The organism is Streptococcus sp. CP1998, from assembly GCF_041026655.1.
Lineage (GTDB): Bacteria > Bacillota > Bacilli > Lactobacillales > Streptococcaceae > Streptococcus > Streptococcus dentalis.
Map to the genome: position 1 here is coordinate 1,614,209 of NZ_CP163380.1, position 230,686 is coordinate 1,844,894.

Annotated in this window: 192 protein-coding genes, 2 tRNA genes, 8 pseudogenes and 1 riboswitch (2 of these 203 cut by a window edge); of the genes and pseudogenes, 57 read left to right on the top strand and 145 right to left on the bottom strand. The window is 43.2% G+C overall.

What is annotated here, in order from left to right:
- Positions 1-390, bottom strand: partial view of a GTP-sensing pleiotropic transcriptional regulator CodY gene (gene codY, locus AB4X21_RS08225; RefSeq protein WP_320911216.1) — the 5' portion only. The gene continues 399 nt to the left of window position 1, outside the view; 390 of the gene's 789 nt are visible here — the first part of the coding sequence; the start codon lies at positions 388-390; the stop codon falls past the left edge of the window.
- A gap of 187 nt (positions 391-577) precedes the next feature.
- Complete coding sequence (locus AB4X21_RS08230; protein ID WP_369087791.1) at positions 578-1,792, bottom strand: pyridoxal phosphate-dependent aminotransferase; 1,215 nt, start codon at positions 1,790-1,792, stop codon at positions 578-580.
- A 208-nt stretch (positions 1,793-2,000) separates the two neighbouring features.
- Here AB4X21_RS08230 and AB4X21_RS08235 point away from each other — a divergent pair, with 208 nt between their 5' ends.
- On the top strand, positions 2,001-2,453 hold the full coding sequence (locus AB4X21_RS08235) for a universal stress protein (RefSeq protein WP_003013310.1): 453 nt from the start codon (positions 2,001-2,003) through the stop codon (positions 2,451-2,453).
- A gap of 36 nt (positions 2,454-2,489) precedes the next feature.
- Here the strand turns inward: AB4X21_RS08235 and AB4X21_RS08240 are convergent, their stop codons facing one another.
- On the bottom strand, positions 2,490-3,890 hold the full coding sequence (locus tag AB4X21_RS08240; protein WP_320911215.1) for a Cof-type HAD-IIB family hydrolase: 1,401 nt from the start codon (positions 3,888-3,890) through the stop codon (positions 2,490-2,492).
- Between the two features lie 62 nt (positions 3,891-3,952).
- Between AB4X21_RS08240 and AB4X21_RS08245 the strand changes: the two genes are divergently transcribed.
- A complete protein-coding gene (locus AB4X21_RS08245) occupies positions 3,953-4,915 on the top strand; it encodes an asparaginase (protein ID WP_320911214.1) in 963 nt (320 codons plus the stop codon).
- Between the two features lie 85 nt (positions 4,916-5,000).
- Here AB4X21_RS08245 and recG read toward each other — a convergent pair whose 3' ends face one another.
- The 8 genes from recG to manA form a co-directional block, all read right to left on the bottom strand.
- A complete protein-coding gene (gene recG / locus AB4X21_RS08250) occupies positions 5,001-7,016 on the bottom strand; it encodes an ATP-dependent DNA helicase RecG (RefSeq protein ID WP_369087792.1) in 2,016 nt (671 codons plus the stop codon).
- Between the two features lie 60 nt (positions 7,017-7,076).
- A complete protein-coding gene (gene alr, locus AB4X21_RS08255; RefSeq protein ID WP_320911212.1) occupies positions 7,077-8,189 on the bottom strand; it encodes an alanine racemase in 1,113 nt (370 codons plus the stop codon).
- Positions 8,176-8,541 carry a holo-ACP synthase gene (acpS, locus tag AB4X21_RS08260; RefSeq protein WP_270299163.1) on the bottom strand — a complete coding sequence of 122 codons (366 nt, stop codon included), beginning with the start codon at positions 8,539-8,541 and terminating at the stop codon, positions 8,176-8,178. The genes alr and acpS overlap by 14 nt, the downstream gene beginning before the upstream one ends.
- Before the next feature lie 86 nt (positions 8,542-8,627).
- Positions 8,628-9,656: a 3-deoxy-7-phosphoheptulonate synthase gene (locus tag AB4X21_RS08265; RefSeq protein ID WP_270299161.1), complete on the bottom strand. Its 1,029-nt coding sequence runs from the start codon at positions 9,654-9,656 to the stop codon at positions 8,628-8,630.
- A gap of 52 nt (positions 9,657-9,708) precedes the next feature.
- Complete coding sequence (secA, locus tag AB4X21_RS08270) at positions 9,709-12,228, bottom strand: preprotein translocase subunit SecA (RefSeq protein ID WP_003013159.1); 2,520 nt, start codon at positions 12,226-12,228, stop codon at positions 9,709-9,711.
- Between the two features lie 174 nt (positions 12,229-12,402).
- On the bottom strand, positions 12,403-14,247 hold the full coding sequence (locus AB4X21_RS08275) for an APC family permease (protein WP_155126493.1): 1,845 nt from the start codon (positions 14,245-14,247) through the stop codon (positions 12,403-12,405).
- 374 nt (positions 14,248-14,621) lie between these two features.
- Positions 14,622-15,362 (bottom strand): MerR family transcriptional regulator, encoded by a 741-nt coding sequence (locus AB4X21_RS08280; RefSeq protein ID WP_320911210.1) that lies wholly within the window; start codon positions 15,360-15,362, stop codon positions 14,622-14,624.
- Between the two features lie 126 nt (positions 15,363-15,488).
- On the bottom strand, positions 15,489-16,433 hold the full coding sequence (gene manA / locus AB4X21_RS08285; RefSeq protein WP_155126490.1) for a mannose-6-phosphate isomerase, class I: 945 nt from the start codon (positions 16,431-16,433) through the stop codon (positions 15,489-15,491).
- Positions 16,434-16,548: 115 nt separating this feature from the next.
- Between manA and queG the strand changes: the two genes are divergently transcribed.
- Positions 16,549-17,688 carry a tRNA epoxyqueuosine(34) reductase QueG gene (queG, locus tag AB4X21_RS08290; protein ID WP_320911209.1) on the top strand — a complete coding sequence of 380 codons (1,140 nt, stop codon included), beginning with the start codon at positions 16,549-16,551 and terminating at the stop codon, positions 17,686-17,688.
- Between the two features lie 348 nt (positions 17,689-18,036).
- Here queG and AB4X21_RS08295 read toward each other — a convergent pair whose 3' ends face one another.
- The 8 genes from AB4X21_RS08295 to AB4X21_RS08330 all read right to left on the bottom strand — a co-directional run bounded on the left by AB4X21_RS08295 (position 18,037) and on the right by AB4X21_RS08330 (position 27,438).
- The gene (locus AB4X21_RS08295; RefSeq protein WP_155172473.1) at positions 18,037-18,663 is read right to left on the bottom strand and encodes a GNAT family N-acetyltransferase; all 627 of its coding nucleotides are present in this window, start codon (positions 18,661-18,663) and stop codon (positions 18,037-18,039) included.
- A gap of 83 nt (positions 18,664-18,746) precedes the next feature.
- Positions 18,747-19,262 carry a phosphatase PAP2 family protein gene (locus AB4X21_RS08300; RefSeq protein WP_369087793.1) on the bottom strand — a complete coding sequence of 172 codons (516 nt, stop codon included), beginning with the start codon at positions 19,260-19,262 and terminating at the stop codon, positions 18,747-18,749.
- Between the two features lie 405 nt (positions 19,263-19,667).
- Positions 19,668-21,428, bottom strand: a complete 1,761-nt coding sequence (locus tag AB4X21_RS08305; protein WP_369087794.1) for an ABC transporter ATP-binding protein — start codon at positions 21,426-21,428, stop codon at positions 19,668-19,670.
- The gene (locus tag AB4X21_RS08310) at positions 21,421-23,223 is read right to left on the bottom strand and encodes an ABC transporter ATP-binding protein (RefSeq protein WP_369087795.1); all 1,803 of its coding nucleotides are present in this window, start codon (positions 23,221-23,223) and stop codon (positions 21,421-21,423) included. The genes AB4X21_RS08305 and AB4X21_RS08310 overlap by 8 nt, the downstream gene beginning before the upstream one ends.
- A complete protein-coding gene (locus AB4X21_RS08315; RefSeq protein WP_037606939.1) occupies positions 23,220-23,666 on the bottom strand; it encodes a MarR family winged helix-turn-helix transcriptional regulator in 447 nt (148 codons plus the stop codon). The genes AB4X21_RS08310 and AB4X21_RS08315 overlap by 4 nt, the downstream gene beginning before the upstream one ends.
- A 135-nt stretch (positions 23,667-23,801) precedes the next feature.
- Entirely contained in the window at positions 23,802-24,212 is a 411-nt protein-coding gene (locus tag AB4X21_RS08320) for a peptide deformylase (RefSeq protein ID WP_003013493.1), read from the bottom strand.
- A gap of 247 nt (positions 24,213-24,459) precedes the next feature.
- On the bottom strand, positions 24,460-25,359 hold the full coding sequence (gene scrK / locus AB4X21_RS08325) for a fructokinase ScrK (RefSeq protein ID WP_003016958.1): 900 nt from the start codon (positions 25,357-25,359) through the stop codon (positions 24,460-24,462).
- 159 nt (positions 25,360-25,518) lie between these two features.
- Positions 25,519-27,438 (bottom strand): sucrose-specific PTS transporter subunit IIBC, encoded by a 1,920-nt coding sequence (locus AB4X21_RS08330; RefSeq protein WP_003008594.1) that lies wholly within the window; start codon positions 27,436-27,438, stop codon positions 25,519-25,521.
- Positions 27,439-27,815: 377 nt separating this feature from the next.
- Between AB4X21_RS08330 and AB4X21_RS08335 the strand changes: the two genes are divergently transcribed.
- Both AB4X21_RS08335 and AB4X21_RS08340 read left to right on the top strand, forming a co-directional pair.
- Positions 27,816-29,270, top strand: coding sequence for a sucrose-6-phosphate hydrolase (locus AB4X21_RS08335; RefSeq protein WP_369087796.1), 1,455 nt, complete (start codon positions 27,816-27,818; stop codon positions 29,268-29,270).
- Entirely contained in the window at positions 29,251-30,216 is a 966-nt protein-coding gene (locus AB4X21_RS08340) for a LacI family DNA-binding transcriptional regulator (protein ID WP_369087797.1), read from the top strand. Before AB4X21_RS08335 ends, AB4X21_RS08340 begins: the two co-directional genes overlap by 20 nt.
- A 71-nt stretch (positions 30,217-30,287) precedes the next feature.
- On the opposite strand, the gene nusB is transcribed toward AB4X21_RS08340, so the two are convergent.
- From nusB to uvrA, 5 genes are all read right to left on the bottom strand, one after another.
- Positions 30,288-30,719: a transcription antitermination factor NusB gene (gene nusB, locus AB4X21_RS08345; RefSeq protein ID WP_003013313.1), complete on the bottom strand. Its 432-nt coding sequence runs from the start codon at positions 30,717-30,719 to the stop codon at positions 30,288-30,290.
- Positions 30,712-31,101 (bottom strand): Asp23/Gls24 family envelope stress response protein, encoded by a 390-nt coding sequence (locus tag AB4X21_RS08350; RefSeq protein WP_003005404.1) that lies wholly within the window; start codon positions 31,099-31,101, stop codon positions 30,712-30,714. Before AB4X21_RS08350 ends, nusB begins: the two co-directional genes overlap by 8 nt.
- A 36-nt stretch (positions 31,102-31,137) precedes the next feature.
- Positions 31,138-31,698, bottom strand: coding sequence for an elongation factor P (efp, locus tag AB4X21_RS08355; protein WP_003005479.1), 561 nt, complete (start codon positions 31,696-31,698; stop codon positions 31,138-31,140).
- A gap of 290 nt (positions 31,699-31,988) precedes the next feature.
- Complete coding sequence (locus tag AB4X21_RS08360; RefSeq protein ID WP_369087798.1) at positions 31,989-33,056, bottom strand: M24 family metallopeptidase; 1,068 nt, start codon at positions 33,054-33,056, stop codon at positions 31,989-31,991.
- Positions 33,053-35,878, bottom strand: a complete 2,826-nt coding sequence (uvrA, locus tag AB4X21_RS08365) for an excinuclease ABC subunit UvrA (protein WP_369087799.1) — start codon at positions 35,876-35,878, stop codon at positions 33,053-33,055. The genes AB4X21_RS08360 and uvrA overlap by 4 nt, the downstream gene beginning before the upstream one ends.
- A gap of 121 nt (positions 35,879-35,999) precedes the next feature.
- Between uvrA and AB4X21_RS08370 the strand changes: the two genes are divergently transcribed.
- Positions 36,000-36,944 carry a magnesium transporter CorA family protein gene (locus AB4X21_RS08370; protein ID WP_003005422.1) on the top strand — a complete coding sequence of 315 codons (945 nt, stop codon included), beginning with the start codon at positions 36,000-36,002 and terminating at the stop codon, positions 36,942-36,944.
- Between the two features lie 28 nt (positions 36,945-36,972).
- Entirely contained in the window at positions 36,973-37,650 is a 678-nt protein-coding gene (locus AB4X21_RS08375) for a DUF1129 domain-containing protein (protein WP_369087800.1), read from the top strand.
- A gap of 34 nt (positions 37,651-37,684) precedes the next feature.
- Here AB4X21_RS08375 and AB4X21_RS08380 read toward each other — a convergent pair whose 3' ends face one another.
- The 4 genes from AB4X21_RS08380 to rpsF form a co-directional block, all read right to left on the bottom strand.
- Positions 37,685-38,206, bottom strand: coding sequence for a GNAT family N-acetyltransferase (locus AB4X21_RS08380; RefSeq protein WP_023919016.1), 522 nt, complete (start codon positions 38,204-38,206; stop codon positions 37,685-37,687).
- A gap of 257 nt (positions 38,207-38,463) precedes the next feature.
- Positions 38,464-38,703 carry a 30S ribosomal protein S18 gene (gene rpsR, locus AB4X21_RS08385; RefSeq protein ID WP_000068664.1) on the bottom strand — a complete coding sequence of 80 codons (240 nt, stop codon included), beginning with the start codon at positions 38,701-38,703 and terminating at the stop codon, positions 38,464-38,466.
- Between the two features lie 41 nt (positions 38,704-38,744).
- Positions 38,745-39,242 (bottom strand): single-stranded DNA-binding protein, encoded by a 498-nt coding sequence (locus AB4X21_RS08390; RefSeq protein WP_049486245.1) that lies wholly within the window; start codon positions 39,240-39,242, stop codon positions 38,745-38,747.
- Positions 39,243-39,262: 20 nt separating this feature from the next.
- Positions 39,263-39,553: a 30S ribosomal protein S6 gene (gene rpsF / locus AB4X21_RS08395; protein WP_003005040.1), complete on the bottom strand. Its 291-nt coding sequence runs from the start codon at positions 39,551-39,553 to the stop codon at positions 39,263-39,265.
- A gap of 299 nt (positions 39,554-39,852) precedes the next feature.
- On the opposite strand from rpsF, the gene AB4X21_RS08400 reads away from it, so the two are divergent.
- The 3 genes and pseudogenes from AB4X21_RS08400 to AB4X21_RS08410 all read left to right on the top strand — a co-directional run bounded on the left by AB4X21_RS08400 (position 39,853) and on the right by AB4X21_RS08410 (position 42,178).
- A complete protein-coding gene (locus tag AB4X21_RS08400; RefSeq protein ID WP_155172488.1) occupies positions 39,853-40,905 on the top strand; it encodes a bifunctional glycosyltransferase family 2/GtrA family protein in 1,053 nt (350 codons plus the stop codon).
- Positions 40,892-41,790: pseudogene (locus tag AB4X21_RS08405) on the top strand (phosphodiester glycosidase family protein). The gene AB4X21_RS08400 and the pseudogene AB4X21_RS08405 overlap by 14 nt, the downstream one beginning before the upstream one ends.
- Positions 41,771-42,178: a hypothetical protein gene (locus tag AB4X21_RS08410; protein WP_369088375.1), complete on the top strand. Its 408-nt coding sequence runs from the start codon at positions 41,771-41,773 to the stop codon at positions 42,176-42,178. The pseudogene AB4X21_RS08405 and the gene AB4X21_RS08410 overlap by 20 nt, the downstream one beginning before the upstream one ends.
- A 110-nt stretch (positions 42,179-42,288) precedes the next feature.
- Here the strand turns inward: AB4X21_RS08410 and AB4X21_RS08415 are convergent, their stop codons facing one another.
- The gene (locus AB4X21_RS08415; RefSeq protein ID WP_369087801.1) at positions 42,289-44,673 is read right to left on the bottom strand and encodes a phosphoketolase; all 2,385 of its coding nucleotides are present in this window, start codon (positions 44,671-44,673) and stop codon (positions 42,289-42,291) included.
- A gap of 294 nt (positions 44,674-44,967) precedes the next feature.
- A complete protein-coding gene (hutI, locus tag AB4X21_RS08420) occupies positions 44,968-46,215 on the bottom strand; it encodes an imidazolonepropionase (protein ID WP_003005019.1) in 1,248 nt (415 codons plus the stop codon).
- A gap of 199 nt (positions 46,216-46,414) precedes the next feature.
- On the opposite strand from hutI, the gene AB4X21_RS08425 reads away from it, so the two are divergent.
- The 8 genes and pseudogenes from AB4X21_RS08425 to hutG all read left to right on the top strand — a co-directional run bounded on the left by AB4X21_RS08425 (position 46,415) and on the right by hutG (position 56,582).
- Positions 46,415-48,445 (top strand): urocanate hydratase, encoded by a 2,031-nt coding sequence (locus AB4X21_RS08425; protein WP_369087802.1) that lies wholly within the window; start codon positions 46,415-46,417, stop codon positions 48,443-48,445.
- An 83-nt stretch (positions 48,446-48,528) separates the two neighbouring features.
- Positions 48,529-49,428, top strand: a complete 900-nt coding sequence (gene ftcD / locus AB4X21_RS08430) for a glutamate formimidoyltransferase (protein ID WP_003008641.1) — start codon at positions 48,529-48,531, stop codon at positions 49,426-49,428.
- Between the two features lie 12 nt (positions 49,429-49,440).
- Positions 49,441-50,065: pseudogene (locus tag AB4X21_RS08435) on the top strand (cyclodeaminase/cyclohydrolase family protein).
- 52 nt (positions 50,066-50,117) lie between these two features.
- On the top strand, positions 50,118-51,791 hold the full coding sequence (locus tag AB4X21_RS08440; protein WP_369087803.1) for a formate--tetrahydrofolate ligase: 1,674 nt from the start codon (positions 50,118-50,120) through the stop codon (positions 51,789-51,791).
- Between the two features lie 15 nt (positions 51,792-51,806).
- The gene (locus AB4X21_RS08445; protein WP_320911202.1) at positions 51,807-52,385 is read left to right on the top strand and encodes a HutD family protein; all 579 of its coding nucleotides are present in this window, start codon (positions 51,807-51,809) and stop codon (positions 52,383-52,385) included.
- A gap of 21 nt (positions 52,386-52,406) precedes the next feature.
- Entirely contained in the window at positions 52,407-53,735 is a 1,329-nt protein-coding gene (locus AB4X21_RS08450) for an APC family permease (RefSeq protein ID WP_369087804.1), read from the top strand.
- A gap of 229 nt (positions 53,736-53,964) precedes the next feature.
- Entirely contained in the window at positions 53,965-55,506 is a 1,542-nt protein-coding gene (gene hutH / locus AB4X21_RS08455; protein ID WP_369087805.1) for a histidine ammonia-lyase, read from the top strand.
- Between the two features lie 83 nt (positions 55,507-55,589).
- Complete coding sequence (gene hutG / locus AB4X21_RS08460; protein WP_369087806.1) at positions 55,590-56,582, top strand: formimidoylglutamase; 993 nt, start codon at positions 55,590-55,592, stop codon at positions 56,580-56,582.
- Between the two features lie 140 nt (positions 56,583-56,722).
- Here hutG and AB4X21_RS08465 read toward each other — a convergent pair whose 3' ends face one another.
- The 9 genes from AB4X21_RS08465 to AB4X21_RS08505 form a co-directional block, all read right to left on the bottom strand.
- The gene (locus tag AB4X21_RS08465) at positions 56,723-59,659 is read right to left on the bottom strand and encodes an AAA family ATPase (protein WP_369087807.1); all 2,937 of its coding nucleotides are present in this window, start codon (positions 59,657-59,659) and stop codon (positions 56,723-56,725) included.
- A gap of 129 nt (positions 59,660-59,788) precedes the next feature.
- A complete protein-coding gene (gene metF, locus AB4X21_RS08470; protein WP_369087808.1) occupies positions 59,789-60,664 on the bottom strand; it encodes a methylenetetrahydrofolate reductase [NAD(P)H] in 876 nt (291 codons plus the stop codon).
- Positions 60,665-60,745: 81 nt separating this feature from the next.
- On the bottom strand, positions 60,746-62,980 hold the full coding sequence (gene metE, locus AB4X21_RS08475; RefSeq protein ID WP_369087809.1) for a 5-methyltetrahydropteroyltriglutamate--homocysteine S-methyltransferase: 2,235 nt from the start codon (positions 62,978-62,980) through the stop codon (positions 60,746-60,748).
- Between the two features lie 470 nt (positions 62,981-63,450).
- Positions 63,451-65,058, bottom strand: coding sequence for an alpha-glucosidase (locus AB4X21_RS08480; RefSeq protein ID WP_369087810.1), 1,608 nt, complete (start codon positions 65,056-65,058; stop codon positions 63,451-63,453).
- A 68-nt stretch (positions 65,059-65,126) separates the two neighbouring features.
- Positions 65,127-67,358: a TIM-barrel domain-containing protein gene (locus AB4X21_RS08485; protein ID WP_369087811.1), complete on the bottom strand. Its 2,232-nt coding sequence runs from the start codon at positions 67,356-67,358 to the stop codon at positions 65,127-65,129.
- An 835-nt stretch (positions 67,359-68,193) separates the two neighbouring features.
- Positions 68,194-68,859, bottom strand: a complete 666-nt coding sequence (locus AB4X21_RS08490; RefSeq protein WP_369087812.1) for a TrkA family potassium uptake protein — start codon at positions 68,857-68,859, stop codon at positions 68,194-68,196.
- 9 nt (positions 68,860-68,868) lie between these two features.
- Positions 68,869-70,251: a TrkH family potassium uptake protein gene (locus AB4X21_RS08495; protein ID WP_369087813.1), complete on the bottom strand. Its 1,383-nt coding sequence runs from the start codon at positions 70,249-70,251 to the stop codon at positions 68,869-68,871.
- Between the two features lie 31 nt (positions 70,252-70,282).
- Entirely contained in the window at positions 70,283-71,047 is a 765-nt protein-coding gene (locus AB4X21_RS08500; protein WP_369087814.1) for a nucleoside phosphorylase, read from the bottom strand.
- Positions 71,044-71,613 carry a sugar O-acetyltransferase gene (locus tag AB4X21_RS08505; protein ID WP_369087815.1) on the bottom strand — a complete coding sequence of 190 codons (570 nt, stop codon included), beginning with the start codon at positions 71,611-71,613 and terminating at the stop codon, positions 71,044-71,046. Before AB4X21_RS08505 ends, AB4X21_RS08500 begins: the two co-directional genes overlap by 4 nt.
- Before the next feature lie 176 nt (positions 71,614-71,789).
- On the opposite strand from AB4X21_RS08505, the gene AB4X21_RS08510 reads away from it, so the two are divergent.
- From AB4X21_RS08510 to AB4X21_RS08525, 4 genes are all read left to right on the top strand, one after another.
- Positions 71,790-72,533 (top strand): DeoR/GlpR family DNA-binding transcription regulator, encoded by a 744-nt coding sequence (locus tag AB4X21_RS08510; RefSeq protein ID WP_369087816.1) that lies wholly within the window; start codon positions 71,790-71,792, stop codon positions 72,531-72,533.
- 12 nt (positions 72,534-72,545) lie between these two features.
- Positions 72,546-73,355: a Cof-type HAD-IIB family hydrolase gene (locus tag AB4X21_RS08515; RefSeq protein ID WP_369087817.1), complete on the top strand. Its 810-nt coding sequence runs from the start codon at positions 72,546-72,548 to the stop codon at positions 73,353-73,355.
- Between the two features lie 270 nt (positions 73,356-73,625).
- The gene (locus AB4X21_RS08520) at positions 73,626-75,044 is read left to right on the top strand and encodes a vWA domain-containing protein (protein WP_369087818.1); all 1,419 of its coding nucleotides are present in this window, start codon (positions 73,626-73,628) and stop codon (positions 75,042-75,044) included.
- 154 nt (positions 75,045-75,198) lie between these two features.
- The gene (locus AB4X21_RS08525; RefSeq protein ID WP_369087819.1) at positions 75,199-77,913 is read left to right on the top strand and encodes a DEAD/DEAH box helicase family protein; all 2,715 of its coding nucleotides are present in this window, start codon (positions 75,199-75,201) and stop codon (positions 77,911-77,913) included.
- Positions 77,914-77,966: 53 nt separating this feature from the next.
- On the opposite strand, the gene AB4X21_RS08530 is transcribed toward AB4X21_RS08525, so the two are convergent.
- Together AB4X21_RS08530 and AB4X21_RS08535 are read right to left on the bottom strand one after the other, a co-directional pair.
- Positions 77,967-79,004 carry an alcohol dehydrogenase catalytic domain-containing protein gene (locus tag AB4X21_RS08530; protein WP_369087820.1) on the bottom strand — a complete coding sequence of 346 codons (1,038 nt, stop codon included), beginning with the start codon at positions 79,002-79,004 and terminating at the stop codon, positions 77,967-77,969.
- A 78-nt stretch (positions 79,005-79,082) separates the two neighbouring features.
- Entirely contained in the window at positions 79,083-79,985 is a 903-nt protein-coding gene (locus AB4X21_RS08535) for a cation diffusion facilitator family transporter (RefSeq protein WP_369087821.1), read from the bottom strand.
- Between the two features lie 138 nt (positions 79,986-80,123).
- Here AB4X21_RS08535 and AB4X21_RS08540 point away from each other — a divergent pair, with 138 nt between their 5' ends.
- The 3 genes from AB4X21_RS08540 to AB4X21_RS08550 are packed head-to-tail and all read left to right on the top strand — an operon-like array spanning position 80,124 to position 81,542.
- Positions 80,124-80,663, top strand: coding sequence for a TetR/AcrR family transcriptional regulator (locus AB4X21_RS08540; RefSeq protein ID WP_369088376.1), 540 nt, complete (start codon positions 80,124-80,126; stop codon positions 80,661-80,663).
- A gap of 31 nt (positions 80,664-80,694) precedes the next feature.
- On the top strand, positions 80,695-81,165 hold the full coding sequence (locus tag AB4X21_RS08545; protein ID WP_369087822.1) for an HXXEE domain-containing protein: 471 nt from the start codon (positions 80,695-80,697) through the stop codon (positions 81,163-81,165).
- 44 nt (positions 81,166-81,209) lie between these two features.
- Positions 81,210-81,542, top strand: coding sequence for a glucuronide permease (locus tag AB4X21_RS08550; protein WP_369087823.1), 333 nt, complete (start codon positions 81,210-81,212; stop codon positions 81,540-81,542).
- 179 nt (positions 81,543-81,721) lie between these two features.
- On the opposite strand, the gene AB4X21_RS08555 is transcribed toward AB4X21_RS08550, so the two are convergent.
- From AB4X21_RS08555 to AB4X21_RS08600, 10 genes and pseudogenes are all read right to left on the bottom strand, one after another.
- Positions 81,722-82,345, bottom strand: coding sequence for a TetR/AcrR family transcriptional regulator (locus tag AB4X21_RS08555; RefSeq protein ID WP_369087824.1), 624 nt, complete (start codon positions 82,343-82,345; stop codon positions 81,722-81,724).
- A 39-nt stretch (positions 82,346-82,384) separates the two neighbouring features.
- The gene (locus AB4X21_RS08560) at positions 82,385-83,467 is read right to left on the bottom strand and encodes an ABC transporter permease (RefSeq protein WP_369087825.1); all 1,083 of its coding nucleotides are present in this window, start codon (positions 83,465-83,467) and stop codon (positions 82,385-82,387) included.
- 1 nt (position 83,468) lies between these two features.
- The gene (locus tag AB4X21_RS08565; RefSeq protein WP_369087826.1) at positions 83,469-84,185 is read right to left on the bottom strand and encodes an ABC transporter ATP-binding protein; all 717 of its coding nucleotides are present in this window, start codon (positions 84,183-84,185) and stop codon (positions 83,469-83,471) included.
- A 154-nt stretch (positions 84,186-84,339) separates the two neighbouring features.
- A pseudogene (locus tag AB4X21_RS08570) lies at positions 84,340-84,570 on the bottom strand (glycine betaine ABC transporter substrate-binding protein); the annotation flags it as partial.
- Positions 84,561-85,499, bottom strand: a complete 939-nt coding sequence (locus AB4X21_RS08575; protein ID WP_369087827.1) for an AEC family transporter — start codon at positions 85,497-85,499, stop codon at positions 84,561-84,563. The gene AB4X21_RS08575 and the pseudogene AB4X21_RS08570, both read right to left, overlap by 10 nt.
- 235 nt (positions 85,500-85,734) lie before the next feature.
- Positions 85,735-86,535, bottom strand: coding sequence for an energy-coupling factor ABC transporter ATP-binding protein (locus AB4X21_RS08580; RefSeq protein WP_021153830.1), 801 nt, complete (start codon positions 86,533-86,535; stop codon positions 85,735-85,737).
- Positions 86,522-87,358: an ABC transporter ATP-binding protein gene (locus AB4X21_RS08585; protein ID WP_271631022.1), complete on the bottom strand. Its 837-nt coding sequence runs from the start codon at positions 87,356-87,358 to the stop codon at positions 86,522-86,524. The genes AB4X21_RS08580 and AB4X21_RS08585 overlap by 14 nt, the downstream gene beginning before the upstream one ends.
- A complete protein-coding gene (locus AB4X21_RS08590) occupies positions 87,334-88,125 on the bottom strand; it encodes an energy-coupling factor transporter transmembrane component T (RefSeq protein ID WP_369087828.1) in 792 nt (263 codons plus the stop codon). The genes AB4X21_RS08585 and AB4X21_RS08590 overlap by 25 nt, the downstream gene beginning before the upstream one ends.
- On the bottom strand, positions 88,125-88,727 hold the full coding sequence (locus AB4X21_RS08595) for a hypothetical protein (RefSeq protein WP_021153833.1): 603 nt from the start codon (positions 88,725-88,727) through the stop codon (positions 88,125-88,127). Before AB4X21_RS08595 ends, AB4X21_RS08590 begins: the two co-directional genes overlap by 1 nt.
- Positions 88,728-89,199: 472 nt before the next feature.
- Complete coding sequence (locus AB4X21_RS08600; RefSeq protein WP_369087829.1) at positions 89,200-90,219, bottom strand: acyltransferase family protein; 1,020 nt, start codon at positions 90,217-90,219, stop codon at positions 89,200-89,202.
- 118 nt (positions 90,220-90,337) lie between these two features.
- Between AB4X21_RS08600 and pabB the strand changes: the two genes are divergently transcribed.
- The 4 genes from pabB (at position 90,338) to AB4X21_RS08620 (ending at position 94,571) form a co-directional block, all read left to right on the top strand.
- Entirely contained in the window at positions 90,338-92,065 is a 1,728-nt protein-coding gene (pabB, locus tag AB4X21_RS08605; protein ID WP_369087830.1) for an aminodeoxychorismate synthase component I, read from the top strand.
- Positions 92,065-92,679: an alpha/beta fold hydrolase gene (locus AB4X21_RS08610; protein WP_369087831.1), complete on the top strand. Its 615-nt coding sequence runs from the start codon at positions 92,065-92,067 to the stop codon at positions 92,677-92,679. Before pabB ends, AB4X21_RS08610 begins: the two co-directional genes overlap by 1 nt.
- A gap of 174 nt (positions 92,680-92,853) precedes the next feature.
- Positions 92,854-93,762 (top strand): ABC transporter ATP-binding protein, encoded by a 909-nt coding sequence (locus AB4X21_RS08615; protein WP_369087832.1) that lies wholly within the window; start codon positions 92,854-92,856, stop codon positions 93,760-93,762.
- A 56-nt stretch (positions 93,763-93,818) separates the two neighbouring features.
- A complete protein-coding gene (locus tag AB4X21_RS08620; protein WP_369087833.1) occupies positions 93,819-94,571 on the top strand; it encodes an ABC transporter permease in 753 nt (250 codons plus the stop codon).
- A 29-nt stretch (positions 94,572-94,600) separates the two neighbouring features.
- On the opposite strand, the gene AB4X21_RS08625 is transcribed toward AB4X21_RS08620, so the two are convergent.
- Positions 94,601-95,482: a sensor histidine kinase gene (locus AB4X21_RS08625; protein ID WP_369087834.1), complete on the bottom strand. Its 882-nt coding sequence runs from the start codon at positions 95,480-95,482 to the stop codon at positions 94,601-94,603.
- The gene (locus tag AB4X21_RS08630; RefSeq protein WP_369087835.1) at positions 95,482-96,171 is read right to left on the bottom strand and encodes a response regulator transcription factor; all 690 of its coding nucleotides are present in this window, start codon (positions 96,169-96,171) and stop codon (positions 95,482-95,484) included. The genes AB4X21_RS08625 and AB4X21_RS08630 overlap by 1 nt, the downstream gene beginning before the upstream one ends.
- Before the next feature lie 203 nt (positions 96,172-96,374).
- Between AB4X21_RS08630 and AB4X21_RS08635 the strand changes: the two genes are divergently transcribed.
- Entirely contained in the window at positions 96,375-96,908 is a 534-nt protein-coding gene (locus AB4X21_RS08635; protein WP_369087836.1) for a hypothetical protein, read from the top strand.
- 125 nt (positions 96,909-97,033) lie between these two features.
- Here AB4X21_RS08635 and AB4X21_RS08640 read toward each other — a convergent pair whose 3' ends face one another.
- The 7 genes from AB4X21_RS08640 to AB4X21_RS08670 all read right to left on the bottom strand — a co-directional run bounded on the left by AB4X21_RS08640 (position 97,034) and on the right by AB4X21_RS08670 (position 106,386).
- On the bottom strand, positions 97,034-98,473 hold the full coding sequence (locus tag AB4X21_RS08640; protein ID WP_369087837.1) for a 6-phospho-beta-glucosidase: 1,440 nt from the start codon (positions 98,471-98,473) through the stop codon (positions 97,034-97,036).
- A 153-nt stretch (positions 98,474-98,626) separates the two neighbouring features.
- A complete protein-coding gene (locus tag AB4X21_RS08645; RefSeq protein ID WP_369087838.1) occupies positions 98,627-99,634 on the bottom strand; it encodes an alpha/beta hydrolase in 1,008 nt (335 codons plus the stop codon).
- A 24-nt stretch (positions 99,635-99,658) separates the two neighbouring features.
- A complete protein-coding gene (locus AB4X21_RS08650; RefSeq protein ID WP_369087839.1) occupies positions 99,659-100,039 on the bottom strand; it encodes a hypothetical protein in 381 nt (126 codons plus the stop codon).
- Between the two features lie 35 nt (positions 100,040-100,074).
- Entirely contained in the window at positions 100,075-101,028 is a 954-nt protein-coding gene (locus AB4X21_RS08655) for a DUF1593 domain-containing protein (protein ID WP_369087840.1), read from the bottom strand.
- Between the two features lie 98 nt (positions 101,029-101,126).
- Complete coding sequence (locus AB4X21_RS08660; RefSeq protein ID WP_369087841.1) at positions 101,127-103,541, bottom strand: glycoside hydrolase family 2 TIM barrel-domain containing protein; 2,415 nt, start codon at positions 103,539-103,541, stop codon at positions 101,127-101,129.
- 139 nt (positions 103,542-103,680) lie between these two features.
- Complete coding sequence (locus tag AB4X21_RS08665) at positions 103,681-105,063, bottom strand: MFS transporter (protein WP_369087842.1); 1,383 nt, start codon at positions 105,061-105,063, stop codon at positions 103,681-103,683.
- Positions 105,064-105,381: 318 nt separating this feature from the next.
- Positions 105,382-106,386, bottom strand: a complete 1,005-nt coding sequence (locus AB4X21_RS08670; RefSeq protein ID WP_369087843.1) for a helix-turn-helix domain-containing protein — start codon at positions 106,384-106,386, stop codon at positions 105,382-105,384.
- A gap of 139 nt (positions 106,387-106,525) precedes the next feature.
- Here AB4X21_RS08670 and AB4X21_RS08675 point away from each other — a divergent pair, with 139 nt between their 5' ends.
- The 4 genes from AB4X21_RS08675 to AB4X21_RS08690 are packed head-to-tail and all read left to right on the top strand — an operon-like array spanning position 106,526 to position 113,318.
- The gene (locus AB4X21_RS08675) at positions 106,526-108,220 is read left to right on the top strand and encodes a glycoside hydrolase family 3 protein (RefSeq protein ID WP_369087844.1); all 1,695 of its coding nucleotides are present in this window, start codon (positions 106,526-106,528) and stop codon (positions 108,218-108,220) included.
- A 30-nt stretch (positions 108,221-108,250) separates the two neighbouring features.
- Positions 108,251-111,052 (top strand): family 78 glycoside hydrolase catalytic domain, encoded by a 2,802-nt coding sequence (locus AB4X21_RS08680; protein WP_369087845.1) that lies wholly within the window; start codon positions 108,251-108,253, stop codon positions 111,050-111,052.
- A 51-nt stretch (positions 111,053-111,103) separates the two neighbouring features.
- The gene (gene pgmB / locus AB4X21_RS08685; protein ID WP_369087846.1) at positions 111,104-111,769 is read left to right on the top strand and encodes a beta-phosphoglucomutase; all 666 of its coding nucleotides are present in this window, start codon (positions 111,104-111,106) and stop codon (positions 111,767-111,769) included.
- A 16-nt stretch (positions 111,770-111,785) separates the two neighbouring features.
- A complete protein-coding gene (locus AB4X21_RS08690; protein ID WP_369087847.1) occupies positions 111,786-113,318 on the top strand; it encodes a family 43 glycosylhydrolase in 1,533 nt (510 codons plus the stop codon).
- Between the two features lie 178 nt (positions 113,319-113,496).
- On the opposite strand, the gene AB4X21_RS08695 is transcribed toward AB4X21_RS08690, so the two are convergent.
- The 4 genes from AB4X21_RS08695 to rhaB form a co-directional block, all read right to left on the bottom strand.
- Positions 113,497-114,648 (bottom strand): iron-containing alcohol dehydrogenase, encoded by a 1,152-nt coding sequence (locus AB4X21_RS08695; RefSeq protein ID WP_369087848.1) that lies wholly within the window; start codon positions 114,646-114,648, stop codon positions 113,497-113,499.
- Between the two features lie 150 nt (positions 114,649-114,798).
- The gene (rhaD, locus tag AB4X21_RS08700) at positions 114,799-115,623 is read right to left on the bottom strand and encodes a rhamnulose-1-phosphate aldolase (protein WP_369087849.1); all 825 of its coding nucleotides are present in this window, start codon (positions 115,621-115,623) and stop codon (positions 114,799-114,801) included.
- A gap of 41 nt (positions 115,624-115,664) precedes the next feature.
- Positions 115,665-116,930, bottom strand: a complete 1,266-nt coding sequence (gene rhaA / locus AB4X21_RS08705) for an L-rhamnose isomerase (protein WP_118396487.1) — start codon at positions 116,928-116,930, stop codon at positions 115,665-115,667.
- Between the two features lie 12 nt (positions 116,931-116,942).
- On the bottom strand, positions 116,943-118,388 hold the full coding sequence (gene rhaB / locus AB4X21_RS08710; protein ID WP_369087850.1) for a rhamnulokinase: 1,446 nt from the start codon (positions 118,386-118,388) through the stop codon (positions 116,943-116,945).
- Positions 118,389-118,495: 107 nt separating this feature from the next.
- Here rhaB and AB4X21_RS08715 point away from each other — a divergent pair, with 107 nt between their 5' ends.
- Positions 118,496-119,452 carry a helix-turn-helix domain-containing protein gene (locus tag AB4X21_RS08715; protein ID WP_369087851.1) on the top strand — a complete coding sequence of 319 codons (957 nt, stop codon included), beginning with the start codon at positions 118,496-118,498 and terminating at the stop codon, positions 119,450-119,452.
- Between the two features lie 192 nt (positions 119,453-119,644).
- Here the strand turns inward: AB4X21_RS08715 and AB4X21_RS08720 are convergent, their stop codons facing one another.
- The 15 genes and pseudogenes from AB4X21_RS08720 to AB4X21_RS08790 form a co-directional block, all read right to left on the bottom strand.
- Entirely contained in the window at positions 119,645-119,992 is a 348-nt protein-coding gene (locus tag AB4X21_RS08720) for a VOC family protein (protein ID WP_369087852.1), read from the bottom strand.
- Positions 119,993-120,101: 109 nt separating this feature from the next.
- A pseudogene (spxB, locus tag AB4X21_RS08725) lies at positions 120,102-121,876 on the bottom strand (pyruvate oxidase).
- A gap of 503 nt (positions 121,877-122,379) precedes the next feature.
- Positions 122,380-124,602 carry a heavy metal translocating P-type ATPase gene (locus AB4X21_RS08730; RefSeq protein ID WP_369087853.1) on the bottom strand — a complete coding sequence of 741 codons (2,223 nt, stop codon included), beginning with the start codon at positions 124,600-124,602 and terminating at the stop codon, positions 122,380-122,382.
- A 10-nt stretch (positions 124,603-124,612) separates the two neighbouring features.
- Complete coding sequence (locus AB4X21_RS08735) at positions 124,613-124,984, bottom strand: cupredoxin domain-containing protein (RefSeq protein ID WP_014713882.1); 372 nt, start codon at positions 124,982-124,984, stop codon at positions 124,613-124,615.
- A gap of 18 nt (positions 124,985-125,002) precedes the next feature.
- Positions 125,003-125,398, bottom strand: a complete 396-nt coding sequence (locus AB4X21_RS08740) for a CopY/TcrY family copper transport repressor (RefSeq protein WP_369087854.1) — start codon at positions 125,396-125,398, stop codon at positions 125,003-125,005.
- A 416-nt stretch (positions 125,399-125,814) separates the two neighbouring features.
- Positions 125,815-126,447, bottom strand: a complete 633-nt coding sequence (locus AB4X21_RS08745; RefSeq protein WP_369087855.1) for an SGNH/GDSL hydrolase family protein — start codon at positions 126,445-126,447, stop codon at positions 125,815-125,817.
- A gap of 14 nt (positions 126,448-126,461) precedes the next feature.
- Positions 126,462-127,295: an HAD family hydrolase gene (locus tag AB4X21_RS08750; protein ID WP_369087856.1), complete on the bottom strand. Its 834-nt coding sequence runs from the start codon at positions 127,293-127,295 to the stop codon at positions 126,462-126,464.
- Positions 127,296-127,431: 136 nt separating this feature from the next.
- Positions 127,432-128,010, bottom strand: a complete 579-nt coding sequence (locus AB4X21_RS08755; protein ID WP_369088377.1) for an HD family hydrolase — start codon at positions 128,008-128,010, stop codon at positions 127,432-127,434.
- Positions 128,011-128,633: 623 nt separating this feature from the next.
- A complete protein-coding gene (locus tag AB4X21_RS08760) occupies positions 128,634-129,350 on the bottom strand; it encodes a DUF554 domain-containing protein (protein WP_320911165.1) in 717 nt (238 codons plus the stop codon).
- 23 nt (positions 129,351-129,373) lie between these two features.
- Positions 129,374-131,038, bottom strand: coding sequence for a hypothetical protein (locus AB4X21_RS08765; protein WP_320911164.1), 1,665 nt, complete (start codon positions 131,036-131,038; stop codon positions 129,374-129,376).
- A gap of 3 nt (positions 131,039-131,041) precedes the next feature.
- Entirely contained in the window at positions 131,042-132,343 is a 1,302-nt protein-coding gene (locus tag AB4X21_RS08770) for a CapA family protein (protein ID WP_320911312.1), read from the bottom strand.
- A gap of 235 nt (positions 132,344-132,578) precedes the next feature.
- Positions 132,579-132,779, bottom strand: a complete 201-nt coding sequence (locus AB4X21_RS08775; protein WP_320911163.1) for a hypothetical protein — start codon at positions 132,777-132,779, stop codon at positions 132,579-132,581.
- A gap of 37 nt (positions 132,780-132,816) precedes the next feature.
- On the bottom strand, positions 132,817-133,752 hold the full coding sequence (gene msrB / locus AB4X21_RS08780; protein WP_320911162.1) for a peptide-methionine (R)-S-oxide reductase MsrB: 936 nt from the start codon (positions 133,750-133,752) through the stop codon (positions 132,817-132,819).
- Positions 133,753-134,027: 275 nt separating this feature from the next.
- Complete coding sequence (locus AB4X21_RS08785; RefSeq protein WP_155126320.1) at positions 134,028-134,384, bottom strand: helicase BlpT; 357 nt, start codon at positions 134,382-134,384, stop codon at positions 134,028-134,030.
- Positions 134,385-134,662: 278 nt separating this feature from the next.
- Positions 134,663-135,598, bottom strand: coding sequence for a dihydroorotate oxidase (locus AB4X21_RS08790; RefSeq protein WP_155128253.1), 936 nt, complete (start codon positions 135,596-135,598; stop codon positions 134,663-134,665).
- A gap of 299 nt (positions 135,599-135,897) precedes the next feature.
- On the opposite strand from AB4X21_RS08790, the gene gdhA reads away from it, so the two are divergent.
- Together gdhA and AB4X21_RS08800 are read left to right on the top strand one after the other, a co-directional pair.
- On the top strand, positions 135,898-137,244 hold the full coding sequence (gdhA, locus tag AB4X21_RS08795) for an NADP-specific glutamate dehydrogenase (RefSeq protein ID WP_070449366.1): 1,347 nt from the start codon (positions 135,898-135,900) through the stop codon (positions 137,242-137,244).
- Between the two features lie 278 nt (positions 137,245-137,522).
- Complete coding sequence (locus tag AB4X21_RS08800; RefSeq protein ID WP_369087857.1) at positions 137,523-137,840, top strand: hypothetical protein; 318 nt, start codon at positions 137,523-137,525, stop codon at positions 137,838-137,840.
- 193 nt (positions 137,841-138,033) lie between these two features.
- Here AB4X21_RS08800 and AB4X21_RS08805 read toward each other — a convergent pair whose 3' ends face one another.
- On the bottom strand, positions 138,034-138,882 hold the full coding sequence (locus AB4X21_RS08805) for a mechanosensitive ion channel family protein (RefSeq protein ID WP_155128142.1): 849 nt from the start codon (positions 138,880-138,882) through the stop codon (positions 138,034-138,036).
- Between the two features lie 137 nt (positions 138,883-139,019).
- On the opposite strand from AB4X21_RS08805, the pseudogene sstT reads away from it, so the two are divergent.
- A pseudogene (gene sstT, locus AB4X21_RS08810) lies at positions 139,020-140,231 on the top strand (serine/threonine transporter SstT).
- A gap of 53 nt (positions 140,232-140,284) precedes the next feature.
- Here sstT and AB4X21_RS08815 read toward each other — a convergent pair.
- The 5 genes from AB4X21_RS08815 to AB4X21_RS08835 form a co-directional block, all read right to left on the bottom strand.
- Entirely contained in the window at positions 140,285-141,607 is a 1,323-nt protein-coding gene (locus AB4X21_RS08815; RefSeq protein ID WP_369087858.1) for an alanine/glycine:cation symporter family protein, read from the bottom strand.
- A gap of 102 nt (positions 141,608-141,709) precedes the next feature.
- A riboswitch (glycine riboswitch) is annotated at positions 141,710-141,804 on the bottom strand.
- Positions 141,805-141,933: 129 nt separating this feature from the next.
- Positions 141,934-143,352, bottom strand: a complete 1,419-nt coding sequence (locus tag AB4X21_RS08820; RefSeq protein ID WP_320911159.1) for a C69 family dipeptidase — start codon at positions 143,350-143,352, stop codon at positions 141,934-141,936.
- Between the two features lie 380 nt (positions 143,353-143,732).
- The gene (locus AB4X21_RS08825) at positions 143,733-146,072 is read right to left on the bottom strand and encodes an endonuclease MutS2 (protein ID WP_369087859.1); all 2,340 of its coding nucleotides are present in this window, start codon (positions 146,070-146,072) and stop codon (positions 143,733-143,735) included.
- A 73-nt stretch (positions 146,073-146,145) separates the two neighbouring features.
- Positions 146,146-146,700, bottom strand: a complete 555-nt coding sequence (locus AB4X21_RS08830) for a CvpA family protein (protein WP_155128151.1) — start codon at positions 146,698-146,700, stop codon at positions 146,146-146,148.
- Positions 146,701-146,710: 10 nt separating this feature from the next.
- Positions 146,711-147,001, bottom strand: coding sequence for a hypothetical protein (locus AB4X21_RS08835; RefSeq protein ID WP_003005477.1), 291 nt, complete (start codon positions 146,999-147,001; stop codon positions 146,711-146,713).
- A gap of 136 nt (positions 147,002-147,137) precedes the next feature.
- Here AB4X21_RS08835 and rnhC point away from each other — a divergent pair, with 136 nt between their 5' ends.
- From rnhC to AB4X21_RS08850, 3 genes are all read left to right on the top strand, one after another.
- Complete coding sequence (rnhC, locus tag AB4X21_RS08840) at positions 147,138-148,037, top strand: ribonuclease HIII (RefSeq protein ID WP_369087860.1); 900 nt, start codon at positions 147,138-147,140, stop codon at positions 148,035-148,037.
- Positions 148,038-148,040: 3 nt separating this feature from the next.
- Positions 148,041-148,691: a signal peptidase I gene (gene lepB / locus AB4X21_RS08845; RefSeq protein ID WP_369087861.1), complete on the top strand. Its 651-nt coding sequence runs from the start codon at positions 148,041-148,043 to the stop codon at positions 148,689-148,691.
- Between the two features lie 67 nt (positions 148,692-148,758).
- A complete protein-coding gene (locus tag AB4X21_RS08850) occupies positions 148,759-151,191 on the top strand; it encodes an ATP-dependent RecD-like DNA helicase (protein ID WP_369088378.1) in 2,433 nt (810 codons plus the stop codon).
- Positions 151,192-151,199: 8 nt separating this feature from the next.
- Here the strand turns inward: AB4X21_RS08850 and dinB are convergent, their stop codons facing one another.
- Positions 151,200-152,306 (bottom strand): DNA polymerase IV, encoded by a 1,107-nt coding sequence (dinB, locus tag AB4X21_RS08855; RefSeq protein WP_369087862.1) that lies wholly within the window; start codon positions 152,304-152,306, stop codon positions 151,200-151,202.
- Positions 152,307-152,566: 260 nt separating this feature from the next.
- Here dinB and pflB point away from each other — a divergent pair, with 260 nt between their 5' ends.
- From pflB to AB4X21_RS08885, 6 genes are all read left to right on the top strand, one after another.
- Positions 152,567-154,882, top strand: coding sequence for a formate C-acetyltransferase (gene pflB, locus AB4X21_RS08860; RefSeq protein ID WP_155128162.1), 2,316 nt, complete (start codon positions 152,567-152,569; stop codon positions 154,880-154,882).
- A 418-nt stretch (positions 154,883-155,300) separates the two neighbouring features.
- Positions 155,301-156,059, top strand: a complete 759-nt coding sequence (locus tag AB4X21_RS08865; protein WP_155128164.1) for a threonine/serine exporter family protein — start codon at positions 155,301-155,303, stop codon at positions 156,057-156,059.
- Between the two features lie 4 nt (positions 156,060-156,063).
- Positions 156,064-156,531: a threonine/serine exporter family protein gene (locus AB4X21_RS08870; protein WP_003005049.1), complete on the top strand. Its 468-nt coding sequence runs from the start codon at positions 156,064-156,066 to the stop codon at positions 156,529-156,531.
- 106 nt (positions 156,532-156,637) lie between these two features.
- Complete coding sequence (locus AB4X21_RS08875) at positions 156,638-156,868, top strand: hypothetical protein (RefSeq protein ID WP_118227821.1); 231 nt, start codon at positions 156,638-156,640, stop codon at positions 156,866-156,868.
- Positions 156,869-157,054: 186 nt separating this feature from the next.
- On the top strand, positions 157,055-158,227 hold the full coding sequence (locus AB4X21_RS08880; protein WP_320911154.1) for a hydroxymethylglutaryl-CoA synthase: 1,173 nt from the start codon (positions 157,055-157,057) through the stop codon (positions 158,225-158,227).
- Entirely contained in the window at positions 158,227-159,489 is a 1,263-nt protein-coding gene (locus AB4X21_RS08885) for a hydroxymethylglutaryl-CoA reductase, degradative (protein ID WP_049471908.1), read from the top strand. The genes AB4X21_RS08880 and AB4X21_RS08885 overlap by 1 nt, the downstream gene beginning before the upstream one ends.
- A 484-nt stretch (positions 159,490-159,973) precedes the next feature.
- Here AB4X21_RS08885 and AB4X21_RS08890 read toward each other — a convergent pair whose 3' ends face one another.
- From AB4X21_RS08890 to AB4X21_RS08930, 9 genes are all read right to left on the bottom strand, one after another.
- Positions 159,974-160,801, bottom strand: a complete 828-nt coding sequence (locus AB4X21_RS08890) for a PrsW family glutamic-type intramembrane protease (RefSeq protein WP_227038635.1) — start codon at positions 160,799-160,801, stop codon at positions 159,974-159,976.
- Positions 160,794-162,455, bottom strand: coding sequence for a C69 family dipeptidase (locus AB4X21_RS08895; protein WP_369087863.1), 1,662 nt, complete (start codon positions 162,453-162,455; stop codon positions 160,794-160,796). Before AB4X21_RS08895 ends, AB4X21_RS08890 begins: the two co-directional genes overlap by 8 nt.
- A 412-nt stretch (positions 162,456-162,867) precedes the next feature.
- Positions 162,868-163,872 carry a type 2 isopentenyl-diphosphate Delta-isomerase gene (gene fni, locus AB4X21_RS08900; protein ID WP_369087864.1) on the bottom strand — a complete coding sequence of 335 codons (1,005 nt, stop codon included), beginning with the start codon at positions 163,870-163,872 and terminating at the stop codon, positions 162,868-162,870.
- Positions 163,869-164,876 carry a phosphomevalonate kinase gene (locus tag AB4X21_RS08905; RefSeq protein WP_369087865.1) on the bottom strand — a complete coding sequence of 336 codons (1,008 nt, stop codon included), beginning with the start codon at positions 164,874-164,876 and terminating at the stop codon, positions 163,869-163,871. Before AB4X21_RS08905 ends, fni begins: the two co-directional genes overlap by 4 nt.
- Entirely contained in the window at positions 164,866-165,816 is a 951-nt protein-coding gene (gene mvaD, locus AB4X21_RS08910; RefSeq protein WP_369087866.1) for a diphosphomevalonate decarboxylase, read from the bottom strand. The genes AB4X21_RS08905 and mvaD overlap by 11 nt, the downstream gene beginning before the upstream one ends.
- Complete coding sequence (gene mvk / locus AB4X21_RS08915) at positions 165,798-166,676, bottom strand: mevalonate kinase (protein WP_173018945.1); 879 nt, start codon at positions 166,674-166,676, stop codon at positions 165,798-165,800. The genes mvaD and mvk overlap by 19 nt, the downstream gene beginning before the upstream one ends.
- A 148-nt stretch (positions 166,677-166,824) precedes the next feature.
- Complete coding sequence (locus AB4X21_RS08920) at positions 166,825-167,766, bottom strand: serine hydrolase domain-containing protein (RefSeq protein ID WP_369088379.1); 942 nt, start codon at positions 167,764-167,766, stop codon at positions 166,825-166,827.
- Between the two features lie 10 nt (positions 167,767-167,776).
- Positions 167,777-168,544 (bottom strand): CppA N-terminal domain-containing protein, encoded by a 768-nt coding sequence (locus tag AB4X21_RS08925; RefSeq protein WP_301362625.1) that lies wholly within the window; start codon positions 168,542-168,544, stop codon positions 167,777-167,779.
- Positions 168,545-168,650: 106 nt separating this feature from the next.
- Positions 168,651-169,931: a DUF308 domain-containing protein gene (locus AB4X21_RS08930; RefSeq protein WP_369087867.1), complete on the bottom strand. Its 1,281-nt coding sequence runs from the start codon at positions 169,929-169,931 to the stop codon at positions 168,651-168,653.
- Positions 169,932-170,032: 101 nt separating this feature from the next.
- On the opposite strand from AB4X21_RS08930, the gene AB4X21_RS08935 reads away from it, so the two are divergent.
- The 4 genes from AB4X21_RS08935 (at position 170,033) to AB4X21_RS08950 (ending at position 175,465) form a co-directional block, all read left to right on the top strand.
- On the top strand, positions 170,033-172,321 hold the full coding sequence (locus tag AB4X21_RS08935; RefSeq protein WP_369087868.1) for a Xaa-Pro dipeptidyl-peptidase: 2,289 nt from the start codon (positions 170,033-170,035) through the stop codon (positions 172,319-172,321).
- 89 nt (positions 172,322-172,410) lie between these two features.
- A complete protein-coding gene (locus tag AB4X21_RS08940; RefSeq protein WP_255309074.1) occupies positions 172,411-172,920 on the top strand; it encodes a DUF536 domain-containing protein in 510 nt (169 codons plus the stop codon).
- Positions 172,921-172,973: 53 nt separating this feature from the next.
- Positions 172,974-173,567, top strand: a complete 594-nt coding sequence (locus AB4X21_RS08945; RefSeq protein ID WP_013904187.1) for a 3'-5' exonuclease — start codon at positions 172,974-172,976, stop codon at positions 173,565-173,567.
- 323 nt (positions 173,568-173,890) lie between these two features.
- On the top strand, positions 173,891-175,465 hold the full coding sequence (locus tag AB4X21_RS08950; RefSeq protein ID WP_369087869.1) for an ATP-binding cassette domain-containing protein: 1,575 nt from the start codon (positions 173,891-173,893) through the stop codon (positions 175,463-175,465).
- A gap of 292 nt (positions 175,466-175,757) precedes the next feature.
- On the opposite strand, the gene AB4X21_RS08955 is transcribed toward AB4X21_RS08950, so the two are convergent.
- The 3 genes from AB4X21_RS08955 to AB4X21_RS08965 all read right to left on the bottom strand — a co-directional run bounded on the left by AB4X21_RS08955 (position 175,758) and on the right by AB4X21_RS08965 (position 177,307).
- Entirely contained in the window at positions 175,758-176,057 is a 300-nt protein-coding gene (locus AB4X21_RS08955; protein WP_003005613.1) for a YbaB/EbfC family nucleoid-associated protein, read from the bottom strand.
- Between the two features lie 181 nt (positions 176,058-176,238).
- On the bottom strand, positions 176,239-176,934 hold the full coding sequence (locus AB4X21_RS08960; RefSeq protein ID WP_003008843.1) for an LrgB family protein: 696 nt from the start codon (positions 176,932-176,934) through the stop codon (positions 176,239-176,241).
- Entirely contained in the window at positions 176,927-177,307 is a 381-nt protein-coding gene (locus AB4X21_RS08965) for a CidA/LrgA family protein (RefSeq protein WP_041818372.1), read from the bottom strand. Before AB4X21_RS08965 ends, AB4X21_RS08960 begins: the two co-directional genes overlap by 8 nt.
- Before the next feature lie 236 nt (positions 177,308-177,543).
- Between AB4X21_RS08965 and AB4X21_RS08970 the strand changes: the two genes are divergently transcribed.
- A complete protein-coding gene (locus AB4X21_RS08970; RefSeq protein ID WP_369087870.1) occupies positions 177,544-178,716 on the top strand; it encodes an NAD(P)/FAD-dependent oxidoreductase in 1,173 nt (390 codons plus the stop codon).
- A gap of 121 nt (positions 178,717-178,837) precedes the next feature.
- Entirely contained in the window at positions 178,838-179,710 is an 873-nt protein-coding gene (gene gla, locus AB4X21_RS08975; protein ID WP_369087871.1) for an aquaglyceroporin Gla, read from the top strand.
- Between the two features lie 46 nt (positions 179,711-179,756).
- Here the strand turns inward: gla and AB4X21_RS08980 are convergent, their stop codons facing one another.
- The 10 genes and pseudogenes from AB4X21_RS08980 to AB4X21_RS09025 all read right to left on the bottom strand — a co-directional run bounded on the left by AB4X21_RS08980 (position 179,757) and on the right by AB4X21_RS09025 (position 188,001).
- Complete coding sequence (locus AB4X21_RS08980) at positions 179,757-180,419, bottom strand: hypothetical protein (RefSeq protein ID WP_369087872.1); 663 nt, start codon at positions 180,417-180,419, stop codon at positions 179,757-179,759.
- A gap of 102 nt (positions 180,420-180,521) precedes the next feature.
- On the bottom strand, positions 180,522-180,848 hold the full coding sequence (locus AB4X21_RS08985; protein WP_182448465.1) for an AzlD domain-containing protein: 327 nt from the start codon (positions 180,846-180,848) through the stop codon (positions 180,522-180,524).
- Positions 180,835-181,530 carry an AzlC family ABC transporter permease gene (locus AB4X21_RS08990; RefSeq protein WP_369087873.1) on the bottom strand — a complete coding sequence of 232 codons (696 nt, stop codon included), beginning with the start codon at positions 181,528-181,530 and terminating at the stop codon, positions 180,835-180,837. The genes AB4X21_RS08985 and AB4X21_RS08990 overlap by 14 nt, the downstream gene beginning before the upstream one ends.
- A 216-nt stretch (positions 181,531-181,746) precedes the next feature.
- Positions 181,747-182,757: a tRNA (adenosine(37)-N6)-threonylcarbamoyltransferase complex transferase subunit TsaD gene (gene tsaD, locus AB4X21_RS08995; RefSeq protein ID WP_369087874.1), complete on the bottom strand. Its 1,011-nt coding sequence runs from the start codon at positions 182,755-182,757 to the stop codon at positions 181,747-181,749.
- On the bottom strand, positions 182,747-183,184 hold the full coding sequence (gene rimI / locus AB4X21_RS09000; RefSeq protein ID WP_369087875.1) for a ribosomal protein S18-alanine N-acetyltransferase: 438 nt from the start codon (positions 183,182-183,184) through the stop codon (positions 182,747-182,749). The genes tsaD and rimI overlap by 11 nt, the downstream gene beginning before the upstream one ends.
- Positions 183,181-183,864, bottom strand: coding sequence for a tRNA (adenosine(37)-N6)-threonylcarbamoyltransferase complex dimerization subunit type 1 TsaB (gene tsaB / locus AB4X21_RS09005; RefSeq protein WP_369087876.1), 684 nt, complete (start codon positions 183,862-183,864; stop codon positions 183,181-183,183). Before tsaB ends, rimI begins: the two co-directional genes overlap by 4 nt.
- Before the next feature lie 312 nt (positions 183,865-184,176).
- Entirely contained in the window at positions 184,177-185,184 is a 1,008-nt protein-coding gene (locus AB4X21_RS09010) for a hypothetical protein (protein WP_369087877.1), read from the bottom strand.
- Positions 185,185-185,331: 147 nt separating this feature from the next.
- Positions 185,332-186,320: pseudogene (locus AB4X21_RS09015) on the bottom strand (hypothetical protein).
- A 152-nt stretch (positions 186,321-186,472) separates the two neighbouring features.
- Complete coding sequence (locus AB4X21_RS09020; protein ID WP_369087878.1) at positions 186,473-187,507, bottom strand: hypothetical protein; 1,035 nt, start codon at positions 187,505-187,507, stop codon at positions 186,473-186,475.
- A 155-nt stretch (positions 187,508-187,662) separates the two neighbouring features.
- Positions 187,663-188,001, bottom strand: a complete 339-nt coding sequence (locus tag AB4X21_RS09025) for a phosphoglucomutase (RefSeq protein WP_369087879.1) — start codon at positions 187,999-188,001, stop codon at positions 187,663-187,665.
- Between the two features lie 154 nt (positions 188,002-188,155).
- Between AB4X21_RS09025 and AB4X21_RS09030 the strand changes: the two genes are divergently transcribed.
- Together AB4X21_RS09030 and AB4X21_RS09035 are read left to right on the top strand one after the other, a co-directional pair.
- Positions 188,156-188,386, top strand: a complete 231-nt coding sequence (locus tag AB4X21_RS09030) for a DNA-directed RNA polymerase subunit epsilon (protein WP_003008866.1) — start codon at positions 188,156-188,158, stop codon at positions 188,384-188,386.
- Positions 188,387-188,389: 3 nt separating this feature from the next.
- Complete coding sequence (locus AB4X21_RS09035) at positions 188,390-190,072, top strand: ribonuclease J1 (RefSeq protein WP_151378929.1); 1,683 nt, start codon at positions 188,390-188,392, stop codon at positions 190,070-190,072.
- A gap of 251 nt (positions 190,073-190,323) precedes the next feature.
- On the opposite strand, the gene glnA is transcribed toward AB4X21_RS09035, so the two are convergent.
- The 16 genes and pseudogenes from glnA to rsgA form a co-directional block, all read right to left on the bottom strand.
- Positions 190,324-191,670, bottom strand: coding sequence for a type I glutamate--ammonia ligase (gene glnA / locus AB4X21_RS09040; RefSeq protein ID WP_003012492.1), 1,347 nt, complete (start codon positions 191,668-191,670; stop codon positions 190,324-190,326).
- Between the two features lie 39 nt (positions 191,671-191,709).
- Positions 191,710-192,069 (bottom strand): MerR family transcriptional regulator, encoded by a 360-nt coding sequence (locus AB4X21_RS09045; RefSeq protein ID WP_369087880.1) that lies wholly within the window; start codon positions 192,067-192,069, stop codon positions 191,710-191,712.
- A 67-nt stretch (positions 192,070-192,136) separates the two neighbouring features.
- Complete coding sequence (locus tag AB4X21_RS09050) at positions 192,137-192,670, bottom strand: aromatic acid exporter family protein (RefSeq protein WP_003012394.1); 534 nt, start codon at positions 192,668-192,670, stop codon at positions 192,137-192,139.
- Between the two features lie 268 nt (positions 192,671-192,938).
- Positions 192,939-194,138 (bottom strand): phosphoglycerate kinase, encoded by a 1,200-nt coding sequence (pgk, locus tag AB4X21_RS09055; protein WP_369087881.1) that lies wholly within the window; start codon positions 194,136-194,138, stop codon positions 192,939-192,941.
- Positions 194,139-194,340: 202 nt separating this feature from the next.
- Positions 194,341-199,111, bottom strand: a pseudogene (locus tag AB4X21_RS09060) (bacterial Ig-like domain-containing protein).
- A 234-nt stretch (positions 199,112-199,345) separates the two neighbouring features.
- Positions 199,346-200,356 carry a type I glyceraldehyde-3-phosphate dehydrogenase gene (gene gap / locus AB4X21_RS09065; RefSeq protein ID WP_369087882.1) on the bottom strand — a complete coding sequence of 337 codons (1,011 nt, stop codon included), beginning with the start codon at positions 200,354-200,356 and terminating at the stop codon, positions 199,346-199,348.
- Between the two features lie 279 nt (positions 200,357-200,635).
- Positions 200,636-202,717: an elongation factor G gene (gene fusA, locus AB4X21_RS09070; RefSeq protein WP_369087883.1), complete on the bottom strand. Its 2,082-nt coding sequence runs from the start codon at positions 202,715-202,717 to the stop codon at positions 200,636-200,638.
- Between the two features lie 271 nt (positions 202,718-202,988).
- Positions 202,989-203,459 carry a 30S ribosomal protein S7 gene (rpsG, locus tag AB4X21_RS09075; RefSeq protein ID WP_003003105.1) on the bottom strand — a complete coding sequence of 157 codons (471 nt, stop codon included), beginning with the start codon at positions 203,457-203,459 and terminating at the stop codon, positions 202,989-202,991.
- Positions 203,460-203,478: 19 nt separating this feature from the next.
- Positions 203,479-203,892, bottom strand: a complete 414-nt coding sequence (gene rpsL / locus AB4X21_RS09080) for a 30S ribosomal protein S12 (protein WP_003003125.1) — start codon at positions 203,890-203,892, stop codon at positions 203,479-203,481.
- 205 nt (positions 203,893-204,097) lie between these two features.
- On the bottom strand, positions 204,098-204,682 hold the full coding sequence (locus AB4X21_RS09085; RefSeq protein WP_003012477.1) for a hypothetical protein: 585 nt from the start codon (positions 204,680-204,682) through the stop codon (positions 204,098-204,100).
- Positions 204,683-204,705: 23 nt separating this feature from the next.
- Positions 204,706-205,521 carry a pur operon repressor gene (gene purR / locus AB4X21_RS09090; protein WP_003012466.1) on the bottom strand — a complete coding sequence of 272 codons (816 nt, stop codon included), beginning with the start codon at positions 205,519-205,521 and terminating at the stop codon, positions 204,706-204,708.
- 132 nt (positions 205,522-205,653) lie between these two features.
- A complete protein-coding gene (locus tag AB4X21_RS09095) occupies positions 205,654-206,601 on the bottom strand; it encodes a 3'-5' exoribonuclease YhaM family protein (RefSeq protein ID WP_155127982.1) in 948 nt (315 codons plus the stop codon).
- The gene (locus tag AB4X21_RS09100; RefSeq protein WP_369087884.1) at positions 206,588-207,838 is read right to left on the bottom strand and encodes a DNA recombination protein RmuC; all 1,251 of its coding nucleotides are present in this window, start codon (positions 207,836-207,838) and stop codon (positions 206,588-206,590) included. Before AB4X21_RS09100 ends, AB4X21_RS09095 begins: the two co-directional genes overlap by 14 nt.
- A gap of 1 nt (position 207,839) precedes the next feature.
- A complete protein-coding gene (locus tag AB4X21_RS09105) occupies positions 207,840-208,472 on the bottom strand; it encodes a thiamine diphosphokinase (RefSeq protein ID WP_155127976.1) in 633 nt (210 codons plus the stop codon).
- Positions 208,465-209,124, bottom strand: coding sequence for a ribulose-phosphate 3-epimerase (gene rpe / locus AB4X21_RS09110; protein WP_320911135.1), 660 nt, complete (start codon positions 209,122-209,124; stop codon positions 208,465-208,467). Before rpe ends, AB4X21_RS09105 begins: the two co-directional genes overlap by 8 nt.
- 14 nt (positions 209,125-209,138) lie before the next feature.
- Complete coding sequence (gene rsgA / locus AB4X21_RS09115) at positions 209,139-210,017, bottom strand: ribosome small subunit-dependent GTPase A (protein ID WP_031573894.1); 879 nt, start codon at positions 210,015-210,017, stop codon at positions 209,139-209,141.
- 248 nt (positions 210,018-210,265) lie between these two features.
- Here rsgA and AB4X21_RS09120 point away from each other — a divergent pair.
- Positions 210,266-210,348, top strand: a tRNA-Leu gene (locus AB4X21_RS09120).
- 4 nt (positions 210,349-210,352) lie between these two features.
- Positions 210,353-210,442 (top strand) — tRNA-Ser (locus AB4X21_RS09125).
- Between the two features lie 45 nt (positions 210,443-210,487).
- Here the strand turns inward: AB4X21_RS09125 and rsmA are convergent.
- The 21 genes and pseudogenes from rsmA to secY2 all read right to left on the bottom strand — a co-directional run.
- Entirely contained in the window at positions 210,488-211,363 is an 876-nt protein-coding gene (gene rsmA, locus AB4X21_RS09130) for a 16S rRNA (adenine(1518)-N(6)/adenine(1519)-N(6))-dimethyltransferase RsmA (RefSeq protein ID WP_320911134.1), read from the bottom strand.
- Positions 211,364-211,382: 19 nt separating this feature from the next.
- A pseudogene (locus tag AB4X21_RS09135) lies at positions 211,383-212,097 on the bottom strand (dimethyladenosine transferase).
- Positions 212,098-212,185: 88 nt separating this feature from the next.
- The gene (locus AB4X21_RS09140) at positions 212,186-213,595 is read right to left on the bottom strand and encodes an SseB family protein (RefSeq protein ID WP_320911133.1); all 1,410 of its coding nucleotides are present in this window, start codon (positions 213,593-213,595) and stop codon (positions 212,186-212,188) included.
- A gap of 132 nt (positions 213,596-213,727) precedes the next feature.
- Positions 213,728-214,318 carry a ribonuclease M5 gene (gene rnmV, locus AB4X21_RS09145; protein WP_173018869.1) on the bottom strand — a complete coding sequence of 197 codons (591 nt, stop codon included), beginning with the start codon at positions 214,316-214,318 and terminating at the stop codon, positions 213,728-213,730.
- The gene (locus tag AB4X21_RS09150) at positions 214,290-215,060 is read right to left on the bottom strand and encodes a TatD family hydrolase (RefSeq protein WP_155127965.1); all 771 of its coding nucleotides are present in this window, start codon (positions 215,058-215,060) and stop codon (positions 214,290-214,292) included. The genes rnmV and AB4X21_RS09150 overlap by 29 nt, the downstream gene beginning before the upstream one ends.
- Before the next feature lie 125 nt (positions 215,061-215,185).
- Positions 215,186-215,320 (bottom strand): 50S ribosomal protein L34, encoded by a 135-nt coding sequence (gene rpmH, locus AB4X21_RS09155; protein WP_003003086.1) that lies wholly within the window; start codon positions 215,318-215,320, stop codon positions 215,186-215,188.
- A 147-nt stretch (positions 215,321-215,467) separates the two neighbouring features.
- A complete protein-coding gene (locus tag AB4X21_RS09160; protein ID WP_003012463.1) occupies positions 215,468-216,097 on the bottom strand; it encodes a hypothetical protein in 630 nt (209 codons plus the stop codon).
- Between the two features lie 78 nt (positions 216,098-216,175).
- The gene (jag, locus tag AB4X21_RS09165; RefSeq protein WP_151378923.1) at positions 216,176-217,123 is read right to left on the bottom strand and encodes an RNA-binding cell elongation regulator Jag/EloR; all 948 of its coding nucleotides are present in this window, start codon (positions 217,121-217,123) and stop codon (positions 216,176-216,178) included.
- Positions 217,124-217,138: 15 nt separating this feature from the next.
- Positions 217,139-217,954: a YidC/Oxa1 family membrane protein insertase gene (locus AB4X21_RS09170; RefSeq protein ID WP_003015944.1), complete on the bottom strand. Its 816-nt coding sequence runs from the start codon at positions 217,952-217,954 to the stop codon at positions 217,139-217,141.
- Position 217,955: 1 nt separating this feature from the next.
- Positions 217,956-218,297 carry a ribonuclease P protein component gene (gene rnpA, locus AB4X21_RS09175; protein WP_003002960.1) on the bottom strand — a complete coding sequence of 114 codons (342 nt, stop codon included), beginning with the start codon at positions 218,295-218,297 and terminating at the stop codon, positions 217,956-217,958.
- 78 nt (positions 218,298-218,375) lie between these two features.
- On the bottom strand, positions 218,376-219,053 hold the full coding sequence (locus AB4X21_RS09180; RefSeq protein ID WP_155172659.1) for a CPBP family intramembrane glutamic endopeptidase: 678 nt from the start codon (positions 219,051-219,053) through the stop codon (positions 218,376-218,378).
- Positions 219,054-219,138: 85 nt separating this feature from the next.
- Positions 219,139-220,032 (bottom strand): TDT family transporter, encoded by an 894-nt coding sequence (locus AB4X21_RS09185; protein WP_155127959.1) that lies wholly within the window; start codon positions 220,030-220,032, stop codon positions 219,139-219,141.
- A 270-nt stretch (positions 220,033-220,302) separates the two neighbouring features.
- On the bottom strand, positions 220,303-220,527 hold the full coding sequence (locus tag AB4X21_RS09190; RefSeq protein ID WP_003012425.1) for a hypothetical protein: 225 nt from the start codon (positions 220,525-220,527) through the stop codon (positions 220,303-220,305).
- A gap of 1 nt (position 220,528) precedes the next feature.
- Positions 220,529-220,720 (bottom strand): accessory secretory system protein Asp4, encoded by a 192-nt coding sequence (gene asp4 / locus AB4X21_RS09195; RefSeq protein WP_003003066.1) that lies wholly within the window; start codon positions 220,718-220,720, stop codon positions 220,529-220,531.
- Positions 220,713-222,068 carry an accessory Sec system glycosylation chaperone GtfB gene (gtfB, locus tag AB4X21_RS09200; protein WP_369087885.1) on the bottom strand — a complete coding sequence of 452 codons (1,356 nt, stop codon included), beginning with the start codon at positions 222,066-222,068 and terminating at the stop codon, positions 220,713-220,715. Before gtfB ends, asp4 begins: the two co-directional genes overlap by 8 nt.
- A complete protein-coding gene (gene gtfA / locus AB4X21_RS09205) occupies positions 222,052-223,566 on the bottom strand; it encodes an accessory Sec system glycosyltransferase GtfA (protein ID WP_369087886.1) in 1,515 nt (504 codons plus the stop codon). Before gtfA ends, gtfB begins: the two co-directional genes overlap by 17 nt.
- 11 nt (positions 223,567-223,577) lie before the next feature.
- Positions 223,578-225,962 carry an accessory Sec system translocase SecA2 gene (secA2, locus tag AB4X21_RS09210; protein WP_369088380.1) on the bottom strand — a complete coding sequence of 795 codons (2,385 nt, stop codon included), beginning with the start codon at positions 225,960-225,962 and terminating at the stop codon, positions 223,578-223,580.
- Positions 225,963-225,988: 26 nt separating this feature from the next.
- A complete protein-coding gene (gene asp3, locus AB4X21_RS09215) occupies positions 225,989-226,459 on the bottom strand; it encodes an accessory Sec system protein Asp3 (RefSeq protein WP_003012414.1) in 471 nt (156 codons plus the stop codon).
- The gene (gene asp2 / locus AB4X21_RS09220) at positions 226,456-228,000 is read right to left on the bottom strand and encodes an accessory Sec system protein Asp2 (protein ID WP_320911130.1); all 1,545 of its coding nucleotides are present in this window, start codon (positions 227,998-228,000) and stop codon (positions 226,456-226,458) included. Before asp2 ends, asp3 begins: the two co-directional genes overlap by 4 nt.
- Before the next feature lies 1 nt (position 228,001).
- Positions 228,002-229,579: an accessory Sec system protein Asp1 gene (gene asp1, locus AB4X21_RS09225; RefSeq protein WP_369087887.1), complete on the bottom strand. Its 1,578-nt coding sequence runs from the start codon at positions 229,577-229,579 to the stop codon at positions 228,002-228,004.
- An 8-nt stretch (positions 229,580-229,587) separates the two neighbouring features.
- Positions 229,588-230,686, bottom strand: partial view of an accessory Sec system protein translocase subunit SecY2 gene (gene secY2 / locus AB4X21_RS09230; protein WP_003012481.1) — the 3' portion only. Its footprint extends 116 nt past the window's final position; 1,099 of the gene's 1,215 nt are visible here — the last part of the coding sequence; its start codon lies beyond the right edge, outside the window — the gene reads right to left on this strand; it ends in the stop codon at positions 229,588-229,590.

Below are 230,686 nucleotides of genomic sequence, written 5' to 3' on the forward strand. Positions count from 1 at the left end.
CAAAGACCCCAAACGAATCCCAGAAACATGAATGGGCGCAATGGTCGTCAATCCATCAGGAAATACAGACTTGGTCTCAATTGGAAAGACCGTCAAATCATGCTCGATGGGAAGGTTTGCTTCCGTATCATAAACTAAGCTTGCTGCTTTAGCATAATCTTCTGGTAATTTTTTATTTTGAAAGAAAGCTTCTACCCGGTCATTGTTGGTCTTGTAACGCATGAAATAACCAAGGAGGGTTCCTTTGCTATTAATGATACAGGCATTACAGTGAATAATATCCGCCAATTGCTGAGCAATATCATTGTAAGGCATCTCAGCCTGCAACTGTTCATCTGTCCGTTTCAAGATAGATGTAATTTTTCGTGTCTTTTCTAATAAATTTGCCATAATAAACCTCGCATATAGTCAGCTCAAGTATATCATATAAGTGTGGGAATTTCAATCGAATTATCTGAAAATTATTTATTTTTTCTACAATTATGCGCAATTCAGAAAAATATCGATTCGATGACATGGATTTTATAGAATGAATCAAAAAAAGATTGAAGACTTTTCTCTTCAATCCTTTATCTAATTAGCGTTTGTATTGTTTCAAGAAACGAGTCATTTTTTCTTGAATTTGAGCCAACTCATCGACACGTGGAAGGTAAACGATCCGGAAGTGATCTGGATCTTTCCAGTTAAAGCCATGACCATGAACCAAGAGAATTTTTTCTTGCTTCAAGAACTCTAAAACAAATTGTTCATCATCATCCACGCGGTACATGTCCCGATCAATCTTAGGGAAGATATAGAGACCAGCCTTTGGCTTAACAGCTGAGAGGCCTGGAATATCATTGATGGCTTTGTAGATAAAATTGCGTTGTTCGTAGATTCGACCACCTGGAAGCAAGAGTTCATCCACTGATTGGTAGCCTCCAAGAGAGGTTTGCACAACATGTTGAGACAAAACATTTGAACAAAGACGCATATTGGACAACATGTTCAAGCCTTCAATATAGCCCTTCACATGATGCTTCGGACCAGACAGAACCATCCAACCAACACGGAAACCGGCAATCCGGTGAGATTTTGACAAGCCATTCATACTTACACAGAAGAGATCAGGTGCTAAGCTTGCAATAGCCGTGTGTTTTTCACCATCCATGACCAAGCGATCGTAAATTTCATCTGCGAAGATAATCAAGTTATTTTGGCGAGCGATCTCCACAATCTCAAGCAGGATCTCATCTGGATAGAGGGCACCTGTTGGGTTATTCGGGTTGATAACAACGATAGCTTTAGTGTTTGAGGTGATTTTCGACTTGATATCCTCGATATCTGGGTACCAGTTTGCTTCTTCATCACAAAGATAGTGAACCGCATTCCCACCAGCTAGGCTGACAGCTGCTGTCCAAAGAGGATAGTCCGGCATGGGAACTAAGACCTCATCCCCATTGTCGAGCAGTCCTTGCATCGACATGACGATCAGCTCACTTACTCCATTCCCAAGATAAATATCATCAATATCCACATTTGGAATTCTTTTCAACTGGCAATACTGCATAATGGCCTTGCGGGCTGAAAAGATTCCTTTTGAATCCGAATAGCCTTCACTATCACGCGCATTCATGATCAAATCATGGATGACTTCATCTGGAGCTGTAAAGCCAAATTCAGCAGGGTTCCCTGTATTCAAACGAAGAATTTTTTCTCCATTTGCTCGCATGCGCATGGCTTCTTCCAAGACTGGACCACGAATATCGTAAGCGACATGTTCGAGTTTGCTTGATTTATTATATTCCTTCATATTCTGCCTCGATTCACGAAATTATCTCTATTATACCACTAGTTCAAATAGAGTACAAACCGAGGACTTTAAAAATTCAGCAAAAATATAGCAGAAAAACGAGACTTTACCTTTACATTCTGCCCTAAAAGGGATAAAATATAAGTGTATAAGGAATAGGATTCCTTTCTATTCTATCCATGTTTTCAAGCTATAAGGAGGTAGGATTATGTCTCAAAAATACGAAAACATTATGGTCGCTGTCGACGGTTCCCATGAAGCAGAATTAGCCTTTGAAAAAGGGGTTAATGTTTCTCTTCGCAACGGCTCTAAATTGACCATTGTCCACGTCATCGATACCCGTGCCCTTCAAAGCGTCTCAACTTTTGATGCTGAGGTCTACGAAGAATTGCAAGAAGAAGCCAATGAATTGCTCAAAGGCTACCAGGAACGTGCTGAAAAAGTCGGCGTTCAAAATGTTGCGACTGTTGTAGAAATGGGAAATCCAAAGGTCCTCTTGGCTAATGATATCCCAAGTAAAGAAGGGGTTGACCTTATTATGGTCGGAGCTACCGGACTCAATGCCTTCGAACGGTTAATGGTCGGATCCTCCTCAGAATATATCCTTCGCCACGCTAAAGTAGACTTACTAGTGGTACGTGATAAGGATAAAACCATGTAAGAAAGAAAAAGTTTGGAACAAAAGTTCCAAACTTTTTTAGTTGTCTTTTTTTGCTTCTTTTTGTTTTGCATGTTTTTCGTAGGCCTTGAGCTGGCGATCGAGTTCTTTTTTGATGGCTGGTTCCGGGGCGTATTTTTCTTCCCAATCATCTGGCTTCAGAATTTTGTGGCTTACTGGATCAAAGTGCGCCTTTCCATCTGGGAAAATCTTGCCCATATTGGCCCGATGAACAATCTCAAAGACCTCTTCAGGATCAACTCCCATTAGAACAAAGCTACCATAAGTCAGATATAAGGTATCGATTAAGGCATCAACCTGCCCCACCATGGAAATTTCAGCTGGATGCTTGCTACGAACCTTATCTGCAGCCTTATCCAAAGCTTCGTGAAGGGCTGCTACCGAGCGATCGAATTCTTCCTCACTTGAGCTAGCTGCTCGGACAAATTCCACTAATTCCTCTTGCTTGAACATGGTCCGATAGAGGGCATCTTGGGGTTGCCAGACAACTGGTTTCTCCTGGGTTTTCCCATCCATCACTCCATGGAAGGTTTTGACCTTATTGAAGTGATCATCCTTAGAAAGAAAGAGTTCTTTCTCTGAGAGAATACCAAAGTGCTGTAGGGCCTTTTGAATGCCATCCTTGTCATTGCTGGTCGTGGTATGCTTGGCAATCGCCTTAACACTTGTCGTCCCATTTCCCATCGCAATAGACAAGCCAACACCTGAAAGCATCTCTAAGTCATTATCAGAATCTCCAAAAGCCATCACTTCATCGATGTCAAAGCCAAATCCCTGACCAACGATGCGGATCCCTTCTAACTTGGAAATCCCTGGGTTGAGGACATCTGCTGCAAATGGGCTAGACCGCGTGAATTTCAGATGTGGAAACTCTTTTTCAATTTTTGCAGTCTCTTCTGGACTCGATAAGATCAACACTTGGTAGATTGGTTCTTGCGCTAGTGCATAGAGGGTATCCTGATCTTGTGGGATGACCTTGCTAACCACTTTGTTAAATCCTCGACTGACTGTACGGGCCATTTTGCGGGGCACAAAACGACTAGACCAGGTTGAAATAGGACTCATCCCAAAACTCATGATCCGAGAACCAAATACCCCATCCTTGGTACCGAGAGCAATTTCCTTACGGTGTTCTCGAGCATAGTCAATTAGTTGGTGCAGACTCTTTTTATCGATTGGGCTAGTATACAGCACGCGGTCCTTGGTCAAAATATACTGACCATTATAGGTCACTGCAAAATCAAAACCATAGCGTTCCATAAACGGTTTGACAAAGGCCGGTCCCCGCCCTGTCGCAAGGCCTACATAGATCCCTTCTTCCTTTAAAGACTGAATGGCTTTTTCTGTTGATTTTAGGACCGCTCGACTATCATTAACCAAGGTTCCATCGATATCAAAAAAGACTGCTTTTATTTCCATGTCTACTGTTTCTTTCTTTTTATGATAAAATAAATTATATCACATATTCCAAGGAGCTTCACATGTTTAAGAAAATTTTAGCACTACATACCGGAGGGACCATTTCGATGGCAGCAGATGACTCTGGGGCAGTGATTACCAATGAAGTCAATCCCATGACCCAAGTTACTTCACCAATTGAAGGAATTGCAGTCACCTCGGAGGACTTCTTCAACCTTCCCAGCCCTCAAATGACCCCCCGTCACATGTTAGCCCTATATCAAAAAATCAAAGAGGAAGCTCACAACTATGATGGCATCGTTATTACCCACGGGACAGATACGCTGGAAGAAACGGCTTATTTCTTGGATACCATGAAGTTACTCGAGATCGCTGTGGTCATTACAGGAGCTATGCGAAGCTCCAACGAGCTCGGAAGCGATGGTGTCTACAATTTTCTGACAGCCCTTCGAGTAGCTGCCGATCCGAAAGCACGCGATAAAGGTGTCTTAGTCGTCATGAACGATGAAATTCATGCGGCTAAGTACGTCACCAAAACCCATACCACAAATGTCAGCACCTTTCAGACACCAACCCACGGCCCACTGGGGTTGGTCATGAAAAAGGAAATCCTCTTCTTTAAAACAGCCGAGCCAAGGGTGCGCTTTGATCTCGAAACCATCGATGGTTTCGTTCCGATCATTGCTACCTACGCAGGGATGAAAACCGATCTGCTAGACATGCTGGATCTTTCAAAGCTCGATGGCCTCATTATCGAAGCCTTTGGAGCAGGAAACATCCCTAAAGAAACGGCACATAAACTCCAAGAATTCATGGATGCAGGCCTTCCAATCGCTTTAGTATCCCGTTGCTTCAATGGAATCGCTGAACCCGTCTACGCATATGAAGGAGGAGGCGTCCAACTCCATCAAGCAGGTGTCTTTTTCATCAAAGAATTAAATGCCCCCAAAGCACGCATCAAACTCCTCATCGCCCTCAATGCCGGCCTAAAAGGACAAGAACTCAAAGACTATATCGAAGGGTAAAGTAAGATACAAAGCCCGTAAAATGCAATCTTAAAGGGAGTAGAGTGGAATCCAAAGAATTTCCACTCTACTCCCTTTTTATATGTTAGTCTAAATGTTCTTTCTTTTCTAAGTAAAGCGAGAGCAAATGCCAATCGGGGTGTTCGCGCCAATCTGGCGTGGCTACAATCTTGCTGGCGACTTTCCGCGCTTCTTCCAGAATGGGATAATCTTCTACCAAATCCGCCACTTGAAATTCTGGAATCCCAGATTGACGGGTTCCAAAGATTTCACCTGAACCTCGCATTTTCAAATCTTCTTCCGCCAGCACAAACCCATTGGTTGTCTCTGTCATGATTTTCATGCGCTGCTTGCCACTATCTGTCTTAGGATTGGCTACTAGAATAGCATAGGATTGCTTGTTTCCCCGACCAACCCGACCTCGAAGCTGGTGAAGCTGGCTAAGACCAAACCGATCTGCATCCATAATGACCATAACGGTTGCATTGGGTACGTTGACTCCTACTTCAATAACGGTCGTAGACACCAAAACATCAATGTGGTGCTCTTTAAAGGACTGCATGATAGCATCTTTTTCTTCACTTTTCATCTTCCCGTGAAGAAGAGAAACGCGTGCTCGCTGACCAAAGAAGGCCTCTAGCTCTTCTTGGAGGGCAAGGGCGTTTTTCAAATCTAGCGCCTCTGACTCTTCAATCAATGGAGAAATAAAATAAGCTTGAGAACCTTTGCCAAGTTCTTTGACTAACCAGTCGAGGACCACTTCTAACTGCTCATGCTTGACCCAACGTGTGATGATTTCCTTTCGTCCAGCAGGCATCTGGTCAATGATGGACACATCCATATCTCCAAAGGCTGTAATAGCCAAGGTCCGGGGAATAGGGGTAGCCGTCATCATCAGGACGTCTGGATTTTGTCCTTTTTCTCGAAGGATACGGCGCTGGGAAACCCCAAAACGGTGCTGTTCATCAATAATGACCAAGCCTAGATCTTGGTAGTGAACTCCCTCTTGAATCAAGGCATGTGTCCCCACAATCAGTTGAGCTGTTCCTGAGGCGATCTCTTCTATGACTTCTCGTTTCTCAGCCGCCTTTAATCCTCCTGTTAAAAGGGCAATTGGCAAGTCAGGAAAAAGATTTTGCAAGCTTTCCTTGTGTTGCTCTGCCAAAATCTCCGTTGGAACCATCAAGGTCGCTTGCTTCCCAGCGCTTAAGGCCGCATACATGGCAAGACCGGCCACGACTGTCTTCCCGCTTCCCACATCCCCTTGCAAGAGGCGGTTCATATGATAAGAAGAAGCCATATCTGTCAAGATTTCATTCAAGCTGTTTTCTTGAGCTTGCGTTAGCTCAAAGGGAAGCTGTTTTTTTCGTTCTGCTAATTTTTCTGGATTCCAGGCCAAGGAAATCCCTTGGCTGGCATCGTGATTTTCTTCTTTTAGCACTTGGAGTTGCAGCTGGAAAAAGAGGAGCTCTTCAAATTTTACCCGGCGAAGAGCTTGCTTGTACTCTGCCAGATCCTTAGGAAAATGCATAGCTTGTACTGCTTGGGAACGAGACATGAGTTGATAACGCTCTCGTAAGATTTGGGGTACATTCTCTTCTAAAAGCTGCTCCAAACCCTGGTCGAATGCTATTTTGATCAATTTCACCAGGCTGTTTTGGCTGACTCCTTGCGTCACTCGATAGACTGGCTGCAAATCATCTTCCACTTGAGCCAGGAGCTTCATTCCTGTCAAACTCCCCTTGGCCTTGTCCCATTTCCCAAAAATCGCCACTGTCTGCTGGACCTCGATTTTATCTGCTAGATAGGGTTGGTTAAAAAAATTAACCGCAATCACTTGGTCTCCCTGTTTGATCGAAAAACGCAAGCGGTTTCGTTTGTAGCCATAATATTGAACATTGGCTGGTGTTGCTACCACCCCAGAGATGACGGCTTTTTCCCCATCTTCTAACTCTAAAACATTGCGCGTTTTGAAGTCTTCATAACGAAAGGGGAAATACAAGAGCAGATCTTCTAAGGTTTCAATTCCTAACTTTTTAAATTTTTCCGCCGATTTTGGACCGACTCCAGGCAGTACGGATAAGGGTTGGTGTAGATTCATTTCTCCTCCTTTCTTTTATAAAAAAGCAGGTCCATCCGGGAAAATCCCACCTGCTTCTTCTTATTCTTCACCTGTATAGTCACGAGGAATTCGATCACTCAAAAGACAGACCACTTCATAATTAATGCTACCACGGTAATCCGCAACCTCTGTTGCCGTGATTTCTTTCTCGTCCTCTCGTCCAATCAGGGTAACCTTGGTCCCCAGAGGCAATTCTTCGGTAAGGCGAACCGTTACCTGGTCCATCGAAACGCGACCAACAATGGGACAATAATCCCCCTTAATCAGCACATGGAAATTTTGCATCTCTCGGATCCAGCCATCCGCATAGCCAATAGGAATCGTCCCAATCCATTGGGGTTCTTCCGTCGTATAGGTTGCGCCATAGCCAATATCTTGACCAGCTTCTAACTGTTTCACATGAACTAACTCACTCACCAAACTCAAGGCTGGCTTGATTTCATAAGGCAAGGCTAGCACAGAACCACTGGGATTCAAGCCATACATGACATCTCCCAAGCGAACAGCCGTGAAAATCGTATCCGCATGCCACAAAGAGGTGGCAGAATTACTCGCATGGACAATGAGAGGAAGGGTTTCAAGAGCAGCCAATACTTCTTTGAAAAATTGGTATTGCGCTTGGAATTTTCGATCATCTGCTTCATCTGCTGTCGCAAAATGAGTAAAGATTCCTTCAATTTCAGCTCCAGCTGCCAAGAGGAGGCGTTCAGCCTCTTTGATCTCTTCGATCCTTCGGAATCCTATCCGCCCCATTCCTGAATCCACCTTGATATGGACCTTCAATCCTGAAAGATCAGCTTCTTCTCCAAGCAATTGATCCAACCAAGCAAGACTAGCCACCGTTAAGCGGATATCATGCTTTTTAGCTAGATTCACTGTTTCACTTGGCACAACTCCCAAAATTAAAATAGGGTGTTGCAAGCCTTCTTCACGGATTTCTATGGCTTCATCCATATTGGAAACACAAAAACCATCTACCTGAGGTGCCAATTTTTTGGTCACCGCAACGACCCCATGACCATAGGCGTTGGCCTTGACGACTGCATATTTCAAAGCTTTGGTCGGAATATGCTCACTGACTTGTTGCACATTAAAGGCAATGGCATCCAAATCGACTTTTGCAACAGTTGGTCTATGTTTACTTGCTTTCATTTTCTTCCTCCAAAATGACACTGGTCGACACTAGGTCTCCCTTGTGACTGATCGAAACCCATACCTTCCCAGAAAAAGGAGACTTGGAAAAATAGGGAGCTCCGTGGGCATCATTTAAAATTTCTAACTCTTGAAAACCAACTGGTCCAATCCCTGTTCCCATTGCCTTTGAAAAGGCTTCTTTGACGGACCATCGGCCCGTTAAATATTCCATTTTCCGTTTTCCAGACAATTCCTCAAAGCGCTCTCGCTCAGCCTCAGTTAATACTTTTTCAGCGAATCGAGTATTCTTCTGATAGGCTTTTTCAATCGCAGCGATCGATTCGATATCGATGCCATGTCCTTTGATCATCTTGTTTTATCCTTATTTATCGTTTCAGTATCGTTTGACTGACAAAAGAGAAGGGGCTAAAGAATCACTCCTTCCGCCCCTGCCTTTTACTTATTCATCGTTGCAATTTCTTTGACCAAGGCCTGTGTTTTTTCCCAACCCAGGCAAGGGTCTGTGATGGATTGACCATAAACCACTGGTTCATTTTGACGGCCATCTTCTAGATAGGATTCAATCATGAAACCACGAACTAAAGTTGCCAAATCCTTGTTCCAAGCACGGTTCATCATGGTTTCTCTCACGATGCGTACTTGCTCTTCGAATTGTTTGCCAGAGTTGTCATGGTTGGTATCCACCAGGATGAAGGGATGTTGCAAGCCCATTTCGCTATAGCGTTTTGCTGCCGCTAGCAAATCTTCATAATGGTAGTTTGGAACATTCTTACCACGTGCATCCAAGCCCCCACGAAGGATCGCATGGGCTAAAGGATTTCCTGATGTTTCCACTGCTTGGGCATTGAACAAAAAGTTTTGGGGATGTTGGGCAGCATAAATCGCATTGAACATGACAGAAAGATTTCCAGAGGTTGGATTCTTCATGCCTGTCGGAGCAGAGATCCCACTAGATACAAAGCGATGCTCCTGGTCTTCAACCGAACGCGCTCCAATGGCATGATAAGAAATCAAATCCTCAACATACAGAAGACTTGCTGGATAAAGCAACTCATCCGCAGTTGTCAAACCAGTTTCTGTAATCACACGGTAGTGGAGATGTCGGACCGCTTTCAAACCATCCACAAAGCTTGGTGCTGCATGTGTATCTGGTTGGTGCATCAAGCCTTTATAGCCATCCCCATTGGTCCGAGGCTTAGCCGTATAGACCCGCATCACAATGAAAATCTGATCTTTGACTTGCTCTTGCATGTCTGCCAAACGACGGGCATACTCCATCACAGCTTCTTCATTATCAGAAGAGCAAGGACCGATCACAAGAAGGATCCGTTGGTCTTCTCCTTTGATAATCGCTTCCAACTCACGATCACGCGCTTCTTTGCGCTCCAAGGCTGGACCTTCCAAGCGGTAAAGCGAAGTGATCTCTTGCTCATCAATCTTATTGCTCTTCGTAATGAATACCATACGGCCTCCTTATGCTAGCTAGACCCATCCTCTCTCTATTTCAGAGGAACTCTTAAAATTTACGTCCGTGACAGTTTTTAAATTTCTTGCCTGAACCACAAGGGCACAAATCGTTGCGTTTCACTTGTGACAAGTCAATATCTGCTGGAATATCTTGTTGTTGCGCTGCAATGTTGCGAGTCGCAGTTGTTGAAATACTGTGTTCCGTACGTGGACGTTCTTGTTCGTGAATTTGGGCTTTCATCATGAGACGAGTCACATCAAATTCAATCGATCCGATCATATCGTTAAACATACGGAAACTTTCTGATTGGTATTCTACCACTGGGTTATTTTGCGCATATCCACGAAGTCCAACCGCATTTCGCAATTGATCCAGAGCATCGATATGGTCCGTCCACTTGCTGTCCACCACACGAAGGATCAAGACTTTTTGGAATTCTTGCACAGACTCTTCGTCACGCAATTTCGCTACTTGGCTGGCATAGATTTCTTCTGCACGTGCATACAAGTAATCAATAACTTCCTTGTCAGATTTTCCTTCAATATCGCTTTCAGAAATCGTATCTTCCGGAACCAAATTGTATTTGGCAAAGTTCAAAATCGCTTCGATACGTTCTTCCTTGCTTGAGTGGCTGGCTCCTTCAACAATCCGTTTGATGGTCCGTTTGATCATGGCCTTGATTTCAGGCGCCAAGTCACGGTTAGCTGTGATGACATCATAGCGTTCAGCGTAGATAATTTCCCGTTGTTCCCGCATCACGTCATCGTATTGAAGGACTTGTTTACGAGTATCGTAGTTGTTTCCTTCAACCCGTTTTTGTGCACCCTCTACCTGACGGGTGAACATGTTTGAACGGATGACCGATTCTTCTTCACTCAACTTGAAGCGATCAAGCACTGCTTTGATCCGTTCAGAACCGAAACGGCGCATCAATTCATCTTCAAGAGACAAGTAGAATTGAGATTCACCTGGATCCCCTTGACGTCCTGAACGTCCACGAAGCTGGTTATCGATCCGACGGCTTTCGTGACGTTCTGTCCCGATGACACACAGTCCACCGAGTTCGCGGACACCTTCACCAAGTTTGATATCCGTACCACGTCCGGCCATGTTGGTCGCAATGGTAACAGCGCCACGTTGACCAGCGTTCATGATAATTTGCGCTTCTTTGTAGTGGTTTTTCGCATTCAAAACTTCGTGAGGAACACCTGCTTGAACCAACAATTGAGAAAGGTAATCACTGGTTTCAACGGCAACAGTACCCACGAGGACTGGTTGACCTTTTTCATGACGAGACTTCACATCTTCCACAACAGCCTTGAATTTTGATTTCAAGCTTGGGTAGAGAAGGTCTGGATGATCAATACGGGCAATCGGACGGTTGGTTGGAATTGGAATCACGCGAATGTTATAAATTTCACGGAATTCTTCTTCTTCGGTTTTCCCTGTCCCTGTCATCCCTGACAACTTCTTGTACATACGGAAGAGGTTTTGGTAAGTAATCGATGCAGATGTTTTAGTTTCTTCTTGAACTGGAACACCTTCTTTGGCTTCGATCGCTTGGTGAAGACCATCAGAATAACGACGTCCTTCCATGGTCCGTCCAGTAAATTGGTCGACGATCAAGATTTCTTGATCTTCGCTAACCACATAGTCGATATCCAAAATCATGATGTAGTTTGCACGAAGGGCATTGTCGATAAAGTGAGTCAAAGCTACGTTTTCAATATCGTACAAGTTTTCAAGATTAAAGTAGCTTTCTGCCTTGTCAATACCAGAATCAGACAAACCAATGGTTTTAGAGGGAACATCGATAATGTAATCATCCTCTGTCAAGGTTTTCACATAAGCATCAGCCATGTGATAGAGCTGACTCGTATCAGAAGCTGTCTGACCAGAAACGATCAATGGAGTACGCGCTTCGTCAATCAAGATTGAGTCTACCTCATCGACCAAGGCGTAGTTCAATGGACGTTGAACCATGTTTTCTGCACGCACAACCATGTTGTCACGCAAATAGTCAAATCCGATCTCTGAGTTGGTTGAGTAAGTGATATCACAGAGGTAAGCTTCTTTTTTCTCAGCTGGAGATTTCGCTGCAAGGTTGATCCCTACTGAAAGGCCAAGCCATGAGTAAAGTTCTCCCATCTCTGTTGCATCCCGCTCTGTCAAGTATTCATTGACGGTAACAACGTGCACGCCTTTACCAGACAATGCATTCAAGTATACAGGCATGGTAGCTGTCAGGGTTTTTCCTTCCCCTGTACGCATCTCTGGAACGTCACCATGGTGAAGAACGATCCCCCCCATAACCTGTACCTTGTATGGGAACAAACCAAGTACCCGTTTCGCCCCTTCACGGACAACCGCAAAAGCCTCATACAAGAGATCATCCAAAGACTCACCGTCTTGGTAGCGTTGTTTAAACTCAACTGTTTTAGCTTTTAATTCGTCATCTGACAAAGCTGCCATTTGGTTTTCATAAGAAAATACCTTATCAGCCATTTTTTCCAGGCGTTTGATTTCGCCTCGATCATTTTCAATAATTGTTTTTAATAAATTTGCCATTTTTTTCCTTACTTTGAATCTTTTAAAATTTAAAACGTTCTTTTTATTCTAGCATTTTTTTAATATTTTTTCAAGATCAATGCTGTATCTTACAGGACATTTTAATAATTTTTTTCGTGTTGAAGGATTCAAAAAAATGCCTGCTAAAGCAGACATCTTTTCTTTGTTCGATGTTTATTCAGACAAATGGTAAGAATAGCTTGCTACAACCACTTCTTCATGCCAACGAAGAGCGTACTTCAATTTCAAACTCATCTGGTTGTGGAGAACATTTTGCCAATGTTTTTTAGGGATGAATTGAGGAACTAAGACTGTAACGGTATTCCCCTTTTTCTTAGCTTCCTCAGCTACTTTCGCAACAAATTCAACCGTTGGCTGGATAATATCCCGGTAACTCGTCATGACATTTTCAAAGCGAATATGAGGGAAATAATGCTTAAATTCTTCTGCTACCTCAGCATCTTTGGCCTTGGTTTCTTCCGTTGAGACGTGCATGGCTACAACATCGTTTCCTAGGCTGTTTGCATAACTCATAGCTCCCACACTTACCTGAGTGACATTCCCAACAAGGACAATCACGGTATTGCCCGCATAACTTGTCTTTTCGATCTGACCTCCCAAGCGCAATTGGGCCGCAACTTTATCATAGTGATTACGGATGCTCAAGAACATCCAAAGCAAGAGACCAATGATAGGGAAGAAGGGCCAGATCTCACGCAAACGGAATAATAAGAGGATCAAGACAATCCCATAACAGATGGCTGCCCCCAGGATATTGGCAAGCGAATACTTAAGAAATCCTTTTTGATATTGGCGTTTCCAGTGGATCACCATCCCTGTTTGAGAAAGTGCAAAAGGAATGAAGACCCCAATGGTATAAAGCGGAATCAAGCTTTCTGTTTGTCCATCAAAAATCAAGAGCAAGACGATCGCACCAATCGCCAAGGTCAAAATCCCATTAGAATAGCCCAGACGATCCCCTTTTTCCATATACATGTGGGGCATGTATTTATTTTTAGCCATGTTAAAGGCCAACATTGGAAAGGCGGAGAAGCCAGTATTAGCCGCAACTGCCAAGATCAAGGCTGTTGATAATTGGAAGACATAAAAGAAGGCTTGTCCGACTGGGGAATTCCCTAAGATAGCTTGGGCCATTTGGGCTAGAGTCGTTACCCCTTTTGTCGGAACGACACCCACCCAGTAATTGAGGAAGGTAATCCCTGCAAACATGATCCCCAAAATCAAAGCCATAATGGTCAAGGTAGAGGCTGCATTCTTTGCTTTTGGTTTCTTAAAGAAAGGAACCGAATTGGAGATGGCTTCAACCCCTGTTAGTGAAGCCGATCCACTCGTAAAGGCCCGCAACAAGAGAATGACACTAACCCCTGAAATAGTTTGACCCACATGAGCAGTTGCGTTATAGGCTAAGTGACCCGTCAAGATTTGGATCACACCATAGCCGATCAAGGCAATAGTACTGACAATGAAAAGGTAAACCGGAATCATCAATGATGTGGCCGATTCGCGCAGTCCCCGAAGGTTCATCAACATCAAGATCAAGACCAACAAAATGGAAATGTGAAGATTATAAGGATGAAGAGATGGAATCGCTGACGTAATGGCATCTGCACCGGAAGACACAGATACTGCTACTGTCAGCATGTAGTCAACCAAGAGACTACCACCAGCGATCAAACCCGCTTTCGGAGACAAGTTCTCCGTAGTTACCATATAGGCTCCTCCCCCTTGGGGGTAGGCATGAATGACCTGGCGATAAGAAATCGTTAAACTGGCTAGGAGAACCAGGACCACAATCCCAATTGGAATAGACCACCAAATGGCTCCCGCTGAAACGGTCATCAAGACCAGGATAACTTGCTCTGGACCGTAGGCGATAGAAGAAAGCGCGTCACTAGAGAGCATAGCCAAGGCCTGCATTTTCCCTAGCAATCCGCCTTCACCTTCTGCACCAGATTTCAACGGACGGCCAATAAACCATTTTTTCAATGTTGAAAACATAAAAAACTCCTTGAAAAAAGTTCATGAGGCCGGGAATTCCCTGCCTCTTTTCATAAAACAGGGGTTATTCTACTCCTTTTTTTCAAGACTGTCAACTGAAATTGTGAAATATTCATAAAGTTTTCATTGTGTTCATTTATCCAACCTCTCTTAGATCGGTCCGCTTCTTTTCAAATTAATTCAAGCAAAAAACGAGGCTGGGACAAAAATCCTAGCCTCTCAATTATTTTTGGATTGTCGAGCAAGACGCAGTGGTTGAGTGGGCTCTACTACGCTGTTTTCATCAGCTTTTACAGCCCTACTCAACTGTGCGGAGGTGGGACGACGAAATCGAATTCTAACGAATTACCGATTTCTGTCCCACTCTCACTTTTTTATTTTGCTTGATTTTCGACATAAAAGGAAATGACATCCGAAGTGTACTGGGCTGTGCCAGCTCCAAACTTGTCGATGTTTTCCTTGAATTCTGGATTATAGACATAGCCTTTGCCGATATGGCCAAAAACCTCTATAGAGCATTCAAATCCATACGTTCGAATCGCATCTAAAAGTTTGGCGGCTTGATCTTGGTTTTCCGATGCTGTTACTGGCAAACCAGCCTGGAGGTTTTTCGCCAAGACTTGGAAAACTTGATTAAAGGCTCCTGTCGCCTCCTCTTCTCGACCTTTTTGACGTTCAAGCGCTTGATCCATGACTTCTTGACCGTACTTCTCTACCGCCTCTTGCTGGTATTTTTGAGTATCTTGGTAGCTAAATCCAGTAAATTTTTCCTCAATAGTCATTTTTCTTTCTCCTTTTTGTTCTTGAATAGTTTTTTGCAAGGTAGAAATCAAGGTATCCAGACGCTGTCTTTCTTGAGTCAAATAGTCCAACTGTTTGGTCAAATGGGGCAATAAGTTAGATTTTTCTTCGGCCAAGAGTTCTGCTATTTGATCTAAGGAAAATCCTAGATACTTGTAGTAGAGAATCACCTGTAATCGTTCTAAATCTTCTTGACTGTATGTCCGATAACCATTTTCAGATTTCACAGGGACGAGAAGTCCTATCTTGTCATAGTAGTGCAAGGTCTTGACAGAGACACCCGACAGCTCTGCAGCTTCTTTGATATGGTACATGATTTCCTCCTTACAAGGATAGTATAATCCCTCCCCTTAGGTCAGAGTCAAGACTTAACATAATAATTGTTTTCAGATAAAAAAGGCTTGAGTTGTTTCACAACTTTTAACTCAAACCCTTTCTTTTTATGGATGACTCACGATCAATTCTAAACCTTGCCCTCCCAAAGTCCAAGATTCAACATCGCTCGGTAGGATAAAGTGGCTTCCTTTTTGAATAGGATAATCCTTTCCATCTACCGTCAATTTCCCTTCTCCGGCTATGACGCTCAATAAGCTGTAATCAGCAGTCTTTTCAAAATCAGCTTTTCCAGTCAGTTCCCACTTATAAACAGTGAAGAAATCACTGGCAACCAAGGTGGTCATTCGAAGGTCATCGATGACAACTGTATCTGGATGGCTATTGGCAGGCTCACCGATGTTTAACACATCAATCGATTTTTCCAAGTGAAGTTCCCGCAAGTTTCCTTGAGCATCCTTGCGGTCAAAATCATAAACCCGGTAGGTGGTATCACTCGACTGTTGGGTTTCAAGAATCAAAATTCCAGAACCAATGGCGTGCATGGTCCCACTTGGCACATAGAAGAAATCTCCAGCCTTGACAGGAACCTTTGTTAACAAGGCATCCCAGTTTTTATCTTCGATTTGCTGGCGGAGTTCTTCTTTTGACTTGGCATTGTGTCCATAGATAATCTCAGATCCTTCATCAGCCGCAATCACATACCAACACTCAGTTTTTCCAAGTTCTCCTTCATGTTCCATTGCATAGGTATCATCTGGGTGCACCTGTACACTGAGCCAATCGTTGGCATCCAAAATCTTTGTTAATAAAGGAAAGACAGGCTCTTTACGATTCCCGAATAATTCCCGATGCTCTTGATAGAGCTGGTCCAATCCCATTCCTTCGTATGGACCATTGGCTACTTTAGAAACTCCATGTGGATGGGCTGAAATCGCCCAAAATTCACCGACATGGTCGCTCGGAATTTCGTAACCAAATTCTTCTTTCAGACGAGTTCCTCCCCAAATTTTTTCCTGCATGACTGAATGTAAAAATAATGGTTGTCCCATAATATCCTCCTCGCATTTCATGTTTCTATTATACAAAAAAAAGAAAGTTTTTGAAAGCCCTTTCTATTATTTTCCTCTCTCGCCAGAAACTTTATTTTTGTGTATAATGAAGGGGATGACACTAAAAGAAAACATTATCCAACTGGCGCATTCTATTGGGATTTCAAAAATTGGATTTACAACTGCTGATGACTTCGCTTATTTGGAAAAATCGCTCCGCTTGGCCGTTGAGGAAGGACGGAATTCTGGATTCGAGCATAAGAATATTGAAGAGCGCATCCAACCCAAATTAAGTCTCTCCTCCGCAAAGACCATCATCTCAATCGCTGTCGCCTACCCCCACAAACTCAAGCAACAACCTCAAAAAACTGCCTATAAAAGAGGAAAATTCACACCCAACAGCTGGGGATTAGACTACCATTATGTCCTTCAAGACAAGCTCAACCGCTTAGCTGCTGGGATTGAAGAAATGACGCAGGATTTTGAATACAAGGGCATGGTCGATACTGGAGCACTGGTTGATACGGCTGTCGCCCGACGAGCTGGGATTGGCTTCATCGGAAAAAATGGTTTGGTCATTTCAAAAGAATTCGGTTCTTACATGTTTCTGGGTGAATTGATTACCAACCTCGAAATCGAACCAGATCAGCCTGTCGACTATGGTTGTGGAGACTGTCGGCGTTGTTTAGATGCTTGCCCAACCTCCTGTTTAATCGGGGATGGCTCTATGAATGCCAAACGCTGTTTGTCCTTCCAAACCCAAGACAAGGGCATGATGGACCTAGAATTTCGTAAGAAAATTAAAACGGTCATCTATGGATGTGATATTTGTCAGATTAGTTGCCCTTATAACAAAGGGTTAGATAATCCCTTGGCAACAGAAATCGATCCTGATCTAGCTCATCCAGAGTTGATTCCCTTTATAGAACTATCCAACGGACAATTTAAAGAAAAATTCGGGAACGTTGCTGGAAGTTGGCGAGGCAAGAATATCCTCCAGCGCAATGCCATCATTGCATTAGCCAATGCCAATGACCGCTCGGCCATCCCTAAGCTCCTGAACATCATCGAAACTTCACAAAATCAGATCCATATTGCAACAGCTATCTGGTCTTTAGGGCAACTGCTTCGTGAAGTCACGCCGGACCTTGTTGAGCTCTTACGGAATATCAAACATCCGACGGACGCTATCATAGAAGAACGAACTGCTTTCTTTGAAAAATTCGGTGTTCGAGCTGATCCAGAACTACAATGAAAAAACACTAAGGTTGTAACCTTAGTGTGAGGGCGTATACAAATTGCTATTTTATACAAATCTATTAACTTCTGTAAAAATAAAAAAAATTATTCGTTAGAATTATTCAATCATCAACTGAAACTTTCCGACGTGAGAAAAGCTCTTGAAACTATTCAGTTTCAAGAGCTCGGGAGTTTTGAGAGTAAAACAGTTCGGGGAACTGTTTTAGCCAGAGTCCAAAAATTGAAAAGCGAAGGGGCTCAAAACTAAGTCATGGAACTTCTTCGAAGTTCGCTGTCGTCCGTACTCACCTAAGGAAAGTTTCTAAAATGACTTTGTCATCAAGCTGACACTAAGGTTGTATCCTTAGTGTTTTTTTAGTTCCTTCAAGAAATACCAACTACCCATCTCTACTTGATTAAAGCTAATCTCACTTGAATAGACTTCCTTGTAACCATTTTTCGTGTAAAAATAGACATTTCCTTTGGTATTGGTATAAAAGGCTAGTTTTTTTCCTTGGATCTCTTCCAAGAAAGGCTCAATTCCTTCTGTCATAAAGCGACTGCCATAGCCCTGCCGTTGGTGTTTAGGGGCGACTGCGAGAAGCATCAAATACCAATCAAAATCTACATTTTGCTCCAATTCCTTATCCGTGTCCTCCATAAATTTCAAATAGGACAAGATATTCTTCAAGGAGATAAACTTGAGCAACCCGATTCCTCCATTCAAAAGATAGAGCCGAAAAGGAATCGGTCCCTTTTGCAACAAGGCAACTGCATAAATTTCAGTATTTTTTTCTGCTACAAGGCAAATATGGTGCTTAAAAAAAATCCTTACTAAGATGCGCATCATTTTTTCAACAAAAACAGGGTATTGTTTCAGATCCCGAACCAAATCCTTGATAACTTTTAAAAATAGATAGTCCTCAAAGGCTGTACTGGCTACTCGAACCACCTGATCCAGATCTGCTTTTTCTGCTTTTCTGTACTTCATCTTCTCTCCTCATTCAAGTCCTCCTTCCAGTATACACTATCACTCGCTCTTGAACAAAGGTCAATTTTCAGAAATTTGTTCATTTAAAGTAGCAAAAAGAGTTCGCCCCAGATGAGTCCTAATACCCACGCGGCGAAGACATCCTTAGGATAATGAACCCCTCCGAGAATTCGGACAAAAGCTAACAGAAGGGATAGGAGCATCGAGCACATTCCTAACAGAAGCGACAACTGACAGACACACATGGAGATAATAGTCGCCGAAAAAACATGTCGGCTGGGAAAGGAATGTCCGGATGAATTTTTTTCTAATAACGGTTGAATTTCCCATTTCTCATAAGGTCTCGGAACATTAACCCAATGGCGAAAGATGCTTAACAAGACAAAGCCAGAAGCAGGAATCCAGATAAAAGGCCAGATTCCTCCAATCGAAGTTTTCTTTAAAAACAGCCAACAAAAGACTAAACTGTAGATGACTGGCATGGCGAGCGTCAAGATTCGATTCATCCTTTGAAGGGCCTGCACACGATTTGGTTTTCTCGTAAAAGGCAAGATTAGCCAACGATAAAATTTCGGATAATCTTGAAGATTGGGCATCATGTTGGCCCTCCTGTCTTTCATCTTATTTTATACTACTAGTATACGCGATCCTAAGAAAGCCTGTCAAGCCAGGCTTCTGTTTTATCCTTTCTTTCTTATTTTTCACATTATTCAGCTTCAAAATCTGATGATTTATCATTTTTCTGTCTCCAAGAAACGTCTTTTCCATTACTATTATCGATAAAAAAATGAGGCTGGGACAAAAGTCCTAGCCTCTTAATTGTTTTTGGATTGTCGAGCAAGACGCAGTGGTTGAGTGGTCTCTACTACGCTGATTTCATCAGCTTTTACAGCCCTACTCAACTGTGCGGAGGTGGGACGACGAAATCGAATTCTAACGAATTACCGATTTCTGTCCCACTCTCATTTTTTCACTTTGTATGTTACGCCCTTTGTATCTTATTTTTACGCTACTTCTTCTGTGAATTGGCTATTATAGAGATCAGCATAGAAGCCATTTTGGCTCATGAGTTCTTGGTGGTTGCCTTGCTCGATAATATTTCCATCTTTCATCACGAGAATCAGATCCGCATTACGGATAGTGGACAAGCGATGGGCAATGACAAAGGAAGTTCGGCCTTCCATGAGTTTGTCCATGGCTTTTTGAATCAGCTCTTCTGTACGGGTATCGACAGATGAGGTTGCTTCATCCAAGATGAGGAGCGGGGCGTCCTTCAAGAGGGCACGCGCAATGGTCAAGAGTTGCTTTTGACCAACAGACAAGGTCACTGAATCATCTAGCACGGTATCATAGCCATTCGGCAAGGTCCGGATAAAGTGATGGACCCCAACCGCTCGAGTTGCTGCTTCGACCGCTTCATCCGAAATATCGGTTTGATTGAAGACCAGGTTTTCCCGGATAGTCCCTTCAAAGAGCCAGGTATCTTGTAAGACCATCGAAAAGGCATCATGAACTTCTTCACGGCTCATGGCCTTAGTATCCACACCATCGATGGAAATTTTACCAGCTTGAATGTCGTAAAAACGCATCAAGAGATTGACCATGGTGGTCTTACCAGCACCTGTCGGACCAACAATAGCCACCTTCTGTCCAGGCTTCGCTTCAGCTGTAAAGTCATGGATAATAGTCTTGTCTGGTGAATAGCCAAAACGAACATGCTCAAATTTGACATGACCTTTTGGTGTTTCCAATTGACGAGTTTTTTGGAATTCGTCTTCCATTTCTTCTTCATCCAAGAAATCAAAGACACGCCCCATAGCAGCACTGGCTGATTGCAATTGGGTAATTCCTTGGGCCATTTGACCAATTGGTTGGGTAAAGATGCGGACATAGGTCATAAAGGCCACAATAGTCCCGATGGTAATATCCCCATTAATGGTGAGGACAGCCCCAACGATACAGACCATGACATAGCCGAAATTCCCTACAAACTGCATCAAGGGCATCATGATCCCAGAGAAGAATTGGGATTTCCACATGCTATGGTACAAATCTTGGTTGATGGTATCAAAATGATCTTTGGCCTGATGACGGCCATTATAGGAAATGACAACATTGTGGCTACTATAGATTTCTTCAACATAGCCTGAAACTTTAGCAAGATTATCTTGCTGCTGTTTAAACAAAGGCTGACTCTTGACCATAATAATGCTAGAAAGAGCAAAGCCTGCAAAGACGGAAAGGATAGCGGTCAAAGCTAAGTGCCAGTCCGTCTTAAACATCATAAAGATGGAGCCAATCAATAAGACAATAGAGGAGACCATTTGAACCAAACTTTGGTTAAAGGATTGAGTCATCAAATCCACGTCATTGGTCACACGAGACAAGGTATCTCCTTGTTCATGGCTATCAAAATATTGGAGAGGTACACGATTGATCTTTTCAGCGATGGCATTGCGCAAGCGTTCTGCGAAGCGCTGAATCATCGTTGAGATAATGAAACTACTGCTGTAGGACACCAGTGCTCCAACTCCATAAAGGATGGCTAAGGTCAGGGCAATCGAAGTGATCTTGTCAATATCAATGGCTCCTCCCATCCCTTTTGTGATGGTATCCGTGATTTCTTTTAACTTATCCGGTCCAATAACCGTGATAATACTCGATACGATCGAAAAGAGGATAGCAACTAGGAAAAATAGGTGGAAGCCCTTCAAATAGGGAGAAAGTTGTCTCCAAAGGGACGAATCTTGTTTTGTTTTATGCATGTTCCAACTCCTCCTTAGACAATTGTGAATAGGCAATTTCTTGATAGACTTCATTAGTCGCAAGCAATTCCTTGTGGGTACCTTGACCGACGACCTTCCCTTGATCCAAGACCAAAATCAAATCTGCATCCATAATGGTCGAAATCCGTTGGGCAACGATCAATTTGGTCGTATCTGCCAACTCTTCTTTTAGGGCTTGTCGCAAGATACGATCCGTTTTGTAATCCAGGGCTGAGAAGGAATCATCAAAGATGAGGATCTCGGGCTTGCGTGCAAGGGCACGCGCAATGGCCAAGCGTTGACGTTGACCGCCAGAGAAGTTGCTTCCTCCTTGCGCTACTTCTGTATCCAAGCCTTTTTCTTTTGCGGCCACAAACTCTTTAGCTTGGGCCAATTCAAGAGCTTTCCAGATGGCTTCATCCTCTAATTTTCCTTGACTACTTTCTCCAAATTCCATATTGGAGCGAATCGTGCCACTAAAGAGCACTGCTTTTTGTGGAATGTAGCCGACTTTATTGTTCAATTCTTGGTGGCTATAGTCCTTGACATTGACCCCATCCACTAAGATCTTTCCTTCTGTCGCATCGTAAAAACGTGAGATTAAATTGACCAAAGTGGATTTCCCAGAACCAGTTGATCCAATGAAAGCAACGGTTTGTCCTTTCTGAGCTGAGAAGGTCACGTGTTCAATCACCGCACGAGAAGTCCTTCCATATCGGAAGGAAACATCTTGAAATTCTACACTTCCTTTTTCTCCAGACTCAGTCTTGGACTCAGATGGAAAATCAACAGACGGCTCTAGAGCCAAGACCTGATTAATCCGTTTCGCGGATACTAGTGCACGAGGAAGAATAATCAAGATGGCTACCATCATCATAAAGCCAATGACAACCTGCATGGCGTAAGAGGAGAAGGTGATCATATCGGAGAAGACCTTGGTCCGATCCGCTAAGGCAGGACTGGTGAAGATCTTTGTGGGATCTTTTGGCATGGCGATATCATTGATCAAGTGCGCCCCAATCCAGTAGATAGCAAGGGTCAACCCACTTGATACCACTGTCATAACCGGGTTCATCAAAGACATCAACCGATAAACAAAGAGATTTAGACGGGTTAAGCCCTTGTTTTCAGCCTGGAATTTCTCATTTTGATAAGCTTCAGCATTGTAGGCACGAACGACCCGCACCCCAGTCAAACTCTCCCGTGTCGTCGCATTCAAGGCATCGGTCAAACCTTGAACCTTTTGCTGACGTGGAAAGGCAATAAGAACCAGAATAGAAAGAAGAATCAAGACCATCAAGACTGCAATCCCAACAGACGTTGTCCAGGCACTGCTCTTCCCCCAAATCTTGGTTAAGGCCCAAATCGCCATAATGGGACCACGCGTCACAACTTGCATCCCCATGACAATCATGATTTGCAATTGAGTCAAATCGTTGGTCGTCCGGGTCAAGAGAGAGGGAACGGAGAATTTCTTGATCTCGGCATCAGAGTAATCCATCACTTGATGGAAAATATCTCCTCGAAGTCGCGTCGTAAAGCTGGCAGCGACTCTTGAAGCCAAAAAGCCCACAAAAACTGCCATCAAAAAGCTTCCAAAAGAGAAGAGCAACATCTTGCTTCCCGGATCCATGATATCAGAAACCTTAGTCCCATCCTTAGCTAAGAGGGTCGTGATATCGGATAAGTATTCAGGAGTCTTTAAATCCATCCAAACAGCCAGACAGATAAAGACCGTACTAAGGGCAATCATGCCCCATTCTTTGGCGGTTAACCGCCGAAATATATTGATCATTCCTCGCTCCTTTTTTTCATATTCTCATAAAATTGATGCATGACCTTGAAAAAGATGGCCAATTCTTCTTCTGATACACCAGCCATCATCTTCTGGTCCACTTCCTCAAAGAATTGTTTCATGTCATTCAACTTGTTTTTCACACTGTCTGTTAGGTAGATATACTTGGCCCGTTTATCGGTCGGACTAGGCTCTAAATAAATAAAGCCATTTTTCTCCATCCGCTTGATCAGGTTACTCGTCACTGATTTTGCGATATGAAGTTCCTGCTCAACATCCCGAATCAAGGTCACTTTTCCCTCCTTTTCACGATGAGATAAGAAGCTCAATACCTGACCTTGTGGTCCTGCGCTAAATTCAAGCCCCTGCTTCTTGGCCTCTCTTTCTACCATGAGGTGAATGAGATGGCCGATCTTTTTAAATTCTAGTAAAGGTTTGTCCATCATTTCCTCCAAATAGTTCTCTTAAGAACTTTAAAGTTACTATGAGAACTATTTTAACACAAAAAAGATCCCTGTCAAGAAAAAGTTTCCATAAGAACTAAAAAAATGGAGCCGAATCGACTCCATCCTTCATCTTTAGATAATAATGCCTTCTAGATGATCCATTTCATGCTGACAGATCTGGGCCGGGAAGCCTGACAAATGAATTGTTTTTGCTTTCCAATTCACATCTCGATAGGCCACTGAAATCTCCTCATAACGAGTGGTCGGCCGACACCCCATCAAGGACAAGCATCCTTCCTCTGTTTGGTAAGGCTTTTTCTTTTCAAGGAGAACCGGATTAAACAGGACCAGATTTTCACTTCCCATTCGAATGATAATCGCCCGTTTTTTCACCCCGATCATATTAGCCGCTAAACCGACACACTCAAGGAGATGAGCATTTAAGGTGTCCTGCAAATCCAAAGCCAAGGTGCGATCCTCAGGTGTCGCTTCTTCTGACTTTTGACCCAAGAATAAGACATCTTTTACAATATTCTTTTTCATTCCTTCCTCACTTCTTGATAGATAGACGAAAGAAGAGGGTGGGACAGAAATCGGTAATTCGTTAGAATTCGATTTCGTCGTCCCACCTCCGCACAGTTGAGTAGGGCTGTAAAAGCTGATGAAATTAGCGTAGTAGAGCCCACTCAACCACTGCGTCTTGCTCGACAATCCAAAAATAATTGAGAGGCTAGGACTTTTGTCCCAGCCTCCTCGCTCTTGTTTCTAACCTCTAAGAGACAATTGCTGCTTATTTTTTAAGCTTTTCGCTCACTTCTTTTGCAAGGACAAAGTTCCCCAAGGTCGCTGAACCATTGCCGGCAACTGCAGGTGTCACAATATAATCTCTCACATCAGGTACAGGGAGGTAACCGTTCAAGAGGGCAGTAAATTTCGTGCGAACACGATCTAACATATGTTGTTGAGCCATGACTCCTCCTCCAAAGACAATGACGTCTGGGCGGAAGGTAACTGTCGCATTCACTGCTGCTTGTGCGATGTAGTAGGCTTGAATATCCCATACATTGCTGTTGAGTTCAATGTTTTCCCCACGAATACCCGTACGAGCTTCGAGACTAGGACCAGCCGCAAAACCTTCCAAACAGCCATTGTGGAAAGGACAAACACCCTTGAATTCTTTTTCCACATCCATTGGGTGTTGGGCCACATAGTAGTGTCCCATTTCTGGGTGCCCAGCTCCCCCGATAAACTCACCACGTTGGATGACACCAGCTCCGATTCCTGTTCCGATTGTATAGTAAACCAAGTTTTCGATATGACCACCCGCATTGTTGCGTGCGACCACTTCTCCATAGGCAGAACTATTCACATCTGTTGTGAAATAGATAGGTACATTCAAGGCACGACGGAAGGCCCCAACGATATCTACATTGGCCCAATTTGGTTTTGGAGTCGTTGTGATGAAACCATAAGTGTTTGAATTTGGATCGATATCAATTGGTCCAAATGAACCAATCGCAAGCCCAACTAGATCCTCAAATTTTGAGAAAAATTCAATACACTTATCAATCGTCTCAATTGGCTTGGTTGTTGGAAATTGTACTTTTTCCACAACATTATAGTTTTCATCACCAACCGCACAAACAAATTTTGTACCGCCAGCTTCCAAACTTCCATATAATTTTGTCATGTTGGCTCCTTTTTTATTATGAAAAATATCCTGTATTTATTATAGCATATTTTGTAGTCAATCTTTTTCTCTTCTCTAAAGAAAAAACACACTTTTTTTGAGAAATAAAATTCAAGGACTGGAGATGATAGACCAGTCCTTGAAAACTTATTGTTTCGATTAAGCTTTGACTTCGATGATCGCATCACCCTTCGCAACAGATCCAGTTGCAACAGGTGTGACAGAAGCATAGTCAGCTGTGTTAGTGACGATCACCATAGTTGTGTCTTCCAGACCAGCTGCGGCAATTTTCGCTGCATCAAATGTACCAAGGACATCACCAGCTTTCACTTTATCACCTTGAGCTACTTTTTGATCAAATCCTTCACCGTTCATTGATACGGTATCAATCCCAACGTGGATCAAGATTTCAGCACCATTAGCGGTCTTCAAACCGTAAGCGTGACCAGTTGCAAAAGCAATGGTTACTTCAGCATCAGCTGGTGCATAGACAACGCCTTCAGTTGGTTTGATGGCAATTCCTTGTCCCATCGCTCCACTTGAGAAGACAGGATCATTCACATCAGACAAAGCAACAGCTTGACCAACGATCGGAGAGATAATGGTTTCGTCTTGAAGAGATGCTGGAAGAGCTCCAGTTGTTTCTTCTTCAATAATAGCTTCTGCTTCTTTGTCCTCTGCAGGAACTGATGAAGCTTCATCTTCATAACCAAACATATAAGTCAAACCGAAACTTAGGGCAGTTGTAAATACAACCATAAATACATATTTCAATAATTGACCGTTTAGATAGAGAAGCGTTCCTGGAATAATTGTAATACCAAATCCTGTACCAGCAAGATTTAACATAGATGCAATCCAACCACCTACTGCACCTGCTCCCAAAGCAATAACGAATGGTTTCACATAACGCAAGTTTACACCAAAGATTGCAGGCTCAGTAATACCTAACAAGGCAGAGATAGTTGCAGGAAATGCTAGAGCTTTCACTTTTTGAGATTTAGATTTCACTGCCACTGCTAAAGTAGCTCCAGCTTGTGCAGTCATAGCCGCTGTAATAATTGCATTAAATGGATCTTTTTTATCTGCAGTAATTAATTGTGATTCAAGAAGATTAAAGATATGATGGACGCCGGTAACGACAATCAACTGATGAACGCCACCAATAAGAAGACCTGCAAGACCAAATGGTAAATTCAAAATAAACTTAGTTACATTTAGTACATATTCTTCGATACTGTGGAAGAATGGACCAATAATAAACAAAGCGAGGAATGACATGATTGTCAATGTGAATAATGGAACCAATAACAAATCTAAGACATCTGGAATTTTCTTATGGAGCCACTTTTCAAGTTTCGCACCAATTAGACCAACGAAGAAAGCGGGAAGAACTGAGTTCTGGAATCCAACCACATGATGGAAGATACCAAAGTATGTTGCTGCTTTAGAAGGATCTTCCGCTACAACCCACGCATTTGGAAGTGTCGGACTAACCATCATCAAACCAATTACAATCCCAAGAACAGGATTTCCTCCGAATACTCGGAATGCAGACCATGAAATCAAGGCTGGGAAGAAGGCAAACGCGGTATCAGTTAAAATTGTTGAATAGGTATAAAAATCAGTAGATTTAAATGCATCTGCTGTTGTGCCAAACAAAGCCAAAACCTGGTCTTGAGCAATGGCACCACGAATCCCCATAAACAATCCAGTCGCAACAATTGCTGGTAGAATTGGAACAAAAACGTCTCCAAAGGTACGGATCGCGCGTTGGAACCAGTTTCCTTGTTTAGCGGCTTCTGCTTTCATTTCATCTTTTGATGATGTTGGTAAGCCAAGAGCTACTACTTCATCATAGATCTTGTTTACAGTACCAGTACCAAAGATGATTTGGTATTGACCTGAGTTAAAGAAAGCACCTTGTACTTTTTCAATGTTCTCAACAACATCTTTGTTGATTTTTGATTCATCTTTTACCATCACGCGAAGACGAGTCGCACAGTGAGCAACACTGCTAACGTTCTCAACCCCACCGATTGCATCGATGACCTGCTTTGCAATTTCTGTATTTGACATTTTGCAAAAATCTCCTTATTTTTTGTAATGTAAACGGTTAAATCGTTTCTACGTTTTTAATTGTACCACGTATTGAAAATATGTCAAGCGTTTTGCAGGATTTTTTTGAAACTTTTTTGGACTTTTTGACACCTTTTGACAGTATGAAACTATTTTCATTTTAAAACAGGCCTGTACTACGCTTTTTAGCACTTTAAATCAGACTTTTATTTTCATTTTCTTTCATATTTTCATAAATTTTCAACTTCTCCTCTTTTCTTCAGGCTGCAAAATAGCTGTCAATCGTTTGACATTTTTTGCCATTTTTTTCATTTATCGCTTGCATTTTTAATAGGAAATCGGTACTATGGAAGTAAGAAAAAATTCGGAGGAATAAAATGGAATGGACAACTGAACGTCGTTACAGACGTTACGAAGACTGGACAAAAGAGGAAAAGCAAGCCATCCAAGATCATATGGCCAAATCTCCTTGGCATACACACTATCATGTTGAGCCAAAAGCTGGTCTCTTAAATGATCCTAACGGTTTTTCCTACTTTGATGGAAAATGGATCTTGTTTTACCAAAATTTCCCATTTGGTGCAGCCCATGGGTTAAAATCATGGGTACAAACAGAAAGTGAAGACTTGGTTCATTTCAAAGAAACTGGTGTAACGCTTCTTCCAGACACAGATCTGGATAGCCATGGAGCTTATTCCGGATCAGCCATGCAGTTTGGTGACAAACTATTCTTATTCTACACCGGAAATGTTCGTGATGCAGAATGGGTTCGTCATCCTTACCAAGTCGGTGCTTTGATGGATAAAGACGGCAAGATTGAAAAAATTGACAAAATCTTGATTGATCAACCGGCTGACTCTACGGATCACTTTCGTGATCCACAGATTTTTAATTTCAAAGGTCAATTCTATGCTATCGTTGGTGGTCAAGACCTTGAGAAGAAAGGATTCATCCGTCTCTATAAGGCTGTAGATAACGACTATTCCAACTGGGTTGCAGTCGGTGACTTGGATTTTGCAAACGATCGGACAGCTTATATGATGGAATGTCCCAACCTAGTCTTTGTAGGAGACCAACCCGTTCTCCTCTACTGCCCTCAAGGCTTAGATAAATCCGTTCTCGATTATGACAATATCTATCCAAATATGTACAAGATCGGGGCAAGCTTTGACCCAGAAAAGGCCAAAATGATTGATGTATCTGAATTGCATAATCTTGACTATGGTTTTGAAGCATATGCCACTCAAGGATTTAATGCACCCGATGGACGTGCCTATGCTGTTAGCTGGCTAGGTCTTCCAGACGTTTCTTATCCAACGGATTCCTATGACTACCAAGGTGCTCTCTCACTGGTCAAAGAATTAACCATCAAAGATGGCAAGCTCTACCAATACCCAGTTGAAGCGATCAAGGACTTGCGCGCTAAGAGTGAAGAATTTGCCAACAAGGCTCAAAGCAAGAACTGCTATGAATTGGAATTGCAGTTTGAAAAAGATAGCCAGAACGAAATCGTCCTCTTTGCCGATGCAGAAGGGAAGGGCTTAGCTCTCACATTTGATCTGGCTAAGGGATTGGTCACAGTGGATCGTAGCCAGGCTGGTGAGCAATATGCCCAAGAATTCGGTACGAGCCGTAGCTGCCCAATCGCTAACCAAGCCACAACCGCTAATATTTTCATTGACAATTCGATATTTGAAATCTTTATCAATAAAGGAGAAAAAGTATTTTCTGGTCGGGTCTACCCACATGCGGATCAAAATGGAATCTTGATCAAGTCTGGAACCCCTACTGGAACTTACTACGAACTTGATTATGGTCGCAAAGCTAACTGATGTCGCCAAACTCGCCGGTGTCAGCCCTACTACTGTCTCACGGGTTATCAATAAAAAAGGATACCTGTCTGAAAAAACGATCCAAAAAGTCCAAGAAGCCATGCGAGAATTGGGCTATAAACCTAACAATGTTGCTCGTAGCCTCCAAGGAAAATCAGCCAAGTTAGTTGGCTTGATTTTTCCCAACATCAGCAATGTTTTCTATGCTGAATTAATCGACAAACTAGAGCACCAACTCTTTAAACACGGCTATAAAACCATCATCTGCAATAGTGAACACGACTCTGAAAAAGAGCGCGAATATATTGAGATGTTGGAGGCCAACCAGGTAGATGGCATCATTTCAGGAAGTCATAATTTGGGCATTGAAGATTACAACCGGGTAACTGCTCCTATCATTGCTTTTGACCGCAACCTCTCCCCAGAAATTCCGGTTGTCTCCTCAGACAACTACGCTGGCGGGGTGCTTGCAGCAGAAACTTTAGCAAAAACTGGAGCCCGAAATATTATCATGATCACAGGTAATGACAACTCCAACTCCCCAACAGGCTTGCGTCATGCGGGATTTGCATCGGTTCTACCTGAGTCCATGATCATTAATGTTTCCAGTGATTTCTCCCCTATTCGCAAAGAAATGGAAATCAAACAGATTTTAATCCACCACAAACCAGATGCCATTTTTGCCTCCGATGATTTGACGGCGATCTTGATCATGAAAGTCGCTAGAGAATTAGATATTCAGATTCCTCAGGATTTGAAAGTGATTGGTTATGATGGAACCCAGTTCATCGAAACCTATACACCTGAACTGACAACCATCCAACAACCCCTCGAAGACATTGCTATCCTCATGGTGGATCTTTTACTCCAAAAGATCGAAGGAAAAAAAGTAGCGACTACCGGTTATTTCTTGCCCGTTAGTCTCCACTCTGGAAAAAGTGTCTAAAAGCAATATCCCCTCAGTAGAAACCGTGGGGATATTTTTTACCAAAAAAAGAGCCTGTAGGCTCTTTTTACTTATTCTTCTGTCACAAATTGACTGAGGACACCGTTGACAAATCGTGAAGAGGTTTCATCCGAAAAGGCCTTGGCCAATTCCACCGCTTCATTGACTGCGACGATCTGTGGTGTATCAAACTCTGTTATTTCATAAATTCCCAGACGAAGGATGTTTTTCTCTACCAAGGTCAAGCGCTCAACAGTCCAGCCGGTTTTCAAATGTTGACCGATTTGTTGGTCCAGTTGATCTTTGGATTGGTAGACGCCCGTCACGAGATTCATGAGAAAGGCAGGAAGATCGACTTCTTTGTCTTCTGCTAGGTCCTTATCATGTAGATAAGCAAAGCGACAAGCTTCAACAATGTCTCCATCGTATTCCAAGGCCATCAAGGCTTGGAAGGCGCGCTCGCGCAAATCTCGACGTGATTCTAATAAAATTTCATCAGTCATTGAGGAAGTCCTCATTAAACAAATCTTTCAAGTCTGGTTTTGGAGATTTTTCCGTTGCGATCCCAACAACGTGAATGTTGACAGCATCCAAGGTTACATCTGCCATATCATAAACTGCTGACTTGACCGCTTTTTGAATGGCTACAGCGACAGATGGTACAGCCACTCCATATTCTAAATAGAGATAGATGTCTACTGAAACTTGACCATCTTCTTCCGTATGAAGGTAGACGCCACGTCCAAGCGAACGTTTGGATAAGCTATCTGAAACACTCTTGTTTTCAAGCGAATAGACACCCTCTACTTTTGCTGTCGCAATCGCAATAATTTTTTCTAATACACGTGGTGCAATAACGATGTCACCAAATTGTTCAGTTGCCATAGAAGTTCCTTTCTATTTGACACCCTGAGATGTCTCTTATGCACGAGAAACGTAAGTTCCTTCAGTAGTGTTAATGACCAATTTTTGTCCAGCTTCGATGAAGTCAGGAACGTTTACGACCAAACCAGTTTCCATTGTAGCAGGTTTACCAGAACCAGTCACTGTAGCACCTTTGATAGATGGTTGAGTTTCTGCAACAGTCAATTCAACAGTTGTAGGAACTGTTACACCGATGACTTCGCTTCCGTAGAATTGAATTTTTACTTCTGAGTTTTCAAGGATGTAAAGCAATTCCTGTTCTACATTCACAACTGGAATTTCATATTGGTCATATGTTTCAGTGTTCATGAAGTAGGCTGTATCATCCATTTTGTACAAGTATTGAGCTGGAACAGTTTCGATAATCGCTTGTTCAAATTTTTCTTCTGGACGGTAGCTTGTATCAAATGTTGAACCAGTACGGACATCACGCAATTTCATACGCATGATAGTGTTTCCTTTACCTGGTTTGTGGTGGCTAGCTTCCAAAACGCGGATCAATTTTCCATCAGCTGTTTCAAAAGTCATACCAGCTTTCAATTTACTTGCTTCGATCATGTTTTATTACCTCTTTTTTAAAAATAGATTACTCTTTATTGTAACACACTATTTGATTTTTCTCAAACAGCAATTACCTCTTTTGGAGAAGAAAGGATTGCTATGGATCGCCCTTGATCCATCCACATCCAAATTACCCCTTGCTTCTTTCGTGTTTTGTTCTGTTAGTTCCTATACCAAAATGGATAGGGCTCCAAATAAGATGTCTGGGAGAAGAATTCCTCTACAATTCATTTCATAGTCTTCTCTTCACATCTCTGTTTAAACAGAAGTTAAGAGAAACGTATATTTTATAGGACAATCAATTCTTTAGGAGCAAGGGTCAAGACTTCACAGCCTATTTCTGTGATCAAGAGGTCATCTTCGATCCGCACACCAGAGAGACCTTCGATATAAATACCTGGCTCATCTGTTAAGACCATCCCTGCTTGAATCGCTTCTTTAGACGTTTGGCTGAAGTATGGTTCTTCGTGGATATCTAGCCCAATCCCATGACCGATTCCATGAGTAAAGTATTGACCATAGCCGGCTGCCACGATCACATCACGTGGGATTTTATCAAAATCACGGAAGCCAAGTCCATCTTTAGCAGCATCAATCAAGACTTGATTGGCTTTCAAAACGGTTTCGTAAATTTCTCTTTCCTTGTCGCTGACATGTCCTGCATAGATAGTCCGTGTCATATCGCTGACATAGTGGTTATACAAGCAACCAAAATCAAGGGTCAAAGCATCTCCTGCTGAAATCACCCGATCACTTGGAGTCGCGTGAGGCATGGCAGAGCGTTCACCAGCTGCCGAGATAATATCAAAAGATACACCAGAAGCTCCCAACTCCCGCATTCTAAAATCGAGGAAAGTCGCTGCTTCCAACTCTGTCGTTTTCCCTACCTTGATATAATCCAAAATATCACGGAAGGCTTGGTCAGAGATGCTACAAGCTTTTTTAATGGCCGCAATCTCTGTTTCATCCTTAATCAAGCGCAATTCCATGACAAAATTCGCTAGGGATTGAAGGCTAATCCCACTGAAAACAGAAGCCATACGGGCATGGTAGGCTACCGTCACTTCGTCCTCAAAACCAAGTTCTTTGATGCCAAGGTCCTTAACGATCTCTGCAGCTGCAGTCAACTCATCGCGGGTCTCCACAATCTCTACAAAGGGGAAACAAGTCGCATGGGCATGGATGGTGTAGCGCGAATCTGTAAAGAGTACCACGCGTTCTTCTGTCACCAAAGCGGTCCCGTTTGAACCCCAGAAATTGGTCAAATAATAAACATTTTTCAAATTGTTAATCAATACCGCTTTGAGGTTTTGGGCTTTCATTTTGTTTCTTAAGTTGCTGATCCGTTGATTCATTGTAATTTTCCTTTCAAATATTGTCCTGTGTAGCTAGCAGGATTTGCTGCTACTTCTTCTGGTGTTCCGGTCGCAATAATGGTTCCACCACCGACACCACCTTCTGGTCCTAAATCGATGATATGGTCTGCTGTCTTAATGACATCCAAATTGTGCTCAATCACAAGGACCGTATTGCCATCATCCACAAACCGCTCTAAGACTTTGATCAAGCGAGAAATGTCTTCGGTATGGAGTCCGGTCGTTGGTTCATCCAAGATATAGAAGGATTTTCCTGTAGAGCGCTTGTGCAATTCAGAAGCCAACTTCATCCGTTGCGCCTCCCCACCTGAAAGAGTAGTCGCTGGTTGGCCTAGTGTTACATAGCCCAAGCCCACATCTTGGATGGTCTTGAGTTTGCGTTCAATTTTTGGAATGTGCTTGAAGAATTCAACTGCCTTGTTGACCGTCATATCCAGCACTTCTGCAATATTTTTTTCCTTGTAGTGGACTTCGAGGGTCTCACTATTGTAACGACGTCCATGGCAGACCTCACAAGGAACGAAGACATCTGGCAAGAAGTGCATTTCAATCTTGATGATCCCATCTCCTGAGCAGGCTTCACAACGCCCGCCCTTGACATTGAAACTAAAGCGGCCTTTTTTATAGCCCCGAATTTTGGCTTCATTGGTCTGAGCAAAGAGATCGCGAATGTCATCGAAGACGCCTGTATAGGTCGCTGGATTAGAACGAGGAGTCCGACCAATCGGGCTTTGATCAATGTCGATCAAGCGATCGATATGCTCAATCCCCTGAATCGTCTTGTATTTCCCTGGTTTTTCCGAATTGCGGTTGAGCTTTTGAGCGATGGCTTTTTTCAAGATGCCATTGATCAAGGTTGATTTTCCAGAACCGGAAACTCCAGTGACTGCGATAAATTTGCCCAGAGGAAAGCGCGCTGTGATGTCTTGTAAGTTATTCTCACTGGCTCCTGTTATTTCAATATAGCGACCATTCCCCGAACGGCGCGCTGTCGGAACCGGAATCTTGCGCTTGCCGGACAAATACTGGCCAGTGATGGATTTGCTGTTGCGAGCCACCTGCTTTGGAGTTCCTGCTGCAACGATCTCTCCACCAAAGACACCGGCACCTGGGCCGACGTCGATCAGGTAGTCTGCCTCTCTCATGGTATCTTCATCATGTTCGACGACGATCAAGGTGTTGCCTAAATCGCGCATCTTCTTGAGACTGGCAATCAGGCGGTCATTGTCCCTTTGATGGAGGCCGATAGACGGCTCATCCAAGATGTAAAGGACACCAGAGAGGTTGGAACCGATCTGGGTTGCCAGGCGAATGCGCTGGCTTTCTCCACCTGATAAGGTCCCAGCCGATCGTGACAGGGTCAAGTAATTGAGCCCCACATTGTTTAAGAAGGTCAAGCGATCCTTAATCTCTTTTAGGATCGGTCTTGCAATCGTGGCTTCATTGTCCGTTAAGACCAGCTGGTCCAAGGCTTTTAAGTGGTCCGCAATCGATAAATCCGACACTTCCCCGATATGCATCCCCTTCTCCCCACCAACACGAACAGAAAGAGCCTGGTCATTGAGGCGGTAGCCATGGCAGGTCGCACAGGTCAATTCGTTCATATAAGAACGCATTTGGTTGCGGGTAAAATCGCTATTGGTCTCACGGAAACGACGGTGAATGTTATTTACGACCCCTTCAAAAGGAATCTCGATATCCCGAACCCCGCCAAACTCATTTTCATAGTGGAAGTGGAATTCCTTCCCGTTTGAACCATAGAGGACCAAGTCCTTTTCTTCTTGAGAAAGATCGGAAAAAGGTCGGTCCATATCAACGCCAAAATGGATCATGGCCTGCTCCAACATCTGTGGATAGTAGTTGGAAGAGATCGGATTCCAAGGAGCAAGTGCTCCTTCGCGAAGGGTTAAGCGATCATCTGGCACCACCAAATCCAAGTCCACCTCTAGCTTAATGCCCAGCCCATCACAGTCTGGACAAGATCCAAAAGGCGCATTGAAAGAAAAGAGGCGGGGTTCTAACTCAGGAACGGTAAAGCCACAGACTGGACAAGCATAATGCTCAGAAAAGAGCAATTCCTTGCCATCCATGGTATCAATCACCACATAACCATCCGCAATCCGAAGAGCTGCTTCAATCGAATCAAAGAGCCGCGAGCGGATGCCCTCTTTGATCACGATTCGGTCCACCACCACTTCAATCGTGTGCTGCTTGCTTTTAGACAGTTCTGGAACCTCTGTCACATCATAGATCTCACCATCGACCCGCACCCGGACATAGCCGTCTTTTTGGACTTTTTCAATGATATTCTTGTGCTGGCCTTTTTTCTTGCGAATAATAGGAGCTAGAATTTGCAGGCGTTGGCGCTCTGGTAATTCCAAGACTTGATCGACAATTTGCTCAACCGAAGAAGCTGTAATCGCTCCATGCCCATTGATACAATAAGGCATCCCTACACGCGCATAGAGCAAGCGCAGGTAGTCATTGATCTCTGTTGCCGTCCCCACTGTAGAACGGGGGTTTTTACTGGTCGTTTTTTGGTCGATGGAAATAGCTGGACTCAAGCCGTCAATGGAGTCCACATCTGGTTTTTCCATATTTCCCAAGAACTGCCGGGCATAGGCCGATAAGCTCTCCACGTAGCGGCGCTGGCCTTCTGCATAGAGAGTATCAAAGGCCAGACTGGACTTTCCAGAACCAGACAAACCCGTCACCACGACCAATTTGTCCCGTGGAATTTCCACGTCTATATTTTTTAAATTATGGGCGCGTGCCCCATGAATGACAATTTTATCTTGCATGTTCTTACTCTAATCACCTTTTTGTTAACCTCCATTATAACAAATTTTTTAGTATTCTTTTATCCAAAACCGTCCTTTTTCTGATATAATGTTAAGGTGTAAAAAAACAAGGGGAGGCACCATGAAACAGGTCTTTTTATCGACAACGACTGAATTTAAGGAAATAGAGACGCTGGAACCCGGTAGCTGGATCAACCTTGTTAACCCTTCTCAAAGTGAATCGATGGAAATCGCCTCTGCTTTTAATATCGATATTGCAGACTTGCGAGCCCCTCTCGATGCGGAAGAAATGTCCCGTATGACCATCGAAGATGAGTATACCTTGATTATCGTCGACGTTCCCATCAAGGAAGAGCGGAACAATCAGACCTACTACGTGACCATTCCGCTAGGGATTATCCTGACAGAAGAGGCTATTATCACGACTTGCTTGGAGAAATTGCCGCTTCTAGATATCTTTATCAACCGACGCTTGCGCAATTTCTATACCTTTATGCGGTCACGCTTTATCTTTCAGATCCTCTATCGCAACGCTGAACTCTACTTGTCAGCGCTTCGTACCTTGGATCGCAAAAGCGAGCAGATTGAAAGCCAATTGCACAAATCAACGCGTAATGAAGAGCTGATTGAGTTGATGGAGTTGGAAAAAACCATCGTCTACTTTAAGGCCTCTCTGAAAACCAATGAGCGCGTGATCAAGAAATTGACCAGTGCCACCAGTAACATCAAGAAATACCTAGAAGACGAGGATCTGTTGGAAGATACCTTGATCGAAACCCAGCAGGCCATCGAGATGGCAGATATTTATGGAAATATCCTGCACTCCATGACCGATACCTTCGCATCGATCATCTCCAACAACCAGAACAACATCATGAAGACCCTGGCCCTCGTCACCATTGTCATGTCCATTCCGACCATGATCTTTTCGGCCTACGGGATGAACTTCAAGGACAATGAGCTTCCGCTCAATGGCGAACCCCATGCCTTCTGGCTGATTATTTTCATCGCCTTTGCCCTGACCGGGTCTCTCGTCGTCTACCTCATCCATAAAAAATGGTTCTAACACCTACTAATAACACTAAGGAGTATTTATGTCTCAATTTGATTTGAATCAACTAAGCAAGAAAAATCAAGAATTCGTTCGCATCGCCAAACACCAATTGCTTGAAAACGGGAAATCAGAGGAAGAAGCAGAAAGCCTCATCCAAGAAATTCTTCCAGCTATCCATGAAAACCAAGGAAAAGGAATTCCGGCACGGACCCTTTTTGGAGCTCCAACTGTATGGGCGAATTCTTTCAGCGAGAAAGAACGCTATGAAAAAGAGCATCCGAAATTAAACGATGCTCCCTCTCTCATGATTTTGGATTCCTTCCTCTTTATCTTTGGTGTTTTTGCTGCGATTAGCGCCTTTATGAACTTGGTCGCACCGCGTCGTACTGGCTATGGGTTGATCACCTTGATTCTTGGAAGTTTGACAGGGGCCCTGCTCTTGTATCTCATGTACTACTTCTTCTATCAGTATATGGATGGCACCAAAGATCGCAGCGAGCGTCCCTCTCTTTGGAAATCCATGCCGATTCTTGTTGGAGTCATGTTCCTTTGGGTCATTGTCTTGTCCTTTACTTCCCTACTCCCACAGGTTCTCAACCCAACTATTCCAGATGTCCTTGCCATCGTTTTAGGAGCTTTAGCACTTGTCCTTCGCTTCTACCTCAAGAAACGCTTTAATATTAAAAGTTCGAGCACAGCACCCGCAACTCGTCGCTAAAAAGAAACGGATGAAGTTTTCATCCGTTTTTGTTTTACTGTATTTCCCTGTTCAATCTTTTTGAAAAATAGAGGACTAAGTCATCATTGTTTTCACAAGAACTGTAAGGGGCTAAGGGGTGATCACTAAACCAAACCCCAGATCCATCTGGGATATAGCCCCGTTTGACATACAGTCTTTGAGCTGGGCCATAACCCGAGTGTAAACCAACCCCTAAAGTAACAATCTCTGATAGTAGCCGGACTCTTTTTTCTGCCTCCTCTAAGAGTTGATTCCCAATCCCTCGATTTCTAAATGGTTCAAAAACATTAAAATCAGATAGTTCAGGATAGACTCCCACGAAAGGGCCGTGCTTGGCAGCAGGCAATATAGTGATATAGCCTGCCACAAATCCATCCGACTCAGCTACTAATACGTCCCTCTCTCTATTCTCCTGCTCTTGAAAATAGCTAGTCAAGATATCCTCTCTACCTGGCCACCCTTGGTGGATAAAGGCTTGAGAGATGTGCTCAATATCTGCCTTTATCATCCTCCTGATGATTACACCTTCCTTCATGTTGCGCTCCTTGATACCTTTCTCCCCATCATTATAGCATAATTAGAGCTTGGGAAAGGTCAAAGAGCTTCACACGGACCTAACTCACTATCATATTTCTATGCTCGCAAAAAAGATCCAAAAGGGTCTGAAAAAGAGGTCCACTGGACCTCAACTCGCTCTTACATTTCTAGGCTCGTGAAAAAAGATCCGTTAGGGTCTTAATTCGCTCTCTTGTCTTCAAGCTCATGAAAAAAAGACCCTAACGGGTCTTTTTTTTAATCTTCGTTTACGAAAGGCATCAAAGCCATTACGCGAGCGCGTTTGATAGCTGTTGTTACTTTACGTTGGTTCTTCGCTGAAGTTCCAGTTACACGACGAGGAAGGATTTTCCCACGTTCTGAAACGAAACGGCTAAGAAGCTCAGTATCTTTGTAATCGACATATTCGATTTTGTTTGCTGCGATGTAATCAACTTTTTTACGGCGTTTGAATCCGCCACGACGTTGTTGAGCCATGTTTAATTCTCCTTTATAGTTTTAATTCGTTAAACCCATTCTTAGAATGGAAGATCGTCGTCTGAGATATCCATTGGATTAGCTCCAAATGGATTTTCTTCACGACCAAAGTTTGGCGCTACATTGCTTGGTTCAGATCCACCAAAGCTTGGGGTTGCATTTCCAGCAAAACCACCATTACCTGATGAATAACCACCACCTGCATGCCCTTCGCGTGCTGCACGGCTTTCCAATAGTTGGAAGCTGTCTGCTACGACTTCAGTGACATAAACACGTTGACCTTGCTGGTTTTCGTAATTACGTGTTTGAATGCGACCGGTAATCCCAATCAAAGCACCTTTCTTAGCCCAGTTGGCTAAGTTTTCTGCTTGCTGACGCCAGATCACACAGTTGATGAAATCGGCTTCGCGCTCTCCATTTTGACTCTTGAAGTTGCGGTTGACAGCTAGGCTGAAAGTAGCAACTGCTTGATTGCTTGGAGTGTAGCGAAGTTCAGCATCACGGGTCATACGACCGACAAGTACAACATTGTTAATCATAAGTCACCTCTGATGATTTCTTACGCGTCAACTTTTACGATCATGTGACGAAGAATGTCTCCGTTGATTTTTGAAAGACGGTCGAACTCGTTAAGAGCTACAGCGTCGTTCGCTTCAACGTTTACGATGTGGTAAAGTCCTTCACGGAAATCTTGGATTTCGTATGCAAGACGACGTTTTTCCCAATCTTTTGATTCAACAACAGTTGCACCGTTGTCAGTCAAGATAGAATCGAAACGTGCTACCAAAGCGTTTTTAGCTTCTTCTTCAATGTTTGGACGAATAATATAAAGAATTTCGTATTTAGCCATTGATAATGTTCCTCCTTTTGGACTAATGACCCCCTGTCTTTGCAAGGGGTAAGTGAGGTTTACTCACAAGAAACTATTATACCAGACTTTTCGAACAAAGGCAAGAATTATCTTTAGGATTTAAAAAATGATTCTGGACGTTCGCTTCTAAAGGAAAGAAATGCCCTAAAAAGTGACATTTTATAGTAGAAACTATTCCCACTCTTCCTCGCCTTTCCTTAAAGAAAACTGATATCAGTTAGCTTTAAGCTTAAGTCTTTATACTAGCTACAACAAATCTCAAGAAACGAGGAACGATTATGAATTATCTTATCATCCCCGCCTATCAACCGGATCTGAATCTTGTCAAACTAGTTCGCTTGGTCCACGCTAAAAGCGATCTCCACATCATCGTGGTCGACGATGGGAGTGATGCTGACAAGAAAATGATCTTTGACAAATTAGAAGGTCTTGCGACAGTTCTAACTCATGAGCACAACCAAGGAAAAGGGCAAGCTCTCAAGACTGCTTATGCCTACATCCTAGAAAGAGGCACCTATGGAAGCATTGTTACAGCTGATGCAGACGGTCAGCACAAAATTTGGGATATTTTCAGGGTTGTTAACCAATCTCAAGAGCATCCTGGAACACTTATTCTAGGAGCACGCGCCTTCTCTGGAAAAGTTCCTTTGCGTTCTGCTTTCGGGAATAAATTGACCCGCTTCTTGTTCAAGCAACAAACAGGGGTGGCGGTCAGCGATACCCAAACAGGCTTACGGGCTTTCACTACGAATCTCTTGCCTTTCATGCTTGAGGTTGACGGACAGCGTTATGAATATGAAATGAATGTTCTCCTTGCAGCAAGCAAGTCCTTCCCCATCGTGGAAGTTCCCATCGAGACGGTCTACATCAATGACAACGAAGGCTCCCACTTCCGACCTATCCGAGATGGCCTCATGATCTACAAGGACATGTTCAAGTTTGCCCTCTCCTCTCTGAGTAGTTTTATCGTTGACTATCTGGTCTACGCCTTCTTCCTTTTCGTGATGATGGCCGTGCCCATTAGTCTACGTATTCTCCTAGCCAATGGGATCGCTCGTGTGACGAGTTCCATCTTTAACTACTCAACCAATAAGCACTTGGTCTTTAAGAATAAAGACAGTGTCGCTAAAACTGGAAGTGGCTACTTTGGTCTAGCTCTTGGCCTCTTTATTCTCGATACGCTCTTGATTCGACTCTTCTATACTGCTTTCGGGCTCAATCTCCTGATCAGTAAGATTGTCGTTGGCTTCCTCCTCTTTCTGGTCTCATGGGTGATCCAGAAAAAAGTGATCTTCAAAGAAAGGACTGCTCCCCACCATGAAATTCTTTAAAAAATCCTACACTTATGCTGCCTGCTTTGGCCTTCTTTTGACCAGCAGTTTTAGCTACTCGATGCTCAAGACCTTTGTCTTATCCGATGCCATCCAAACCGTAAAAGCTACGACTACGGACACCAAGGCAGCCAAAAAGCACCATCGGCTACAACGACGGATACTAGCTATTCAGATGACAATATCCAGGTGAGCCTAACAGAAAAAACGATTGAAAATACCCAGGTTTACATTGCAGATATCACAGTCAGCTCATCTGACTACCTCAAAACAGCCTTTGCACAAAACACTTACGGAACCAACGTGACTGCTAAGACCTCTGTCACGGCTGCCAACAACAGTGCCATTCTAGCAGTGAATGGTGACTATTACGGAGCTAACAGTACAGGATACGTCATCCGAAATGGAGTGGTCTACCGCGATACCGTTCGGGAAGATTCAAGCAATGGTGATCTGGCCATTTACAAGGATGGATCCTTCAAAATCATCTATGAAGATGAGATCTCTGCGGATCAATTGGTCAAAGACGGGGTCGTCAATCTCCTCGCTTTTGGTCCTTCCTTAGTTGAAAATGGAGAAATTACTGTCGATACCAACTCAGAGGTCGGGCAATCTATGGCATCAAATCCACGGACAGCTATTGGGATCATCGATGAAAACCACTACATTATCGTCGTGTCAGATGGACGGACTTCAGAAAGTGAAGGCCTGTCTCTCTACCAATTAGCAGAAGTGATGAAGTCTTATGGCGTTAAAACAGCCTACAACCTGGACGGGGGTGGATCTTCTACCCTTTACTTCAATGGCCAAGTTATTAATAAACCAACAACAAATGGTACTATTTCAGAAAGGGCGGTGAGTGACATTGTCTACATCGGTTACTAATCCTATTAAACAACGGTTGAAAAAAACGATTCTCTGGTATACTCTGATTTCAGCTTTCTTCTTTGTCGGAAGTCGCATCTACGAACACTTTAGTTTTGGCGAAACCTCTGCCTTCATGCACTACCTATTCTTGATTCCTTTGATCGGTGGCGCCCTACTAGTGCTTCTACAGTTGATAGTGAAAGGCTTCTCTCGCCTGAGTCTCAATCTTTGGAATTCAGGAGTGGCTACGCTCACAGCTGGGGCCCTCTACCGAGGGATTGTCAACCTCTCTGGTCGATCTACTACAATGGATCAACCCTATTATTACCTTGGAGTTGCCTTTCTAGCACTAGCTCTGATCAGCCTCTTCTTTGTCCGCAGTGTCTGGGTGGAGAAAACAGCCTAAGATCAAAAACGTCCGTTTCTATAAAGAAACCGACGTTTTAGTTTGAAGTCAAAGTTTTTAATATGACTTAGTCTTAAATCTGAAAAGCCGGATTGCTCCGGCTCTTTTTCTTATTTATTTACATTTTCCCATTTCCAGTTTTGAACTTCTGGAATATCGTCTCCGTTTTCACGGATGTAGTCATGGTGGAAGGCGATTGTTTCATCCATCTTCGCCGCAAATGCGCTTGTCGCTTCTCCAAGAGTCGCATTAGTCGCATCTTGTGCCAAGTGGAAGCGATCCAACTCAGACATCACACGCATATCAAATGGTGTGGTGATATCCCCGTTTTCACGGTAACCATGCACGCGCAAGTTATGGTTGTGACGGTTGAAGAAGATATCACGGATCATGCCTTCGTAACCATGGAAGGCAAAGATGACTGGTTTATCAGTTGTGAAGACTTTGTCAAATTCTTCATCTGAAAGTCCACGCTCATCAACGGATGGGTGACGCAATTTAAGGATATCTACCACATTGACAAAGCGGATCTTCAATTCTGGGAAGGCTTTATGCAAGATTGTGATGGTCGCAAGAGCTTCTAAGTTTGGCTCTGTACCTGTACCTGCAATGACAAGATCTGGCTCTTCATCTGCTGAAACAGTTGATGCCCAATCGATCACCTTGTATCCTTCACGAACCAATTCTTCTGCTTCATCAGCTGAGTAGAATTGAGGACGTGGGTGTTTTGAAGAAACGATCAAGTTGATCATATCTTCTGCCTTGAAGGCTTCATCCATCACTGCAAGCAAGCTATTGGTATCTGCTGGCAAGTACTCACGGATATATTCAGGAGTTTTCTCAGCCAAGTGAGTCAAGATACCCGGATCTTGGTGAGTGTAACCATTGTGGTCTTGTTGGAAGACAGTTGAAGTTGCAATCAAGTTCAAGGCTGGGTAGTTTTTACGCCATGTTGTATGGGTCTTAGACTTACGCAACCATTTGAAGTGTTGAGTGATCATAGAATCCACAACACGAAGGAAGGATTCGTAAGAAGCGAAGAATCCATGACGACCTGTCAAAACATATCCTTCAAGCATTCCTTCTGCTTGGTGCTCTGACAATTGAGAGTCAATGACACGACCAGCAGGGCTCAAGGCTTCATCGTAGTCTGGTTTCATACGTCCTAACCATTGACGGTTTGTACGAGTGAAAACTTCTTGAAGACGGTTTGATTTGGTTTCGTCTGGACCAAAGATACGGAAGTTATCTGGGTTCGCATCTACCAAGTCTGCCGCATACTTACCAAATTCGATCATGTCTTGAGCCATGATTTCACCTGGTGTGTTGAATTGAAGGGCATGTTTCTTCCAATCAGCTGTGTTCATTGGTTTGATCACATCAGCATTTGTGATTGGGTTCATCGCCATGCGACGGTCACCTTTTGGTGCAATTTCAGCAATTTCAGGAACTAGTTTACCAGTTTCGTCGAACAATTCAGCTGGACGGTAAGATTCCAACCATGAAAGAAGGGCATCGACATGCTCCATGTGGTGAGCATCTACTGGGATTGGAACTTGGTGCGCACGGAATCCACCCTCGATTGGTGTTCCTTCCCATGCTTTTGGACCAGTCCAACCTTTAGGGATACGAGCAATCAAGACAGGGTATACTGGTTGAGTTGCTTCTTCAGCAGAACCTTTACGAGCTTCTGCTTGGACTTTCTTGATTTCTTCAATTGCTTCGTCCAATTTTTCAGCGAATAAAGCGTGGGCAGCTTCGTGGTCTTCTGAAATTGCAGTGACATTCGCAAAGATTGGTTTCCAACCAAGACCTTCAAAGAAGAGGGCCAATTCTTCGTCTGTTTTGCGTTCGAAGATCGTTGGGTTGTGGATCTTCCCACCATTGAGGTAGAAGATTGGAAGGATAGCCCCATCGTTGACTGGGTTCAAGAAAGTATTTGACAACCAACCAGCCATCAATGGACCTGTTTCTCCTTCACCGTCACCGATAACTGTGGCAGCAATCACATCTGGATTATCCAATACAGCACCTGCAGCGTGAGAAAGGGCATAACCAAGTTCTCCACCTTCGTGGATAGATCCTGGTGTTTCAGGCGCAGCGTGAGAAGCGATTCCTCCTGGGAATGAGAAGATCTTACACAAGTGTTTGAAGCCTTCTTCATTTTGTGGGATGTTTGGATTTAATTCAGTATAAGAACCATCTAAGTATGAGTTCGATACCATTACTTGCCCACCGTGACCTGGTCCTTCAATGTAGAACATATCCAAGTCGTATTTGTTGATGGCACGGTTCAAGTGAGCATAGATAAAGTTTTGCCCTGGTACAGTTCCCCAGTGTCCGATTGGGTGAGCTTTCAAGTCATTTTCAACGACTTCGCGCTTCAACAATGGGTTATCTTTCAAGTACATTTGAGCAACTGAAATGTAGTTGGTCGCACGCCACCAAGCGTCTACTTTATCCAAGTAAGCTTTGCTGTTATAATCGACAGTCATCTTGTCTCCTCACAATTTCTAGACAGGTCTGTTGAACAACCTGTTCGTTTGATGAATAATTTAAACAATCTGTTTTCCAGTCAAACAGATGATATTGAAGAAAATATTCAATATTACTTCTATTCTATCAAGAATTTCCCTTTTTGTACATTAGAAAGTAAGAAAAATATTCTTTGAACGTCAAATTTTAATTTTCTACTAAAGTGGTCCTATTCCCTACAGGGATAGGTTTTTAAAAAAAAAGACTTTGCTGATTTTTGCAAACGAGCAAAGTCCCAAATGAAATGGAGTCGGTTAAATGACTTTTTGACCTTTCTTGTAGACATCTGTCACGAGATTTGTCGCAAAGAAATAGAAGAGATAATCTAGATTTGGTGCATCAAAGATGGTAATGTCAGCCTGTTTGCCAACATCGAAAGAGCCAATTGTTTTAGCACGATCAACTGAGTAGGCCGCATTGATGGTCACCGCATTGAGAATTTCTACTGGAGTTAGGCGCATCATGAAGCAACCCAGATGCATGGCAAACTGGAGATTGGCTGTCGGACAAGACCCTGGATTGCTGTCCGTTGTTAGGGTGATGGCCATGCCAGCATCCAACATCTTACGAGCCGGTGCATAGGTATCTTCCATGAGGCTGAAGGTTGTAGCTGGCAATAGATTTCCAATCACTTTTGCTGCAGCTAATTTTTGAATGCCTTCATCCGTAATCACCATCAAATGTTCTGCACTAGTTGATTCCAATTCAGCCGCCACGTCAACACCACCAATGGATTCGATTTCATCGGCATGAATCCGCAGTTTGAAACCCATCTCCTTAGCTTTAGAAAGAAGATAGCGGGATTCATCTGCTGTAAAGACACCTTTTTCACAGAAAATATCACAGAACTCAGCTAGCTTTTCTTCTTTCACTTTGGGAAGCATTTGCTCCACAATGAGATCTAAATATTCTTGGGAACGGCCCTTGTACTCTGTTGGGATCGCATGGGCTGCCATAAAGGTTGATACCAGATCAATTTCATGGTCACGGTCCAAGGCAGCTACTACATCCAACTGTCGTTTTTCCGTTTCCCAATCCAAACCATAGCCACTCTTGGCTTCAACTGTTGTCACCCCATGACGCAACATGTAATCCAACAGTCGTTTGGACTTGTCATAGAGAGTGTCAAAAGAAGCTTCCCGTGTTGCCCGAACCGTGCTCAGAATTCCACCGCCTTGAGCGAGGATATCTAAGTAAGAAACACCTGCTAATTTTTTAGCAAATTCATGTTCCCGACTGCCTCCATAGACTAAGTGGGTATGGCAATCAATCAGGCCAGGAGTCGCAACTTTTCCTTCACAGGATTTCACTTCCGTATGGTCATCAATCAGTTCAGGGGCTGGTTGACCTGTCCCAACTGCAAGAATCTTTCCATCTTTAATGGCGATATAAGCATCTGAAAGAATTTTTGCTTCTGCCATCTCTTTTCCATAGAGAGGATGGCCTAGATCATTCGGACAAAACAATTGGTTAAAGTGGGTTAATAGGATATCAGCAGACATATGAAACATTCCTTTCTATTTCCATTGTTATTCATTTTACAATTCTACAGGAAAAGCGTCAAAAAAAAGTCAAAAAGTTTTTCCCTCATTTTTTTTTGCTTTATTAAAAATTATATTTTTTTTTGACTCTTTATTGACGTTTCTTCGATACAATAAAGAAAATATAAATTCACAGTCCAACTATAAGGAGGGTTCTGCTATGTCATTTATAGACGAGAAAGAAATTGCAGCTGCTATGTCTGTCAAACTTGACTTTGATGTCCTACCTGAAAAGGCGACTTTTCAAGAAGGCATCCGTCGTGCACCTGATAGAGGCTTCCGCTTAACGCAAGCTCAGACTGAAATTGCCCTTAAAAATGCTTTGCGTTACATTCCTAAAAAATTCCACCAAGAGTTGATCCCAGAATTTCTGGAAGAACTAAAAACGCGCGGTCGGATCTATGGCTATCGCTTCCGTCCAAAAGATCGGATCTACGGAAAACCAATTGATGAGTACAAAGGAAAATGCACAGCTGCTAAGGCTATGCAGGTCATGATCGACAACAACTTGAGCTTTGAAATTGCTCTTTATCCATATGAATTGGTCACTTACGGAGAAACAGGTTCTGTCTGTGCTAACTGGATGCAATACAACTTGATCAAGAAATACTTGGAAGTCATGACAGAAGACCAAACCTTGGTCGTTGAATCGGGTCACCCTCTGGGTCTCTTCAAATCGAAACCAGAAGCTCCTCGTGTCGTCATTACTAACGGTCTCTTGATCGGTGAGTATGACAACATGCGCGACTGGGAAATTGCTGAAGAAATGGGAGTGACCAACTACGGTCAAATGACAGCTGGTGGCTGGATGTACATCGGTCCACAAGGGATCGTTCACGGTACCTTCAACACCCTTCTCAATGCCGGTCGTCTCAAACTCGGTGTGCCAGATGACGGCGACTTGACCGGTAAACTCTTCATTTCATCTGGTCTCGGTGGGATGAGCGGAGCTCAAGGGAAAGCAGCTGAAATAGCAAAAGCGGTGGCCATCGTTGCAGAAGTGGACTGCTCTCGGATCGAAACTCGTCACTCTCAAGGCTGGATTAGCCAAGTGACAGATAGTGCCGAAGAAGCTGTGAAATTGGCTCAAGCAGCACTGGAAGCTGGTGAATCAACTTCGATTGCCTACCATGGTAATATCGTAGACTTGCTCGAATATGTCAACGAACACCAAGTTCATGTTCACCTCTTGTCTGACCAAACCTCTTGCCACAACGTCTATGATGGTGGCTATTGCCCAGTTGGGATTAGCTTTGAAGAACGGACACGTTTGTTGGCAGAAGACAAAGAAACCTTCCATCGCTTGGTCGATGAAACCTTGGCGCGTCACTTCGCAGTGATCAAAGCCTTGACGGCTAAAGGTACCTACTTCTTCGACTACGGTAATGCCTTCATGAAATCTGTTTACGACTCAGGCATCAAGGAAATTTCTAAGAATGGCTTGGATGACAAAGACGGCTTCATTTGGCCATCTTATGTAGAAGATATCATGGGACCTATGCTCTTTGACTATGGATACGGTCCATTCCGTTGGGTCTGCCTCAGCGGTAAACATGAAGACTTGATTGCAACCGACCATGCAGCCATGGAAGCGATCGATCCAACTCGTCGCTACCAAGACCGCGACAACTACAACTGGATTCGCGATGCGGAAAAGAACCAACTGGTGGTTGGTACACAAGCTCGTATTCTCTATCAAGATTGCATGGGCCGTGTCAACATTGCTTTGAAATTCAATGAACTCATTCGCCAAGGTAAGATCGGACCGGTCATGATCGGACGTGACCACCACGACGTATCTGGTACAGATGCTCCATTCCGTGAAACCTCCAATATCAAGGATGGTTCGAACGTCACTTGCGATATGGCGGTTCAATGTTACGCTGGTAACGCTGCTCGCGGTATGAGTCTCGTTGCTCTCCACAACGGTGGTGGTACTGGTATCGGTAAAGCTATCAACGGTGGATTTGGGCTCGTCTTAGATGGTAGCCACCGGATCGATGAAATCATCAAGTCTGCCATTGCCTGGGACACTATGGGTGGGGTTGCTCGTCGGAATTGGGCACGGAATAACCATGCCATTGAAACAGCGATCGAGTACAACCGTCTCCATGCAGGAACAGACCATATCACCATTCCGTATCTGGCAGATGAAGATTTGGTCAAAGAAGCCGTTCAAAAATTGTTTTAACATCAAAAAATAAAAACTGAGAAAGGGGAGGAAAATGCAAAGACTCCTCCTCCCCAACTTCTCCTATAAAAAGAGGTAATCATATGGCAAAAATTGTTGAGTGTATTCCAAACTTCTCTGAAGGACGCAATCAGGCTGTGATCGACGGATTAGCAGCTACAGCAAAAAGTATTCCAGGTGTCACTTTACTAGACTACTCGTCTGATGCCAGCCACAACCGTAGCGTCTTTACACTCGTTGGGGATGAAGAAAGCATTCAAGAAGTGGCTTTCCAATTGGTGAAATACGCTTCTGAAAACATTGATATGACCAAGCACGAAGGCGAACACCCTCGTATGGGGGCAACAGACGTTTGTCCATTTGTTCCGGTTAAAGATATCACTACAGCTGAATGCGTTGAGATTGCTAATAAAGTGGCCGAACGCATCAATCGTGAATTAGGTATTCCAATCTTCCTTTATGAAGATGCTGCAACTCGCCCAGAACGGAAGAACTTGGCGAAAGTGCGTAAAGGACAATTTGAAGGAATGCCAGAAAAATTGTTGGAAGAAGACTGGAAGCCAGACTACGGTGAACGCAAGATTCACCCAACTGCGGGGGTTACAGCTGTCGGTGTCCGTATGCCACTCGTTGCTTTCAATATCAACCTTGACACAGACGACCTAGAGATTGCCAATAAAATTTCTAAAATCATTCGCGGATCAAGCGGTGGATACAAATACTGTAAAGCGATCGGTGTCATGCTAGAAGATCGCAACATCGCTCAAGTCTCCATCAACATGGTCAACTTGGAACAATTCCCATTGTATCGTGTCGTGGAAACCGTTCGTTTCGAAGCGCAACGCTATGGGGTTCGCATCATCGGAACAGAACTCATTGGACTGGCTCCTGCTAAGGCTTTGATCGACTCTGCTGAATACTACTTACAATTAGAAGACTTTGACTACAGCAAACAAGTCTTGGAAAATCACTTGTTGGGTTAGAAAGGGAGTTCTATGAAACTAGTTGACTTAAGTATTACGGAGTTTGCCAAGGTCCTTGGTTCGGATGCTCCAGCTCCAGGTGGTGGTTCTGTCGCCCTATCCGCGCGAATGGGATTTCCTTACAAAAATGGTCTGTGAACTGACCATTGGAAAGAAAAAATACGCTGAATTTGAAGACCACATCAAAGCAGTTCATGAAAAAAGCGCTCAACTCCAAGACCAATTACTAGAAGCCATCGACAAAGATACAGAAGCCTTCAACGTCGTATCAGCTGTCTTTGATCTTCCAAAAGAAACGGAAGAAGAGAAAGCTGCTCGTCGTGAAGCCATGCAAAAAGCTTTGAAACATGCGACAATATCTCCTTTCTCTATGATGGAGCTCATCGTTGAAGCTCTTGAAACCACCAAAGAAGCTGTTGGCAAGTCCAACACCAATGCGGCTAGTGACTTAGGGGTAGCTGCTCTGAATCTTAAAGCTGGCCTTCAAGGGGCTTGGCTCAATGTCCTGATCAACATTTCAGGAATCAAGGACCAAGACTTCGTCCAAGAATACCATAGCAAGGGACTCGAACTCCTCCAAACAGGCTCTGACCTTGCAGATAACATTTACCAAACTATTTTAGAAAGCCTATCATAAGCCTATCAATCAACTTTATAACTTCAATACTTACAAAGAAAGAAGGGATTCTATGGTTTTATCGGATATTGAAATTGCCAATTCTGTCCAAATGAAGCCCATCACGGAAATCGCTGCTGAACTTGGATTGACTGAAGACGACATTTCGCTCTACGGAAAATACAAGGCAAAAATCGATAGCAACCAACTGGAACAACTCAAGGATAAGGAAGATGGAAAGCTGATCCTCGTGACAGCCATCTCACCAACACCTGCTGGAGAAGGAAAGACTACCACCTCTGTTGGACTAGTGGATGCCCTCTCAGCTATTGGTGAGAAAGCGGTCATTGCCCTCCGCGAACCTTCACTTGGCCCTGTCTTTGGGATCAAGGGTGGAGCTGCCGGTGGTGGGTACGCCCAAGTGGTTCCAATGGAAGATATCAACCTTCACTTTACCGGAGACTTCCATGCCATTGGGATTGCCAACAACCTCCTTGCTGCCTTGATTGACAACCACATCCATCATGGCAATGAGTTGGGCATCGATTCTCGTCGCATCACTTGGAAACGGGTGGTCGACATGAACGACCGTCAGCTCCGTCATATTGTCGATGGCCTTCAAGGAAAAACAAACGGGGTTCCTCGTGAAGATGGCTTTGACATCACCGTGGCTTCTGAAATCATGGCCATTCTCTGTCTCTCAGAAAATATCCTTGACCTCAAAGAACGCCTTAATCGCATCATTATCGGGTACAACTACCAAGGACAACCGGTCACAGCCAAAGACCTCAAGGCTGGAGGTGCCATGGCAGCTGTCCTCAAAGATGCCATCCATCCAAACTTGGTACAAACCTTGGAGCATACTCCTGCCATCATCCACGGCGGACCATTTGCCAATATCGCCCACGGCTGTAACAGTGTGCTGGCTACTAAACTAGCCCTCAAATATGCAGACTATGTCGTGACAGAAGCTGGTTTTGGAGCAGACCTCGGTGCTGAAAAATTCATCGATATTAAGTGCCGCATGGCCGGGCTCAAACCTGCTGCCGTTGTCCTCGTCGCAACCATCCGTGCTCTCAAGATGCATGGTGGAGTTGCCAAAGCAGACTTGGCTACTGAAAATGTCCAAGCCGTTATCGATGGACTACCAAACCTAGACAAACACTTGGCCAACATCCAAGAAGTCTATGGTCTACCAGTGGTCGTTGCCATTAACAAATTCCCACTGGATACAGAAGCAGAGCTAGAAGCTGTCTATGAATCTTGTAAGAAACGCCATGTAGATGTGGTCATTTCAGATGTCTGGGCAAAAGGTGGAGCTGGTGGTCGTGACTTGGCTGAAAAAGTCATTCAACTGGCTCAAGAAGAAAACCACTTCTCTTATGTCTATGACGAAGAAGACAGCATTGAAACAAAATTGACCAAGATCGTCACAAAAGTCTATGGTGGTAAAGGCATCAGCTTAACACCAGCAGCCAAACGCGAACTCAAAGAATTAGAAGCTCTTGGCTTCTTGAACTACCCAATCTGTATGGCCAAAACCCAATATTCCTTCTCAGACGATGCGAAGAAAATGGGAGCACCAAAAGATTTCACAGTTAAAATCAGTAACCTTAAGGTGGCTGCCGGAGCTGGCTTCATCGTAGCTCTCACTGGTACCATTATGACCATGCCTGGCCTACCTAAAGTTCCTGCCAGTGAAAAGATTGATATCGATGCCCACGGCAATATCACTGGTCTCTTTTAAGAAAGAAGGCGTCCTATGGTGACTCTCCTTCATCTTACCCCCGCAGATTATCAAATTTCTACCTGGTCCGGTGGCCAAACCACCCAACTCTTTCTCTCCCCAGAGGGAGGAAGCTATCCAGATCGGACCTTTGACTTCCGCCTCTCTACTGCAACGGTAGAGGTTGAAAAAAGTAACTTTACCGATCTCACGGGCTACCACCGAATCTTGATGCCCTTGAATGCCTCCATTAGGCTCACCCATCACCATAAAGAAGTGGTTTTGAACCCCTTTCAAAGCTACTTCTTTGATGGGGGAGATCCTGTATCTAGCCAAGGGACTTGTCAAGACTTTAATTTGATTTACAACCCTTCTTATCAGGGGCATATGAGTGCTATATCCCCAAAAGAGAGTGTCAAAAGTCAGAGTCGCTATCAATTGATCTACGCTCTCTGTCCACTAACACTCGAATGGGGAAACAATCATTCTCAGACTCTCCAAACTCACGAGCTCCTGGTGATCGAACAAGCATCTCCTCTTCAAGAGATGACAATCACGTTTTTACCCCATCAGTCTGGGGAGCAACCGATTGCTATCTGGACTGGACTACAATAATGTTCACAAAGGAGAAACATTATGAACGGAGCACATAAACAGTCGATTGAGGAACAAGAAAAAGCGAAATTCAGCTTTAGCGGTGCCACTCTATACGGTATCAATGCCGTGATTGGGTCTGGTATCTTCCTCTTGCCCAAAAAGATATATTCTGGCCTAGGACCAGCTTCCCTGGCCGTCATGTTTGGAGTAGCTATTCTTGTCATGCTACTATCAGCCTGTCTGGCTGAAACGGCTGGCTACTTTGATAAAAACGGTGGAGCCATGCAATACTCAAAAGCAGCTTTCGGAGACTTTGTCGGCTTTAACGTCGGGATCCTCGGATGGGCCGTTACCGTTATCGCTTGGGCTGCTATGCTAGCTGGTTTTGCTAAGATCTTCATCATTACCTTCCCAGCATTCGAAGGCTACAACCTACAGATTAGTATCGTTATGTTGGTTCTCTTGAGTCTTATGAACATCGCCGGTCTGAAAACATCGAAAATGTTCACACTGACAGCTACTGTTGCAAAATTAATCCCAATTGTCCTCTTCTCACTCTTCGCCATCTTCTTTATTCCTGGTGGAGTAAGCAAGGGCAACTTCACACCTTTCCTTCAATTGGAAAGTGGATCAAATCTCTTTAGTGCTATTTCTAGTACCGCTGTTTACATCTTCTATGGATTTATCGGATTCGAAACCATGTCCATCGTTGCAGGGGAAATGCGTAACCCTGAAAAGAACGTTCCTCGTGCTATCTTGGGATCCATCAGTATCGTCTCAGTTCTCTACATGTTGATCATCGCTGGAACAATCGCTATGCTTGGTGGAGGCATTATGGGAACCGAGGCACCAGTACAAGACGCATTTGTTAAAATGATTGGCCCTATCGGTGCCCCTCTTGTCTCCTATGGTGCTCTCATTTCAATCGCCGGTCTCAACATCGGTGAATCCATTATGGTTCCTCGTTTCGGTGCTGCCCTAGCAGACGAAAAACTCTTGCCAGAAGGGCTTGGAAAAACAAACTCTAAGAATGCTCCTGTCATTGCCATTATCATTTCCGGTTTCTTTGCATTCTTACTCTTGTTATCTGGATCTTTCGAATCCTTAGCAACTTTCAGTGTTGTTTTCCGTTTCTTCCAATATATTCCGACTGCTTTGGCAGCGCTCAAACTCAGAAAAATGTACCCAGAGAAAAAGGTTACCTTCCGAGTGCCATTCGGTCCAGTTATCCCAATTTTGGCTGTTGTCATCAGTATCTTGATGATTGCAGGGGATAATCTAATGAACTTTGTATGGGGAGCTATCGGTCTAGTAATCGCTAGTGGACTTTACTTTGTTTTCCACGGTGACAAACTAGCTAAAAAATAAAACAGTCCTCACCAATTCTATTTACACATTAGATGGGAACTTAGGCAGGAGCAAAGCATTCCTTTGCTCCCTAGCCCATCTAAGAAGCCACGAATATCAAACCTGAGCTCTTTTCTCTAAGACTTCTTTCAATCCTTCTAAGAATCATAGACAATGGGCTCACGTTTGGTATTCAAACCGAAGTAAACAAATCTACTTCTACAGAACAATTCATAATCGGAGGTTTTATATGACTCAATTGATTCATTTAGATGGTAACAGCTTAACACTGGAAGAGGTCATCGCCGTCGCTCGGCACGGTGCCCAATGTGAGTTAGACGAAGCAGCCAAAGAAGCTGTTATCGCATCTCGTAAAATTGTTGATGATATCGTCCGTGAAAAACGTGTTGTCTATGGTGTGACCACTGGATTTGGCTCTCTCTGTAATGTCAGCATTTCTCCAGAAGATACTGTCCAACTGCAAGAAAACTTGATTCGTACCCACGCATCTGGTTTTGGTGATCCACTTCCAGAAGATGCCGTTCGTGCTATCATGCTCATCCGGATCAACTCGCTCTTAAAAGGCTATTCTGGCATTCGTCTGTCAACTGTTGAAAAACTATTAGAATTGCTTAACAAAGGAGTGACTCCTTATATTCCAGAAAAAGGATCACTCGGAGCTTCCGGAGACCTTGCCCCACTTTCTCATATGGTGCTCCCAATGTTGGGACTTGGACACGCCTACTACAAAGGTCAACTCTTGAGCGGTCAAGAAGCTCTCGACCAAGCTGGTATTGAAAAGATCCAATTGGCTGCCAAAGAAGGGCTTGCTTTGATCAATGGTACGACTGTCCTAACCGGTATCGGCGCTCTTGCGACTTATGATGGTATCCAATTGCTCAAACTGTCTGACATTGCCGGTGCTCTTTCAATGGAAGTCCACAATGGTATTACCAGCCCATTTGAAGAAGACCTTCATACTATCCGTCCTCAAAGTGGACAATTGGCAACCGCTCGTAATATCCGTAACCTCCTTGAAGGAAGCAAAAACACAACTGTTGCGACCCAACAACGGGTACAAGATCCTTATACACTCCGTTGTATTCCTCAAATCCATGGAGCCAGCAAAGACTCTATTGCTTATGTAAAAACAAAAGTTGAAATCGAAATCAACTCTGTGACAGATAACCCAATCATCACCAAGGAAGGACACGTCATTTCAGGAGGTAACTTCCACGGTGAACCAATGGCACAACCATTTGACTTCTTGGGTATTGCCCTTTCTGAGATCGGAAACGTATCTGAACGTCGGGTGGAACGCTTGGTCAACAGCCAGCTTAGTAAATTGCCATCCTTCTTGGTCAAACACCCTGGCCTCAACTCAGGCTTCATGATTACGCAGTATGCTTGTGCTTCTCTTGCATCTGAAAACAAAATCTTGTCTCACCCAGCCAGCGTTGACTCTATCCCATCTTGTGAAAACCAAGAAGACTTCGTCAGCATGGGAACTACTGCAGCTCGTAAAGCGGCTGAGATTCTTAAAAACTCACGTCGCATCGTTGCTACTGAAATCATGGCAGCTTGCCAAGCCTTGGATCTCAAGCCAGAAAATCATGAACTTGGTAAAGGTACAAAACCAGCTTATGAGCTGATTCGTCAAAAACTGAACTTCATTGAATTTGATAAAGATATCGAAATCTTTGAAGAACTCAATAAAGCATCTGCTGTTGTCGAAAGTGAAGAATTCTTAGCAACCATCGAAAAAGCAGTTGACTTAAGGATTCAATACTGATACAGTAAGGATAAAGCAAAAACAGAGGCTGGCGATCTTCTCAGCCTCTGCCTGCTTTCAGAAAAATAAGGGAGGCGACAAGCTTGCTCACAAACTACTATCCAATGACCTACAGCTACTACCAAGGTAGCATCGAGGACAATCCCTACACGGCCAAATGGGGAATGGTCACCAAATTTTTAGACCTAAACGACGAGACCCTCACTCCATTTGAGGGGATTACCTTTGGGATCATCGGCTTTAAGAGCGACAAAGGAGTCTATATCAACAATGGGCGTGTAGGAGCGGTCGAGGGTCCTACAGCCATCCGTTCTCAAATCGCTAAACTTCCATGGCACTGGGGAACCAATGTGACAGTGTATGATGTGGGAAATATTGACGGGCCTAACCATTCACTAGAAGAACTCCAAGAAAGTCTCTCACAAGCGATCCAGCGCATGTACCAATTAGGGATCCAACCCATTGTCCTAGGAGGCGGTCACGGAACTGCTTACGGCCACTATCTAGGGATTCAATCCAGTTTAGAAAAAGATGAACAACTGGCTGTGATCAATCTGGATGCCCACTTTGATTTGCGACCTTACGACCAAACCGGTCCCAATTCTGGAACAGGTTTTCGTCAAATGGCTGATCATGCGAAAGAAAAAGGTCAGGACTTCCCTTACCTCATCCTGGGGATCCAAGAGCACAATAATAACCTCTTCCTCTTTAATTACGTTGCTAAAACACCAAGTATTGATTTCTTAACCGGGCAAGACCTCTTCCAGATGAGCCACCAAGCCATTCTGGATCGAATCGATCAATTTTTAGAAAATCAAACCGCGATCTATCTGTCTATTGATATGGATTGCTTTGCGGTCGGCTCTGCTCCTGGTGTTAGCGCCATCCAATCACTTGGTGTCGATCCTAAACTAGCCCTCCTGCTTCTCCAACACATTGCTGCTAGTGGCAAACTAGTCGGATTTGATGTCGTGGAAGTTTCTCCTCCTCATGACATTGACAATCATACTTCAAATCTTGCTGCGACCTTTATCTTTTACTTGACCCAAATATTGGCGCAACAAAAACTGAACTAAGAAGATTTCTACACACGTAAAAAGCATAGAAACACTCATTGCTTGGGTATTTCTATGCTTTTTTCATTTTCAGCACAATGATCTTTGCCTGAAAGGAGGCATGGCCTCTTATCCTTCACTTATGATTTAGATAAGAGACACTACAGGTCTTTTAATTTCTTAAGAAACTGACGATCTCTGTAAGGATTCAAGTGTTGTTCTGCCACCTTCTTGTAGTAATTCTTATCTTCTTTCAAGAAGGTGCTCAGGGCAGGAGCTAGCTCTTCTCCCTTCTCCTTTTGATTAGATAAGAAAGCCAATAGATAATGAACCATCCCCTTATCCCGCGAATTGGCAGATGGATTCATCGTCCTTTCTTTTCGAGCCAGATAATCCGCAACCTTCTCCTGATCCCCTTGCTGACAAGCAATCAAAGATTGGTAAAATTCGAGCAATTCTTCCTTCCAAGGGAAACGAACACTGGACAAAATCTTCTGAGCTCTGTCAAAACAGAGGCGAGCTTGAATCAAATCTCCCTTCCAATAATAGGCGATCCCAAGATCAATATCAAAGACGACGCGGACGGAATCAACAGCTTGATCTCCCACCAAACGCAGAACCTCTTCTAAGTGGGTGACCGCTACTTGGAAATGCCCTCTCACTTGCTCGATTTCAGCGAGGTAGACCAAAGAAGCTGCAATTTGAATGGCATACTTGGCCTGCATGCTATTGGTCAAACTAAAGCAATCAATAGAGCGATACAGATGCCGGGTTGCCTGCTCCTCATCCCCAACCATCAGGTGATACAAGCCCTTCAAACGCAACTGGATCGCGATGACCTCATGATTATTAGCTTGGATGGCATCTTCTAAAGCTAAATCTGTATAATAGGCCATCTCAGAGATATTTTCCGTTTGAATGCAATAATAAATGATTTGCCGATAACCCTCTAAGAGGAAGTCGGATTGCTTGAGTTCCCGCGCATAGGAGATGACTTTTTGGATATCATGAATCCCCTTTTGATACTCCCCACTTCGAATAAAATAGCGACCTTCTAGGTACAAGTAACGCAGTTGTAAATGCTTGTATTCTCTATCTCTTTGGTGCCTTGAAAAGAGGTTATCTAATTCTTGGCGAATGCGGGATAGCTCTCCAAAAATGTCCAAATGGCTATTTGTACCATCTGATAGGAACCCCTCATCTACCTTGGAATAAATCGGAAACAGCTCATGCTCCAGCTGAAGGATTTCTTCTAAATAGGTCAACTCAAAAGATATGGAACGCAAAAGATTTTGGGATTGTTTGTATTGGTAGGCAATTTCCTTATAAAGAAGAAGGTCCGTCGAATCTTCTAAAGTTTCTTCCAATTTTTGCGCAATTTGTTGGTGGAAGAGCCGCCGTCTAGCTGGCGAAAGAAGATGGTAAAAGTACATGGCTACCAATTGCTTGCAGAATTGAACCATGAGAGCCTCTCCTTCTTCTACGATTGAGACGATCGCTCTTTCAGATAAAGGCTCGATTAATTCTGTCAAAACAGGAAGCTCTGTAGCCGTCAATTCTGCTAAGATAGACAGAGAAATTGGCTTATGAAAACAAGATAGGTAGTGTAGAAGAGCCTCTTCCTCACTGCTCATATCCCCAAGCTCCTGAGAAAGATAGGCTTGAATGATATCAGGCAAGGGTTCTAAATTTTCATTTTCTTTCCACTCTTCGATATAGCTGGACAGGAAGAACGGACTGCCTTCACTCCATTCGACCATCTGCTCCATCACGGCCGGCTCTATTGCTCCCAGTTCCCCTTTCAAGAGAGCACGACTTTCACTTGGTTCAAAATTGGTCAACTCTAGTTGAGATAAGCGTTTCTCTACCTTCAAGCCCCCCAAGAAGTTGTCGAAGAAATCTGGTAGGGGCTCTTCCGCTGTAAAAATTAGTTGCCATCTCTCCTGATTTCTTCGCTCTTCTAGTTGTTTCACTTTTTCTAGAGATACTGCATCGATCCACTGAGCATTTTCAAGAAGGATCAGAAGCGGTTTTTCTTTGCTAAGGCCTTGAAGCTGATTCCATACAGATGTGAGATCATCTCTCTCTTCTACAAGAGAAATCTCCATTTCTCCTTCCAGTGTCTCTAGAGCTTGTCTGAGATCATTCCAGGTGCTTCCTTCGTAGCTTTGACTAGTAGCTTTTCCTTCAACCTTGATAAAGTTAAAACTGCGATTGGACATCAAGACTAACTGACGCAATAGACGTTTTTTGCCTGTTCCAGATTGCCCCATCACAAGGAAGGGACCCACAGCCTTCCCTGTCTCTATCAATGAGAGGTATTCTTCTAGTTGGGACAGTTCTTGCTTGCGACCAAAGAAGGGAAGTTCTCGTACATTCACCCGATTGCTTTTTTTATGAGTATGTTTGGCTTCCAAAACAGAATGGTAGAGCTCTTCTATCGCTCGACTAGGGCGAACACTGAGCTCACGATCCAATAAATCGACCAACTTGTAATAGGTCTCAAAAAATTTTCCTAGCTGATGGTGAATCCTATAATACTCCATCAAGAGCTGATAGTTTTTCTCTTCAAATTCATCCAGCTCTACTAAATGGTGAAGTAAAGACTCTATACCAGGATCCCCAAAACCTTCTTGGTCAATCTTCTGATAACAGCCTTCGATATAGAGTTGCTTATAAGTGCTCTTTTTTCGAGTAGCCCATTGATCAAAATCTTCATCATCCTTAATATAGAAGCCTTCTAGAAACTCTCCCTGGTAAAGTTCTAAATTTCCTATTGGATCCCTTTCAAAAAGCTGAACATCCAAAGAAAGCCTCAAATCAGGATTCAGAGCCAAACTGCTCCTCGTCGGAGAGACGATCACATCTCCTTCAAAGATTTTATTGGCTTGATAAACGGTATTCCGTAAATTTTTCCGAGCTACTTGGTTTTCTTTATCTCCCCAAAGAATACCGGCTATTTCATCACGATTGACCTCACCCATTACAGCCAAGTAATAGAATAAAGCCTCCATCTTCGAGAAGGAAAAACGAATATCTTTCTGATTAAATACAACCTTAGGGGGTCCAAATAACTTCAAGGTGAGTTCTCTCTTCATTGCAAGCGCCTCCAAAATCTTCATATTAATACTATAAAAAAAGTTGTCTTTTAGCAAGCGATTGGCCCAAGAAAAAAGAGACTGAGAAGCATTTTTCTCAATCTCTACAATTCCTACTAAAAGTGTTGATTAAATCACTTCAAAATACGATTGATGATTAAACAAGGCCTTTGTGGCATGATGGACATGGTAAGCCACATCTTCATTGTTCATGGTATAAAGATGGACACCTGCCACATCTTGAGTAACCAAATCAACGATTTGATCGACTGCGTAAGCCAAACCGGCTGCTCGAAGGGATTCCGGATCATGCTCATACTTATCAAGGATGGCTTTAAACTTCCGTGGGATATGGACATTTTCACAAGTCTTCAACAAGCGAAGAGCCTGGTTTCTGTTAAGAATCGGCATCACCCCTGCATGAATGGGAACATCAATTCCCGCTAAGATACACTTATCTTGAAAATCGTAGAAACGCTCATTGTCAAAGAAAAGCTGAGTAACGAGGCTCGAACATCCAGCATCCACTTTCTTTTTCAGATTTTGAATATCTGAAATTTGATTTGGAGAATCTGGGTGCCCTTCTGGGTAACAAGCACCGATTACATCAAAATGAGGAGCTTCCTTTTTAATAAATTCAATCAAATCCGTTGCATAATGAAAGTCTTTCAGAGGTTCCACACCTGGAATAATATCTCCACGAAGGGCCAAGATCCGATGAACCCCTACTTGATCTAACTCATGGAGGGTATCTGCCACCTTTTCCTTAGTTAGATAGATGGCAGGCAAGTGGGCAATGGTCGGAATAGACAATTCATTCTGAATATGATCGGCTAAGGCAACCGTCGTCTCTTTGATATTGTATTTGTTATTGCTAGCGGTCACACTGATAAAGTGAGGGGCTAACTCCTGCATGTTTTCCAAGGCACGTAAGAGCTTGGCATTGCCTACTTCAGGATTTGGAGGAAAAACCTCAAAGGAGAGCGACGGTGTTTGCTTAGTCATCAAATGTATTCCTTTCTTGATTGAGCAATTCTTTCTTTGCTATCGAGCAAGCTTAGGACTTTCTACTTGTCTTATAGCGCTTTACGAGCAGCTTTTTTCTACAAGACGGATCAAGCTTTCTCTCGTTTCTTTGATACCACGTGTTTTTAAACCACAGTCAGGGTTAATCCATACTTTCTTGCTTGGTACTTTCGCAAGGATGGCTTCGATGGTGTGGTCGATTTCGCCTTCGTTAGGCACACGAGGTGAGTGGATATCGTAAACCCCAGGTCCAACTTCTGTTTGGAAGTTTTGAGCTTTCAGTTCATCCAAGATTTCAAGATTTGAACGGCTAGCCTCAAATGAGATCACGTCCGCATCCATGTTATCGATTGCTGGGATGATATCTGTAAATTCTGAGTAACACATGTGAGTGTGGATTTGTGTGTCTGGTGCCACTGTTGAGTGTACCAAACGGAAGGCTGGAATAGCCCAGTCAAGGTAGTCTTCGTACCAGTCGCTGCGACGGAGTGGCAATTTTTCACGAAGAGCGACCTCGTCGATTTGGATAATCTTCACGCCTGCAACTTCAAGGTCAAGAACTTCATCCTTGATGGCAAGAGCGATTTGAAGAGTCGAATCCTTGATAGAGATGTCTTCACGCGGGAATGACCAGTTGAGGATGGTAACAGGTCCAGTCAACATCCCTTTAACAGGTTTGTTGGTGCGGCTTTGAGCATAGCTAGACCATTTTACAGTAATTGGGTTGAGACGAGTGACATCACCCCAGATGATTGGTGGTTTCACCCCACGCATCCCGTATGATTGTACCCAACCGTTCTTAGAGAAGAGGTAACCGGACAAGTTTTGACCGAAGTACTCCACCATGTCGTTCCGTTCAAATTCACCGTGTACAAGCACGTCAAATCCAACTTCTTCTTGCCATTTGATCCATTCATCGATCGTTTCAGCAAGGAATGCATCGTATTCTTCTTGTGACAATTCACCCTTTCGGAAGGCCAAACGTTTGGCACGAACTTCCTTGGTTTGAGGGAAGGAACCGATGGTTGTTGTTGGAAGAGCTGGAAGTTTGAAGGCTTCTTCTTGGATGGCTTCACGTTCTGCAAAGGCTGGCAAACGAGTGTAATCTGCATCTGTCAATCCAGCGATACGCGCACGGAGTTCAGCATTTGCTCCGACACGTTCTGTCGCAAAGAGTTCTTTGTTAGCTGCAAGAGCTTCTTCACCTTGACCGTTGCGGATAGCATCCAAGTCTCGGAGTTCTTCCAATTTTTCAACTGCAAAGGCAAAGTGGTTCAAGATAGCTGGCTCAAAGTCTTCGTTAGCAGTTGTAAATGGCACATGAAGCAGTGAGCAAGAAGTTGTCAAGACGATGTTTTCAGCTGGAACTTGTTTCAAAATTTCCAAGCTTGCTTCGTAGTTGTTACGCCAGATGTTCTTACCATTAACAATCCCTGCATAAAGAGTCTTATCAGCTGGGAAGCCACCTTTAACGAGTTCAAGAGTTTTCTTACCTTCAACGAAGTCAAGACCGATTGCATCTACTGGCAATTTCACAAGGTCAGCGTAGATGTCACGCACATCACCAAAGTAAGTTTGGATCAAGACTTCAAGACCTTTTTTGTCAGCCAAGAGTTTGTTGTAGAGGTTCAAGAAGAGGGCTTTTCCTTCAGCTGTCAAGTCTTTGACAAGAGCTGCTTCATCCAGTTGGATACGAGTCGCACCAAGCTCTGCCAATTTAGCAAAAACATCTTGGTAAGCCGCCACTAAGCTATCTACGAAGTCTTCTGCTTTCACACCTTCTTCAAAGTCTGACAATTGAAGGAAAGTGAATGGTCCAACCACAACTGGGCGAGTGTTCAGACCCAATTCTTTTGCTTCTTGGTACTCATCAAAAATCTTGTGACCAGCCAATTTGACTTCTGTTGTTTTTTCAAATTTTGGAACGATATAGTGGTAGTTGGTGTTGAACCATTTCTTCATTGGAAGAGCACGCACATCCCCTTTTTCACCTTGGTAACCACGCGCTAAAGCGAAGTAGCGTTCAAGATCTGTCAATTCTAAGTTTTTCACAGACTCAGGAACCACGTTGAAAAGAAAGGCTGCATCTAGGAAGTTGTCATAATGTGAAAAATCATTTGATGGGATTTCAGTGATCCCTTTTTCTTTGACAATATTCCAGTGTTTAGCACGCAATTCTTTTGCAGCATCCAACAAATCTTCAGCTGTAATTTCATTTCTAAAGTATTTTTCAGTTGTAAATTTTAATTCACGGAATTCACCCAAACGAGGGAAACCGATAATTGTAGTTGACATGTTGTGTCCTCCAAAAATTCTAATTGACACTATCATATCAGAAGATGGCCGTCTTGTATAATTGCTTTTACACGAATTTTGGTATAGTCAAAAACTATAACACAGATTTAATGGGCCTTAAGAGCAAAGAATAAAAGCAAAAACTAGGACTTCTTATAAATAATTCCTATATCCCATGCGTCACCGAACCATTTTCGAGCGGATTTTGAGCGGATTGCGCTAGAAGGACAGCCTCTAAAAAAATAAAGCAGGCCTTCCCTATTGAGAAAGACCTGCTTCTAGAGGCTGAGACAAAAGTCCTAGCCTCTCAATTGTCTTTGAATTGTCGAGCAAGACGCAGTGGTTGAGTGGGCTCTACTACGCTGATTACATCAGCTTTTACAGCCCTACTCAACTGTGCGGAGGTGGGACGACGAAATCGAATTCTAACGAATGACCGATTTCTGTCCCACTCTCTTTTCTTACCTTCATTAGGCCAACTTGACACAGAAGGCATCCCAAGGGGCTAATTTACCGGATTCAAGCACTTGCTCCACCTTGGTATTGGAAATGATGACCTTCTCAACTCCATTAACCAGCGGTAACTCTTGCTCTTGGCTTGAAAGATTGACAACAACTAAATAGACTTGCTCCCCTTCTACCCGCTTATAGGCAAAGACCTTGTCTGCTGCGTCCACCAATTCATAATGAGCCGTTACAAGCCAAGGGTGCTCTTTTCGTAGGGCAATGAGAGCTTGGTAAGTATAGAATATAGAGTCTGGATCTGCCAGGGCAGCCTCTACATTGATCTCTTTGTAGTTTGGGTTGACCGCAAGCCATGGACGACCTATCGTAAAGCCAGCTTCTGCTTCATGATTCCACTGCATCGGTGTCCGTGCATTGTCCCGACCAATATGGCGGATTTGATCCATGATCACTTCAAGCGGTAGGCCTTTTTCTAAGGCTTCATGGGCATAGTTGATTGACTCGATATCTTCTATGTCCTCAAGGGTCTTAAATGGATAATTGGTCATCCCAATTTCTTCGCCTTGATAGATATAAGGAGTTCCCTTCATCAAGTGAAGCAGAATGGCCAAAGCCTTGGCAGATTTGACCCGATAGTCGCCATCATCCCCCCAAGTGGACACAATCCGTGGGAGATCATGGTTGTTCCAAAAGAGCGAATTCCAGCCTTCTTCTGTCCCCAATTCTGTCTGCCACTTAGTGAAAATTTCCTTCAATTTAGGCACATCCAATTCCTTGGCGTAGTTCCATTTTGGTTGACCTGGTTGGTATTGAAGACCGATGTGTTCAAATTGGAAAACCATAGACAATTCTTGATTTTTTGGATTGGAATATTGCTTAGCAATCTCTGGAGTCGCTCCCCAAGTTTCTCCCACGGTGAGCAGATCCTTATCGCCAAAGGTAGCTTGATTCATTTCCTTCAAATAAGGATGGAGCATGGGACCATTGCTGATGATTTCCTGATCTGGGATCTTACCGATCATATCGATGACATCCATACGGAAGCCACCAATGCCCTTGTCAATCCAGAAATTCATCATGTCATAAATCTGATGACGAAGCTCCTCGTTTTCCCAGTTAAGGTCTGGTTGCTTCTTACTAAAGTTATGCAAATAGTATTGGCCTGATGCTTCATCAAATTCCCAAGCAGAGCCACTAAAAGCAGAAATAATGCCATTGGGCTTATCGCGCCAAATATAGAAATCCCGCTTTGGACTATCTGGATTTTCACGTGCTTCGATAAACCAAGCATGCTCATCAGAGGTATGGTTGACCACCAAGTCCATGATGATTTTGATCTTGCGCTTATGGCCTTCTGCGATCAATTCTTCCATATCTTCCATCGTCCCAAAAATGGAGGCAATATCCTCGTAATCTGAGATGTCATAGCCATTATCATCCATGGGACTCTTGTAGACTGGTGAGAGCCAGATCGCTGTAATCCCTAATTTTTCCAAGTAGTCTAGCTTGCTCGTGATCCCCTTAAGATCACCGATGCCATCGCCATTACTATCCTTGAAACTCTTTGGATAAACTTGGTAAATTACGGCATTATGCCACCATTTTTGTTCCATTTTTTCTTCTCCTTTATGATTGTGAAATCACTTTCATCTTACAAAAATAGGGGTGAAATTGCAAGAATTTACAAGTCTTCATTCTCTTCACTAGAATAAACCACTTCAAAGAGACGTTGACGCAAACCTTCCTCTAAAGGTGTGATGATCTTCATCAACTGTTTCAAATCCTTGGCTGTTGAACAAGCCACAAATAATTCATTCTTCCTATCGTAGGCCAGGTTGGCAGATTTCAAGAGCTCAAACATCCGATCTTCTTTGGCAGTAGGACGCGATTGCAACACACCCATCGCAATCTCCTGACTGTGATTGTCCACTAAGATAGGGGCTGTCTCAAAGGTATGGAGGAAGAATCGGTGCTGTCTCTTTTCAGGAAGCAGCGTTAGATCACCTGTTAAATCCAGCCTAATCTTTCTTTCATCCCAATTGACAGTTAGGCGGGTTTCAACCCGGTTATCTCCTTCTCCTTCAACGAGTACGAAGGAACGATTGTCACCTGGGAAAAGATGCCAGTCCAGCATTTCTGGAAGCTCTACCCCTGTCTGCGGTTGTGCATCCATAGGGATGATGGCTCCTGCACGCGCAAAGACCGGAATATCCTGGCTAGCTCTAAAAACTGTGAGTTTGCCTTTTCCTTCGTACTTCCAATCATGGAAGAAATCATACCATACTCCGTCTGGGAACCAAACACTCACAGAAGCACTATGATAGACAGGATCCAGATTCTCTGTAATTGGCGCCACCATGAGTTCACTGCCAAAGAAATATTGATTTTTAGCCTCATAAGCCTCTTCTTGGTTTGGATAATGGTAATAAAGGGGTTGAACCAAAGGCAATCCTTCTTCATGCGTCGCCACATTCATGGTGTAAAGATAAGGTAGTAAGCTGTGGCGCAGGCGCAAATACCGCTTCATCCAGCGACAGGTCTCAGGCGAGTAAAACCACGGTTCCTTGCTGTTAAAGGCATTACAAGAACTATGGAGACGATTGATCGGGCTGAAGACCCCAAACTGCAACCAGCGAAGAGCCAAGTCTTCATCATAGTAACCCCGCATATGGCCACCAATATCGTGACTCCACCACGTGTAGCCGATATTTGAAGCTGTGCTGGTAAAATAGGGTTGAAAGGCTAGGGATTCCCAAGTCACAATGGTATCCCCTGAAAAACCGATTGGATACCGGTGGCTTCCAGGTCCCCCATAACGTGATAAGATGAGACCAGCTTGACCTGTTCGACAATTGTCTAGATAATGATAGTGATTTAACAACCAAAGTGGATCCATCTTGCCATGACTTCCCTGTTGCCAATCAATCCACCAAAAGTCCACTCCTTGATCTTCTAAGGGATGGTGGACATCTTCGAAATAGGCTTCACGAAAGGCTGGACTATAAAAGTCAAAGCTGGCTACTTCTTCCTTTTCAGTATCGAGTCCCAAGCGATTTGCGACCATGGGATAAGCATCCTCAAAGGCTCGAATTCCGTCTGCCGGATGAATATTCAAGGTCACCTTTAAACCACGCTTATGCAAACCATGTAAGAAGGCAGCTGGATCAGGAATCAAGTCCCGGTTCCAACTATAGCCCGTCCAACCACTTCCAAAGCGAGCAGGAATCGCCGTCTTGTGCCAGTCCATATCGATCACGCTGACAGCCAAAGGCACCCCTTCAGCTTTGAAACGATCCATTAAATCTGTGTACTCCTGACTGGTATAAGGCCAATACCGACTCCACCAGTTTCCCAGAGCATATCGTGGCAAGAGAGGGGTCTGTCCCGTCAGATGGTAAAAATCTTTCAAGGCCCCTAGATAATCGCGCCCATAACCGAAGAAATACAAATCCACTTCTGGACATGGCCGTGCTCTAAATCCGCTTTCAACATCATACAAATAAGAAGCAGAATCGTCTAAAAGAGCATAGCCTGCTTTGCTTAAGATCCCATCTTCCAACTCCATAGCTCCATCGACCTCATCGAGCGTCCGACTGGTCCCCTTTAAGGTCTCAGGCCGATCCCCATAGTGCCATCGGCTACCATAGACTGCATACTGGCCCTTGAGTTCGATAAAAAGCCGATCCGGTGCAAAAGGTCCCTTTTCAAAATGAAGGTGGAGATGCTCCGTATGCAGATCGAGGATCTCTTCGGTCTCTGTGATCTCACAAGAAACTGGTCCAAAGTCTCGATCTTGCACAACTTGCGTCTGTCCATCTTCAAAAACACCATTCTCTGAATATTCCAAGCGCACCAAAGATTCCGTTAACACGGAGATTCGGTAGTGCTCTCCACCTATCACTGGCCCTGCCATTTGTTTTTCCTCCTATTTTTATGGGGCATCTGACTGCCCGCTTTTTATCTGCTTCGCCTTGCTGTGTAAGCGTTTACGATTTTACTATAGCACTCAAAAAAAGGCCTGTCAACACCTGACAGAGCCTTTCCTAAAATTTTATAAGATCAACTTCCCCAATGGATCAAGAGATTCTTGACGCCCTTCAGAACAGACGTTAGGTGAAATTATCCAGTGGATGATTTCAGCAATCCAGGAAGTTCCATGACTAAATCAAGATACAAAGGGCGTCTGCGGATAAAGTCAAAATAGGGAGCAGGACAGAAGCACTGTTGTATAGGATCGCTTCGTTGTCCTGCCCCCACAAGGCTGATTAGGATTCTTCTGAGCTAAAAGGTGAGAGAAGAATTCAATCAGCCACTGTGTCTTGGATTTAGTACTAATGTATTTTGCGCTTTTGACACGATCCGCAGCCCGTGTTCAATTAGTTTTAAGCCACTTCGCTTTTTAATTTATAGTCTTAAAACTCCCGAGTGTTTGAAACAATCATGTTTCAAACACTTTTCTCACAGCGGAAAGTTTCAGTATACTCTTGATTCATTATAAAAATAAAAATCATTATTCTGCAGAATCACTTAGAGGCTGGGACAAAAGTCCTAGCCTCTCAATTGTCTTTGGATTGTCGAGCAAGACGCAGTGGTTGAGTGGGCTCTACTACGTTGATTTCATCAGCTTTTACAGCCCTACTCAACTGTGCGGAGGTGGGACGACGAAATCGAATTCTAACGAATTATCGATTTCTGTCCCACTCTCATCAACATTCTGAAACAACCTTTCAGCCGTTTTCTCTACACTATTAGTCTAACAAATCTTGGATTCTATCCAGATACTGATTATCCGTCACTGCCATCACGCGCACGCCTTCTGGCCAGATAAAGGCGGGACTAATCTGAATCTGAAGCGGTTGGTCTTCCGCATTTCGATAACCAATAATATTGAGATGGTACTCCTCTCTGACTGCCAAGTCTTGAAGGCTTTTCCCTACCCAGCTAGCTGGGACTGTAAACTCAGCTACCACCACTTCTTCATCCAACTGAAAGACTTCAATCCCATGTTGGAAGAGAATCATCTTAGCTAGGGACATCCCTGCTTCTACCTCTGGTAGGATGACCAAATCAGCCCCAATTTTCTCAAGAACTTCCTTGGTCACTTCATTCTTGACCTTGGCAATGACGTGCTCAACACCAAGGGCCTTACAGTGCATGACAGCCAGCACGCTGGACTCCAGGTTTTCCCCCGTCGCGATAACGACCGTGTCACAATTCCCAATATCTGCCGCATCCAAGAGATCCAAGTCTGTAATGTCTCCAACAATTCCAGTTGTAATCATGGATTCATACTGGTTGATCACATCTGCGTGATCGTCAATTGCAATAATATCCACATCCTGGTCCTGCAGCGTTTTCAGAACACTCTGTCCAAAAATTCCTAATCCTAAAATTCCAATGGTTCGATTCGCCATGAGTTTCTCCTATCCGATAATGATGTCTGCCTTGGCATACTGCAAGGTATCTGCTTTCTTGGCTTGGTAATTGTTCAAGCTGACCATGAGGGTCAAGGGACCGATCCGTCCAATAAACATGAGGACCATGATAATGCCTAGTCCTGCTCCATTTAAGGTCGAGGTTACATTGGCGGTCACTCCCACTGTCGCTAGAGCGGATACCACCTCAAAGACCAAATAAATAAAGCGTTGGCCATCCGGTGTGACCAAACAGATTCCTAATAGACCTACTAAGAAGGTCAACTGGAAAATCACCGCCGTCCCAAAGGAACGTTGAACAAGGTCCGGTGAAATTGTTCGTTTGCCTAGGTTGGTATGTGGTAGTCCCAGCAATTCCTTGCGAGCCAAAAGGACCAAGACCAGGAAGGTGGTAATCTTCATGCCCCCTGCTGTTCCACCTGGAGCTCCACCTAGAAACATCTGGAGGATATATACAAAGAGCGTCACTGGCCGGACTGTCGTATAATCCAGCGAGGCAAAACCAGCTGTTCGCATGCTAACGGTTTGGAAGAAGCTGACCAAGACCTTGTCTCCGAAAGAAAGGGACCCAATGGTTGCTGGATTATTAAACTCTGTCAAAAGACTGGTCACTGTCCCAAAGAGAAGGATCGCAGCGGTTAACCAGAGAACCACCTTGGTATGAAAGCGTAAAGTCCTTCGTCCTGATTGGTTACGGGCCTTAGTGGCGAGGTCAAACCAAACCATAAAGCCCAAGCCCCCTGTAATAATCAGGGCAGACAAGGTCAGGTTCACCAGCCAATCGGTCTGGAAGCTCATCATACTATCGCCCCCAAAATTATCAAAGCCCGCATTACAAAAGGCGGAAACCGCGACAAAGATGGAGTTAAAAATCCCATGGCCCCAGCCGAAGCGAGGAATGAAGCGAATCATAAGGAGCAAGGCCCCCAGTCCTTCGATGGTAAAGGTGGTAATGAAAATAGAACGGACAAAACGAGCCAAGCTCTGGTTATTGCTAAAGCCAAAGCTATCCCGAATGGTCTGCCGGTCCTTGTAGCTGAGCTTTTGACGACTTTCCATAAAGAAGAGACCGATAAAGGTCAAGATCCCCAGGCCACCGATCTGAATCAAGAGCATACAGATCAACTGTCCCCAGGCATTATAGGTCGAAGCCACTGACTGGGTAAAGAGCCCCGTTACACAGACCATAGAGACTGCTGTAAACAGGTGGTCGATATAGCCTGCTGTTGAACTTGCTTGCTGGACAAAAGGGAGACTCAATAAGAGGGAGCCAATCAAGATCACCAAGGCAAAGCTAAGAAAAATCCGTCTTGCCGGAGACAGGCTTTTAATCTTGGACTTCCATTGTTTAAAAAATAATTTGACTAACATAGCTTTATTGTATCATAAAAAGTGAGTAGACCTACAAGTGATGAACCATTTCTAGGCACAATTCTAAGGCTTTCTCGAATGCTTCAGATCCCCAGTCACGCTGGTCATAATTTTCCAGGTCTGCAAGAGAATCTGCGGTAAATAGGAGCAAGCCCCAGACCGCATCACGAAGCTGGGCTACTGCTGCCAGTGAGGCGCACTCCATCTCCACAACACTACACCCTTCTTCCATGCGATAGGCCACCTTATCAGGCGTTTCTCTATAAAAGCCGTCCGTCGACCAAGTCATGACCTCTTGATAGGGAATGGACGCTTGTTTTAGAACCCTTTCAATGGCAGTCAGTGCGCGACGATTCACTTCTATATACCGAGAAGGTGCCACATAATGGTAACTAGCTCCCTCATCTCGCAAGGCCTTGGTCGGAATCAAAAAGGCATTTTCTTCCATGTCCACCAAGACGCCACAGCTACCTGACGAAATAATCTTCTTCACCCCGTAGCCTATCAACCAATCCATGAATTGGGCAGCAGGGGCAGATCCAACTGGCGCTTGGGCCAAGCAGATTTCCTCTCCTTGATGCTCCATGACATAAACCGGATAGGTCTTGGTAGCTGAGACAAAGCTAGCTACTTGTTTGGCTCCGACAACTTTCGCGAAGCGATCAATCTCATCCTCTAAGAAAGCATAAACGCATTTTTCAGGCAAGTGTACATCTAGCCCCTCATGGGTCGGCATAATGACTGCCTGTGGGTTATCGTCGAACTCTAAAATCGGAATGTCATGCTTATGAATCATCGTTTCTCCTTTTTGACTGGTATTTCTTTGATGACACGGGCTGGGTTTCCTCCAAGGACCACATTGTCTCCAAAGGACTTGGTCACGACTGCCCCAGCTCCAGCGACCACATTGTCACCCAGCGTCACACCAGGAAGAATGGTGACGCCTCCTCCTGCCCAGAAATTGTCCCCTATTCTAATCGGTGCGCCATACTCCAGACCAGAATTGCGCTCATCTGGATCCAGAGGGTGCAAGGGCGTCAAAAATTGGCAATTGGGACCGATCATGGCATTCTTTCCAATGGTAATGGGACATACATCCAACATGGTCAAATTGTAATTGGCATAAAAATTTTCTCCCAGATGGATGTTGACCCCATAATCCACAAGAACTTGACGATTGAGATAGAGGTTTTCACCGGTAGAACCAAACCACTCTTTGATAATGCTTGCCCCTTTTTTAGGGTCCGCCTCTTGGTTAAAGGCCTCTTGTTTCTCCCGAGAGGCTTTTGCCAAAGCCCGTAATTCAAGGTCTCCGGGTCTATAAAAGTCACCTGCAATCATTTTTTCATATTCACTGGCCATAAGAAACCTCCACTTGATTTTGACATATTATAGCAGAATTCCCCCTTTTAAACAAACGTCAGAAATAAGGTTTTATAAGAAAAAGATCATAAAAACTTAAATACACTTAATATCACTTGCATCCGCTTACAAAACGATGTACAATAAAGGCAAGAACAGCAAGAAGGAGCGAATTCATGTACCAGGAACAACGGCTCGAAAAAATCCTAGAACTTTTAGAAGAGCGAAAACAGCTATCCGCTAAAGAAATGGTCGATTATTTCAAGGTCTCAAAAGATACTATCCGCAGAGACTTTGCCCTTCTGAGCCAACGCCAGCTGGTCCGTCGGACCCATGGTGGACTTCTTCCCTTGAACAAAGAACCTGGACCTTCTTATCTAGACCGCAGTCAAACAGCTAACAAGGAAAAGACAGCCATGGCTCAAAAGGCCCTGCAATTGATCCAAGATGGACAAGTGATCTTTCTCGACGTTTCCACCTCGATGACCCTGCTTGCTGGCATGCTGAATAAGGAAGTTACGGTCTATTCGCATTCCCTTGACAATGCCATCCAGCTCAGTAGCCATTCCCAGGTTGACGTTCATCTCTTAGGCGGGAAATTCTACCCTAAAAACCGCTTCTACTATGACGCGAATCAAGCACACATACTGGACAATCTTCGCTTTGATCTTGCTTTTTTTGGAGCGAGTAGCTTAGCCAATGGCGAGGTCACCTTTGAGGATGCTGAAGACGTTGCAGTCAAGTCTCTCGTTTTTGAACGGACTCGTACCAAGGTGCTGGTGGCAGAAAGTTCTAAATGGACGAAAAACGGAAACTACTATCTCGCTCGGCTCAAGCAATTTGACTATTGGGTGACGGATCAAAAACCAAGCCCTGACATCCTTAAACTGGTTGGGAGCGAGACCACCATTCTCTATTAGGAGGTAAGCGTTATGTCTCACATTCGTCTCATCATCAGCGACATCGATGGCACTATCTTAAATGATCACCATCAGATTGATCCACAGTTAGCAGCATTGATCCCGGATTTGAAACGCGAAACCATTCCTTTCGTACTGGCCTCTGCTCGCTCTCCAAAAGGGATGGCTCCCATTGCCAGAGAACTCGGTATAGAAGACTGCCCCATGGCCTGCTACAATGGGGCCTTGATCCAAAAAGGAGAGCAAGTTCTTTTCGAGCACCCTTTGGACAAGACAGAGGCCCGGAACTTTATTGACTGGGCCAACCAACACTTTCCTCAGGTTTCAATCAACCTCTATAGTGGAAAAGACTGGATGACCGACCACCTTGACCAATGGAGTCAAGAGGAAGCCCGGATTACAGGAGAAAAACCTCTCATTCTTCCCCTATTGGATCCTTTGCTGGATGCGACAAAGCCCCTTCACAAATTGCTCTTAATTGGAGAGCCAGAAGAGATCCAAGCTCTCTATCGCACTCTTTCTGCCGACGACTTCCCTTCTACCGCCTTTTATCTCTCCAAAGCCAACTACCTAGAAGTCACAGCTAAGCACGTCTCTAAAGAGGATGCTTTGGTTGAGCTCGCCAACCACTACCACTTGAGCTTGGAAGAAGTCCTCACCATGGGAGATAACTTCAACGACCTCCCTATGCTCAAAAAAGCAGGCATCGGGGTCGCTATGGGCAACGCTCCACAAGAAGTGAAAGAGGGAGCGACTGTCGTGACAAAGACCAACAATGAAAACGGGGCTGGGCAAGCAGTTGAAACCTATGTGTTGATTTAGAAACATAAATAAAGTGACTAGCTAGTATTTTTACGGATAAAAAATATAGTAGAAATGCCGATAAAATAAGGATTCCTGCAAATTTGTAGGAATCCTATTTCTTTTTATATAATTTGTATATTAAACCTATTTTATGCATATTTCTCCTGTTTGATTTTTTATCAATAACTAGGGATATAAAAACCAACAAAACCCTTGATTATTATACCGTTGACAAGTTTGTGAAAAATCGGTATGATAGAAAAAAGTTTATTAAAAAGGGGACGTATTTTGAAAAAATATACTATTTCACGTAAACAAACTTTAACTTTAGCTTCCGTTGTTTTAGGAACTGTCTTCACAGGAACGACTATTGCTTCTGCTGATGACGTTGCACCTAGCACAACCCAAGCCGCTCCTGCAACTTCTACAGAAACAAAATCACCTATCACGGCTGCAACAGAAGAAATCAATGCCAAAGCCAATACACCAGTTGTTCCTGCTGATAAAGCAAAAACCGGCGATGTCATCGCTGTGGACGTCAAGAAAACTGGCCCATCTGCTAAAACAGACGGCGCAGACACAACCACTACTTCAACAGCAACCATCAAAACGACTAGCTTAGCCGATCAAGACACACCTGTTGGCACTTCAAAACCAGTGTCATCTTCCAAGACAGCTACATCAACTAAGGAAACAGCTGACTACACTGAGACAACAACTGAAACCGTCAACAAAACAACTGTAGTCGAAGTGACAAAAGAAGCAGATGTCGTCAACAAAAAAGAAGTCCAAGGAACATCAGACATCGTCTTTGTCATTGATAAATCAAGTTCGATGGATTCTCACATCAAGGATACGATGAAGAATATCGAGACCTTTGTTCGTAATCTTTCTGCTAAAAATATTCAAGCTCGTTTAGGGTTGGTTGAATATGAAGACTCAAAACAACAAAAATACCACGATTTTAATGGATCAAAATTCACAAGTGATCCAGAAAGCTTCATTTCTGCTCTGAAAACTATCAAAATCTGGGGTGGTTTTGAAGATGCAACTGTTCCATTGCACCACATCGCTACTTCAGAAGACTACGACTGGGGATCTGGTGCAAACAACCATCGCTTTGCTTTCCTCATCACAGACGAAGACATTGATATTACACCATATACACCAACCAAAGAAGCGACACTGAAGGCTCTTCAAGATGCTGGTATCTCTTTGACAGTGGTTGGTGAAACACGTGATAAAAAAGACTTTGATCCATTGGTCAATGGAACAAATGGTCTTTACCTAGATATCCGCAAAAATTTTGGTGACTTGTTGAACGTTCAATTTGCCAATAAAGTGGTTGAAACCGTCCAAAAAGGTCGTGTCTTCAAGGTACAAACAGACAAGTATGAGTTGATTTCAAAAACTCATCGCGTGGCGAAAGCAAAACCACAAACACCTAGCATCCAAACGCCTGCAACACCGACTCCTACTCCTCAAAAACCGGCTGTTGTAACACCTGCGAAACCGACAGTCTTCACACCAGCTAAAAACGAGCCTGTGAAAACAGAAGTCTATATCGCACCAGCAGCTCTTCCTCAAAAAGAAGCAAGTCTTCCAAATACAGGAAGCACGACCTCAACTGCCTTGACAACTCTTGGCATTGGTCTTCTTAGCATGGGTGCTTCCTTTGGTCTCTCTCGTAAAACAAAGAAAGACTAACGTTAACAAGCCTAATCCGTTGATTGGGCTTTTTCGCTCTGTCCGAATGATTCCTGTTTGCCATTCTCATTAGAAAGTAGAAATCTTCAGCTTCTACCAAAAGATTCTTGTTCTCCACTATGATATAATGGGGACAGTACAAGGGAGGGAACCTATGTTACAAGAACTAGCCTTTACAGGCCAATGGCGACACTATCAAAAACGCGTTCTCGATAAGAGTGACGCTTTTATGGCGGATGGCCACCTGCATTTGGTGGCGGCTCCTGGCTCTGGAAAAACAACCCTGGGAATTGAATTCATCCGGCGTTTTGGTCAGCCAACCCTGATCTTAGCTCCTACGGTCACCATTCGTCAACAATGGGTCGACCGGATTATCCAGGCATTCTTGAAAGATGAAGGCCAAGCGGAGCACTTGATTTCGCAAGACTTAAAACATCCTAAGCTGATTACTGTGGCTACCTATCAGGCCCTACACAGCGCCATGAACCAAGTCGTTGGTCAATCGCAAGCTGAAGATACCGATGACCAGGCAGAGATTGAAACCTTTGATTTTAAAGGCTTTGATATCTTTACTACTTTCAAAGCCATCTCACTTGGGACCCTTTGTTTAGATGAATGTCACCACTTGCGCAATGAATGGTGGAAGAGCTTAGAAGCCTTTCGTCAAGCCTTCCCTGACTTAAAGATGATCTCCTTCACCGCTACCCCTCCCTATGAAGGAGACCCTGCCCTCTGGGATCGCTATATCCGCATGTGTGGTGAGATTGATGAGGAAATTACGGTTCCCGAATTGGTCAAGGAAGAGACCCTTTGTCCTCATCAAGACTATGTCTACTTTGCCTTTCCAACCAAGGAAGAGCAGGCTCAGTTGGATGCCTTTAGCCAACAAAAGAACACTCTCTTACAGCAACTGACTTCAGACCCCCTCTTTTGTCAATACCTGCAATCTTGTCAGGCATTATCAGGTCAGATTAGTGATGATGAGTTGCTCAATGAACCCAAGTATCTATCTGCTACCCTGATCTTTCTTCGGAGCAAGGGAATCGCCTTTCCCCAACGTTTCCAGGACCTTCTAGGAGCCAAAAAACTTCCTGCTTTTACTCTAGACTGGCTGGAAATTCTCCTGCAAGGTCTGCTCTTTCAGGCCCCTCACTGGTATAATCTACCAGAAGAATACGAAAAGCAACTCCTCCAAGAATTAAAAGCAGCCAGCTTGATCGATCGAAAACAAGTCAAACTGGTCCGCAACAAAAAACAAGACCTCCTGCTGAACCAATCTCTTGGAAAACTCAATGCAGTTCGAGAGATTTTCAAGGCGGAATACCAGGCTCTTGGAAGCCAACTGCGCCAACTGGTCTTAACAGACTACATTCGCCAAGACTTTGAAGTTCATCTAGGAGACAAGGAGGCCCAATTCACTCAATTGGGAGTTCTCTCGTATTTTGAATCCATTCGCAGAGAAAGCCTAGAGCAAGCTAGTCCACCTGCCATCGCTGTCCTAACAGGTAGTATCTTCATCATCCCGACAGTTGCTAAGCCAAGACTAGAAGAGCTTCTAGGTGCGAATCGGCTGACTTACCAAAGTGTCGGCCAATTATCCCCTGATGACTTTCTCAAGGTTCGCTTGGTTGGCTCTCAACATGACTTGGTGACAGCTGTGACCCAACTCTTTCAAGAAGGGCACATCCAAGTCGTGATTGGAACCAAGTCTCTTCTAGGAGAAGGCTGGGATGCTCCTTGTGTCAACTCCCTGATTCTAGCTAGCTTTGTCGGGAGTTTTATGCTCAGTAACCAAATGCGAGGTCGTGCCATCCGAGTGTGGCCCCAAGATCCAAACAAGACCAGTAATATCTGGCATTTAGTCTCTATCAATCTTTCCCTAAAGAAATGGTATGAAAAGTCAGATCTTGAAAAGGAAGAGATCGAAGCCATCACTGATCAGCTGAAAGAATACAGTCCTGATCTAGAGCTTTTAGAGAGACGGATGAAGCAATTTTTAGGCCTCCACTACAAGGAACCCTTCATCGAATCTGGTATTGAACGTCTATCCTTTGACAATATCCGGTATACCAAAAAACACTTAGATAAACTGAATGAAGAAACCTTAGAGCGCTCCACTCATCGTCAAGAACTCAGAGATGGCTGGCAGAAAGCCCTTCCTATTTCAGAGAATATGGAGATTGCAAATGAGGTCCAAGTGGACAAACACTTCCTACCTCTCGCCCTATTTTTTGATGCAAGAAAGCTAGCTCGATGGCTTACGGCCTGCGCTTTGACCGATGCTTTCGCTAACCTTATATACTATTCACATAGAGGAGGAAGGAATACAGCTTCTCTGATTCTTCTCTTTTTCTTAGCTGTTCTCGCACTCCTTGCTTGGTTGCGCTACTATCTCTATAAGAGTCCTTACAAACGCTTAGAAGTCTTTGGCCAAGCTATTCACCAAGCCCTGCTTCTTTCAGGACAGATTCAAACCCAGGAAACCCGAATCCAAGTAGTACGAGACAGAAAGGATGCTATCAACACGCTGATTTATTTGAAGGGCGGAACCATGCGGGAGAAAGAACTCTTTTCGCAAACCATGATCGAATTTTTCGCACCCATTGAAAACCAACGTTACATCCTGAAAGCACAGGAAAAAGTGACCGATCAGACAGAATATTTCGCCGTTCCAAGTCTCTTTGACAAACGAAAAGAAGATGCGCAAGCCTTTGTTGAGCAGATTCGAAAGAGCTTAGGTAAGTATGACCTCATCTATACCCGAAGCGCTGAAGGCCGTGCTATTCTTTTAGATGCACGCATCAAGGCACTCGCCAACAAACAAGAACGCACCCTCACCAAGAAGCAAGTGATGTCGAATTTGAAATAAGAATTTATTTCACTAAAAAAGTCTAGTAGGTTCATTTCTACTAGACTTTTTCGTTATTCCATCACAATCATAGCCTTAATGGTCTTGCGTTCGTCCATATCTTTATAGGCTTGATCAATCTCGTCCAAACTATAGCTATGGGTGAAGACGCGTCCTGGATTGATGTCGCCATCAAGGACAGCCTTGAGCAAGAACTGTTTGTCATAGGTGGTAACAGAGGCTGCTCCACCTGCCACTGAAATATTTTGGGCAAAGGTCGAGCCAAGCGCACGATTATTGTAGTGAGGCACACCGACAAAACCTAAACGCCCCCCATTGTGAAGGACCCCAAGGGCTTGGTCGACAGCTGCTGCCGTACCAACACACTCGAGAGCGGCATCTGCTCCTCCTCCAAGGATTTCACGGACCTTGGCAATCCCTTCTTCTCCCCGCTCAGCTACGACTGCTGTTGCACCAAATTCCAAAGCCATTTGTTGGCGGTCTTCGTGACGGCTCATGAGGACAATTTGCGATGCTCCTCGCATCTTAGCAGCAATCACAGCACATTGCCCCACGGCTCCATCTCCGATGACCACGACTTTGTCACCCGGTTTCACATCTGCTACACGCGCTGCATGGTAACCCGTCGGCATGACATCTGCTAGCGTCAAGAAGGATTTGAGCATGGCTTCGGTATAATCAGACGGTTGCCCCGGGATTTTGACGAGAGCCCAGTTGGCATAGTCGAAGCGCATGTACTCCGCCTGCACCCCGTCAGACCAGTTGGTCCCAATATGGCGGTCACAAGTCCCGTCATAGCCCGCACGACAAGCATCACACTCCCCACAGCCATGGGTGAAAGGGGCGATCACAAAGTCACCCGGTTTGACCGTTGTAATGGCCTCACCGATTTCTTCCACGATCCCAATAGCTTCGTGACCACTATTTTGGTGGCCTGCTTTAATATCTGGATTGCGGTAGCTCCAGAGATCAGATCCACAGACACAGGTGCGAACGATGCGGAGAATGACATCATCTGGTGCTTCGATTTTTGGTCGCTCCACTTCTATTAGACCCACTCGCCCAGCTTTTGTATAGACTGTTTTCTTCATAGGAACAACCTACTTTCTATTGCTTACTTAACTATAGTATACACTTTTTCTTAGGCTTCTGCTCCTATAAACTCTTCATTAATGCTGGTGATCATGTCCATGACTTTGACTGGCTTCCAGCTCTTCGACATTGCGCTTATGGGATCGGTGGGTTGCTAGGTCTTCATCCACCTCAATGGTGACATTTTGAAACCCCCTCTCTTTGAGCAAGTCTCGAATGGATTCTTTACAAACTTCCATATGTTTGACATGCTCCAGACAAACATGGACGATGGCATTTTTCTCCAAACCATCCATGGTCCAGAGATTAAGCTGATTCACACTGGCCACATGGTCCAATTGCTCCAAATCACTCTTGACTTGCTCGATATCTACTCCTTCTGGCACAGCATCCAAGAAAATCTTGAGTGTAGACCAAAAACGTGGAATGGCTTTTGATAAGATAAAAAAGGAAATGACCAGCGACAAGAGAGGATCTAGGATATACCAATCCGTAAATCGGAGGACAATGGCCATCAGGATGACGGCGACCCAACCCAAGGTGTCTTCCAAAAAATGCAGGCTAAGAATCGACTCGTTCTTTGTTTTTCCATTACGAACCACTAAACTCGCTAGCACATTGATCGTAACCGCAATGATTCCTAGCCAGAGGATGCCTTCATTATTGACAGGTTGGGGATGAAATAGTTTCGTTAGATTTTCCAAAATGATAAGAACTGATCCTGTCATCAGAATCACCGCCGTTATCAAAGCTCCTAGAAGACTAAATCGTTTGTAGCCCAAGGTGTAACGACTATCCTCTTCACGATTGGAGATTGTTTCTAGAACGGCTGATACCCCAATTGCAACTGCATCTCCTAAGTCATGGACTGAGTCCGCCAGAACCGCACTAGAACCAAATACTCCACCAGCGATAAATTCGACAATAGCAAAGCTTAGGTTCAAGAAAAAAGCCAGCCAAACAGCACGTTTTGAACTCAATTTTTTACCTCCTTTAGTATATGGTATAATGGGAGTAAAATCATTCCTTTACTATTATTATCTCTTACAACGAAAAGAAAGGATAGAAGCAAACCGTTCGCTATGTACATTACTGAACAGTTTGTTCACATTGTCTATATGCCAGTTCAAGATCGTCGCATCACCAAAACTCGGAAAGCTATTTATAATGCTTTTTTACAATTACTCAACAAAAAAGACTACGAGACCATCACGGTTCAGGAGATTATTGACTTAGCCGATGTAGGGCGTTCCACCTTTTACAGCCATTATGAAAGCAAAGAGTTACTACTGGATGAGCTCTGTCAAAAGCTCTTTCATCATCTCTTTGAGCGTGATGAACACCTCTCTCCACAAGACTACTTGGCTCACATCTTTCAGCATTTCAAAAAAAATCAAGACCATGTAAGCAGCCTCTTGCTCTCCAAAAACGACTATTTTATCCGGCAACTGCAAAAGGAACTGGAACACGACGTCTATCCCATGTTAGCAGACGAACTGATTCAATCACACACCAAGATTCCTCACTCTTATCTCAAGCACCTGGTCGTCTGCCACTTCATTGAAACGATCAGCTGGTGGTTGAAAAAGGGGAAATCTTATAACGAGCAAGAAGTGGTCCAGTTTTATTTGGAGATACTGCACGCAAACTCTAAATGAACCTCATGTTATCTAGAAAGGACTAGCTTTCATGTCTACCTTACAATTTTATTTCCTCTTTCCAGCGTTCTTCATGCTTCATGAACTGGAAGAAATCATATGGATGCCGTCTTTTGTCAAAAAAATATCATTACAAATTCCATATAAACAAATCTTCACTTTTTACACCCCTTTTGCTTTCAATGCCATTGTCATGGAGCAACTTTTACTTCTAATGATAACACTTTATCTTAGTTACCAATTTAACAACTATACCATTTACACAACCATTGTAATCGCTTATATCTATCATGTGTTCGGACATCTTATTCAGACAATTGTTATTCGAAAATATGTGCCTGGATTGCTAACTGGCATTTTTACGAGTTTATTTTCTCTATACTTTCTTAAAAACAAAATCCCAATCAGGCTGTATGGCTACTCTTTCATTACTTTAGCTCTTATCTTTATAAACCTTGGATTATCATTTGTGGTACTTTCTAAAATGAGTCGTAGACCTTGATATATAATCCTCATATCCAAAATCTCTTTTTGAAAGGAAACAGTATGTTCTTCTCCATGCTTCTTAGCATTGTTACAGCCTTCTTAGCCCTTGCTTTTGCTCTTCTTCATTTATTGGCTAGCCTTTCAGAATTAAGAAAGGGCAAGGATACTCTAGGAAATGGGCTTCTTCTTATCGGAAGTAGCCTTGCGACCTTATCTCTCATCCTCTACTTCTTCTTGCCGATTGTCGCACTATCTCTTTGGCTGATTAGCTGTGGGTTGATTTGCTACGGAGCCTATTGGAATGGCAAGCAGAAAGAACACTTCAACCCAGCTCACCATGTCATCCGATTGGGAATTGCTCTGGTAATCACTATTTTATTAGCCCTCATATAAGAAATAACTCAAGTTTTATCAATGAAAACTTGAGCTTTTTTAGTCTTCTATACATCATCCAAAACTGCTATGCCTTTTACGGTTTATCAAATACAAAAAACAAACGCCAAAAATGACGTTTGTCTTCAATCTGAATCACTTTTAAAAAGTTATTTTTTTGTTTAATATTTAGAAAACCTCTACTTCCACAAACCACCTAAGATTTGTTTTTCTAACAAATCTAAGTCCTCTTCTCTCATTTCGTCATTGTCGCCAATTATATATAATTGAGCAAAATAAGCTAACAAAGGACCTACACAGATGCGAGCCATTTGAGGAATGGTTAATTCAGGATCAACACGTGGATCTGCCAGCAATTTCTTGTGAAGTGTATGAAGTTTATCCTGGATAGTATTCCAGATAAACTTCTGTTCATTTCTTAGTTGATTATTAGAGAATATTTCATGAAAAATGATTTTTATCAGGGCACGATTTTTTTTGAGATAGCTCATTCGATTATGGACAAAATAATGAACTTTTTCTTCTGTCGTTTCAAAAGTTAACAGTTCTTCAAAAAAACTTCCGAATAGTCCTGGAACCACAGGGTGTAGAATAGCCGTTAACAAATCGTCTTTCGTTTTAAAATACTTAAATAAGGTAGCCTGACTGAGTCCAGCATGCTCAGCTATGTGAAGGGTGGAGGTGCCATTATAACCCTTGGTCGAAATGAGATCCACTGCCGACCGCATAATTTTTTTCTTCCCTTGAGGATAATTGGATTCCTCTAAGAAATCTTCAAACGATTCAAAAATAGTCTTATCCATTGAACAGTCATCCCTTTTAGTATTTTTTTGTGTTTTTCTTTATACTTTACGGTAACGGCGCAAGCCTACAATATTAAGTATTGTCAAGATGACAAGAAAAATCAGTAGAAGGCCGATATTTGGCAAAATGTCTCCAATGCCACGTCCGTAAAGAATAATCTGACTCATTGCATTACCTGAGTAGGTCAATGGCAAAAATTTTCCTACCGTTTGAGCCCAGTCTCCCATCGATGACAATGGAATAATTCCTGAGAAAAAGAGCTGCGGCATAATGACAAGAGGAATAAACTGCATCATTTGGAATTCTGATTTCGCTAAGGTAGACAAGAGAATTCCAAAGGCCAACGCCACAAGAGCCAGTACTACATTAACTATTATAACATGAAATAGATTTCCGACAACTTCTACATCTAATAACCAAATGGCAGCTAGGACTACGACTGCTGTTTGAAGAATCGCAATGAATCCGTAAGACAACATGTAACCATAAACGATTTCAGAACGTTTGACTGGAGTCGCTAATAAACGCTCTAGTGTACCACTGGTACGCTCTTTCAAAAGTGCCATACCTGAAATCAAAAAAACAAAAAAGAAAACGACAAAGCCTATTAAAACTGGAATCATACTTGTAAAAAAACTTGTATGTTCATCACCATACTGGTAGGATTCCTTGATTTCTGGTGCTTTTGCCTTCAAATTCAATTGTGGAAGAGCTTGTTTGACACGAGCCATTAGTTGATTACTTCCTTCACTGGCGATACTCGTCCGCAATACTTGTCGAGTCATAGATGTTTTAGAGGCATCTGTATTAGCATAATCTACCTGATATTCACCGTTTTTATAAGAAACCACTGCATCTACTTTTTCATCAGCTAAGTCTTTCTTCGCTTGATCGATGTCCTTGTAAGTCTGTACACTAACATGGTCCAGATCATCCATTTTCTTCACCAGACTAGTTGGAAGATCTTGTGTTGCTAGTTTAATATTCACGGCTGTACTAGCCGAAAACATGAGATTCATCAACCACATAATAAAGACGGGTGCTACAAACATCATGGCAAGAGTTCGTTTGTCACGAAGCAATTCTTTCATCACTTTTTTCGCAATAGCTAAGGTTCTCATCTTACTCTCCTTCCGCCTTCAAAAAGACTTCTTCAATACTTGAAACACCATAGCCTTTTTTGAGATTTTTTGGTGTATCAAAGGCAATGATTTTTCCACCTAACAAGAGCCCAACCTTATCCGTCAGTTCTGCTTCATCCATCACATGGGTGGTGACTAGGATTCCTACCCCCTTGTCTCTGAGTGCCATCAACTCTTGCCAGATTTTCTTTCGAAGCGAAGGGTCGATTCCAACAGTTGGTTCGTCCAAAATCAAGAGTTGCGGATTTCCTAAAAGCGCAATGGCTAGCGACAATCGTCGTTTCATCCCTCCCGAATAACCAGATACTGCTTTGTTTAAATGCTCTGTCAAATCGACTACTTGAGTTACATGGGCAATATCATCCTTTAAGACTTTTTTTGATAGGCCTTTTAGCTGACCGAAAAATTCCAAATTTTCTTGTCCTGACAAGGCTTCATAAAGAGCATCTGATTGAGCCATATAGCCTATATTTCCCAAAACATGACGATTGGGCATGGTATGGTCTAAAACTAAAGCGATACCGCTATCCGCCTTTTCCATTCCTAACATGGTTTTAATCATAGTTGATTTACCAGCACCTGATGGACCGATTAAACCTATGATTTCTCCAGGCTGTACATCAAAACCAACGTGATCTAAGACCATTTGATGACCAAAAGATTTTTCTAAATCTTGTAAATGTAGCAATGTTTTCATTTGCATCCTCCCAAGTGAGTATTTACTCACTTTTGAATATGAGACTATTATAGTGAGTGTTCACTCACTTGTCAAGTGAAAAGTAAAATTTTCATAACAAAAAATCTTCGAATACAAATCGAAGATTTTTAAGAATTCATAAGGAAATCTGCTTCTATTTTAGAAGACCTTCTTGAACCAAAAACTCACGCACGACTTCTCTAGCAGACTTGCCTTCTACCCAGACTTGGCAGTTGAGTTGACTCATTTGGCTTTCTGTAATGTTACCAGCTAATTTATTGAGAACAGCTTCCAATTCTGGATGTTTTTTCAGTAATTCATCTCTCATAAGTGGTGCCCATTGATGAGGCTGTTGCTTCACTTTTTTTAAAAGGATCAGGCCATCAGCACCATGAGTATGGGAATCACCACCATGGTGGCCAGGGTTGTCTCTGTCACCATGACCGCAGCGTAATCACTATCAGCTCCGTAGAGTTTGGCAACCACAGGTGCATTGGTCATAACAGGCATAGCGGACTGGATGATAAAGACTTGCTTCATCAAGCTTGGAAGAGGTGCCCAGTAAACGATAGTCGCCATCAAGAGTGGGGCAACCACGAAGCGTCCTAACAGAATTAAGAATTGGTCTTTTTTCAGAGTCAGCTGCTTTAGTCCTGCATTGGACACTGATAAACCAATAAACATCATGGATAAAGGAGTTGTCAAATTACCCAGATACTGTAAATCACTGGCTAAAAAGGTAGGGAGCTTGATATGAAGAATCACCAAGACTAGCCCTAAGAGAAAGCCCATGAGAGGAGGAGAAAAGACTTTTTTCAGACTCGTTTTGAGATCAAACTGAGCTTCTCCCTCGCCATCCCGCTGGATCAGGTAGGTCCCCAAAGTCCAGAAAAAGGTCGTATTACACATGTAATAGATCAAAACATAGGGAATACTGGCATCCCCGAAAAGAGCTTGGTTAATAGGGAGTCCCACAAAAATCGTGTTGGAATTAAAAAACATGGAAGTAAAGAGGCCACGGCGGTCCTGTCTCACTGCAAAAATTCTGGCTACTGCTGTCGCGATGCCAAGTAAAATGACCATAGACAGGGCAGGAAAACGCAGTTCTGGTAACATTTTAAGCAGATATCCCGCCGTGAAACGCTGTGTGATGGTATAGAGCATATAGCAGGGAAGAGCAATTTGAGTGACTAGCTTTGCGATCAGGCCACGTGACTTGTCATCAAACCAGCCTTTTTCACCTATGACAAAGCCCACTAAAATCATCCCCAGAATGACCAGGATCCCTGATATACTCCTCAAAAAGATGTCCATGTTTTCTCCTTTTCCTTCTTTGAAATGAGTGTTTTTCCACAAGGTCTCAAAAGCTACTCTAGTATATCACAAAAAGAGTAGGTATTTACCGTGTCTACTTTAGAGGTATCATATCAATCTGAGGAAGCACCCGATGATCATGAAACGTTATTAAACACAAAAGTCACCCATGTGAGTTCTTGCCAGAAGCTGAAGTTAATCCTTCAACCTGGAAAACCCGCAGAGGTGACTTTTTCTATACATCTCGATTTTTCTGGTAATAATCATTAACCGATAAATATGTCTGTGAATCACCCAGCGACTCCGCTATGTCCATAATCCGCGGTGGTAGTAATCCCACTCGCTGGACAAGTTCGTGATCGCTGAACAATTCCCGTGGACTGCCGGCGAAGCCAAACTTCCCGTGTTCCATAACATACACCGACTCAAACTCGGCGGCGACCCAATCCATGTCATGGGTGATGGTCACAACTTGGTGGCCCGAATCAGCCAACTGATGGAAAATTGCGGTCAACTTGCGCCGGCTTTCCCAATCAAGCGACATCATCGGCTCATCAAATAAATAAATCGCCGGATCCACTGCCAAAACTGTGGCAACGCTCAACAGCTTGCGTTCCGACAATGACAGGTCATATGGACTTTCAGCTGTTTTATCATCCAAGCCGACTCTTTTTAGAGCCGCTAAAGCCCGCCTCGTAATCGTGTCGTGGTCATCCATGACCTGCGCGACACTCCACTCCACCTCTCGTTGAACGGTCGGGTTGAAAAGCTGATCGTCAGGATTCTGAAATGTAATCCCAACCTTCAGTAACTTTTCGACTGGTTTAAGATCATTAAAATTTTCTCCATCGATCTTAATCACACCGGTTTGTGGTGTCAGCAAGCCCGTCAACAATTTGAAGAGCGTTGATTTGCCGGCACCATTTTGGCCGACAATCGCCACCATCGGATCGGCGAAGAGTTTGTCTTCAACATCCAAGCTAAAGGACCGTTCAGGATAAGTGAACGTCAGGTGGCTCAGTTCAATTGTGGACATAACGAACCTCCTTCAGATCAGCGTAATTCACCGGATACCGGCCATCAGCCAAGTGCCAATCCATTTTTTGAGCAAGTTGCTGGATTGTCGGGGCTGGAATCTGCCAGTCAGCTGCCAAATGATTAAACACCTCACCCGGCCTGCCCTGGGCTACCATTTGACCCTCGTGCAGCACCCACACAACGTCGGCGACTTCGCACAAATCGTCAATTTCACTGGTGACAATGAAGACAGTCGTCTCTTTGACTTGGGCCAGCCATTGGAAAAATTGCCGGCGGCCAAGGGGATCCATCTGACTGGTCGGATCATCCATAATCAAAACAGCCGGATTAGCCACAATCGCCGTGGCAATTGCCAACCGCTGGATCTGACCACCGGAAAGGCTCTCGGGACGCAAATTCAGCTGTTCAATCAGCCCCATTTGCGTGGCAACTTCTTCAACCCGTTTTTGAATTAGTCCTTCAGCCATTCCCTGATTAATCAAGTCAAAGGCGATTTCATCAGCAACCGTGTCTGCCAACCCACTTAGTTGGCCAGCTGGATTTTGCAGTACAACTCCATTCATGGCATTATAAACGGGCCAATTGTCGGACACTCGCTGGCCAAACATGTGCCAGTCGCCCTCAATCTCAGCAGACACAATTTTGGGAATGACCCCTGCCAGCACACGGCACAAAGTCGATTTGCCGGAGTGGCTATTCCCGATAATCCCAACCACCTGGCCGGTATGAACCTCCGCGTTAATCTGACGCAGTTGTGGTTGCTCAGTACCCGGATAACGGGTGGTCAAATTTTCAATTACAATCCGTTTATCTTCGTCCATATCTTCCACCCAATCAATAAAATTGCCAATCCAGTCAGACCAATGTGCAGCGTCCGCGACAGGCGATACACGCGCTGGGAGGTTCTGACAGTCCGGTTGGGATTATCAAAACCTCTCAGTTGGAGAGAAATCGACCGCGCCATCGATTGATCCAAGGTCTTAATCACCAATGGAATTAGAACCGGCAGGACTGACTTTAATTTCTGCATTAACGTTTTTTGCGGATTGGTTCCGCGAACTTTTTGTGCCTGCTGGATTTTCCGCATATTGCGCATCATTTCCGGCAAAATATAACACACCGACATCAGAACGTAGACGGTTTTATAAGACAATCCGGACAGTTCCAAATAGGCCGCGTTTTCTGAAATACTCGTGGTCACCATAAAAAAGCCACTGGTCAAAATAATCACCAATACTCGACAACCCAGAGTGGTGGCGTAAATCAGGCCTTCTTTGTAGAACGACACCCCAAGCACAGTAAACAGCACAGTTTGATTCCGACTGTAAAATAACCCTTGGATGATCAGCATGGTGCAAATCAGAAACAGACTGAATCCCAGCGCCTTAAAGATGGTAGAACTCAATTTGGAAAATAACAATAGCAGTGTTGCGACAAGAATTAATCCGGCCTGAAGCAATAAATTCATACTGGCAAAGCTCAACAACGTCATGTCCAAGATGAACAAGAGCTTAGTAATCGGATCAATCACCTGGTACCACTTGAGCTTGACCCGTGGCGCTCCAGAAATCAATGTTTGGTCAGTCATCATTTATCACCGCTAAAGAAGTGCACCATCCGCTTCGGCAGCTGACGATAGATGAAGAATGCCAGGTAGGCCACGCAGACTTTATCCAAAATATCCAAGACAAACTCATCGGTAAATGAGGCCAGCCACACTGGTGCATGATTGGCGACCATTACCGCAAACAATGAGTCACCCCATGCGATACCGGTCTGACCACCCCAAAAGATGACGTTGAGTGGCGTTGAAATGACAGCTGAAACGATGGCAATAATAATAGCAGAAACAAATACTCGTCGCGCTGACGAGAACCACCCATTGGCGTGCAAAACTCCCACAGCAATCCCAATTCCGATGCTGGTAATCGCATACACGGTTGAAATTGGCGATAAGGTCAGCCCATAGATCACGTTGTTGATGAAACCACTGATGGCACCGGCAACCGGCCCAGCCAACATGCTGGCAAGAAAGGTTCCCAAAGAGCCCAGCCAAACGGGCAACTTTAACCCCTCCGCCAAGGCTTTAGCAACATAGTTAATCCCCACGGCAGCGGGAATCAAAGTCATGGTGGCAGCACTTAACTTAAATTTCCACATACTGGTACGATGAATCGGTTCTGTTTTCATAATCTTCTCCTTTTGTTTTTAAAGAGCCGTGTCTGTTTAGACTTTCGGACGCAACGCTCTATAGATTCTTAAGGTTGAACTGCCTTCATTCTAGCAGAATCACCTTAGTCGACATCGGATCCTCTCCTTGAAAATATTTGTTCAACAGTTCACAATTAATCATACGCCGATTTCATCAGAAGTCAAGATTTTTCTGAATTTTTCTTGAAAACGTTCGGAAATGACTTCTGACTACGACCCTAACCCTTATAGAAAGGTTTGTAAAACCCCATCATCCGATTATTTAAGGCCAGAAGAACAAAAACAAACACCATTTCTGGTGTTTGCTTCATTTTAAGCTAGCTTATTTTTTCTTCAAAATATAAGTAGCAATACTTGCCAAGACAAAGGCTAAGACCAGATAGATCGAGAAAACCTTGGTAAGAGCCCAGAAAGCCCCTTATCTCCTAAAACCAAAAGACTTCACCATCTCTTACATCGATGAAGTCTTTTTCTTTCGATCTTGAAACCACAGCATGGCCAGGCCAAAGAGATGACTGCCAAATAGGGCTATCACAAAAATCAGTTTGCCCCTGTCGGGATAGGAAAGTGGGAGAGTTCTAAACCCGTAGCGAGCCAACTCAATAAAGATAGGATGCGAAAAGTAAAGCGCTATACTCATCTGTTTTAAACACTGTAGGTCATAGGATTTTAAAAAGGAGGTGCGCAGACAAGCATTGACTAAATAGATCGTTACAAAGGGAAGGAGAAAGAAAAAGTTCTTATCGATTCCTTCGTTTCGAAAAATAACCACGCCTTCTATACAGAATAGCCCAAGGGCTAGAGCAAGCTTTTGCCAACGGTGAATCCTAAAATTTTGTGAATGAAAATGATCATACAGATAATAACCCATAAAGATAAAAATGGGCGTATAAAAGAGGCCATTTCGAGCGGTGAAAAATAAATTGCTATAGAGCTGGTAACCCTTTAGGAGACTCGTGGTATCCAGATAAGCCGAATAGGTCTCGATCAAGCCCCAGCAATAGAGGAGCAAGGTGATCACCCCCGCCCAAACCATGCCCAAGCGTTTGACCAGTTGATTGACCAAAAACAAACCTAGCAAGAAGGCTGGGATATACCAGAGTTGGTAGCACATCCCCAAATAGACCAGAGCGATGAGGACGCCAGCTGGAAAGATAGTTACTGGGAGTTTGAGACTAGAAAAAAAGATCCAGGCATACGGCAGATAGACACAACTCCAAAATAAATAAGTTTTAACGATTTTGACCAGGTAGGCTTTCATTTTCCTTGCATCCCTTAGTGATTGCTTAAGGAAAAAGCTAGCACAGACGATAAAAAATGGCACCGCTAGCCGTCCAAGGATGCTCTTGAGACCAAAATGGACTGGCTCATAAGAAGTCAAGCGACCACTATGCACCAAAATCACTGCAATCGCAAAAAGGTATTGAAAGAGACTAATACTAGAAGTATTGTAGAGGGAATTCTTTTGCATGTTCCTCCTCCTTGCAAAATGCAGGTCCTAAGGATATTTTAGCATGAAAGGCAAGGCCAAGCAAGGAATCTTGCATCCTGATCTACCTTTTTTCCTCTATTTTTGATATACTCAAAGCATGCACAAACAAACGATTATTGATTTTAAAGAGCTTGGATTGCGACACATTTTCACCAAGCCCATCAAAGAATTAAAAACCAGAGACATCGACCAAGTCGAGGCCCTTCTTAAAGAAGTGGAAACTTACCAGGAGGCTGGTTTTTATGCCGTAGGCTATGTCAGTTATGAGGCTGCTCCTGCTTTTGAGAAAAAATTAGCTGTCCATCCTGCACCTCTCATGGGAGAGTATCTCCTCTACTTCACCATCCACCAGGAGGTCGAATCCCTTCCTTTTCCAGAGGACTATGAGGCAGTGGATCTTCCAGCCAATTGGAAGGAAGAGGTCGAGGCGCCTGCTTATCAGCAAGCCATCGAGACCATCCATCACCACATCCGCCAAGGAGATACTTACCAGGTCAACTATACTGTCCAGCTTTCTCAAGAGCTAGAGGCGGATCCTTTGGCCATCTACAACCGACTAGTAGTAGAGCAGAATGCTCATTACAATGCCTTCATCCAGCACGATGATGTCTCCATCCTCTCCATCAGCCCTGAACTCTTTTTTAAGCAAGACGACCGGCTACTGACCACGCGCCCTATGAAGGGAACGACTCGCCGTGGGCTCACCAACCAAGCTGATCTCCAAGAGGCAGCCTGGCTAGAAGCAGATCCCAAAAATCGGGCGGAAAACATGATGATTGTGGATCTCCTGCGCAATGATATGAATCGGATTTCGGAAATTGGAAGTGAGCAGGTGACCCATCTCTGCCAAGTTGAGCAATACTCCACCGTTTGGCAGATGACCTCGACCATTGAAAGTCGCTTGCGCCCAGAAGTCGACCTAGTCCAAACCTTCCAGGCCCTCTTTCCTTGTGGTTCGATCACAGGCGCACCGAAAATCTCTACCATGGAAATCATCCAACAGACAGAGATCGCTCCTCGAGGAGTCTACTGTGGAACGATTGGGATCCTTCTTCCAAAAGGCAAACGAATTTTTAATGTAGCCATCCGGACCCTTCAAATGCAAGGCACCAAAGCTATCTACGGCGTTGGTGGGGGCATCACCTGGGATAGTAAATGGGAAGGTGAATACCAGGAAACTAAGCAAAAATCTGCCGTCCTCTACCGACAAGAGCCTCGTTTCGATCTCTTAACAACAGGTCGCATACACCAAGGAAAACTGACTTTCCTAGAGCAACACCTGACCCGTTTGAGAGAGGGTAGCAGCTACTTTGCCTATCCTTATAATGAGAAAAAGCTCCTGAAGGAACTTCAAGAAGAGCTCACTCATTTGGATCCTAGCCTTGACTATCGTTGTCGGATAGCCTTGCAGAAAGACGCAAGCTTCCAACTGATGATCACGGAGCTAATAGACTTACCAGCTAACTATCTGCAGGCTCAACTGACCGAGCAAAAGCTTGATCTAGCAAGTCCATTTACCTATTTTAAGACTAGCCAGCGAGCACATCTAACTACTAAATATCAGGAGCAAATCTTCCATCTGCCAGACGGGACCTTGCTTGAGACGACCATTGGCAATCTCATCCTAGAGATCAAGGGCAAGCTCTATACTCCTCCAGCTCATCTCCCTTTATTAGATGGCATCTACCGACGCCATCTATTGGAAACTGGACAAGTAGAGGAAAAACTGTTAACACTGAAGGATTTAGAAGTTGCTGACAGAGTCTATGCCTGCAATGCCCTTCGTGGCCTCTATCCACTCGAATTCACAAGAAAGGGGGCATAATGAAACTTATTTTTTTACACGGCCTAGGCCAGGATGCTCACTCTTGGCAAGGGGTCCAAGATGCACTTTCCCCCTTGCATTCTGAATCTTTTGCTATTTTCTCTTCTCCAAGCGAAAGCTACCAGGAGGCCAAAGACAGACTGACGGAGTATCTCCAACAAGAAAGCGAGCCCTTTATTCTGGTTGGACTTTCACTGGGTGGCGTTCTCTCTCTTGAGCTCTCCAGCCAAGACTTACCACAACTCAAGGGCTTGGTGCTTTCAGGGACACAATACAAACTCAACACCAATCTCCTCTATCGGCTCCAAATTCTCCTTTTCCGTCTGATTCCCAAACATATCTTTGAAAAGCAGGGTGCCAACAAACAGCACATGTTGCAAATTCTTACCGAGTTAAAAAGTCTCAATCTAACCGATAATGCCAAAACTTGTCCTCTCCCTAGCTTAGTGATTTGTGGCAGCAAAGATAGGGCCAATCAGGCTTCTTCGAAAAAATTGGCAAAGCTCCTGCCCAAAGGTCACTATCAAGAAATCGCAGATGGAGGCCATCTACTTAATAGTCAGAAACCCAATGAACTGGCACAAGCCATCAAGGAGTTTTTGAAGAACTTCTAATAAAAAAAGGACAGAAGCCCACTTGAATCAAGATAGGCTACCTGTTCTTTTTTACTTTTTTACTTTTTTAAAATTTTAGAAATATTTTAGAATTGCTTGATGGTTATTTGAAAAGCAAGCTGTATACTAAGAGTGTAAAGAAAACAACTAGTCATTTGGACGAAGGAGAAAACCATGGAAAAAGTATTAGAAATTTCCCATTTGAGTAAAAAATTTGGTCAACAATACGCCTTAAACGATGTGAATCTGAGCATTCGCAAAGGTGATGTCTACGGCCTGATCGGTAAGAACGGAGCTGGGAAAACCACCCTCATCAAGGTCATTACCCAGCTAATTCAAGAAACTGACGGAAGCGTCTCCCTCTTTGCTTCTACAAATCGCTCCCAGTGGACCCAAGCCCTGAAACGTGTCGGATCCGTCATTGAGAGTCCCGTGGCACACAAACATATGACTGCCTATCAAAACTTAGTTTACTATTGCAAGGCTCGCCATATCCCAAACCCCGACCAGGTCATCAAAGAAACTCTGAACTATGTCGGCCTGAGTAATACAGGCAAGAAAAAATTTCGTGATTTTTCACTGGGAATGAAACAACGGTTGGGAATTGCCATTGCGCTCATTGCCAAACCCGACTTCCTCATTCTGGACGAACCCATCAATGGTCTTGATCCGGTCGGAATCAAGGAATTTCGTCAGATGATCAAGCGCCTCAATGATGAACTCGGCATGACCATCCTCATTTCCAGTCATATCCTCTCTGAACTCTATCTGGTTGCTAATCGCTTTGGCATTGTCGACCAAGGACGCCTGATCAAAGAAATTAGCAAGGCCGAATTCGAGGAGCAAGGCGAAGACTATATCATCCTCAAGACCAATCAACTAGCCCTCGCGAGTCAACTGATCCAGGATCAACTCCATCATCGCATCAAGGTCATCGATAAGGATGGAGAAATCCATATCTTTGGCCAGACTCACGATATTAAAGTCATCGTCAAAGCCCTCGTTCAAGCGGATATTGACGTGGACGAAATCTACTATGCCCGCCAAAATCTAGAAAAATTCTTTACAGACTTGGTAGACTAGTCCAAATACCATCTTCCTGTATAACCTATCCACACATTTCATTTAGGAGATTTATCATGTTGCATACCATTCAAGCAGATTTTTATAGACTTTTTCGCTCCAAAGGTTTTTGGATTACAGAAGCCATTCTCGTTCTCAATATCCTGTCTGGAGTCATCTTTGGAGCTACCGGACACGTCGGTGTCAATACGGAATCCAAATTACCCCAAGCGACCGAAGTTTGGACGGGCTTTAAAGCCTTGACCAACTATTCCTCCAGCATCAGTGTGACCATCCTCTTTACCATTATTGTCATCACCCTGGTCCTGGGAACAGACTTAACACAAAACTTATACAAGAATAGTTTGGCCTATGGCGTCTCTCGCACCAGCTACTACTTTGCTAAAAGTGCTGTTGTCTTGACCATTGCTCTTTTCCAATTCCTCGTTTCTTATGGTCTTGTCTTCTCAATCGCGACCCTCTACAATGGACTTGGCACCATGCCAGATCACTTCTTGGCTCATTTTGGACTGACCCTACTGATTCAGTTCCTCTCCACCTTGGCTTGGGTCAGCATCATTTCCTTCCTCCTTTACGCTAGCCAATCCATCACTTTGGCCTTCGTTGGCTACTTCGTTGGAAATATCTTCTTAAGCCTTCCTGCGCTCTTCTTTAAAGACATCAACATTTTGCACTATCTAAACTTAGAATTCCAATATTCCATGGTCCAAAGTACGACAGCAACAAACAATACCCTCTCAATCGCCCTTGGATTCATCCTTGTTTTCGGATTCCTAGGACTAGCTACTTTCAAACACAAAGATTTATAAAAAAGTAGGACTTGACAATTGGTCAAGTCCTACTTTTTTAATGTAATGGTTAAGATAAACCAATCTGCCTCCGTTGCCAGTTGCAAGTCTCCCCCTAGAATCTCTACAAAATTTTGAATGATGTAGAGTCCCAAACCAGAAGACTCCTCTGTGTCCGATAGATTTTCGGAGTAGAATCGACTAGCCAGTTGGTCTAAGTGCTGAATCGGTTGTTGCACGATATTGCGCAGTTCAACCCGGATCGTCTCCGCGTCCGAGGTCAGGCTCAAACGGGCCTCTTCCTTTCCATGCTTGAGGACATTGCTGAGCATATTTTGCAAGAGGCGTTCCCAAAGCTCCGGATCGGTAGCATAATGGAGATGCTCTTCTAACTCTACCTCTAGTGCAATCCCCGCCTCAGACAAGCTATCATAATACTGGAACAACTGCTGGGTTAGGACTTGGCTGAGATTGACGTCTGAAATCCGAGGCTGAATGGCGCCCTCCATCAAGCGTCTGTATTCCAAGAGAGACTCCAAACGTTTTGAGACGACTTGAAGATTGGAAGCAATTTTCTTCAGCTTTTCCTCTTCTTGCGTCCCACCCTTGATGATTTGTTGGGTATAACCAGACGCAATGGTCAAAGGCGTCCGAATATCGTGAGCAATATTACTGATGGCCATATCCAAGGTTTTCTTCTCTTGAAAGGCAATCCGATTGGTCCGCTCAATCTGGTCAAAGAGCTCACCGACCTGCTTGGTCAAGGCGACCAATTCTTTTTTTGAAACACGAGACGTTAACCGTACCCCACTCCCGCTTTGGAGCTTCTTTTGAATCTGTTCCTGCAAATCTTTTAAGGCAGAAAGCAGGCGAAGGTAGCCCAGTCCCAAGAGAAGGACAAGGAAAACTAGAACTAGAACCAATCCCCACATTACTGGTCTCCTTTCAAGCGAACACCCAAGCCCCAGACGGTTTCAATGTAATCCTCATTAGGATCGAGTTGGGCAATTTTCTTTCGGAGATTGCTCAATTGGGCATTGATCGTATTGTCTCCAGGCATATAAGCTTCTTCCCAGACTGCCTCATACAATTCTTCTTTTGTGAAAATCTTCTTTGGATGCGCCAATAAGGTTTCAAAAATTTGAAATTCCTTTTTGCCCAAGCGAAGCGTTTTTTCTCCAGACTCCAGTTCAAAGCTTTCTGGGTTCAGGACCAGATTTTTAACAGTCAGCTTTTTCGATGATGGAGCTTCCTGTGCCGGAGTGATGTTATTTCTCAGTTGCACTGTCACCCGAGCAGCCACCTCATCCAGATTAAAGGGCTTGACGATATAATCATTGGCTCCTGCAAGGAGATACTGGCTAATGAGGTGTTTGTCACCAAGAGCTGTCATCATGATGACTGGTACCTGACTCTGCATACGGATCTCCTCAAGGACCTGATCCCCATTTTTCCCAGGAAGCATAATATCGAGAAGGACCAAATCAATACTTTCTTGCTGGAAGAGTCGCAGCCCTTCTGTTCCTGAAAAAGCCTGAAGCACCTCATGGTCTTCGCTTAAGAGACTATATAAAATTTCTTGGATATCATTATTATCCTCAATTAATAAGATGCGTGCCACTTGCCTCACTCCTCTTTTCTATGCTTACGAAATCATTTCTATTCCCCTAGCCTATCAAATAAAGGGACCTTCGTCAATGAAAATCTGATAAAATCCTATAGTACCCCTGCAAATCTGCATGTTAGGTCCTCACAAGATGAACTTGACTATCCTTTCTTTAAAAGGGTATAATAGGACCAATGACACAATAGGGAGACCAGTCTATGAAAAATAATGCTAAAACTAAAATCAGCCTTGTATCCATCCTCGTCATCCTGGGCGTTGCTGCAAGAATGATGCGAGTCATCCACCGCCAGCAAATCAGGGAGCAAAACAGACAAACCGTCCAAACGACTAAAAAGGTTGCAGAGTTTCAGAAAACACTAGACGAGGAAGAAACCAAGAAACGGAACGAAACCTTCAACAAGATTTTTAATGAATCCCTTGTTCGGAATAAGTTTGAGAATTGGCAAAAAGTCGATGAACTTCATGGTTTGGGACAAAGAACTGGGCAATTTTATATCTATAACTTTGAAAAAAAAGAAGAGATTCTATTAGAGAATACAGATCAAGCATTTGTTCTACCCATTCGAGACAAGAGTAATAACGTCACATTTCAGGCTATCTTTGCCCACAAGGACGGTCAGTGGCATATCATGAAACCAGACGGAAGTTCTCAGTTGCAACTAGGAGAAGCCAACATTTCCGCCGAATCTAAGTTTGTCATCGAAAACAATGTCTTAGACTACGACCAGTAAATCAGTAAGACTTGCTTTAACTACATACAAAAAGCTTAGGACCCCAGCTTTCAGTTGGGATTCTAAGCTTTTTAGTTTGCTGTTAGAGAGTCATCCAGAAGATGGTTTAGCTCTACAGGAGACTTTTATTTAACAGATGCTCCATTGGTCGCAATGACCTCTTTGTACCAATAGAAGGATTTCTTACGTGAGCGGGCTAATGTTCCCTTGCCTTCGTTGTCCCGGTCAACATAGATAAAGCCGTAGCGCTTCTTCATTTCTCCTGTCCCTGCAGAAACAAGGTCAATACAACCCCAAGTCGTATAGCCCCAGAGGACGACACCGTCTTCATGTATGGCATCTCGCATAGCCTTGATGTGGGCAGCCAGGTAGTCAATCCGATAATCATCCTCGATTCCCCCCGCTTCATTTGGTGTATCAACTGCCCCTAATCCATTTTCCACGATAAACATAGGCTTTTGATAACGATCCCAGATGGTATTGAGGGTAATGCGGAGACCAAGAGGATCAATCTGCCAACCCCATTCTGAGCTTTCTAGATAGGGATTCTTCAGAGAGGCAAAGATACTGCCTGCTGTTTTCTCCCTTTCAGCTGGATCGCCTGAAGCGACCCGACTGGCATAGTAGGAGAAGGAAATAAAGTCTACCGTGTGTTCTTTCAACAACTGCAGATCCTGCTCGGTCATCTCAACCGTGATTCCCTGACGTTCCCACTCTTTCTTAGCATAGTTAGGGTATTCCCCACGCGCCTGCACATCGATGAAGAAGTAGTTCTTGCGGTCTTCTTCTAGACCCGCCCAAACATCTCGCGGAGCACAGGTATGGGGGTAATTTTGACCAGCCGCTAACATACAGCCCACCTTGTTGTTCGGATCAATCTCATGGGCTAGCTTAGTGGCAATGGCTGAAGCAACCAACTCATGGTGGGCCGCCTGGTATTTGACCTGCTCCTCATTCTCTCCTTCCTCAAAGCAGAGACCTGCTCCCATAAAAGGCGCATGAAGGATCATATTGATTTCATTAAAGGTCAACCAGTAGTTGACCAAGCCCTTGTAGCGAGTGAAGAGTGTCCGGCAGAGACGTTCATAGTATTCCAACATCTTACGACTACGCCAGCCACCATACTCAGTAATCAAATGCATGGGACAGTCAAAGTGGGTAATGGTCACCAAGGGCTCAATGCCATACTTGTGGCACTCCTTAAAGAGGTCTTCATAAAATTGGAGACCCGCTTCGTTTGGCTCCAGTTTATCCCCTTGTGGGAAGATCCGAGACCAGGCAATGGACAAGCGATAGGTTTTAAAGCCCATCTCTCCAAAAAGGGCAATGTCTTCCTTGTAGCGATGGTACATATCAATCCCATCCTGAGCAGGATAGAAATAACCTTCCTCAAAGTCAAACATCTTTTTCTGACCCGTAATAATCGCGTGACGGTCCGGCCCAATCGGTACCACATCCACATTGGCTAAGCCACGGCCATCTTCATTGTAAGCTCCCTCACACTGGTTAGCAGCCGTTGCCCCACCCCAAAGGAAACCATCTGGAAATTGTAGTTTGTCAGTCATCTCTCTACCTCAATTGATTTAATAGTTCTATTATATCCCTATCTCTCCAAAAAATCCTAGAAGATCCTATGAAAAACTGATACTATTCTATGGTAACTTCTTTACTCTAAAAAAACAGATCCCAAGCCCTTACTTGAGATCTAAAAATCCATCTTATTCTTTCCAAACTGTTTTCAACCAAGTTAGATATAAGTCCTTCCACTGTTGAACAAGAGTCCAATCATGATAAAATTGGGGCATCTGTTCTCCGAGACAGGATCCAAATCCATGCCCACCCTGTGCAAATAGATGTAACTCTGCAGAAACTCTCTTCTCATTTGCCTTCTGCACTAAATCTAAACAGTGTTGCGCCGGAACCACTTCATCATCTACTGCTGCACAGATAAAGAGTGGAGCATCTCCATTTTGCAAACCATTTCTCATATCCAAACGATCTGCAACAGCTTGACAAGTCACTGGATCACGATAACTGTCAGCACCTGCTAGAATAGCTACAATTTTGTCTTTGTGAAGAGAAATTGCTGGATAGATGAGGCCCAAGGCTGAAACACTCGCATCTTCCCTATCAATCTTATCTAGTTGATAATCTAATCCTTGGAACCAATCCTGATTTCTTAGTAATAAGGAAGTTACACCAGCTAAATTACCACCAGCTGAAAAACCAAGTAAACCAATTTTATTAGGATCAATTCCAAAATCAGCTGCGTGATATCGGACATAACGAATAGCTCGCTGAGCATCTAAAAACATGATGGGTTCACGATAGGGGTAACTGCGATACCAAAGAACAAAAGCTGAAATTCCTGCCTCATTAAGAAGTTCAGCAATTTGTTCTCCTTCCGTCACTATAGATTTTGTCAAATAGGCTCCACCAGGACAGATCACAACTGCCTGATCGCTTCCTTCCGATAGATAAGGAAGAAGAAAAGGCCGGTCTGTATAAGTTAGTTCTGCTGGTCCATGTTCAATTTCTTGTCGATAAACCATGGTATCATTGCCTGATAAATCTCCAAGTTCATCTGATGATTTATCCCAGACTCCCGGATATTTCTCAAATAAATCATGAGGGGTATACTCCTCGTGAATATTCAAGACATCTGTCTTTAAACGTTTATTATTTCCTGGGATTTGCTCACCCCATATATATAAAGGATTTTTCATAGTGTACCTCCAAACTACTATTTTTTATTCAACTGTTATAATGACTCTTTTATATGTTTTTAATGGAAATTCTGATTGATTGCTTACTTCTAAAATAATATGGAAAGTATCTCCAGATTTTGCATCTTCAGGAATTTGGAAACTAATTTGATTTGTATCAACTCCTGCCATTGGTAAATTCCACGTTTTCTCTATTTTTGACGAATGCCATGAATCTATAAACTCCATGTCACCTAGTGTCCATCTCCCTGCTTCCAGTTCAAGATGACTAAAGTCCCAATATGTAGATGCCTCGTAGTAACACCACCAATGATAAGCAATTGAAAGTCCGTTTGGATCCTTCGCTAGCGCCCTTAAAGTCAGATTTTCACCTACTTTCGCTGAGATATTTTCATCTATATTCACCTCTGGGTAATGACTACATACTTCAAAATCATTTGTTACACACCATTGAACTCGAGCGGCGAAATCTGCTTGGATATCATTAATCCAACGATAAAACTATATTCTTGCTCAAATCGCTGAGTAAGTGGATTATAATCTACTGTTTTTTCTGTAGAAAATGTATTAGGTGCTACTTCGGTAAACCGACCTCCCCAACTACCATAAGTTGGATGTTCAAAACCTCTAAGACTCGTCTGTATTAAATAAAAGTAGGAAAGTGAATCTCCTTCAGAAATAAAATCATATTTTTTATAATCGGGATGAGCTTCTAACCATTTTTCTTGTCCAAATTGCTCTGGTTCAATCTCTCCAGCTAGATAGTAGCCATCTCCAATTAAGGCATATTTTTCGATCAAAGAGCCTTTATTCAAAATATGGATTTGCTGCCAGTGATCGTCTAAACTAGATCTAATTTCTTTTGGTAAATTTTTCCAACCATAACCAAAATATCCAAAATTTAAAGAATCATTTAAAGTTGTCAAATTCCAATTTTTCGAAATATAATCTCCATAAGTTCCATCTTGATCTAAAATGATGTACAATACCACTTTAGATTCTATTTTTGATTTAATATGCGCCCACTCACTTGTCCCCTCAAATCGTTCTTGAATACTTTTAAGAGCACGGGCTGTAGTGTTCGTTCCTCCCCATGTCTGAATATACAATGGTCGCTCATCCTGATCTAGCATTAAATCCATTAAAAAGTTAGATCCCTCTGTCTCCTCCTCCATTTCACCAACATCAGAAATATTTCCAATTCTGTATACATCTAATAAACTTTGCGGAGTTGGATAGTCAGGGTCATGTTTAACAAGATTAGAATATACTTCTGCATATCGATGTATCATTTCGGGGATCCATGTTTCTCCGGTCCAACGATATGCTGGTTTTTCATCATTCCCACTGTAATGAAACATAGAAGAAGTCAGAATAATTCCTGCAACTTCCATATAAGAAGAAAACGAATAAAAGAATTCATATCATCGATTTCACCATCTGTAGTGACCACTGTTCTATGTTTTTGTTTTACTATCGTTATTTTCCTCTCTTATATAATTATATCCACAGTCATGTTTTCACTAGTCACAATTACTTGTGCATTTTGTTTGAATTTTCGGACAATTGCCAACGCCCTTCCGTTAAAAGTTGATGTTCTATCAGTATTATATTTTTCCAAAGGTTTAGGATCTCCCGTCCCAAAACCAAGTAATTCTGCTCCCACAACATGAATACACAAGTCCATTTTCATATGAGTAATGAGATTATTAGAGTTATCTTCTATCGAATACGAAATATAGGTTAAATCACCATTCTCCTCAATCCTCCCCTGTAAATGAGCGGTTGTTTCATCCGCCGTCATTATAATATCTTCGCTAATCATATGACCATCTTTAAAGTTCACCGCCTTTAAACAACCTTTTTGATACATTATTTCAAATTTAGTTAAATAGTCTAGTTCTTCTGATGTAGATTTTTTTTCTATTAACTGATCATTTAAATATAGAGCAACCTCATCACCTGGAGCATATACTTCTACAACAATGGGATGTCCTTCAAAACCTGGCCAAGTCCATGATCGAAGAGAATCTGATAAAACCCACGGTGTTTTAATTAACTTTTTTCCATAGTGTTCGGGTTTTTGAACTGCAATATAAGGTTTTTCACGTAAACCAAATACGATTTCACGGTAATAAGAAAGTGGGCGTCGAACGCCAGTTATATCAATATCTCCACAATAAGCTAGCTGACAAGGAAATTGTGCGCCAAATCCTCCCTCACCCCAACTATAAGCAGGTACTCCTACTCCAGCTTCTCCAATATAGTCCCAACCTGTCCAAGTGAAATCTCCAATAACACTAGCTAATTTCTTAACCAAGGACCAATTACGTGCGATTTCAGGAGGGGAAGTCTCACTTCCTACAATAACTCTATTAGGATGTTCTTTGGCATCTAATTCGTAGCGATCTGACATATAATTATAGCCAGCTATATCTGTCGAAGCTGTTGCCAAATCCAGTCGCTGACTTATCAAGGGATGCACAACAATTTTATCCATATTGGTATCCATTAAAGTCATAAAATCGTTTACATTTCCTGTTAAATCTGATTGATCAACTTGGTTTTGTTTCTGGATATCTTCAACAATCTGCGGAATCACATCCCCAGCCGCAAAAACGCCATTTATACTCGCTAAAGTCGGTCGAGTTTGATCAATATCTTTAATATGATCATGAATCATTTTGGCTATGCGACTCCCATGTTTAGTTCCAATTTCAGGAATCTCGTTTCCAATGGAGTACAAGATAACACTAGGATGGTTGAAATCTGTTTCAACCATCGCAGATACGTCATTCTTCCACGACTCTTCAAAAAATAGACTGTAATCGAAATCTCCTTTAAAACGTGTCCAGCTATCAAATGTTTCGTCCATTACATACATTCCCAACTCATCACAAACTCTTAGCAAAGCTGGAGCAGCTGGATTATGAGCCATACGAATAGCATTAAACCCTGCTTCTTTTAAGATACGTACTTGACGATAGTGGGCAACTTGATAAGTCGCAGCACCTATCAAACCGCTATCATGATGTATACAAGCTCCTCTAAGTTTTGTCTCTTGCCCATTAATTCGTAGCCCACGTTTACTATCTACAGAAATAGTCCGAATTCCAAATTCTTGGGTATCAGTATCACATAAGTCTCCCTCTTGATATAGTTCAACAATCATACGATACATGGTAGGAGACTCAGCAGACCACGCTTGAATCTTATCCAATGAGAGGATTGTTTTAAATTCATTTTTCTCCCCTGCTTTTAAATAATAGGGGCGCTGATCCACTAGAAGAATTTTCCCGTCCTTATCACATACCATTAATTTTAAATCAAATTGAATTCCTTTGCATTTTCTATTCTCAATAGGAACAGATACTTCAATACTTGCAAAATCATTTTCTAACTCTACTGTTCTAATTTTACTACCAGTGGCTGATACATGAAGTAAATCACTACTCAATAAATAAACATCTCGATAAAGACCACCTCCTGAGTACCACCGACTATTACTCATCGCACCATTTCGAACTTGAACACAAATCTCATTTTCTCCAAAATGAAGAAAATCTTTCATATTTACATAGAAAGTAGTGTAGCCATTATGATGTTTTCCCGCCAGCTGTCCATTTACATAGACAAACGTATTCATATAGGAGCCTTCAAATTTTAATATATTCTCCCTATATAAATCTTCCTCTTCTGCAATGAATGTTTTCACATAAACATAATTTTTTCCATCTCTAAAACCTGTATTGTTTCCATTTCTACTTTCAGCGTATGGTGTTTCACTAATCATCGCATCATGAGGAAGGGTTACTTTTTGAGCTTGTTCAGGTATATTCCAAACTAGTGCAAATGAATTTTCATCATACCAAAAGAGCCAATCGTCGTTAAATAGTTCTTGCTTCATTACTTCTCCTTATTTCCCTAACGCTTTTTATTATTGGTAACTATCTAAAACGACACATTGAAAAAAACAAATGTGCCGTTATCACTTTCTCATCTTTCTTATCTATAAAAGATTGTAAAATATATTATTATTGATCATCCTATTCATGATTATCTTCAGAATGATCTCGAATCATTGATTTCATGACCTCAATATCCTCACGATGTTTATCAACAGGATTAATACGGAGACAGAGGAGCATAATAGCACCTGTAATGATTGGAGCTCCAAACCTCATAAAGTTAAGAACAAATAGAGTTGCACCATTTTGTTTTCCAACTGCCCCCGCTACATAACCTACCAAACCAAGTAGTAACAATGGTAGAGAATTAGAAACGGTATTCCCGCATTTCTGCGCAAATCCTTTGATTGAAGAAATCACACCATTTGCTGAGATCCCTTCTGTAAATTGGATGTAATCAATTGCATCATTGACCAAAACATTGACAAGAGCATTTTGCATTGAAGCAAGTGCTGTCGCAATAAAGGTCATAACAAGTAGAAATGTAAAGTTCGTTTTTCCAAAGAAGAACAAAATGAAATAACAAATTGAAGATCCTACAACAGATACTTGTAGTGCTCGTTGTGCTGATTTAAAGATCCGCAAGAAGATCCCCATAAGTAAAACCATTGAAACTAAAGCACCTAGAGATACTGCAAGCATATAAGTCGAAATTAAATCTGGGCGTGCAATGTAATACATAACATAATAAACAGATGTAGCAAACATTAGTCCATAACCCAGAGAGGCCATTATCCATACTACAATATACGGAGACAACTCTTTATGTTTTAAAATTCGTTTCAAATCCTGTGTCAACGGACGCTCAGGAAGTGGTTCAATATACTTTTCCTTCCCAGTTACAAACAATCCCCAGAATGATACACAAGAAAGAAGTCCCAGTATTATCATTAAAGGAATCCATCCATTTTGAGTGCCGAACCACTTACCAAGAACCTGCTCTATATCTCGTCCGTAAGAAGAACCAATGGTAAACATAAGAGCCGTACACCCTGCTCCATATGTGATAATCTTATTACGAATAGCGTCACTTTTTACGTGTGCTGGAAGGACAGACATTTGAGGCATGGTGTACATAGTAACTGTCATACCATACCCAATATACATTGCCAAATAATACCAAAAATTCCCGCTACCAAGATTCGGATTAAACCAAAGTAAAGTTGAAAAAAGTGTCAATAGAATTGGTGCAACCAAGAAGTACGGACGATAGCGCCCCCATTTCGTTTTGGTTCGGTCTGCAATAACTCCCATCATGGGATCATTAATTGCATCCCATAATGTTGCTATAAACATTAAAAGGGAAACAGAGGTTGCAGCTAGTCCTATTGTATCTGTCAAATAGACACTAAGATAACTTGATAAGATTGCTGCAATCATCATTGCAGTTCCACTTACTGAGGTTGCATGGAAAAAAGCAAATTTTTTATCCATCATTTCTTCTGGTTGTTTATAATCCATCAGAATATCTCCTTTTCATAATTGTATTTGGATGTTATGAATACAGTATATCAGACCAATATCAATACAACTATATCTTAAAATCACTAAAAGTATGTTCATTTCTTAGATGTTAATAATTGTTTGAATGATCGATAAAAAATTTAATTCCCTCATAAAACCCACCAAAACAAGTTGTTTAGTTATTATTTGTTACACCCTTTAATAGTTGCTACCACTTAATAATGGCCAAACTATAGGAGTGTTCTATTCAAAATAATGAAACATACAAAAAATACTGGATAGAATTTTTTTCATAAAAATTTATCCAGTATTTAGTTATTCCATATTTTTTCCTATTTGTTTCCGATATTCCGAGGGAGATATTCCTAAAAATTTTCGAAAAATCTTATAGAAATAGGATGGATTCTCATATCCAACTTTCAATGAAATCTGCTCAATTGAAGCATTCGTATGTCTAAGGTACTCTGCTGCTACATTAATTCGTTGAATATGAATTAATTTGATAAATGATTTTCCCGTCTGTTTTTTTAGATATGTCGATAAATAATTTGGATTAAATCCAAAATATTCTCCCATTTCTTCTAAAGTGATAGAAGCATAATTCTTTTCTATATAAAGCATGATAGATAATAAATTCGACTCTGTTTTTTTAGAACTTTCTACAGCATTTGATCTACTAGAAATTCTCAGTAACTTAGCAAAAAGGATTAAGAGCTCATAACGAATAATGTCGTTTGATTGTTTATCACTCTTTTTATAATATTCATAGATAATATTAGAAATAGTATTAATTAAACCATCACCTTCTTCAGTCCGAAAAACCGTATAAATTCCATTCCTTTCTTTTTCTGTTGGAGTAAAAAAAAGTAACTCAGACAGATAACTATTACTTCCATTTCTATGCAAGAAATCTAAATCATTCAACGTGAATGCTGTTGATTTTAAGGCAATGTTTAATGCCACATCATCTGAACTACTTTCTAAATTTTTATGAACTGTGTTTGGCCCTACAATAAAAATATCTCCCTCATGCAAATCCAATTGTTCATTTTCAATCATGATAGATAAATCGCCCTTCAAGGGAAGTATCATTTCAACATAGTTGTGGAAATGATAAGGGACAAAAGAATTTACTGGATTGACAGAAAGTGCAATAGGTTGCAAATTGATTTCAAGAGAGTCATCTAGGTTTTGGAAAAATTCATAAACTGGCTCTCCATTAAAATACTTAGCAGGAACCGGTCGCATAGTTGATTCAATTTCCTTCCACTCTCTTTGTTCTCTCTTATTGATGAGTAAATCTAAAATAAATGGATCCATACTTACCTTCTTTCTTTTTCTATTATACCTTATTTTATAAATCTAGGAAATGAACATATATGTAGCTATTTTTAACGATAGTTTTTCCTGTTATTCCAGACTAGAATATAAATAGAAAAAAACAACGAGGAGAAATTGAATGCTCAATCTTACACAAAAACCTTACTTACTAACAACAAAACAGGCAGATAGCATCCACCAACTTGTCTCAGAAATGACAACAGAAGAAAAAATCGGCCAGCTCTTTTTTGTTATCGGACAAGATGAAGAGCGCGTCTCTCTGGATGACTTTATTGACACCTATAAACCAGGTGGGCTCATGTTCCGACCAGGACCAGCGGCCCAAATCAGTCGACAAATCAAACAAATTCAACATCATAGCAAATACCCGCTTTTCTTTTCAGCTAACCTTGAATCTGGGGGAAATGGAATCATCAGTGAGGGGACTTGGCTAGGAAATCCTCTACAAATGGTCGCGACGAATGATCCTCAAGCGACCTTTGAACTAGGAAACATCGCAGGCTATGAGGCCAATCAGGTCGGATGCAACATGTCCTTCTCCCCCATTGTAGATATTGATTTAAATTTTAAAAATCCTATTACAAATACACGAACCTTCGGATCAGATCCTGATCGCGTCCTCCGTATGGCAAAAGCTCAAATTCAAGGCCTGGAAGCAAACGGAATTACTCCTGTAATAAAACACTTCCCAGGAGATGGCGTTGATGAGCGTGATCAACATTTACTCTCTAGCATTAATAGCCTATCAGCAGAAGATTGGTCTAGCAGTTATGGCCAGATTTACAAAAACTTGATTGATCAAGGAACACCTTGTGTCATGATTGGGCATATCTACCAACCAGCTTGGGAACGTAAGCTAAACCCCGAAATCAAAGATAAGGACTTACGCCCCGCCTCAGCCTCTAAACTCCTCATTGACGGCCTCCTTCGAACAGAACTTAGTTTCAATGGATTGGCCATTACTGATGCGACCGCTATGGTGGGCTATAATGTCATTCTCCCACGTAAAGAACTCTTACCTGCAACCATTAATGCCGGAATCGATATGATTCTCTTCAACAAAAACATTGATGAAGATTATGCCATCATGACAGAAGCTGTTAGCAGTGGACTTGTTTCAATCGATCGTCTTAATCAGGCTGTGACCCGAATATTAGCAACTAAACTTTCTCAAGGTTTGATGAATGAAGCGGGACAATTTATTGGGCAAATTCCTGAAAAACCAATCCTAAAAACTAGTGAGCACTTAGAAATAGCTGCTAAGATTGCCAAACACTCTGTCACTCTCGTTAAAGATCGTGATCAACTCCTTCCTCTCTCTCCCCAAAAAACACCACGTGTTCGTCTAGTTATCCTAGGTGATTCTGATGAAGGTGGCTTTAAAGAAGGTGGTAAAGTAACAGACCTCTTTAAAAATGGCTTAGATCAGTTAGGTTTCGAAGTCTCCCTCTATCAGATGGACTTCCATGAAATGTTTGAAGAAGGAACAACAGATTTAGAAGAAAAATTTGACCTCGCTTTTTACATAGCAAATGTGGAAACAGCCAGCAACCAAACGACTACTCGTCTTAACTGGATCCAGCTCATGGCAGCCAATGCTCCTTGGTTTGCTCCATCCATTCCTACTGTATTTGTTTCAACAGCAAACCCTTATCACCTCTTTGATGTTCCTTATATTTCAACCTTTATCAACGCTTATACAGGAACACCTGAAAATGTAGCGGCAGTTTTAAGAAAAGTGACTGGCCAAGAAGAGTTCACAGGAATAAACCCTATTGACCCATTCTGTGGCGATTTCGTAGCTACATTATAAAAATGATATCTAGAAAAGGAAAGAAAAAACATGAATATTCAATCAATCCTAGTAAACCATATGACCGAGCCTCTCGGCTTCCTTTTAGAACATCTTCGCATTGAATTTACACTTGAAGCAGATCACTTTGAAGAGGTCCAAAAACAGTTAACCCTATCTGTAGCTGATCAACCGGTTTACCAAACGGAGTTTCTCCCATTTGATAATAACTTCTTTGAAGTAGATCTTGACCTCCTTCCACGCACACGCTACGATATCAAGATCACCATCCGCACAGCCGATCAGGAATGTATTTCCTCTTCCAGCTTCTTTGAAACAGGAAAAATGACGGAACCCTTCCTGGCAAAATGGATCGCAAATGAAAACAAAGAGATCCAAAACACACTTTTTAAAAAAAATATTACCATTACCAAAGAAGTTGCCAAAGCTCGTCTTTATATGACAGCCCTTGGAGTGTATGAAACGCACATTGACCAAGAAAAGGTCGGGAATGAATTTCTTGCTCCTGGTGTAGATGCCTATGATCAATGGATTCAACTACAATCCTATGATGTGACAGATTCCTTATCTATTGGAGAGCATGAATTATTGATTTCAACTGCTGACGGTTGGTATAAAGGTCCTTACGGCTTTATCGAAGGGATCAAAAATATCTATGGTGATCAACACCGTGCTTTAGCCGAATACCATATCGACTACGTAGATGGAACACATGAAGTCATTACGACAGATGAAAGTTGGCTGACGACAACTGGAAAAGTGACTCACTCGTCTATCTATTATGGGGAAGACCGTGACGATACCCTTTCTATCGTAAACTGGAAACCAGTTATTATTTTAGAAGAAAGCTACGATATTTTAAGTGATCGTCTCAGCCTGCCTCTTATCGTCAAAGAAACACTTGAAGTCCAAGAGGTACTCTACACACCTGCTGGAGAAACTGTACTAGACTTCGGTCAAAATCATGCTGGACTTTTTCGCTTCTATAACCGGACTCCAAAAGGAACAAAGATCTATCTTCAAGTTGGGGAGATTCTCCAAGAAGGGAATTTCTATCGTGAAAACTTACGATCTGCTCGCGCTGCTTTCGAATATATTTCCGATGGAGAAGAGAAATGGGTTCAACCATCTTTCACCTACTATGGTTACCGCTACATGAAAGTAGAAGGTTTGGATCAATTAAATCCTGAAGATTTCAAAGCAGATGTCATTTATTCTGATATGAGATCCACAGGAGAGATTGAAACCAATAATGGCAAGGTCAATCGTCTCTTCCAAAATATTATTTGGGGGCAAAAAGGCAATTTCTTTGACTCTCCAACGGACTGTCCTCAACGCGATGAACGTCTTGGATGGACTGGGGATGCCAATGTCTTTTCAAATACAGCCTTATATAATATGGATGTCTACGCCTTCTACCGTAAATTCTTGAAAGATGTTGCCATTGAACAACAATTAAATGATGGTCGCGCTCCTATGTATGCTCCTTCCTTTGGTAACAAAGATGGAGGTGGAGCTATCTGGGGTGATGCAACAACTTTCATTCCTTGGAATGCTTATCAAATGACAGGAGATGATAGTCTCCTCAAAGAACACTATCTTTCTATGAAGGATTGGGTTGACTGGATTACTCGAAATACAGCCACTCCTTATCTCTGGACCAAGTGTTTCCAATTCGGAGATTGGCTTGCTCTGGACGGAGAAAATCCTGCTATGCCAACCGGGAAAACAGATGAAGACTTTATTGCTTCTATCTATTACTACTATTCTGCTCATATTGTGGCAGAAACGGCTCGATTATTAGGAAAAACTGAGGAAGCAAATAACTATGAAAACCTGTCTCAAGCTATTAAACAGGCAATCCAAGCCGAGTACATTTCTGCTAACGGTCGTTTGACAATTGATACGCAAACAGCTTATGCATTGGCATTGGCCTTTGAATTGGTTCCAGAAAATCAATTGGAACGTGTAGCTAAAGATTTAGTCACTCGACTTGGGAAAGATGACGATCATCTCAAAACAGGCTTCGTCGGAACTCCTTATGCCAACCAAATGCTCTCTCAGTATGGATACCATAAATTAGCTACGACAATTTTCCTTCATGAAGACTATCCGTCTTGGCTCTACGCGGTCAATCTTGGAGCTACAACCGTTTGGGAGCGCTGGAATTCTGTTCTTCCAGATGGATCCATGAACCCTGAGGGAATGAACTCTCTTAACCACTATTCTATCGGTGCAGTTATGGAGTGGGCCTATAAATTTGTTCTCGGAATTCGAAATCCGAATCAAGGTTTCAAAGAATTTGACCTTGCTCCAGAATTTGACTATCGTTTAAACTCTGTAACTGGGCACTATCAAAGTAGCTACGGAAAAATTGCCATTTCTTATTGCATTGAAACAGATGAGAAACATACTATTACTCTTACTGTAGATGTCCCATTTGGAAGCACTGCCCATGTCACACTGCCACGTTCAGAAGGGGTACTGGTTTCCATTAATGATTCAAGTAGATCCGGCGGTCAGTTTGATCTGACAGCTGGGCACTATGAGATTTCTTATATCCCAACTCAAGACTACGTCGAACGCTATGCTGCAAGCACGTCCGTTGCAACCATTATGGCTGATGAAGAATTAGTTGCACAGATTGATGCGATCCACCCCGTCCTTGACTTTTTCCGTAAGGATCCAGGAGCTGTCCAAGGTGGCTTAGGAAAACTCTCTTTTGCAAAATTAGATGAAATTTTACCATTTATTACCATTCCAAAAGATAAGTTAAAAGAAATAGAGTCCTTACTCGAACAAACGATTATACTCAATCAACGAAACAAGTAAAAAAAGAGTCTGGAGCACCGTTGCTTCAGACTTGCTTTTCAACATTTTTCCATGAAAGGAACAACTATGCTTAAAGGAGCCTTATTTGATTTAGACGGTATCATCGCGGACACTGCTAGCTACCACTTTGATGCTTGGAAAAAACTGATTAAAAACCATTTTGATACCGACCTCCCTAATCAGTTAGAAGAAAAAACCAAAGGGGTCAGCCGAGAAGACTCTCTCTCTATTATTCTAGACTATCTTGGTATCCAAGTTTCAGAAGAAAATTTCAAACAGTTAGCAGCTGAAAAAAATGAACAGTACGTTCAGGCATTAGATGCATTGACCAGTCAAGACATCTTACCTGGAATTTCAGACTTTATTCAAGAGCTCAAGGAAGCTAAAATTCGAATCGCTCTTGCATCTGCTAGTAAAAACGGACCTATTATTCTTGAAAAATTAGGAATATTAGATGTCTTTGATGCGATTGTGGATCCTTCCAGTGTAGCAAAAGGCAAACCAGCTCCTGATATCTTCCTAGCAGCTGCTCAGGCTCTTGAGCTACAACCAAAAGATTGTATCGGAATTGAAGATTCAATCGCTGGTATTACGGCCATCAACAAAGCAGGGAGCTTTTCAGTAGCTTGTGGAGGCGATGAACTCCACCATGCTCTTTTACGTTTTCCGTCGACTGCAGACTTGAATCTGCACATGATCCAAGAACAATTTCATTAAAAACAGAGAAAATGATATGACTATTACACAATATCAAAATCCTATTTTGCGAGGGATGTATCCCGATCCTAGTATTGTTAGAGTCGGAGATACCTACTATATGGTGAACAGCACTTTTGAATACTATCCCGGAATCGCTTTATCACGTAGCTTTGATCTTCTCAATTGGGAGAAATTACCAGGTATTGCACAAACAATTGAACAAGCTGACTTACGTTCAGCAAAATCCAATGAAGGGATTTTTGCTGTTTGTATACGCTACAATCAAGGGTTCTTCTATGTGATTACAACAAACTTTGCTGAGTTTAAAAACTTTATTATCCGTGGCTATCTAAACGAAGATCAGACCGCAATTATCTGGGAAAACAATCGAGTAGAAGTTGATATCTTTGGAATTGACCCTGATCTTTATTTTGAAGATAACCGAACCTACGTTCAATTTACTGGCTATGTAGAAGGAGGAAAAAAAGCCATCCAACAAGTTGAAATTGAACTGGAGACCGGAAACATTCTCCGTGGACCAGAAGTTTTATCTTTCGGTACCGGCGGGCGAGATGTCGAAGGTCCGCATATTTTAAAAGAAAAGGGAGCATATTATCTCCTTGCTGCTGAAGGAGGAACGGGTCAAGGTCATATGATTACCATGTTTAAAGGAGTATCACTCTGGGGACCTTTCCAATCAGCTCCTACCAACCCTCTCTTTACTAATCGGGATCGTGCAGAAGAACCACTTCAAAACATCGGTCACGCCGATCTCTTTCAAGATACACTTGGAAACTGGTGGTTAACCTGTTTGGGAACACGGCCAGCCACAATTGATCACATTCAAATTACAAACCTAGGGCGCGAAACACTCTTATATCCAGTAGAATGGACAGAAGAATGGCCTGTAATAAACAAGGGAATTCCTAGTCTAGAAGTCGATTTGACTGATTTTCCTAATCATTCACAGGCATTGTCAAATCCCCAAATCTTATCTAAGTTTACAGATTACTTTATCAGCGAGAAATTGAATCCAGAATGGATAACCTTACGTCATCATCTTGATTCACGCTTATTGATAGAAAACCAACAATTGATTCTAAAAGGATCCAATCTTACCTTAAAAGATTTGTCAAATCCAAGCTTTCTTGCTGTACGCCAAACAGAACATGAACAAACATTTGTCGTCACTCTTGATCCCAAAAGCTCACAACTCAATCAAGGAAGTTTGGGAATTGCTGTCATCATTAACTCGGATCACTATGCTGCTCTTCTCCTTTCAAAAGAAGAAAATCGTATTGTCGTTCGCAAACATATCCAAATCCTAGATTTGGGATGGGATGAAATCATTGGCGAACTCTCTGCTCTTCCGGAAACTCTGACTCTTCATCATACAAGCAGTGAAAAAGTGTTTACTGCTCAAACACAAACAGAGACAATCCAATATTCAATCAGTGCCCAACACTTCTCCAATGAAGCGATTGCAGCTCTCAATACAGGTGATATGCAAGGACTCTACGTGCTAGGAGATGCAAAATTGGTAGTTAAATCAGTAGAACGAAAGTAAATCTTAAAAAGGTATGAGCTCAAAACTCATACCTTTTTAAGATCATTATTTTAATATGGGAGAACATTACGAATATCCATCACTTGAACTTTTACAAATGCATGGAAATCAGAAATTGCAGGATATTTAATAAAAAACTAGGAGGTGGGTCTTCATCTCCTAGCATATATTCTAATCATTAAAACAACTCTTTATAAAAGGCAATTGTTTCTTCCAAGGTTGGCATAAATGGATTTCCTGGAGCACAGGCATCAATAAGAGCATTCTTAGAAAGGTATTCAAAGTCAAACTCTTCTTCTTTGATATCTAATTCTGTCAATTTTTTAGGAATTCCAACGGTCTCAGATAATTTCTCAATTTCAGAGATGGCGTATTCTGCACACTCGGAATCTGATTTCCCTTCTGTATGAAGTCCTAGAGCTTTGGCCACATTACGAAAGGCGGCTGGTACTCGCTTAGCATTCTCACGCTCAACAACAGGAAGTAACATGGCACAGCAAACACCATGTGGCAGATGATAAACTGCACCTAATTGATGAGCCATGGAGTGTACATATCCTAACCCTGCATTGTTAAAGGACATTCCTCCAAGGAAAATGGCATTCACCATGGCCTCACGCGCTTCAATATCCTGCCCATTTGCCACAGCACGTGGTAAATATTCTTTGATCAATTCAATCGCTCCAATGGACAGTTTTTTCGTAACATCATAGGCACCTGGTGTAACCAAGGCTTCAATGGCATGGGTAAGGGCATCCATACCTGTTGCTGCTGTTAAATCAGCTGGTTTTGAAAGCATAAGTTCTGGGTCGTTAACAGAGATAAGCGCTAAGCTATTCTTGTCAACCATGACCATTTTAACCTTTCGCTCTTCGTCCGTAATGACATAGTTGATGGTAATCTCTGCAGAAGTTCCCGCAGTTGTGTTGATCGCTACAACTGGAAGGCCCTTTTCTTTAGACTTGTGAAGCCCTTCGTAATCCTGTGGCTTCCCTCCATTGGTGGCCATAATAGAGATACAACTCGCAGCATCCTGTGGAGATCCCCCACCAACTGAGACGATAAAGTCACAGTTGTTTTCTTTTAACACAGCTAATCCATCAAGGACATTCTTACAAGATGGATTTGGATCTACATCCTCAAATACGATGTATTCGATTCCATCTGCTTCTAAGGGAGCTGTTACCTTAGGCAAAATGTCGCTCGATGCAATGTAGTGGTCTGTGACAATCAAAGCTTTCTTAAAGCCCAATTCCTTAACGTGGCTTCCAAATTCGTTGATCACTCCACGACCAATAAGGTTAACTGCTGGTACATAAAAAACTGACATTTCTTTTTCTCCATTCTTCTTATATTGATATAATTATAATACTCAAACTAGTTTTCTTCAACTATTTTGTGATTTTTTTAACAAAAAATTTCATGATAGAAGGGAGGTCACACCTCCCATATCTGAATCATACTTCACTACCATCCATCTCTAATTCACATCCAAGAATCCTTGGTGAGGCATCATGTTAAAGAAGGTTGCAATTTCTTGCAATTCTTGGTCAGTGATTGCTTGTTTAATGACTCCGCCTTGAGCACCAATTTGTGAATAAATCATCGCAGCTTTTTCAATCACCTCAAACAATCCATAAGTTTCATCCAGTGAAGTACCCGATGCGAAGAGCCCATGGTGAGGCCATAAAACCGCTTGAAATTCTGCCATTTTTGCTGCAGTTGCCTTCCCGATCTCAGTCGTACCTGGTGTCATATAAGGGATCACCCCAATTCCTTCAGGGAAGACAACAATCGATTCTGCCTGCATTTTCCATAGAAGGCGTGATAAGTGACGTTCTTCAAGGGGTTGAGTAAAGGACAGAGCAATCAGGTTTGTTGGATGGCAATGGAAAACCACGCGTTGATTTGGATTTACCTTCAAACGCTCTATATGGCTCATCAAATGACTTGGGAATTCTGAAGTCGGCTTACCACCGTCATTGAAGCCCCACACCAATTCTGCATGTTGACCATCTTCTGTGATGCGAACTAAACCAAGATCATTTTCTGGATTTCCAGCTACATTTCTAAAGTAACGCCCAGTTCCTGTAACCAAATAGTAATATCCCGCCAAATAAGAAGCATCAAAGCCAAGATCAAGCACTTCTTTCACTTCTGTGACATCCTCAAAAGGAGCAACTTCTTCAGCTGTCAAGCGAAGGGAGACATTTCCTCCATTCCGTTCATCCCAATTGCGTTCATAAGACTCTCGCGTTACTTCTCTCATTTTTGTTACATAGACAGATTCTACAAATTTTGTCATTTTTCTCTACTCCTTCTCCCAAGCTATTCGAACTTTTTATCTTATCCGCGTGTTTTCAAAATCTCAGCTTCATAGTCATGGACTTCTTTTAACCAGTCCAAACCAACTGGAACATTGTTCTTTAAGCAGAAATAATTCCAAACATCGCTATATGGAAAGTCCTTCAATTCTTCTGTATAGACTAATCGAGAAGTGAAATCAAAGTCCAATTCCATTTGTTTCAATTCTTCTGTTGGCTCTAACATGGCTTTTAAGAGTGCTTTTTGGGTGTTACGAGTTCCAACTACCCAAGCTGCAATACGGTTGATGGTCGCATCGAAGAAATCCAAGCCAATCGCTGTTTTTCCAAGAAGATCATTGCGAACCAATTCTTTGGCAATTTCCTGCAACTCATCATCCATAATGACTACGTGATCCGAATCCCAACGAACAGGGCGAGAAACATGCAACATTAATCCTTTGCTAAATAAGGCAAGCGAAGATAGTTTATTGGAAATCACTTCTGTCGGATGGAAATGACCTGCATCCAATAAAATGGTCTTATTTCGTGTCAAACCATATCCCATATAAAATTCATGAGATCCTACAGTATAGGCTTCTGCTCCTAGTCCAAAGAGTTTGCTTTCAACAGTATCAACATTGTATTGTTCATCAATCTCCTCAGAGAAAATTTCATCTAAAGATTCCATTAAACGTTTACGTGGTGTCAGACGGTCAATTGGGTTGTCCTTAAAGCCATCTGGAACCCAGAAGTTGGTGTAACAAGTTTCTCCCAATTCTTTACCGAAGTATTCCGCCACTTTACGACTACGTTTCCCATGCTCTATCCAATACTCTCGAACTTCTTGGTCTGGACTAGCCAAGGTGAAGCCATCCTTCATCATTGGATGGGAGAAGAAGGTTGGGTTAAAGTCCAATCCAAGTCCTTGTTCTTTGGCCCACTTCACCCATTTTTCAAAGTGACGTGGTTCAATTTCATTGAGATCAACTGTTTCATCGGTATCTAAATAGATGGCGTGTAGATTCAATTTATGCTTCCCTGGAATCAAAGAATAAGCTTTTTCCAAATCCTGACGCAACTGTTCAGGAGTGTGGGCAGCTCCAGGATAATTTCCCGTTGACATGATTCCACCAGTCAATTCGCCATCAGGTGATAAGAAGCCCTTCACATCATCTCCTTGCCAGCAATGCATGGAGATTTTAATTCCTTGTAATTTTTCCAATACAGCGTCCGTATCTACTCCGATTGCCGCATAGCGAGTTTTGGCCGCCTCATAAGCTTGTGTAATTTGAGTTGCATTTGTCATTATTCTTTCTCCTTATTGATAATAATTCTGTTGAAAATTTTTTAAATGATCGGTTTCCATTGTAAAATCAGGAAAAAATTCCTTCAATGATATCTCTTCTTTTAAGAAAGCACGTGCTTCTCTAAGATTGCTAAAGGTTCCACTTGAAATCAACTGAACCAATAAATTCCCGATAGCTGTTCCTTCACCTGGGCCAGCAATCACTGGTTTTTGAATCACATTGGCTGTCAACTGATTGAGAAGAGCAACATTGGATCCCCCTCCTACGATATGGAGAGCCTTAAAGAATTTTCCTGTTAATTTTTCTAGTCGTTTCCATTCAGCCCCATAAATAAGAGCTAGATTTGAATACACACACATGGTCAATTCGCCTACGGTTTCTGGAACCTTCTGTCCTGTTTCTCGACAATAAGCTTGAATTTCTTGAATCATCTGTTCAGGGTTAGTGAAGCGCTCATCATTCAGATTGACATACTGTTCAAATGGGGATACCTGACTGGCTTGTTCGGCCATCTCTGCGTAGCTATATTGATAGTCTAAGCAACGAGCAATTTCTTGCACCGTCCACATACCCGTGATATTTTTAAGAAAACGATAGGTTTGATAAGCTCCCCATTCATTGGTGTAATTTGCTTCCTGACTCTCTTTCGTAACGATCGGTGATGTCAGTTCCGCTCCAATCAAGGACCAGGTGCCACTAGAGATATAAGCAAAATCTTTGCTTGTCGCTGGAACTCCTACAACTGCTGAAGCCGTATCGTGTGTTGCCACAGCATAAACTTCAACATAGGGTAGTTTGTAATCCTTGAAATTTTCTCGAAGTAGAGGTCCAAGATAAGTCCCTGTCTCCACCAAATCGGGAAGTTGAGAAGTCTTTATCCCAGCTAAATCGAGCAAATCGTAATCATAATCTCTATGATGAATATTTAGCAATTGGGTCGTGGAGGCATTGCTAACTTCTGCTACTTGTCTCCCCGTCAGTCGGTAGGCCAGATAATCTGGAATCAAAAGACTAGTATCCGCTTCTTCTAACAGTTGGGGATCTTCACTAACATACTGAAACAAGGTATTAAAATTTAAAAATTGAATGCCCGTTTTCTCATAAATGTTCTTAGCAGGGAGCTTCTGAAACACTTTCTCCATTGCTTTTTCAGTCCGTTTATCCCGATAAGCAATGGGTTGTGTCAGGGCCTTACCATCTTTTAACAACACATAATCTACCGCCCAGGTATCAATTCCTAAAGTACAGTTATCTACTCCTAGCTCTTTTGCTTTCTCTAATCCAAGGAGAATCTGGTGGAAGAGCTCCTCTATATCCCAACGATCATGCTGATCCACTCGAGTAAATCCATTTTTGAATCGGTGGATTTCTTGTAACTGCCATTTTCCATCCTGAACATCTGCCAGTATCAAGCGTCCACTTGATGCTCCAATGTCCACTGCTATATGATAGGTCATCTCAGCCCTCTTTTCTTGCTTCTTTCTATCTCTATTTAACTATTTTTTAAAATGTGATACAATATCTCTAAAACAGTAGAATAGTATCAAATATACAGGTGAAACAGATGCAACCCCTAACTGACTTCCTCCATCAAGAAACTGAGATTGAAAAGAAACAAAAAAAGACTGGAACCTTCGTTCCAGACTTTTCTGAAATGAAAACCCAAGCCCCTCATTTAACCAATGATCTCTTTTTTCACAATCGAGACATCTACATTAGTAAACATAATCGCTATGCGCCTTATCCTCTTCATTCCCACCAATTTTTAGAGCTCAATTATATCTATAGCGGGCATTGTCAACAAATCATTAACGGTCAGACTTTCATGCTTTATCAAGGAGACATCCTCCTGATGGATGTGGGTAGTAAACATCAAATTGAGTGCTTGGAAGAAGAGGATATTGTGATCAATCTACTCTTTAAAGATAACAATATTTCCTTACAAAGTTTGGAAGAAATGCAAGGAAATAATAGTCTTTTGTATCACTTGCTCCTTAATCGCCATAGCCATCTAGAAATCAGTCAAAATTTTATTATTCTTCGCTCTGAAGAGATTCCAAAAGTCCCTCAACTGCTCCACCGGATGATAGAAGAGTATTTTTTCCAGAAGGATTTCTCCCAAGAAATTCTCAAACACTCTTTAAGTATTTTACTCTATGAATTGGCTCGTTCTTTGCCTACTGCACAGAAAAAGCTCCTTCAAACCCGACAAGATCCTTTTCTGCAAGTCCTTGAATTAATTGATAGAGACTATAGAGAGCTTACCTTGACAAAAGCTGCCGATCAATTAAAATTTAACAAAAACTATTTAAGTAATCTCGTCAAAGAAAAAAGTGGTCAAACCTTTACCGAGCTGGTGCATCAGAAAAGGTTAATGTCTGCAAAATTATTGATTCAATCAACAGATTTTTCTATTGAAACGATCTGCCAAACCGTCGGCTTCAGTAATAAAACCTATTTTTACAAACAATTTGCCTTGATGTATGGGATGAAACCCTCTGAAATGAGAAGGAAGTCTTGACCACCTCCAATTTTCCCTCCTTTAAACAGTCACTGCTATCAACACTCTTAAGCAACAGACATATTTTAGAATCAACAAAAAGACACCACTCAAAAAAGATCGGACCAATAAATGGCTCCGATCTTTCAATAGTCCATATTTTCACATTCTAATTTAAAAATAATTAAGGTTGACTTCAAATGACTAAGCGTCCTATTTCATACGATAAAAATCAATGACTAGACCAGCAGGGCCTTCAACTAACAGGGATTCTGTTCCCCAATCGGTCACAACTGGGCCATGTAATATTTCAGCGCCAAGCTCTTTCAACCGTTTGTAGTTCTGGTCTACATCCTCAACCTCAATGTGAAGAATGATTCCTGACTGAAAATTTTCCAATGGAATCAAATGTTTTTGGGACAACATGAGACAGTGACTGCCAATCGTGAACTGAGCAAAACTGTCGTCAACATAATCAACCTTTTTATCCAAAATACGCTCCAATTCAGCACAGACTTGGGGAACATCTGACACGATAATATCTAATTGATTTAAATTCATTTACTGTCCTCCACAAAAAGACCGGATTGCTCCGATCTTTTAAGTTTCCCTCTAAGAAAATCAATGCATAAAATCTACAATGTTTACTTTTGATTTTCGATGAGAGGAATTATTTAATTGCTCGTGATTGCAATCCTTCTTCTTCCAAGAAGAGACGGAATGGTACGAGTTCTTCTGCTTCGTATTTTTCCTTGAAGGCTTTGATTGCTTCTTCTGAGTGTTGTTTTGGATCCAACTCAAGTACTTCTACTGGAAGTGGACGATGTGGAGTGATGTGAGCATCGATCACAACAGTTTTACCTTCTTTGTTCAATTTAACAGCTTCTGCAACAACTGCATCGATGTCTTCGATACGGTCAACTGTAAATCCTACAGCACCTTGCGCTTCAGCGATTTTCGCATAGTCAGCATTAGGGAAGTCACAACCAAACAAGTGTTTGTTTGTGTCTTCGTATTTGTCCTTGATGAAGGCATATTTACCATTTGAGAAGACAACGTTGATAACTGGAAGGTCGTATTGAACGTTTGTGATAACGTCTGGGTAGCACATGTTGAAGGCTCCATCACCCATGATGTTCCATACTTGGCGATCTGGATTGTCTTTCTTAGCAGCGATACCTCCAGGAAGGGCAATACCCATTGTCGCAAAGAGTGGAGATGTACGCCACATGTTCTTAGGTGTCATGTGAAGGTGACGAGTTGATGTTTGAGTAGTGTCACCGACGTCGATTGAGTAGATAGCGTCTTGATCAGCATGTTTGTTGATAGCATTGTATACTTGGTACAATTGCAATTCACCCTCAGTTTTACCTTCGAGTTTGTTCATGTAATCGCGCCAGTTTTGGTTGTTCTTCACGTTTGCACGCCACCATGGAGTAGACTCAACTGGGTTTACTTTGTCAAGGATCGCTTTAGCTGCTTGACCTGCATCACCAAGGATTGAAGCGTCAAGGGCGTGACGTTTACCAAGTTTGTAAGGGTCGATATCCACTTGGATGAATTTTTCAGTATTCTTGAATGCTTCGTAAACTTCAGCAAATGGGAAGTTTGAACCAAGGAAAAGAACTGTGTCTGCTTCAAAGACCACTTCGTTGGCTGGCTTCCAACCAACACGGTATGCAGAACCTGTCAAACCTTCGTAGTTCCATTCGAACGCTTCGAAGTTTTTACCAGTTGTGATGATTGGTGCTTTGATTTTACGTGACAATTCCGTAATCACTTCACCAGCTTTCACACCACCGTAACCAGCGTAGATAACTGGACGTTCAGCATTGTTCAAGATTTCAACCGCTTTGTCGATTTCAACTTCGTTCAAAGCAGGAGCGATGAATGAACGCTCGTATGAACCTGAACCGTAGTATGAGTTTTCGTCGATTTCTTGGAAACCAAAGTTTACTGGAATTTCAACGACAGCTGGACCTTTTTTAGAAACGGCAGCACGGCAAGCTTCGTCAATGACTTTTGGCAATTGCTCAGCGTAAGCTACACGTTTGTTGTAAACAGCGATACCGTTGTACATTGGGTTTTGGTTCAATTCTTGGAAGGCATCCATGTTCAATTCGTTAACTGGACGTGATCCAAGGATAGCAAGGAATGGAGTGTTATCCATAGCGCATCGTAAACACCGTTGATCAAGTGAGTCGCACCAGGTCCACCTGAACCAACTGCAACCCCGATAGAGCCGCCAAATTTAGCTTGCATAACCGCTGCAAGAGCACCTGTTTCTTCGTGGCGAACTTGCAAGAAACGGATATCTTTGTCTTCAGCCAAAGCGTCCATGAGTGAGCTAAGTGTTCCTGATGGGATACCGTAGATCGTATCTACGCCCCATGTTTTCAATACGTTGAGCATTGCTGCAGATGCAGTAATTTTCCCTTGAGTCATTCTAACTCTCCTTTAAATCTATTTTGATCCTTTAAAAATGCAGCATAGCGCTTCTACTTCATCTTTGTGATCAGATTTCGTTTTGAAAATGAGTTTTTTCTGACATTTCTCATGAAAACGATTTACAAAACGATTACAGTATTAATTTATCACAAAGAGATTCACATGTATAAGAATCTGCTCAGAGATGCTCAATCCCTATTACATAACAGATGCTCCTTTTGAGAAATTTTCACAAACTATAGTAGAATAGGATATTTTATTATAATTTGCATGCATCTCCAAGGCTTGCAGTTCTAAGAAATAGATAAAATAAGAGGCTGGGACAAAAGTCCTGGCCTATTAATTGTTTTTGGATTGTCGAGCAAGACGCAGTGGTTGAGTGGGCTCTACTACGCTAATTTCATTAGCTTTTACAGCCCTACTCAATTGTGCGGAGGTGAGACGACGAAATCGAATTCTAACGAATTACCGATTTCTGTCCCACTCTCTTTTTGTTTCATTTAATCAATTTTCGCAACATTGAGCAGAAGCGAGCTGGTCAAAACAGATACGGAACTAAAGGCCATGGCAAGACCTGCTAGTTCTGGATTGAGGGTCAATCCCAGTCCTGCAAAGACTCCGGCAGCAATTGGAATCCCAATAACATTGTAGATAAAGGCCCAGAAAAGATTGAGCAAGATCCGACGGAAGGTCTTTTGACTCATATCAAAGGCACGCACGACGCCAAGCAAATCATTTTGCGTGAGCACGATGCCACCAGACTCGATCGCAATATCCGTACCAGATCCCATAGCAATTCCGACATCTGCGATCGAAAGAGCTGGAGCATCATTGATCCCATCTCCCACAAAGGCTACCTTACTGCTTTCTTGCAGTTTTTGGATGGCGCTGGCCTTTTCTTGAGGGAGGACATCGGCAATGACGGTATCAATTCCTACTTGATCGGCAATGGCTTGGGCTACCCGTTCGTTATCCCCCGTTAACATAACAGTCTTTAAGCCCCGTTCTTTGAGCTTTTTGATAGCTTCTTTTGAGCTGGCCTTTGGAGCATCCTGAATGGCAATCAAACCAATCACTTGACCATCCACAGCCAAACTGATAACTGTCTTGGCCTGCTTTTGCAAATCTACCATCCGTTTTTCAAGCTCAGGATCCATCGCTGTTCCATCATGGAGTTTACCATTTCCCAAGGTCACCAACTGCTGATCGATCTGGCCTTGGACTCCTTTTCCTTCGATCGCTTGGAAGTTTTCCACAGGGGATAGCACCAAACCTTTTTCTTCTGCTCGTGATAAGACCGCTTGCGCAAGGGGATGTTCTGAAAAAGTTTCAAGACTAGCAGCCAGTGTCAAGACACGCGCTTCATCTCCTACCACATCGGTTACAAGGGGTTGGCCAACGGTAATAGTCCCTGTCTTATCAAACACAACAGTTTGAATTTTTTGAACTTCTTGAAGAACGGTTCCATTTTTGATCAAAACCCCCATCTTGGCACTGCGACCAGTTCCGACCATGAGGGCTGTTGGCGTCGCCAAACCAAGGGCACACGGACAGGCAATAATGAGGACAGAGACTGCATAGAGCATAGCCTCTTGAAGTGATGCCCCCAAAAGCACGGACCAAACCCAGAAAGTCGCAATGGCCAAAATCGTCACTGCTGGAACAAAGATACCTGAAATCTTATCCGTTAGATCTTGAATGGGAGCACGACTGGATTGAGCCATTTTGACAAAGGCCACAATCTGTGACAAGAGGGTCTCACTACCGACTTTTTCAGCCTTGAAGAGAATGGTCCCATTGCTGTTGATGGTGGAACCAATGACGGCATCACCAACTGACTTTTCCACAGGCAGGCTTTCACCTGTCACCATCGACTCATCAATGGTCGTGCTTCCTTCCACAATAGTCCCATCGACCGCGATCTTTTCCCCAGGACGGACCCGAATCAAGTCACCAATGTGGATATCTTCCGCTGCTACTTCGACATAGTCCCCATCACGGAGAACCTGAGCTGTTTTTGCCTGCAAATCCAACAACTTTTCCACAGCCTTGGAGGCATTTTTACGCATCCGTTCCTCAAAGACTTGCCCTAAAAGAACAAAGAAGAGTATAAAGCCCGCGCTTTCAAAGTATACTGGTTGACCAGCAAAAAGAGCAAATACACTATAAACATAGGCTACCAGGGTCCCCAGAGCTACCAAGGTATCCATATTGGCATGGTGTTTCTTAAAAGAAGCCCAGGCACTCTTGATAAACGGCACACCTGCCACTAGCATGATCGGCGTTGTCGCGAGAAAGGTTCCCCAGTGACTCACTGGATGGGATACAAAACCTGCTACCATCCCGATCATCAAGATCAATAAGGGAAGGGTAAAGATACTGGTGATCCAAAAACGATCCAGCAAACTCAAGACACGACGGCGTTTTTCCACAACTGTGTAGGAACCCTTTTGCATCTTCATTCCACATGAGAACTCAAAGTCCCCTGTTTCTGTCGGCGTAAAGGAAATGACCTTATCCACACCGACTTCCAAAGGTTCTAAAATCCCCTGATCTTCAAACAAAATCTCCTTGTAACAGCCGGATGGATTGACCCGATGGAAGGTGATTTCAGCAGGAATTCCTTTTTGGAGTTGAAATTCTTTGGGGCTATAGCCTTTTTCTGCTGTAATACGGATCTTTTGCACTCCGTTTTCCACAACTGCTTTTTGTTTTTCTGCCATACCGACTCCTTTATTCCACAATCATGTGACCATGCATCATGTTCATTCCACATGAATACCCATATTCGCCCGCTTTTTCTGGCGTAATTTCAATGACATGTTTTTCACCCAAAGGCAAATCTTCATGCACCCCAAAGTCCGGAAAGACCACTTGGTCAAGACATGAAGAGGGATCCTTGCGGTTAAAGATGATCCGGGCTGGAACATTCTTTTTCAGAACGATAGTTTCAGGCGAATAGCCCCCCATGACTTCGACTTCAATTTCTTGATAACCTGATTTTTGACGAGCGTGGTCACTCATCTTTTCATGTTCTGCAAAGAACCACCAAGCAATAAAAGCAACTACAAGTAAACAAACAATACTAATCAATAATCCAAACATGGAATTTCCTTCTTTCTATTACATACAATTGCAAGGGACTGTTTCGACAGCCTCTGCTTTCTTTTCTTCAAGGACCTGCTGCAGATGATTAAGATCTGCTAGCGTAAAATCACTCGCTTGAATCACGTTTTCAAGCACCTGGACAATTCTTTTTGAACAAACCTTGTCCTTCACATCCTCAACGACCAAGTCTAAACTCTGGTCCTGCGTCAACAGAGCCGAGTAGACAAAGGCTTTACCAGTTTTTTCTCTAGTCAAGCACCCCTTTTCTACCAAGCGCGTCAAGAGGGTCTTGATCGTCGACTTGGACCAGTCAAAGCGCTCGGACAAGACTGCGATCAAATTCGTGCTAGTCTGCTTGCCTTCCATCCAGATAATCTTCATGATGCGCCATTCCGCATTGGAAATTTGCATGGCCTCTCCTTTCAAAATCTACATTTGTAAATCTTATGATGCTATTCTACTCCTAAGATTTACATTTGTCAACCAAAAAGACAAAAAAATATTCCTCTTGGAAATAGGGGAAGGTAGACAATCTGTTTTTACAAAAAATCATCTAAGGAAATCTAAAAAGAAATAGAATTGATTTCAATTATAAGAACCATTCAAATATTTCCTGAAACTTTCCGCCGTGAGAAAAGTGCTAGAAACACTATTGTTTCTAGCACTCGGGAGTTTTGGAACCTTAGGTCCAAAACTAAGTCATGGAACTTCTTCGAAGTTCGCTGACGTCCGTACTCACCTAAGGAAAGTTTTTAAGAAGACTTTATCTTCAATCTGAAATTTTTCTTTGAATATTTGTCTGGTTGGACTTTTTTCCTATCTTATCTCTATAATTTCTCCTGTAGAGCTTGGGCTAGAATGCGGTAACCAGCCACACTTAAATGAAGGCCATCTGTCGTATAGGCTTCTGCCAACTGCCCCTCTTCATCCAATAAAGACGAATACACATCGACATAGCTGACCTGGTGGTAGGCCTGAGCCAATTCGAGATAGGCCAGATTGAGGGCCTGAATTTTTTCATTGGTCCGCACATAGACCTTTTGTTTGTAGCACTCTTCTTGACTCACCGGTAGAACCGAGATCAGGTTGATGTGGGTCAGCGGAAAATCTCGCATAATTGCTTGTAAGACCGCTTCTACATTGTCTAGGGTTTCCTTTTGAGGAATTTCTTTTCCGATATCATTGGTCCCGATCAAGAGAAAGATCTGATCCACCGCCGTTCCAAAGACATGGGCGTCTAGATGCTCACGAAGGAGATCCGTCTTATAGCCTCGCACTCCTCGATTGACCATGTGTTTGGGACTTTGTAATAGTTCATGAATGGGGAAATATTCCACGATGGAGTCTCCGATAAAGATCAAACCAGGCTCTTTCAGAGGGGCTTGATTGAGTTCCCGATAGGTTGTTATGATTTTCTCCTGCTCCTTTAAGAGCCAGTCTTCTAACAGTTGTACCGCCATCTAATTCTTTCCTTTCACTTGTTCCCAGGGGTCAATCCTAGATACTCTTCGATCACCTGGTAGACACCACCTTCTTGATGGCTCGGTGCTAGGTGTTTGGCAACAGCCTTGACAGCTTCTTCTGCATTGGCTACAGCATAGGAGTGAGCAGCCATTTCAAGCATTTCGATGTCGTTTCCGCTATCCCCAAAGGCCATGACCTGGCTAGCATTAAGCTGCCACATCTCCATTAATTGAGCCAGTCCCCAAGCCTTGTGAATGCCTGCTTGTAGGAGATCCATGCTTCCAAAACCGCTCGAAACCGCCATCAGCTGATCTCCAAAAGCCTGCTGGACTTCTCGACGCACTTGATCAAGACGATCCAAGCCAACCACCAAGCTCATTTTAAGCACCTGATCAAATAGATCTGCTGTCAATTCGGGGACAAACTTCATCCGCTTGTACAAGGCTTCAATCACTTCCGGCTGCATGAATTTCTCAACTTCTGTAAAGACCGTGCCTTCCTTGGCAAAGCCACCATTGACAGCTGACACAACCAGCTGGTCTGAAATTTCCCGCCCCTTAAAATAAGCAAGAACCGCCTCTACAAGTTCTCGATTCCAGAATTTTCCTAGAATCATCTGGTCATCCTCAAAAATCCGAGCTCCATTGGCTACGACTAGAGTCACCCGCTTGACCAAAGGACCCAAGAGCTGGCGCATGCGATGGATTTCATTTCCCGTCGCAATGACAAAGCGAATCCCTTTTTGATCCAAGTGGTCCAATAGCCTTTCCAGACGCGGAAGATCCACCTCTCCTCGCTCATCTAATAAGGTCCCATCCATATCTGTTGCAATCAACTTAATCATACAATCTAACCTTTTCCCTTTCAAAGGGTGTAAATTATCTGGTTCCATTATACCACAGATCAAGCCAGTCAAAACCGCCCGTGAAAACAGGTGGCTTCCTCTTGGGCTGAAGGTTGCTACTGATGGCCAAAGGATCTTATAAATACAAGCCCTTTTCTACACTTTCCTGAACCAACTCTTCTGTCAGTTTCCACAACTCTTTGGACTCACTTTTTATAAATTTTTTCTTTTCTAATACCATCTCTGAACGGATATGATCAGGATTATAATTGACTTCTGACACTTCCAAGTGATTAATCAGTGGTACCAATGCGTCAATCACTCTTGCATATCTTGCCTCAGGACTCTGGCCTTTTTCAAACTCCAACCACGAATTTTTCATATTCACATATGTTGCTTCTGGAAGGAGGCTCATTGTTTTTTCTATAGATGCGAGCTCTCTATCATGAGCATGAAGCTTTTTTTCATCATCAAACACCCAAGTATCTCCGGCATAAATCTCACCTAAATCATGAATCAGTAACATAGAAATCACCTTTTCCATATTCAATTTTTCAGGATAATAATCTTGCAGAACCATCGCAGCTATCGCACCCTGCCAAGAATGCTCGGCACTATTTTCAAACCGTCCATCAAGGGTTCTATTAAACCTTGTTACTGACTTTAATTTCTCGATTTCTTTAATAAATTCAACTGTCTGATTCAAATCACTCATGGCGACTCCAACCTTCCTATTCGAAATTACGACTATCATACCAAAAATCAGGTTTTCCATAAATGAATTCCCGTATTTGCAAAAAGAAAATGCCCCCCCTTTTTCGGAGCACCTTCATTTTTCTAACAAGACTACAAGGGCAAGCAAAAAAACTAACCAGTCTTTACCGATTATATTTAGAATGAGACAAACTATTTTAAAGTAAAATAAGTTAATCGTTTCTAAAAGTAAGTAAAAACGAGTTCCTATTTTTAGAATGAATCAAGAAAATACAAAAACTTTCCGCTGTGAGAAAAGTGCCTGAAACAATACGTTTCAGGCACTCGGAATTATTGAGAGTAAAACAGTTTGGGAAACTGTTTTAGCCTGAGCCCAGAAATTAAAGAGCGAAGGGGCTCAATACAAATTGAACAAGGGCTGCGGATTGTGTCAAAAAGATAAGTTCTCCTAGAATTGAAAGATTCTGCGTCAAACTTCCTATTTTGACTTTATCCGCAGACGCCCTCTGTATCTTAATTTAGTCATGGAACTTCTACGAAGTTCGCTGACGTCCGTACTCCCCTAAGGAAAGTTTTTAATATGACTTTGTCTTAAATCTGAAGCTACTGCTTAGCTTCTATTTTTCACCCAACAAAGGCCCAAATGATGGCAATCAGCACTGCCGGAAGAAGATTGGCGACCTTGATTCGTTTGCCCCAAATGAGGTTGATCCCAACACAGAGAATGAGGCTGGAGCCGACCAGTGAGAGATTCGACAGCGCTTGTGGAGTCATGATCGGTTCGATCAAATGGGCCAACAGCGTAATCGCCCCCTGAAAGATCACGAGTGGGACCACCGCAAAAATGGCACCCTTTCCTTTTGAAACGGTCAAGACCAGAACAATGACCATATCCAGAATAGCCTTGGCCAACAAGGTCGAAGTGTCGCCTGTCAAGCCATCCTGGACAGCTCCAACTACCGCCATAGCCCCTATACAAATGGTCAAGGCCGTGGTCATAAAGGCATCAACAAAGCTGGAATCGCCTTGGTTGCCCGTCTTTTCCTTCAGCCAGCTTCCCAGGCGCTCAAAGCCCTCCTCAATCTTCAAGAGTTCCCCGATAACGGTCCCGATTACTAGACTCAGAATCAACATCATACTGCCGTGACTTTCCACATGACTTCCATGCACCACCAGCATCTTTTCCAAGGTCCCTGCAATGCCCAAGACAAAAACAGCAACTCCTGTCACTTTCAGAAGGGTCTCATGAAAATCTTCTGACAAACGTTGACCGATGAGCAATCCTAAAAGCCCACCAAATACGACCCCTAAGGCATTATAGAAGGTCCCTAAACCGATCATTTACAATCTCCTTCGTTCATTTTTCATTCTTTTTCAATTTCTTTCAAAGACCAGTGCCCCGTCTCTTCATACTGGTCAATCAAGTCCTTGGCTGTTTGCGTAATCTCCTCTGGATAATGCAAGCTTTCTAGAGTATTGACCGCATTCTTGGTTACGGCTGATCCTGGCTTGATCTGGTAGTCAAAGACGATCTTGCCGTCCACATAGCGACTGTCAAAATGGTAATTATCATTGACCTCACCAGAGGCTGCGACCAGCTCAATATCATGACTGGAAATCATGTAGAGGCAGTTTTGGGCAGCCAACCAGCGGACAATTCCAAGGCCTGATCCGATCCGCTCGATGGTATTGGTCCCCTTAAAGAGCTCGTCAATAAAGAAGTAGTGAAAACCAGGCTTTTTCAGATGCTGAATCATACGCAAAATAGCTTTACTTTCAGTGATAAAGTAGCTATCTCCAACTTCAATATCATCGCTTACATCCATAGCCGTTAGGACATGACCGTAAGGCAGGGCCAAGGTTTCTCCATAGGCAAAGCCCAGCCCTTGAGCCAGAATAGCATTGATAGCGACGGTCTTCAAATAGGTTGATTTCCCAGACGCATTGTCCCCACTGATGACCATATTTTTTTGAAAATGCACATCATTTGCAATCGGATTGGACAACAAGGGATGATAGAGCGTCTCACCTTCAATCCCACCCGTCTCTGTATAGACTGGCTGACAGACCACTTCTAGATCTCGCTTATGGCGCAAGAGACTAATAGCGACCTCCATCTCCCCTAGCAGATCCAGAAGCTTCTGGGCCTCTTTTTGATGAGCCTTCACCTGATTGTAAATATAAACCTGAGCGATCTGCGGGAGTAAAAAGAGGACATTGAGGTAGAGGAGAATAATTTCCATCTCAGAAGTCCCCGTTGGACTCTGCAAGACACTGGCAAGGATCCGCGTTTTCTTAAAGGGTTTGACTGCCTGCTTGAGTGCTTCTTGTTGTGGCAAGGCTAGATGGCTCAAGCGTTCTGCCGAAGCAAAGATGCGGACCAGGTAGCTAACATTGTCCAGGCGGATTTTATTGGACCAATTGCGCAAACTTGAAAAGACGATATTAAAGATCACACTGATCACCAAGAGGGTAATCGCCCCAACTGGCTCAAAGGGAATGGCAAAGAGACAGAGGATTGGAAGACAGGCCAAGGCTATATAGAGGGGCAAACCTGCATAATGCTTGCCAGGATTTGCGACAATGCTACGCGCCATGTTGTGGTTCTTCTTGCCCAGTTGGTTGAAAATGACCTGAACCTTGAGCCGCAAATCCGGATGCTCTTCAAAGAAGGCTTCTAAGTCATGAAGCTGATCCTGAGGCTGGAATTCCAGCAGGCGCATTTTTTGATAGAGGGCTTCTGCCCCAAGGCTCGATTGGGTGTAATTGAGCTGATCAAAGACCGCATCCAAAGCCAAATCATGCCAGGTCTGATCATCCACTTGGCTATCGATCGTCCTGCCTTTAGCTGGATAAGCCAGACTGTCTATCAAACTTTCTTCTGTATCTTTCTTACGAAAGAAAGGCGCTCCATCCCAAGATTTTTTCAGCTTTTGCTTGAGGCGGATAGCCGTGAGAAATTTGGTTGCCCAAATCACCACCATCAATCCTAGGATCCAAAGTGGGAGCCAGTTTACATTTCCTTCCATACTCTATTCCTTTCCACTCTGAGGCCAGTCCAAGTGAACATGTTCCTTCATTTCTCGGTAAGCCGTGTCCACTCTCTCCTTGGTCTCCTCATCCAACTTGTCGCGGTATTTGCCATCCGGGATAAAATCTTCCAAAATATAGGTCTGGTACTTGTACAACTCATAGCCTTCAGGAGAATAGGTCCCCTTCGGAGTTCGACTAACCCAGGTTGGATGAGCAGTCGCTGTCTTAATCTTTGTCTTGCGACCGACCTTTTCGATGGTCACATCCATCAAGACTCCTCGCTCTGTCCACTGGGCAGTCTCCACGTCCCCCATGGTTTCCAGACGCTGATTAGAAAGGAAATTCCCCATCGAGTAGATGATGAGCTTGTTTTGACCATCTTTATTGACCACTTCAGCAGGCTCTACAACATGGGGATGTCCGCCAAAGACAATATCAGCTCCCCAAGAAACCATCTTATGGTAGAGCTCTTTTTGCTCTTCTGTCGGCTCCAACTGGTACTCGATTCCCATCTGGGGCATGACAATAGTAATATCGGCCTCTTGCTCTGCCTTTTGGATCTCCGCCTTCATCCGCTCTTCATCCAGATCAGACAAGACATCTGCTTGCTCTTCTGGAGTGAGGGTCGTTTCCATCCCATTAAAGCCGTAAGCATAGGCTAGAATAGCAATCTTGATGCCATTCACTTCCTTGATCACCAAGGGAGCTTGCCCTCTCTTTTCATGCGTGTAGACACCGACAGGTGTGATGCCTACATCTTCAAAGGCCTTGGCTGTCGAATAGACCCCATCTAGGCCTGAATCCAAGATATGGTTGTGTCCCAAATCCATGACATCATAACCAGCATCCTTGATGGCTGGTACGACTTCGCTTGGTGCATTAAAGAGAGGATAACCTGACAAATAGTAATTCGGGTTAATGGTTCCCTCAAAATCACCCAAGGCTAGATCCGCTTTTTGTAGCCAGGGTTTGACATACTCATAATTTTCATGAAAATCATAGCTTCCATCTTCTTTTTGCGCGCTCATATAAAGCAAATCATGATAGAGCTGGTCTCCATTCGCCATGATTCGAGCTGTATGAGGAATCTGATCAGCCGGTGTTTTGGCCTTGTACACAACCTCTGGCCGTTCCGTTGCGGTGATCGGAAAGCCTTGGAACTTTTGCACCCACAAGATGGCATTGGCCACGATAAAAACGACTGACAAGAGCACATAGACAAACTGTTCATTGGTCAGCTGAATCCTTGAAAAGAGACGATCAAAAGCCCAATCAAAGGCCGCTGACAACTCTTTTCCCATCGTTTTGATGGTCCCTTTCACATTCTCCCACTTCTCTAACATTCCTACCTCTTCTTCCTACCTAGTTTCTCCAATGCTCTGCCAACAGATTGAGCTGTCATTGAAATACTTTCTCTTCATTGTATCACAATTTTTAAGAAGAGAAAAAAGAGAGCAGGACAGAAACGCCATTGTTTAGAAACGCTTCATCGTCCTGCTCTCGCACAGTTGATTGATTCATATAGATGGTCACAAATCACTTCTTATCGTTTGATTTGGACAAGCTAATCGCAACCATGACAAGACTTAGGAAAAAAGCCGAAAGCAACCCTTTTGTCGTCCGATTCATAAAAGGTTGATGAAATACAAAATGATTATAGGCAATAAATCCTAATCCAATTAGAGTCACCAAAGCTGAAAGTGAAAAAATCGTTCGCCATAAATTTCTATTTTTCATCATAAACTCCGTTTTTCGATCTATTAGAAAGACCCTCTTATTTCAAAGCCTTTAACAAATATCCATAACCTTCTTGCTCCATTTCCTCTTTTGGAATAAAGTGCAGAGAGGCCGAATTGATACAATAGCGAAGCCCTCCCTGATCTTTTGGTCCATCGGTGAAGACATGTCCGAGATGGGCATTGCCTGAACGGGAACGAACTTCGATCCGCTCCATCCCGTGGCTATGATCCTGGTAATAGTGGACGACATCTTTGGCAATGGGACGGGAGAAACTTGGCCATCCACAGCCAGACGCAAACTTATCCTTGGCAAAAAAGAGTGGCTCCCCCGTCGTAATATCCACATAGATCCCCTCTTCAAAGGTCTGATCATAGGCATTGTGGAACGGACGTTCCGTCGCGCTTTCTTGGGTGACTTGGTACTGCTCTGCTGTCAGTTTCCCTTTTAGGGTTTCTTGATCTGGCTTCTGATAGGCTGACGGATCAATCAAGGGCTGCTCAGCATCCGTCACATCAATATGGCAATAACCTCCAGGATTCTTCTTGAGGTAGTCTTGGTGGTAGTCCTCAGCTAGGATGTAGTGACGCAAAGGTTCTAGCTCAACCACAATTTTGCTGCCCAGTTGCTTCTCTTCTTCCGCAAACACTTGGGCGATCACTTCATGATCTGCCTCGTCTGTATAATAGACACCGGTCCGATATTGGCGGCCTCGATCATTTCCCTGTTTGTTAACGGACAAGGGATCGATCACACGAAAATAGTAGAGCAGAATCGCTCGTAGGGTGATTTTGTCTGGATCGTAGATGACCTGAACGGTCTCTGCATGATCCGTTTCCTTGATCAGTTGGTAATTGGTCGTTTCTACCTGGCCATTGGCATAGCCTACCGTCGTCTCTTCTACACCGGGGATCCGTGAAAAATATTCCTCTAAGCCCCAAAAACAGCCACCTGCTAAATAAATCTCTGCCATCTTTTTTCCTCGCTTCCTGCATTCCCCACAAGGAACGCTTGACATCTATTAGCTCCATCATAATCCAAGAGCCTCAGATTTTCAAGGATTCTGCATCAAAAATCCCTTCTACTATATGTAAAAGGGATTCAATCCTTCTTATTTTTCAAATAAGAAAAAGAGCGAGTAATAAAAATTCCAAAACGATAGGGTTAACTGATGTAGAAAATCATGAAGGACTACCATGACCAACACCTCCTCTGAATATCTGTGGACAAGCACCAGGCTAGTATCAACTACAACACCACCGTCGGTCCGTAGACCTGTAACTGAGGTTTCACAACCTCGTAATGCCAGTGATCATAAGCTCGCCAAGCTTGAAAGGCCTCTTCGTTCAAAGCTAGCCCACCCAGACCAATCAATAAACTGGCGGTCTGATAAAACTTTTCTAACTCAATCAACATACGATTGTCTACCCGCCTAGCCTTTCGTAAACCTTTCAACATCTGATCTAGATTTTCTCGAAATCGAAGGGTATCTGGACTGGGGGTGAATCCCTTAGAAAAGGCTGTTTGAAGAAGGCTGATCGTCGTTCTTGCCTCTTGAATCACATCCCTTTCTTCCATAGAAATCACCTTCCTTTTCACCTCCATTGTACACCTTTTTCTCTCTATAAAAATGGAAAATTCCTAAAACTAGGAACAGAATGAGGTTGGGACAAAAGTCCTAGCCTCTCAATTATTTTTGGATTGTCAAGCAAGACGCAGTGGTTGAGTGGGCTCTACTACGCTGATTTCATCAGCTTTTACAGCCCTACTCAACTGTGCGGAGGTGGGACGACGAAATTGAATTCTAACGAATTACCGATTTCTGTCCCACTCTCATAAAAAACTTCCCCAAGTTTCCACTTGAGGAAGTTTTTTTCGAAAGATTAGTCAATGTAGTGCAATTTCCCACGGAAGTCTTCCAGGCTTTGGTAGCCTTTTTCTTCCATGATGGCTTTGAGCTCCGCAGTGATGCGGTCAAAAGCTCCTACTCCTTCTTTATGGAGTGTCGTTCCGATTTGCACCATACTAGCCCCACAAAGGATATGTTCAAAAGCATCGCGACCAGTCAAGACGCCCCCTGTCCCCACAATCTGGATTTCTGGATTCAGACGTTGGTAAAAAGCATGGACATTAGCGAGAGCCGTTGGTTTGATGTATTCTCCACCAATCCCACCAAATCCGTTCTTAGGACGAATCACCACGGATTCATCCTCGATGTAGAGGCCATTTCCGATCGAGTTGACGCAGTTGACAAACTTGAGCGGGTATTTGTTAAAGATCGCTGCTACTTGATCAAAATGAACGATATCAAAATAAGGTGGCAACTTGATCCCTAGAGGTTTGGTGAAATAGGCAAAGACCTCAGACAAGATCCGATCTGTCGTATCAAAATCATAGGCAATCTGAGGTTTCCCAGGGACATTGGGACAAGATAGGTTCAACTCTGTCAAGCCTTTAAAGTCACTGTCTTGCACCTTTTTCAAGATGGTATGAGTTTCTTCAGGAGACATGCCGACGAGAGATAAGAAGAAGGTCCGGTCAGGATCCGTTTCTTGCAACTCCAATAAGTAATTCAAATAATAGTCCAACCCTTGGTTAGGTAGCCCCATCGAATTGATCGAACCAAGCGGCACATCTTGGTAGCGTGGCTCTGGATTTCCAGCACGGAACTCCAAGGTCGCGGTCTTGGTCACAAAGGTCCCAGCAGCTGAGTTCTTCACTTCTTCTAATTCCTCAGTGGTCATACAGGCTACACCTGCCGCATTCATCAAGCAGTTGTCAAATTCAAAACCAGCAATTTGCGTTTTTGTCGATACCATCTTGTACTCCTTTTTTGAAACACCACCAACAGAATCGTTCGGGATGCTCTCTATTTTCTTCTTTCATTATACCATCACTTGGAAGCTTCCGGACAATCAAAGCTAAAAATTCTTCCAAATATTCGGACTTTCCTAGTCACGATAAAATTTTCAGAAAATTCAACTTTTTTCTTTACAAGCCAAAAAAAGTCTGCTATAATGATCCATGTAATAAAACATGACATTGTTTGTCAACTGTCTCAAAGCCACTCCCCTAGCGGGTTTGCTGGTTTTCGTTTCATTCACAAAGGAGAATTAACATGACAACTGCAAAAGAATATATCCAAAGCACTTTCGAAACCGTAAAAGCTCGCAACGGCCATGAAGCGGAATTCCTTCAAGCTGTTGAAGAGTTCCTTAGCACTTTGGAACCTGTATTTGAAAAACATCCAGAATACATCGAAGAAAATATTTTGGCTCGCATTACTGAGCCAGAACGCGTGATTAGCTTCCGTGTTCCTTGGGTTGACCGTGATGGAAAGGTTCAAGTAAACCGTGGTTACCGTGTTCAATTCAACTCTGCTGTCGGTCCTTACAAAGGTGGTCTTCGTTTCCACCCAACTGTTAACCAAGGGATCTTGAAATTCCTCGGTTTTGAACAAATCTTCAAAAACGTCTTGACTGGTCTTCCTATTGGTGGTGGTAAAGGTGGATCTGACTTCGATCCTAAAGGAAAAACAGACGCTGAAGTGATGCGTTTCTGCCAAAGCTTCATGACTGAATTGCAAAAACACATCGGTCCTTCTCTTGATGTCCCAGCTGGTGATATTGGGGTTGGCGGACGTGAAATCGGATACCTTTACGGTCAATACAAACGCCTTCGCCAATTTGATGCTGGTGTCTTGACTGGTAAACCTCTTGGTTTCGGTGGTAGCTTGATCCGTCCAGAAGCAACTGGTTACGGTTTGGTTTACTACACTGAAGAAATGCTCAAGGCCAACGGCGACAGCTTTGCTGGTAAGAAAGTCGTGATCTCAGGTTCTGGTAACGTTGCTCAATACGCTCTTCAAAAAGCAACTGAACTTGGTGCAACTGTTATCTCTGTATCTGACTCAAACGGTTACGTGATCGACGAAAACGGTATTGACTTCGACCTTCTTACAGACGTCAAAGAAAAACGTCGTGCACGTTTGACTGAATACGCTGCTGAAAAACCAACTGCTACTTACTACGAAGGTTCTGTATGGACTTATGCTGGTAACTATGACATCGCTCTTCCATGTGCAACTCAAAATGAAATCGATGGCGATGCTGCAAAACGTTTGGTCGCTCAAGGTGTGAAAGTTGTCTCTGAAGGAGCAAACATGCCAAGTAACATCGATGCCATCAACGTATACAAAGAAAATGGTATCCTTTACGGACCTGCTAAAGCAGCCAATGCTGGTGGGGTTGCTGTATCTGCTCTTGAAATGAGCCAAAACAGCCAACGTCTTTCATGGACACGCGAAGAAGTGGACGGACGTTTGAAAGACATCATGACCAACATCTTCAACACTGCTAAAACAACTGCAGAAACTTACGGTCTTGGTAAAGATTACCTTGCAGGTGCCAACATCGCTGCCTTTGAAAATGTCGCAAATGCGATGATTGCACAAGGTCTTGTATAATCAATCGATATTTTTCTTTGAGACCTTCGGGTCAAAGCCTCTCAACTCCTGAAACCAGTATGTTTCAGGAGTTTTTTTGTAGCTACCGACCTCTATCAAGTCAACCCGACCAAGGGAGAAAAGCCATTTTTAAGACAAGGGGTTCGACCTTCTGTAGTGGGGAGATGTAAGCCCTCTCTTTTTCTGTATCTTTTTCTAAAAAAATTTTATTTTTTTTACTTTACCCCCTTGCATTTTTAATAAATTAGTATTAAACTATAGCAAAAGGAGGTGTGCTTATGTTTCTTTTAGCTCAAGAAAAATCAGATACGATCGAATTCCTTAAGTCTGAATTGGTCCAATTACTCTCCAATATGCGACAAGAAATCGCGACTAGCCGTCAATCACAGACCGGCGCGACTTGCCATCATATTGAATGTTGCATGGACAAGATCCAAAGGGCAAAAAGTTCCGTAGCCATTGCCCTCCCGATCGAATCCTTAAATCTTGAAATCACGACTATGCTGCGCAAGCAACTCATCGTCTTGCCACCAGAGGCTCGAAAAAATTGGGACCAGATTAAAAAGCTGGATTTCAAATACTGCCACTTAAAATAGACCAAAAAAGAGAGTGGGACAGAAATCGGTAATTCGTTAGAATTCGATTTCGTCGTCCCACCTCCGAACAGTTGAGTAGGGCTGTAAAAGCTGATGAAATCAGCGTAGTAGAGCCCACTCAACCACTGCGTCTTGCTCGACAATCAAAAAATAATTGAGAGGCTAGGACTTTTGTCCCAGCCTCTTTTTTGTGTTACATGATCCCGTTCTTTCCTGTCGGTAGGCTAATCCCTGCTTCCATCAAGGCATCATGGTAGAGTTTATAGTAGGTATGATAGACAGTCGTCTGGGTTCCATTTTGCGCAGTCATAGCGATGCGGAAGGAATAACGACCATTTTTTTCGATCTGTGGGCCTAAAATCGTAGGACCTGTCAACACTTCTGGGTGTTTGTCTTGTTCTGACTGGTTGACCTGAGCAATCACCTGATAGATCTTGTCGAGATCGGTATTTGCGTCTAGCGGAATATCGATCAGTACGCGCATATCGCCGCGTGAGAGATTGCTGACGACGGTGATATTACGATTCGGAACAAAGTGGAGAGTCCCATCAAAGTCCCGTACCTGGGTCGTCCGAATCCCGACACTACTGACGATGCCGGCAATATTAATAGACCCATTCGTGAGACGAACATTGTCTCCCACGTCCAGCTGGCGTTCTAAAAGGATGAAGAAACCATTGACCAAATCGGAAAGAAAGCCCTGGGCTCCCATCCCAATCGCCACCCCAGCAATCCCAGCACCAGCCAAGAGACTAGAGACCGGAAGACCCAGAATCGACAAAATCCAGTAGATCAAGATGAAATACAAACAATAGTTTAAGAGGCTCTCAACCAAACGGAGAATCGTTTTTTTACGGGCTTCATCCTGCACCGTATACTTAAAGGAAGGGGTTAATATCCGCTTGACCAGGCTATGGATGACCTTTTTAGCGATAAAAAATAAAAGAAAGACAAAAATCAGAGAAATACATTTTGATATCAGATCATCAAAAATCTTTGTCCAATCTATTTTACTGAAATAACGTTGGAAAGCTTGACTCATTTATTCGGGCCTTTCTACCAAAGAATAGTATAATTATATCAAATATTCGGAAATAAGGCTATTTTTTGAAAATTTCATTGCTTTCCCCCCCTAACTATCGTATAATATTCCTTAATTATTTTTTAAGGAGGTCCTACATGATTCATCGATTGATTACAACTTGGAATAAAACCAACCTTATGAAAAGGATCGCAATCGGGATTGTACTTGGAGTCATCCTAGCACTTATCTTCCCGAAAGCAACTGGCATTGGACTCTTAGGAGAGTTCTTTGTTGGGGGCTCCGTGCGATCGCACCCCTTCTGGTCTTTGCGCTCGTCGCAAATGCCCTCTCCCAACACCAAAAAGGGACAGAGACCAATATGAAAAAGGTCATCGTCCTCTATCTCCTAGGAACCTTTGCAGCCGCCTTCGTTGCTGTTTTGGTCAATTACATCTTCCCGATCACCATTACCCTGACTGGAAAGGCCGCTGAAGGATCCTCTCCAAACGGGATTGGCGAAGTGATTAGTAACCTCTTGCTCAAGATCGTCGACAACCCGGTCAACGCCTTGCAGCAAGCTAACTACATCGGGATCCTTTCTTGGGCAACTGTCTTTGGGATCGCTATGAGAGAGGCGAGTGAACACAGTAAAGACCTCCTGCAAACCCTAGCATACATCACTTCAAAAATTGTTGAGTGGATTATCAACCTAGCTCCATTTGGGATCTTAGGCTTGGTCTTCACGACCATCGCTGGCCAAGGGCTCAGTGCCCTTAGTAACTACGGGATTCTCTTACTTGTTTTGGTTGGTACCATGGCTTTTGTAGCCCTGGTCATCAATCCATTGATCGTCTTTTTCATGATCCGCAAGAACCCTTATCCCCTAGTTTTTAAATGCCTCCGTGTCAGTGGGGTAACAGCCTTCTTCACTCGAAGTTCTGCAGCCAATATCCCTGTCAATATGCGTCTCTGTGAAGAGTTGGGGCTGAATCCGGACACCTATTCTGTCTCCATTCCACTTGGTTCAACTGTAAACATGGCAGGCGACCGTGACGATCAATATTTTGACGCTAGTCGCCAATACCTTGCACATTCAGGTTGACTTTGGAACGGCGCTCATCCTGAGTGTCGTAGCGGCTATCTCTGCTTGTGGAGCATCCGGAGTTGCGGGAGGATCTCTCCTTCTCATCCCTGTTGCTTGTAGCCTCTTTGGCATCACCAATGATTTGGCCATGCAAGTCGTCAGCGTCGGCTTTATTATCGGGGTCATCCAAGACTCTTGTGAAACAGCCCTCAACTCTTCGACAGATGCACTCTTCACTGCCATCGCCGAAATGAGCAGCTGGCCAAAAGAAAAACGCTATTAAATGAGCCTATCTCAAATAGACAAGAAAACCCAGATCTCGCGATCTGGGTTTTCTTATTTCTTAAAGTATTGTTTGCTTTCTTTGATGATGACAGGAGAGAGAGCTAAAAGGGCAATCAGGTTGGGCAAAGCCATCAGCCCATTCACAATATCCGCAATCACCCAGACCAGATCCAGCTTAAGGAAACCTCCTAGTCCAACCATAAAAACAAAGAAGGTCCGATAGAGGTTGATATGTTTAACACCAAATAGGAATTCAAAACACCGCTCTCCGTAATAAGACCATCCAAGAATAGTCGTGGTCACAAAAAGCACCAAGCATAGCGTCAGAATGATACCTCCGACTGGGCCAAAGACGCCTGTAAACGTATCCTGAGTCAGGGTACTAGTGCTGCCCTTAGCCATCCACTCATCTGAAACCAAGAGTGAAAGTCCTGTCAAACTACAGATGATAATAGTGTCAATAAAGGTTCCTGTCATGGAGATCAAACCTTGCTCGACGGGCTCATTGGTCTTCGCTGCAATGGGTGCAGATCCGAGACCAGATTCATTAGAGAAAACCCCACGCGCCACCCCTTTTTGGATAGCCATTTTGACCGTTGCTCCTGCGAAACCTCCCATGGCTGCAGTTCCTGTGAAAGCACCTGAAAAGACTGCTTTTAAGGCTGGAAGCAATTGGTCCAGATGCAAGACAATAATCGTGATAGTCGCAAAGATATAGGCAGCAGCCATAAAAGGAACCACTTTTTCAGAGACTTTGGAAATCCAGTGAATCCCTCCAAAGATGATGGTCGAAACCACCAGAGCAATTACTACACTAGCCACTTCTGGAGCTGTTCCAAAACTGGCTTGAAGGGATCCCGTAATGGAATTAACCTGGGTCATGGTTCCGATCCCAAAGAGGGCCACCAGCACTCCTGCAACCGCAAAGAAAATAGCCAGTGGTCGCCACTTCTCTCCCATCCCGTGAAGAATGTAGTACATGGGACCACCCGAGATATGACCGTTGTCATCCTTGGTCCGATAACGAATGGCTAAGAGCCCTTCTGCATACTTGGTCGCCATTCCAAAGAAGGCTGCCATCCACATCCAAAAGAGGGCACCTGGGCCACCTGTCTGAATCGCTGTAGCCACCCCTACAATATTCCCCGTCCCTACAGTAGCCGCTAGAGCTGTCGCAAGGGCTCCGAAACTCGAAATATCCCCGTGTCCCTCATCTTCTGTAAAGATCAAGCGAAAAGCTTTTGGAAGGTAGCGGATCTGAAGCAAACCCAAGCGAAGGGTCAGGTAGATCCCTGTCCCTACTAAAAGCACTAAAAGTGGGGCCCCCCACACTAGATTATCGAGCTGCTGAAAAAACTGCAATACATGATCCATTTTCTGTCTCCTTTTTCATCGACCGCTCGACAGAAAAGAGAAAAAGAAAGAGCACATGTCAAACATGTACTCTGGTCCTGCTTAAAATAGGGGACTTCCCCTATCTTTCGCTCTGTCCTTTTACCTGAGAGTTTGAGTAGATGCATCCTCTACCTTGCCCCTTCGGTGCCATTTCTGGTCTCTCCAGAGTTCCGTCCATTCACAGTCACTCACGCTCCTGCAAACTTCATTCGGTCGTATGTAATTTTCTCTATTTTAATTGATTTTCAAAATTTTTTCAATCATTTCTGAAAATATCTTAAAAATCACCTGAAAATTTACGGTTTTTAATCACTCAAGGAGAAGTGATTGGTCATGAGGTTGCTAGCATCGAGCAAAATCTTGTCCAAGAGTTGATCTGTCGCTTCCTGGATTTGATCACTCATGGCTTGGTTTTCCGCCTCAAAATCAACGGTTTCACCTGCTGCAAGTGCACGATCGACTTTATTGATGCGCGCATGTCCCCAGGCCATTGTCGTTTCTTGGTAATCGTCCAAATCACCAACATGGTGAGCATAGTGAGGATCTGCCAGTCCCGCAATAATCCGGTTGGCCCAGTAGAAGGAATCCGTTGTTACCTTAGCCGTCGTATTGGCAAAGTAGTCTGGCGTTGTATCCACTTGGGTAAAGAAAGGAACGGCTGTATTGTAAGGCATGGAGCCATAAGAAATCCATTGGATGCCTGTCGTTTCTTGTGGTTTATGGGGACGCAATTGCAGAATCGCTGTCTGGCTGGTCCGGTTGATCCCGATCGTCCGGAAGGTCCGCTGACTCACGTGATCTCCTTCAGGACCATAAGGATCGTAGATGGTGTCTTGGTAGTGGTTGCTCAAGACATATTTGACATCTTCAATCGTCACCTTGCGATAAGGTTTTTGACACCAAGGAATCTCAAAACTCCGTGGATCCTGCTCGATTTCAGGATTGAGGAAACGCTGGATGGCCCAAGCCCGCGGTGTATTGTAGTGGCGGTCCTTGTCTTTTTGGCTACCAAAGGCATAGCGTGGATTAAAACCTTTCCCTTCTTGATCCAGAATCAAATGGTGCTCTGTGACAAAATGTTCAAGATCTGGGTCACAGAGAAACTCATCTGGATTTCCAAATTCAAAATAATCACTTCCCAGTTGGTTCGGGTTGGTCACATAGGTATCATCAGGGACACGGCGCGCCATCCAGTGGTGACCTCCGATGGTTTCCAACCACCAGATTTCATTCACATCTGAAATGGCGATCCCGTTAGACTCATAAGTTCCGTACTCTTCCAAAATCTTTCCGAGACGTAAGACCCCTTCGCGGGCAGTCTTGACATAAGGCAAGACCAAGGTCAACATGTCTTCCTCGCCGATGCCACTCTCTACAAGAGGATCTGCCCCTAGCACACGGCTATTGGTCGTAATGGTCTCTGTCTCACTCATAGCTACATTATAGACATTGATCCCAGCTTCTCCCCAGATCCCGTCTTTAGGAATCGCATCTGGAACCGCTGTATAGCGAACTGGATTATCTGGCAAGTCGATTTCAAAAGTTGATAAAACAGACTTGTAATGACGTGGTTGATCTTCCGGTTTGACCACGATCAATTTCTTGGGCGTAAAAACGCCATTTTGAGAATCCTCTGTTCGTGCTACAATGGTCGAACCATCGTAGCTAGCATTTTTTCCGACTAGAATCGTTGTACACGAATCTGCACTTTCACGTTTACGCATGCGTATCCTCCCAAATCATTCATTGCCTCTATTATAGCACTTTTAAAAGGGAGGACCTACTGAAAATCAGATTTAAAAGCGAATCCTTTTCAACAACTTTCAATCATTTTCATTTTATAAAATTTTAAAAAACCTAGCTGTTTATCAGCTAGGTTCAGATTGAAGAAAAAGTTATCTTAGAAACTTTCCTTAGGTGAGTACGGACGTCAGCGAACTTCGAAGAAGTTCCATGACTAATTATTGAGCCTAAGGTCTCAATAATTCCGAGTGCCTGAAACTGTATTGTTTCAGGCACTTTTCTCACGGCGGAAAGTTTCGGTATTTTCCTAATTCATTCTAAAAATGAGACAGATTTATATTTCTTTGCAGAATTACTTAACTTACCCTTTAAACGTGACAATGGTCGCTCCGCTTCCACCCGCATTTTGTGGGGCATATTCAAAACTTTTGACGTGTTTGTTGCGGCGGAGGTACTTGGTCACCCCTTCACGGATGACACCCGTCCCGATCCCGTGGATGATATCGACTTGGGCCATGTTGTTGAGCAGGGCTTGATCGATAAAGCCATCTAGCTCTTGCATAGCCTCTTCATAGCGTTTTCCACGGAGGTCCAGACGTGCTCTTGGCCCACTCGTATTCGATCGTTTGACGACATTCACCTGGCGTTTCTTAGGTTGAGCTGCTTCTTTTTCAGCCTTGATGAGGTTGAATTCTTTTTCTTCCAAGGTCATCTTGATCAAGCCGACTTGCGCCTCCCAGCGGCCATCTCTGAGTTGTTTGACCAGGGTTCCGCGTTGGCCATAGCTGATAACCAAGATTTCATCTCCTACCTTAGGAGCACGCGACTTTTTGGCTTTTTTCAGGACCTTATTTTTTGAAAGGTCAACGGTCTCAGGAGCTAGTTTTTTCAACTGAGCCTTGGCTTCAATGATCTCATGTGGTTTCAACTGGGATTTAGCGTGAAGTCCTTGAAGGATACGGTCACTCTCTGATAGGGCCATGTCCACAATTTCCTTGGCCTCTTTTCTCGCCTTATTGAGCTCTGTTTCTCTCTCTCGGGTCAGTTCGTTATAGAGTTTTCGAAGAGCACGATTGAATTTAAGATTTTCTTGCTCGACCTCTTGAATGGTATCCAAGCGCTTGCGACTTTCTAAGGTCTGCGCCTCCAATTTTTCAATAATTTGATTGACATCATTATCCGTATTGGTCATCTTCATGGCATCCTGGATAATGGTCTCAGACAAGCCCAAACGGCGGGCGATCTCAAAGGCATTGGAGCGGCCAGGAACTCCTTGCATGAAGCGATAGGTCGGACGCAGACTCGCTGTGTCAAATTCCATACTGGCATTTTGCACTCCTGCAGTCTCAATTCCGTAGGCCTTGAGCTCTGGATAGTGGGTTGTCGCCATGGTCTTAATCCCGCGTAAGCGCAGGTCTTCTAGGATAGCAATAGCAAGGCCAGCCCCCTCTTGAGGATCGGTTCCAGCCCCCAACTCATCCAGAAGGATCAAGGAGGCGGTATCCACTTGATTTAAGATAGATACGATATTGGTCATATGACTGGAGAAGGTCGACAAGCTCTGCTCGATCGATTGTTCATCTCCAATATCCGCAAAGACCTGTGAGAAGATACCCACACGACTACCTGGATCCGCTAGGATGGGAAGACCAGACTGGGCCATAATTTGCGCTAGTCCCAGCGTTTTTAGCATGATGGTTTTCCCCCCTGTATTGGGACCGGTAATCACGATTTCTGTCAAGTCCTCGGTAAAATGCAAGTCATTCGCGACAGCATTTTCAATCAAGGGATGACGTAATTGCAAGAGCTGAGTAGAGCGATTGCTACTAACCTCTGGTACCACTGCCTTATAATCGCGCATAAACCGATACTTGGCCTTGATCAAGTCTAAGTGACCGATAATCCAAGCATTATTTGCAATTTCTGATGCATGAGGGCGCAGGGTGTCAGATAATTCCTCCAGAATCTGAATGATTTCATACCGTTCATCGGCTCGATGGTTGGCAATTTCTTCATTAAGATTGACGACTGCCCGAGGCTCGATATAAACGGTATTCCCGCTGGCTGAGATATCGTGGACCACCCCTGCAATCCGGTTGCGATAGGTGTTTTTTACTGGTAGAACATTGCGGCCATTCCGACTAGCAATCACAACATCCGCTAACATATCGACCTTGCTTTTCAGCAGATCTTGTAGAATCTCTCTGACCTGGTGTTCATTTTCCTGGATTCGGCGACGGATTTTGGCCAATTTTTCACTGGCAAAAGACTCGACAAAGCCTCCTTCGTTGATAGCTTGAAGTCCACCTTGTAGGCGTGGTAAATCCACCAAGTTGTCAAAGAGGCGATTGAGCCTTTCCAGACGGACATTTTCCAAGTTGTCGTAGAAATCCTTAAGCTCATGTGTCACCCGAAGGACAGCTTTTAGCGCTAGTAATTCATCGATATTGAGGGATGCCTCCATCTCCAAACGCTTGGCCACTGGACGGACATCTTGAATGGTCGATACGGCAAAGCGAGGCTCTTCCAAGAGGATCTGCTCCATATCTTCTAGCTCCATAAAGGCCGTTTCGATGCTTTCTTTTTTATCAGTTGGAGTAAGGGCTGCTAGCTCCATCTCCCCTTGTTCTGTCTGTAGATAGGGTTCAAAGAGTTGCTTGACCTTGTCAAACTCCAGAATATCTAATATTTTTTTATTCATGTTTCTCCTACAAAAAAAGTGAGCGTCCTTCCTTGAATCGGACTTGTCTCACTCCTTTCTTCATTTTTGCTCCTTAAGCTCCGATAATCGCAGTCACCCACAAGTTGTGGAACAGACTGGAACTGATCGGGGTATGAAGGATGATAAAGCGGATCAATCCACTTGCATTTAGTCTATTTTGGATGGAAGCCATGGGAACCGTTGAGAGGACAGTCAAGCCCATTTGGATGACCAAGAAAGTTATCACGACAGCAATCACACCCGCTCCAATTTGATACTTGCGATCCTCCAGTTTTTCTGGCTGGGGTACCAAGTGCATAAAGATCCCAATCACGCGACCAATCAGGTAGATCATCGCAAAAATCAACACATAAGCTAAACCTGCATAAAAGATGTCATCTAACTGAAACAGGTAGCGGTTGGCATAAAAATAATTCACTGATTGCTGGGTGGGACTCGAAAATGGAACCCATAGAGACAACACCTTGGCCAGCCCCTTGTAGCTGCCGCCTGCAATCAAGAGGGCCACTAAGGTCACTAGAAAATAATAGGACTGGAGGATAATCCCTCTTGCATAACCAATATAAAAACTCCATGCCAAAATCAATAAGATTAAGAAAGTTAACATGTATCTCCTCTTATTTAGATGATTTATCCTTTAAGTCGTCTAAAGCTTTGCGACGAAAATCATCTAATTCTTTTTCTTTGTCGTCAAACTCAATCTCGCGATTCAGCTGCATGGACAAACTATTTACTGCCAATAAGATCGCGATGGTTTCGTCATCTGCCTCTGGCATTTGTTCCTTAATTGCTTGGTATTTTTCTTTCGCAACACGTTCGACTTCTTCCATAAACAGATTATCATGGTTGGTTGTTAAAGTGAGCGCTTTGTTTCCAAATGTAAATTTATATCTATTTAAGCTCGCCATAAAAATCACCTCACGGTATTATACCAAAAAAGGCTAGCTTTGTCAGTAGCAAAGCCCCTCTTCACAGGGATTTTCCAGTGGATTCTTTCTTTCTTTTTGCTCCCTCTCTCCCTGAATTTGTGGTACAATAGTGGTTATGGAAAGTATGACACTCACTCCAACACAGGAGCAAATCCTTGATTTTGTCCATACCTATCGCAGTTCTCTCACTCAAAGCAAGAATCCTCATATGGATTATTTCTTTCGACTAGAGGGAGCGACCGTTTCAATCTACAAGTCTGGAAAAGTCTTGCTCCAGGGCAATGACCTTACTCCTTACCTGGCCTTTTTCGGGCAAGATGCTGGGAACCCTAAAGGTTCTACTACTTCATCTGCAGGACCAGATCTAGCCATGATCGGAACCGACGAGGTCGGAAACGGCTCTTATTTTGGTGGACTCACCGTCGTTGCATCCTTTGTCACACCTGACCAGCACGACTGGCTCAAAAAGCTCGGTGTGGGGGATTCAAAGACCTTGGATGATCGAAAAATTCAGCAATTGGCTCCTCTCCTTGAGGAAAACATCCAGCACCAAGCACTCTTATTGTCTCCAAAGAAGTACAATGAAGTCATTGCTTCTGGCTACAATGCTGTTTCAGTCAAAGTGGCCCTGCACAATCAGGCTATCTATCTTCTATTAAATAAAGGAGTCCAAGCAGAGCGAATTGTGATCGATGCCTTTACGACGGCTAAAAACTACCAAAAATACGTGAAAGCCGAAAAAAATCAGGTCACCCAAGCCATTGATTTGGAAGAAAAAGCAGAAGGTAAGTATTTAGCTGTTGCAGTTAGTTCCATCATCGCCCGCAATCTCTTCCTTCAAAATCTGGAAGATCTGGGCAAGGAACTGGGCTTTAATCTCCCTAGTGGAGCAGGGACGAAGTCTGACCAAGTCGCTGCTAAATTGCTCCAGACCTACGGGATGAAAGCTCTGGATTATTGTGCCAAACTCCATTTTAAAAACACAGAAAAAGCAAAGAAATTACTAGAAAGATAAGTTATGTCAAAAAGAAGTTCAAAACATACATCTAGCTCACCAGTGGTGAGATTCCTTAAAGAATGGGGCCTCTTCAGCATCATCGTTGGTCTCATCATCGCCTCTCGCGTCTTCCTTTGGGCTCCGGTCAAGGTGGATGGTCATTCGATGGATCCGACCTTGGCTGATAGCGAGTACCTCCTTGTGATCAACCACCTTTCGATTGATCGTTTCGACATTGTCGTTGCCAGTGAAAAAGACGACGACGGCAAAACCAAGGACATCGTCAAGCGGGTCATCGGTCTTCCTGGAGATACTATCCAGTATGACAACGATACTCTCTACATCAATGGGAAAAAGACCAATGAGCCCTATTTGAAAGACTACATCGCTCGTTTCAAAAAAGATAAATTGCAATCAACCTACACTGGAAAAGGGTTCGAAGAAAACGGAGAACTCTTCCGCCAATTGGCCAATACAGCCCAAGCCTTTACAGTAGACAAGGATGGCAATCCTAAATTTACCTTGAAGTTGCTCGACGATGAATACCTCTTACTTGGAGATGACCGGATCGTTTCAAAAGATAGCCGTCAGGTCGGAGCTTTCAAGAAAGAACAAATCAAAGGACAAACTGTCTTTAGACTATGGCCTATCTACCCTTTCAAAACTTATTAGTATAGATCAACAGACTGAGGCTGAGACAAGTATGTCCCAGCCTTGCTTTATAAAAAGGAAAGAAATGATGGAATATTATTTTTCTGGTACTATTGAGCGTATTATTTTTGAAAATCCTAGCAGTTTTTTTCGAATCCTCTTACTCGACATCAGCGATACAGATGCCGAAGACTTTGATGATTTTGAGATCATTGTAACGGGCACTATGGCAGATATTATGGAAGGCGAAGACTATACTTTCTGGGGGGAGCTGGTCCATCATCCTAAATACGGAGAACAGCTCAAAATCAATCGCTATGAACGTGCTAAACCCTCTAGCAAGGGCTTGGTGAAATATTTTTCCAGCGATCACTTCAAAGGAATTGGGCTCAAAACGGCTCAAAAAATCGTGGACCTCTATGGAGACAATACCATTGACAAAATTCTGGAGGCCCCTGAAAAATTAGAAGATATCACTGGTCTCTCCAAGAAAAACCGCCTGGCTTTTGTAGAAAAACTCCGTCAGAATTACGGAGCAGAGCGCATTCTCGCCCAACTAGCCAACTATGGCATTCCCAATAAATTGGCCTTTCAGATCCAAGATTTTTATAAAGAAGAAACCCTCCAGATCGTGGAGCAACAGCCCTACCGATTGGTGGAAGATATCCAAGGCATGGGCTTTAAAATCGCGGACCAACTAGCCGAAGAATTGGGGATTGCAAGTGACGCCCCTGAGCGTTTCCGCGCGGGTCTGATCCACAGCCTTTTTAGCTACTCTATCGAGACTGGAAATACCTACATCGAAGCCAAAGACCTCCTGCGCTATACCATTGACCTTTTAGAATCCGCTCGGCCAGTAGAATTGGACCCTTCCACTGTCGCCCAAGAATTAGGACGCCTCATCGAGGAAGACAAGGTCCAAAACGTGGACACCAAGATCTTTGACAATAGCCTCTTCTTTGCGGAGGAAGGGATTCGCAGTCATATCGGTCGCCTCCTAGAAAAAGGAAAGCAAGCTTCATTTGACCCTGAGAAAATCAACCAGGAGATTGAGGCGGTTGAAAAAGATTTGGGGATTCGCTACGATGCGATTCAAAAAGAGGCGATTCACCAAGCTATCCAAAACAAGGTCTTTATCCTCACAGGGGGTCCTGGGACAGGAAAGACTACCGTTATCAATGGGATGATCAGTGTCTATGCCCAACTCCACCAGCTGGATCTTCGGAAGAAACAAGACCTGCCGATCCTCTTGGTCGCCCCAACGGGACGGGCGACTAGACGCATGAATGAGCTGACAGGACTTCCGAGTGCCACCATCCACCGCCATTTGGGGATGACAGGAGATGATGACACCAGCCACTTGGATGACTATTTAGACGCAGACTTTATCATTGTGGATGAATTTTCCATGGTTGATACCTGGCTGGCTAATCAATTACTCAGTAATATCGCAACGGATACGAAACTCTTGATTGTGGGAGATGCCGACCAATTACCATCTGTCAGCCCTGGTCAGGTCTTGGCTGATCTCTTGCAGATCCCAAGCATCCCTCAGACCAAACTCGAACATATTTTCCGTCAGAGTGAGGACTCGACCATTGTCTCACTAGCAGGAGACATTCGCCAAGGCAAGCTTCCTCAAGATTTCACAGAACGAAAAGCCGACCGCTCTTATTTCGAAGCTGGAAGCGAACACATCCCTAAGATGATCGAACAAATCACTTCTGCTGCCCTTCGCAGTCATATCCCTGCACGAGATATCCAAGTCTTGGCACCCATGTACAAGGGCCAGGCCGGCATTGACAATATCAATACGCTCATGCAAGACCTTCTCAATCCAGCTGTCAAAGATCAGGTGGTTTTTGACACGCCAGACTGCCAATACCGCGATGGAGACAAGGTCATCCATCTGGTCAATGATGCAGAAAGCAATGTCTTTAACGGAGATATCGGCTACATCACCGATCTTCTCCCAGGAAAATATACAGAATCCAAGCAAGATGAATTGACCATCCAATTTGATGGTAATGAAATCGTCTATCCGCGCAATGAATGGTACAAGATTCGCTTAGCTTATGCGATGAGTATTCACAAATCGCAAGGAAGTGAGTTTCCGGTAGTGATTTTGCCCATTACCAATCAAAGCCACCGGATGTTGCAGCGTAATTTGATCTATACCGCCATCACGCGCTCTAAGAGCAAGCTGATTCTCTTAGGAGAATACAGCGCCTTTAATTACGCTACTAAAAATACCGGTACTGCGCGCAAGACCTACTTGGTGGAGCGCTTCAAGGACCTGGACGGAGGCGAAGCCACCAATGTCTCATCTTCAGCCGTTGCCACCGCTTCTGCTACAGTCGAATCCGCACGAAGCAAGGAAGAAACTGTTAAAAGGAAGGATGAGCCTGATGAACCGACTGTCTATCGACTGACAGAAGACAATCTCCACACCATTTCTCCTATGATCGGACTGACTGAAGAAGAGATTGCAGCCTTTTTTGACATCAAAAAATACGACTAGTGAACAAACTAGTCGTTTTCTTTTTCTTCCACCAAAGGCAGCTCAGTATGATCGATGAAATTGGTCATGGTGACACCCAAGAGACGGATTCCTGTATTTATCGATTCGATTTCTTGAAAAATATGTCGGGCGGAACGATTGATCCGCTCAGCCTCTCGTGTTGGCTCCGTCAATGTCATCCGCTTGGTCAGGGTGGTGAAGTCTCCATAGCGCACTTTTAAGACCAAGGTTTTCCCTTGCTTGCCGTGTTTTTCCAGCGATTGGGCCACCTTACTGGACAGATTGGCAATTTCTTCTAAAATATCATCTTCAGCATAGAGTAGCTTGCGGTAGGTCCGCTCTTTTCCGATCGACTTGCGGATGCGATGGTTCTTGACAGGGCTATTGTGAATGCCTCGCGCCTTACGAAAGAGATCATAGCCAAAGCGTCCAAATCGATCAATCAAAGTCATCTCCGGGATGGCTAAAAGATCCGCGCCAGTATAGACCCCCATCTCATGCGGTAGCTCCACTGTCTTCTTTCCTACCCCGTGAAATTTGGCAATGTCCATCTGGCTCAGGAAATCCTCGGCATCCTCCGGCAAGACCACAGTTAGGCCACGGGGCTTTTGGTAGTCACTTGCCATCTTGGCCAAAAACTTATTATAAGAGACACCCGCTGAAGCTGTGAGATGCAGCTCTTCCCAGATCGCATGCTGAATCAAGCGGGCAATCTTGACAGCTGATTTGCTCTGGATTTTATTTTCCGTCACATCTAGATAGGCTTCGTCAATACTCATAGGCTCGATCAGATCTGTATAGCGCTTGAAAATCTCACGAACCTGCTCGCCCACTTCTCGGTATTTTTCATAATTTCCAGAGATAAAAATCGCTTGGGGACAAAGGTCCAGCGCTTCCTTGGAACTCATGGCCGAATGAATCCCATATTTCCGTGCTTCATAGTTACAGGTCGAGACCACACCTCTCCCTCCTGATTGACGAGGGTCCTGGCCAATTACGACAGGCTTCCCCTTTAAACTAGGGTTATCTCTTTCTTCGACCGCAGCAAAAAATGCATCCATATCAATATGAATAATCTTGCGACTCGTATCATTCACCAATGGAAATATCAGCATTTTTCACCCTCCTTTTTTCTATTATAAGAAGAAAATTTTAGAATTGCAAAAATCGGCCCTTCCTAAAAACATGAAAATTGATGGAAATTCATGTTCATTTTCAAAAATGTAGTACAGTATCGCAGAAGAATTGAAACTGTATTATAAAAGAATCTGCTATTTTTCGCAATTTGTCTTTGTGTAACCGGTTTCTGTATGGTATACTACTATTGTAAGTGCAACAGATGTAGTTGCTAGAAAGACAATAGAGGAAAATAAAAATGGTTGTTAAAACAGTCGTTGAAGCACAAGATATTTTTGACAAAGCCTGGGAAGGCTTCAAAGGTGAAGATTGGAAAGAAAAAGCAAGCGTTTCTCGCTTCGTTCAAGCTAACTACACACCTTATGATGGCGATGAAAGCTTCCTAGCTGGTCCAACTGAACGTTCTCTTCACATCAAGAAGATTGTTGAAGAAACAAAAGCTCATTACGAAGAAACTCGTTTCCCATACGATAACCGTCCAACATCTATCGCTGATATCGCAGCTGGATATATCGACAAAGAAAACGAATTGATCTTCGGTATCCAAAATGATGAATTGTTCAAATTGAACTTCATGCCTCGTGGTGGTATCCGTATGGCGGAAACTACTTTGAAAGAAAATGGATACGAACCAGATCCAGCAGTTCATGAAATCTTCACAAAATACGTTACAACTGTAAACGATGGTATCTTCCGTGCTTATACTACAAACATCCGTCGTGCACGTCACGCTCACACTGTAACTGGTCTTCCAGATGCATACTCTCGTGGACGTATCATCGGGGTTTATGCACGTTTGGCTCTTTACGGTGCTGACTACTTGATGGCTGAAAAAGCAAACGACTGGAACTCTATTACTGAAATCGATGAAGAATCAATCCGTCTTCGTGAAGAAGTAAACCTTCAATACCAAGCACTTCAAGAAGTTGTTAAATTGGGTGACCTTTATGGTGTAGACGTACGTCGTCCTGCCTTCAATACAAAAGAAGCAATCCAATGGACAAACATCGCCTTCATGGCTGTCTGCCGTGTGATCAACGGTGCTGCTACTTCTCTTGGACGTGTGCCAATCGTTTTGGATATCTACGCTGAACGTGACTTGGCTCGTGGTACATTTACTGAATCAGAAATCCAAGAATTCGTTGACGATTTCGTTATGAAATTGCGTACTGTTAAATTTGCTCGTACAAAAGCTTACGACGAATTGTACTCAGGTGACCCAACCTTCATCACAACATCAATGGCTGGTATGGGTAACGACGGTCGTCACCGTGTTACTAAGATGGACTACCGTTTCTTGAACACTTTGGACAACATCGGTAACTCTCCAGAACCAAACTTGACAGTTCTTTGGACTGACAAATTGCCATACAACTTCCGTCGCTACTGTATGCACATGAGCCATAAACACTCTTCTATCCAATACGAAGGTGTAACAACAATGGCGAAAGACGGATACGGTGAAATGAGCTGTATCTCATGTTGTGTATCTCCACTTGACCCAGAAAACGAAGAACAACGCCACAACATCCAATACTTCGGTGCTCGTGTTAACGTTCTTAAAGCTCTTCTTACTGGTTTGAACGGTGGTTACGACGATGTTCATAAAGACTATAAAGTATTTGACATCGATCCAATCCGTGACGAAGTTCTTGAATTCGAATCTGTTAAAGCAAACTTCGAAAAATCTCTTGACTGGTTGACAGACACTTACGTAGATGCTTTGAACATCATCCACTACATGACTGATAAGTACAACTACGAAGCTGTTCAAATGGCCTTCTTGCCAACTCACCAACGCGCTAACATGGGATTCGGTATCTGTGGATTCGCTAACACTGTTGATACTTTGTCAGCAATCAAATACGCTACTGTTAAACCAATCCGTGACGAAGATGGCTACATCTACGATTACGAAACAATCGGTGAATACCCACGTTGGGGTGAAGATGACCCACGTTCTAACGAATTGGCAGAATGGTTGATCGAAGCTTACACTACTCGTCTTCGCAGCCACAAACTTTACAAGAACGCTGAAGCAACTGTTTCACTTCTTACCATCACTTCTAACGTTGCTTACTCTAAACAAACTGGTAACTCACCAGTCCACAAAGGGGTATACCTCAACGAAGATGGTTCTGTGAACTTGTCTAAATTGGAATTCTTCTCACCAGGTGCTAACCCATCTAACAAAGCTAAAGGTGGATGGTTGCAAAACTTGAACTCACTTGCTAGCCTTGACTTTGGTTACGCAGCTGATGGTATCTCACTCACTACTCAAGTATCACCACGTGCTCTTGGTAAAACTCGTGACGAACAAGTTGATAACTTGGTAACTATCCTTGATGGATACTTCGAAAACGGTGGACAACACTGTAACTTGAACGTTATGGACTTGAACGATGTTTACGAAAAGATCATGAGCGGTGAAGACGTTATCGTTCGTATCTCTGGATACTGTGTAAACACTAAATACCTCACTCCAGAACAAAAAACTGAATTGACACAACGTGTCTTCCACGAAGTTCTTTCAATGGATGATGCCTTGAACTAAGATTCAAATAGGTCTTAAAAACCAGTCGGAAACGGCTGGTTTTTTCATTCCCATCGCAAGAGTATTCTGAATTTTGAAAGAGTTTAAGAGCTTACTACACAGGGTTTGACAGCGCTTTCTCCAAGTGTTATAGTAGAGCTGTAAATAATATAGAAGGGGTGATCCTATGTTTTTAACATTTATTTTCGCTATTATTTGGCTCTTTATCCTGATTGCACTGATCTTTTTAGCAACCCTTCTCGTCCAGGATAGCACCGTGCAACATCACCACCCGAGTTAACGAATGATAAGCCTAAACAATAGCTATTCTAAACGAATTCAGAAAGGATAAGAAACAAACTAGAATTGTCAGATTTTAGTTCTGTCTCTCGTCCTTTTTTGCTATAATAGAAACAGATTATTTAGTAAGAAGGAAATTATGGAAGAGTCAAAACAGATCAACCAAGTGATCGACGTCCTGATGTTAGCTGGAACCCTCCTGATCGAGAGCGGTTCTGAGATTCACCGGGTCGAAGATACCATGATCCGGATCGCCCATTCACAAGGAATCGTCGATTGCAATGTTTTAGCGATGCCAGTCGCTATTTTCTTTTCAATCGAGAATGCCAATGTCACGCGCATGAAACGGATCTTGCGGACCAATTACAATATCGAAAAGGTCTGTGACGTCAATCAGATCTCCCGTCAACTCGTCTCTGGAGAGATAGATCTCGAGCAAGCCTACAAAGCCCTGAGCGAGTTGAAAATGAAGCGCGCTCCTTATACCAATCTCCAGTTGACCATTGCGGCAACCCTCAGTGCGCCTTTCTTCTCCATCATGTTTGGAGGAAATTTCTATGATGCGATTGGAGCAGGTATTGCGACTGTCTTTGCCTTTGCTTTTTCTCTTGTCGTTGAGAAATACGTTCGCATTCCTTTTGTCACTGCCTTTGCGGCCGCCTTTGTCTTTGGTTTTTTGGCCCATATCTGGACGCGCTATAGTGGTTTTCCTTCCAATACCGATCTCATTATCGCAGGCTGTGTCATGCCCTTCGTTCCTGGAATCGCCATGACCAATGCCGTCCGCGATCTGATGAATTACCACCTCAACTCTGGGATGAGCAAACTCTTTGAAACTCTCCTCATTACTCTTGCACTTGGTGCCGGTACAACGGTCGCCCTCGTCCTTATGAAATAAAATCATGAACCTAACTGAATTTTTAATCCAAGCGGTGGCCAGTTTGATTGCCATCATCACCTTTTTAATTGTCCTAAATGTGCAGCGCTCCATGTTGATTCCTGGAGGAATCCTAGGCATGGGCATCTGGCTACTTTACTATATCCTGAAAGGGCCTACCAATGTCATCGTTGCGACCTTTATCGCAGCCATTGTCGGCTCCTGTATCAGTCAGATTTTAAGTATCATTCTCAAGACGCCTGTCGTGGTCTTTATGTTGTCCATTCTCGCCCCCTTGGTTCCAGGATATATTTCCTATCGAACCACTTCCTTCTTTGTCAGTGGGCAATATCGCCAAGCAGTAACCAGCGTGACCCTGGTGGTTATTCTTGCCTTGGTGATCTCCATCGGGATGGCTAGCGGATCTGTTGTCTTGAAACTCTACCATTCTTACCAACGCCATCAAAAAAGAAAAATGACCAATGCCAACTAGCATTGGTTTTTCAAATTTTATAAGTGTCCTTGCTTGCATTTTCCACATAAAAGAATACAATAAAAGTGAAAAAACAAATCCTTTAAAGTATGCGAGGTGATGTATGATGCTAAACAAGTATATCAAGTATCTTCCTTGGATGATCCTAGGAGCCCTCCCCTCCTATCAATCAGCAACTATCTATGCCCGTAATTCATTTGACTTGTTCTATCTGACCTTGAACTTTCTGATTGTGTACATCGCTTTAATCGTCTTCTACGAAAATGTTCTAAGAGACAAATGCAAAGAACTCTTCATACGAATCATGAGCAATCCTAAAAAAGATAAGCAAGGATAAGATTTGAAAAGTCATCTGAGGATGGCTTTTTCTTATAGATTCTCTATTTTTCTTTGAAACATTGCAAAATCGGTCCCGAGAATGATTTCCTTGCTGATCTAGCTTTTTCAAGGGAGTTTTACCCTTAAATATGGTAAAATAGTAACGAAATATACTAGTAGATATCAAATAAAAAAGAGGTTAAGAATGACAATTGGGATTGATAAGATTGGTTTTGCGACGAGTCCTTATGTCTTGCGTTTAGAAGATTTGGCTGCTGCTCGTGATACTGATCCCGAAAAACTGAGCAAGGGTCTTCTCTTAAAAGAACAAAGTGTTGCACCGATCACAGAAGACATCGTCACATTGGCTGCTACTGCAGCAGATGATATTTTAACAGACGAAGATAAAGAAGCGATCGACATGGTGATTCTTGCGACAGAATCTGGAATTGACCAGAGTAAGGCTGCTGCTGTGTTTGTCCATGGCTTACTAGATATCCAGCCTTTCGCCCGCTCTTTTGAGATGAAAGAAGCCTGCTATGCTGCGACTGCTGCCTTGGATTATGCTAAACTCCATGTTGAAAAATTTCCACAGAGTAAGGTTTTGGTCATTGCGAGTGACATTGCTAAATACGGAATTGGAACTCCTGGAGAACCAACACAGGGGGCTGGAGCGGTTGCTATGCTGATCAGCCAAAATCCTCGTATTCTATCTTTTAACGATGATAATGTTGCCCAAACACGCGATGTCATGGATTTTTGGCGTCCAAATTATGCGACAACTCCCTTCGTGAATGGGATTTATTCAACGCAACAATATCTAGATTCTCTGAAAACAACCTGGGCGGAATACCAGAAACGGACTGGCCTTACCTTGACAGACTTTGCGTCCGTCTGCTTCCATTTACCTTATCCAAAATTAGCTCTCAAGGGCTTGAAAAAAATCTTGGATAAGTCATTATCAGAAGAGAAAAAAGATCAATTACAATACAACTTTGATCAATCGATTCTATACAGCCAACGCGTGGGAAATATCTACACTGGATCTCTTTTCCTAGGCTTGCTATCACTACTGGAAAATGACCCCCAACTCAAAGCTGGGGACCGAATCGCCCTCTTTAGCTATGGAAGTGGAGCGGTTTCTGAGATCTTTAGTGCTAACCTTGTTCCTGGTTTTGAGCAACTCTTAGATCACAAACGCATGGAAAAACTGGACCAACGTACGGTTCTTAGTGTTGCTGACTACGAACGACTCTTTTATGAGGAAGTAGATCTAGATCCTAGTGGCAATCAAGTGTTTGAGCCTGCTACGCATCAAACTTTTGCTTTGACAGAGATCAAGGAACACCAACGCACTTACCAGAAAGTAGAAAAATAATGGCACGATTACCAGGTTTTGCAAAACTTTCTCCCACAGAACGCATAGAGGCCTTACTGAAGGAAGGCCTCTTAACTTGGGATGAAGCACAGATCTTAAAAGAACAAAAGGGACTTCCCCTTTCTATTGCAGATCAATTGACAGAAAATGTCTTGTCGACTTTTGACTTGCCTTTTAGCCTCGCTCCTTATTTCCTGATCAATGGTCGTGACTATGTCCTTCCCATGGTCACAGAAGAGCCTTCCGTGGTTGCGGCTGCCAGCTTTGCAGCCAAGCTCATTCAACGTTCAGGCGGTTTCACCACCCAGGTGCACCAGCGGCAAATGATCGGTGAGATCGCTCTGACGGATGTTGAAGACATGGAAGTTGCTAGCAAGCGTATCCTAGAAGACAAGAAAACCCTTCTTCAGCTCGCTAATGAAGCCTATCCTTCGATCGTCAAGCGTGGAGGTGGAGCAAGGGATCTTTGGGTCGAAAACAAGGGGGACTTTCTTATTGTCTACTTGGCTGTCGATCCCAAAGAAGCCATGGGGGCCAATATGCTCAATACCATGTTAGAAGCTCTGACCGATCGTATCCAGGAACTCTCTGGTGGTCAGGCCTTGATGGCAATTTTATCCAACTTGGCTACTCGCTCTTTAGTGAGTGCACGGTGTGCCATCGATTTTAAAGCACTGAGTCGAAATCCTGAGGAAGCCATTGAGATTGCCCACCGGATGGAGCTAGCTAGCCAACTGGCTCAAGTGGATCCTTACCGTGCAGCTACTCATAACAAGGGAATTTTTAACGGGATTGATGCCCTGGTCCTTGCGACAGGTAATGACTGGCGGGCCATCGAAGCAGGAGCCCATGCCTATGCTGCACAAAGTGGTTCATACAAGGGCTTGAGTCACTGGACAAGTCAGCCGGAAGAGAAAAAACTCTATGGAGAGATCACCCTACCAATGCCGGTTGCGACAAAAGGAGGCTCGATTGGCCTCAACCCAATGGTTCAAGTCAGCCACCGTTTGCTAGGAGAGCCTTCTGCTATTGAATTAGCAGGTATCATCGCTTCGCTCGGTTTGGCGCAGAATTTCGCAGCACTCAAAGCCCTTGTCACCACAGGGATTCAAGCAGGGCATATGAAACTCCAAGCACGCTCCCTAGCCCTTCTAGCAGGGGCTAAGGAAGAGGAAGTTCCCCGATTGGTCAGCCAACTCCTTGAAAACAAACCCTTTAATTTAGAAAAAGCACAAACACTCTTACAAGAATTGAGAAAATAAAAGAACTAAGACAAGGTTTTCGTTTTCAGATTGAAGACAAAGTCATTTTTGAAACTTTCCTTAGGTGAGTACTGACGTCAGCGAACTTCGAAGAAGTTCCATGACTTAGTTTTGAACCTAAAGTTTCAAAACTCCCGAGTGCTAGAAACAATCCTATTTCTAGCACTTTTCTCACTGCGGAAAGTTTCAGTGTATGTTTGAATGAGCCTATTGGTATGTATCATTTTTAATTATTCTGCATCACTTAGCTTGTTTTATGTAAAAAACAGTTTGTTTACATTCTAAAAGAGGCTGGGACAAAAGTCCTAGCCTCTCAATTATTTTTGGATTGTCGAGCAAGACGCAGTGGTTGAGTGGGCTCTACTACGCTAATTTCATCAGCTTTTACAGCCCTACTCAACTGTGCGGAGGTGGGACGACGAAATCGAGTTCTAACGAATTACCGATTTCTGTCCCACTCTCTTTTGTGTTTGAAAAATTTTTCTTATTGTTTTAAAAATGGCAGCTCGGGATGTTTCTTAGTATAGAGCACCACTTCGATAAAGGTCCCTACTTGGACGGCAAAGAGTAGTCCGACGAGAAGATTAATCCGATGGTCTGTTTCATAAAACGGAGAGTTCCATAAGAAGTGATTGGCTACTGTCGAGAGAACACACCAAAGCCCAAAGAGTTTTTCCTTTTGCTGGGTTACTTGAGACAACAAGAGGAAGATACCAACGGATACAACAGCAGTATAGAGGGCATGTGAAGCTAATCCACCAGAGATCCGGTTAATGGCCTCAGTAACCGCGGCTAATTGGCTGGTTTTGGTTTGGCGAGCAACATACCCTAAATCCTCAATGATTTGAAAACCAAAGCCAGAGCCCAAGCCTGCAATTAGAATCGCTTTTAGATCTTTCTTGCCAACCATCAAGACAACCCAAAAGGCAACCAGAGCCTTAAAGAATTCCTCTGAAAATGGGGCCGTCAAGGCATCGGTCCACTTGTTAAAGACAGTGGCATCCTTGATCACATGGCTATTCATAATATCAATCAAGCTATTGCCTGAAAAGCTCAACCAGCCTGCTACGAAGGCTCCTCCAAACATGGCAATCCATAAGACATAAGTTGGGACAGACAACTGCTTGCCCAATCGTTTTGAAAAGAGATAGAGCGGGATAATAATTGCAGCTAAGACAGACAAGTTTAAGACCAAATCTCTGCCTGCAGACTGGCTAAATTCTTGTTGAGAAAGATGACCGAGTTCAAACTCCAAGCCAATTCCTGCCAACAGTAGAAAAAGATAGATCGAGGCTCTTTGAATTTTAGTCATCTTGTTTTCCTCCCTTTTGTTTCTTTGAGCGAATCAGGTAGATCACAATCGCTAGAAGGGTTGCCCCGAATAAGCCTGCTGCTAGAATGTAATCATAGTCAAATTCAACGAGATCAATCTTTTCTTCATAAGCAGCATCTTCTTCGTCATCTAAATTCTGCAGAGCACTTTTTCCGTGTTCATCTGCTACCTTTTGTTCTGCTTCTTTTCTGATTTCTTGCAAGCGTTCGAAGGTTTTCTCAGCTCTTGCCAAGCTTTCCTCTGTTGCCTTCTCACTCGCTTCTTCAGGCTGAGAAGCAAGGGCAATTTGCTCCTTATCACTCAGATCTTGTTCGACCATCCACTGAGACTCCAATCGTTCCATTTCAGTACGAATCGCCCCATCTTCGAATAAATCTGGATACTTGGCCACAAGGTCATTGATTCTTGAAATGGTCCAATACCAAGAGCGATCATTGTAATGATCCCCTAATTCTTGGTAGGCTTGATAGGTGTTGAGAATATTGCCATAGTAGGGTAGATATGGAGCATTTCGTGGACTACCCATCGACAGCCACATGGTGCCCCCACCCGCACTCGCTGGGACATCGTCTTTCAGTTGGAAAATATGGGCCTCCATGACATTTGGATTGGAAATAGGGTATTTATAAACCGCATCAAACTCCCCTTTTTTCGGAATACCTTTTCCATCCAGCTCCATTTGATCCTGTGGTTTATATTTGGTTCCTTCCAAACGATTGCGTTGGAGATTCATAGCATCGCGGAGAGTTAATTTCCGATCGGTTGTATGAAGAAGGTCAAAGGACGCATCGTCATATTTAACAGGAGAGCTTGGGTCTAGCGATTTGATTCCCGACCAAACCCGAGAGCGATCTGCTTCTTGCAAAGGCGGATTATAGGATTGAGAAACGTGGAATTTTCCGTCCACTTCCTTATAGCTATTGGCTTCTTTGGCGACTTTTTCAAGATCTTTTGAAGCGATCGTGCGTTCGGTATCCGACAGATCTACATGCCCTAAGAAGAAGGTATTTGGAAAGACAGCAAACCGATCCTCTGGGAAGAGAATCGCTGCATATTGATGGCCAGATAGGATTTCCATATACCAGACGCCTTCTTTATCGGCAATGGTCACAATATTTCCTTCTGCAGCGCCTTTTTCTTCGACGATTTTAGCAATGAGTTCAACCCCTTCTCTTGCGGTTTTCACACTAGGGAGAACGATACTAGTCAAGCCCGATTCTGCGAGGCCATCCTTGACATAGGGATCCACTTTTTGGATCTTGTCATTTGCTGAAGCAGATACAGTGGCAGAAATGGAAACCCCATATTCATTGAATCCTGCTTCGTCAAAAATTCCCTGATCAGGGGTGACATCTGGAACCGCTGTATACTTATAGCTAATCTCAGGTAAGGGATATTGAAAACCGTTGGCAGCATCCTCAAAGATGGCTCCTTTTTTATTGTAGACACGCTCTCTGACCACAAAATTTTTATTATGGTTGGGCTCTAAATCTTCGGTACGACCTACCAAGGTCGAACCGTCGGCCGTCAGTTTCTTCCCGATGATGAACCCTGTACAAGCCTCAACAGGTTGAGCAATCAACAAAAGCGGAAGCAAGGCTGCTACAGCTGATCGAAAATAGTGCTTCTTCATCCTAAACTCCTTTTTAAAAATGTTTTTCCTTATTTAGTATACTCTTTTACAAGCCTATTTTGCAAGCGATTCCAGCAACCGTAAACGATTCGTAAACTATCAGAATTTTTGAGGAGAACACTTTTTCAAAAAAAAGAAAAAATTGGCTTATTTTGCCAATCCTAAACGAATAGGAACTAATTTTTAAGTAAAATAAGTTAAGTGATTCTTCAAAGAACTATAAAAGAGTTCTAATTTTCAAAATGAATCATAATATACGAAAACTTTCCGCCGTGAGAAAAGTGCCTGAAATGTTTTTGTTTCAGGCACTCGGGAGTTTTGAAACCTTAGGTTCAAAACTAAGTCATGGAACTTCGTAGAAGTTCGCTGACGTCCGTACTCACCTAAGGAAAGTTTCTAAAATGATTTTTCTTCATTTTTTCTGTTGCTGAGCTTGCCACAACTTTCCATAGAGGAGATAGTCGACTTCACGGAGCTCTTTCAGGTTCTGACAACCGAGCGCACATAGAAGCAATCTGAGGTCTTCTTTCCAGCCTTGGACAAGGACGATCACTTCTTCAATGCTCTTAGTCTCTACCATCTCAAGAAAAACGCGGGATAGTCCTACGCCACGCGCTCCGAGGACCAAGGCCTTGACCATATCAAGAGGATGACGGATGCCACCACTTGCGAGGATCTCAACCTGATCCATCTGATCCTGTAACTGTAAGAGACATTGCGCAGTTGATTGTCCCCAATCATCCAGATAAGCGCGATTGCCACCACGACGATTCTCAATATAGGCAAAGCTAGTGCCACCACTACCAGAAATATCGACGGTTTTGATCCCAGCTTCTAGCGCTGCCTGAACTGTTTTGGGATCCATACCAAAGCCAACTTCTTTCAGGACTACAGGCACTGGAAAGCCCTGCCCATAGATCTTGAGATGGTCTTTCCAAGTGTGGAAAATCCGCTCCCCTTCGGGCATGAGCAACTCTTGCATCAGATTCACATGGACTTGAAGAAAGAGGGGTTGTAGCTCTTCCACTGTTCGCAAGCCCAAATCTGGCTCTTTATCGATGCCAATATTGGTCGCTAAAAGAAGATGAGGATGGTCCTTTTTGACCGTATACGATTGATCGCTCGGATCCTTCAGCCCTGCACTGTAAGAGCCAGTCACAAAGAGAATCCCACAGGCTTCGGCTACTGCTGCCAACTTTTGATTGATCTCTTTGGCCCGTTTACTCCCGCCTGTCATGGCATTGATATAAAAAGGGACCTCCCAATCACGCCCTGCGAAATGGGTTGTTAGATCAATCTCTGCTAGATCCACAAGGGGGAGGGATCGGTGAATCAGCTCGATCTCATCAAAGCTATTATAGGAGGAGCTTTGCTCCAAGGCATAGCGAATATGCTGGTCTTTTCGATTTTCGCTCACGAATCTCCCATCCTTTCTTGGTAAATGACTTCAATATTCTTTTCCTTCCAGCGGTCTATCAAGGTCTGAGTCTCAACTGGGTCAAAACTAAGGGCGATTCCACAGTCGCCTCCTCCAGCACCACTGGATTTGGCACAGGCAGAAAGCCCCTCTGTCGCTTCTTGCAGCTCTTTTAGAGCTGGGGTATAGATCAAAGGGTTCAAAGACTTTAGGTTCTTATCGGCACGTTTGATACTGGTCTCAATTTCCTTTTGGTTCCCTTCACGGAGGCCTTTTTCAAGATTCTTCACTGCACTCTGGCTCTCCTGAAGAAAATCTTCCTTGATCGCTCCCTTGACCTGGCGGATCAAATCACTTGAAATCGCTGGTTCCTTGGTCCAACCAACCAGAAAATCATAAGAGATGGCTGGCTGGATCGAGCAGATCTGGTAGTCCCAATCCAGGTCTAAAACTTGTGAAAGAGGCTGAGAAGTCAAGACTTCATGCAACCAAGCCCGATCAAAGGATTGGTAATAAATCAAGCCCTCGTAAGCAATGCAAGCCAAATCGCCCATGGAACCATTGTCCCCTCTTTGCACCAAGACCACTGCTGCTAGTCGAAAGAGCAGATCTGGATTTAAGTCTAACTCATACAGAGCAGCCATGGCCTTGATCACGAGCAAGACCACACTTCCGCTGGAACCAATCCCATACTTTTTCCCCTCTTCGCCCAGTGTTCCTCTAAGGTGAAGGTCAAACGGTTTAGGGGCTATTCCCTGATCTTTCAGCCACTCTTCCATGAGCTGAATGGTCTCTTGAATCAAGGCGTAGTCCTTATTTGGGGTCAAATCCACCTGGTAACCAAAGAGATCTGAGGCTAGCTGATAGCTTCTAGATTCTTGGATAGTAGCTGACAGATAAATAGGGATAAACTGAATCACGGCTCCATAGCCAGGCGTTAGCACCGCGTATTCTCCAGCTAGATAGAGCTTGCCTCCAGTCTGTACCTGATACTTAGTCTTCATCTTGAGGGTCCTTTGTCTTAGATACGATGGTCCGATAGCGGGCATCAAATAAAGGCACCAGCTGATCCAAGTCTTCTTCTAAACAGAGAACCTTAACATTCGGCCCTGCATCCATGGTAAAGTAACAAGCATGGCCTGTAGCGCGAAGCTCACGGACAAAGTCCATAGCTTTGTGGCTTTCTTCTGTCAAGTAGCTAAAGGCTGGAGTGGCTGTTCTAGTCGTCGCATGCATAGCAAGGGCATTGCGCTCTGTCAACTGACCGACCTGTTCAAAATCATTGCCAGCTAGATAGTCCAGCATGTCCTTATAATCTTGTCGAGACTCTTCGATCCATTCTTTGAAATTAGTCGAAGTCTCCATGCAGCGTTTCATCCCTTCCCGGCTGGAAACGGGCTTTTGCTTGTCATTGAGAACCAGCATGATCATAGCCAGTTTCAGGTCTGTTTTAACCTTATAAATTTCTCCACTTTCTTTGTCCCAGGCTGCTAAGGGACCAAAGAAAGACCGTGAAGAGGAACCCGAAGCAAACTTGGCTTTTTGAGCTAATTCCTCCTGGCTCAAGCCCAAATCATAATACCGATTGCAAGCCTTGACGAGAGCAGAGAGGCCGCTCGAGCTAGAGGACAAGCCTGCTGCGGTTGGCATGTTGTTGCTGGTATCCACCCGAACAAATCCTGCTTCATCTGATGGCTTCAAGCCATCAATCACAGCTCCAATTTTAGCTTGCTCAGCTGGATTTTGGAATTCCCCATCGATGTAAAACTCATGCGCAGTCGCATCTGCTGGCAAGGGTGATAGCCTTGTCTCTGTATACATATTCTCTAAGGTTAACGAAATCGAACTGGTCGAAGGGACCATTTGTTTGGCATCTTCTTTTCCCCAGTATTTGATAATCGCGATATTGGCATAGGACTTAGCCTTTACAGGTTTTCGATCCATGTATGGTGCGCTCCTTCTTTTTCTAATGCATGGGCAATGGTTGCTGCTTCACGAGAATCCTTGACGAGGGCAATCACACAGCCACCAAGACCGCCTCCGCTCATTTTAGCGCCTAAGGCCCCATTCTCAAGGGCAACGGCAACCAGGTGGTCTGCTTCAACACAGCTGACACCGACGGCTCTCAAGTGCTCATGGCAAGTAGTCAGAGCCTGTCCTAGGCTCGTTAGATCATTCATTTTCAGAGCCTCTTCCACCTGCTGGGTCAACTGACCAATCTCATGGAAATGGGGCAAAACTTCCTGCCCCTTGGCTTCAACCTTTTGAATCGCCTCACGTGTATTGCCGTGAATCCCCGTATCCGCAATCACCAAGCTCGCTTTTATCCCCAGCTCCAGCGGGTAAAAGCCGACATTCCGGATGAATTTAATGGCTTGATCACTCAAACAAGTCTTGGCATCGAGCCCGCTTGGATTCATATGGGCAATGGTTTCTGCTCGATTGACCAGGATTTCTAAGGTCTCATCATCCAGCTCTTTCTGATAATAGTCAAAAACGGCACGAATAGCGGCGATACTCACCGCCGCAGACGATCCCATCCCACGTTTTTCCGGTACCATGGACTGAATGCGACAGCGAATCCGGGCCTCGCGAATCCCGAGGTGCTCAAGAGACGCAAAAACCGCCATGGACAAGGTATCATCTTCAAACAAAATCCATGGACGATCTGCCGGGACGATCTGGCAGATCACTTCTATATGATGGAGTGGCAGCGCAATAGCCGGATAACCATAGACCACCGCATGCTCTCCAATTAAGATAATTTTACTATGCGCCCTTCCGACGCCTATCTCTTTCTTCATATTCATCTCGCTCTATTAAGGTCATTACTATTTTAATATAAATCAGCCAAAAAAGCGATGCTTTTGAAGGAAATCCAACCTAAGACGGAGTTGAGTTCTATCTGACAGATAGCAAAAGGCCAGGATCCATCATCCTAGCCTTCCATTTCTATTTCTCAAATTCTTGTTTGATCAAGTCCATCAAATAGTTGCGGTCCAGGATCCATTGGGCCCGTTCGTCCTTCTCATAGATCCGGTTGGACAAAAAGATCACAGCTTCCTGCCTCTTTCGATTGTACATGATGAAGGTTCCTGTATAGCCCGTATGATCCAACCAGTCCCCCTCTAGATTCCATCCAAGAGCGCGGGTCTTGCCCTCTTCACGCGCAAAATTCTGAGACAAGTCACGCGCAAAATCATCCTTCAGATAATGCTCTAAGAAGCGCTCTAGATCAGCAACAGTTGAAAAAAGACCAGCACTTCCCGCATGACAGCCCAATACTCTCGCTTTGGGATCATGAACACTTCCAGAAGCAAGGCCACGGACCGTTGGCACCGCCTTTTCGACCGGTCCAAACCGTGTCTCCGTCATCTTCCAAGGTGTAAAGATCAGCTCTTCAAATAAACGATCCAAGGGCTGGTGAAACCTGTCTTCTAACCAAAAGCCCAGTAAAAGAAAATTGACGTCGGTGTAATGAAAACTCTTGTCTTCTTTTAACTGCAAATTTTCAAGGGCTGTTTTCAACTGTCTCGCATCCAATTGATCCCGGTTGGGGATAAAAGGATCAAGTCCTGACGTATGGGTCAAGAGTTCCCGGATGGTTGTCTTCTCATGAGCAAAACGCGGGTAAAGCTCTTTAAAGGGGCGATCAAGCTCAAGCTCCCCTTTCGCATACAAAAAGGCACAGATGGTAGCGACTCCGACGACCTTACTGACACTGGCCAAATCATAGACCAGGTCAGCCACTACTGGCTCTCCTTTTTCAGGGTCCGCAAGTCCTAGATAGTGCTCACTCCACTGACCATTGCGGTAAAGCGCAAGAGAGGCACCTGGATAGATGCCTTCTTGGATTTGTTCGGTAATTTTTTCGATGATTGCATTCACGCTCATCACTCCATTCTTATTCTTCATAAGAAATATGGACCTGATCTTGATTGGCTTCAAACCAGAGTTCGATCTGGCTTGGATCCTTGGCAATCAAGAAAGTTCCCTTACGGTGCACAAAATCAACAGCTTCTCCCAAGCTTTCTTTCAGAACTTCCACATCAAAAGGAGCCAATTCGACCTTAATCATACTCAAATCCCAAGTCACCTTGTTCTCCACCTGGAGATCTTCTCCTTGGGCTGCCTGCAAATGGATAAAGCGGGCAAGAGCGGGCAAGTTGCTATAGAACTTCTCAGACTCAGCAAGATCAGCCACGTTGACCCCAAGAAAGTCCACATCAAAGTTCGTCAAACCTTTGAAATCTTCGGGAGCTTCTACAAGAGGCGCTTTCTCCAACGGTTCTAGGTTTTCAAGATTTTCTTCCGCATGCACGAAAATGGTATCTCCTTGGGGAGACACAACTTCAAAGGCGCGACCATTAGCACCTTGGTAAAGGGCGCTTGTTTCTGGCTGGCGGGCCAACAAATAATCAATTTCTTGAGCTTGTGCCACTTTCACCACAATGCGACCCAATTTCTTTGGACCTTCGACCTTACGCGAACGCATACTCGGTGACTCTTCTAAGACAATTTTCTCTACTTTTGAGGCATCCCCTAAAGATAGGAGAGCTCCTTCTTCCACTAATACTTTCATTCCCAATGTCTCTTCATAAAAGCGTTGATTGACATTTCGGTTATTCACTTTCAAGACTGGGATCACTCTTACGATCTGATTTGCTGTCATACTTTCCTCCAAGCACTTTTTATTGTAAAAGATTTTCTGGCTTTTTACAAGAAATCTTGTGCAAAAAAGACAGATTTTTCAAAAATAAAAATCCGTCTTTCTTTTTTTAGTATACTGTTCGTGTATAGACCCGCCCGTTTGGAGCTTCAAATTCGTATTCTAAGTAATCCTGATAGGTCCCTGGTGCAATCACTCCACGCACATCTAATACAACCGTTCCCGCCTGTCCCACAATGGAATCTGCTAACAGGCAGCAATTCGTAGACAGAACAAAGTAAGATTTAAAACGCGAAGAAGTAAATTTATATAGCTCAGCCCCTAAATCATATTTCAATTTGTAAGCGTAGGTCGGCTGACCGTCTTCCAGTAACCTACTAGGTGGATCCCAAGGTTCTAACAACTGATCAATTTCAGCTAGACGCTTCTCTACTGCCTGATTCTCTTCTTCGGTAAGGGATAGGCTGTAGCCAAACAGCGTCTTTTGACTCTCTTTTTTACATAGTTCGATGTATGGTTCCTTATCCACTTTAAACAGTACGCCATCCCCAATCGTCCCAAATAGACGCTCTGAAAAGGGATCGTAACTTCCGTAAGAAATGACCTTCCCCTGATAACAAATATCTACATGCCCAATCGCTCCAAATAAGTTGCTGTCAGAAGTATGAACCAAAATTTCTAATTCCCTTGCCTCTTCTTCTTTTTTCACCAATCGATAAGGGCCTGTGTGTCCCGCCGAGCTCCCTTTTTGAAGAAACTGGTTAAACCGTTTTAACTCCTTAGCAGGGATAAAGGCTGCAAAGATAACCGGTAGGCTAATACGAAAGCGACGTTTTAACTCTTGGCCTTGTTGGTCTTTGTCAAATAAAATACCATCTCGAATATTAGAAATCCCCAACAAGACCAGATAAGCCCCCAAGAGGATAAATTGGAAGTGCCCATCTGAACCAGGTTCCAAGACAGTTGCTAGACCAATCCCACCGTTTAAAAGCGCATCCCATAAATAGAGCCAGCCTCCTTTTACCCGATTGGCCTTATAAAGCCAAAATGTGATCCCATAGACAATGGCACTCCCCAACTGATATGCCCCTAAACAAATCACAACTAAGTTTACGGGCAGACTACTCAGTCGATTCAACCAGATCAACGCAAGTGAAAGAAAAATAAACCAAATAGAGTGGCTATAGGAAATAGACTTGCTACGTAACAAAAAGCGAAGAAGAAAGCTTCCTAGTCCATCAACTAAAAAGTAAATGGCTAATAGATCCAAGGAAAATTTTGTGAAACCAACACCGTTTCGAAAAATGAGGATCCCAAAAATGACGGCAAGAACCCCAAACAATAAAGTCCGTCTTCTTGCAACTTCTTCAACAGATAATTTTCTCACCATGACACCCTCCTTCAGAGATCAAAGTTCTTTAGACAAATACTATTTTATCAAGTATAATATAAAAAGTAAAGAAACAGTGAAGCTGACAAAAGGAGCATCCTATGAAATACAATCAATATAGTTACTTGGCTCTCGACCAAGCAGATATTCTAAAAGAATTAAAAGAAATCGGTTTCGACCTTCCTCTTCATCTTACAGAAAAAGAACAGTTTGAATGCTTTGTTCGCAAAGTGTTCTTCACTTATAAAAACACAGACTATCCCCTCTCTAACCTTGTGGTGGATGCTGAAACAGATCTCCTAAGTTATTTCCAATCTGACCGCGAATGGTCTCCAAATATTTTCTACACAGTGGCCCTCCAGTTGCTTGGTTTCCGCTATTTTATTGACTTTGAAGATACAGATAGCTTCTTAAAAGAAGTCCAATTTCCGATTAAATACGGAAACTTGGTAGAAAATCTCTATCACCTCCTCAATACTCGAACAGTCAAAGGGAATTTACTAATTGAGCATTTGGTTAGTGATGGCTTAATCCCTGAAGACAATCGCTACCACTTTTTCAACGGAAAAAGTCTAGCCACCTTTAACTGCCATGATGTGATCCGTGAAGTGGTCTATGTAGAAAGTCGAATTGATAGCGATCAGGATGGTCTTCCAGATTTGGTCAAGGTCAATATTATTCGCCCTCGCTATGAAGGAAAAATTCCAGCCGTCATGACTGCTAGCCCTTATCACCAAGGAACCAATGACAAGGCTAGTGACAAGGCGCTCTATAATATGAATGTGAACCTCCAGGTCAAAGAACCTCATACCATTCAAGTAGAAGAACCTCAATTAGAATTGGTGGATCCTGTCGGTTCAGCCCAACTAGTCTCTGAGACCGAAGAAACCCTCACTCATATCAACAGCAGTTATACTCTCAATGACTACCTGCTCGCTCGTGGCTTTGCCAATCTCTACGTCTCCGGTCTTGGAACCAAGGATTCCCAAGGCTTGATGACCAACGGGGATTACCGTCAAATCGAGGCCTATAAAAATGTCATCGACTGGCTCAACGGACGCTGTCGTGCCTTCACAGATCATACACGCAAACGCCAAGTTAAGGCTGATTGGTCTAATGGCAAGGTTGCTACGACGGGCTTATCCTACCTAGGGACCATGTCTAACGGCCTTGCGACCACCGGTGTTGATGGCCTAGAAGTCATCATCGCAGAAGCTGGTATTTCCTCTTGGTACAACTACTATCGCGAAAACGGACTCGTGACGAGTCCTGGTGGCTATCCTGGAGAGGATTTTGATTCGCTTGCTGAGTTGACCTATTCCCGCGCCCTTCGGGCTGGAGACTATCTCCGCCACCACGCAGCCCATGTCGCTGATTTGGAAGAGGTTAAAAAGCAATTGGATCGCAAAACAGGAGACTACAATCAATTCTGGCACGATCGCAATTATCTCTTAAATGCAAATCGGGTCAAGGCAGAGGTTGTCTTTACCCATGGCTCCCAAGACTGGAACGTCAAACCGCTTCACGTCTTTAACATGTTCCAAGCCCTTCCAGCAAGCATCAAGAAACACCTCTTCTACCACAATGGTGCCCATGTTTACCTCAACAACTGGCAATCCATTGACTTCCGTGAGAGCATGAATGCCCTTCTCTCTAAAAAATTGCTAGGCTACGATTCAAGCTATGAATTGCCTACTGTTATCTGGCAGGACAATACAGGAGAACAAAGTTGGACTTCCTTGGATGATTTTGGCAATCAAACAAGTCAGCGGACCTTCCTACTCGGAGATGGTGAAAAAGTCATCCAAAACCGCTACGAGACAAAAGATTACGAGCGCTATGGCAAGGCTTATCCGACCTTCTTAAGCGATCTTTACCAAGACAAGGCCCAACAGGTGACGATCGATCTTCCAATCGAAGAAGACCTGCACCTCAACGGGAAAGCTCGCCTTCACCTGCGACTTCACTCCAGCACCAATAAAGGCCTTCTCTCAGCCCAACTCTTAGAGCTTGGAAGCAAGAAATACCTCCAACCCTATCCTGCAGTCTTATCGGTCCGTACGCTGGATAACGGTCGCTACCATATGCTAGACAACTTGACCGAGTTGCCATTCAAGGAAGCGGGCCAACGAGTCATTTCTAAAGGTTATCTCAACCTCCAAAACCGGCATGACCTCTTAGAAGTTGAGGCCGTAACGCCAGGCGAGTGGATGGAATTTGACTTTGAACTCCAACCAACCATCTACAAGCTCGAAAAAGGCGCAACCCTTCGCTTGGTCCTCTACACGACGGACTTTGAAATCACTGTGCGTGATCAAACCGATTACCAACTCACCATTGACTTAGCACAATCAAGCCTCCATCTTCCTGAAATGACAGAGGCCCACTAATCGTGGTATCAAGGCTTAGCCTTTCTTTGCTTCATTTGACAGCTTAGCCTACTTATGTTACTATCTAATAGAGTATTTCATAGAAAAAGATATTAGAGGAAGTTATGGCGATTGAAAAAACTGTCAGCGAAATTGCTGAAATTTTAGGAGTCAGCCGCCAGGCGGTCAATAACCGTGTCAAGGCGCTGGCTCCAGAAGATACCCAAAAAAACGAAAAAGGGGTTACCGTTGTAACCCGTAGTGGCTTGATCAAGCTCGAAGAAATCTACAAAAAAACTATTTTTGAAGATGAGCCAGTCAGCGATGATGTGAAGCAACGCGAATTGATGGAAATTTTGGTGGATGAAAAAAATGCTGAAATCGTCCGTCTCTACGAGCAACTCAAGGCCAAAGACGAGCAACTCGCTAAGAAAGATGAACAGTTGCGCGTGAAAGACGTTCAAATTGCTGAAAAAGACAAGCAATTGGACCAACAACAACAATTGACTTTACAAGCAATGAACGACCGCGATACCTTGAAACTTGAACTCGAACAAGCCAATGAAAAAGTGCAAGAGCAAGAAAGCAAAGGTTTCTGGGCACGCGTTTTCCGTCGATAATCTGGGGCTGGATCCTACCAGTCCCTTTTCTTTTCTACCACAGGAGATTTTCCATGAAAGCATTAGAAGATTATATCGCCTTCGATCTCGAATTTAACCAATACGAAGGTGCCTATCAGATCATCCAGGTATCTGCCGTGCGTTTCACGGACGGTAAAGAAGTCGACCACTACGACTCCTACGTTTACACCGATAAGCCTCTAAAAAGCTTTATTAACGGCCTGACCGGCATTACTCAGGATAAGATCCAAAATGCCCCTCAACTCGAGCAGGTCCTCAGTGAATTCAAGGCCTTTGTAGGAGACCGGCCCTTGATCGGATACAATGCCAAAAAGAGCGACCTACCCATCCTACTTGAAAATGGCTTGGATCTAGAAGACCAGTACGCTGTCGATGTCTTTGACGAGGCTTTCGAACGTCGTCCATCTGACCTCCACGGCATTAAAAATCTCCAACTCCACACCGTTGCAGAATTTTTGGGAGTCGCAGGAAAATCACACGATAGCTTAGAAGACGCTCGCATGACAGCTCTTGTCTACGAACAATTCCTCGAATTTGATCAAGGCCGCACCCTCCTTGAAGAGCAAGAAAACTTCTCCACCAACCCCTTCGGAGGCTTGGACTTATCCGGATTTTTTGATGAATAAAAAAAGCTCAAAACTGAGCAGTACTCCTAGAGTTAGATGTTTTCATATCTTTCTTTGGGGGTTCTTTTTATTTCATTTCTGTAAAGATTGACTAAAGTAAATTTTCATCCAACAAACAAGTAGAGCTTTTTCAAAGGCTTAACTTAAAATATTAGTTATTAAAGATTTAATCATTTCTAATTTTTTAAATATTCATTGACCAGACTTATTCTTAGATGTATAATGAGCATGTAAAATATATCACAAAGAATAATATGTAATAAGATTTAATGATTACATCTGATATTTCTCAATCATAGGGTTCTATTTTCTAGGAGAGATTTATGATTAATATCTTTAAATATCTTGATAAAAAAACAAAATACCTAACCATTATTGGAGCACTGGCAAATGGGGGTCTCGCATTAGGTCAACCTTTGGTTGTTGCCAAAGCACTATCGATAGATCAAAATAACCTTACCTATTCCTCTATTTGGAAATTTGCTCTCTTTGGTTTTTCTGTCTATTTCGCTTTGTATAGTCTAATGTTATTTTGTAATCATGCAAATAATGTCTTTAGACGTGAAATTCACATGAATATCCGAACGGCCCTTTTTCAGAAGTTAATGGAAGACAGGGAATATAGTGAAGATGAAAAGATTACCATGCTGACACAGGATATGGAATTTTTAGGAGATAACTTTTTTGAACGCTATATGTCTATTTCATGTTGGGGATTTGGGGCACTGATTACGGCGATCTATATCATTGCCCAAAATGTTTTATTGGGTTCTATCTTTGTTTTCTTCACGATCTTACGTCCCATTCCACAATTCTTGATGAATAATAAGCTAAAGAATTCAGGGGATGAAATGTCTCAGGGAAGAACAGCTGTTCATAACCAAATCTCTGATAGTATTCGAGGAGCTCAGACCTTGCGGATGAATCAAGCCTTGCCTGAAAATTCTCAGCGCGTCTGGAATATCAATCTTCGTTATCAACGAGCTATTCAAAGGTTTGCTTTTACCCATAATATTGTTTTCTTTTGTAATGGTTTTATGGTCTTTCTGAGCCAAGTACTCCCCTTGGTATTAGGGTTCTTCCTTGCTATGCAGGGTCATCATGTTTCAGTGGCTAGCCTGGTTGCTATGTATATTGCTGCTGGTCAACTGGTAGGGCCTATCCAAAATATCATGTATGATGTGGTTGAAGTACAAGGAGCCAAAACAACGGCAGAAAAGATTTTCGGAATTTTAAATCGAGCAGATGATAGTGAATCGGACAATCATTCGATCTCTCAAGTAGAAGAACTAGAAATTTCTCATTTAAGTAAATCTTATAACGGTAGAGAGATTCTTCGCGATCTTAATCTAGCCATTCGACAAGGCGAAAAAGTCCTCATCAAAGGGCCAAGTGGCTGTGGGAAATCAACCCTCTTCCGAATGATCACAGGAGAAGAAAAGCCGGATGCCGGAACGATTACTTGTCGTACAAGGGATGGTGTTAAAACAAGTCACTTTGTTCGTCAGGTAGGCATTATCAGCCAGCATCCTTTCCTCTTTAATGATACTGTTCGCTACAATCTCAGTTTGGGACAAGAGTTTTCAGATCAAGAATTAGAGACTGTTTTAAGACAAGTCAAACTCGACCATGAACTAACTGATGGGCTTGATTTTGTAATCACTAATAACGGAGAAAATATTTCAGGCGGACAACGTGTCCGGATTGAACTAGCCCGCTTCCTACTTCGTAAAAAGGATATTTTATTAGCAGATGAGGTAACTGCAGCTCTTGACGTAGAAAATAGTCAAATGGTTCGAGACTTGATTTTCTCACTACCGATGATGGTGTTAGAAATCGCTCACCATATTGATGATGAAAGTCGATACGATCAAGTCATTGAACTAAGAAAAGAATAAAATTGCTGACATAAACCTAAAAATATATCGTTAGTGTTTCAAAGAAAGAAAATACTAAAACTTTCCGCCGTGAGAAAAGTGCCTGAAACAATAACGTTTCAGGCACTCGGAATTATTGAGACCTTAGGCTCAATAATTAGTCTTGGAACTTCCTGGATTGCTGAAATCATCCACTGGATAATTTCACCTAACGTCCGTACTCACCCAAGGAAAGTTTTTAATATGACTTTGTCTTCAATCTGAAAAAGGCTCAAAACTGAGCCTCTTTTGAGTTAATGAAAACTTCCTTAGCTTAAAATGGTAATTTTCCTGCGAAAGCACCGAGTTTTTTCTTGGTTGCCGCATCAATTTCTTCAATGGCAGCATTGATGGCTTGAACCGTCATATCAGAAAGAGTTTCTGTATCTTCTGGGTCGACCACTGCGGCATTGAAATCGATGGAAACAACCTTCTTATCACCTGTAAGAGTTGCAACAACCAAGTCTTGAGCAGATTTCCCTACAAATTGAGTTGCGGCTAATTCTGCTTGGCTTTGCTCCATTTGCTTTTGCAATTTTTGAGCTTGCTTCATCATATTTTGCATATTCATCATAGTAATTACATTCCTTCCAACTTCTGAAATTTACAGTTCATTATACCATTTTTTAGACGCTTGGAAAAGCTTTGGATAGTAATCATGAAAAGCTTCTTTCACTCCGGATGGATTTTTAAGCTTTCACTACAAAATGAAAGAGAGCCTTTTTGAGCCTCTCTCAGAAAAATAATAAATTGTTTTAGGATAAAATCATCGAAGCCACAATTGGACTAATGAACACATACAAAATTCCTGTGATCCCTATTGCCAATCCTGCCATAGCACCGGCCACATGACCATACTTAAACGCTGTCCCTGTTCCTACTGCATGTCCAGTTCCTCCAAGGGCTAAACCAATAGCTACTGGATCTTTTATTTTTAACAGTTTCAATATCGTTGGACCCAAGACACTTGTCAATAATCCAGTTGCCACAACTACAACAAGTGTAATGGTCGTAATTCCTTGCATTTTTTCAGTAATCCCAACTGCCATTGCAGTCGTAACCGATTTTGGAAAGAGCGAAATGGCTAGAAAGTACTTCATTCCAAATGCTTTCGCGATCAATGCTGTAAAAATCGTATTCACAATAACTGCCACTGTCGAGCCGATCAGAATACTCCGTGCATGATGCTTCATCAAATGGAAACTTTTATAGAGAGGAATCCCCAAGGCGACTGTTGATGGTCCAATCAACTGATTTAACAGGGAACCACCGACATAGTAATCCTTATAAGAAATTCCTGTAATCATTAAGAATAAGATAACGATTACTGTAGCCACTAAAAGTGGCGTTGTTATAGGATGGGGATACCTGCGGAAGATTAACATTCCAATCAAATAAGCCCAAATAGATAAGACAATCCCAAATAAAGGATTACTCGCAAAATTAGCCATGCTTGCGTCCCCCTTCTGGATAATCACCTTCAAAACGATTTTTTATAAAACTAACCACAATTGCAATTAAAGCCACATTGATGACCAAGGCTCCAACTAGAATCAACATGATCGGAAATAGATAAGGAGCAATCACATGGAATTTATCCATGATACCGACCGCAGGGGGAAGAAACAGAATCGTCATGTTGGCTAATAAAAAATTTCCTACCATATTGACGTGGCGCATGCGTAGTAACTTAAACTGCAATAATAAAAATAGGATCAACAGCCCGATCATACTTCCAGGAATTGGTAAGTGCAACCCATCCGAAATGATTTCACCAATTAATGAAATCGTGAATATAATCGTCAGTTGTACATATAATTTCATCTTCATCTCCCTTTTTATGGATCATTTCCAATAAGGATTCGTATCCTCGCTTCTGCTTACTTAGAAGTAAACATCCATTTATCCCTATCAGTTTACTCCTTTTCGGAAAATTTGCAAGCTTTTTTCTAAAAAAATAAAACAAATTACCAAAAATTGAAGCTACTATTTTGATTCATGACATCCATTTTATGATACAATGAAACCAAAAACGGTTAAGTTACCATGAAAGGATCTACATGACTCATTTTCACACCATTGTCATCGGTGGGGGCCCAGCAGGTATGATGGCGACCATTGCCAGCGCCTCTTATGGCCAACCTACGCTACTGATCGAAAAAAATAAAAGGCTGGGTAAGAAACTTGCTGGTACCGGAGGAGGCCGCTGTAATGTCACGAACAACGGGACCTTAGACGATTTGATGGCCGGTATCCCTGGAAATGGCCGTTTCCTTTACAGTGTGTTTTCCCAATTTGATAATCATGATATCATCCAATTTTTCACCGATAATGGGGTAAAGCTAAAAGTCGAAGACCATGGTCGGGTCTTTCCTGTTAGTGATCAATCTCGCACCATTATTCAAGCTTTAGAAAATAAGATCCTTGAGCTAGGTGCTAGTATTGCCACCAACTGTGAAGTGGTCTCTGTCACCAAGCCAGAAGACGTCTTCATCGTCAAATCAGCTGAAAACACTTGGACAGCCGATAAGCTGATCGTTACGACTGGAGGCAAATCCTACCCTTCTACCGGCTCTACTGGTTACGGACACGAAATCGCCCGCCACTTCAAACATAGCATTACGGATCTAGAAGCGGCAGAAAGTCCTCTTTTGACAGATTTTCCACACAAGGCCCTCCAAGGGATCTCTCTGACAGATGTGACCCTCAGCTACGGCAAACACATCATCACACACGACCTTCTCTTTACCCATTTTGGACTCTCTGGTCCTGCAGCCCTTCGGATGTCTAGCTTTGTTAAAGGTGGGGAAATCTTATCTCTGGACCTCCTTCCGACTACCTCTTCTCAAGAGTTAAAAGACTTTCTAGAAGAGCATCGAGAAAAGGCCATTAAAAATAGCCTCAAAGCCCTGCTTCCTGAACGATTAGCTGATTTCTTGGCGCAAGGATTCCCTGAAAAAGCCAAGCAACTCACTCCTCCCCAGACAGAAGAGCTCATCCAAAAGATCAAAGAGATGCCTATCCCCGTCACTGGGAAGATGTCTCTAGCCAAATCCTTTGTGACCAAGGGTGGCGTCAGCCTCAAAGAAATCAATCCTAAAACCCTGGAGAGTAAGCTCGTTCCTGGACTCCACTTTGCAGGAGAGGTCCTCGATATCAATGCCCATACAGGCGGTTTTAATATCACATCCGCCCTCTGTACCGGTTGGGTAGCAGGGAGCCCTCATTACTAATAGGAATTTACTAACTTTATTCTTCATCTATTGAAATAAAATTTTTAAAAATTCTTTACAAGTTAGTATTTACTTGATAGAATGGATTGGTATAAAATTTATAAAGGAGATTATTAGAATCATGGATTTTGATTTTAGTGTTAAACTCTTTTCAGAGTTTATTGGAACGGCTTTGCTACTTATCCTCGGAAATGGTGCAGTTGCAAACGTCGAATTAAAAGGAACTAAAGGTCATCAAAGCGGTTGGCTTGTCATTGCGATCGGATATGGGATGGGAGTAATGATTCCAGCCTTGATGTTCGGTAATGTTTCAGGAAACCACATTAACCCTGCTTTTACTCTTGGACTTGCGGTTAGCGGACTCTTCCCATGGGCAAATGTTTTACCATACATCGTTGCCCAACTTCTTGGAGCTATGTTTGGACAATTGGTTGTCGTTGCAGCTCACCGTCCATACTACATCCAAACTGAAAATCCAAACAACATCTTAGGAACATTCTCAACCATTTCTAGTGTAGATAAAGGAACTCCAGAATCACGTAAAGCTGCTACAATTAATGGCTTCATCAACGAGTTTGCCGGCTCATTCGTCCTTTTCTTTGGTGCCCTTGGCTTAACAAAACATTTCTTTGGTGCAGAGGTTGCAGGTCTTGCTCAAAAAGCTGCTACTGAACAAGGAGGCGTCTTTGATGCCACTTCATCAGCAGCAAAATTGGCTTTATCACAAGCACATGCTTCAGGCCTAGGAATTGCTCACTTGGCTCTTGGATTCCTTGTTATGGCTCTTGTTACATCACTTGGAGGTCCTACTGGACCTGGTTTGAACCCTGCACGTGACTTTGGTCCTCGTTTGGTCCACGCCTTCCTTCCAAAGTCTATCTTGGGAGAGCACAAAGGTGATTCAAAATGGTGGTATGCTTGGGTACCAGTTGTAGCCCCAATTCTTGCTGCTATCTTAGCTGTACTATTGTTCAAAGTTATCTATCTTGCTTAATCTAAGTACTAAAAAACGAACTCGATTTTCCATCGAGTTCGTCTTTTTATTGTTCCTTGGTTAATGAAAAACGGAAATCATTGTATTTGGTGTAATCAAATTCTGTATTGACAGGCGCTGTGAAAACAATCGGGGTATAATGGCCTTCTTCTAAGACAAAACCTGGCTCCAGTCGGAAGTTGGCTACACCTAGCCCTGTGATCCCAGGAAGTAAGGCATCCGCTCCATCCAATCCTTCTGACTCCCAATAGTAGATATTTCCAGTTGCTTTGACAGCTCTAGCCGTATAGGTCGCTGTCCGAGTTGGTTCGCTATCATTTTTGAAGCTAACCACTGTTGTCACATCTCCATTGGCATCCACTGTCATTTTAATCGCATCCGCTTGTGGACTAGATCCTACCCAAGTTCCCACCAATTCTGCAGGGACAGGAGCTTGCGTCGTAGTAGACGCATTCTCAGTCTTAGCAGAGTCTTTTGAAGCTGTCGCGCTACTGGCTTGAGTCGAAGAGCTAGCTGTATCGTTTGCTTGAGAGGAAGATGCTGCACTCTTTTTGCTATTGCTCTTGGCTTTTTTCTCTACCTTACTGGTAGATGCTTTTGCGGATGAGGTAGCTGTCTTTTTATCCTTTGCACCACAACCACCGAGAGCTAGACCAAGTGACGCAGCCACCAGAACAGCGGCACTCCAACGGAAGATTGATTTTTTCATAAGATCACCTCTTTATCTTTCTGACCCCCATTATACTCCAATTGTTACAAAAATCAAGTTTTTTTGTAACAATTGTAATTTTTTTGTAACATATTTTTACATTTAAAACACCAATCGTAATAGGGCGATCAAGACAATTCCAAACAAGACGGTTCCCATAAGGTTTTTGTAACGAAAGGCTACAAAGAGACTGGGAATGGTCACCACTAGGTCCAACCAGTGGAACTGCGGTAGGCTTCCAATTTTCCCATCTACTAAGCTTGATAAAACCAAGGCAAAGATAATGGAAATAGGCAGGTATTTGAGAAAGCGAGTTACAGGAGCCGGCAGTCCCTTGTATTTGACTAATAGGAAGGGCAAGATCCGAGGAATCCAGGTAACGAGGGCTGAAGCCAGAATGGCCATGAAGATATAATTATTCATGCGCATCACAGACCACCCCCACAAAACAGCCGATCAAGGTCGCAGCTAGCACAGCTAGCGGTTGCGAAACAAAAAAGAGTAAGAGAAAGAAACTCACTGCTACTGCTAACAGCACCGTGAGCATAGTCTTGGTCTTTTCTGTCAGTTGCATTCCTTGAAACTGGGCTGCAAAAATCCCAATAAACATAGCCACCAAAGCAAAATCAAGCCCAAAAGCCTTTGGATCAGGTAGGAGAGATCCTAGAGCTGTTCCGATAACCGTCGCACTGATCCAGGCCACATAGCCTACTAGATTGTTCCCATGCATCCAAGGAACTGTAATGGTATCTGTCTTTAACTTCTCGCTCAAGTAGACCCCATAACTCTCATCGGTCAGGAGGCTTCCAATCCCAATGGTATGAGAGAGACTAGCATCCTTAAAGTCAGACGACGTATGCAGACTCATCAACATATTACGAAGATTGATCAAACACACCGTCAAGGCCATATTCAAGATCGAAGAATGAGCCGCAATCAGAGAGATCATCGCAAACTGGGCCGCCCCAGCATAGACCAATACACTCATCAAGGCCATCTCCAAAGGAGAAAGATAGGGAGACGCCACCACACCGCAAGCTAGGCCAATACTGATATAGCCCAAAGCCGTCGGTAGCGCGTCCCTCACCCCCTGCCAAAAATCTTTTTCCACTCTCTCACTCCTTTCTGAATCATTGACCTCTATTATAACACAAGAAAAAAGGTTGAAAAAGGACCGATGAGAGAGAAAGCTTTATAATCCATGCCCTCCTCAATCTTTCATTCCTTCTATCATACCGAATTTTCTTTCGACTCGCAAATCCGCTACTAGTTGGTGAGATCTAGCAAAAAAGCCATTGGAATCGCTCATCCAATTGGCTCCTTTTTCTTACTCAATTCCTTCAAAGGCTAGGCTTGGTTTGGCATTGAGGTCCCAGCCTGCGAAGTTTTCTTTGTTCCATTCGCTGACGCTGGCATAGGCGATCATCCCTGCATTGTCCCCGCAGAGGCGCAGTGGCGGAATGATGACCTTAACATCGGTGATGTCAGAAGCCAAGCGTTCACGAAGGCCTTGGTTGGCTGCGACCCCACCAGCGACGACTAGAGTCTTGACTGGATATTTCTCCAAAGCCTTTTTGGTCTTGGCCATGAGAATGTCTAGTACGGCTGCCTGAAAACTCGCTGACAGGTCTGCATTGGAGAGGCTTTCTCCTTTTTGCTCGGCATTATGGTGCAGATTGATAAAGGCCGATTTGAGTCCTGAAAAAGAGAATTCCAGATTGTCTTCCTTGATCATGGCTCGAGGGAAATCGTAGATATCAGATCCTTGGTGGGCCAGCTGATCAATTTCACGTCCTGCTGGATAGGTCAAGCCCATGACGCGCCCGACCTTGTCATAAGCCTCTCCGACAGCGTCATCACGGGTCTCTCCAACGATCTTATAATCACCAGCTTCACTGACGTAGACTAGCTCGGTATGTCCTCCACTCACCAACAAGGCCAAAAGCGGAAACTCTAAGGGCTCGATGCTTTGAGCAGCCATCAAGTGCCCTGCCATATGGTTGACAGGAATTAAAGGGAGGCCGTGCGCCCAGGCAAAGGCCTTGGCTGCTGCTAGGCCGACTAAAAGAGCCCCAACCAGTCCTGGACCGTAGGTGACAGCCACAGCTGTGACATCAGCTTCTGTGATCCCTGCTTCTTCTAAGGCTTCTTCGATACAAGCGGTGATGACTTCCACATGGTGACGAGAGGCTACCTCAGGTACCACCCCACCAAAACGCTTGTGACTTTCAATTTGACTGGCAATGACATTGGACAAGAGTTGGTCGTCATTTTTCAAGACAGCCACACTGGTCTCATCGCAAGATGTCTCAAAAGCCAAAATATATCTATCTTTCATTCGGGTTCCTCTTCATGATCACAGCATCCTCTATGGGATCGTGATAGTAGTTTTTCCTCCGTGCAATTTCTTCAAAATGCATTTTTTTGTATAGGCCTTGGGCCGGTTGATTGGACATGCGCACTTCTAAGAAAATCTCTTTTTGGTCCGGCAACTGCGCGAGTAACTTCTGAGCTAGGCCTTGGCCTTGGAAGGCGCGCTTGACCGCAATCTGTAGGACCTCTGCTTCATAGAGAGTCTCTTGAATAGCGACAAACCCAAGGACTTGTCCTTCATCCACAGCTAGGAAATAGGAGGTCAATTCCTGCTCTAAATCGGCTTCAATCTGCTCCAACTTCCAAGGGCTAGCTTCATAGACATCTTCCATGACAGCGAGAATAGCGGCCGCATCCTGGTTGCTCCCTTTCCTGATTGTTCCTTTCATCATAGGCGCTTGATGTAAGAGGTCGTTGTTTCTGTGTGGTCTTTGAGCCAATTTTCCTCTGCTTCGACCCGTTTGAGATAATGAGGGACAAAATCATGGAGGCTAGCAGGCGCTTGTTTGAGACCGAGACGTCCGATTTTCACTGCATCTGGCAAGGTTTCATAGTAAGTAGCCCTTGGCAGGCTAGAGGCAATCTGCTCCTTAAAGGCCGTAACTTCTCCGACAAAGGTGACCTGCTCACTTGTCGCTACACGCTCTAGGACTTCCTCAAATGAAAAATGCCCTTCTGGTGCGACCAGCTGATCATCTTGGTAAAAACCTGCATAAACGTTGTTCCGACGGGCATCCATGACAGGCACTACCAAACCTTCTAGATCATCTGGCACTAAGGCTAAGAGGCTCGAAACCCCTACCACTTCAATCCCTAAGGTATGAGCCAAGGTCTTTGCGGTTGCGACCGCAATGCGCAGTCCAGTGTAACTCCCAGGACCTTCTGCTACCACGATACGATCCAAGTCCTTGGGTGTCAAGTCGATTTGGTGCATCAAAAAATCGATGACCGGCATCAAGGTAATACTATGATTCTTTTTAATGGTTAATGTTGTTTCTGCAAGTAGAGTCTCATCTTCTAATATCGCTACAGAAAGAGCCTTACTCGAGGTATCAAATGCTAATAATTTCATCTTTTCTCCTCATTGTCTGCTTCATATTATACTACAATTAGGCACTAAACGGTAGAGGAAGGTTTCTCTCCCTATTCCTTCTATAAAAGCCCTCCCTTTTGCCATCAGATCCGCTTCCAACTTTACTTGTAAATGACTACTAATTGTACCGAATCAGGGCAAGATGAAACAAGAGTGGAGTTTCAGAACATAGAGAGATTTTTTACGATTACATGCAATCATTGTGCCTTAAATAAACAAGTTATTTTGAAATAATCTTGGTAAGGATAGATCCAATAAAACCGGTCCTAAATGAGGGTACCGGTTTTTCGATTATTGATTTTTTTGAAATTTTACTTCATTCGCCTCAGTGGCTGACTTAGAGTGAATTTGAATGAGAGCAAGTAAATTGGTAAGATCAATACTTGTTTTTCCATTTTCATCAACTTTAACAGCTAGATAATATGGGCCACTAACGTAAAATTCTCCACTTCCTTCGACGCCAAACGATCCATCCCCTTTAAATTGTACAGTTGCTAAAGTGAAAATAGTTCTCATAATCAGGTTCTTATTATAATCTTGTCCAGATGATTTTTCTGTTTCTTCCTTAATTTCGTTAAGGAAAGCCTGATTATTCTTTTGTTCTTTTGAATAATGAACTTGCGTATCTCCTTCCATGCTAGGAGCATTATACTTCAAGTACACCATATCGCCTTCAACTTTATAATTGAGTAATTCATATGCACCTGCTTGAGCCAGTGAGTTCGTATAAATTTTTAGCTTCATTGGTCCGTAAACCTTAATTGGATAAGTGACACCATCTAATTCGGCGGTCGCATCGTTATTGAATGTTGGATGATTTTTAGTAATATCTTCAATCATATACTCGTTCCAAATTTTTTCATAGAGTTCCTTCTGATTGGATACTCCCGCAGCTTGGAGTAAATCTCCAATATTTGATTGGTCTACATATACAGCATCTAATAATTTTAACGCAGCAAGGACTTTGCTATCTGTAATCTCACTCTTTGTTTTTTGCAGATTCCCAACTGCGTCTAATACTGACGCAGTCAACTTAATAACTCTCTTTCCTTCTATGTCATAAAATTCTCGTTTATAGTCTTTTAACCCTGCTCCTACTAAGTTCCAGTCGAATGCAGCACCTGGATTTTTGCTGTCAGTTTTATACTCGCTAATGGATGGTGTTTTCTTTTTTGTTGAAGATTTAGTTGTCTTTACTTGACTCGTTTCATTATCTGTTTTTGTTTTTGAGCAACCTGCTACTAATAGTGATAATAGCGCAGTACCTCCTAATAAAAAGCGTTTTATTTCTTTCTTCATAAACTTCTCCTCTTTTTCTTTATAACTTGTGTACTTCATCACAATGTAGAATATAATTTCATTGTAACATATTGTTTCCCCTTTTACAACATTTCTTCCAAGCATAAAAAAGCCCCCACTATTGTAGGAGCTTTATGATCATTTTTCTTATTCAAATTTTGCTTTATTAGCTTCATTTGCTGGCTTCAAATCGATTTGTAGAAGGTTCACCAAGTTCTTATCATCAATGGTTGCATTACCTTTATCGTCTACCTTAATCGCTAAATAGTGATTGTTTTTATCGTAATAATCCATTCCTTCTAAGTTGACATAGCCATCTCCTCTAAATCCAACGGCTGCTAATCGGTAAATAAATTTATACAAGAGCGCTTTTGTAAAGTCTGTTTGTCCGACTTTTTGTGCATCTTGAAGCATCCCCTCAAAGAACGCTTTATTATTTGTTTGATAGCTTGCTTGTACTTCATATTGGTAAGTGTCAACACGTGGTGCTTTTAATTTCAAGTATACTGTATCACCTTCCACTTTATAATCTTCAAGCGTATAGGCATGACTCTTCCTAAGGCATTCGTATTTACCTTTAAGTACATTGGGCCGTAGACTTTAATTGGATACTTCACTCCTTGATACTCCACTTCCCCGTCATTTGTATATGTTGGGCGTGCTTCCTTCAAGAAGTTCACCATGTAATCATTCCAAATACGTGTGAAGAATTCTTCTTGGCTTGATGTCCCTGTTGCTTTTAGTAACACATCAAAGTTTTCTTGATTTACAAAAACTGCATCTACAAGTTTTAAAGCTTCTTTAACTTTTTTGTCAGTGATGCTCTTTTTCTTTTCATTCAAGGCATCTACTGCTTTTTGCACACCATCCAATTTCTTCGTAACTGTTTTACCACCATTTGTTTCGACAAAAGTTTGTTCGTATTTCGTCATTGGTGCGACTTTTGCATTCCAGTCAAAAGATGCTGCTGGATTTTTACTATCTGTTGTATATTCGACTACTGCTTGTTTCGTCGTTTTCGCTTCGGTTGTTTCCTTTGCTGATTCTGGTGTTGTTTTAGACTGTGAACATCCTGCCACTACCAATGATAGAATTACCACACTCCCCACTAAAAATCGTTTTGTTTCTTTATTCATAAATGCTCCTCTCCACTCTTATAGAGAATTATTTCACGATTACTTGCAATTATTATACCACAATCCTTTGGACTTCAAAATATTTTTTGTACCCCCTTCGCCGATAACAATAAAACCAGCCCCCAATTGGGTAGCTGGCTAACATGAAATTGTTAACGTGTTGACTTGAATCGGGATTTATTGGCCTCGTATGCATTATCAGCATGGATTTGTAATAAAGCTACTAAATTATCCATATCTATGCTCTTGTTCCCATTATCATCTACTTTAATCGCTACAATATATGAGCTTGAGTCTAAATAATCTTTATCCCCCTTTGTGCCAAAGGAACCATCTCCTTTAAACTCCAAAGATCCTAAACTATATAAAAATCTCAATAATAAATTTTTACTATAATCTGTTTTCACAATTTTTGCAGACAATTCCTTGAGGGCATCAAAGAAGGCTTGATTATTCGTTTGATGCTTGATTAATAGATTCTCTACTCCTTCATCCTTAATTGGCGCTCTATACTTGATGTACACCGTATCTCCCTCTACACCATAACTTTCTAAGGTATAAGCACCAGCCTGTCCCAGCGAATTCACATCAACTTTTAGCTTCATTGGGCCATAGTCCTTAATTGCATATGTGATACCCGCATATTCATACGTAGCATCATTAGTAAATTCTGGTCTAGCTGATGTGAGGAACGATATCATAAAATCATTCCAAATCTTCGTATAAAGTTCCTTTTGACTCGATACTCCTGTAGCCTTTAAGACCTCTCCAATATTTCCCTGGTCTATAAATACAGCATCTAGTAATTTCAATGCTTCAAGAACTTTTGGCTCAGTGATTTTACTCTTCGTATCTTGTAGCGTCAATACTGCATTCGCTAGAGTGTACGATTTTTCTTTTACTCTATTTCCATTAGTATCAATGTATTCTTTTTCAGAATTCTTTAGTGGGGCTACCGTTGCTTCCCAGTTAAAGGTTTCAGATGGCTGAGTACCGTCTGTTTTATATTTACTGACATCTTGTACTGTCGCTTGCGCCGTCACTTGAGTAGTCTCTTCTGTTGAAGCTTCAGCAGTTGTCACTTGTGTTGTTTCAGTATCTGGTTTCGTATTAGAGCACCCTGCCGCAACTAGCGATAACAGTGCAACACTACCTAATAAAAAGCGTTTTGTTTCTCTCTTCATCATGTTCCCCTCTTATCTTTAAAGCTAGTGTATTTATTACCGTTTGTAATGTGTACGTATTATATCATAATACATTCTAATTCACAAGATTCCTTCAAAATATCAAAAAAGCATTCCCACCATCGTGAGAGTGCAAGCTTCATTGATTATTGTAATTTTTATAAGTCGGCTTGTAACACCGCTACTTTTTCTTTTACAGTAGCTTTGCTATCAGATTTTGCACTGATATAGAACTTGATTTTTGCTTCTGTTCCACTTGAGCGAACGACAATCCCAGATCCATCTTCTAAAATAGATTTCAATACATTTGAAGTTGGATGTCTGATTTTAGAAACGACTCCATTGGTATCTTTATAACGTATAAATAATTTTACAAGATATCCATAACTTTCTTCAAAACCGAACACGAAAAGATGTTTTCCTATTTCTTTGACGTGTTGAATTCGTCTGCTTGCTTCCTTACATACCATTCCCTCTATAAAACTTCCGTCTACCAACAGTTCGCTTGCATCTTTTCCTTAGAGCCTATTTATGGTATAATGATAATTAATTGTATCGAATCAGGTCCACTAGTTGCGAGTAGGAAACTCTAGTGATTGCACTCCTTCGCAGCTAACAAATGGACCGAAATAATGAAAGGAAAATTACTTCATGATTTACAAAGTTTTTTATCAGGAAACAAAAGACCGCAACCCTCGTCGTGAAACCACGCATGCACTTTATCTCGATATTGATGCACCAAATGAACGTGAAGGACGCATCCAAGCACGTCAATTGGTTGAAGCAAACACAGATTTCAACATTGAATTTATCACACCACTTTCTGAGCAACACCTTGCTTACGAGAAAGAGTCAGGTGCCTTTGAACTAACGGAGTACTAATCCATGGCTTATACCTTAAAACCTGAAGAAGTTGGTGTATTTGCCATTGGTGGACTAGGAGAAATCGGAAAAAATACCTACGGGATCGAATACCAAGATGAAATCATCATTGTCGATGCCGGGATCAAATTTCCAGAAGATGACCTCCTTGGAATCGACTATGTCATTCCGGATTACTCTTATATCGTAGACAACATCGATCGCGTCAAAGCGGTCCTCATTACCCACGGACACGAAGACCACATCGGTGGGATTCCTTTCCTTTTGAAACAAGCCAATGTCCCTATCTACGCTGGACCTTTGGCGCTTGCCTTGATCCGTGGAAAATTAGAAGAGCACGGCCTTCTTCGTGATGCCAAACTCTACGAAATCAACCAAAACACTGAACTTCAATTTAAAAATCTTAAAGCAACCTTCTTCCGTACGACTCACTCGATTCCAGAACCTTTAGGGATTGTGATTCACACCCCTCAAGGAAAGATTGTTTGTACCGGAGACTTCAAATTCGACTTCACACCTGTTGGGGAACCGGCTGACCTCCATCGTATGGCGGCTCTTGGGGAAGAAGGCGTTCTCTGCCTGCTCTCAGACTCAACCAACGCGGAAGTCCCAACCTTTACCAACTCTGAAAAAGTAGTTGGCCAATCCATCATGAAGATCATCGAAGGGATCCATGGACGCATCATCTTTGCTTCCTTTGCTTCGAATATCTTCCGTCTCCAACAAGCTGCTGAGGCAGCAGTTAAGACAGGTCGTAAGATCGTCGTCTTTGGACGCTCGATGGAAAAAGCCATCGTCAATGGAATCGAGCTTGGCTATATCAAGGTCCCTGCTGGAACCATTATCGAGCCAAATGAGATCAAAGACTATGCGGCTAATGAAATCCTGATCATGTGTACAGGAAGCCAAGGAGAGCCAATGGCAGCCCTCTCTCGGATTGCCAACGGAACGCACCGCCAAGTGCAACTCCAACCAGGAGATACCGTGATCTTCTCTTCTAGTCCGATTCCTGGTAATACAACCAGTGTGAATAAATTGATCAATACGATTTCTGAAGCGGGTGTCGACGTCATTCACGGGAAGATCAACAACATCCATACTTCTGGACACGGGGGGCAACAAGAACAAAAACTTATGCTCCGCTTGATCAAACCAAAATACTTCATGCCTGTCCATGGTGAATACCGGATGCAGAAGATCCACGCAGGACTTGCGCGTGATTGCGGAGTGGAAAAAGACAATATCTTCATCATGAGTAATGGTGATGTCCTCGCTCTGACAGCCAACTCTGCTCGTGTCGCAGGAAGCTTCAATGCTCAAGACATCTATGTCGATGGAAATCGTATCGGTGAAATTGGGGCTGCTGTCCTTCGTGACCGGAGAGATCTTTCCGAAGATGGTGTCGTGCTTGCTGTTGCGACTGTTGACTTCAAATTGAAGATGATCCTAGCTGGACCAGACATCTTGAGCCGTGGTTTTATCTACATGCGTGAATCAGGAGATCTGATCCGTGAAAGCCAACGCATCCTCTTCAATGCTATTCGTATCGCCTTGAAGAACAAAGATGCCAATATCCAAACCGTCAATGGTGCGATTGTTAATGCCCTTCGCCCATTCTTATACGAGAGCACAGAACGTGAACCTATCATTATTCCAATGATTCTCACGCCAGATGACGAAAATTAAAAAACAACCAGTTGAGACCACTGTTTCAACTGGTTTTATGGTGTCTTTTTGAGGATTAAAAAGAGAGTGGGACAGAAATCGGTAATTCGTTAGAATTCGATTTCGTCGTCCCACCTCCGCACAGTTGAGTAGGGCTGTAAAAGCTGATGAAATCAGCGTAGTAGAGCCCACTCAACCACTGCGTCTTGCTCGACAATCCAAAAATAATTGAGAGGCTAGGACTTTTGTCCCAGCCTCTTTGCTCTTATTTCTTAATAAAGATCTAAATAGTTGTCTACTTCCCATTGAGATACGAAGGTCGCATAACTTGCCCATTCGATTCGTTTGGCTTCAAGGAAGCTGGTGTAAATATGTTCACCCAAGGCAGCTTTCACCACTTCGTCTTCTGTCAAGGCTTTCAAGGCATTGTGAAGGGTAGAAGGGAGATCTGTGATTCCAGCGGCTCTACGTTCTTCCGGTGTCATCACATAGATATTTTCTTCGATCGGAGCAGGTGCTTCGATTTTATTTTCAATACCATGAAGGCCGACTTCAAGCAAGACTGCCAAGGCTACATAAGGATTAGCCATTGGGTCTACGGAGCGCAATTCCAAACGAGTTCCCATACCACGTGATGCTGGCACACGTACCAATGGGGAACGGTTGCGTCCTGCCCAAGCGATATAAACAGGTGCTTCATATCCAGGAACCAAACGTTTATAAGAGTTGACGGTTGGGTTGGTCACGGCTGTAAAGTTGTAGGCATGCTTGATCAAACCACCCAAGAAGTGATAAGCAGTTTCTGACAATTGCATTCCACGTGGATCTTCTGGATCAAAGAAGGCATTGTTGCCATCTTGGTCAAAGAGAGACATATTACAGTGCATACCTGATCCGGCAATTCCAAATTTTGGTTTGGCCATAAAGGTTGCATACAAGCCGTGTTTACGAGCAATGGTTTTCACGACAAGTTTAAAGATTTGGATCTTGTCACAAGCGCGAAGCACTTCGTCATACTTAAAGTCGATTTCATGCTGACCAACGGCTACTTCGTGGTGGCTGGCTTCTACTTCAAAGCCCATCTTGGTCAAGACATTTACGATTTCACGACGAGTGTTATCTGCGAGATCTGTTGGAGCCAAGTCAAAATAGCCACCTTTGTCGTTTACTTCAAGAGTTGGATCTCCATTTTCGTCCAACTTGAAGAGGAAGAATTCTGGTTCTGGTCCAAGGTTAAAGGATTTGAATCCAAGTTCTTCCATATGACGAAGGGCCCGTTTCAAGTTGCCACGTGGGTCTCCTGCAAATGGTTTCCCTTCTGTCGTATAGACATCACAGATCAAGCCAGCTACGCTCCCATTTTCATCTCCCCAAGGGAAGACTGTCCATGTATCCAAATCTGGGTAAAGATACATATCTGACTCGTTGATACGGACAAATCCTTCGATAGAAGAACCATCAAACATGGCTTTGTTTGAAAGAACCTTGTCCAGTTGCTCATCGGTAGCTGGAATTTCGACGTTCTTCATAGTTCCCAAAATATCAGAGAACATCAAGCGAATAAAAGTAACATTTTTTTCTTTTACTTCACGGCGAATATCTGCAGCAGTAATTGACATTTTTGTCTCCTTAAAATAGATTACAAGTTTATGAAATGATCAACGAAATTGACCATATGGCGATGGGGAAGATGTGAAGCGACTTTGCTGAAGAATGTCACGATGAAGAGCCTTACGGATCTCTTCTTGACTGACAACCTTGGTTTTCTCTTGCTCTTTTTCCGCATATTTCTTCTTAATATCCGCAATATTGAAGCCGTCTGAGATATAATCTTTGATCTCAAGCAGGCGGTCCATATCGTCCAACGAATACATGCGGCGATTGCCTTCTGTCCGATCAGGAGAAATCAATCCCTGATCTTCATAATAACGAATCTGACGAGCTGTCAAGTCGGTCAGCTTCATAACACTGCCAATCGGAAAGACTGCCAGCGAGCGTCGTAATTCCTTTTCCTTCATACCATTCCTCTTTCTATTCTATTATATCGAAAAAAAAATCTATGTCAAGATTAAATGTTACATAATCTTACATAGGTTTTTTGTGTTCCTTGAGAAAATCGCGAATGCGATCGACATCCGAATTGACCAAAATCGCAACAAAAACGCCAATAAAGGTCTCAAATATTCGGGCAAAAACATACAAGAAGGTTTCTCCGTTAGGAATCGAAAGGGTAATGATCAGCATTGCCGAAACTCCTCCGATAATTCCTGCTTTATTATTCATGGCGACATTTGTCATAATGGTTAACATGGTCGCAATGGGTACAAAAATCAGAGTCACCCAATACGCCCCATGAAAGATCGTTTTTAAAAGGAAGAACAAAACGGCATAAAAACCTCCGATACTGTTGCCCATGACACGCGAAGCCCCGAAGTGGACACTCTTATCAAAGTCTTCTCTCAAACTAAAAACAGCTGTCAAAGTCCCGATCTGAAGGCCGCGCCAGCCAAATATTCCAAAAATAAGTAGCACAATAAAAACGGCAATCCCTGTTTTAAAGGTTCTCATTCCCAAACGGAATTTGGACCAATCAAATTTGTGTCGTTTAAAGTAATCCATGGTCACCTATCTTTCTATTTCTATTATTCTACCATATTTTCCGAAAGGAGAGAACAGATATCAATAGAAAGAAAAAAGAGAGTGGGACAGAAATCGGTAATTCATTAGAATTTGATTTCGTCGTCCCACCTCCGCACAGTTGAGTAGGGCTGTAAAAGCTGATGAAATCAGCGTAGTAGAGCCCACTCAACCACCGCGTCTTGCTCGACAATCCAAAAATAATTGAGAGGCTAGGACTTTTGTCCCAGCCTCTTTCATTCTATTTAGATTATTTGTCTGTAAGAGCAGCCAATCCTGGAAGTTCTTTACCTTCAAGGAGTTCCATAGAAGCACCACCACCAGTAGAGATCCATGAGAATTTGTCTGCACGGCCAAGGTTGATCGCAGCAGCAGCTGAGTCACCACCACCGATGATTGATTTAACGCCTGGTTGTTTCACGATAGCGTCCATCACACCGATTGTACCAGCTTGGAAGTCAGGATTTTCAAATACACCCATAGGTCCGTTCCATACAACAGTTTTCGCACCAGTCAATTCTTTATCGAATTTAGCGATTGATTTAGGACCGATGTCAAGGCCAAGGAAACCTGGGTCTACTGCTTCACCTTCAGTGTCTTTCACTTCAGTGTAGTCAGCAAATGCGTTCGCTTCTTTTGAATCAACTGGCAAGATCAATTTGCCGTTTGATTTTTCAAGAAGAGCTTTCGCCACATCCAATTTGTCTTCTTCAACAAGTGAGTTACCGATTTCGATACCTTGTGCTTTGTAGAATGTGTAAGTCATCCCACCACCGATAAGAACTTTATCAGCTTTTTCAAGCAAGTTTTCGATAACACCGATCTTATCTGAAACTTTTGAACCACCAAGGATGGCTACAAATGGACGTTCTGGAGCTTCAACTGCTTCTTTGATGTAAGCAATTTCGTTTTCAAGAAGGAAACCAGCAACAGCTTTTTCAACGTTTGCAGAAATACCAACGTTAGATGCGTGTGCACGGTGAGCAGTACCGAATGCATCGTTTACGAAGATACCATCTCCAAGTGATGCCCAGTATTTACCAAGTTCAGGATCGTTTTTAGATTCTTTCTTGCCATCAACATCTTCGAAACGAGTGTTTTCAACCAAGAGAACTTGTCCATCTTCAAGAGCGTTAACAGCTGCTTCCAATTCAGCACCACGTGTAACACCTGGGATAAATTTCACTTCTTGACCCAATTTAGCGACCAAGTCAGCGACTACAGGAGCAAGTGATTTACCTTCTTTATCTGCTTCTTCTTTTACACGTCCAAGGTGAGAGAAGAGGATTGCACGTCCACCTTGTTCAAGGATGTACTTGATAGTTGGAAGAGCTGCAGTGATACGGTTATCGTTAGTGATCACGCCATCTTTTACAGGAACGTTGAAGTCAACACGAACGAGAACTTTTTTCCCTTTCAAGTCAACGTCTTTAACAGTCAATTTTGCCATTAGATATGACTCCTTCTTTTTTTAATACATGATAATTATATCACAAAAGCTGTAAAAGAGGTAGAAAAATCCAATGCTTTTCCCCTCTAATTCACAGGATCCGAACAACACTTCTAGATACAAGATCAAACCTCTCTGGTTTTCACCAGAGAGGTTTTTTGAGAGTGACTTTTTTAGTGAACAAAAGAATCCTGTAAAAGACTTACTCTTCTTTCTTCTTACCAGCCAAGAGGAAGCCGCCTAAGGTCGCTAGAAGAACAGCTTCAGCCGCAAAGGAAGCTTCTAGGCTTGCCGTATTTGGCAAGTGTTCCGATTGACTTTCTTTGCTTGCATCTTTTGTTTCTTGCTGAACCGTTGGCTGTGAGTTCGTTCCTTGGTGGGTACTTAACAACTGATGGATCTCTTGATCGACCATATCCTTGTGCTCTTCCTCTTGATGATCCGGTTGAGTAGAAGTCGTTGGGGTCAACTGATCCACTTGAGAAGACTCTGTAGGCTTCAATGGATTAGATGGATCTGGAGTCACTGGGGCACCTGGTTGGACAGGTTGATCTGGTTGAACAGGCTGATCAGGTTTAGCCGGTTCTTCTGGTTGGATCGGTTGATCTGGTCCTTCCGTTTTTGCTGGCTTGTAGACAATCGCATAGTGGGTAAAGTGAGGAGCTGTAAAGATGACCACATCTCCAACTCTCTCAAAGGCCAAGGATTGAGGAGCTTTACCTTCTGGGAAGAAGAGGACTTGCTCAACTTCTTTATCCTTATCCACAGGGATTTTCACAAGGGATGGATGGTGGGTATCGATATCCTGACCGCTTGCATCCACGCCTTCAATATCAAAGACGATTCCTTCTCGTCCCTTCAGCTCTTCTTTTTCTGCCTGGTTGGCTTCAACTTTTGCGACTTTTAGTCCTTTGACAACGGTTGGCTCTAAGTTGGAGAATTGAACTTCGACTCCAGTCGCAGGATCTACAAAGACCGCTGGCTTGTCTTCTTTCAGGAGCGCAATCAAGGTCTCTAGACCTGTCTTTGCGGTTGCGAGCGCTTCAGGAGTGAGCTCTGAAGAAGCTAGGAGCTCTTTATTTTTCTCAATCAGTGCCTGCAAAGCCTCACCAGAAGGGTGATTTGGCTTGCTTGCTAATAGAGCGGTCGCTTCTGTTGTTAGGGCAGAGAGAGCTTCTTTTTCTTTGACTAGATTGGCTTGACCATCCAAGGCTTTCAAGAGAGCGGTCAATTGGTTCAACTGCTCATTGACTTGATCTTGTGTGCTGGTGTCATGCTCTTTCAAGACTTTTTCAGAAGCAGCCATTCCAGCTAGCAAGGCTTCTTTGACTTCAGGACTGGCAAAAGTAAAGTCTACTTTGGCTTTTGCAGCTTCAGCTTCAGCCAATTTTTGCTTGAGGTATTCATCGTTGAGAGCTGGTTTTGGATTCACGAGGACATCAAAACTTGTACTAGCTCCTTTGTAATGGACAGTGATAGTTTGACGACCTTCCTTGGTCGTATCAAAGCCAGTCACTTCCACCCCTTCATCTGTCAAGGCGTGCGTTTCAGTCGTTTCATCTTCAAAGACGACTGTAAAGCGTCCGCCTTCTTTCTCCAATGCTTCTCCGACAATATATTCCACTTTTGGTTTGTCAGTCAATTCTAGACCAGCAACTGCTTTTTCACCTGCTTCCTCTGCACTGACCACAAAAACAGTGAGGGTCTTATCCAATTTCTGACCAAGGTAAGAAACTTCTAGGTGTTGTTCTCCGAGCTTGCTACTGTCAAATCCATGAATCTCTATACCTGAGTTGGTGAGGTTGACCAGTTGATCTGCTTGGCCATCTTTATAATGAACGCGGAGAGTCGCCCCTTTCAAGGAAAGGGCATCGCCTTCCCGGTAGACCTTCTTGGTCAATCCATCTTCAAATTGAAGTCCCGCAATCTCTTTATCATTCTTTGGAACTTCGATCGCCAAAACATTACTGATATCTTTACCAGGAACTTGTGCGCGATAGTAAAGAAGAGACGGGGTTGATTCAAAAGCGAGCGGTTTAAAGATGAGATTTCCAGCTTGATCGGCTGTCATGGTCGCAATTGGACTAGTGGCTTCTTTATCGGCATAAAGAGTCAGAGTAGTATGAGCTGGGACATCTTTGAAACCGACTTGGACAAAATGATTACCTAGGTTTTGCGGCATTTTTCATCGGAATGTTGACCGTCTCAGTATCTAGACTTTCATACATCTTCCAGTTGTATATCCGGATGGCTTGCCATGGGGTGCCGTTATCTGCTGTAATGACATGGAGACGCCAGTCTTGAGCCTTGATCGGATGATCAAGTGTAATGTCAGACACATGGGCTTTATTGCCACGAACTTCCTTAGCGAGCTTCCATTCACCCGCTTCATCCTTGTAGTAAAGGTCGAAGTCACGGGTATTCATCTTGCCATCATCGACTGATTCCCCACCAGCACCGGCATGGTCCATGACCCAACGAACAATGGTCCGAGGTTGTGTTAAGCGGATATCGACGGTTCCACTCAATTGAGCAGAAGACCATTTATCTGAAAGACTGGTAATGGTCCCATTTAACATGCCTTCAATGCCTTCACTACCATCTGCATCTGGAAAGCTCGAACCGATCACTTTGGCTCCGATGACCACGTTTGGTGCTAGAGCTTTTGGAAGACTGGTATCTGACACGGTCATGCCCCAATCAAAGGCCACAGTCCCTGCATCTGAACGTTGGCCGTTCTTCCCCACTGCCACAACCTTGAGGTCCTGAGTCGTTCCTTCAGCAATTGCTGAACGGCTAATTTTTGGTAGATAGACGGTTGTCGCAGAAGACCCTGTTAAAAGACGCCAGTTGTCGCCATCTTTTTCATAGACTTCATAATAATCCGCATCTGCTACCCCTTTAAAATTGAGGACTGCTTCTGCTTCTTGCGCATTTTGTAGACGTTTTGCTCGAACGGATACTTCTGCTGGAGTCGCTGGTTTCTCTTGGTTTGACGTAATCGACAATTGGCCGAGATTAAATTTGTAGTCTTTGACATCCGTATCATGGTCAAAGAACATCTTCACAGCATAAATGGTCTTGCCAGCCAAACTTCCCAAATCAAAGGTTTGAGTAGACCAATCCGCACTCGGTGTCAATTCTTTCCATTCGTATTCAGAGTAGTCTTCTTTGGTGGCAACAGCTACCCAAGCTCCGACCCCGCCCTTGTGAGAGACGCTCAACTTGGTCGTTTCTGTCACAGGGATCTTGGTCGAATAGAGCATGATATTTTGACTGCTATTGGCTTTTAAATCTCCTTCAAAGGCTAGAGAATTTCCTCCATTGTAGGCTTGATCAAAATCATAGCGACCTTTCAATGGTGTACTATCTTCACTATGCTCTACCCACCAACGCCAGGTTGGAAGGTAGCCAGAAACAGAACGGTAGTTCCACTCCCCTTCTTTAGAAATCTTGCCATCCACAAACCAGTGTTTTCCGTGTCCAGTATTGAAGGAAGTATTGAAATCTTCACTTGTAATAGGAGTTTTGTCCACTACTAGATTGGACATACCGTACCAAGATTGGTCTGCTGGTTTTCCTTTAGTCGGATCTCCTTGGAAACCTGTCCAGAATAGATCTTCATGGGTATGGTATCCTTCTCCAGTCTTTCCTAGACCTGTAATCGTATCTGGCGCATAAAGACCAAGGGATAGACGCAACTTGCCATGTTCATCTAAAATGGCATTCCAGTCTACATTAGTCTTATAAGAGCCTCCTTTTTGGAGCTCGAGTCCAGCAAGAACATCATAAGGATTCCGATTAATCCATTTGGCTGTACTGATGGAATAATCAACTTCTGATTTGCCCCAGTTAAAGTTAGCAAAGAAGGTATCAACTGGATTTTCCCCATTTTCTGGCTGCATGAAATTGTAGTTGTATTCTCCCAGCGCATTCTCATGGTAACGGCCATATTCATAAGTCATAGCATCATACCAAGAATACTTAATCGGATAGTTCAGACTTTTCGCATATTCCTTGGTATAAAGAAGAAAATCTCTCAATTTTGGACCCAATGGTTCTACAAGATTTCCAGTCGTTTCTTGGTTGATAAAGTAACCATCAAAGCCATAGTACTTGGCAAGTTCGACTAATTTACGGGCGATCGGGAAGGTTTTAGAGCCTTCACTATCTTCTTTCAAGGTTTCTGCAAAATGTTCTTGATCCTTGATGCTGCTAGACCAGTTATAAAAGATTGTTCCATAAATAGGAACCCCATTTCGGTGGGCAGCATCGATCACATCTGCTGATGGAACCAGCCCTTCCCAAAAGACCATGGAGTCCAAATATTGCCAGTAATCAAAAGCATAGGCCTTAAACTCTTCCCCTCCGACAGACGCATGATCCTTGGCTTTGGAGTTCATGTTTGACAGTGCTTGGATCTTCGCCTCAGGATTAGCTTGTTCATTAATTTGTTTCCCTTGAAAACGACTCGCAAGTGGGACGCTTGCTCTATTCATATCGTCATCCACTCGTTTTCCTGGTTCCCACTTCAAGAGATCTTCCCAGGTATCGAACTTAACTTCTTTGGGTCTTAATTGTTTTTCTTCATTGGTTGGTAAATCAGCCACTTTTTCAGCAGTAGCTTTTGGTTTTTCAGTCTCTAAAACAGCTGGAGTATCTGTAGTTGTCGAGCTAGCTTCTGTACTTGTAGGACTAGCCTCTGGAGTGAGCGCTTCTGCGGCTGGTTTTTCCGTTTCTGCAGAAGGTAAGACTGCATCTGCAGTATAGACGCTAGCTTCTCTCACTAGATGATTGACGTCTTCGGTCGTTGCTGAAGAGCTTTCCAAGGCTTGTTCACTAGTAGAAACCGCCTCATCTGCAGAGACAGCACCTGTTCCTAAAAATGCTAACCCAATCAATGCGGAGCAAACTCCCACACTGAATTTTCGTATACTAAATCGTTCTTTCTTTTCAAATAGATGACCTTTCATCTTGACCTCCTTGTATGGTTTTTTTCTTTTTCTTGAGCGATTTCTATTGGCTCCTTTCTTCACGACCTGTAATCGCTTTCATTTCATTGTATTAGAAATCTCCAATCAAGAATAGGATACCCTAATCTATTTAGCACTGTCAATCCATTTTGGCAATTCCTATAATATGATGAGAAAGCCCTAAAAAAAGTACAAAAAAAGAGGAGGTTTCCCTCCTCTCATCATACGCATGAATTATTTAGCAATTTTTGCGAAGTATTCAAGAGTACGAACAAGTTGTGCAGTGTAAGACATTTCGTTGTCATACCATGAAACAACTTTAACCAATTGTTTACCGTCAACGTCAATAACTTTAGTTTGAGTTGCGTCAAACAATGATCCATAAGACATACCTACAACGTCTGAAGATACGATTGGATCTTCAGTGTAACCGTATGATTCGTTTGAAGTCGCTTTCATAGTCGCATTCACTTCATCAACAGTAACGTTCTTGTCAAGAACAACTACCAATTCAGTAACTGATCCAGTTGGAACAGGAACACGTTGTGCAGCTCCGTCCAATTTACCGTTCAATTCAGGGATAACCAAACCGATTGCTTTAGCAAGACCAGTTGAGTTAGGAACGATGTTAGCGACACCAGCGCGTGCACGACGAAGGTCACCTTTACGGTGTGGACCGTCAAGGATCATTTGGTCACCAGTGTAAGCGTGGATAGTAGTCATCAATCCTTCAACAACACCGAAGTTATCTTGAAGAGCTTTAGCCATTGGAGCCAAGCAGTTTGTAGTACATGAAGCACCTGAGATAACTGTTTCAGTACCATCAAGAATATCGTGGTTAGTGTTAAATACGACTGTTTTAACATCTGATCCACCAGGAGCAGTGATAACAACTTTCTTAGCACCACCAGCATGCAAGTGTTTTTCAGCAGCTGCTTTAGTAGCAAAGAAACCAGTTGCTTCAAGAACGATTTCTACACCGTCGTTAGCCCAGTCGATTTGTTCTGGATCGCGTTCAGCAGAAACTTTAACGAATTTACCGTTAACTTCGAATCCACCTTCTTTAACTTCCACAGTACCGTCGAAACGACCTTGAGTTGTATCGTATTTCAACAAGTGTGCAAGCATAACTGGATCTGTAAGGTCGTTGATGCGAGTAACTTCAACACCTTCTACGTTTTGGATACGACGGAAAGCAAGACGTCCGATACGACCGAAACCGTTAATACCAACTTTAACTACCATTCGTGATTTCCTCCTTATGAAAATCAAAAAATTTTTTTGTGAAAAGAGTAACTTGACACAGCGCCAAACATCTTTTAACAGTCTCTATTATATACTTTATTGCATTAAAAAGCAACTATTTCCCAACGAAAAGCAAGATTTATCATAGATCACCACCTCTTTTATTAAAGTTTTTCACAAAGTCTTGATCGATAGTAGGGATGCTTTTTTACTTGCACTCACTTTTTGAACAAAGAAAAACTCTTCCCATTTTGGGAAGAGTTTTTTAGCTTTGGCAAATTAAGCTTCACCTTTAGCTTTTTTAATGATTTCTTCTTGTACTGATTTTGGTACATCTTCGTAGTGGTCAAATACCATCATGAACGTACCACGTCCTTGAGTTGCAGAACGAAGGACAGTAGCGTAACCGAACATTTCAGCAAGTGGCACATAAGCACGAACGATTTGGCTTGCACCGTGTGCTTCCATACCATCTACACGTCCACGACGAGCAGTTACGTGACCCATAACATCCCCAAGGTTTTCTTCAGGAACTGTGATGGTTACAAGCATCATTGGTTCAAGGATAGCTGGTTGTGCAGTCTTAGCGACTTCTTTAAGTGCAAGAGATGCGACGATCTTGAAGGCAGTTTCAGATGAGTCGACATCGTGGTATGAACCATCGTAAAGCTTCGCTTTCACGTCAACCATTGGGTAACCAGCAAGAACACCGTTCGCCATAGATTCTTGAAGTCCTTTTTCTACTGCAGGGATGAATTCACGTGGAACCACACCACCGACGATAGCATTTTCGAACTCGAATCCTTTACCTTCTTCGTTTGGAGTAAATTCGATCCAAACATCACCAAACTGACCTTTACCACCAGATTGACGTTTGAAGAATCCACGTGCTTGTGTAGAAGCGCGGAATGTTTCGCGGTAAGATACTTGAGGAGCACCAACGTTAGCTTCAACCTTGAATTCACGTTTCATACGGTCAACAAGGACATCCAAGTGCAACTCACCCATACCAGAGATAACTGTTTCACCAGTTTCAGGGTTTGTTTCAACGCGGAATGTTGGATCTTCTTCAGCCAATTTTTGAAGGGCGATACCCATCTTGTCTTGGTCTGCTTTAGATTTAGGCTCAACCATCAATTGGATAACTGGTTCTGGAACTTCGATTGATTCAAGGATGATTTTTGCTTTTTCATCTGTCAATGAGTCACCAGTTGTAGTATCTTTCAAACCAACGGCAGCAGCGATATCTCCAGAGTAAACTGTTTCGATTTCTTTACGAGTGTTGGCGTGCATTTGAAGGATACGTCCGATACGTTCACGTTTACCTTTAGAAGTGTTCAAGACGTATGAACCTGAGTTCAAGACACCTGAGTAAACACGGAAGAATGTCAAACGACCTACGAATGGGTCAGTCATGATCTTGAAGGCAAGAGCTGCAAATGGCTCTTCATCAGATGCTGGACGTTCTTCTTCTTCGTCTGTATCTGGGTTTACACCCTTGATTGCAGGGATATCAAGTGGGCTTGGAAGGTAGTCAAGGACTGCATCCAACATCAATTGAACCCCTTTGTTCTTGAAGGCTGAACCACAAAGTACTGGGTAGAATTCAACGTTGATTGTAGCTTTACGGATACCAGCTTTCAATTCTTCGTTAGTGATTTCTTCCCCTTCAAGGTATTTCATCATCAAGTCTTCATCAGTTTCAGCAACTGCTTCAACCAATTTTTCACGGTATTCTTGAGCTTGTTCAAGGTATTCAGCTGGAATATCTTCTTCAAGGATATCTGTACCAAGGTCGTTAGTATAGATTTCAGCTTTCATCTTGATCAAGTCAATGATTCCGCGGAAGTCATCTTCAGCACCGATTGGCAATTGAATTGGGTGAGCGTTTGCTTGAAGACGGTCATGAAGTGTGCTTACTGAGTAAAGGAAGTCAGCACCGATTTTATCCATCTTGTTAGCGAATACGATACGTGGAACTCCGTATTCAGTTGCTTGACGCCAAACTGTTTCAGTTTGAGGTTCAACACCTGATTGTGAGTCAAGAACGGTTACAGCACCGTCCAAAACGCGGAGTGAACGTTGAACTTCGATAGTGAAGTCCACGTGTCCTGGTGTGTCGATGATGTTTACACGAGTGTCTTTCCATTGAGCTGTCGTAGCGGCAGATGTGATAGTGATACCACGTTCTTGCTCTTGCTCCATCCAGTCCATTTGTGACGCACCTTCGTGAGTTTCACCGATTTTGTGAATCTTACCAGTGTAGTAAAGGATACGCTCAGTTGTAGTTGTTTTACCAGCATCGACGTGAGCCATGATACCGATATTACGAGTTTTTTCAAGTGAAAATTCGCGTGCCATGAGGTTTGTTTCTCCTATATTTTTTATTTCTATATTCTATTATAACATGATTTAATAAAAACGGATAGGCAGGACCTACCCGTTCTCAGTGTTTTCATGCTAAGTTTTGGTTCCAACTTTTAAGAAGAGTTGAATTGGGTTCAAGAGCTGATCGAGCTCAATTGAACCTGGGCTAAAAGCTCGGAAAATAGATAAGCTTTCCTAGAATCTTTGATTCTTCGTCAAGCTTCCTAATTTCAGTCGCTTTTTTAACGCCCTTAGTATCTTAATCTTACCAGCGGAAGTGTGCGAATGCACGGTTAGCTTCAGCCATACGGTGAGTATCTTCACGTTTCTTAACAGCTGCACCAGTGTTGTTCGCTGCATCCAAGATTTCTTTTGCAAGACGATCAACCATTGTGTGTTCACCACGTTGACGAGCGATTGTTACCAACCAACGAAGTCCAAGTGTTGTACGACGTTCTGGACGAACTTCAACTGGGACTTGGTAGTTAGAACCACCGACACGGCGAGCACGTACTTCAAGTACAGGCATGATGTTTTCCATAGCTGTTTCGAATACTTCAAGAGCATCGTTTCCAGTAGCTTCTTTAATTTGTTCGAAAGCTCCGTAAACGATTGAAGCAGCTGTACCACGTTTACCATCAAGCATAACGCGGTTGATAAGACGAGTAACTAATTGTGAATTGTAAAGCGGATCTGGCAATACATCGCGTTTAGGCGCACGGTTTTTACGACTCATTTTTCTTTATCCCCTTTCCTTATGCTTTTGGTTTTTTAGTACCGTATTTAGAACGGCCTTGTTTACGATCGTTTACACCTGCAGTATCAAGTGCACCACGGACGATATGGTAACGTACCCCTGGAAGGTCTTTTACACGTCCACCACGAAGAAGAACCACGCTGTGTTCTTGCAAGTTGTGTCCGATACCTGGGATATAAGCAGTCACTTCGATCAAGTTGCTCAAACGTACACGGGCAAATTTACGAAGGGCAGAGTTAGGTTTTTTAGGTGTCATTGTTCCAACACGAGTTGCAACACCACGTTTTTGTGGTGAAGAAACGTTTGTTTGAACTTTTTTATGACTGTTGTAACCAACGTTCAAAGCTGGTGATTTAGATTTTTCTACTTTTGATTTACGCGGTTTGCGAACCAATTGGTTAATTGTAGGCATCTACATTCTCCTGTGAAATTTTTTATTTTTGGTGATGGTACACTTGGTGACAGCTACCATCCGTGTGTACTTTTGCAACATTTGTCAGCACGTCCCTGTACACTCTTGAGAGACCAAAAGTAAAAAGTACCGTCTATTATTATAACATGACGGCACTTTGATTGCAAGATGTTTTTTTATTTTTTAAAGAAGTCGAAAAAGTTCACTATTGACCAGCTTGAGCTGGTTCTTCTGCCCCTGTAGCTGCAGCTGGAGCATTCTGTTGTTGCTGTTGTGGTTGAACTGTCGCATTGCCTCCAGCTACTCCAGCATTGGCATTAGCATTGTCATTGGCATTAGCATTCGCGTTTGCGTTCGTGTTGGCATTAGCGTCTGTTTGAGTCTGCTGCGTTGTCACAGTACCACTCTCATAGGTCAGTCCATAATAGTTAGCAATGTATTGGATACGGGCTTCAAGCGATTGCTTTTGAGTTGCATCTTTGACTTTCTTCACAGCAGCCTGGGCAGCGTTCACAGAATCTTGACTTGGAGTTGTTTCCATTTGAACGACTGCTTTTTCAGCAGCTTCTGTATTTTTCTTTTCTTCCTTCTTTTCTTTTTCTTCCTTTGTTTCCTTTTTCACTGGAAGGGAACCTGTTTTTTTAGCAGGTTGAATTTCTGTCGTTACCTGAGCAGCTGTATTCTTTTTAACAGTATACAAGCCAGCTACCAAAATAAAGGATAAGGTAAGAACTGTCACCAAGCGAATCCACAAAGGACTATTATCAAATCGATCTAAAATTCTTTTCACTTTTTGATCCTCCTTTGTTGCTCTTAATCAAAGATATTCCCAACTTCGACACTCAATTTATTTTCTTTTACATCGATGTTGGTCACGCGCAATAAGGATTTGTGTTCAAAGAATTCCCGGTCGGTTGCAGCATTATCTGCAAAGACAGCTACCCCTGCTAATTCAGAATCGAATTCAGCCAAGAGACTGACCATTCCGTTAATCGTTCCGCCACCTTTAAGGAAGTCATCGACAATCAAGACCCGGCTTCCTGCTTTTAGGCTCCGTTTTGAAAGGAACATTTTCTCAATGCGATCTCCACTTGAGCCTGAAACATAGTTGACACTAACGGTTGACCCTTCTGTGATTTTCAAATCACGACGGACAATGACGAATGGAACATTCAAGACATTAGCCACTGCATTCGCTAAAGGAACTCCCTTGGTCGCTACGGTCATGACAGCATCAATCTTCTTATCTCGGAAGGCTTTGGCAATGATGCGTCCGATCCGATTCAAAATCTTCGGATTGCTCAAAAGATCAGACAAGTAAATGTAGCCACCAGGAAGGATACGATCACTTTCAGACAGTTGCTTGCAAAGATCCTCGACGATTTCTTTGGATTCTTGATCTGAGATAGACGGTGTAAAGATCACGCCTCCTCCAGCTCCTGTAATGGTCTCAATATTTCCAATTTCCATCTCTTCAAACGCACGCTTAATGATCACGATATCTTCTGAGATGGAAGACTTGGCAGACTCATACTTTTCCGCAAACGTATTGAGACTAGTCAATTCATAGGGATGGTTGATCAAGTAATTAGAAATCACGACCATCCGTTCACTTCTTCTTAATTTCATTTTCTCACCATGTAGTTTTTTCTATCATTATACCATAAGAACAGAAAAAAACGAACATTCTGATTTACAGAAGGCCGTTTTTTCCTGATTATTTCATTTTTGGCAGAAGCATTCCCGTATTTCTCGCTGTTTTTACTCATCGAGATTCGGTTTATAGAAGGATCTGTTTTCCATAGCAAAGATTTTATTGGTCATTTCTCCAGGACCAATTAAGCCAAGTGCTGTTGTCATCATCATCATTTCTGCATCCAAATTATCGATCATATGAATAATCTCTGCTTCCATGATCTTTGGACGAACAGGACTACCGTATTCGAGCAAGCCATGGTGACTCAAGATCACATGGCGAAGGACGATGACTTCTTCTTTTTGGTCATCAATCTTCAAGTCTTGCAAGACCTTGCTAATTTCTTCATCGATGAGTGCAATGTGGCCGATGAGGTTGCCCCGAACAGTGTATTCTGTATTTTCAGGACCTGTCAACTCGATCACTTTGGCCAAATCGTGTAACATAATCCCTGCAAAGAGCAAGCTCTTATTCAACTGAGGATAGATATCACCGATACTATCTGCCAAGCGGACCATGGTCGCCGTATGATAAGCAAGACCGGCTTCAAAGGCATGGTGGTTGGTCTTAGCAGCTGGATAGCTATAAAACTCTTTCTCATATTTCCCATAGAGGGCACGGACAATCCGTTGCCAGACTGGATTTTCAATTTTGAAAATCATGTTTGACAGGTATTCATGCAATTCCTTAGGGTCTACTGGTGGTTTTTCCTTAAAGTCTGCTGGATTGTTGGGCTCTCCTGCTTGGGGCAAGCGCATGTTTAATTGGTTGACTTGCGGAGTATTATTGTAAACTTCTCGACGTCCAGACATATGGACCACGCGCCCAGCCATAAAACTCTCTACATTGTGAGGTTGGGCATCCCATAGTTTACCTTCGATTGTACCGGTCTCATCCTGGAAGACAAAGGCGAGGTAGTTTTTCCCGGCCCGCGTTTGACGCACTTCTGCTGACTTGATCAAATAGAATCCTTCGAACAATTCATCTTTTTTCATTTGGTTAATTTTGACCATCATCTTCTCCATCTTCTATATATACATCTAGTCCCAGCAGGTCCTCATCGCTTTCGATTTGGCGGAGTGTCCGCTCGATGGCACTGGTCCGTCTGGTTAGCAAATCATCAATATTATTGGAAGCATTCTTTAAATGGCGCTGAGTCTTGGCCAGAATCCCTCCAAACTTATGGAATTCTGATTTGACCGATCCCAACACCTTGCTAATGTCATCTGCACTCTTTTGGATGTTGAGCGTTTTAAAGCCAACAGACAAGGAGTTCAAGAGGGCTGATAAGGTACTTGGCCCAGCCACTAAAATTTGTTCGTCCCGACGCAAGCGATCGAAGAATTCTGGATTGCGAACCACTTCGGAATAGAGGCCTTCGGTTGGCAAAAAGAGAATTCCGAAATTCGTTGTCGCTGGTGGAAAGAGGTATTTTTGTTGGATATCCTTAGCAAAACGCTTGATACTAGCAAGAAGGGCCTTGCGGTAACGCTCGATCTCCTCTTTCTCTCCGGATTCATAAGCTTCTTCCAGACGATAGTAGTCTTCCAGTGGGAATTTAGAGTCAATCGGCAGATAGACTGGCTCCTCTCCTTGTCCTGGAAGCTTAATAGCATACTCCACGCGCTCACTGGATTGGGGAACGGTGACAATCTCCCGCTCATACTGGGCTGGGGTCAAGATATCTTCAATGATTTGACCCAGCTGCAATTCGCCCATAATCCCACGCGTCTTGGTATTGGAGAGAACTTTATTAAGAGTTCCGACATCCCGCGCCACTGTCTGCATTTCTCCCAACCCTTTGTTGACCGACTCCAATTGTTTTGAAACCGTCTCAAAGGAGGTCTGCAAACGGTGCTGCAAGGTTTTCTCCAATTTTTCTTCTACCGTTTGGCGCATCTGTTCTAGCCGCACTTCGTTGGACTCTTGGATCTGGCGCATGCGCTCATCTGTTTTGTCCCGATTTTTAGTAAAGTGCTCATTCATCTCAGCGCGCAGAGCCGTCGTCTGCTGGTGGATCTCCACTCGCATCTCGGTTAAGCGATCTGTCAGGGTGATCTCTAACTGCTGATTGGCAATCTGGCTTGCTTGTCTTTCTTTTTCAAAACGATAGTCCAACTGGTCTGTCAAATGATCCTCATGGTCTTCCAGCATCTCTCGTAAAGCCGGTCTTGTGTCATCTGACCGTTGCAAAAAATAGATGAGGAGACCCAGATTGAGCAGGCCAATCAGAAGCAGAATGATATTCATATTAACCTCTGTCTTTACTATAAACAATGACAAGATAGCCACGATCAAGACTCACTTGAATCGGTTGATCCAAAAATTCATTGGAGCCATACATGGCCTTCAAAAAATAATTCTCCTGATGGAGCGGATACTTGGCCCCTGTGATTTCTAGGCGACCTTCTCCAACAGGCATAAAACCAATATAGGACATGGCTGGATCTGGCTGAATCTCATGGCAGCCAGCTGGTCTGTAGATCAAGCGATTTTGACCATCGACTAATTGAATCTGCTCTATATAAGGAGCTAGGTCTGGATCGGTCGGCAAAAAGATATTGGACAAAAAGTGATCCAAGCGACCGCCAAAGGCACCATAAACGGTGACAGCAGCATCTGGATAGGCCTCAAAGGCCACTTTCAAAGCCAATTCCAAATCCGTATCGTTCTTTTCAGGGACGGATTGAACAACCTGCTTGGCTTGGGTTCGGATCTGGCGCAAATCGGTCTCAGAGACAGAATCGAAATCCCCCACAGCTATATCTAAAGGCAGACCTTGTTCCAGTAACTTCAAACAGCCACCATCAACGCCTACATAAACGTCATGATCTCTCGGCAAGAGCGTGCTGTCACCTCCTGCCAGTATTGCGATGTTACCCATTTACAGCATCTCGGAGCGTTTGAACGCGCTCATTAACATCTCCATTAAAGACATAAGAGCCTGCTACAAAGACATTGGCCCCTGCTTCTTTTGCTTGGGAAATAGTTTGGCCATCAATTCCACCATCCACTTCGATATCAAAGTCTAAGCCTTTTTCTTCACGAAGAGCGGCTAATTCGCGCACCTTGTCCATGGTTTCAGGCAAGAAGGCTTGACCACCGAATCCTGGATTAACGGTCATGACCAAGACTTGGTCCACCAAGTTCAAGACATGTTTGATACTGTCTACAGGAGTCCCTGGGTTGATCACGACACTAGCCTTCACACCTGCTTGACGAATTTTTTGAAGAGCTCCGTGAATATGGGGAGTAGCTTCTACGTGGATGCTGATGATATCAGCACCTGCACGGGCAAATTCTTCGATATGGTGTTCGGGATTGGTGACCATCAAGTGGCAATCAAAGACCAACTTGCTATGCGGACGCATGCTCTCTACGACACCAGCTCCAAAGCTGATATTGGGCACAAAATGGCCATCCATGACATCGATATGGGCATAGTCAGCTCCTGCAGCTTCTAAGCGTTTCAATTCACTTTCAAAATTAGCATAATCGGCACTCAAAATTGAGGGTGCAATTTTCGTTGTTTTCATCGTTGTAGTGTCTCCTATTTTGGCATTTTTTTCGAAACTTTTTTATAGGTTTCGCGACGGTTTTCAATCTCACTTAGAAATTGCAAGTAATCCTCATAACGGAAAGGCGCAATTTCCTCTCTTTCAACGGCTGGTTTCACCGCACAAGCGGGCTCATGCGTGTGGGTACAGGTACGAAATTTACAAGAATGGCTCACATCGGCGATCTCCGGAAAGGCTTGATTTAAGTCTTCACTGGTTGTCACTTCATAATCAAGGGAGGAGAAGCCTGGCGTATCTGCGATCTTTCCTCCATTTAGATGGTAAAAGCTGACAGCTCGGGTCGTGTGTCGACCGCGCCCCAGACTATCTGAAATCTCACCCGTTTCAAGCTCTAGATCCGGAGCGATTTTATTGAGCAAGGTCGATTTTCCTACACCGGTCTGTCCCATAAAGACCGTGGTTTGATTGGTCAAAAGGGGCAAGAGTTCCTCAATCGACAAGACAAAATCATAGCCAATAGCCTGATAGATTCCTTGGTAGTAGTGGATGTCTTCCATATCTTCTAGCAAGTCCAGTTTTGAAATATAGACAATGGGATGAATCCCCTTATGCTCCAAAAGAACCAGAAAACGGTCTAAAAGATTGGCGTTGAAATCTGGCTCCTTAGCTGACATAATCACTACTGCCTGATCAATATTGACAATAGGAGGGCGCACGAGGCTATTTTTTCGAGGCGCAATGCTCAAGATGTAGCCTTCTGAATTCTCTTCAGCAGAGAATTCTACCTGATCCCCCACATAAGGAGTCTGTCCTTTTTTTCTAAAATTTCCACGAGCCCGTGTCTGATAAATGTGACCGTCTGACTCCACATAGTAAAAGCCAGCCAAGGCCTTGACGATGGTTCCTTGCAAATCGCACTCCTTTGAGATTAATACTATCTATTATACCAAAAAATGAGAAATAAGGCTGGATTGCTCTATAAGAAAAACGCAAATAGAAACCCTCCTGTTGATTTAAGAAATGAACTTGACCGTTTTGTTGAATGCATAGGAACAGAAGATGGAACGCCCATTATGAAATGTCTTTTAGCGGATATAGGGAGAAGGAGCCTTCCTTTTTTTCTTTGGCATTTTTCCTAAAAAGTGTATAATAGAACTATGCGGAGGTGGTGGAACGGCAGACACGCATGCTTCAGGCGCATGTGCCCCTTCGGGCGTGAGGGTTCAAATCCCTTTCTCCGCATCTTGGAAAGGTGGCCCAGCTCGGTACGGCACCGGACTCGAAATCCGGCAAGTGGATTTTTATTCACGCGCGGGTTCAAATCCCGTCCTTTCCTTCTACAACAAACAAGACATGAGCTACGAAGCTCATGTCTTTTCTGTTACTTTATTCCTGCTTCTAGAAGGCCATCTGCTAGACGAGCAAAGTCTTCTAAGCTAAGAGATTCTCCTCGTACAGATGGTTTCAATCCAGCTGCTTGGATCCCTGCTTCCAGTTTAGCCTTTACTTCTTCGGTCTTTCCAAAGCGACTGGTCAAGTTGTTCCAAAGTGTTTTGCGGCGGTGGACAAAGCTAGCCTTGCTGACAGAGAAGAAGAAATCTTCATCCTTGACTGCTACTGCTGGTTCTTCGCGACGGACCATCTTGAGGATGGCAGAGTCGACATTTGGTGCTGGCACAAAGACGGTGCGGGGCACGATAAAAGCTACCTTAGCGGTCATATAGTATTGGACTGCAATGGATAAAGAACCATAAGCCTTGGTGTTGGGCTCAGCTGAGATGCGGTCTGCCACCTCTTTTTGCATCATGACCACAAATTCTTGGAAAGGAATCTTGGATTCGATCAAGTGCATCAAAATCGGAGTCGTAATGTAGTAAGGAAGGTTAGCCACCACCTTGATCGGAAGGTCTGGATTTTTAAACTCTGCGATGTACTGGTTGAGGTCTACCTTGAGGATGTCTTGGTTGACAACCGTTACATTGCCAAACTCCCGCAAGGTATCCGCTAAGATGGGAACCAAACGGTCATCAATTTCAAAGGCCATGACTTCTGCGGCATTTTCCGCCAAGAACTCAGTAAGTGCTCCAATTCCAGGACCGATTTCGATGACATTGACCTGCTTATCAATCTCTGCCGTATCCACAATTTTTTGAAGGATGTTGGTATCGGTCAAGAAGTTCTGACCGAAGGATTTTTTAAAGGTAAATCCGTGACGCTCCAGCACTGCCTTGGTCACGCTATAATCTGCAATTCTCATGTATTCTCTTTTCTATTTATTAGCTAAAAACAATATATAAAATCCACATAATTCCTAGTGCCAACAAAATCCAAAACACTAAAAGAACACGAGACTTGTTCCCTTGTGAATCGGCTCCAGTCATATCGAGCGCTTTCTTATCTTCTTGGGGATTCATTTTCTTCAGTTCATCCTGATAGGCAACCGAATCTAGAATATTGTCTTCTGGCAATAATTCTGAAGCATAATAATCAGGAAAGCCCATAGCAAGACCAATTAAGTTCTTTTCTGTCAAAGAAAAATCTAAATCTTTGGGTTGATTTTCCCGAATAGCTCGTATATTTTTTAACAGTTTATCAGAAACAACAGACACTTGGTCCATAAAAACAACATCTAAGACATCATATCCGAGCACATCATCATCTTTTACGTTTGCAAGAATATAACGAACAAAGGCATCATATAATTGTAAGGTCTGAGAAGCATTTTCTTCTAAAAAAGACCGGTTTTGGAGGGCGTTTTGCTGGAATTTTTCAAGTAGGAAGCAAGATATCTACATTCTGCTCTTGGTAAAATCTTTCTGCTTGTTCTTCATCTTCTTCAAGTTCTTCTGCTGTTTCCCAGAGAGCAATAGGAGCTTTTAAATCTTCTTCATCCCAAAACAATTGCCAAAAATAAGGTATCGTGTAAATTCCCTCTGTTAAGATACGAGCTTCATCTCCGTTTTTTAAGTAAATATAACTTCTATTCGCCATTCCATTTCCTTTCAAAATCTTTGAAAAAGGGTAGTGGTTCAGGTAAGATGTAGATAAAACTATATAGTTTCCCAATGAAAGAAACTCTCTAATCTTTATCTCTGCCTTCCAGTTCCTCACTAAACTGTTGCATTTCCTTAAAAGCTGTTAGGCTAACATAGGCACCTGCTTCATAATACTCCGTTGGGTTTATGGCATAGTCAAAGCCTTCAATCATACCGCCAGCTTCTTCAATCATGCCATTCCACTTTTCATCAAAGACCATTCGCAGACGTTTCCAATCAGTAAATACCGGCACAGAGTTGCGCCCATCTTTTCCTTCTCTGACTGGGATGCTGAACTTAGCGTCTTCTTTCAATACAAAGGAGTTGGCTCCCTGACTCTTATCGGGGAATCCCGAAGTAGCATTTAAAGGAATGAGGAGTTTGGCTTTTGGCATGGCTGCTGAGAAGAATTTATAATAGAGCTTATATATTACTTCTTCGTCATCTGTTGTAGGCTTATCCATCTGCCCCATCAACAGCATCCATCTTACAATATCAGGATTCATAACAGGAACTTGTATCTCTGGTAGGTTCGAAAAATCTGGTTTTTGAACCAAAACAGAAGCACTAATGCTGACTTCCTTGGTATTAAAGGCTGCTCCCAAAGCTCCATTTAAGTAAAAGGCTGTCCCAAGAAAATTCTCAATTCCTTTTTTATCTGCTGTATTTTCAATCAGTTTCACAACTGAATTTGGTCGACGATCAATGGTTTCCTTAAATTGGTGATACCAACGCGGCGTATATAGCATGATCATCGGGTCTGAACAGAGATAGCCCTCTTCACCTTTATCATAGGTCGTTGAGAAAAGATACGCTTCCCCCGTTTTTTCTGAAAAGACCGCGTAAATCGAATCTGCTGCTAACAACTTGTCCTTGACGATTTCTGCTAGGCGTTCTAGCTTTCGAGTGTTAGCTTGATAGCTTTCTTCACTTTCCGTTTTCTGATTTTGACGGCACTCCCATAAAAAGAGGCGCAATATTTCTATGCTATCATCAAGACTAGCGGCTTGATAGTCTTCATTGGACATTTGACCTTTTTGGACAATTACAAACGCGTTATAAAGAGCATCTGTATAGCTTGATAGCCGTTGTTCCTCATCGACACCATAACTATAGAGAACACTTCCCTTTTTAAGATTAACCAAGGAAGTTTCCATATCGATGACCAAATGAGCTAGAGATTCATCCGTGAGAACATCTACATCCTTATTTTGATTAATGAGTTTTTTCACGACTACAGAACCAAGTGCGTCCATACCTCGATCGGGATTGCAAAATTGCAGACAATCCCCAACCTTGAGTCCGCCCTCTAAGCTCCCAATAATCAATAACTCATTCGTCTCCTTTATCGGAAATAGTTCTAGAACTCCCAAGCATGTTTTGTCAATTGACTCTACTGTTTTGTTTGTTGCTTCAGTTGTTTCTGTCTTTTTTAAAAAATCGAAGATTCCCATAAATTATCCTCATTATCTACACTCATAACAAATCCTATGGAGTCACTTTTCTAATGCTTGCAACCAAGTCTGATTAAACCGTATATACTTACTTCTATTGTGTCATCTTCCCCTTGCTTTTTGGGGAGTTTCTCAATTCTCATAACTTTTCATGGTAGCTTCAACCTCAGCCAAACTAATTCCAAACAACTCCAAGCGTTTGAGTAATTGCTTGCCATTGCAGTAGCCGATGCGCAAGGCTTCTCCTAGATATTCCCGCCGTTTGCGACTATCGCTTCCCATCAACAGTCCAAGCCGCATCAAGTCGGTCTTTGTGATATCAAAGAAATTTTCATCTTCGTAAGACCCGACCAGTCCAGCTAGGGCTTTTTCTAAATCTTCAAAGTTCGCATGCTCCACTCCAAGAGAACGCCCCTTGGTCTTGGATTTGGGGACTGCTTCACCACGATTTAAAAAGGCATGTTTGGCTTGGGGCACCTCTTGCATAATGATCTTGCGAATGCGCTCGCCATTGTAGTCTGGATCGGTAAAGACAATGACCCCACGCAACTCCTGCAAGGTAGCAATTCGTTCCAAGTCATCTTGATCGATCGCAGAACCTCGCGTTTCATAGGTATCCACCTCATAAAAACGACGGAGATTGGCTGTGTCGTCCTTGCCCTCCACGACAATCACTTCTGGTATTTTTCTTTTCTCAGTCAAGGTCAAATACCTTTCTTGCATTGTCATAGGTTGCCTGAGCCACTTCTTCTGTTGTTAAGCCACGTAGTCCTGCAATGAAGTCTACTACATAACGAGTGTAGGCTGTTTTATTTTCCCGACCACGTTTGGGAACTGGCGCCAGATAAGGGGCATCTGTTTCAACCAAGATCTTGTCTAACGGAAGGCCAGCTGCCGCTTCTTGGACATCTGTGGCTTTCTTAAAAGTGACCACTCCAGAAAAGGAGATCATCATTCCCAAATCCATGAAGCGTTTAGCTTCTTCTAAACTTCCTGAGAAAGAATGCATGATCCCACCGCGAGGCCCGACTCCTTCACTCTTGATGATGGCATAAGTATCTTCTAAAGCATCGCGTGTATGCACCACAAAGGGGAGGTCCAAGTCCTTAGACAATTGAATCTGACGACGAAAAACCTTTTCTTGGACGTCTTTTGGCGCTGTCATCCAGTGGTAATCCAGACCGATTTCTCCGAGTGCGACGACTTTGGGATGTTTTAGCTGTTCAAGTAAATAGGCCTCCACTTCAGGAGTATAATCGCCCGCCTCAGTGGGGTGCCAACCAAGCGTGAGATAGAGTTCTGGATATTGATCTGCCAACTCCATGGCACGCTCAATCGTCGGTTTGTCAAAACCAACGATATTGTGGGCTACAACACCCATTTCCTTGGCCAAGTCAAGCTCCTCTTGTTCTTTTCCTGCGAATTCTTCCACATTGAGATGAGTGTGGGTATCAAAAATCTGCATGATCTTCCTTTTCTTCCGAGTTTTTCTTCTTTCTATTATAGCAGAAAGCGCCTCTAAATTCACTTTCGGACAAAACAAAAACCAGTAGTCTCGAGTTTCTACTGGTTTTTAGGTTTTTATCTGAATTAAGCAGCCAAAACTTTGCGTCCTTTACGACGACGAGCTGCCAATACGCGACGACCATTTTTAGTTGCCATACGGTGACGGAAACCATGTTTGCGCGCACGACGAAGTTTACTTGGTTGATAAGTACGTTTCACGATGAATACCTCCTCATAGATTTTGTATTCGTTTAGCCGGCTAGTTGTGATCAGTTACTAAACATACTTTACCATTCTATCGGATTCAGCTCTATTTGTCAATAGCTATGGCAAAATTGTTACAAATACAGGTTGGAGAAAACCTTTCTACACCTGACGGGTTGCCAAGTAATAGGGTTCCAGAGCCACCAGCGCCTCTTGCAACTGTTCCAGGATATCCTCAAGAGAACCTTCCTCGACTAGAGAAACATCGTATTTGACGAGGACCTTACGAACCGTTCCGTCTGCTACTGCTTGTAACAGATCATGGCGATTCTTTTCTGTTCCCTCTACCCTTTGACTCTCTCCATTTTTCTGGGCGAAATAATAAACTGGCTGAGTGATGGGAAGGGTGAGAACCTTGTGTTGTTTTTGAAGGCTCTGCTCGTCTTTTTTTCGCTCGATAAAGCTCACCTCTAAGGAAACACCAAAATCAGCTGCATCCCCATAAAGCCTCAAGGCAAACATGGGCTCTGCCATCGTCCCTTCGCCTCTTAGATAAGCCCAAAAATGAGGCCGCAAAATTTGAGCCTGGTTCATCCATTGGCTAGTCCGATCTTGCTCTAAGTAGGGGTGACGCTTCTGAAAGGCTGAGACTAAATCGGTGAATTCCTTACGAGCCGCTTGAGCTAGGGCACGATACTGCTCCATCTCTGAGGCTAGCACGCCTGCCTTCGCTGGGGCCTGGTAGTGAATTCCTTGAAGCTTTAAAAACTCTCGAATCGCTGCAAATGTCATCTGCTTCCTTTCTAATCATAACAAAAAAGGAGAGATCGGCTCAATCCCGTCTCTCCCTTATGGGAAATAATAGCTAGATTATCCTTCGATGTCTACCACCACGTAACGGTTTGGTTCTTCCCCTTCAGAGTAGCTAGTGACTCCTTCCATCTTAGAGACGATACGGTGAATGATTTTGCGTTCACTGTTTGACATCGGATCTGTCTGTTGGGCTTGCCCATCTTCGAGGGCACGCGTTGCTAACTTCTGAGCATAGCTTTGAAGAACTTCTGCCCGGTGTTCTACATAGTCATTAACATTAATGGTAATGTAAAAATTCTTTGAGTAGCGGTTATAGAGGTAATTTTGCGCCAAAAGTTGAAGAGCCTTCAAGACTTTTCCGTGGTACCCAATGACACGTCCTGGTTCATTGGTATCAATTTGCATATTGACCGTACGGCGGTTGTGACTACTTGAGATAGTCGCATCCACATCCATTTCATCGAGCACTGTTTGAACATAGGCTGTCACATCAGCTACGACTTCTTCGATATTGTAGTTTTCCTCTACTTCGATACCAAGATTTGAGAAATCAGATTCACTTGATTCTTTTGTCGCTGGTTCTTTGACTTTTTCAAGGATATGTTCATGCCCTTTTTCTTCAAGAACGGTATCTGCTTCTTTGTCATGTTTCAGGATTTCTGTCTTGATTTCTTCAGAGACAACTTCTCCTTCTTCTTCGACCTTTTTGATCGCTGCTACGACGCGTCCGAGATCAACCGTTGCTTCGCTCACAGTCTTAACCGGTTCGTTTTGCGCATTGATCTCATCTGGGACACCTTTGACAGCTTTTTGATTGGCTTTCACAACAGTTGTTTCTGCAATCGGCTCAATCTCTACTTGGGCTGGTTTTTTCCCAAACAAGCCAAGAAAACCTTTCTTTTCACGCGCTACAACCGTAATATGTGCCTTCATACGAGGAATATCTAAATCGTTCAGACCTTTTTGAATCGCTTCTTCAACAGTTGCTCCAGTATATAGGACCATATGTCCACCTCTTTCTTATTTTTTCTTTTTCTGTGCTTTGTTTAGGGCACGGCGTTTTTGTTTTTCCATGTCGCGCGAAGCTTGCTCTTTTGCTTCACGCTCTGCAATAATCTTGAAGGGGTTGTTCAAGAGATAGGTTTGCCCGACTTGGTAAGCATTGGAAGTCACCCAGTATAGTGCGACCCCGCTGGCTGAGAACAAGGCAAAGAAGAAGATCATCACAGGCATCACATACATCATGGTTGTCGCACTACCATTGCGCTCTGGCATGGCTTTATTGGTCAACCAACTGCTGAAAAATGTGAAGAGTGCTGCAAGAACCGGCAAGATATAAGTCGGATCAATCGCACCAAGGTCCAACCAAAGGAAGTGACCGACTTTAAGAAATTCGACACGGCTCAGCGCTTGGAACAAGGCCATCAAGACCGGCATCTGGATTAAGAGAGGAAGGAAGGCTGAAGACGTTTTGACGCCTTTTTCCTTGTAAAGGGCCCGCATCTCTTCAGAAAGCTTGGTCCGACTATCAAGATCCTTCCCAGGATACTTAGCTTGCAATTCCTTGAGGAGGGGTTGAATTTCCTGCATTTTGCGGGTTGAATTCATTTGATATTGGAAGAGAGGCAAGAGGACCGTCCGGATGACAATGGTAAAGACGATAATCCCTACACCGATACTTCCACCAAAGGACAAGAAGCGGATAGCTTCTGCAAAGAAGTAGACGAAGCGTTCCCAACCACCCGTCGACTGAGCTGTCACTTGAGAGGTTCCACAAGCTGTCAAGACCAATAAGGCCGCTCCTAATAATCCAGTTAACTTCAGTTTCTTTTTCACATTATTCCCTTTCTTGGTAGACATGTGCTAATTTTAAGACATGTACAAGATTTTTCTCTACTTGATGAAAGTCGAGTTCCTCCACTCCTTTACGAGCAATGACAACAAAATCATCGGTCGTAAGGAAGGCTTGGTGTTTGATCAAAACATGGCGAATCAAACGTTTGATGCGATTTCTGGTCACAGCATTTCCCAGTTTCTTACTAACAGACAGGCCGACTCGAAAATGCGGTTGGTCTTTGCGCAAGCGGTAAACAACGAATTTCCGATTGGCAACATTTTGACCACTTTTAAAAATAGCATTAAAATCTTTGTCACGTTTGACGCGGTAGCTTTTTTTCAAACCTCAACTCCCTCTATTAAATTTATTCTATTATACCATATTTTCAAAAAAAACCAATCTCACTCAGGAAATCGGTTGCTACTTAAATACAGATAAAAGTAAAGGCAAGGTGTAGTAGAGATTGAGCAAGATATGAGCTAAAATTGGAGAAAGGAGCGTCTTACTCCGATAATACAGGATCCCAAAAATCACACTCGGCAGGAGATAGATGATAGAAGCTCCTAGCGAAAAGGGATTGTGAAGAAAATGTAGGCCACTGTATATGAGGGCTGGAAGCCAAATCTCAGCATAGAGTTTCCAGCCTTTGAGGTAGGCATTCACCAAGGCTCCACGAAAGATCAGCTCTTCTGTCACTGGCCGGATGACGACCATTGCGATCACTAGGATAAGCACCCCTGTGGGGCTAATTTCCCGTGGAAACAGACTCAAAACGGCCGCCCGTCCTTGGACAAAACCACTGATGAAGTAGTCCAACCAGTAAACCAAACAAGCCGCAAAAACGGCTTCTATCAGAGCTTGAAGAGGGTTCTTCCCCAGCTTAAACTGCGCTTTTTTAGAAAAACGGTAGACCAAAAATCCTGTAAAGACTGCATAGAGGCCTTCTAGGCCAAATAAGGTCCAATAATAGCTATTGGCACTTGCTACACTATTGGAGACATACTGGGCCAAGGGGCGAAATTGAGGCCGAACATAAAAATAAAACAAGAGCAGAAAGAGGGGATAAAGCAGTGAGAGCTTTCCTTTGATGAATTTCATAGATACCTTTCCTATAAAGTATGACAAATCGTATAGTGCATCTTACCATAATCGTGACTAGGTTTCAATGAAAAAGGATGACTTCCTACTCTCTGAGATAGGCCACATAACCACCTAAGACAGCGACTAAAATCAAGAGACAAAGAAGAGTTTCCAGCCATACGAGAGCTGTCAAGAAAGGCAGTTGCAATAAGCCTTGGGCCATTTTCAAAGAGGTCGCTGTGATGACTGTTGGAAAGGTCAGCGCTGAAAAAGCAGGTTGAAAACCTTCTTTGATCATTTTCGGTAGGCGCGTCAAAACAAAGAAATAAAAACCTTGCGAGGCCACTACCATGATCAGTAAGAACCAGACAGGAAGGCTTGCTCCACCCACACGAACCAGAGCTGCTAACAGAAGGGAAAATGGAGCGCAATAGATGCCTTCTTGGCCCAACAGATGACTGGGTAAGGGAGACTGCTTCAAATCATGATAGATAAGGGGATAAAGAAGAAAGGTCAAACCAAAACCAATCACTAAAGCGAAATAAGCAATCCCCCTAATTCCCACAACGGGATAGGTCAAAGCTGCTACTGCAATGCCCACATAGAGAACGGTCCAACTGGGAGTGGCATTGGCTCTTGGTCGCGCTAGGACATGGGTCTTGGTAAAATAGAGAATTAAGCCCAGGTCCAAGAGAAAGGCAGACCACCAGACCAACTGTGATAGACCTCCAAAGGCGGGAAAGAGGCGCAAAAGATAGGTGGATAGAATCATCCCTGCCATGGGAAAGGTTGCCATCCCAGATAAAAGAGCTGGTTGTTGGAGTTCTATCTTGGTTTCTTGCCAACGAATCGCATGATAAACGACAAAGAAAAACCAGAAGAACAAACCTGTCAGACTAAAGGCGTGGGCAAGGAAGGGTAGCGAGTCTGCGAGAAGGTTTCCAGCGCCAACCAGTCCTAACAGACAGCCTGAAAATACTAAGGGGATCTTTTTCATCGGAAGCTCCAATCATGTTGTCGCTTTCAGTATACCATAAAAGAGAAGGAAGCAGGATAAAAAAAGAGAATGGGACAGAAATCGGTAATTCGTTAGAATTCGATTTCGTCGTCCCACCTCCGCACAGTTGAGTAGGGCTGTAAAAGCTGATGAAATCAGCGTAGTAGAGCCCACTCAACCACTGCGTCTTGCGCGACAATCCAAAAACAATTGAGAGGCTAGGACTTTTGTCCCAGCCTCTTCAAATTGTAGATAGAGTCATCTTAGAAACTAGGCCTGTACGACCATCATATAAAGAAATAAGGATAGGAGAAAGACGATACTAACAACGAGGGTCGCTAGCTTGAGTCCACGGTGGGAGCGCCAGTAACTTGGCTTTCCTAGGTTACTGGTCGCATCTGTTGAAAGCGATTGTTGTTGGCGAGGCTGCAGGGTGATCAGAACCACAAGAGCGAGAGATAAGATCGAGATCCCGATTGCAAATACCATTTCCATCTTAGGATCCTCCTAACACTCTGAAGAGGGTAAAAATAACTCCCAACAAAATCACCAAACCAATGATCACATTAAAAGTGACATTGATCTTTTCAGAACGTGTCGTCTTTTCTTTTTCGGCAGGACGGCGTTTGAGAGACTCCATCCGCCCTTCTACTTCTTTGTAAAATAAATCTTTCTTACGATCACTCACTGTGTCCACCTATCCCTTCTTGCAAGCGAGCTTTGAAAACAGCTGGCTCAACGCTACTTGATTGGGCAATTTGTTGCGCGACGGCTTCTCTGTAGTTATCCACGGATTGGTAGATTTCCTGAATACGGGCCACCATATCTGCTTCTTTTCCTTGATCAAAGATATTGGCTTGTGCGAGGAAGTGGCGGTCATGCAGGGTATGGCTAAAGGCAAGGATGACTTGCTGGTGTTCGAAGGCCTTGCGAACAATACCTTGCACCTCTGCATAGTGGTTGATATCCAGATAAATACTAGAGACCTTAAGTAACTCTTTGATCCGCTCTTGACTGATATTTTGGTACAAGACCACATTTGGGTAGCGGACCATAGACAAGAGGCTCGCAGACATCTCCGTCAAAGCTGCTACACGGAAGGTCACATTCGGCAAGTTCTCTACTAGGTAGGTCAAGGCTTCGATCTGATCCGAATTGGTCAAGACAAAGGCGTCTTTACGGATATCGTCTTTCACCTTGAAATCATACAGGTAGCCAAGGGGACCGAAATAGCTATGCTGATCTTGCGAGGTCAACTGCAAAGCACGATGATAGGTCGCGTTTTGCGGAATCAAGATCTTCTTGGTCCGGATTTCTGGGCTCTTTAGAATCAACTGCATATTGCCCGGAAGGCTGTCGTGAAGAGGCTCCTGCCACACCAAGACGTCGCGTCCTTTGATGCCTTTATTGCCCAGCTGGAGACTAATGCTAAAGGAGGTTGCCAGCGTATTGTAGACCAAACCATCTAGATCAAAACCACGATACTCTAGATAAAAGACAAAGTAATCTAAGCGATTCTTGAAAATCCGCATGGGTTGATGGTCCAAGGTCAAGATCAAATCCCCTGTTTGGCGATTTTCTGTCAAGCGCTCGGTATCCCCTTCAAAATAAGTGGTCACCAAATGCTGACCTTGATCACCACAAGTCGTTACAGCAATCTTACGACCGTATTGGTCATAGTGCTCAATCATGACCACTTGCCCCTTATCATCTAACCACTCTAAGCGCTCGACGATGCGTTTATAGGAAGCAGCATGGTACACAATCCGAGCCTTTTCCTGACCATAGTAGGTCACTTTTCCCGAACTGTTATCCCCAGAAACTTCCCAGAAATTAGGCACTGGAACTTCATTAAAGTAGCGTCCCCGCTTCTCCCCTTTTGCTTGTCCTAAGAAATAGATAAAGGGAGACTCGACACCGTCTGGTAAGAAACCATTTGGCTCCAAAACAACGGTCGGATGGTCAAAACCAGACTCTTTCATGGAGTGGAGCAGGTCTTGGCTTTCACGAGAATAACTATCAAATACATTCAGCATGTGTCACCTCTTCTATCAATTGTGCCCAAGCTTCTTCTACTCGGCTGGTCAAAAAGTCTTCTGCACGCGCATAAGATGCTTGACGCATGCTGGCTAGATCATCTTTTTTGTATAACTGGATGATTTTCTCCTCAAAGGCAGAAGCAATCTGGTCGACCACTTGATCTGCTGAAGGCGGAATGAGATAGCCATTTTCCCCTTCTGTGACAAAGGTCTGGTTTCCATAAGGAACATCAAAACCGATAATCGGAAGTCCAGAACCAATCGCCTCCATCAGGGTCAACCCAAAGCCTTCACTGGTCGATGCTGACAGGTAAACCTCATAATTCTTATAAATTTCCTCTAGATTGGCATGCCCTTTGAGGTGGATATAGTCTGTCGCCCCCAATTCATCAATCAGAGAACGCAATTTGCCTTCTTCTCCACCTTTTCCATAGATGTCAAAGGACAATTCTGGTAATTCTTTTTTGGCCCGAACCACTGCTCGGACTAACCAGTCAATATGCTTTTCAGTCGCCAAACGAGAGGCGGTAATCATAGAAAATGACGTGCGATTTTCGTTTTGTGGCAAGCTGGCAAGACTCCCAACTGGAATGGTATAGATGGCCGGCTGATGGTTGGTGTATTTGGCAAACTGCTCGGCCAAGATTTCTTTTTGGCGGTCGGTCGCAACAATAAAGAAGTCCACCTTGTCTGCATTGGTAAATTGGTACTCGTAGTAGTTATTCCACAGGATATACTGATCGTCAACATTATTGGCACTGAAGTGCTCTGCATGGACGACCACACCCAGGCGGGCCTTTTGCGCTTCTTCAAAGATAGGCTGACCGATGTTGGTTTCCCGATCCAAAATCACCAAATCTTGTTTGGTCAATTGAAGGGTCTGCATGAAGTAGCGGATCAATTCTTGGCGACCAACCAGATAACGATCTGGGAAACGGTAGACTTCGCGGCCATCTGCCATCTGCATGCTGTAGGCAACCGTCCCGTCCTCATTGTAAAAACGGCGCTCAATCAAGTTGGCTTGGTTGTTCTTGGGAATGAAGTACTCCGTACAATAGCGGGCATAGGAGAAATAATCCTTTCTCACCAAGATCCCTCTAGACACATACTCGCAACGCTCTACATAAGGACTGTTTTCTGAGCGCAGGTAGCAGGTCAAAAAATTGTCCTGGTCTTCATAAAAGAAGCGCTTGATCTTGCCATCGACTTCTTCGCGCGTCGGTTTCCCGGCAAAACCTGCTAAGACCTGGTCAATGGTATAGGTCGTTGGTGCAATTTTTATATCTGTAAAATGGCTGTAGAGCCAGATGATTTCATCATTTTTAAAACCGATATTTTCTGTTAAATGTTGGATATTATCGGCTAGAATCATATCCATAAAAACAAATTTAGCTGGTTGATGGATATTGCGTAACAACTGGGCCCGGTAGGCCTGGGCGTACTCAACACCACTGCTGGCCCAACCAATTCCAAGGTTGATATTGTATACTGTCATAATGTCCTCTTTTATGGGAAATGCAAGACAATTTCCCCTTTTTTATTGATTTCTACTCGACTCAGTAAAAGATTGCGGACCATTTGTTCTTTGGCCGCCCCTTTCATTCGATCAAAGGATTGGTAGGCTTCTTGGAAAAATTCTACCAAAGGGTTTTTCTGACTGGTGTATTGGCCAGACAAAGCCATCCGCAATTGTTGTAGATAGTCTACCTGCTCGACCCAGTTTTCATCGATAGCTTTTAGAATGGCCATGCGCTGGAATTGGGCGATCACCTCATCGGTGCCTAAGATCTCATACTTAGCTTCTAACTCTCTTTGAGCAATTTCCCATAAGAAATTTTTCTTTGTTTTTTTAGAACGGAATGATCGATGAGTCGTCTGCGGATCCACCTGATAGCTCACATTGTCCAAAATATAACGATAAAAAGCAATGGGATCTATGTAATCTTTATTATCTGCCACTCTCATAAAGACTTCTCGGACAATTTGTTCGACAATTACATCCAAACGACCTTCTTGTTTAATCAAGCGGTTACGTTCCTTATAGATGATATCTCGCTGAATGTTCATACTTTCTGCAAATTCAAGCGTCATGCGACGACTGGCCTGACTAGAACTTTCACTTGCATTTTGAGCCCGTCCCACCAGATTCTTATATTTTCGTTTAGTCAACGGCTTAGTGGCACCAATTCGCTCCTCTACATCGTAGTCTTGGTAAGTATCCTGAATCCAATCTGGTCCCCAGTTTTTCATCAAGTCATCTTCCAGAGAAACAAAGAATTTGGTCCGTCCAGGATCTCCTTGGCGACCAGAACGACCACGAATTTGAAGGTCAATCCGCTGGTTCATCATCCGTTCGGTCCCAACAACTACTAGTCCCCCTAGTTCAGTCACTCCAGGACCCAACTTAATATCGGTCCCTCGACCAGCCATGGAGGTCGCTACAGTCACTGCTCCCATTTGGCCAGATTCTGAAATAATTTGGGCCTCTCGAGCGGCATTATTAGCATTTAAGAGGTTGTGAGCTATGCCCTCACGCAATAGAAGATTAGAATAAAGGATGGACATCTCAACTGAACCTGTAAAAACTAAGATTGGATTGCCATTTGCATGGACTTCTTTGATATATTCTAAGGATGCAAACACTTTTTCAGGCAGGGTCTGATAAATCTCATCTGGCAAGTCCTGGCGGATTTTTTTTCGGTTAGTCGGAATTTTAATGACGGACATGGCATAGGTATCGAGAAACTCTGCCTCAGCGACTTTCCCAGTCCCCGTCATTCCTCCAAGCTTACGAAACATCTTAAAGAGATTTTGGTAGGTAATGGTAGCCATGGCCCTTGTTTCTTGGGTTAGCTTGAGACCTTCTTTGGCTTCAATCGCTTGATGGAGTCCTCCTTGCAATCGTGTCATTTCCATCAATCGACCTGTTGCCTGGTCAAGTAAGACAATCTCCGGTTGCCCTTCGACATTGGGATGGATGACATAATCCTTATCCTTAATAAAGTTTTTATTGGCTTGAAGAGCTAAGCTGATATGGCGGACCATATCATGATATTGGGGATTATAGAGGTTGGGAATAGCAAGAAAGCTTTCTGCTGCATGAGCTCCCTTTCGAGTCAACCAAACCCGTTTCTTTTCTTCATCAAACTTGAAGTCTTCCCCCTCTTTGAAGGTTTGGATCAGGGTATTAATAATCCCATATAGGTTGGATTGAACCCGAGGAGAACCAGAAATAATCAAGGGAGTCTGAGCACTATCTAGAAGCACTGAATCAATCTCATCGACAATGGCATAATTGAAGTTTGCCAAAAATTGGCCATCTGTTGAAGCTGTCAAGTTCTCTGTTAAATAGTCAAAGCCCAGACTGGTATTGGTCGTATAAATGACATCTGACCGGTAAATCTCCCGTTTGACTTCTGGATCTAATTCTTCGTCTTCAGACTGTTTCAAAGGAACTCCAACGGTCAATCCCAAAAAGCGGTAGACCTGTCCCATTTCTTCCGCATCTCGGGTTGCCAGATAGGTATTGGTCGTAATGACCATGACCCCTTTTCCTTCTAAGGCATTGAGATAAACAGGCATGGTCGCTGTTAAGGTCTTTCCTTCACCGGTATTCATTTCAGCGACATTGCCTTGGTGGAGGACAATCCCTCCCATGACTTGCACGTCATAAGGAAACATGCCCAAAACCCGTTTATCAGCTTCACGCGCAACGGCAAATGCTTCCGGTAATAAATCATCCAAGGTCTCGCCCTGAGCTAGACGTTCCCGAAATTCTACAGTCTTCTCCTGTAGCTGATGATCCGTCAAGCGGGTCATATGATCTTTCCAGCTATTCACTTCCTTCAAGATCTTTTTAATTTTTCTTAATGTAAAATAATCCAATGTGATCCTCTTTTACTAGCAGTCTGGCTCGTCTATGCGAGAACCTCTGCTCCCTCAGACGATATTGGTTGAATCGTGAAATAATGAAAAACAAATTCTTGCATGCCGGCACTAAGGAGACGCACTTCGTAGGCGTAGGCATTCTCTGGATAAACAAAAGCCAAGCTTCCATCTGATGTTACCTGACGTTTGACAGGCACACCAAAACGGTCCAGAAAGACAATTTCCACCATCACTGTATGGGAAGGTGTGGAAGTCATGCTCACATCTAATACATAAGATTGACCTCGTTTTAAGAGCGGAAGACTAGGAGCCCAACGATTGGCGCTGAAATTGCTCATTGATTTCCAGGTCTTTAAAATTTGACCAGAAGGCATCAAGGGGTTTTTAAAAACAACCTTATCCCTCGCAAAACCTTGGATAAGCGAGCCCCATAGATAGTCTGCTGAAGGCAAGGGCCCCCAATAGTGCCGTCTGGCTTCTTGTTGTTTAATAGTTATCATTCGATCCTTCCAAAATCTCTTTCCATGATTTCTTTATATTGGGTTAAAAACCATTCAACAATCGGTGCACTGGCATCATTGTGTCGACCAGGTCGACTAGAACTAATAATCCGCACAGGATGATCATAGAGGGCTTCTAAAATTTTCGGATAGGCCAGTTGATCATAGTCATCATCTCTCATATAGGCCATGGCCAGAATAGTATCCTTCAAATCCGCTTGATTGAAACGATCCCAAAACCGTTGATTCAATAGATCAATACCCTCCCTTGAGACTTGTCCGACAAGCAACTGCATCATATCTAAGGATGTCCCAAACTCATCGGGACGTTTGAATTTCAAATTAGCTGCCACATCCCCAAGATTAACAATCGGTTTCCCAACTAAAATAGCATGAGGCGAGTAGGAGGAGCCATAGTACAAAGCTCCAAAGGTCCCCATAGAAAGTCCAGAAAAGTTCATCTCTTTAGGACCAAACCCTAGCCAGTCTAGATACTGATCAATGTAAGCAACAATCTGATCTTCTAGCTCTTGAGAGCCCATATAGAAGGAGCCACCCTCTAAGCGCGGATCTGAAAAGAGGATAAAGGGACTTCCCATTCTTCGCATCATGACAAATCCTTCAAATCCTTCAGCCGGACGATACCCTGAAAAATAAATATTCAAAGGCGGTTTCATATCTCCAGGATGGAAGTAAGCAAAGATTTCCTGACGCTTGCTATCCCGAAGTGTCTGGGCCCCAACGGTCATTTCCCCAAAAGGACCATGAGAATAACGTTTGTGTAAGGCCCCAATCTTCAACTCCCCTTCTCCTTTTGCTTCCAGACAAAAGGCTAGATAATATCGCTCAAATTCATCTAGCAAGATTGGCTCTTTTAGGTCATCCTCAGAGTAGATAATCTCTTTCACGAGATCACCAATAGCGCCACTTTGGAAAAATTGAATACGCAATTGAAGTTGACAAGAGGGCTCTTTTTCATACTCTAACCATATATTAACGGGAGTAGTCCCATCGTAAACATAATTATAAATCCATTGAGCCAAGGGAGTAAAGTCCTTCCCGAAAGATCCCGTCAGCTGCAAGAGATGTTTTCCTAAAACTGTCTGCGAGCCTGAAAAATCAGGACGAATGCGGATATCGTAAGCCGTAAAAGCATCCCCATACTGACCATCATAAAGGAAACGAGTGACTTGATAGAGAAAATGGGCTTTGTCTGAAAAATCCCAAGCCCTAACCTGCTTCAACCGAAGCAATTCCTTCACTTCTTCCGGATAGGTTTCTTGTTGGAACTGATGATTGTAAAAAATGGTATAGGGTTGGAAAAAGTCCATCTGATCTTTTAAGCCCAACAAATCTTCAGGTCGATCTATTAGTAAGGCTTTGAATTTTTGGATTTCCTGCTCTTCCATATACTCTTTTAGAGAGGGCAAATCCTGGCATGAAAAATAGTGCCAACCCATTTCTTCTGGAATCTCTACTTGTTCCAGCCAATTTTCTAAACCAATTTGAAGAATATGACTTGTTTTCGACTGTTTGTCCATACTATTCTTTCATCCATCCTTCCCACTTGGCTATCAAACGCGGGCCCGTATACTCTTGTATTTTATCGACAGAGTATACTAGGGCTTCGTTCCATGGTTTCAAGGCTGTTAAGAAGTACTTCAAAGCCTTCTCTAATTCTCCTTCTTTGGATATGATATAGCCGTTCTTTAGATGATCGACAAATTCTGTCTTGGTTCGATTCACCTGAGGAATCCCCGCTGAGATTCCCGCAATTTGTGTATAAAGATTCGGTTCATCATTAAGGTCTACAATCAAGCGGGTCTGTTCCAACTCCTTGATAATATCATTCTCATGAAAGAAGTTCTTTACCGTATAACGATATTCTGGCACTTCTACAGCTAACTCATCATCCTGAATCTTATTCTCCCCAAGTTCTTGATCTGTGACTGTTAGCTGCACCGAAGCTAAGGCAATCTCTTCTTCTATCAATTGTTTTAATTGACTTCTTAAGGTAAGCAAATGATTTTCAGATGTACTGTAAAAGGCAAAAACAAGCTCAAACAAGGGGTTCTCAGCCAAGATTTCCAGCAAGTTCTTTAGTAGCTTTTTCGATAGGAAACCGTCTTCCCCCACATAGAAAAAGATTTTTGATTCTTTGCGTTCCTGACTATTCCCTAATCGTAAGCGAGAGTCAAAAGAGGTCACTCGATGGACTTTAGACTGCAAGGTTGGAGAAAAGCCAAGAATGGCTTCTTTTGTTTTTTCACTATCTGTGACAATCAACTGGACATCCTTTAAACAAAAATAAAGTAGGGAATCATATAGAGACAAGGGCTGGCGTTTCCCATAAAAAGACAGAACTTTTTTAACTCCAAATCCTAATTCTTGCAAAAAGGGCAAATTGGCCGGATGAGCTGCAAAAACTGCTTGATCTTGCTGAGGTACGATGGTCCCAAGCAGGAACTTCATTTTCTCCATGATGACTTCTTTGATTTCCGAGTAGACTCCTTTCTTAAACAAGGATTGAACGTGCTCATTCACAAATACCGAATGATTATCTTCCGTCAGCATTTCACGTAGAACCCAAGTTCCGTCAACACTGAGATACTCTTGGAAATAGGGATGCCCACTTTTATAGTAAATGACACTAGAAAGAAAGCCTCGATCATCTAAATATTCAATAAAGGCAATCTCTCCATCCTTGAGGCGAGTAATAGAGAGGATATTCCCATCTACACCCATGTCGATTTTTGCAATCATCTCCCCTCGACGAAAAGCCACTACCTGAAAAGGTGTGTAGGCAAAAGTGGTCTCTGAAGGCCACTCCAAATCCTCAATCTGCACAGGCATCATTTCCTGATCTGGAGAGACCCCCTGCAAGTGATCAAAGACAGAGAGATAGTCTGTTTCTAGCAAATCTTGACGGTGTAAAAAATAGCGTAGTTGGGGAGCATAATGCGGAATCAGCAACTTCCGATCAATCCCTGCATCTTGGAAGACACGAACCTGGTTAATGGTGTCATCAAACTCGATTGAATCCTTCGTCCAGTACCAAGGGATGGTGGTGCTATGCCAGGTCCGTTCTGACCCGTACCAAGCTGGTATAAAGTAATACATGATAACTCCTAGAATAGTCTTGTATATCGTTGATTTACTTGGAGAGCATGAATCTCTTCCCGGATGTTGTATACCATTCCGACAAACATAAGGAAGGTTCCTGGAATCATTGTTAGGCGCAATAAATCCTTATCCCATAGTAAAACTGAAAACGGTAGGGCAGTAAAAAGAATGAGATAGAAGGTCCCAAAAACAGTCAAGCGTAACACAATCCCATTAATAAATTTTCGAGTATCTGGACCAGGATAAACCGAATCGATATACTCTGAACTTTTCATCATTTTTTCAGCAATTTCCTCTCCATTGACATTGACAAAAGAAAATGCAAAGGACAAGAGGGCAATCATAAATATGTAGAGGAGGATCCAGACAGGCTCACCCATCACCAATTCTTTTGCAAACTTAGCAGCCCATTTAGCATTTGAATCCATTGAGAGAACCAGCAACAGCACATACTGTGGAATCGATACTAAGGTCATGGCATACATAAACGGCATCCCTCCAGCTGGGTTTAGCTTGATATCTAAAAAAGAATAACTTTTTAGGTTGTTGTGAATTCCAAGTTTATTGACTGGAATGCGATAACGAGCATACTCGATCAAGACGGCTGTATAAACAAAGGCTAAGATGAGAAAGAGACCAATTGCATACCAATAAGTTGGAATATCCATTTTAGATAAGGTCCGCATAATATCTTCTGGCAAATACATCACCATTCCAGCCATCATGATGACGACTGAATTTCCCAAGCCGAGTGCGGCATTTAAATCTGAGAGCCAGACTAAAAAGAAGGTGCCTGCGATCATAATCATCGTGTTGACAGCAATCACAAGAGCTGAATTTAGACTGGTTTGCAGAGGTAAATACATGGAAACTGCCAAGGCTTGTACTAAGGCGAGTAGCAAGGTTAGATACATTTTTCGTCGACCGACAATATCTGCACTGGTCTTTTCGAGATTAAAGCGCTTGGATACGGTAAACACCCGCCACAATATCATGGAAGACATCCACGGAGAAAGGCCGATTGAAAAAATCGACATTCCTCGTAAATTTCCTCCCATAATGGCACTGGATAATTGCAGGCCCGTCGCAGTCGTTTCATTCACA

Excerpts from the sequence above, each read along its gene's own strand:
- AB4X21_RS08230 (WP_369087791.1), bottom strand. The coding sequence starts at position 1,792 with ATGAAGGAATATAATAAATCAAGCAAACTCGAACATGTCGCTTACGAT.
- AB4X21_RS08235 (WP_003013310.1), top strand. The coding sequence starts at position 2,001 with ATGTCTCAAAAATACGAAAACATTATGGTCGCTGTCGACGGTTCCCAT.
- AB4X21_RS08240 (WP_320911215.1), bottom strand. The coding sequence starts at position 3,890 with ATGGAAATAAAAGCAGTCTTTTTTGATATCGATGGAACCTTGGTTAAT.
- AB4X21_RS08245 (WP_320911214.1), top strand. The coding sequence starts at position 3,953 with ATGTTTAAGAAAATTTTAGCACTACATACCGGAGGGACCATTTCGATG.
- recG (WP_369087792.1), bottom strand. The coding sequence starts at position 7,016 with ATGAATCTACACCAACCCTTATCCGTACTGCCTGGAGTCGGTCCAAAA.
- alr (WP_320911212.1), bottom strand. The coding sequence starts at position 8,189 with ATGAAAGCAAGTAAACATAGACCAACTGTTGCAAAAGTCGATTTGGAT.
- acpS (WP_270299163.1), bottom strand. The coding sequence starts at position 8,541 with ATGATCAAAGGACATGGCATCGATATCGAATCGATCGCTGCGATTGAA.
- AB4X21_RS08265 (WP_270299161.1), bottom strand. The coding sequence starts at position 9,656 with ATGGTATTCATTACGAAGAGCAATAAGATTGATGAGCAAGAGATCACT.
- secA (WP_003013159.1), bottom strand. The coding sequence starts at position 12,228 with ATGGCAAATTTATTAAAAACAATTATTGAAAATGATCGAGGCGAAATC.
- AB4X21_RS08275 (WP_155126493.1), bottom strand. The coding sequence starts at position 14,247 with ATGTTTTCAACATTGAAAAAATGGTTTATTGGCCGTCCGTTGAAATCT.
- AB4X21_RS08280 (WP_320911210.1), bottom strand. The coding sequence starts at position 15,362 with ATGTACCATATCAAAGAAGCTGCAGAGCTGTCGGGTGTCTCTGTCAAG.
- manA (WP_155126490.1), bottom strand. The coding sequence starts at position 16,433 with ATGGGACAACCATTATTTTTACATTCAGTCATGCAGGAAAAAATTTGG.
- queG (WP_320911209.1), top strand. The coding sequence starts at position 16,549 with ATGACACTAAAAGAAAACATTATCCAACTGGCGCATTCTATTGGGATT.
- AB4X21_RS08295 (WP_155172473.1), bottom strand. The coding sequence starts at position 18,663 with ATGAAGTACAGAAAAGCAGAAAAAGCAGATCTGGATCAGGTGGTTCGA.
- AB4X21_RS08300 (WP_369087793.1), bottom strand. The coding sequence starts at position 19,262 with ATGATGCCCAATCTTCAAGATTATCCGAAATTTTATCGTTGGCTAATC.
- AB4X21_RS08305 (WP_369087794.1), bottom strand. The coding sequence starts at position 21,428 with ATGCATAAAACAAAACAAGATTCGTCCCTTTGGAGACAACTTTCTCCC.
- AB4X21_RS08310 (WP_369087795.1), bottom strand. The coding sequence starts at position 23,223 with ATGATCAATATATTTCGGCGGTTAACCGCCAAAGAATGGGGCATGATT.
- AB4X21_RS08315 (WP_037606939.1), bottom strand. The coding sequence starts at position 23,666 with ATGGACAAACCTTTACTAGAATTTAAAAAGATCGGCCATCTCATTCAC.
- AB4X21_RS08320 (WP_003013493.1), bottom strand. The coding sequence starts at position 24,212 with ATGAAAAAGAATATTGTAAAAGATGTCTTATTCTTGGGTCAAAAGTCA.
- scrK (WP_003016958.1), bottom strand. The coding sequence starts at position 25,359 with ATGACAAAATTATATGGAAGTTTGGAAGCTGGCGGTACAAAATTTGTT.
- AB4X21_RS08330 (WP_003008594.1), bottom strand. The coding sequence starts at position 27,438 with ATGTCAAATACAGAAATTGCAAAGCAGGTCATCGATGCAATCGGTGGG.
- AB4X21_RS08335 (WP_369087796.1), top strand. The coding sequence starts at position 27,816 with ATGGAATGGACAACTGAACGTCGTTACAGACGTTACGAAGACTGGACA.
- AB4X21_RS08340 (WP_369087797.1), top strand. The coding sequence starts at position 29,251 with ATGGTCGCAAAGCTAACTGATGTCGCCAAACTCGCCGGTGTCAGCCCT.
- nusB (WP_003013313.1), bottom strand. The coding sequence starts at position 30,719 with ATGACTGATGAAATTTTATTAGAATCACGTCGAGATTTGCGCGAGCGC.
- AB4X21_RS08350 (WP_003005404.1), bottom strand. The coding sequence starts at position 31,101 with ATGGCAACTGAACAATTTGGTGACATCGTTATTGCACCACGTGTATTA.
- efp (WP_003005479.1), bottom strand. The coding sequence starts at position 31,698 with ATGATCGAAGCAAGTAAATTGAAAGCTGGTATGACTTTTGAAACAGCT.
- AB4X21_RS08360 (WP_369087798.1), bottom strand. The coding sequence starts at position 33,056 with ATGAATCAACGGATCAGCAACTTAAGAAACAAAATGAAAGCCCAAAAC.
- uvrA (WP_369087799.1), bottom strand. The coding sequence starts at position 35,878 with ATGCAAGATAAAATTGTCATTCATGGGGCACGCGCCCATAATTTAAAA.
- AB4X21_RS08370 (WP_003005422.1), top strand. The coding sequence starts at position 36,000 with ATGAAACAGGTCTTTTTATCGACAACGACTGAATTTAAGGAAATAGAG.
- AB4X21_RS08375 (WP_369087800.1), top strand. The coding sequence starts at position 36,973 with ATGTCTCAATTTGATTTGAATCAACTAAGCAAGAAAAATCAAGAATTC.
- AB4X21_RS08380 (WP_023919016.1), bottom strand. The coding sequence starts at position 38,206 with ATGAAGGAAGGTGTAATCATCAGGAGGATGATAAAGGCAGATATTGAG.
- rpsR (WP_000068664.1), bottom strand. The coding sequence starts at position 38,703 with ATGGCTCAACAACGTCGTGGCGGATTCAAACGCCGTAAAAAAGTTGAT.
- AB4X21_RS08390 (WP_049486245.1), bottom strand. The coding sequence starts at position 39,242 with ATGATTAACAATGTTGTACTTGTCGGTCGTATGACCCGTGATGCTGAA.
- rpsF (WP_003005040.1), bottom strand. The coding sequence starts at position 39,553 with ATGGCTAAATACGAAATTCTTTATATTATTCGTCCAAACATTGAAGAA.
- AB4X21_RS08400 (WP_155172488.1), top strand. The coding sequence starts at position 39,853 with ATGAATTATCTTATCATCCCCGCCTATCAACCGGATCTGAATCTTGTC.
- AB4X21_RS08415 (WP_369087801.1), bottom strand. The coding sequence starts at position 44,673 with ATGACTGTCGATTATAACAGCAAAGCTTACTTGGATAAAGTAGACGCT.
- hutI (WP_003005019.1), bottom strand. The coding sequence starts at position 46,215 with ATGTCTGCTGATATCCTATTAACCCACTTTAACCAATTGTTTTGTCCG.
- AB4X21_RS08425 (WP_369087802.1), top strand. The coding sequence starts at position 46,415 with ATGTCATTTATAGACGAGAAAGAAATTGCAGCTGCTATGTCTGTCAAA.
- ftcD (WP_003008641.1), top strand. The coding sequence starts at position 48,529 with ATGGCAAAAATTGTTGAGTGTATTCCAAACTTCTCTGAAGGACGCAAT.
- AB4X21_RS08440 (WP_369087803.1), top strand. The coding sequence starts at position 50,118 with ATGGTTTTATCGGATATTGAAATTGCCAATTCTGTCCAAATGAAGCCC.
- AB4X21_RS08445 (WP_320911202.1), top strand. The coding sequence starts at position 51,807 with ATGGTGACTCTCCTTCATCTTACCCCCGCAGATTATCAAATTTCTACC.
- AB4X21_RS08450 (WP_369087804.1), top strand. The coding sequence starts at position 52,407 with ATGAACGGAGCACATAAACAGTCGATTGAGGAACAAGAAAAAGCGAAA.
- hutH (WP_369087805.1), top strand. The coding sequence starts at position 53,965 with ATGACTCAATTGATTCATTTAGATGGTAACAGCTTAACACTGGAAGAG.
- AB4X21_RS08465 (WP_369087807.1), bottom strand. The coding sequence starts at position 59,659 with ATGAAGAGAGAACTCACCTTGAAGTTATTTGGACCCCCTAAGGTTGTA.
- metF (WP_369087808.1), bottom strand. The coding sequence starts at position 60,664 with ATGACTAAGCAAACACCGTCGCTCTCCTTTGAGGTTTTTCCTCCAAAT.
- metE (WP_369087809.1), bottom strand. The coding sequence starts at position 62,980 with ATGTCAACTACAATTATCGGTTTCCCTCGTTTGGGTGAATTCCGTGAA.
- AB4X21_RS08480 (WP_369087810.1), bottom strand. The coding sequence starts at position 65,058 with ATGGAACAAAAATGGTGGCATAATGCCGTAATTTACCAAGTTTATCCA.
- AB4X21_RS08485 (WP_369087811.1), bottom strand. The coding sequence starts at position 67,358 with ATGGCAGGGCCAGTGATAGGTGGAGAGCACTACCGAATCTCCGTGTTA.
- AB4X21_RS08490 (WP_369087812.1), bottom strand. The coding sequence starts at position 68,859 with ATGGCGAATCGAACCATTGGAATTTTAGGATTAGGAATTTTTGGACAG.
- AB4X21_RS08495 (WP_369087813.1), bottom strand. The coding sequence starts at position 70,251 with ATGTTAGTCAAATTATTTTTTAAACAATGGAAGTCCAAGATTAAAAGC.
- AB4X21_RS08500 (WP_369087814.1), bottom strand. The coding sequence starts at position 71,047 with ATGATTCATAAGCATGACATTCCGATTTTAGAGTTCGACGATAACCCA.
- AB4X21_RS08505 (WP_369087815.1), bottom strand. The coding sequence starts at position 71,613 with ATGGCCAGTGAATATGAAAAAATGATTGCAGGTGACTTTTATAGACCC.
- AB4X21_RS08510 (WP_369087816.1), top strand. The coding sequence starts at position 71,790 with ATGTACCAGGAACAACGGCTCGAAAAAATCCTAGAACTTTTAGAAGAG.
- AB4X21_RS08515 (WP_369087817.1), top strand. The coding sequence starts at position 72,546 with ATGTCTCACATTCGTCTCATCATCAGCGACATCGATGGCACTATCTTA.
- AB4X21_RS08525 (WP_369087819.1), top strand. The coding sequence starts at position 75,199 with ATGTTACAAGAACTAGCCTTTACAGGCCAATGGCGACACTATCAAAAA.
- AB4X21_RS08530 (WP_369087820.1), bottom strand. The coding sequence starts at position 79,004 with ATGAAGAAAACAGTCTATACAAAAGCTGGGCGAGTGGGTCTAATAGAA.
- AB4X21_RS08540 (WP_369088376.1), top strand. The coding sequence starts at position 80,124 with ATGCCAGTTCAAGATCGTCGCATCACCAAAACTCGGAAAGCTATTTAT.
- AB4X21_RS08545 (WP_369087822.1), top strand. The coding sequence starts at position 80,695 with ATGTCTACCTTACAATTTTATTTCCTCTTTCCAGCGTTCTTCATGCTT.
- AB4X21_RS08550 (WP_369087823.1), top strand. The coding sequence starts at position 81,210 with ATGTTCTTCTCCATGCTTCTTAGCATTGTTACAGCCTTCTTAGCCCTT.
- AB4X21_RS08555 (WP_369087824.1), bottom strand. The coding sequence starts at position 82,345 with ATGGATAAGACTATTTTTGAATCGTTTGAAGATTTCTTAGAGGAATCC.
- AB4X21_RS08560 (WP_369087825.1), bottom strand. The coding sequence starts at position 83,467 with ATGAGAACCTTAGCTATTGCGAAAAAAGTGATGAAAGAATTGCTTCGT.
- AB4X21_RS08565 (WP_369087826.1), bottom strand. The coding sequence starts at position 84,185 with ATGAAAACATTGCTACATTTACAAGATTTAGAAAAATCTTTTGGTCAT.
- AB4X21_RS08575 (WP_369087827.1), bottom strand. The coding sequence starts at position 85,499 with ATGGACATCTTTTTGAGGAGTATATCAGGGATCCTGGTCATTCTGGGG.
- AB4X21_RS08580 (WP_021153830.1), bottom strand. The coding sequence starts at position 86,535 with ATGTCCACAATTGAACTGAGCCACCTGACGTTCACTTATCCTGAACGG.
- AB4X21_RS08585 (WP_271631022.1), bottom strand. The coding sequence starts at position 87,358 with ATGGACGAAGATAAACGGATTGTAATTGAAAATTTGACCACCCGTTAT.
- AB4X21_RS08590 (WP_369087828.1), bottom strand. The coding sequence starts at position 88,125 with ATGACTGACCAAACATTGATTTCTGGAGCGCCACGGGTCAAGCTCAAG.
- AB4X21_RS08595 (WP_021153833.1), bottom strand. The coding sequence starts at position 88,727 with ATGAAAACAGAACCGATTCATCGTACCAGTATGTGGAAATTTAAGTTA.
- AB4X21_RS08600 (WP_369087829.1), bottom strand. The coding sequence starts at position 90,219 with ATGCAAAAGAATTCCCTCTACAATACTTCTAGTATTAGTCTCTTTCAA.
- pabB (WP_369087830.1), top strand. The coding sequence starts at position 90,338 with ATGCACAAACAAACGATTATTGATTTTAAAGAGCTTGGATTGCGACAC.
- AB4X21_RS08610 (WP_369087831.1), top strand. The coding sequence starts at position 92,065 with ATGAAACTTATTTTTTTACACGGCCTAGGCCAGGATGCTCACTCTTGG.
- AB4X21_RS08615 (WP_369087832.1), top strand. The coding sequence starts at position 92,854 with ATGGAAAAAGTATTAGAAATTTCCCATTTGAGTAAAAAATTTGGTCAA.
- AB4X21_RS08620 (WP_369087833.1), top strand. The coding sequence starts at position 93,819 with ATGTTGCATACCATTCAAGCAGATTTTTATAGACTTTTTCGCTCCAAA.
- AB4X21_RS08625 (WP_369087834.1), bottom strand. The coding sequence starts at position 95,482 with ATGTGGGGATTGGTTCTAGTTCTAGTTTTCCTTGTCCTTCTCTTGGGA.
- AB4X21_RS08635 (WP_369087836.1), top strand. The coding sequence starts at position 96,375 with ATGAAAAATAATGCTAAAACTAAAATCAGCCTTGTATCCATCCTCGTC.
- AB4X21_RS08640 (WP_369087837.1), bottom strand. The coding sequence starts at position 98,473 with ATGACTGACAAACTACAATTTCCAGATGGTTTCCTTTGGGGTGGGGCA.
- AB4X21_RS08645 (WP_369087838.1), bottom strand. The coding sequence starts at position 99,634 with ATGAAAAATCCTTTATATATATGGGGTGAGCAAATCCCAGGAAATAAT.
- AB4X21_RS08655 (WP_369087840.1), bottom strand. The coding sequence starts at position 101,028 with ATGGAAGTTGCAGGAATTATTCTGACTTCTTCTATGTTTCATTACAGT.
- AB4X21_RS08660 (WP_369087841.1), bottom strand. The coding sequence starts at position 103,541 with ATGAAGCAAGAACTATTTAACGACGATTGGCTCTTTTGGTATGATGAA.
- AB4X21_RS08665 (WP_369087842.1), bottom strand. The coding sequence starts at position 105,063 with ATGGATTATAAACAACCAGAAGAAATGATGGATAAAAAATTTGCTTTT.
- AB4X21_RS08670 (WP_369087843.1), bottom strand. The coding sequence starts at position 106,386 with ATGGATCCATTTATTTTAGATTTACTCATCAATAAGAGAGAACAAAGA.
- AB4X21_RS08675 (WP_369087844.1), top strand. The coding sequence starts at position 106,526 with ATGCTCAATCTTACACAAAAACCTTACTTACTAACAACAAAACAGGCA.
- AB4X21_RS08680 (WP_369087845.1), top strand. The coding sequence starts at position 108,251 with ATGAATATTCAATCAATCCTAGTAAACCATATGACCGAGCCTCTCGGC.
- pgmB (WP_369087846.1), top strand. The coding sequence starts at position 111,104 with ATGAAAGGAACAACTATGCTTAAAGGAGCCTTATTTGATTTAGACGGT.
- AB4X21_RS08690 (WP_369087847.1), top strand. The coding sequence starts at position 111,786 with ATGACTATTACACAATATCAAAATCCTATTTTGCGAGGGATGTATCCC.
- AB4X21_RS08695 (WP_369087848.1), bottom strand. The coding sequence starts at position 114,648 with ATGTCAGTTTTTTATGTACCAGCAGTTAACCTTATTGGTCGTGGAGTG.
- rhaD (WP_369087849.1), bottom strand. The coding sequence starts at position 115,623 with ATGACAAAATTTGTAGAATCTGTCTATGTAACAAAAATGAGAGAAGTA.
- rhaA (WP_118396487.1), bottom strand. The coding sequence starts at position 116,930 with ATGACAAATGCAACTCAAATTACACAAGCTTATGAGGCGGCCAAAACT.
- rhaB (WP_369087850.1), bottom strand. The coding sequence starts at position 118,388 with ATGACCTATCATATAGCAGTGGACATTGGAGCATCAAGTGGACGCTTG.
- AB4X21_RS08715 (WP_369087851.1), top strand. The coding sequence starts at position 118,496 with ATGCAACCCCTAACTGACTTCCTCCATCAAGAAACTGAGATTGAAAAG.
- AB4X21_RS08720 (WP_369087852.1), bottom strand. The coding sequence starts at position 119,992 with ATGAATTTAAATCAATTAGATATTATCGTGTCAGATGTTCCCCAAGTC.
- AB4X21_RS08730 (WP_369087853.1), bottom strand. The coding sequence starts at position 124,602 with ATGGCAGAAAAACAAAAAGCAGTTGTGGAAAACGGAGTGCAAAAGATC.
- AB4X21_RS08735 (WP_014713882.1), bottom strand. The coding sequence starts at position 124,984 with ATGTTTGGATTATTGATTAGTATTGTTTGTTTACTTGTAGTTGCTTTT.
- AB4X21_RS08740 (WP_369087854.1), bottom strand. The coding sequence starts at position 125,398 with ATGCAAATTTCCAATGCGGAATGGCGCATCATGAAGATTATCTGGATG.
- AB4X21_RS08745 (WP_369087855.1), bottom strand. The coding sequence starts at position 126,447 with ATGGCGGTACAACTGTTAGAAGACTGGCTCTTAAAGGAGCAGGAGAAA.
- AB4X21_RS08750 (WP_369087856.1), bottom strand. The coding sequence starts at position 127,295 with ATGATTAAGTTGATTGCAACAGATATGGATGGGACCTTATTAGATGAG.
- AB4X21_RS08755 (WP_369088377.1), bottom strand. The coding sequence starts at position 128,010 with ATGAGTGATTTGAATCAGACAGTTGAATTTATTAAAGAAATCGAGAAA.
- AB4X21_RS08760 (WP_320911165.1), bottom strand. The coding sequence starts at position 129,350 with ATGATCGGTTTAGGGACCTTCTATAATGCCTTAGGGGTCGTATTTGGT.
- AB4X21_RS08765 (WP_320911164.1), bottom strand. The coding sequence starts at position 131,038 with ATGGAAGGAAATGTAAACTGGCTCCCACTTTGGATCCTAGGATTGATG.
- AB4X21_RS08770 (WP_320911312.1), bottom strand. The coding sequence starts at position 132,343 with ATGGGAAAAGAGTTGTCAGCGGCCTTTGATTGGGCTTTTGATCGTCTC.
- AB4X21_RS08775 (WP_320911163.1), bottom strand. The coding sequence starts at position 132,779 with ATGAAAAATAGAAATTTATGGCGAACGATTTTTTCACTTTCAGCTTTG.
- msrB (WP_320911162.1), bottom strand. The coding sequence starts at position 133,752 with ATGGCAGAGATTTATTTAGCAGGTGGCTGTTTTTGGGGCTTAGAGGAA.
- AB4X21_RS08785 (WP_155126320.1), bottom strand. The coding sequence starts at position 134,384 with ATGGAGGTGAAAAGGAAGGTGATTTCTATGGAAGAAAGGGATGTGATT.
- AB4X21_RS08790 (WP_155128253.1), bottom strand. The coding sequence starts at position 135,598 with ATGGTATCGACAAAAACGCAAATTGCTGGTTTTGAATTTGACAACTGC.
- gdhA (WP_070449366.1), top strand. The coding sequence starts at position 135,898 with ATGACAACTGCAAAAGAATATATCCAAAGCACTTTCGAAACCGTAAAA.
- AB4X21_RS08800 (WP_369087857.1), top strand. The coding sequence starts at position 137,523 with ATGTTTCTTTTAGCTCAAGAAAAATCAGATACGATCGAATTCCTTAAG.
- AB4X21_RS08805 (WP_155128142.1), bottom strand. The coding sequence starts at position 138,882 with ATGAGTCAAGCTTTCCAACGTTATTTCAGTAAAATAGATTGGACAAAG.
- AB4X21_RS08815 (WP_369087858.1), bottom strand. The coding sequence starts at position 141,607 with ATGGATCATGTATTGCAGTTTTTTCAGCAGCTCGATAATCTAGTGTGG.
- AB4X21_RS08820 (WP_320911159.1), bottom strand. The coding sequence starts at position 143,352 with ATGCGTAAACGTGAAAGTGCAGATTCGTGTACAACGATTCTAGTCGGA.
- AB4X21_RS08825 (WP_369087859.1), bottom strand. The coding sequence starts at position 146,072 with ATGAATAAAAAAATATTAGATATTCTGGAGTTTGACAAGGTCAAGCAA.
- AB4X21_RS08830 (WP_155128151.1), bottom strand. The coding sequence starts at position 146,700 with ATGTTAACTTTCTTAATCTTATTGATTTTGGCATGGAGTTTTTATATT.
- AB4X21_RS08835 (WP_003005477.1), bottom strand. The coding sequence starts at position 147,001 with ATGGCGAGCTTAAATAGATATAAATTTACATTTGGAAACAAAGCGCTC.
- rnhC (WP_369087860.1), top strand. The coding sequence starts at position 147,138 with ATGGAAAGTATGACACTCACTCCAACACAGGAGCAAATCCTTGATTTT.
- lepB (WP_369087861.1), top strand. The coding sequence starts at position 148,041 with ATGTCAAAAAGAAGTTCAAAACATACATCTAGCTCACCAGTGGTGAGA.
- AB4X21_RS08850 (WP_369088378.1), top strand. The coding sequence starts at position 148,759 with ATGGAATATTATTTTTCTGGTACTATTGAGCGTATTATTTTTGAAAAT.
- dinB (WP_369087862.1), bottom strand. The coding sequence starts at position 152,306 with ATGCTGATATTTCCATTGGTGAATGATACGAGTCGCAAGATTATTCAT.
- pflB (WP_155128162.1), top strand. The coding sequence starts at position 152,567 with ATGGTTGTTAAAACAGTCGTTGAAGCACAAGATATTTTTGACAAAGCC.
- AB4X21_RS08865 (WP_155128164.1), top strand. The coding sequence starts at position 155,301 with ATGGAAGAGTCAAAACAGATCAACCAAGTGATCGACGTCCTGATGTTA.
- AB4X21_RS08870 (WP_003005049.1), top strand. The coding sequence starts at position 156,064 with ATGAACCTAACTGAATTTTTAATCCAAGCGGTGGCCAGTTTGATTGCC.
- AB4X21_RS08875 (WP_118227821.1), top strand. The coding sequence starts at position 156,638 with ATGCTAAACAAGTATATCAAGTATCTTCCTTGGATGATCCTAGGAGCC.
- AB4X21_RS08880 (WP_320911154.1), top strand. The coding sequence starts at position 157,055 with ATGACAATTGGGATTGATAAGATTGGTTTTGCGACGAGTCCTTATGTC.
- AB4X21_RS08885 (WP_049471908.1), top strand. The coding sequence starts at position 158,227 with ATGGCACGATTACCAGGTTTTGCAAAACTTTCTCCCACAGAACGCATA.
- AB4X21_RS08890 (WP_227038635.1), bottom strand. The coding sequence starts at position 160,801 with ATGACTAAAATTCAAAGAGCCTCGATCTATCTTTTTCTACTGTTGGCA.
- AB4X21_RS08895 (WP_369087863.1), bottom strand. The coding sequence starts at position 162,455 with ATGAAGAAGCACTATTTTCGATCAGCTGTAGCAGCCTTGCTTCCGCTT.
- AB4X21_RS08905 (WP_369087865.1), bottom strand. The coding sequence starts at position 164,876 with ATGAAGACTAAGTATCAGGTACAGACTGGAGGCAAGCTCTATCTAGCT.
- mvaD (WP_369087866.1), bottom strand. The coding sequence starts at position 165,816 with ATGGATCGAAAACCTGTAAAGGCTAAGTCCTATGCCAATATCGCGATT.
- mvk (WP_173018945.1), bottom strand. The coding sequence starts at position 166,676 with ATGAAGAAAGAGATAGGCGTCGGAAGGGCGCATAGTAAAATTATCTTA.
- AB4X21_RS08920 (WP_369088379.1), bottom strand. The coding sequence starts at position 167,766 with ATGAGCGTGAATGCAATCATCGAAAAAATTACCGAACAAATCCAAGAA.
- AB4X21_RS08925 (WP_301362625.1), bottom strand. The coding sequence starts at position 168,544 with ATGACAGCAAATCAGATCGTAAGAGTGATCCCAGTCTTGAAAGTGAAT.
- AB4X21_RS08930 (WP_369087867.1), bottom strand. The coding sequence starts at position 169,931 with ATGGTGAGAAAATTATCTGTTGAAGAAGTTGCAAGAAGACGGACTTTA.
- AB4X21_RS08935 (WP_369087868.1), top strand. The coding sequence starts at position 170,033 with ATGAAATACAATCAATATAGTTACTTGGCTCTCGACCAAGCAGATATT.
- AB4X21_RS08945 (WP_013904187.1), top strand. The coding sequence starts at position 172,974 with ATGAAAGCATTAGAAGATTATATCGCCTTCGATCTCGAATTTAACCAA.
- AB4X21_RS08950 (WP_369087869.1), top strand. The coding sequence starts at position 173,891 with ATGATTAATATCTTTAAATATCTTGATAAAAAAACAAAATACCTAACC.
- AB4X21_RS08955 (WP_003005613.1), bottom strand. The coding sequence starts at position 176,057 with ATGATGAATATGCAAAATATGATGAAGCAAGCTCAAAAATTGCAAAAG.
- AB4X21_RS08960 (WP_003008843.1), bottom strand. The coding sequence starts at position 176,934 with ATGGCTAATTTTGCGAGTAATCCTTTATTTGGGATTGTCTTATCTATT.
- AB4X21_RS08965 (WP_041818372.1), bottom strand. The coding sequence starts at position 177,307 with ATGAAATTATATGTACAACTGACGATTATATTCACGATTTCATTAATT.
- AB4X21_RS08970 (WP_369087870.1), top strand. The coding sequence starts at position 177,544 with ATGACTCATTTTCACACCATTGTCATCGGTGGGGGCCCAGCAGGTATG.
- gla (WP_369087871.1), top strand. The coding sequence starts at position 178,838 with ATGGATTTTGATTTTAGTGTTAAACTCTTTTCAGAGTTTATTGGAACG.
- AB4X21_RS08980 (WP_369087872.1), bottom strand. The coding sequence starts at position 180,419 with ATGAAAAAATCAATCTTCCGTTGGAGTGCCGCTGTTCTGGTGGCTGCG.
- AB4X21_RS08985 (WP_182448465.1), bottom strand. The coding sequence starts at position 180,848 with ATGCGCATGAATAATTATATCTTCATGGCCATTCTGGCTTCAGCCCTC.
- tsaD (WP_369087874.1), bottom strand. The coding sequence starts at position 182,757 with ATGAAAGATAGATATATTTTGGCTTTTGAGACATCTTGCGATGAGACC.
- rimI (WP_369087875.1), bottom strand. The coding sequence starts at position 183,184 with ATGATGAAAGGAACAATCAGGAAAGGGAGCAACCAGGATGCGGCCGCT.
- tsaB (WP_369087876.1), bottom strand. The coding sequence starts at position 183,864 with ATGAAATTATTAGCATTTGATACCTCGAGTAAGGCTCTTTCTGTAGCG.
- AB4X21_RS09010 (WP_369087877.1), bottom strand. The coding sequence starts at position 185,184 with ATGAAGAAAGAAATAAAACGCTTTTTATTAGGAGGTACTGCGCTATTA.
- AB4X21_RS09020 (WP_369087878.1), bottom strand. The coding sequence starts at position 187,507 with ATGATGAAGAGAGAAACAAAACGCTTTTTATTAGGTAGTGTTGCACTG.
- AB4X21_RS09030 (WP_003008866.1), top strand. The coding sequence starts at position 188,156 with ATGATTTACAAAGTTTTTTATCAGGAAACAAAAGACCGCAACCCTCGT.
- AB4X21_RS09035 (WP_151378929.1), top strand. The coding sequence starts at position 188,390 with ATGGCTTATACCTTAAAACCTGAAGAAGTTGGTGTATTTGCCATTGGT.
- glnA (WP_003012492.1), bottom strand. The coding sequence starts at position 191,670 with ATGTCAATTACTGCTGCAGATATTCGCCGTGAAGTAAAAGAAAAAAAT.
- AB4X21_RS09045 (WP_369087880.1), bottom strand. The coding sequence starts at position 192,069 with ATGAAGGAAAAGGAATTACGACGCTCGCTGGCAGTCTTTCCGATTGGC.
- AB4X21_RS09050 (WP_003012394.1), bottom strand. The coding sequence starts at position 192,670 with ATGGATTACTTTAAACGACACAAATTTGATTGGTCCAAATTCCGTTTG.
- pgk (WP_369087881.1), bottom strand. The coding sequence starts at position 194,138 with ATGGCAAAATTGACTGTTAAAGACGTTGACTTGAAAGGGAAAAAAGTT.
- gap (WP_369087882.1), bottom strand. The coding sequence starts at position 200,356 with ATGGTAGTTAAAGTTGGTATTAACGGTTTCGGTCGTATCGGACGTCTT.
- fusA (WP_369087883.1), bottom strand. The coding sequence starts at position 202,717 with ATGGCACGCGAATTTTCACTTGAAAAAACTCGTAATATCGGTATCATG.
- rpsG (WP_003003105.1), bottom strand. The coding sequence starts at position 203,459 with ATGAGTCGTAAAAACCGTGCGCCTAAACGCGATGTATTGCCAGATCCG.
- rpsL (WP_003003125.1), bottom strand. The coding sequence starts at position 203,892 with ATGCCTACAATTAACCAATTGGTTCGCAAACCGCGTAAATCAAAAGTA.
- purR (WP_003012466.1), bottom strand. The coding sequence starts at position 205,521 with ATGAAATTAAGAAGAAGTGAACGGATGGTCGTGATTTCTAATTACTTG.
- AB4X21_RS09095 (WP_155127982.1), bottom strand. The coding sequence starts at position 206,601 with ATGGTCAAAATTAACCAAATGAAAAAAGATGAATTGTTCGAAGGATTC.
- AB4X21_RS09100 (WP_369087884.1), bottom strand. The coding sequence starts at position 207,838 with ATGAATATCATTCTGCTTCTGATTGGCCTGCTCAATCTGGGTCTCCTC.
- AB4X21_RS09105 (WP_155127976.1), bottom strand. The coding sequence starts at position 208,472 with ATGGGTAACATCGCAATACTGGCAGGAGGTGACAGCACGCTCTTGCCG.
- rpe (WP_320911135.1), bottom strand. The coding sequence starts at position 209,124 with ATGAAAACAACGAAAATTGCACCCTCAATTTTGAGTGCCGATTATGCT.
- rsmA (WP_320911134.1), bottom strand. The coding sequence starts at position 211,363 with ATGAGAATTGCAGATTATAGCGTGACCAAGGCAGTGCTGGAGCGTCAC.
- AB4X21_RS09140 (WP_320911133.1), bottom strand. The coding sequence starts at position 213,595 with ATGGGAATCTTCGATTTTTTAAAAAAGACAGAAACAACTGAAGCAACA.
- rnmV (WP_173018869.1), bottom strand. The coding sequence starts at position 214,318 with ATGCAAGAAAGGTATTTGACCTTGACTGAGAAAAGAAAAATACCAGAA.
- AB4X21_RS09150 (WP_155127965.1), bottom strand. The coding sequence starts at position 215,060 with ATGCAGATTTTTGATACCCACACTCATCTCAATGTGGAAGAATTCGCA.
- AB4X21_RS09160 (WP_003012463.1), bottom strand. The coding sequence starts at position 216,097 with ATGACATTTGCAGCGATTCGAGAGTTTTTAAAGCTTCAAGGAATTCAC.
- jag (WP_151378923.1), bottom strand. The coding sequence starts at position 217,123 with ATGGTCCTATATACTGGAGCAACTGTTGAAGAAGCGATTCAAAAAGGT.
- AB4X21_RS09180 (WP_155172659.1), bottom strand. The coding sequence starts at position 219,053 with ATGAAATTCATCAAAGGAAAGCTCTCACTGCTTTATCCCCTCTTTCTG.
- AB4X21_RS09185 (WP_155127959.1), bottom strand. The coding sequence starts at position 220,032 with ATGAAAAAGATCCCCTTAGTATTTTCAGGCTGTCTGTTAGGACTGGTT.
- AB4X21_RS09190 (WP_003012425.1), bottom strand. The coding sequence starts at position 220,527 with ATGGAAATGGTATTTGCAATCGGGATCTCGATCTTATCTCTCGCTCTT.
- gtfB (WP_369087885.1), bottom strand. The coding sequence starts at position 222,068 with ATGCTGAATGTATTTGATAGTTATTCTCGTGAAAGCCAAGACCTGCTC.
- gtfA (WP_369087886.1), bottom strand. The coding sequence starts at position 223,566 with ATGACAGTATACAATATCAACCTTGGAATTGGTTGGGCCAGCAGTGGT.
- asp3 (WP_003012414.1), bottom strand. The coding sequence starts at position 226,459 with ATGATAACTATTAAACAACAAGAAGCCAGACGGCACTATTGGGGGCCC.
- asp2 (WP_320911130.1), bottom strand. The coding sequence starts at position 228,000 with ATGGACAAACAGTCGAAAACAAGTCATATTCTTCAAATTGGTTTAGAA.
- asp1 (WP_369087887.1), bottom strand. The coding sequence starts at position 229,579 with ATGTATTACTTTATACCAGCTTGGTACGGGTCAGAACGGACCTGGCAT.